The organism is Pseudoalteromonas sp. Cn5-37 (assembly GCF_021532495.1).
GTDB lineage: Bacteria > Pseudomonadota > Gammaproteobacteria > Enterobacterales > Alteromonadaceae > Pseudoalteromonas > Pseudoalteromonas simplex.
The window spans coordinates 115,343-346,028 of record NZ_JAKGBA010000001.1; the positions used below are offsets into that span (position 1 = coordinate 115,343).

General features: G+C 39.8%; 212 protein-coding genes, 3 tRNA genes and 2 pseudogenes (1 of these 217 only partly in view). 128 read left to right on the forward strand and 89 right to left on the reverse strand.

The features are described 5' to 3' along the window. The 12 genes from plsX to L1266_RS00610 all read left to right on the forward strand — a co-directional run. Window positions 1-42: the 3' portion of a phosphate acyltransferase PlsX gene (plsX, locus tag L1266_RS00555; protein ID WP_054554712.1), read on the forward strand. 987 nt of this gene lie to the left of the window's left edge; the window shows 42 of its 1,029 coding nt (coding positions 988-1,029); the start codon falls outside the window, past its left edge; its stop codon occupies window positions 40-42. Window positions 43-112: 70 nt separating this feature from the next. Then, window positions 113-1,039 (forward strand): ACP S-malonyltransferase, encoded by a 927-nt coding sequence (gene fabD, locus L1266_RS00560; protein ID WP_138600107.1) that lies wholly within the window; start codon window positions 113-115, stop codon window positions 1,037-1,039. An 11-nt stretch (window positions 1,040-1,050) separates the two neighbouring features. Continuing rightward, window positions 1,051-1,797: a 3-oxoacyl-ACP reductase FabG gene (gene fabG / locus L1266_RS00565; RefSeq protein ID WP_054554714.1), complete on the forward strand. Its 747-nt coding sequence runs from the start codon at window positions 1,051-1,053 to the stop codon at window positions 1,795-1,797. Between the two features lie 238 nt (window positions 1,798-2,035). After that, window positions 2,036-2,272 carry an acyl carrier protein gene (acpP, locus tag L1266_RS00570; protein ID WP_016707440.1) on the forward strand — a complete coding sequence of 79 codons (237 nt, stop codon included), beginning with the start codon at window positions 2,036-2,038 and terminating at the stop codon, window positions 2,270-2,272. Window positions 2,273-2,389: 117 nt separating this feature from the next. After that, a complete protein-coding gene (gene fabF / locus L1266_RS00575; RefSeq protein ID WP_054554715.1) occupies window positions 2,390-3,628 on the forward strand; it encodes a beta-ketoacyl-ACP synthase II in 1,239 nt (412 codons plus the stop codon). Between the two features lie 57 nt (window positions 3,629-3,685). Further along, the gene (gene pabC / locus L1266_RS00580; protein WP_235376571.1) at window positions 3,686-4,498 is read left to right on the forward strand and encodes an aminodeoxychorismate lyase; all 813 of its coding nucleotides are present in this window, start codon (window positions 3,686-3,688) and stop codon (window positions 4,496-4,498) included. Further along, complete coding sequence (mltG, locus tag L1266_RS00585; RefSeq protein ID WP_235376572.1) at window positions 4,495-5,472, forward strand: endolytic transglycosylase MltG; 978 nt, start codon at window positions 4,495-4,497, stop codon at window positions 5,470-5,472. The genes pabC and mltG overlap by 4 nt, the downstream gene beginning before the upstream one ends. An 18-nt stretch (window positions 5,473-5,490) precedes the next feature. After that, the gene (gene tmk, locus L1266_RS00590; RefSeq protein WP_235376573.1) at window positions 5,491-6,117 is read left to right on the forward strand and encodes a dTMP kinase; all 627 of its coding nucleotides are present in this window, start codon (window positions 5,491-5,493) and stop codon (window positions 6,115-6,117) included. Between the two features lies 1 nt (window position 6,118). Beyond that, on the forward strand, window positions 6,119-7,012 hold the full coding sequence (locus L1266_RS00595) for a DNA polymerase III subunit (protein ID WP_235376574.1): 894 nt from the start codon (window positions 6,119-6,121) through the stop codon (window positions 7,010-7,012). A gap of 8 nt (window positions 7,013-7,020) precedes the next feature. Then, window positions 7,021-7,347, forward strand: coding sequence for a PilZ domain-containing protein (locus tag L1266_RS00600; protein ID WP_054554720.1), 327 nt, complete (start codon window positions 7,021-7,023; stop codon window positions 7,345-7,347). A gap of 13 nt (window positions 7,348-7,360) precedes the next feature. Further along, window positions 7,361-8,140 (forward strand): TatD family hydrolase, encoded by a 780-nt coding sequence (locus tag L1266_RS00605; RefSeq protein WP_194442282.1) that lies wholly within the window; start codon window positions 7,361-7,363, stop codon window positions 8,138-8,140. Next, the gene (locus tag L1266_RS00610; RefSeq protein WP_442960592.1) at window positions 8,140-9,996 is read left to right on the forward strand and encodes an alkaline phosphatase D family protein; all 1,857 of its coding nucleotides are present in this window, start codon (window positions 8,140-8,142) and stop codon (window positions 9,994-9,996) included. Before L1266_RS00605 ends, L1266_RS00610 begins: the two co-directional genes overlap by 1 nt. A gap of 258 nt (window positions 9,997-10,254) precedes the next feature. On the opposite strand, the gene rsmF is transcribed toward L1266_RS00610, so the two are convergent. Continuing rightward, on the reverse strand, window positions 10,255-11,694 hold the full coding sequence (gene rsmF, locus L1266_RS00615) for a 16S rRNA (cytosine(1407)-C(5))-methyltransferase RsmF (RefSeq protein WP_209326944.1): 1,440 nt from the start codon (window positions 11,692-11,694) through the stop codon (window positions 10,255-10,257). Between the two features lie 280 nt (window positions 11,695-11,974). On the opposite strand from rsmF, the gene L1266_RS00620 reads away from it, so the two are divergent. The 5 genes from L1266_RS00620 to prpF all read left to right on the forward strand — a co-directional run bounded on the left by L1266_RS00620 (window position 11,975) and on the right by prpF (window position 18,670). Then, window positions 11,975-12,679, forward strand: coding sequence for a GntR family transcriptional regulator (locus L1266_RS00620; protein ID WP_054554723.1), 705 nt, complete (start codon window positions 11,975-11,977; stop codon window positions 12,677-12,679). 84 nt (window positions 12,680-12,763) lie between these two features. Continuing rightward, complete coding sequence (prpB, locus tag L1266_RS00625) at window positions 12,764-13,639, forward strand: methylisocitrate lyase (RefSeq protein ID WP_054554724.1); 876 nt, start codon at window positions 12,764-12,766, stop codon at window positions 13,637-13,639. Between the two features lie 24 nt (window positions 13,640-13,663). Continuing rightward, window positions 13,664-14,788, forward strand: a complete 1,125-nt coding sequence (gene prpC / locus L1266_RS00630; protein WP_235376575.1) for a bifunctional 2-methylcitrate synthase/citrate synthase — start codon at window positions 13,664-13,666, stop codon at window positions 14,786-14,788. Between the two features lie 117 nt (window positions 14,789-14,905). Next, the gene (gene acnD, locus L1266_RS00635; RefSeq protein WP_235376576.1) at window positions 14,906-17,497 is read left to right on the forward strand and encodes a Fe/S-dependent 2-methylisocitrate dehydratase AcnD; all 2,592 of its coding nucleotides are present in this window, start codon (window positions 14,906-14,908) and stop codon (window positions 17,495-17,497) included. A gap of 3 nt (window positions 17,498-17,500) precedes the next feature. Next, window positions 17,501-18,670 (forward strand): 2-methylaconitate cis-trans isomerase PrpF, encoded by a 1,170-nt coding sequence (gene prpF, locus L1266_RS00640; RefSeq protein ID WP_235376577.1) that lies wholly within the window; start codon window positions 17,501-17,503, stop codon window positions 18,668-18,670. Window positions 18,671-18,710: 40 nt separating this feature from the next. Here the strand turns inward: prpF and L1266_RS00645 are convergent, their stop codons facing one another. Further along, window positions 18,711-19,619, reverse strand: a complete 909-nt coding sequence (locus L1266_RS00645; RefSeq protein ID WP_235376578.1) for a substrate-binding periplasmic protein — start codon at window positions 19,617-19,619, stop codon at window positions 18,711-18,713. A 194-nt stretch (window positions 19,620-19,813) separates the two neighbouring features. Between L1266_RS00645 and L1266_RS00650 the strand changes: the two genes are divergently transcribed. Then, the gene (locus tag L1266_RS00650; RefSeq protein ID WP_235376579.1) at window positions 19,814-21,760 is read left to right on the forward strand and encodes a glycoside hydrolase family 97 protein; all 1,947 of its coding nucleotides are present in this window, start codon (window positions 19,814-19,816) and stop codon (window positions 21,758-21,760) included. Between the two features lie 193 nt (window positions 21,761-21,953). Further along, window positions 21,954-22,268, forward strand: a complete 315-nt coding sequence (locus L1266_RS00655) for a DMT family transporter (protein WP_054554730.1) — start codon at window positions 21,954-21,956, stop codon at window positions 22,266-22,268. Between the two features lie 945 nt (window positions 22,269-23,213). On the opposite strand, the gene L1266_RS00660 is transcribed toward L1266_RS00655, so the two are convergent. The 4 genes from L1266_RS00660 to L1266_RS00675 all read right to left on the reverse strand — a co-directional run bounded on the left by L1266_RS00660 (window position 23,214) and on the right by L1266_RS00675 (window position 25,856). Next, window positions 23,214-23,290 (reverse strand) — tRNA-Val (locus L1266_RS00660). A 22-nt stretch (window positions 23,291-23,312) separates the two neighbouring features. Continuing rightward, window positions 23,313-23,389: transfer RNA gene (locus tag L1266_RS00665), tRNA-Val, on the reverse strand. Window positions 23,390-23,503: 114 nt separating this feature from the next. After that, on the reverse strand, window positions 23,504-24,523 hold the full coding sequence (locus L1266_RS00670) for a DUF3080 family protein (protein WP_235376580.1): 1,020 nt from the start codon (window positions 24,521-24,523) through the stop codon (window positions 23,504-23,506). Continuing rightward, window positions 24,498-25,856 carry an MATE family efflux transporter gene (locus L1266_RS00675; RefSeq protein ID WP_235376992.1) on the reverse strand — a complete coding sequence of 453 codons (1,359 nt, stop codon included), beginning with the start codon at window positions 25,854-25,856 and terminating at the stop codon, window positions 24,498-24,500. Before L1266_RS00675 ends, L1266_RS00670 begins: the two co-directional genes overlap by 26 nt. Window positions 25,857-25,950: 94 nt before the next feature. On the opposite strand from L1266_RS00675, the gene L1266_RS00680 reads away from it, so the two are divergent. After that, window positions 25,951-26,592 (forward strand): riboflavin synthase subunit alpha, encoded by a 642-nt coding sequence (locus tag L1266_RS00680; protein ID WP_138601843.1) that lies wholly within the window; start codon window positions 25,951-25,953, stop codon window positions 26,590-26,592. On the opposite strand, the gene L1266_RS00685 is transcribed toward L1266_RS00680, so the two are convergent. Both L1266_RS00685 and L1266_RS00690 read right to left on the reverse strand, forming a co-directional pair. Then, the gene (locus L1266_RS00685) at window positions 26,589-26,792 is read right to left on the reverse strand and encodes a CPXCG motif-containing cysteine-rich protein (RefSeq protein WP_054561385.1); all 204 of its coding nucleotides are present in this window, start codon (window positions 26,790-26,792) and stop codon (window positions 26,589-26,591) included. The genes L1266_RS00680 and L1266_RS00685 overlap by 4 nt on opposite strands. A gap of 228 nt (window positions 26,793-27,020) precedes the next feature. After that, window positions 27,021-27,881, reverse strand: a complete 861-nt coding sequence (locus L1266_RS00690; protein ID WP_054554735.1) for a fructosamine kinase family protein — start codon at window positions 27,879-27,881, stop codon at window positions 27,021-27,023. Window positions 27,882-27,993: 112 nt separating this feature from the next. On the opposite strand from L1266_RS00690, the gene L1266_RS00695 reads away from it, so the two are divergent. Further along, a complete protein-coding gene (locus tag L1266_RS00695) occupies window positions 27,994-28,689 on the forward strand; it encodes a DUF445 domain-containing protein (protein ID WP_138601847.1) in 696 nt (231 codons plus the stop codon). Window positions 28,690-28,742: 53 nt separating this feature from the next. Here L1266_RS00695 and L1266_RS00700 read toward each other — a convergent pair whose 3' ends face one another. Next, window positions 28,743-29,105, reverse strand: coding sequence for a DUF3718 domain-containing protein (locus L1266_RS00700; RefSeq protein WP_054554737.1), 363 nt, complete (start codon window positions 29,103-29,105; stop codon window positions 28,743-28,745). Window positions 29,106-29,461: 356 nt separating this feature from the next. On the opposite strand from L1266_RS00700, the gene L1266_RS00705 reads away from it, so the two are divergent. The 3 genes from L1266_RS00705 (at window position 29,462) to L1266_RS00715 (ending at window position 32,980) form a co-directional block, all read left to right on the forward strand. Further along, window positions 29,462-30,247 carry a hypothetical protein gene (locus tag L1266_RS00705; RefSeq protein ID WP_235376581.1) on the forward strand — a complete coding sequence of 262 codons (786 nt, stop codon included), beginning with the start codon at window positions 29,462-29,464 and terminating at the stop codon, window positions 30,245-30,247. Window positions 30,248-30,359: 112 nt separating this feature from the next. Then, window positions 30,360-31,742: an amidohydrolase gene (locus L1266_RS00710; protein ID WP_187490683.1), complete on the forward strand. Its 1,383-nt coding sequence runs from the start codon at window positions 30,360-30,362 to the stop codon at window positions 31,740-31,742. Window positions 31,743-31,753: 11 nt separating this feature from the next. Next, complete coding sequence (locus L1266_RS00715; protein ID WP_187490684.1) at window positions 31,754-32,980, forward strand: amidohydrolase family protein; 1,227 nt, start codon at window positions 31,754-31,756, stop codon at window positions 32,978-32,980. A gap of 66 nt (window positions 32,981-33,046) precedes the next feature. On the opposite strand, the gene L1266_RS00720 is transcribed toward L1266_RS00715, so the two are convergent. Continuing rightward, complete coding sequence (locus L1266_RS00720; protein WP_235376582.1) at window positions 33,047-34,246, reverse strand: Nramp family divalent metal transporter; 1,200 nt, start codon at window positions 34,244-34,246, stop codon at window positions 33,047-33,049. A gap of 310 nt (window positions 34,247-34,556) precedes the next feature. Here L1266_RS00720 and L1266_RS00725 point away from each other — a divergent pair, with 310 nt between their 5' ends. Then, complete coding sequence (locus L1266_RS00725) at window positions 34,557-34,973, forward strand: MAPEG family protein (protein ID WP_054554742.1); 417 nt, start codon at window positions 34,557-34,559, stop codon at window positions 34,971-34,973. 74 nt (window positions 34,974-35,047) lie between these two features. Here L1266_RS00725 and L1266_RS00730 read toward each other — a convergent pair whose 3' ends face one another. Further along, window positions 35,048-36,895, reverse strand: coding sequence for an ABC transporter ATP-binding protein (locus tag L1266_RS00730; protein WP_235376583.1), 1,848 nt, complete (start codon window positions 36,893-36,895; stop codon window positions 35,048-35,050). Between the two features lie 159 nt (window positions 36,896-37,054). Here L1266_RS00730 and L1266_RS00735 point away from each other — a divergent pair, with 159 nt between their 5' ends. The 4 genes from L1266_RS00735 to L1266_RS00750 all read left to right on the forward strand — a co-directional run bounded on the left by L1266_RS00735 (window position 37,055) and on the right by L1266_RS00750 (window position 40,764). Then, the gene (locus L1266_RS00735) at window positions 37,055-37,885 is read left to right on the forward strand and encodes an alpha/beta hydrolase (protein ID WP_235376584.1); all 831 of its coding nucleotides are present in this window, start codon (window positions 37,055-37,057) and stop codon (window positions 37,883-37,885) included. A gap of 3 nt (window positions 37,886-37,888) precedes the next feature. Beyond that, window positions 37,889-38,284, forward strand: coding sequence for a VanZ family protein (locus L1266_RS00740; RefSeq protein WP_235376585.1), 396 nt, complete (start codon window positions 37,889-37,891; stop codon window positions 38,282-38,284). Window positions 38,285-38,345: 61 nt separating this feature from the next. Further along, complete coding sequence (locus L1266_RS00745; RefSeq protein WP_235376586.1) at window positions 38,346-39,254, forward strand: sensor domain-containing diguanylate cyclase; 909 nt, start codon at window positions 38,346-38,348, stop codon at window positions 39,252-39,254. Window positions 39,255-39,369: 115 nt separating this feature from the next. Beyond that, on the forward strand, window positions 39,370-40,764 hold the full coding sequence (locus tag L1266_RS00750; protein ID WP_235376587.1) for a M28 family metallopeptidase: 1,395 nt from the start codon (window positions 39,370-39,372) through the stop codon (window positions 40,762-40,764). Here the strand turns inward: L1266_RS00750 and L1266_RS00755 are convergent. Beyond that, window positions 40,757-42,910, reverse strand: coding sequence for an ATP-binding protein (locus L1266_RS00755; protein WP_235376588.1), 2,154 nt, complete (start codon window positions 42,908-42,910; stop codon window positions 40,757-40,759). The genes L1266_RS00750 and L1266_RS00755 overlap by 8 nt on opposite strands. A 225-nt stretch (window positions 42,911-43,135) precedes the next feature. Between L1266_RS00755 and L1266_RS00760 the strand changes: the two genes are divergently transcribed. The 3 genes from L1266_RS00760 (at window position 43,136) to gdhA (ending at window position 47,241) form a co-directional block, all read left to right on the forward strand. Beyond that, window positions 43,136-45,325: an LruC domain-containing protein gene (locus L1266_RS00760; RefSeq protein ID WP_235376589.1), complete on the forward strand. Its 2,190-nt coding sequence runs from the start codon at window positions 43,136-43,138 to the stop codon at window positions 45,323-45,325. 2 nt (window positions 45,326-45,327) lie between these two features. Then, window positions 45,328-45,813, forward strand: coding sequence for a hypothetical protein (locus L1266_RS00765; protein WP_235376590.1), 486 nt, complete (start codon window positions 45,328-45,330; stop codon window positions 45,811-45,813). A gap of 75 nt (window positions 45,814-45,888) precedes the next feature. Continuing rightward, the gene (gene gdhA, locus L1266_RS00770; protein WP_235376591.1) at window positions 45,889-47,241 is read left to right on the forward strand and encodes an NADP-specific glutamate dehydrogenase; all 1,353 of its coding nucleotides are present in this window, start codon (window positions 45,889-45,891) and stop codon (window positions 47,239-47,241) included. A gap of 292 nt (window positions 47,242-47,533) precedes the next feature. Here gdhA and L1266_RS00775 read toward each other — a convergent pair whose 3' ends face one another. From L1266_RS00775 to L1266_RS00790, 4 genes are all read right to left on the reverse strand, one after another. After that, the gene (locus tag L1266_RS00775) at window positions 47,534-48,508 is read right to left on the reverse strand and encodes a transposase (RefSeq protein ID WP_235376592.1); all 975 of its coding nucleotides are present in this window, start codon (window positions 48,506-48,508) and stop codon (window positions 47,534-47,536) included. Window positions 48,509-48,721: 213 nt separating this feature from the next. Beyond that, window positions 48,722-50,437 carry an AMP-binding protein gene (locus tag L1266_RS00780; RefSeq protein WP_235376593.1) on the reverse strand — a complete coding sequence of 572 codons (1,716 nt, stop codon included), beginning with the start codon at window positions 50,435-50,437 and terminating at the stop codon, window positions 48,722-48,724. A gap of 235 nt (window positions 50,438-50,672) precedes the next feature. After that, window positions 50,673-51,125: a DUF3010 family protein gene (locus tag L1266_RS00785; protein WP_054554891.1), complete on the reverse strand. Its 453-nt coding sequence runs from the start codon at window positions 51,123-51,125 to the stop codon at window positions 50,673-50,675. Between the two features lie 64 nt (window positions 51,126-51,189). Then, window positions 51,190-52,203: an endonuclease/exonuclease/phosphatase family protein gene (locus L1266_RS00790; RefSeq protein ID WP_054554890.1), complete on the reverse strand. Its 1,014-nt coding sequence runs from the start codon at window positions 52,201-52,203 to the stop codon at window positions 51,190-51,192. A 249-nt stretch (window positions 52,204-52,452) separates the two neighbouring features. On the opposite strand from L1266_RS00790, the gene thrS reads away from it, so the two are divergent. The 10 genes from thrS to L1266_RS00840 all read left to right on the forward strand — a co-directional run bounded on the left by thrS (window position 52,453) and on the right by L1266_RS00840 (window position 62,762). Next, window positions 52,453-54,363: a threonine--tRNA ligase gene (gene thrS, locus L1266_RS00795; RefSeq protein WP_235376594.1), complete on the forward strand. Its 1,911-nt coding sequence runs from the start codon at window positions 52,453-52,455 to the stop codon at window positions 54,361-54,363. 57 nt (window positions 54,364-54,420) lie between these two features. Next, complete coding sequence (gene infC, locus L1266_RS00800; protein WP_235376595.1) at window positions 54,421-54,984, forward strand: translation initiation factor IF-3; 564 nt, start codon at window positions 54,421-54,423, stop codon at window positions 54,982-54,984. A 208-nt stretch (window positions 54,985-55,192) separates the two neighbouring features. Beyond that, window positions 55,193-55,393 (forward strand): 50S ribosomal protein L35, encoded by a 201-nt coding sequence (rpmI, locus tag L1266_RS00805; protein WP_054554888.1) that lies wholly within the window; start codon window positions 55,193-55,195, stop codon window positions 55,391-55,393. Between the two features lie 15 nt (window positions 55,394-55,408). Then, window positions 55,409-55,768 (forward strand): 50S ribosomal protein L20, encoded by a 360-nt coding sequence (gene rplT / locus L1266_RS00810; protein ID WP_036968189.1) that lies wholly within the window; start codon window positions 55,409-55,411, stop codon window positions 55,766-55,768. Between the two features lie 199 nt (window positions 55,769-55,967). Next, on the forward strand, window positions 55,968-57,764 hold the full coding sequence (locus tag L1266_RS00815) for a M14 family metallopeptidase (protein WP_235376596.1): 1,797 nt from the start codon (window positions 55,968-55,970) through the stop codon (window positions 57,762-57,764). Window position 57,765: 1 nt separating this feature from the next. Further along, the gene (locus tag L1266_RS00820) at window positions 57,766-58,407 is read left to right on the forward strand and encodes an MBL fold metallo-hydrolase (RefSeq protein WP_235376597.1); all 642 of its coding nucleotides are present in this window, start codon (window positions 57,766-57,768) and stop codon (window positions 58,405-58,407) included. A 146-nt stretch (window positions 58,408-58,553) separates the two neighbouring features. Next, window positions 58,554-59,012, forward strand: coding sequence for an Lrp/AsnC family transcriptional regulator (locus tag L1266_RS00825; RefSeq protein ID WP_036968198.1), 459 nt, complete (start codon window positions 58,554-58,556; stop codon window positions 59,010-59,012). A gap of 143 nt (window positions 59,013-59,155) precedes the next feature. Continuing rightward, a complete protein-coding gene (locus L1266_RS00830; protein ID WP_054554885.1) occupies window positions 59,156-60,712 on the forward strand; it encodes a SulP family inorganic anion transporter in 1,557 nt (518 codons plus the stop codon). 155 nt (window positions 60,713-60,867) lie between these two features. Further along, complete coding sequence (locus tag L1266_RS00835) at window positions 60,868-61,941, forward strand: sensor histidine kinase (protein WP_054554884.1); 1,074 nt, start codon at window positions 60,868-60,870, stop codon at window positions 61,939-61,941. Further along, a complete protein-coding gene (locus tag L1266_RS00840; RefSeq protein WP_054554883.1) occupies window positions 61,938-62,762 on the forward strand; it encodes a LytR/AlgR family response regulator transcription factor in 825 nt (274 codons plus the stop codon). Before L1266_RS00835 ends, L1266_RS00840 begins: the two co-directional genes overlap by 4 nt. 78 nt (window positions 62,763-62,840) lie before the next feature. Here the strand turns inward: L1266_RS00840 and pyk are convergent, their stop codons facing one another. Further along, a complete protein-coding gene (pyk, locus tag L1266_RS00845; RefSeq protein WP_138601084.1) occupies window positions 62,841-64,274 on the reverse strand; it encodes a pyruvate kinase in 1,434 nt (477 codons plus the stop codon). A 424-nt stretch (window positions 64,275-64,698) separates the two neighbouring features. Between pyk and gndA the strand changes: the two genes are divergently transcribed. Then, entirely contained in the window at window positions 64,699-66,072 is a 1,374-nt protein-coding gene (gene gndA / locus L1266_RS00850) for an NADP-dependent phosphogluconate dehydrogenase (RefSeq protein WP_054553937.1), read from the forward strand. Between the two features lie 54 nt (window positions 66,073-66,126). On the opposite strand, the gene ansA is transcribed toward gndA, so the two are convergent. Both ansA and sppA read right to left on the reverse strand, forming a co-directional pair. Then, complete coding sequence (ansA, locus tag L1266_RS00855) at window positions 66,127-67,137, reverse strand: asparaginase (RefSeq protein WP_194441425.1); 1,011 nt, start codon at window positions 67,135-67,137, stop codon at window positions 66,127-66,129. Window positions 67,138-67,196: 59 nt separating this feature from the next. Next, window positions 67,197-69,062: a signal peptide peptidase SppA gene (gene sppA / locus L1266_RS00860; protein ID WP_235376598.1), complete on the reverse strand. Its 1,866-nt coding sequence runs from the start codon at window positions 69,060-69,062 to the stop codon at window positions 67,197-67,199. 199 nt (window positions 69,063-69,261) lie between these two features. Between sppA and L1266_RS00865 the strand changes: the two genes are divergently transcribed. The 7 genes from L1266_RS00865 to L1266_RS00895 all read left to right on the forward strand — a co-directional run bounded on the left by L1266_RS00865 (window position 69,262) and on the right by L1266_RS00895 (window position 74,493). Continuing rightward, complete coding sequence (locus tag L1266_RS00865; protein ID WP_235376599.1) at window positions 69,262-71,223, forward strand: oxidoreductase; 1,962 nt, start codon at window positions 69,262-69,264, stop codon at window positions 71,221-71,223. Between the two features lie 61 nt (window positions 71,224-71,284). Beyond that, window positions 71,285-71,995, forward strand: a complete 711-nt coding sequence (locus L1266_RS00870) for an HvfX family Cu-binding RiPP maturation protein (protein ID WP_235376600.1) — start codon at window positions 71,285-71,287, stop codon at window positions 71,993-71,995. Window positions 71,996-72,058: 63 nt separating this feature from the next. Beyond that, the gene (locus L1266_RS00875) at window positions 72,059-72,607 is read left to right on the forward strand and encodes an NAD(P)H nitroreductase (RefSeq protein ID WP_235376601.1); all 549 of its coding nucleotides are present in this window, start codon (window positions 72,059-72,061) and stop codon (window positions 72,605-72,607) included. 199 nt (window positions 72,608-72,806) lie between these two features. Beyond that, window positions 72,807-73,184, forward strand: a complete 378-nt coding sequence (locus tag L1266_RS00880) for a hypothetical protein (RefSeq protein ID WP_054553932.1) — start codon at window positions 72,807-72,809, stop codon at window positions 73,182-73,184. A gap of 73 nt (window positions 73,185-73,257) precedes the next feature. Then, window positions 73,258-73,348, forward strand: a tRNA-Ser gene (locus tag L1266_RS00885). Between the two features lie 52 nt (window positions 73,349-73,400). Next, window positions 73,401-73,802 carry a hypothetical protein gene (locus L1266_RS00890; RefSeq protein ID WP_054553931.1) on the forward strand — a complete coding sequence of 134 codons (402 nt, stop codon included), beginning with the start codon at window positions 73,401-73,403 and terminating at the stop codon, window positions 73,800-73,802. 73 nt (window positions 73,803-73,875) lie between these two features. Beyond that, on the forward strand, window positions 73,876-74,493 hold the full coding sequence (locus L1266_RS00895) for an FKBP-type peptidyl-prolyl cis-trans isomerase (RefSeq protein WP_054561418.1): 618 nt from the start codon (window positions 73,876-73,878) through the stop codon (window positions 74,491-74,493). A gap of 68 nt (window positions 74,494-74,561) precedes the next feature. Here the strand turns inward: L1266_RS00895 and fur are convergent, their stop codons facing one another. The 5 genes from fur to L1266_RS00920 all read right to left on the reverse strand — a co-directional run bounded on the left by fur (window position 74,562) and on the right by L1266_RS00920 (window position 77,104). Beyond that, window positions 74,562-75,005: a ferric iron uptake transcriptional regulator gene (fur, locus tag L1266_RS00900; protein ID WP_054561419.1), complete on the reverse strand. Its 444-nt coding sequence runs from the start codon at window positions 75,003-75,005 to the stop codon at window positions 74,562-74,564. A 190-nt stretch (window positions 75,006-75,195) separates the two neighbouring features. After that, window positions 75,196-75,723 carry a flavodoxin FldA gene (gene fldA / locus L1266_RS00905; protein ID WP_054553928.1) on the reverse strand — a complete coding sequence of 176 codons (528 nt, stop codon included), beginning with the start codon at window positions 75,721-75,723 and terminating at the stop codon, window positions 75,196-75,198. 14 nt (window positions 75,724-75,737) lie between these two features. Then, window positions 75,738-76,016 (reverse strand): LexA regulated protein, encoded by a 279-nt coding sequence (gene ybfE / locus L1266_RS00910; protein WP_004586673.1) that lies wholly within the window; start codon window positions 76,014-76,016, stop codon window positions 75,738-75,740. A gap of 2 nt (window positions 76,017-76,018) precedes the next feature. Then, window positions 76,019-76,240: a DUF2788 domain-containing protein gene (locus L1266_RS00915; RefSeq protein WP_036968243.1), complete on the reverse strand. Its 222-nt coding sequence runs from the start codon at window positions 76,238-76,240 to the stop codon at window positions 76,019-76,021. 99 nt (window positions 76,241-76,339) lie between these two features. Beyond that, entirely contained in the window at window positions 76,340-77,104 is a 765-nt protein-coding gene (locus L1266_RS00920) for an alpha/beta fold hydrolase (protein ID WP_138616804.1), read from the reverse strand. Between the two features lie 131 nt (window positions 77,105-77,235). Between L1266_RS00920 and seqA the strand changes: the two genes are divergently transcribed. The 6 genes from seqA to L1266_RS00950 all read left to right on the forward strand — a co-directional run bounded on the left by seqA (window position 77,236) and on the right by L1266_RS00950 (window position 84,665). Next, window positions 77,236-77,838, forward strand: coding sequence for a replication initiation negative regulator SeqA (gene seqA / locus L1266_RS00925; protein WP_054553926.1), 603 nt, complete (start codon window positions 77,236-77,238; stop codon window positions 77,836-77,838). Between the two features lie 16 nt (window positions 77,839-77,854). After that, window positions 77,855-79,492 (forward strand): phosphoglucomutase (alpha-D-glucose-1,6-bisphosphate-dependent), encoded by a 1,638-nt coding sequence (gene pgm / locus L1266_RS00930; RefSeq protein ID WP_235376602.1) that lies wholly within the window; start codon window positions 77,855-77,857, stop codon window positions 79,490-79,492. Between the two features lie 79 nt (window positions 79,493-79,571). Further along, entirely contained in the window at window positions 79,572-80,627 is a 1,056-nt protein-coding gene (gene astE, locus L1266_RS00935) for a succinylglutamate desuccinylase (RefSeq protein ID WP_235376603.1), read from the forward strand. A 269-nt stretch (window positions 80,628-80,896) separates the two neighbouring features. Continuing rightward, window positions 80,897-82,111, forward strand: a complete 1,215-nt coding sequence (locus L1266_RS00940) for a thiamine pyrophosphate-dependent dehydrogenase E1 component subunit alpha (RefSeq protein ID WP_166340057.1) — start codon at window positions 80,897-80,899, stop codon at window positions 82,109-82,111. Then, window positions 82,111-83,088, forward strand: a complete 978-nt coding sequence (locus tag L1266_RS00945; protein ID WP_058584964.1) for an alpha-ketoacid dehydrogenase subunit beta — start codon at window positions 82,111-82,113, stop codon at window positions 83,086-83,088. The genes L1266_RS00940 and L1266_RS00945 overlap by 1 nt, the downstream gene beginning before the upstream one ends. An 8-nt stretch (window positions 83,089-83,096) precedes the next feature. Beyond that, window positions 83,097-84,665, forward strand: a complete 1,569-nt coding sequence (locus L1266_RS00950; protein ID WP_235376604.1) for a dihydrolipoyllysine-residue acetyltransferase — start codon at window positions 83,097-83,099, stop codon at window positions 84,663-84,665. A gap of 61 nt (window positions 84,666-84,726) precedes the next feature. Here L1266_RS00950 and L1266_RS00955 read toward each other — a convergent pair whose 3' ends face one another. Both L1266_RS00955 and L1266_RS00960 read right to left on the reverse strand, forming a co-directional pair. Then, a complete protein-coding gene (locus L1266_RS00955) occupies window positions 84,727-85,899 on the reverse strand; it encodes a putative manganese transporter (protein WP_235376605.1) in 1,173 nt (390 codons plus the stop codon). Between the two features lie 71 nt (window positions 85,900-85,970). Next, entirely contained in the window at window positions 85,971-87,596 is a 1,626-nt protein-coding gene (locus L1266_RS00960) for a M28 family metallopeptidase (RefSeq protein ID WP_054553919.1), read from the reverse strand. 111 nt (window positions 87,597-87,707) lie between these two features. On the opposite strand from L1266_RS00960, the gene L1266_RS00965 reads away from it, so the two are divergent. From L1266_RS00965 to L1266_RS00975, 3 genes are read left to right on the forward strand one after another with little or no spacing between them, the layout of a single operon-like run. After that, the gene (locus tag L1266_RS00965; RefSeq protein WP_054553918.1) at window positions 87,708-88,520 is read left to right on the forward strand and encodes a DUF3025 domain-containing protein; all 813 of its coding nucleotides are present in this window, start codon (window positions 87,708-87,710) and stop codon (window positions 88,518-88,520) included. Continuing rightward, a complete protein-coding gene (locus tag L1266_RS00970) occupies window positions 88,517-89,305 on the forward strand; it encodes an ABC transporter ATP-binding protein (protein ID WP_235376606.1) in 789 nt (262 codons plus the stop codon). The genes L1266_RS00965 and L1266_RS00970 overlap by 4 nt, the downstream gene beginning before the upstream one ends. Next, on the forward strand, window positions 89,298-90,506 hold the full coding sequence (locus L1266_RS00975) for an ABC transporter permease subunit (protein ID WP_054553916.1): 1,209 nt from the start codon (window positions 89,298-89,300) through the stop codon (window positions 90,504-90,506). The genes L1266_RS00970 and L1266_RS00975 overlap by 8 nt, the downstream gene beginning before the upstream one ends. A 49-nt stretch (window positions 90,507-90,555) precedes the next feature. Here the strand turns inward: L1266_RS00975 and L1266_RS00980 are convergent, their stop codons facing one another. The 6 genes from L1266_RS00980 to L1266_RS01005 form a co-directional block, all read right to left on the reverse strand. Beyond that, the gene (locus L1266_RS00980; protein ID WP_235376607.1) at window positions 90,556-91,389 is read right to left on the reverse strand and encodes a UDP-2,3-diacylglucosamine diphosphatase; all 834 of its coding nucleotides are present in this window, start codon (window positions 91,387-91,389) and stop codon (window positions 90,556-90,558) included. 141 nt (window positions 91,390-91,530) lie between these two features. Beyond that, complete coding sequence (locus tag L1266_RS00985; protein ID WP_235376608.1) at window positions 91,531-93,255, reverse strand: proline--tRNA ligase; 1,725 nt, start codon at window positions 93,253-93,255, stop codon at window positions 91,531-91,533. Between the two features lie 113 nt (window positions 93,256-93,368). Continuing rightward, entirely contained in the window at window positions 93,369-94,073 is a 705-nt protein-coding gene (gene tsaA, locus L1266_RS00990) for a tRNA (N6-threonylcarbamoyladenosine(37)-N6)-methyltransferase TrmO (protein ID WP_235376609.1), read from the reverse strand. A gap of 106 nt (window positions 94,074-94,179) precedes the next feature. Then, entirely contained in the window at window positions 94,180-94,752 is a 573-nt protein-coding gene (locus tag L1266_RS00995) for an outer membrane beta-barrel protein (protein ID WP_055198360.1), read from the reverse strand. Window positions 94,753-94,983: 231 nt separating this feature from the next. Further along, entirely contained in the window at window positions 94,984-95,448 is a 465-nt protein-coding gene (locus L1266_RS01000) for an acyl-CoA thioesterase (protein WP_054561436.1), read from the reverse strand. A 103-nt stretch (window positions 95,449-95,551) separates the two neighbouring features. Next, window positions 95,552-97,198, reverse strand: coding sequence for an electron transfer flavoprotein-ubiquinone oxidoreductase (locus L1266_RS01005; RefSeq protein WP_235376610.1), 1,647 nt, complete (start codon window positions 97,196-97,198; stop codon window positions 95,552-95,554). Window positions 97,199-97,391: 193 nt separating this feature from the next. On the opposite strand from L1266_RS01005, the gene L1266_RS01010 reads away from it, so the two are divergent. Both L1266_RS01010 and L1266_RS01015 read left to right on the forward strand, forming a co-directional pair. Then, window positions 97,392-98,141 (forward strand): electron transfer flavoprotein subunit beta/FixA family protein, encoded by a 750-nt coding sequence (locus L1266_RS01010; RefSeq protein ID WP_063705098.1) that lies wholly within the window; start codon window positions 97,392-97,394, stop codon window positions 98,139-98,141. Then, a complete protein-coding gene (locus L1266_RS01015; protein WP_055021813.1) occupies window positions 98,142-99,068 on the forward strand; it encodes an electron transfer flavoprotein subunit alpha/FixB family protein in 927 nt (308 codons plus the stop codon). It begins immediately after the preceding gene. A 69-nt stretch (window positions 99,069-99,137) separates the two neighbouring features. Here L1266_RS01015 and L1266_RS01020 read toward each other — a convergent pair whose 3' ends face one another. Both L1266_RS01020 and asnS read right to left on the reverse strand, forming a co-directional pair. After that, a complete protein-coding gene (locus tag L1266_RS01020; RefSeq protein WP_166340075.1) occupies window positions 99,138-100,067 on the reverse strand; it encodes a PstS family phosphate ABC transporter substrate-binding protein in 930 nt (309 codons plus the stop codon). A 149-nt stretch (window positions 100,068-100,216) separates the two neighbouring features. After that, the gene (asnS, locus tag L1266_RS01025; RefSeq protein WP_235376611.1) at window positions 100,217-101,614 is read right to left on the reverse strand and encodes an asparagine--tRNA ligase; all 1,398 of its coding nucleotides are present in this window, start codon (window positions 101,612-101,614) and stop codon (window positions 100,217-100,219) included. A gap of 259 nt (window positions 101,615-101,873) precedes the next feature. On the opposite strand from asnS, the gene L1266_RS01030 reads away from it, so the two are divergent. Further along, window positions 101,874-102,308, forward strand: coding sequence for an ATP-binding protein (locus tag L1266_RS01030; protein ID WP_054553905.1), 435 nt, complete (start codon window positions 101,874-101,876; stop codon window positions 102,306-102,308). 32 nt (window positions 102,309-102,340) lie between these two features. On the opposite strand, the gene bioA is transcribed toward L1266_RS01030, so the two are convergent. Next, a complete protein-coding gene (bioA, locus tag L1266_RS01035; protein WP_235376612.1) occupies window positions 102,341-103,636 on the reverse strand; it encodes an adenosylmethionine--8-amino-7-oxononanoate transaminase in 1,296 nt (431 codons plus the stop codon). A gap of 99 nt (window positions 103,637-103,735) precedes the next feature. On the opposite strand from bioA, the gene bioB reads away from it, so the two are divergent. The 5 genes from bioB to htpX all read left to right on the forward strand — a co-directional run bounded on the left by bioB (window position 103,736) and on the right by htpX (window position 108,437). Further along, a complete protein-coding gene (gene bioB, locus L1266_RS01040) occupies window positions 103,736-104,776 on the forward strand; it encodes a biotin synthase BioB (protein WP_054553903.1) in 1,041 nt (346 codons plus the stop codon). 7 nt (window positions 104,777-104,783) lie between these two features. Further along, window positions 104,784-105,917, forward strand: coding sequence for an aminotransferase class I/II-fold pyridoxal phosphate-dependent enzyme (locus L1266_RS01045; protein WP_235376613.1), 1,134 nt, complete (start codon window positions 104,784-104,786; stop codon window positions 105,915-105,917). Then, entirely contained in the window at window positions 105,914-106,705 is a 792-nt protein-coding gene (locus L1266_RS01050) for a methyltransferase domain-containing protein (RefSeq protein WP_235376614.1), read from the forward strand. The genes L1266_RS01045 and L1266_RS01050 overlap by 4 nt, the downstream gene beginning before the upstream one ends. A 13-nt stretch (window positions 106,706-106,718) precedes the next feature. Continuing rightward, window positions 106,719-107,402 carry a dethiobiotin synthase gene (bioD, locus tag L1266_RS01055; protein WP_235376615.1) on the forward strand — a complete coding sequence of 228 codons (684 nt, stop codon included), beginning with the start codon at window positions 106,719-106,721 and terminating at the stop codon, window positions 107,400-107,402. Window positions 107,403-107,576: 174 nt separating this feature from the next. Then, a complete protein-coding gene (htpX, locus tag L1266_RS01060) occupies window positions 107,577-108,437 on the forward strand; it encodes a protease HtpX (protein WP_054561446.1) in 861 nt (286 codons plus the stop codon). A 37-nt stretch (window positions 108,438-108,474) separates the two neighbouring features. Here htpX and L1266_RS01065 read toward each other — a convergent pair whose 3' ends face one another. Beyond that, on the reverse strand, window positions 108,475-108,678 hold the full coding sequence (locus L1266_RS01065) for a hypothetical protein (RefSeq protein WP_054561447.1): 204 nt from the start codon (window positions 108,676-108,678) through the stop codon (window positions 108,475-108,477). An 80-nt stretch (window positions 108,679-108,758) separates the two neighbouring features. Between L1266_RS01065 and L1266_RS01070 the strand changes: the two genes are divergently transcribed. From L1266_RS01070 to L1266_RS01100, 7 genes and pseudogenes are all read left to right on the forward strand, one after another. Further along, entirely contained in the window at window positions 108,759-109,238 is a 480-nt protein-coding gene (locus tag L1266_RS01070) for a GNAT family N-acetyltransferase (protein WP_235376616.1), read from the forward strand. Window positions 109,239-109,320: 82 nt separating this feature from the next. Continuing rightward, a complete protein-coding gene (locus tag L1266_RS01075; protein WP_235376617.1) occupies window positions 109,321-109,752 on the forward strand; it encodes a DUF3859 domain-containing protein in 432 nt (143 codons plus the stop codon). A 21-nt stretch (window positions 109,753-109,773) separates the two neighbouring features. After that, a complete protein-coding gene (locus L1266_RS01080; RefSeq protein WP_235376618.1) occupies window positions 109,774-110,184 on the forward strand; it encodes a GFA family protein in 411 nt (136 codons plus the stop codon). Window positions 110,185-110,189: 5 nt separating this feature from the next. Next, window positions 110,190-110,501, forward strand: a pseudogene (locus tag L1266_RS01085) (antibiotic biosynthesis monooxygenase family protein). A 284-nt stretch (window positions 110,502-110,785) separates the two neighbouring features. Then, window positions 110,786-111,145: a group I truncated hemoglobin gene (locus L1266_RS01090; RefSeq protein WP_054553893.1), complete on the forward strand. Its 360-nt coding sequence runs from the start codon at window positions 110,786-110,788 to the stop codon at window positions 111,143-111,145. Further along, a complete protein-coding gene (locus L1266_RS01095) occupies window positions 111,136-112,020 on the forward strand; it encodes a GGDEF domain-containing protein (RefSeq protein WP_235376619.1) in 885 nt (294 codons plus the stop codon). Before L1266_RS01090 ends, L1266_RS01095 begins: the two co-directional genes overlap by 10 nt. 319 nt (window positions 112,021-112,339) lie before the next feature. After that, a complete protein-coding gene (locus L1266_RS01100; RefSeq protein ID WP_235376620.1) occupies window positions 112,340-112,723 on the forward strand; it encodes a nuclear transport factor 2 family protein in 384 nt (127 codons plus the stop codon). Between the two features lie 65 nt (window positions 112,724-112,788). Here the strand turns inward: L1266_RS01100 and L1266_RS01105 are convergent, their stop codons facing one another. Next, on the reverse strand, window positions 112,789-113,997 hold the full coding sequence (locus L1266_RS01105) for a porin (RefSeq protein WP_235376621.1): 1,209 nt from the start codon (window positions 113,995-113,997) through the stop codon (window positions 112,789-112,791). Between the two features lie 171 nt (window positions 113,998-114,168). Then, window positions 114,169-114,690 (reverse strand): TetR/AcrR family transcriptional regulator, encoded by a 522-nt coding sequence (locus tag L1266_RS01110; RefSeq protein WP_235376622.1) that lies wholly within the window; start codon window positions 114,688-114,690, stop codon window positions 114,169-114,171. Between the two features lie 205 nt (window positions 114,691-114,895). Between L1266_RS01110 and L1266_RS01115 the strand changes: the two genes are divergently transcribed. The 9 genes from L1266_RS01115 (at window position 114,896) to L1266_RS01155 (ending at window position 125,671) form a co-directional block, all read left to right on the forward strand. Continuing rightward, the gene (locus L1266_RS01115) at window positions 114,896-116,482 is read left to right on the forward strand and encodes an ABC-F family ATPase (protein ID WP_235376993.1); all 1,587 of its coding nucleotides are present in this window, start codon (window positions 114,896-114,898) and stop codon (window positions 116,480-116,482) included. A gap of 410 nt (window positions 116,483-116,892) precedes the next feature. Further along, window positions 116,893-117,375, forward strand: coding sequence for a 5-(carboxyamino)imidazole ribonucleotide mutase (purE, locus tag L1266_RS01120; RefSeq protein ID WP_054561454.1), 483 nt, complete (start codon window positions 116,893-116,895; stop codon window positions 117,373-117,375). A 1-nt stretch (window position 117,376) separates the two neighbouring features. Further along, window positions 117,377-118,525: a 5-(carboxyamino)imidazole ribonucleotide synthase gene (locus tag L1266_RS01125; protein WP_235376623.1), complete on the forward strand. Its 1,149-nt coding sequence runs from the start codon at window positions 117,377-117,379 to the stop codon at window positions 118,523-118,525. Window positions 118,526-118,710: 185 nt separating this feature from the next. After that, a complete protein-coding gene (locus tag L1266_RS01130; protein ID WP_228482543.1) occupies window positions 118,711-118,899 on the forward strand; it encodes a DUF2798 domain-containing protein in 189 nt (62 codons plus the stop codon). Continuing rightward, window positions 118,896-119,828, forward strand: coding sequence for a YeiH family protein (locus L1266_RS01135; RefSeq protein WP_194441448.1), 933 nt, complete (start codon window positions 118,896-118,898; stop codon window positions 119,826-119,828). Before L1266_RS01130 ends, L1266_RS01135 begins: the two co-directional genes overlap by 4 nt. Before the next feature lie 35 nt (window positions 119,829-119,863). Beyond that, window positions 119,864-120,988 (forward strand): endonuclease/exonuclease/phosphatase family protein, encoded by a 1,125-nt coding sequence (locus L1266_RS01140; protein ID WP_410445777.1) that lies wholly within the window; start codon window positions 119,864-119,866, stop codon window positions 120,986-120,988. A 105-nt stretch (window positions 120,989-121,093) separates the two neighbouring features. Next, entirely contained in the window at window positions 121,094-123,586 is a 2,493-nt protein-coding gene (locus L1266_RS01145) for a prolyl oligopeptidase family serine peptidase (RefSeq protein WP_235376624.1), read from the forward strand. Between the two features lie 1,228 nt (window positions 123,587-124,814). Then, complete coding sequence (locus L1266_RS01150) at window positions 124,815-125,162, forward strand: hypothetical protein (RefSeq protein WP_235376625.1); 348 nt, start codon at window positions 124,815-124,817, stop codon at window positions 125,160-125,162. After that, window positions 125,159-125,671: a hypothetical protein gene (locus L1266_RS01155; RefSeq protein ID WP_235376626.1), complete on the forward strand. Its 513-nt coding sequence runs from the start codon at window positions 125,159-125,161 to the stop codon at window positions 125,669-125,671. Before L1266_RS01150 ends, L1266_RS01155 begins: the two co-directional genes overlap by 4 nt. A 123-nt stretch (window positions 125,672-125,794) precedes the next feature. On the opposite strand, the gene rrtA is transcribed toward L1266_RS01155, so the two are convergent. Beyond that, the gene (rrtA, locus tag L1266_RS01160) at window positions 125,795-126,379 is read right to left on the reverse strand and encodes a rhombosortase (RefSeq protein WP_235376627.1); all 585 of its coding nucleotides are present in this window, start codon (window positions 126,377-126,379) and stop codon (window positions 125,795-125,797) included. An 85-nt stretch (window positions 126,380-126,464) separates the two neighbouring features. Here rrtA and ggt point away from each other — a divergent pair, with 85 nt between their 5' ends. From ggt to L1266_RS01175, 3 genes are all read left to right on the forward strand, one after another. Then, entirely contained in the window at window positions 126,465-128,222 is a 1,758-nt protein-coding gene (gene ggt / locus L1266_RS01165) for a gamma-glutamyltransferase (RefSeq protein ID WP_235376628.1), read from the forward strand. A gap of 174 nt (window positions 128,223-128,396) precedes the next feature. Continuing rightward, window positions 128,397-130,091: an NAD-dependent malic enzyme gene (locus L1266_RS01170; protein WP_054553942.1), complete on the forward strand. Its 1,695-nt coding sequence runs from the start codon at window positions 128,397-128,399 to the stop codon at window positions 130,089-130,091. Window positions 130,092-130,224: 133 nt separating this feature from the next. Next, entirely contained in the window at window positions 130,225-130,941 is a 717-nt protein-coding gene (locus L1266_RS01175; protein ID WP_054553878.1) for an SIMPL domain-containing protein, read from the forward strand. A gap of 6 nt (window positions 130,942-130,947) precedes the next feature. On the opposite strand, the gene L1266_RS01180 is transcribed toward L1266_RS01175, so the two are convergent. Continuing rightward, window positions 130,948-132,300 carry a DUF2254 domain-containing protein gene (locus tag L1266_RS01180; protein ID WP_235376629.1) on the reverse strand — a complete coding sequence of 451 codons (1,353 nt, stop codon included), beginning with the start codon at window positions 132,298-132,300 and terminating at the stop codon, window positions 130,948-130,950. 119 nt (window positions 132,301-132,419) lie between these two features. Here L1266_RS01180 and L1266_RS01185 point away from each other — a divergent pair, with 119 nt between their 5' ends. From L1266_RS01185 to L1266_RS01205, 5 genes are all read left to right on the forward strand, one after another. Continuing rightward, the gene (locus L1266_RS01185) at window positions 132,420-132,794 is read left to right on the forward strand and encodes an MAPEG family protein (RefSeq protein ID WP_235376630.1); all 375 of its coding nucleotides are present in this window, start codon (window positions 132,420-132,422) and stop codon (window positions 132,792-132,794) included. Between the two features lies 1 nt (window position 132,795). Then, a complete protein-coding gene (locus L1266_RS01190; RefSeq protein WP_235376631.1) occupies window positions 132,796-133,701 on the forward strand; it encodes a substrate-binding periplasmic protein in 906 nt (301 codons plus the stop codon). Beyond that, complete coding sequence (locus L1266_RS01195; protein WP_235376632.1) at window positions 133,698-134,330, forward strand: sulfotransferase; 633 nt, start codon at window positions 133,698-133,700, stop codon at window positions 134,328-134,330. The genes L1266_RS01190 and L1266_RS01195 overlap by 4 nt, the downstream gene beginning before the upstream one ends. A gap of 45 nt (window positions 134,331-134,375) precedes the next feature. Next, the gene (locus L1266_RS01200) at window positions 134,376-134,948 is read left to right on the forward strand and encodes a tRNA-(ms[2]io[6]A)-hydroxylase (protein WP_235376633.1); all 573 of its coding nucleotides are present in this window, start codon (window positions 134,376-134,378) and stop codon (window positions 134,946-134,948) included. Window positions 134,949-135,144: 196 nt separating this feature from the next. After that, window positions 135,145-135,516 (forward strand): hypothetical protein, encoded by a 372-nt coding sequence (locus L1266_RS01205; protein ID WP_187489592.1) that lies wholly within the window; start codon window positions 135,145-135,147, stop codon window positions 135,514-135,516. On the opposite strand, the gene L1266_RS01210 is transcribed toward L1266_RS01205, so the two are convergent. After that, entirely contained in the window at window positions 135,508-136,215 is a 708-nt protein-coding gene (locus tag L1266_RS01210) for a metallophosphoesterase (RefSeq protein ID WP_235376634.1), read from the reverse strand. The two genes, L1266_RS01205 and L1266_RS01210, sit on opposite strands and share 9 nt — an antisense overlap. A gap of 245 nt (window positions 136,216-136,460) precedes the next feature. Here L1266_RS01210 and L1266_RS01215 point away from each other — a divergent pair, with 245 nt between their 5' ends. Continuing rightward, a complete protein-coding gene (locus L1266_RS01215; RefSeq protein ID WP_235376635.1) occupies window positions 136,461-138,038 on the forward strand; it encodes an ATP-binding cassette domain-containing protein in 1,578 nt (525 codons plus the stop codon). A gap of 222 nt (window positions 138,039-138,260) precedes the next feature. Further along, a complete protein-coding gene (locus tag L1266_RS01220; RefSeq protein WP_235376636.1) occupies window positions 138,261-138,641 on the forward strand; it encodes a hypothetical protein in 381 nt (126 codons plus the stop codon). A 96-nt stretch (window positions 138,642-138,737) separates the two neighbouring features. Here L1266_RS01220 and L1266_RS01225 read toward each other — a convergent pair whose 3' ends face one another. Beyond that, a complete protein-coding gene (locus L1266_RS01225) occupies window positions 138,738-139,604 on the reverse strand; it encodes a hypothetical protein (RefSeq protein ID WP_235376637.1) in 867 nt (288 codons plus the stop codon). Window positions 139,605-140,039: 435 nt separating this feature from the next. Between L1266_RS01225 and L1266_RS01230 the strand changes: the two genes are divergently transcribed. Genes L1266_RS01230 through L1266_RS01250 form a run of 5 tightly spaced genes read left to right on the forward strand, consistent with a single transcriptional unit; the run spans window position 140,040 to window position 145,573 of the window. Continuing rightward, the gene (locus L1266_RS01230) at window positions 140,040-140,435 is read left to right on the forward strand and encodes a response regulator (RefSeq protein ID WP_235376638.1); all 396 of its coding nucleotides are present in this window, start codon (window positions 140,040-140,042) and stop codon (window positions 140,433-140,435) included. A 7-nt stretch (window positions 140,436-140,442) separates the two neighbouring features. Next, window positions 140,443-141,336: an AAA family ATPase gene (locus L1266_RS01235; RefSeq protein WP_235376639.1), complete on the forward strand. Its 894-nt coding sequence runs from the start codon at window positions 140,443-140,445 to the stop codon at window positions 141,334-141,336. A 3-nt stretch (window positions 141,337-141,339) separates the two neighbouring features. Continuing rightward, complete coding sequence (locus L1266_RS01240; protein ID WP_235376640.1) at window positions 141,340-142,299, forward strand: DUF58 domain-containing protein; 960 nt, start codon at window positions 141,340-141,342, stop codon at window positions 142,297-142,299. Window positions 142,300-142,301: 2 nt separating this feature from the next. Further along, the gene (locus L1266_RS01245) at window positions 142,302-144,242 is read left to right on the forward strand and encodes a transglutaminase family protein (RefSeq protein ID WP_235376641.1); all 1,941 of its coding nucleotides are present in this window, start codon (window positions 142,302-142,304) and stop codon (window positions 144,240-144,242) included. An 8-nt stretch (window positions 144,243-144,250) separates the two neighbouring features. After that, window positions 144,251-145,573, forward strand: coding sequence for a Na+/H+ antiporter family protein (locus L1266_RS01250; protein ID WP_235376642.1), 1,323 nt, complete (start codon window positions 144,251-144,253; stop codon window positions 145,571-145,573). Window positions 145,574-145,614: 41 nt separating this feature from the next. Here the strand turns inward: L1266_RS01250 and L1266_RS01255 are convergent, their stop codons facing one another. Further along, entirely contained in the window at window positions 145,615-147,588 is a 1,974-nt protein-coding gene (locus L1266_RS01255; protein WP_235376643.1) for a response regulator, read from the reverse strand. A 166-nt stretch (window positions 147,589-147,754) separates the two neighbouring features. On the opposite strand from L1266_RS01255, the gene L1266_RS01260 reads away from it, so the two are divergent. Then, complete coding sequence (locus L1266_RS01260) at window positions 147,755-148,660, forward strand: gluconeogenesis factor YvcK family protein (protein ID WP_235376644.1); 906 nt, start codon at window positions 147,755-147,757, stop codon at window positions 148,658-148,660. On the opposite strand, the gene L1266_RS01265 is transcribed toward L1266_RS01260, so the two are convergent. Next, window positions 148,625-148,957 (reverse strand): Hpt domain-containing protein, encoded by a 333-nt coding sequence (locus tag L1266_RS01265; protein WP_054553841.1) that lies wholly within the window; start codon window positions 148,955-148,957, stop codon window positions 148,625-148,627. The two genes, L1266_RS01260 and L1266_RS01265, sit on opposite strands and share 36 nt — an antisense overlap. Window positions 148,958-148,977: 20 nt before the next feature. Between L1266_RS01265 and L1266_RS01270 the strand changes: the two genes are divergently transcribed. After that, entirely contained in the window at window positions 148,978-150,012 is a 1,035-nt protein-coding gene (locus L1266_RS01270; protein WP_235376645.1) for a glycosyltransferase family 4 protein, read from the forward strand. Here L1266_RS01270 and L1266_RS01275 read toward each other — a convergent pair. The 14 genes from L1266_RS01275 to L1266_RS01340 all read right to left on the reverse strand — a co-directional run bounded on the left by L1266_RS01275 (window position 149,981) and on the right by L1266_RS01340 (window position 167,405). Continuing rightward, entirely contained in the window at window positions 149,981-151,429 is a 1,449-nt protein-coding gene (locus L1266_RS01275; protein ID WP_166340141.1) for a sigma-54-dependent transcriptional regulator, read from the reverse strand. The two genes, L1266_RS01270 and L1266_RS01275, sit on opposite strands and share 32 nt — an antisense overlap. 100 nt (window positions 151,430-151,529) lie before the next feature. After that, window positions 151,530-152,987, reverse strand: a complete 1,458-nt coding sequence (locus L1266_RS01280; RefSeq protein WP_054553838.1) for a SpoIIE family protein phosphatase — start codon at window positions 152,985-152,987, stop codon at window positions 151,530-151,532. Window positions 152,988-152,994: 7 nt separating this feature from the next. Beyond that, window positions 152,995-153,699: an AAA family ATPase gene (locus L1266_RS01285; protein WP_054553837.1), complete on the reverse strand. Its 705-nt coding sequence runs from the start codon at window positions 153,697-153,699 to the stop codon at window positions 152,995-152,997. Then, complete coding sequence (locus L1266_RS01290; protein WP_054553836.1) at window positions 153,696-155,762, reverse strand: SLBB domain-containing protein; 2,067 nt, start codon at window positions 155,760-155,762, stop codon at window positions 153,696-153,698. The genes L1266_RS01285 and L1266_RS01290 overlap by 4 nt, the downstream gene beginning before the upstream one ends. Window position 155,763: 1 nt before the next feature. Beyond that, entirely contained in the window at window positions 155,764-156,621 is an 858-nt protein-coding gene (locus L1266_RS01295; protein WP_138602250.1) for an OmpA family protein, read from the reverse strand. 8 nt (window positions 156,622-156,629) lie between these two features. Continuing rightward, the gene (locus tag L1266_RS01300) at window positions 156,630-156,950 is read right to left on the reverse strand and encodes an STAS domain-containing protein (RefSeq protein ID WP_054553834.1); all 321 of its coding nucleotides are present in this window, start codon (window positions 156,948-156,950) and stop codon (window positions 156,630-156,632) included. A gap of 158 nt (window positions 156,951-157,108) precedes the next feature. After that, entirely contained in the window at window positions 157,109-158,944 is a 1,836-nt protein-coding gene (locus L1266_RS22355; protein WP_328259457.1) for a sugar transferase, read from the reverse strand. 9 nt (window positions 158,945-158,953) lie between these two features. Further along, complete coding sequence (locus L1266_RS01310; protein WP_054553832.1) at window positions 158,954-160,030, reverse strand: glycosyltransferase; 1,077 nt, start codon at window positions 160,028-160,030, stop codon at window positions 158,954-158,956. Then, a complete protein-coding gene (locus L1266_RS01315) occupies window positions 160,027-161,502 on the reverse strand; it encodes a GumC family protein (RefSeq protein WP_054553831.1) in 1,476 nt (491 codons plus the stop codon). The genes L1266_RS01310 and L1266_RS01315 overlap by 4 nt, the downstream gene beginning before the upstream one ends. Before the next feature lie 154 nt (window positions 161,503-161,656). Next, window positions 161,657-162,781 carry a glycosyltransferase gene (locus tag L1266_RS01320; RefSeq protein WP_235376646.1) on the reverse strand — a complete coding sequence of 375 codons (1,125 nt, stop codon included), beginning with the start codon at window positions 162,779-162,781 and terminating at the stop codon, window positions 161,657-161,659. Then, on the reverse strand, window positions 162,778-163,488 hold the full coding sequence (locus L1266_RS01325; RefSeq protein WP_138617710.1) for an acyltransferase: 711 nt from the start codon (window positions 163,486-163,488) through the stop codon (window positions 162,778-162,780). Before L1266_RS01325 ends, L1266_RS01320 begins: the two co-directional genes overlap by 4 nt. Next, complete coding sequence (locus tag L1266_RS01330) at window positions 163,481-164,845, reverse strand: O-antigen ligase family protein (RefSeq protein ID WP_054553828.1); 1,365 nt, start codon at window positions 164,843-164,845, stop codon at window positions 163,481-163,483. The genes L1266_RS01325 and L1266_RS01330 overlap by 8 nt, the downstream gene beginning before the upstream one ends. Beyond that, entirely contained in the window at window positions 164,829-166,244 is a 1,416-nt protein-coding gene (locus L1266_RS01335; RefSeq protein WP_235376647.1) for a lipopolysaccharide biosynthesis protein, read from the reverse strand. Before L1266_RS01335 ends, L1266_RS01330 begins: the two co-directional genes overlap by 17 nt. A gap of 9 nt (window positions 166,245-166,253) precedes the next feature. Then, complete coding sequence (locus tag L1266_RS01340) at window positions 166,254-167,405, reverse strand: glycosyltransferase (protein ID WP_054553826.1); 1,152 nt, start codon at window positions 167,403-167,405, stop codon at window positions 166,254-166,256. 220 nt (window positions 167,406-167,625) lie between these two features. Between L1266_RS01340 and L1266_RS01345 the strand changes: the two genes are divergently transcribed. Then, on the forward strand, window positions 167,626-168,540 hold the full coding sequence (locus tag L1266_RS01345) for a glycosyltransferase family 2 protein (RefSeq protein WP_187489610.1): 915 nt from the start codon (window positions 167,626-167,628) through the stop codon (window positions 168,538-168,540). After that, window positions 168,540-168,944, forward strand: coding sequence for a response regulator (locus tag L1266_RS01350; RefSeq protein WP_054553824.1), 405 nt, complete (start codon window positions 168,540-168,542; stop codon window positions 168,942-168,944). Before L1266_RS01345 ends, L1266_RS01350 begins: the two co-directional genes overlap by 1 nt. Here L1266_RS01350 and L1266_RS01355 read toward each other — a convergent pair. From L1266_RS01355 to L1266_RS01370, 4 genes are all read right to left on the reverse strand, one after another. Further along, window positions 168,917-169,828, reverse strand: a complete 912-nt coding sequence (locus L1266_RS01355; RefSeq protein WP_235376648.1) for an endonuclease/exonuclease/phosphatase family protein — start codon at window positions 169,826-169,828, stop codon at window positions 168,917-168,919. The two genes, L1266_RS01350 and L1266_RS01355, sit on opposite strands and share 28 nt — an antisense overlap. Before the next feature lie 181 nt (window positions 169,829-170,009). Then, window positions 170,010-170,444 carry an acyl-CoA thioesterase gene (locus L1266_RS01360; protein WP_138602233.1) on the reverse strand — a complete coding sequence of 145 codons (435 nt, stop codon included), beginning with the start codon at window positions 170,442-170,444 and terminating at the stop codon, window positions 170,010-170,012. A gap of 5 nt (window positions 170,445-170,449) precedes the next feature. Then, complete coding sequence (locus tag L1266_RS01365; RefSeq protein ID WP_235376649.1) at window positions 170,450-171,268, reverse strand: M23 family metallopeptidase; 819 nt, start codon at window positions 171,266-171,268, stop codon at window positions 170,450-170,452. Beyond that, window positions 171,261-172,118 carry a 6-carboxytetrahydropterin synthase gene (locus L1266_RS01370; protein WP_138602228.1) on the reverse strand — a complete coding sequence of 286 codons (858 nt, stop codon included), beginning with the start codon at window positions 172,116-172,118 and terminating at the stop codon, window positions 171,261-171,263. Before L1266_RS01370 ends, L1266_RS01365 begins: the two co-directional genes overlap by 8 nt. 207 nt (window positions 172,119-172,325) lie before the next feature. On the opposite strand from L1266_RS01370, the gene fabA reads away from it, so the two are divergent. Beyond that, window positions 172,326-172,841 (forward strand): bifunctional 3-hydroxydecanoyl-ACP dehydratase/trans-2-decenoyl-ACP isomerase, encoded by a 516-nt coding sequence (gene fabA, locus L1266_RS01375; RefSeq protein ID WP_054553819.1) that lies wholly within the window; start codon window positions 172,326-172,328, stop codon window positions 172,839-172,841. Window positions 172,842-172,905: 64 nt separating this feature from the next. Here the strand turns inward: fabA and rmf are convergent, their stop codons facing one another. Continuing rightward, complete coding sequence (gene rmf, locus L1266_RS01380) at window positions 172,906-173,076, reverse strand: ribosome modulation factor (protein ID WP_036968408.1); 171 nt, start codon at window positions 173,074-173,076, stop codon at window positions 172,906-172,908. Window positions 173,077-173,449: 373 nt separating this feature from the next. On the opposite strand from rmf, the gene acuR reads away from it, so the two are divergent. Both acuR and acuI read left to right on the forward strand, forming a co-directional pair. After that, a complete protein-coding gene (acuR, locus tag L1266_RS01385) occupies window positions 173,450-174,082 on the forward strand; it encodes an acrylate utilization transcriptional regulator AcuR (protein ID WP_235376650.1) in 633 nt (210 codons plus the stop codon). A 61-nt stretch (window positions 174,083-174,143) separates the two neighbouring features. Further along, window positions 174,144-175,133 (forward strand): acrylyl-CoA reductase (NADPH), encoded by a 990-nt coding sequence (gene acuI / locus L1266_RS01390; RefSeq protein ID WP_199529636.1) that lies wholly within the window; start codon window positions 174,144-174,146, stop codon window positions 175,131-175,133. Window positions 175,134-175,180: 47 nt separating this feature from the next. Here acuI and L1266_RS01395 read toward each other — a convergent pair whose 3' ends face one another. Then, on the reverse strand, window positions 175,181-175,747 hold the full coding sequence (locus L1266_RS01395; protein WP_054553816.1) for a hypothetical protein: 567 nt from the start codon (window positions 175,745-175,747) through the stop codon (window positions 175,181-175,183). 183 nt (window positions 175,748-175,930) lie between these two features. Between L1266_RS01395 and L1266_RS01400 the strand changes: the two genes are divergently transcribed. Beyond that, entirely contained in the window at window positions 175,931-176,347 is a 417-nt protein-coding gene (locus tag L1266_RS01400) for a VF530 family DNA-binding protein (protein WP_063705328.1), read from the forward strand. Between the two features lie 183 nt (window positions 176,348-176,530). Continuing rightward, complete coding sequence (gene gloA / locus L1266_RS01405; RefSeq protein ID WP_235376651.1) at window positions 176,531-177,061, forward strand: lactoylglutathione lyase; 531 nt, start codon at window positions 176,531-176,533, stop codon at window positions 177,059-177,061. 169 nt (window positions 177,062-177,230) lie between these two features. Here the strand turns inward: gloA and L1266_RS01410 are convergent, their stop codons facing one another. The 11 genes from L1266_RS01410 to L1266_RS01460 all read right to left on the reverse strand — a co-directional run bounded on the left by L1266_RS01410 (window position 177,231) and on the right by L1266_RS01460 (window position 188,469). Then, on the reverse strand, window positions 177,231-177,629 hold the full coding sequence (locus L1266_RS01410; RefSeq protein WP_235376652.1) for a biotin/lipoyl-containing protein: 399 nt from the start codon (window positions 177,627-177,629) through the stop codon (window positions 177,231-177,233). A gap of 14 nt (window positions 177,630-177,643) precedes the next feature. Next, window positions 177,644-178,315, reverse strand: coding sequence for an RDD family protein (locus L1266_RS01415; RefSeq protein ID WP_194441478.1), 672 nt, complete (start codon window positions 178,313-178,315; stop codon window positions 177,644-177,646). Window positions 178,316-178,353: 38 nt separating this feature from the next. Further along, entirely contained in the window at window positions 178,354-180,174 is a 1,821-nt protein-coding gene (locus L1266_RS01420) for a protein kinase domain-containing protein (RefSeq protein WP_235376654.1), read from the reverse strand. A gap of 55 nt (window positions 180,175-180,229) precedes the next feature. Next, window positions 180,230-180,718, reverse strand: coding sequence for a hypothetical protein (locus L1266_RS01425; RefSeq protein WP_199529638.1), 489 nt, complete (start codon window positions 180,716-180,718; stop codon window positions 180,230-180,232). 108 nt (window positions 180,719-180,826) lie between these two features. Next, window positions 180,827-181,588: an SDR family oxidoreductase gene (locus L1266_RS01430; protein ID WP_054553810.1), complete on the reverse strand. Its 762-nt coding sequence runs from the start codon at window positions 181,586-181,588 to the stop codon at window positions 180,827-180,829. Between the two features lie 9 nt (window positions 181,589-181,597). Next, window positions 181,598-182,488 carry a 3-hydroxyisobutyrate dehydrogenase gene (gene mmsB / locus L1266_RS01435; protein ID WP_199529639.1) on the reverse strand — a complete coding sequence of 297 codons (891 nt, stop codon included), beginning with the start codon at window positions 182,486-182,488 and terminating at the stop codon, window positions 181,598-181,600. Window positions 182,489-182,505: 17 nt separating this feature from the next. After that, window positions 182,506-183,648: an enoyl-CoA hydratase/isomerase family protein gene (locus L1266_RS01440; RefSeq protein ID WP_199529640.1), complete on the reverse strand. Its 1,143-nt coding sequence runs from the start codon at window positions 183,646-183,648 to the stop codon at window positions 182,506-182,508. Further along, complete coding sequence (locus tag L1266_RS01445) at window positions 183,648-184,427, reverse strand: enoyl-CoA hydratase (protein ID WP_054553807.1); 780 nt, start codon at window positions 184,425-184,427, stop codon at window positions 183,648-183,650. Before L1266_RS01445 ends, L1266_RS01440 begins: the two co-directional genes overlap by 1 nt. Window positions 184,428-184,437: 10 nt before the next feature. Continuing rightward, complete coding sequence (locus tag L1266_RS01450) at window positions 184,438-185,595, reverse strand: acyl-CoA dehydrogenase family protein (protein ID WP_138602212.1); 1,158 nt, start codon at window positions 185,593-185,595, stop codon at window positions 184,438-184,440. Window positions 185,596-185,705: 110 nt separating this feature from the next. Continuing rightward, window positions 185,706-187,196 (reverse strand): CoA-acylating methylmalonate-semialdehyde dehydrogenase, encoded by a 1,491-nt coding sequence (locus L1266_RS01455; RefSeq protein ID WP_217876670.1) that lies wholly within the window; start codon window positions 187,194-187,196, stop codon window positions 185,706-185,708. 91 nt (window positions 187,197-187,287) lie between these two features. Continuing rightward, window positions 187,288-188,469, reverse strand: a complete 1,182-nt coding sequence (locus tag L1266_RS01460) for a thiolase family protein (RefSeq protein ID WP_175078340.1) — start codon at window positions 188,467-188,469, stop codon at window positions 187,288-187,290. Between the two features lie 341 nt (window positions 188,470-188,810). Here L1266_RS01460 and L1266_RS01465 point away from each other — a divergent pair, with 341 nt between their 5' ends. The 9 genes from L1266_RS01465 (at window position 188,811) to L1266_RS01505 (ending at window position 198,386) form a co-directional block, all read left to right on the forward strand. Next, window positions 188,811-189,245: a MerR family transcriptional regulator gene (locus L1266_RS01465; RefSeq protein ID WP_054553803.1), complete on the forward strand. Its 435-nt coding sequence runs from the start codon at window positions 188,811-188,813 to the stop codon at window positions 189,243-189,245. A gap of 44 nt (window positions 189,246-189,289) precedes the next feature. Further along, a complete protein-coding gene (locus tag L1266_RS01470; RefSeq protein WP_235376655.1) occupies window positions 189,290-190,465 on the forward strand; it encodes an isovaleryl-CoA dehydrogenase in 1,176 nt (391 codons plus the stop codon). 9 nt (window positions 190,466-190,474) lie between these two features. Further along, window positions 190,475-192,082, forward strand: coding sequence for a carboxyl transferase domain-containing protein (locus tag L1266_RS01475; protein WP_235376656.1), 1,608 nt, complete (start codon window positions 190,475-190,477; stop codon window positions 192,080-192,082). 10 nt (window positions 192,083-192,092) lie between these two features. Then, window positions 192,093-192,863 carry an enoyl-CoA hydratase/isomerase family protein gene (locus L1266_RS01480; RefSeq protein WP_235376657.1) on the forward strand — a complete coding sequence of 257 codons (771 nt, stop codon included), beginning with the start codon at window positions 192,093-192,095 and terminating at the stop codon, window positions 192,861-192,863. An 8-nt stretch (window positions 192,864-192,871) separates the two neighbouring features. Next, complete coding sequence (locus tag L1266_RS01485; protein WP_235376658.1) at window positions 192,872-194,836, forward strand: acetyl/propionyl/methylcrotonyl-CoA carboxylase subunit alpha; 1,965 nt, start codon at window positions 192,872-192,874, stop codon at window positions 194,834-194,836. After that, entirely contained in the window at window positions 194,836-195,741 is a 906-nt protein-coding gene (locus L1266_RS01490) for a hydroxymethylglutaryl-CoA lyase (protein WP_235376659.1), read from the forward strand. Before L1266_RS01485 ends, L1266_RS01490 begins: the two co-directional genes overlap by 1 nt. A gap of 11 nt (window positions 195,742-195,752) precedes the next feature. After that, window positions 195,753-196,451: a CoA transferase subunit A gene (locus L1266_RS01495; protein ID WP_055197201.1), complete on the forward strand. Its 699-nt coding sequence runs from the start codon at window positions 195,753-195,755 to the stop codon at window positions 196,449-196,451. Window positions 196,452-196,462: 11 nt separating this feature from the next. After that, window positions 196,463-197,119 (forward strand): 3-oxoacid CoA-transferase subunit B, encoded by a 657-nt coding sequence (locus tag L1266_RS01500; protein WP_054553796.1) that lies wholly within the window; start codon window positions 196,463-196,465, stop codon window positions 197,117-197,119. Window positions 197,120-197,507: 388 nt separating this feature from the next. Continuing rightward, complete coding sequence (locus L1266_RS01505) at window positions 197,508-198,386, forward strand: LysR family transcriptional regulator (RefSeq protein ID WP_054553795.1); 879 nt, start codon at window positions 197,508-197,510, stop codon at window positions 198,384-198,386. 45 nt (window positions 198,387-198,431) lie between these two features. On the opposite strand, the gene L1266_RS01510 is transcribed toward L1266_RS01505, so the two are convergent. Continuing rightward, on the reverse strand, window positions 198,432-198,779 hold the full coding sequence (locus L1266_RS01510; protein ID WP_166340177.1) for a hypothetical protein: 348 nt from the start codon (window positions 198,777-198,779) through the stop codon (window positions 198,432-198,434). Between the two features lie 98 nt (window positions 198,780-198,877). Further along, complete coding sequence (locus L1266_RS01515; protein WP_235376660.1) at window positions 198,878-199,330, reverse strand: hypothetical protein; 453 nt, start codon at window positions 199,328-199,330, stop codon at window positions 198,878-198,880. Between the two features lie 387 nt (window positions 199,331-199,717). Here L1266_RS01515 and L1266_RS01520 point away from each other — a divergent pair, with 387 nt between their 5' ends. Next, a complete protein-coding gene (locus L1266_RS01520; protein WP_235376662.1) occupies window positions 199,718-200,140 on the forward strand; it encodes a hypothetical protein in 423 nt (140 codons plus the stop codon). Window positions 200,141-200,209: 69 nt separating this feature from the next. Here the strand turns inward: L1266_RS01520 and L1266_RS01525 are convergent, their stop codons facing one another. The 3 genes from L1266_RS01525 to L1266_RS01535 form a co-directional block, all read right to left on the reverse strand. Continuing rightward, on the reverse strand, window positions 200,210-201,127 hold the full coding sequence (locus tag L1266_RS01525; RefSeq protein ID WP_235376663.1) for a DUF5700 domain-containing putative Zn-dependent protease: 918 nt from the start codon (window positions 201,125-201,127) through the stop codon (window positions 200,210-200,212). Between the two features lie 26 nt (window positions 201,128-201,153). Continuing rightward, window positions 201,154-201,579, reverse strand: a complete 426-nt coding sequence (locus L1266_RS01530) for a hypothetical protein (RefSeq protein WP_199529647.1) — start codon at window positions 201,577-201,579, stop codon at window positions 201,154-201,156. Between the two features lie 114 nt (window positions 201,580-201,693). Next, entirely contained in the window at window positions 201,694-202,029 is a 336-nt protein-coding gene (locus tag L1266_RS01535; RefSeq protein WP_235376664.1) for a hypothetical protein, read from the reverse strand. Window positions 202,030-202,450: 421 nt separating this feature from the next. Here L1266_RS01535 and L1266_RS01540 point away from each other — a divergent pair, with 421 nt between their 5' ends. Further along, window positions 202,451-202,870 (forward strand): hypothetical protein, encoded by a 420-nt coding sequence (locus L1266_RS01540; protein WP_235376665.1) that lies wholly within the window; start codon window positions 202,451-202,453, stop codon window positions 202,868-202,870. Window positions 202,871-202,936: 66 nt separating this feature from the next. On the opposite strand, the gene L1266_RS01545 is transcribed toward L1266_RS01540, so the two are convergent. From L1266_RS01545 to msrA, 4 genes are all read right to left on the reverse strand, one after another. After that, window positions 202,937-204,025 (reverse strand): HlyD family secretion protein, encoded by a 1,089-nt coding sequence (locus L1266_RS01545; protein ID WP_054553787.1) that lies wholly within the window; start codon window positions 204,023-204,025, stop codon window positions 202,937-202,939. Window positions 204,026-204,039: 14 nt separating this feature from the next. Then, window positions 204,040-205,368, reverse strand: coding sequence for a glycosyltransferase family 2 protein (locus L1266_RS01550; protein WP_235376666.1), 1,329 nt, complete (start codon window positions 205,366-205,368; stop codon window positions 204,040-204,042). After that, the gene (locus tag L1266_RS01555) at window positions 205,365-206,771 is read right to left on the reverse strand and encodes a hypothetical protein (protein ID WP_166340193.1); all 1,407 of its coding nucleotides are present in this window, start codon (window positions 206,769-206,771) and stop codon (window positions 205,365-205,367) included. The genes L1266_RS01550 and L1266_RS01555 overlap by 4 nt, the downstream gene beginning before the upstream one ends. A 276-nt stretch (window positions 206,772-207,047) precedes the next feature. After that, the gene (msrA, locus tag L1266_RS01560; RefSeq protein WP_235376667.1) at window positions 207,048-208,325 is read right to left on the reverse strand and encodes a peptide-methionine (S)-S-oxide reductase MsrA; all 1,278 of its coding nucleotides are present in this window, start codon (window positions 208,323-208,325) and stop codon (window positions 207,048-207,050) included. A 157-nt stretch (window positions 208,326-208,482) separates the two neighbouring features. On the opposite strand from msrA, the gene L1266_RS01565 reads away from it, so the two are divergent. The 5 genes from L1266_RS01565 to L1266_RS01585 all read left to right on the forward strand — a co-directional run bounded on the left by L1266_RS01565 (window position 208,483) and on the right by L1266_RS01585 (window position 215,699). Beyond that, window positions 208,483-210,003 (forward strand): leucyl aminopeptidase, encoded by a 1,521-nt coding sequence (locus L1266_RS01565; RefSeq protein ID WP_235376668.1) that lies wholly within the window; start codon window positions 208,483-208,485, stop codon window positions 210,001-210,003. A 152-nt stretch (window positions 210,004-210,155) separates the two neighbouring features. Then, window positions 210,156-210,824 carry a 5-oxoprolinase subunit PxpB gene (gene pxpB / locus L1266_RS01570; RefSeq protein WP_235376669.1) on the forward strand — a complete coding sequence of 223 codons (669 nt, stop codon included), beginning with the start codon at window positions 210,156-210,158 and terminating at the stop codon, window positions 210,822-210,824. Then, the gene (locus tag L1266_RS01575) at window positions 210,821-211,756 is read left to right on the forward strand and encodes a biotin-dependent carboxyltransferase family protein (RefSeq protein ID WP_235376670.1); all 936 of its coding nucleotides are present in this window, start codon (window positions 210,821-210,823) and stop codon (window positions 211,754-211,756) included. The genes pxpB and L1266_RS01575 overlap by 4 nt, the downstream gene beginning before the upstream one ends. A 368-nt stretch (window positions 211,757-212,124) precedes the next feature. Next, the gene (gene asnB, locus L1266_RS01580; protein WP_138619474.1) at window positions 212,125-213,792 is read left to right on the forward strand and encodes an asparagine synthase B; all 1,668 of its coding nucleotides are present in this window, start codon (window positions 212,125-212,127) and stop codon (window positions 213,790-213,792) included. Between the two features lie 332 nt (window positions 213,793-214,124). After that, on the forward strand, window positions 214,125-215,699 hold the full coding sequence (locus L1266_RS01585; protein ID WP_235376671.1) for a BCCT family transporter: 1,575 nt from the start codon (window positions 214,125-214,127) through the stop codon (window positions 215,697-215,699). Window positions 215,700-215,800: 101 nt separating this feature from the next. On the opposite strand, the gene L1266_RS01590 is transcribed toward L1266_RS01585, so the two are convergent. The 5 genes from L1266_RS01590 to trhO all read right to left on the reverse strand — a co-directional run bounded on the left by L1266_RS01590 (window position 215,801) and on the right by trhO (window position 223,885). Continuing rightward, window positions 215,801-216,508 (reverse strand): 3'-5' exonuclease, encoded by a 708-nt coding sequence (locus tag L1266_RS01590; RefSeq protein ID WP_235376672.1) that lies wholly within the window; start codon window positions 216,506-216,508, stop codon window positions 215,801-215,803. Continuing rightward, window positions 216,508-218,406, reverse strand: a complete 1,899-nt coding sequence (locus L1266_RS01595; protein ID WP_235376673.1) for a DUF294 nucleotidyltransferase-like domain-containing protein — start codon at window positions 218,404-218,406, stop codon at window positions 216,508-216,510. Before L1266_RS01595 ends, L1266_RS01590 begins: the two co-directional genes overlap by 1 nt. Window positions 218,407-218,490: 84 nt before the next feature. Next, window positions 218,491-221,568, reverse strand: a complete 3,078-nt coding sequence (locus L1266_RS01600) for an efflux RND transporter permease subunit (protein ID WP_235376675.1) — start codon at window positions 221,566-221,568, stop codon at window positions 218,491-218,493. Between the two features lie 2 nt (window positions 221,569-221,570). Next, window positions 221,571-222,587 (reverse strand): efflux RND transporter periplasmic adaptor subunit, encoded by a 1,017-nt coding sequence (locus L1266_RS01605; protein ID WP_268841509.1) that lies wholly within the window; start codon window positions 222,585-222,587, stop codon window positions 221,571-221,573. A gap of 290 nt (window positions 222,588-222,877) precedes the next feature. After that, on the reverse strand, window positions 222,878-223,885 hold the full coding sequence (gene trhO, locus L1266_RS01610) for an oxygen-dependent tRNA uridine(34) hydroxylase TrhO (RefSeq protein ID WP_055197229.1): 1,008 nt from the start codon (window positions 223,883-223,885) through the stop codon (window positions 222,878-222,880). Window positions 223,886-224,084: 199 nt separating this feature from the next. Here trhO and L1266_RS01615 point away from each other — a divergent pair, with 199 nt between their 5' ends. From L1266_RS01615 to L1266_RS01635, 5 genes and pseudogenes are all read left to right on the forward strand, one after another. After that, a complete protein-coding gene (locus tag L1266_RS01615) occupies window positions 224,085-225,410 on the forward strand; it encodes a DEAD/DEAH box helicase (protein WP_054551932.1) in 1,326 nt (441 codons plus the stop codon). 2 nt (window positions 225,411-225,412) lie between these two features. After that, on the forward strand, window positions 225,413-226,243 hold the full coding sequence (locus L1266_RS01620) for a CvfB family protein (protein WP_138619464.1): 831 nt from the start codon (window positions 225,413-225,415) through the stop codon (window positions 226,241-226,243). A 1,095-nt stretch (window positions 226,244-227,338) separates the two neighbouring features. Then, entirely contained in the window at window positions 227,339-228,640 is a 1,302-nt protein-coding gene (locus L1266_RS01625; RefSeq protein ID WP_235376677.1) for a S41 family peptidase, read from the forward strand. Window positions 228,641-229,156: 516 nt separating this feature from the next. Further along, a pseudogene (locus L1266_RS01630) lies at window positions 229,157-229,962 on the forward strand (alpha/beta fold hydrolase). 73 nt (window positions 229,963-230,035) lie between these two features. Next, the gene (locus L1266_RS01635) at window positions 230,036-230,308 is read left to right on the forward strand and encodes a hypothetical protein (RefSeq protein ID WP_235376679.1); all 273 of its coding nucleotides are present in this window, start codon (window positions 230,036-230,038) and stop codon (window positions 230,306-230,308) included. The last annotated feature ends 378 nt before the right edge of the window (window positions 230,309-230,686 follow it).

The following is a 230,686-nucleotide window of genomic DNA, read 5'->3' on the forward strand; positions in this document are numbered from 1 at the left end:
ATCGCTGCGATTTTTGAGCAAACACATCCAACAACAAAGTAGTGCAGCATATCTAAAACTTGTTATGCTGCCTGCTACAGAATATTTTTTTGTTTAATTATAAGAGCAAAGTATGGCACATAAAATTGCACTCGTATTTCCAGGTCAAGGCTCACAAACTGTGGGCATGTTATCTGAACTATTAGCTGATTCTCAAATTGCTAAAGCAACATTCGCTGAAGCATCTGAAGCTCTTGGCTATGATCTAGCTGCACTTGTACTAAATGGTCCAGAAGAAGAATTAAATCAAACCCATCGTACACAACCAGCACTTCTTACAGCTAGTGTTGCTATTTACCGTCAATGGTTAGACGCAAACCCTGATGCCGATGTTGTTATGGCTGGTCACAGTTTAGGCGAGTATTCAGCATTAGTTTGTGCTGGCGTTGTAAGCTTAAGCGAAGCAGTTAAACTAGTAGAAAATCGTGGTTTATATATGCAAGAAGCAGTACCTGCGGGTGTTGGTTCTATGGCTGCAATCATCGGCTTAGGTGACGACGAAATCAAAGCAGCGTGTGAAGCATCAGCAAATGGTGAAGTGGTTTCACCAGTGAACTACAACTCACCAGGTCAGGTTGTTATTGCCGGCCATAAAGCGGCAGTTGAGCGTGCATCAGAAGCATGTAAAGAAGCAGGTGCTAAACGTGCTTTACCACTTGCAGTAAGCGTACCTTCTCACTGTGAACTAATGAAACCAGCTGCTGAGAAATTAGCTGCTGATTTAGCCACTTTAACATTTAATACACCTAAGTGTGATGTAATCAACAACGTTGATGTAAAAGCTGAGCAATCAAGTGAAGCAATTAAAGATGCATTAGTACGTCAACTTTACAGCCCAGTTCGCTGGACTGAAACTGTACAAGCATTAGTTGCGCAAGGTATCACACAAAGCTATGAGTTTGGCCCAGGTAAAGTATTAACGGGCCTTGCTAAACGAATTGATAAAGCAATGGTATGTGGTGCGGTTAATACGCAAGCTGCTATTGATGAAGCGAAATAAGTAGGAATAGAATGACAAATTTATTTTCTCTTGAGGGCAAGGTTGTCCTAATCACTGGTGCAAGCCGTGGTATTGGTAAAGCGATTGCAAATACGCTAGTTGCACAAGGTGCAAAAGTAGCGGGTACTGCAACAAGCGAATCAGGTGCTGCTAAAATCAGTGAATATCTAGGTGACAACGGTAAAGGTTATGCCCTTAACGTAACTGATCCTGAATCGATTGAGGCGACACTTGCTGCGATCAAGGCTGATTTAGGCGATATCGACGTATTAGTTAACAATGCAGGTATTACTCGCGATAACTTATTAATGCGTATGAAAGACGGTGAGTGGGATGACATCATCGACACGAACCTAAGCTCAATTTTCCGTTTATCAAAGGCTGTTTTACGCCCTATGATGAAAAAGAAAAATGGTCGTATCATTAATATCGGTTCTGTAGTGGGCACTATGGGTAATGCGGGTCAAGCTAACTATGCTGCAGCGAAAGCGGGTGTAATTGGTTTTACTAAGTCATTAGCACGCGAAGTGGCATCACGTGGCATCACAGTGAACGTTGTTGCACCGGGTTTTATCCAAACAGATATGACAGACGAGCTGACTGAAGACCAAAAAGCAGCTACGCTTGCAAATGTACCTGCAGGGCGTTTAGGTCAACCTGAAGAAATCGCTGCTGCGGTATGCTATTTAGCATCTGACGCTGCTGCGTATGTATCAGGCGAAACATTGCACGTAAATGGCGCGATGTACATGGTTTAATGAAAGTTAGCAAAAATTTGCTAGCGAAAGATTATCGAAAATTGTTGAAATTTTTGTGATCTTGCTTTAAACATACTTGAATTCGCTATGAAAATAAGCGATAAATGAACAAATACTATTCGAGAGGTTTGACCAGATAAGTAATTATCAGCAAATCCTTGAATCACAGAATTATGCGGCGTAAACTACGCCGCAATCTGAAAATAACGCATTGGCGTTTTTAATAAAGGAAAGAAGAATGAGCGACATCCAAGAACGCGTAAAGAAAATTATCATTGAGCAACTAGGTGTTAAAGAAGAAGAAGTAAAACATGAAGCTTCTTTCGTTGACGACTTAGGTGCTGATTCACTTGACACTGTAGAACTAGTAATGGCTCTTGAAGAAGAGTTCGACACTGAGATCCCAGACGAAGAAGCTGAAAAGATCACTACAGTTCAAGCTGCAATCGATTACGTTACAGCTCACGCTGAGTAATTTTACGCATTTTGATTTTAAGGGCAGCATTAAGCTGCCCTTAGTCTATCTATAGAATGATACTAATAAATTTGGTATACACCCCACCTAAAATAATTTCCTTATTGGAGGCAACCCGTGGCTAAACGTCGAGTCGTCGTAACTGGCTTAGGAATGTTGACACCGCTAGGTAATGATGTTGAATCTACTTGGCAAGGTTTGTTAAACGGTAAAAGTGGTATTCAAACTATCACGCATTTCGATACCTCAAGTTTCGGCACCAAATTCGCAGGTTTGCTGAATGACTTTGATGCATCAGCTTACATGTCACCGAAAGATGCAAAGAAAATGGATTTGTTTATCCAATATGGCATTGCAGCGGGTGTACAAGCACTACAAGATTCTGGTCTAGAGATCACTGAAGAAAACGCCACTCGTGTTGGTGTAGCAGTGGGTTCTGGCATCGGTGGTTTAACTTTAATTGAAGAAAACCACATCAAACTATTAAATAGCGGCCCGCGTAAGCTTTCTCCGTTCTACGTGCCTTCGACCATTATCAATATGATCTCTGGTCATTTATCGATTATGCACGGTTTACGTGGCCCTAATATTTCAATCGTTACAGCCTGTACTACAGGTCTACATAACATTGGTCATGCTGCGCGTATGATTGCATACGGCGATGCAGATGCAATGGTAGCCGGTGGTGCTGAAAAAGCATCAACACCAATTGGTATGGGTGGTTTTAATGCAGCACGTGCATTATCAACTCGTAACGACGATCCACAAGCAGCATCTCGTCCTTGGGATAAAGACCGTGACGGTTTCGTTCTTGCTGATGGTGCAGGTGTTATCGTACTTGAAGAATATGAGCATGCTAAAGCACGTGGCGCGAAAATCTACGCTGAACTCGTTGGTTTTGGTATGAGTGGCGACGCATATCACATGACGTCTCCACCTGAAGACGGTGCAGGCGCAGCTCTAGCGATGGAAAATGCCCTAAACGATGCACAAGTTAATGCAGACCAAGTTGGTTACATTAATGCTCACGGTACATCGACGAATGCAGGCGATAAAGCCGAAACATCCGCTGTTAAAACTATTTTTGGCGATGCAGCGAAAGATGTGATGGTAAGTTCATCTAAATCAATGATGGGTCACTTGTTAGGTGCAGCAGGCTCGGTAGAGTCAATTATTACTATCTTGTCACTTGTTGACCAGAAAGTAAGCCCTACAATCAACCTTGATAACCCAGATGAAGGCTGTGATTTAGACTACGTACCGCACACTGCACGTGACGCTAAATTGGATTACGCACTATGTAATTCATTTGGTTTTGGTGGTACTAATGGCTCGTTGCTGTTTAAAAAGGTATAATTCTTTTTAACAACGGACTAAAAAGAAGAGCCCAGTTGTTTAACTGGGCTTTTTTGTATGCATAAATTAAAACAAACAATAAAAATAGTCACACCAGACACCACAATAAGCACGCAAGATCGTGGCTTAAATTATGGTGATGGCTTTTTTACCACAGCCTCTGTGATGAATTCTGTCGTTGAGCACTGGGATTTACACAAAGCGCGTTTAGATGAATGCGCGCAAAGACTATTTTTCCCCGAATTAGATTTAACTGCAATTGAGCGTGAAGTTAACCACGCAATCAGTGATACACAAACCGGTATTTTAAAAATAGTTGTCACCCGTGGTGCAGGTGGGCGTGGTTATGGCTTACCAAACACACCAAGTATCCAAGTGCTGATCAGTACCATGCCTGCGATTTCACACTATAAAAGTTGGCAGCAGCAGGGGGCAAACCTTGAAATCAGCGACGTGAAACTTGCACATCAACCTTTACTTGCAGGCTTAAAAACATTGAACCGTTTAGAGCAAGTGCTTATCAAAAAGCAAATGAGCAGCCTTGAATGTGATGACGTTGTTGTACTTGACTATGATAACAATGTGATTGAGTGCTCTGCTGCAAATATTTTTGCTATTAAAGACGGTCAAGTTATATCACCTAAGTTAGACCGCTGCGGCATCACTGGGGTTTATCTCAGCGCTTTATGTGATAAGTTAGCCATTGAATTTAAAGCAATCCAACTAGATGAGCTTTTAGCTATGGATGCCGTATTTATGTGTAACAGTTTAATGGGCGTGGTTCCCGTTGCACGAATTGCTGATACACAGTTTGATATTGAATGCAGTAAAGCGCTATTAACGGCGCAGTTTGCCAAGGAGAGTGTGTGATAAAAGTCATTGTTAGCGTGCTGTTATTAGCATTGCTATGTTGTGGTATTGGCTATCAACAACTTCAATCAGCATTAAAAATGCAGTTAAAAGTTGAAAATAGTACTTTATTTAAAGTGGAGCGTGGCACCGGCTTTAATCAACTTTGCCAAGCATGGCAAACAAAGCAGTGGGTTGATAGTTGTTTTAAATTTCAGGTACTCGCTAAATTAGATCCTACGCTTACGGATTTAAAAGCGGGTCTTTATGAACTGGATACAAGCGCTGTGATTGATAATATTCGCCGTATTAATCAAGGTGCACAAGTAAGCTTTAGCTTCACAATTATTGAAGGTCAGCCACTTCGTGACGTTGTTGCTAATATTCAAAAGCAAGCGCATTTAAGCCAAGACTTAGATACAGAAAATTTAGCGACGCAGATAAGTAACACGCAAGAGAATTTAGAAGGCTGGTTGTTCCCTGATACCTATCACTACCACAGCGAAGATAGTGCCAGCGGCTTATTAAAACGCGCATACAACAAAATGCAGCAGGAATTAGACACCGCATGGCAAACTAGAGCGCCAGATTTAGTATTAAGTTCACCGTATGAAGCGTTAATACTGGCTTCTATCATCGAAAAAGAAACGGGTCTTGCTTCTGAGCGACCATTAATTTCTGCGGTATTTACCAATCGTTTAAAAACCAATATGCGCTTACAAACCGATCCAACGGTTATTTATGGTATTGGTGCTGATTTTGATGGCGATATAAAACGAAAAGATTTAACAACCTATACACCGTATAACACGTATAAGATAAAAGGCTTGCCGCCAACACCCATAGCCATGCCTTCGAAAGCAGCGATTTTGGCCGCGGTTAATCCACCTGAATCTGAGTATGTGTATTTTGTTGCGAAAGGGGATGGTAGCCATCAATTTTCGAAAACATTGCAAGAACATAATCGTGCGGTAAAGCAGTACCAATTAAACTAACAACCAGAATTGAGTCATATGACAGCGAAATTTATAGTGATTGAAGGTCTAGAAGGGGCCGGAAAATCAACGGCCATTGCCGTATGCCAAGCTTATTTAGACAATAAGCAAGTCGATTTTATTAATGTACGTGAGCCAGGTGGCACAGCCATGGCTGAAGAGCTGCGTAATATCGTTAAACAGGCTCACCAAGAAACAGTGACGGGTGAAACTGAGCTATTAATTATGTATGCAGCACGCTCACAATTGGTTGCTAATGTTATTAATCCGGCACTTGAAAAGGGTACCTGGGTTTTAGGTGATCGTCATGATCTTTCATCTCAAGCATATCAAGGTGGTGGTCGTGGTATTGAACAGACTAAACTCTCTTTTTTAGCTGATATGGTGCTAAATGGTTTAAAACCTGATTTAACCATTTATTTAGACATTGACCCAGCTGTGGGTCTTGCCCGTGCAAAAGGCCGTGGTGAACTTGATCGGATCGAACAAGAAGCATTAGGCTTTTTTGAGCGCACTCGCGAACGCTACCTTGAAATAGCTAAAACTGATAGCAGTATCAAAACTGTGGATGCAAACAAAACAATGCCAGAAGTACATGCGGCAATCACAACCGTGCTTGATAACTTTTTTGCAGGTTTAAATTAATATGCCTTTGCCATGGCTTGAAGGGCTTTATCAGCAACTTGCGCAAAGTTTTGCACAGCAACGCTTTCATCATGCACAGCTATTTAATGGTGATAAAGGTGTTGGCAAGCAACGTTTAGTCGATTCGCTCGCTGATGGGCTACTTTGTACGTCACCTGTAAACTTAAAAGCCTGTGGCAATTGTAAAAGCTGCCAACTAAATCAAGCGGGTACTCATCCTGATAAACGTGTTGTAAAAGTAGAAGGCCAAACAATAGGCGTTGATGAAATTCGGGAGATCAGTGATTTTATCAACCATTCAGCAGCGCAAAATGGTAACAAAGTAGTGGTGCTTGAACAGTGTCATAAAATGACCACTGCAGCGGCTAATGCTTTATTAAAAACCCTTGAAGAGCCAAGTTTGCGCCGTTATTTATTGTTAACGTGCGAACAAACAGCATTATTACCTGCAACAATTTTAAGTCGCTGTGCGGTACACGAAATAAAGGTTAACCCAGAATATACAACACAATGGTTAGCATCACTGAACATTGCTAATTATTCATGGTTAGAGTTGTTCGCTAGACAGCCACTGCTTGTTCAGCAGTGGCAAAATGATAACCAACTTGAAGCTATTGATTCACTCTTTAAATTTGCAACTAATCTAAAAGACAGCCATAATTTCAGTGCGTTAGTCGACATCCTTAATAAAGATCATAGCTTGGTTAATGTATTTGCCTTGTTTTTAACAGAGCATCTTAAAACGCAATTAGTATTAGGAATGGACTTTTTCAATTATCAAAAAGCACAATCTGCTATTTCAGAGTTTCTTTATAACAGCTCGCATGTGCTTGGCTTAAATATGGATCTAGCCATTTCACAATTAGCGTTTACTTTACGTGAAAGTCAAAATTAGGATATATCGTGCAAGAATTATTAGTAGATATCGAAGACTTAGAAGAATTATACCGCTGTTACATGCCTTATCTAAAAAATGGTGGTTTGTTTGTTCGCACTAATATGCGCTTTGAAATGGGTCATTCATTGGCTTTAAAAGTCACATTACCAGATGCACTCGAAGATGATGTAGTAACGGGTAAAGTTGCTTGGATCACACCACAAGGTGCGCAAAGCTCAAACCCGCCAGGTATTGGTGTGAATTTTATCGATGATAAAACCAATTTAAATGCCAAAATCGAAAAACTACTCGGTACTATGTTAAACTCAGGCAATCCGACCTATACCATGTAATAAAAGTAGTACCATGATTGTAGATTCTCATTGTCATTTAGACAGGCTTGATTTCGATAAACTCGACCTTAATTTAGACCAAGTACTTGAAAACGCTCGCGCTAAGAAAGTAGAACACTTTTTATGTGTAAGCGTAACTTTAGATCAATTCCCAAGTATGCTGGATAAAATTAAACACTATCCAGATGTTTCTGCATCATGCGGTGTGCATCCACTCGATCAAAAAGACGCACTCGATAAGCAAAAGCTTATTTCACTTGCAAGCCACGACAAAGTGGTGGCAATTGGCGAAACGGGTCTTGATTACTATTACTCAAAAGAGACCCATATTGTTCAGCAAGAAAGCTTTGTTGGTCATATCGAGGTTGCTAATGAGCTCAATAAACCGCTAATCATTCATACACGAGATGCTAGAGAAGACACCATTAACTTAATGCGCGCTCACAATGCCGAGAAGTGTGGTGGTGTATTGCATTGCTTTACAGAAAACTGGGATATGGCCAAAAAAGCCATTGATATGGGCTTTTATATTTCGATTTCGGGCATTGTTACGTTTAAAAATGCCGTAGAGTTAAAAGACGTTGTAAAGCAAATTCCGCTAGATCGCTTACTAATCGAAACAGATTCACCGTATTTAGCGCCTGTTCCATATCGTGGTAAAACAAATCAACCAGCCTATGTTGAAGATGTGGCTTACTACATCGCTGAGTTAAAAGGGCTTACTTTTAACGAATTAGCTGAAGCAACAACCAACAACTTTTACTCGTTGTTTAATCAAGCTAAAAGGGCGTAATAGTGGACGGCGTATCGAACTTACCTCAGTTAGTAATGGGGCCAATGGTACGCCGAGCAGATGCAGGGCGAGTGTGCTTTCAATTTGTTACAACTAGGCCTTGCCATTACCGAATTGAGTTTAGCGGAGTTGAAATATACTCGAACTTAGAGTCCATCCAATTAGGGCAACATCTTTACTTAAATTTCATCAATGTCATGCCTATCAATGGCCAGTTTGCAGTTGACTCACTGATCTACTATTCATTACATGATGAAGAAAAAAGCCTTGATTTATCGTCTTATTGCTATGAACGTGCAGAATCTCCTGCATTTGTGATCCCAAATCGACTCGATAGAATTCTGCATGGTTCGTGTCGTAACCCTCATCATCCTGCAAAAGATAGCCTTGTAGCTGCAGATAATTGGCAAAATGATCAGCGCCAGTCACTTAATGCAGGTGCTGATCTATTATTGTTATCTGGCGATCAAATATATGCGGATGATGTCGCAGGGCCTATGCTGCTCGCGATTGAAAAAGTGATTAGTCTATTTGGTGTATTTCAAGAGCCAGCGCTTGATTTAGATTTACCAGCAGGGTTCGAGCAGCAACTTTATCAGCGCCATTTACACTTACCCAAAGTACCTTGGCAAAAACGGAGCAAATTTGGTGTTGGTTATTGGCTTAAAAAAGATGAGCCACACTTCTCAAGCTTAAAAGCTGAAAACCATTTAATTCATTTTCAAGAATTTATAGCGCTATATTTATTAAACTTCAGTGCTGTTACTTGGCAGCTAATTGAGTTTGAATCAATTGAATGCCCAGCATTAGCCCCTAAATACGCTAACCTATTTAAACTTGAAAAGGACGCACTGGTTGGCTTTGCAAATGGCCTTCAGAGTGTTGAAAGATTATTCGCCAATGTGTCGACACTAATGATGTTTGATGATCATGATGTCACCGATGATTGGAACTTAACAGCAGGGTGGGAGCAAGCTATTTATCAGCACCCAGCTAGCCGTCGTATTGTAAATAATGGCCTGATTAGTTATTGGTTAATGCAAGGGATTGGTAATGATGCCGGAGATAACACTTTGTCTTTATTACCCAGTTTTAAACAAAGCCTGCAACAACAGAGCTGGCATTTTAAAGACTTTGATAAGCTAATACTCAATTTTAACCATTGGCATTACGAGCTTAATACCATCCCCAAAGTTGTGGTTCTCGATACCCGAACCCATCGCTGGCGTAATGAGCAAAATTTCAATGAACCATCAGGCTTACTTGATTGGGAAAGGCTCACTGAATTAGAAGAAAGCTTATTGTCTCACGATAAAGTGATTATTGTATCTCCAGCACCGGTGTTTGGTGTTAAATCGATTGAAGCAATCCAAGCTATTTTTAATTTTTGCGGGCAGCCATTGTTGGTTGATGTTGAAAACTGGATGGCCCATGAAGGTTCTGCTAAAAAACTGCTAGATACTTTTCGCCGTGAAGATACGCCAAAAGAAACCTTGATCCTCTCTGGTGATGTCCATTATTCATTTTGTTTTTCAGTGCAAAAGCGCTTTGGTAAACATAAAAACCGAATTTGGCAGTTGACTGCCAGTGGTATTAAAAATGAGTTCCCACGCAAACTTATTAATGTACTCGATAAACTCGACTCAATTTTATATGCCCCGAAAAGCCCACTTAACTTTTTCACTAAACGTTGGCAAATGGAAGTTGATAAACATCAAACCAAAGGCGAAGGACAAAAGTATTTGGTCAGTAATGCGGCTATCAGCTTAATTGAGCTCAATGACGGTTTACTTGCTAAATATGAACTTATTCACGCTGATAACCAAATAACTGAATTCGATTTAAACGATAATTAATCGAATACATTAGAATAAAAAAACGCCCAGAACGAATCCGCATTGTTCTGGGCTTAGGGGGTGGCTCGTGTGAGCCTGCGCTAACTATAAAAAAAACACCTTCTAAATTCAGTAGGGAGAAGTAGAAAGTACTTTTAAGTGTAGTTAATCAACAGGAAATTGCACGGTAAATGTACAAATTTTATACTGGTTTAAAATCAGTCTGTTACAGCTTTTTACCTAAATTAGCGCCTTATTTATACAGTCTTTATGCGCAACTTATACCCAAGTTATCAACTGGGCATTTTGGACCAAATCACGAGGTAATGAGTTCTTAATTTTATTCTTTTGCCACTTACCTAGGCCTACCGGACAACCACATAACATTAAAACTACTTCACCATTATCTTGCGTTGGTTTTTCGAGCCTAATATCTTTACCGTTAAAGTAATCGTTTGCTTGGCAAGCAGACATCTCAAAGGTATTTTTATCGCAATCTTGGCCAAAGACAGTGGCAAACTCGTGAGTTAAGCGAACACCGCCTTTGTGGATCACACCAAGTTGAATACCTAAACGTGAGTATTTAATTTTATCATGCAGTTCATCAAAGCCATCAGGAAACAACCAAAGCTCTTTATCACGTTGCATTAAGGTGCCTTGAAGTGATTTTAGACCGAACTGTTTTTTAATTGTTTGCATAAACGCTTGGCTTTGCTTTTTATCAAATTCAGCAAACGGAAATGCGCCTTTTTTAACTTTTTGATTTGGGTTATCGCTTGATGCTACTTTCTTAAATTTAGCGATGAAGAAACCTTCACTGTCGTAAGTTTGCGGCCAAACATGTAAATAACCTTCACTGGTTGTCGCTTTGTCTGCGCCATCAAACAGGCTGTCGAGCGGTTGTACTTCGATGCAATCAGGGAACTCTGCTAATAGATACTCACACACTTGTTGGTTTTCAAGGGGTGTTAAAGTACAGGTCGAATAGACTAATGTGCCGCCTGGTTTTAAGGCATAAAAGGCACTTTTGATAAGGGCTTTTTGCACAGCAGCAATATCAATATTAGATTCGATTGACCAATTTTTTAGGGCGTCTGAATCTTTACGAACCGTGCCTTCACCTGAACACGGGGCATCTAGCAAAATGTTGTCGAAGCACTCATACATGTAATCCCCGAATATCACACCGTCAAAATGTGATAATGCACAATTACCCACACCCATACGTTTGAGGGTTGCAGCCAATACTTTTAAGCGTGACGATGACAACTCATTGGCCACTAACACGCCACTATTATCCATCATGGCGGCGATTTGTGATGTTTTTGAACCTGGTGCCGATGCCATATCAAGTACCGCGTCGCTTTGCTTAACTTCGGCTCTCAGTGCTACCGGCGGTAACATTGAGCTGGCTTCTTGCACATACATAGCACCACTTAAATGTAAATCGGTATTACCGATTGCAAGGGCGGCTTCTTCGTCGCTTGGTCGTGTTAGCCAGAACCCTTCTTCGCACCATGGAATTGCTGTTAACTCCCATCCTTTTTTGGCACATTGACGCTGAAATTCATCGACTGACATTTTTAATGTATTTACGCGAACAGATCGTCTTAGTGGGCGGCGACAGGCTGCAATAAAGTCGTCTAATGATAAATGTTCAGGAAGGTAGCTTTTTACATCATCAATAAATGAGTCAGGAATATATGTATTAGCGTCCACTAAATGGCTCTCACATCACGTAATAATAGCTGGATCATACCATTTATAGCGCTATCAGGGGATATTTTTAGCTTTTTAAGAGCGATATTGAAGTGTCGACATATTGCTAATATAAATGTTCTTTATAGCCATTATTTTTGATAAATATCAATTTATGTCGACATTTTGCTGGTTTTTTAGCCTATTTTTCAGATCTCAAGGTTGACAGTTTCAATGTTAGGGCGCATAGTGAACTCATAAATTGTCGACAATCTTAATTTAGTACTTTGATAGACCTATTATGACAGAGCAAAAAGCCAACGATAACTACAACGATATCACGATAACAACAGCCTCAGACCAAGTGTTTGTCGACATGCGTCGTGAAATTGTCCAAGGCACCATCGAGCAGGGTAGCAAAATTTCTGAGCCAGAACTTGCTAAACGCTATGGTGTAAGCCGTGCCACCTTACGTGAGGCACTAAATCGTTTAGAGAGCTGTTATTTGGTAGAGCGTAAAGCGAATGTCGGTTGTCGTGTTGTTGCGCTAACCGCCGAGCGTTTAATCGAAGTCTATCAGGTTCGTAGTGCCTTAGAAGGGCTGGCTTGTCGGTTAGCTGCCGACAACATGGAACCTGAAGAAGTACAGGGTTTAAAACAGTTATTGAATCAGCACTTACAAACACAGCGTGTAAAAGAAGGTGAATCATACTACCAAGAAGCGGGCGACCTTGATTTTCATTATCGCATTATTAAAGGGTCGAAAAACGCACACTTAATTCATCTGTTATGTAATGAGTTGTACCAGTTAATTCGTATGTACCGTGTACAAATGGGGATGGTTGGGCCACGTGTATCAAAAGCGTTTGATGAACACTTGGCTATTATTAATGCCATTGAAAACCATGACGGTGAATTAGCCGAAATGCTTATGAAACGCCATATTAGTGCGTCTCAGGCAAATATTCAGACGAAGTTTGACTTACTCGCAGCAAAAAATCAGTAGCGCCGTAGTTAAACAGTCACAATTTAGATTTAAAAAATAGAGTTAGCCAAAGAGCTGAAACCGTTCAAAGATAGGAGTTATCCAATGTCAGCAGGATTAAAATTCAAACAGGCAATCGCCAACAACAAGCCATTGCAAGTGGTTGGCACTGTCAACGCGTACTGCGCAATGATGGCAGAAAAAACAGGCCACCAAGCACTTTACCTCTCAGGTGCGGGTGTTGCTAACGCATCATACGGCATGCCAGATTTAGGTATGACTAGCCTTGATAACGTACTTGAAGATATTCGTCGAATCACCAGCGCTACCGACTTACCGCTTCTTGTTGATGCTGACACAGGTTGGGGCGGTGCTTTTAATATTGCTCGTACCGTTAAAGAAATGACCAAAGCAGGCGCAGCGGGCTTCCATATTGAAGACCAAGTAGCACAAAAACGTTGTGGTCACCGTCCTAATAAAGAGATCGTGTCTAAAGATGAAATGGTTGACCGTATTAAAGCTGCGGTTGATGCCAAAACAGACAGTGATTTTTATATTATGGCGCGTACTGATGCATTCCAAAAAGAAGGCTTAAATGCCGCGATTGACCGCGCAGCAGCGTGTGTTGAAGCTGGTGCAGACGCTATCTTTGCAGAAGCGGTACATGATTTAGCAGATTACCAAGCGTTTGCTAAAGCGTTAAATGTGCCAATTCTTGCGAACATCACCGAATTTGGTCAAACACCGCTTTATACAACTGAGCAATTAAGTGAAGTGGGTGTTGAAATTGTACTTTATCCACTCAGTGCATTTAGAGCGATGAACAAAGCCGCACTTAATGTGTATTCGTCTATTCTTAGCGAAGGCTCGCAACAAAGCCAAGTAGACAATATGCAAACACGTGCGGAATTATATGAGTTTTTAGATTATCACTCATATGAAAACACACTCGATAACCTTTTCTCAGCTAAAAAATCATAACGACAACATATAAGGAGAACACTCATGGTAGATAAAGCATTAGGCGGCGCAGGTTTACGTGGTCAAGTAGCAGGTGAAACAGCTCTGTGTACAGTAGGTAAGTCAGGTTCAGGTTTAACTTATTGTGGTTATGATATTAGTGAATTAGCAGATAAAGCGCAGTTTGAAGAAGTGTCTTTTTTACTGTCGCGCGGTGAATTACCAACAGAGTCTGAGCTGACTGAATATAAAGCAAAGCTAAAATCACTTCGTGGTTTACCTGACGCACTAAAAACTGTGCTTGAGAACATTCCTAAAGACGCGCATCCAATGGATGTAATGCGTACGGGTTGTTCAATGCTAGGTAACCTAGAAATGGAGCAAGACTTCTCACAGGCGAATGATGCGATTGACCGCATGGTTGCCGTATTCCCAAGCATTATTTGTTACTGGTATCGTTTTAGCCATGACGGCGTTCGTATTGAAACTGAAACAGATGATGATTCGGTAGGTGCACACTTCTTACGTTTATTACATGACGAAGCACCATCAGCACTGTTTGAGCAAGTAATGAATGTGTCTTTAATTCTTTATGCAGAGCATGAGTTTAATGCATCAACATTCACTGCGCGTGTGTGTGCATCAACATTGTCTGATATTCACTCTTGTGTAACGGGTGCAATTGGTAGCTTACGTGGTCCACTGCATGGTGGTGCGAACGAAGCGGCTATGGATATGATTGAAGGCTTTACAAGTGCAGACCAAGCTGAAGATGCGCTGATGGGCATGCTTGAGCGTAAAGACAAGATCATGGGCTTTGGTCACGCTATTTACCGTGAATCAGATCCACGTAACGTGATCATCAAAAAATGGTCAGAAAAGCTGGCTGCAGAAGTGGGTGACGATGTTCTATATCCTGTATCTGTTCGATGTGAAGAAGTTATGTGGCGTGAAAAGAAATTATTCTGTAATGCTGATTTCTTCCATGCATCTGCGTATCACTTCATGGGTATCCCAACTAAGTTATTTACGCCAATTTTCGTGATGAGCCGTGTAACAGGTTGGACAGCACACGTGAAAGAGCAACGTGCTAATAACCGTATTATTCGCCCAAGTGCCGATTATACTGGCCCAGAAGCGCGTAGCTACACGCTAATTTCTGAGCGTTAATCGTTAATTAAATCAGTGATAGGGGTGGCTTGGCTACCCCTTTATGAAGGGGCGAAATAAATACAAAAACAATCAGCCCACCTTTGTTCACCGTCACCAAGTACAAGTAGAATCATCATGAATACAAATTTTAGAAAACCATTAGCAGGCACCGGCGTCGATTACTTTGATACTCGCGCTGCTGTTGATGCAATTAAACCGGGCAGCTATGCCACACTTCCTTATACATCGCGAGTACTTGCCGAAAACTTAGTTCGTCGTTGTGACCCTGAAATGCTAAATGATGCACTGTCGCAATTGATTAACCGCAAGCGTGATTTAGATTTTCCATGGTTTCCTGCGCGCGTTGTGTGTCACGACATCTTAGGTCAAACAGCGTTAGTTGATTTAGCAGGCCTGCGTGATGCCATAGCTGCAAAAGGCGGCGATCCTGCAAAAGTAAACCCTGTGGTACCGACACAGTTAATTGTTGACCATTCATTAGCGGTTGAACACGCAGGTTTTGAACCTGACGCATTTGAAAAAAATCGTGCTATTGAAGACCGTCGTAACGATGACCGATTCCACTTTATTAATTGGACGAAAACAGCATTTAAAAATATTGATGTGATCCCGCCGGGTAACGGCATAATGCATCAAATCAATTTAGAGAAAATGTCGCCTGTGATCCAAAAACGTGACGGCGTGGCATTCCCAGATACATTAGTTGGTACAGATAGCCACACACCTATGGTCGATGCATTAGGTGTTATTGCAGTCGGTGTAGGTGGTCTTGAAGCTGAAAGCGTGATGCTTGGCCGTGCATCTTACATGCGTTTACCTGATATTGTGGGTGTCGAGCTTAAAGGCAAGCCACAACCGGGTATTACTGCAACCGATATCGTATTATCGATCACCGAATTTTTACGTAATGAAAGAGTTGTATCGACCTACCTTGAGTTTTATGGCGATGGTGCCGATGCACTTACATTAGGCGATAGAGCAACTATTTCTAATATGACGCCGGAGTTTGGCGCAACAGCTGCGATGTTTTACATTGATGACAACACGCTTGATTATCTACGTTTAACAGGCCGTGAAGAAGAGCAAGTTAAACTCGTCGAAACTTACGCAAAAGAAACTGGCCTTTGGAGTGATAGCCTTAAAACGGCAGAATATGAGCGTGTGTTAACCTTTGATCTATCATCAGTTGGTCGCAATATTGCGGGCCCTTCAAATCCACATCGCCGTGTTGCAACAAGCGAACTTGATAAAGCGGGTATCACTGGCGTTGTTGAGAATGAAGAAGGCTTAATGCCAGATGGTGCCTGTATCATTGCTGCAATCACAAGTTGTACGAATACTAGTAATCCACGCAATGTTATTGCCGCAGGTTTACTTGCGCGTAATGCTAACGCTAAAGGGTTAACTCGTAAGCCATGGGTTAAAACATCACTGGCACCGGGTTCTAAAGCGGTTAAGTCTTACTTAGAAGAAGCCAATTTATTACCTGAGCTTGAACAACTAGGTTTTGGTATCGTTGCCTTTGCATGTACAACCTGTAACGGCATGAGTGGTGCGCTTGATCCAAAAATTCAGCAAGAAGTGATTGACCGCGACTTATACGCAACCGCTGTACTTTCGGGTAACCGTAACTTCGATGGTCGTATTCATCCTTATGCTAAACAAGCATTCTTAGCTTCACCGCCGCTGGTTGTTGCTTATGCTATCGCCGGTACTATTCGTTTTGATATCGAAAAAGATGTATTAGGGCATGATCAACAAGGTAACGAAATTCGCCTTATGGATTTATGGCCATCAGATGAAGAAATTGATGCAGTGATCAAACAAAGTGTTAAACCTGAACAATTTAAAAAGGTTTACGAGCCAATGTTTGACTTAAGTGTAGATTACGGTGAAGACAACGATCCACTTTACCAATGGCGTCCACAAAGTACTTATATTCGCCGTCCTCCTTATTGGGAAGGCGCATTAGCGGGTGAACGCTCTCTGAGTGATATGCGTGCATTAGCTGTGTTGGGCGACAACATCACTACTGATCACTTATCACCTTCGAATGCGATTTTAGCGTCAAGTGCTGCTGGTGAATACCTGGCTAAAATGGGTCTCCCAGAAGAAGATTTTAACTCCTATGCTACTCACCGAGGTGACCATTTAACAGCACAGCGTGCTACATTCGCTAACCCTAAGTTATTGAATGAAATGGTTAAAGAAAATGGTGAAGTGAAGCAAGGTTCATATGCTCGCATTGAACCAGAAGGCAAAGTGACGCGTATGTGGGAAGCTATCGAAACCTACATGCAGCGCAAACAACCGCTTATCATTGTAGCTGGTGCCGATTATGGTCAAGGTTCGTCACGTGACTGGGCTGCAAAAGGTGTTCGCCTAGCTGGTGTTCAAGTGATTGCAGCAGAAGGCTTTGAGCGTATTCACCGCACTAACTTAATTGGTATGGGCGTATTACCGCTTGAGTTTAAAGCAGGCACGACACGAACTACGCTAGGTATTGATGGTAGTGAGAGTTTTAGTGTCAAAGGTGAGCCAACACCAGGCGCAACACTGACATTAGTAATTACTCGTGCCAATGGTGAAACCGTTGAAGTACCAATGACGTGTCGTTTAGATACCGCTGAAGAAGTGTCAATTTATTCAGCGGGTGGTGTACTGCAACGTTTCGCGCAAGATTTTTTAGAATCTGAGGAGCACTAAGCGATGGCGTTTAAACCACAAATTAAGGTGCCAGCGACCTATATGCGTGGCGGCACCAGTAAAGGGGTTTTCTTTAACTTAACTGACTTACCTGAGCCTGCCCAGGTGGCAGGTGAGGCGCGCGATAACCTGTTGTTACGTGTGATTGGTAGCCCCGATCCTTACCAAAAACAAACTGATGGTATGGGCGGTGCAACCTCAAGTACCAGTAAGACGGTAATATTATCAAAAAGCGCGAAACCTGATCACGATGTTGATTATCTATTTGGTCAAGTAGCTATCGATAAAGCGTTTGTTGATTGGAGTGGTAACTGCGGAAATTTAACTTCTGCAGTCGGAGCCTTTGCTGTGTCGAACGGCCTTGTTGATGCCAGCAAAATTCCAGACAACGGCGTTGTCGAAGTTAAAGTTTGGCAAGTCAATATTAGTAAAACCATTATAGTACATGTGCCAATTACTAACGGCGAAGTGCAAGAAACCGGTGATTTTGAGCTTGATGGCGTGACCTTTCCAGCCGCTGAAGTAAAACTTGAATTTATGGACCCTGCAGATGGCGAAGGGGCCTTATTCCCAGCAGGTAACTTAGTCGATGAGCTAGAAGTGCCGGGTATTGGTATGTTGTCTGCAACGATGATCAATGCGGGTATTCCGACAGTTTTCATTAACGCCAGTGAAGTTGGCTATGATGGCACAGAGCTGCAAGAAGCCATAAACGGTGATGCTTCTGCACTTGAAAAGTTAGAAACGATTCGTGCCTATGGGGCATTGAAAATGGGGCTAATTTCTCATATTGATGAAGCAAAGGCACGCCAACATACGCCAAAAGTAGCTTGGGTTGCACCTGCTAAAACGTATCACGCATCAAGCGGTAAAGTTGTAAATGAAACCGATATTGATTTAGTGGTACGTGCTATGTCGATGGGTAAATTGCACCATGCTATGATGGGCACGGCTGCGGTAGCAATAGGTACTGCAGCTGCCATACCTGGAACTTTAGTAAATCTTGCTGCAGGCGGTGGTGAGCGACAAGAGGTAAACTTTGGTCATCCTTCTGGCACTTTAAAAGTCGGCGCTGCTGCAACACTTGTTGATGGCAATTGGCAAGTCACTAAAGCAAGTATGAGCCGAAGTGCGCGTGTGTTGATGGAAGGTTGGGTTAGAGTGCCCGAGTAGTACTCAATCGCGTACTGATATTATCAAAATAAAGCGGCGGTTACGCCGCTTTGTCTGATCCGTAGCACTGTTGTTTCATTCCTTCAATATATTCATCAAACTTGCCGCTTTGTTGCATCAGTTCAATTTCATCATTTAAATCTTGTAAAACTTTTTGCCAGTGCGGCGTTGATTTACTAATAGAATAATAAAGCGGTTTGTATTCAAGCTTTGGTTCTAGCGCGACCAGTGATTCTAAAATTTGTCGTTTGCCGCTAATTGATAATTCAGACTTATAAACACTGGCTTTAAGAACTTCAAGGTCCGCCACAATCAGACTTACTCGATTACTTAGTAGAAGATGGATTAACTGGTATTCATTATTTGCGACGATTGTATCGATTTCTTTATTATCAATCATAGCATCGAGTTTTTTTGTGTTTTTATAAGAGCGGACTACACCAATAGGTAAATTCTCAACTGATTTTAAATCACCATTGAAAGGGATTTGATTTCCTTTTAACGCCACGAATGATAGATCTCCACCAGGTATTTCATGACTTAAAGCAAGTAAATTGTTGCGAGTTTTACTAAGAAAATTATCTGATACAACATCATCTTCAATGAAGTACTCAGGAAAAAGAATATCAGCGCGCCCTAATTCAGCTTCTCTAACGGCACGCGCCCATGGGTAGAAACCAATGTGTATGCCATAACCTTTTTCAAGAAGTGAGCTGACAGTAAATTGATAGAGCCAGCCCTTGTTACACAAGTTTTCGTCAATATAAGGAGGCCAATCTAAAGTGACGAGCTTTAAAACATGTTTGGCACTTAGGTTATAACCGTATCCGCCGTTGAAACGCACCGCTTCTTCAGTGACGATTTCACCATTTTTTTCAAAACTAACAGGTGTTAGACCCGCAAGGGCTTGATATGAGGCGAATAAAAAGAACACTGTTAATAGTTTCATAAATTGTTTAAGTTTTTGTTATTTATCTAAAGCTTAGCCTTTTGCCGTAAATATACAACCTAGGAACTGTAACAATATTTAACGAATGGAGTACATTTTTCGATCACAGCTTATAGTTGTAGACTTGAGTGACAAAAAGTTTACATTTGTATTATGATATCACCTAATGCTTTTACAGCTTAAGGATAACAACAATGATAAAACTAAGTCTCTATATATCACTTCTCACAAGCTCTATGCTTGCTCACGCACAATTACCGCTTAGCGTTACAAGCCCTGATGGACAAATAACTGTAAAACTCGAAAAACAACAAAACCAGCTTGTTTATAGCGTAAATTATGGCAAGCAGGTTTTTTTGCAGCAATCAAAGCTTGGTTTAAATACCAACCTAGGTGATTTTTCACAAAGCCTCAAATATAAAAGCCATACAACTGCTTTAGTCAATGAAAGCTATAAACTGCATAATGCGAAGGTAAGTGACGTAAATTACACAGCGAATACACTCAAAGCGCAATTTGAAAACCAAGACGGCAGAATGCTTGGCGTCGAGTTTAATGTGTCTGATAGCGATGTTGCATTTCGTTATCAGATATCGGGAGCTGAAACAGATACCCGTATCAAGGTGTTAGCTGAATACAGTGCTTTTAACCTACCAGATAATGCAACTACATTTATAAGCCCACAAGCCTTACCTGAAACGGGCTGGATGCAAACAAAACCAAGTTACGAAGAGCCTTACACCTTTAACGAAGCCCTTGGTACACCGTCAGCGAACGGCGTGGGCTATACCTTTCCTGCATTATTTAAAAATAGCGATAAAGGCTGGCTTTTAATTTCAGAAACCGGTGTTGATAGCCATTATGTTGGCTCAAAATTAAGTGAAGGTACGAAAGACGGTATTTATCGTATTTCATTTCCTCAGGCCGGTGAAAACAATGGCATAGGTGCAACTTATGCAGCTATGGCAATGCCAGCAACCACACCTTGGCGTACCATCACGTTAGGAACAAGTTTAAAACCAATTGTTGAATCAACCGTGGCATTTGATTTGGTTAAACCACTTTATCAAGCAAGTCAAAATTATAAAATGGGTCGATCAACATGGAGCTGGATTGTTTGGCAAGACCCAAGTATCAACTACGATGACCAAATCAAATTTATTGACTTAGCTGCATCATTAAATTTTGAATATGTATTAATCGACAATTGGTGGGATAAAAACATTGGCCGCGAGAGAATGGCTGAATTGGTTAAGTACGCCAATGGAAAGGGCGTTGATGTTATTTTGTGGTACAACTCAAATGGCTGGTGGAATGATGCACCACAGACCCCACAAAATAGAATGAACAGTGCACCTGCACGTCGAAATGAAATGGCGTGGCTGAAAAGCATTGGTGTAAAAGGGCTGAAAGTAGACTTTTTTGGTGGTGATAAACAAGAAACCATTAAACTGTATGAAGATATTCTTACAGATGCAAATCAGTATGGTTTAGTGATCACCTTTCATGGCAGCACCATCCCGCGTGGCTGGGAAAGAATGTATCCTAACTTCGTCACTTCTGAAGCGGTACTGGCATCGGAGAACCTTGTTTTTCATCAAAATTCGTTAGATTTACATGCCTATAACGCGACTATTTTACCATTCACTCGTAATGCTATTGGCGCTATGGATTTTGCCCCTGTGTTTTTAAACAAACGCTTATCGCAAGATCAAACCGTCGGCACTATTCGTAAAACCACAGATACATTTGAACTGGCAACAGGTGTGCTTTATCAATCACCAGTGCAACATTTTGGGCTGACGCCAAATAACCTTGCAGAGCAACCCCAATTTGTTATTGATACTTTAAAGGCGATGCCAACGGTATGGGATGAAACACGTTATATTGTAGGTCAACCGGGTCAAGATGTAACGATCGCAAGGCGTCATCAACAAACATGGTGGGTAGCAGCCGTGAATGGTGAAAATAAAACCAAAAAATTCGATATCGATTTACCTATGTTAGCGGGTAAAAAAATCACCCTGTTGTTTGATAAAAAAGATGGCAGCGCTGGTACTAAGCAAGTCACAGTAAGTAACAGTGGCAAGTTAACCTTAAACTTATTAGCTCAAGGTGGCGCACTGATTATTGGTCGCTAACTGTGAGTTTATAGGCGACGAATAAAAGCCAAGTATAAAAAAGCGAGCAGATTGCTCGCTTTTTTATGGCTATAGTTGCCTTGGTAATTTGGGCGTGCTAAATTGCGCCGTGTGTGGTGATGTTCTACACCGCTTTAAGGACGACCTTAAAGTTGTAATTAAATTCGGGGACGACCCCATAAAGAGGTCGACCATGAATTGGATCCTACTTATTGCTGCTGGCTTACTTGAAGTCGCTTGGGCTTATGGCTTAAAACAATCAGACGGTTTTACAAAACCCCTCATTTCATTCTTTACAATCTTAACCATGGCTGCCAGCTTTTATTGCTTAAGTGTGGCGCTCAAATCATTACCACTTAGTTTGGCTTATGCGGTTTGGGTTGGTATCGGCGTTATTGGCTCAGCAATAATAGGCATGACACTATTAGCTGAAGGCGTGAGTCTATTAAAAATAGCCAGCTTACTACTAATCGCCCTTGGCATTATTGGTTTGAAACTCGCCAATTAATAAATTTTTACTGCTCCTACTCAGTTTCATAACGTTAATTCAGGGTATGAGACTGAGAGCAAACGATTGGAGCAGTCGTGCGTTAAACAACTGAACAACATATTTTAAATTTGGAACATTAAGAATTGGTACGACCGAGTGGATTCGAACCACCGATTTTGGCGTGGGTCATAGAGAGCGGTAGTGCTCTAACCAACTGAGCTACAGATGTTTGAAATTTGGAACATTAAGAATTGGTACGACCGAGTAGATTCGAACCACTGATTTTGGCGTGAGTCATAGAGAGAGGTAGTGCTCTAACCAACTGAGCTACAGATGTTTTAAATTTGGAACATTAAGAATTGGTACGACCGAGTGGATTCGAACCACCGATTTTGGCGTGGGTCATAGAGAGCGGTAGTGTTCTAACCAACTGAGCTACAGATATTTTAAATTTGGAAAATTAAGTATTGGTACGACCGAGTGGATTCGAACCACCGATTTTGGCGTGGGTCATAGAGAGCGGTAGTGCTCTAACCAACTGAGCTAGAGATGTTTTAAATTTGGAACATTAAGAATTGGTACGACCGAGTGGATTCGAACTATTGACCTTTGGACCGAGCCGATAAGAGTGGTAGTGCTCTAACCAACTGAGTTTCAACTGTATAATATTGATTTTAGGATAATAAAATTATGAGGAATTTGAATAAATTGGTACGACCGAGTGGATTCGAACCACCGATTTTGGCGTGGGTCATAGAGAGCGGTAGTGCTCTAACCAACTGAGCTACAGATGTTTTAAATTTGGAACATTAAAAATTGGTACGACCGAGTGGATTCGAACCACTGATTTTGGCGTGGGTTATAGAGAGCGGTAGTGCTCTAACCAACTGAGTGAAACTTTTTAAATTAGTATATTTATTAATAGAAGTTGTAGGAATTACTAAGAAGCAATAAAGATATAATTGGTACGACCGAGTGGATTCGAACCACCGACCTCTACCATGTCAAGGTAGCGCTCTAACCAACTGAGCTACGGTCGTACTGAGATGTTAAAATCAAGATTGGTACAACCGAGTGGATTCGAACCACCGACCCCTACCATGTCAAGGTAGTGCTCTAACCAACTGAGCTACGGTTGTATTTTGATTTAAAACTGTTGTTAGCATGGCTAAACAACGGAGGCTAATATATAGCGACTGGTTGTGTGAATCAAGCAGCTTTAGCTATTTTTGTGCTAAGTGCTGGTTTTTTATTCATAACGGACTAATTTCGCACGTTCTGTAAAAACCTTGCCACCAAGCAACATGCCTTTTCGCAGAGTGCTTAAGACTTTGTAAAATTGCGTCATTACTGTCGCTATCTACAAACTGGGCCAATTCGGTGTCACGCCATATTTGCTGGTAAAGAGGTTGTAGAGTTTCTAATCGACCCACTAAGAATGATTGATAAGGCTGTAGTTGCTCTAAATAAAACTTTTTAAAAACATTACTCAACGTTTGCGCTTTTTGTTTATTCTTGTTTGCAGGGCAGAGATCATCTTTTGAATACTTCATGAGCAGCGCTGTTAATTGTTGATTGTAATGTGTTTGCACACGAGCCGCAGAAATGAGTAGCTTGTTGTATTTAAAACGATTTAATACTTCGAGTTGGTTGATGATTTGCTCTGGCTCTATAGCGTTTATTTTGCCGGTATTAATTTGATTGTTTAACTTAGCAATTTGCTCCATGGCGCTCACGGTTTCGCTAAAACCTGCGGTGTTTTCATCAATGTGTGTCGAGCTTAGCTGCCAGCTTTGCTTAAACTCGCTTTCGTTGAGCAGCATAGCTCTAAAGTAGTTAGCAAGGTTTGCTTGTTTTTGTATTGCGGTGAGTTTTATTTTTTCAAATAGCTCATCTTGTTCTTCAAAGCTTTCTAAGCACTCCTTTGCGCTTTGAATAAACTTAATTTGATAACTAAGAATGTTAGCAGGCGTTGCAGTTTTGCCAAGCTGGTTATTGTGCTCAGCAATAAGGGTTGCAAGTTTACACTGTCGTAACTGGGCAAGTTCAAGCATACCAATGGTTGCTTTATCTTCAGTATTTTCAGTAAAGTGGTTAACAGTTAGTGTACTTGGTTTAGATAGCTTAAAACTTTCGGTTTTAAGCACGTTTTCTAATCTTTGCGCGTAGGTGTGATTTACATCACCGGAAGAGGGCGTGCAGGCAATAAGTGCCACGCACGCTGTTGCGATGATAGAGTTTAGAAGGCTATTGGTTTTGCAAAAAAGGTGCATGTTTAAATCGCCTATGAACAGTGAACATCAACATAATTGCTGCGGCACTTAACCCCACAATAATGCCTATCCAAAAGCCATGAGGGCCCATTGCTGGAACAATTAAATCTGTACGAGCAAGTACGAAGCCAAGCGCAAAGCCGATCAACCAATAGGATACAAAGGTGATATAACCAATTGGTGCCGTGTATTTTAACCCCCGCAAAATACCATTGGCAGAAACTTGCAGGGCATCTGGTAACTGGTAGATACAAGCAAGTACCATGATTGAAGAGGCAAGGGCTAATACTTCAGGGTTGTCAGAATACAATTGGCTTATAATATCTCGGGCAAAAAAGGTCACACTTGCCAGCAGAAAAGCAATAATTGCCGCGAGAATATAACTTGTTTTAACGGCATTTTTTAACTGCTGATAATGTTGTTGGCCAAACAAATTGCCTATGCGAATGCTAATGGCAATTGAGAGGCTCAACGGCATCATAAACAGTAATGTAGTCACACTGGCTGCAATTTGGTGACCGGCAACAGCAACTGCACCTAAGTGTGCTATAAACAAAGGAATACAAGCAAATAGCGTTACTTCAAAAAAAGTAGCTAATGAAATTGGAATACCCACTTTGGTGATAGTCCATAAAGTCGCGAGCTTTGGCGCTCTAAAATTGGCTAGCAATGCTTTGGCATCAATCTTTTTGTTAAAGTGACAATAAATAACCTGAGTTAACGCCATTGCTGTAAATACCAGTGCCGTGGCAATACCACAGCCCGCGCCACCGTACGCTTGAAAACCTAATTTACCATGTATAAATACGTAGTTGGCCGGAATATTAACTGCTAAGCCAATTAAACTAATGTAAAAAGCAGGTTTGGTCATTCCCATACCTTCAGTAATATTGCGGTACACACTGAAAAGTAAAAAACCAAAAATACCCCATTTTACAAAATGAATGTATTGCTCAGCTAAATGGGTAATAGACTGTGAGGTGTCTAATTGACTAAGCACTGTATCAGCAAGGCTTGCCAGCCCTAAACCGATTATGGCAAGTACTAACGCCAGATACAGACCTTGTTGAAAGTAGTGGCTAATACCTTGTTTATCGTTTGAACCAGCAAACTGCGCTATGATACCCGTTAACGCCAATAATATGCCTTGCAGTGCAAGCATTAACGGATTCCAAATACCCGTTGCAATAGAAAGTGCTGCCAAGTCTGTTGCACTTACTTGGCCTGCCATCACGGTATCTACAACCGTCATTAAAATAAGGGTTACCTGTGCCAAAAAAACAGGAATGGCTAACGAAATTAACCTTTTGGCTTCCCAACTACAAAAAGACATAAAATACACAACTAAATAAACAGACAGCCATTGTAATCTATTCATAGATCAATAAAAATCGCAGTTATCTATTTAATGAAGAAAAGAGAAAGCGATGTTCACTGGAATTGTGCAAACGCAAGCCGTTGTGGTTGATGCTACTAACCAAGGCGGTGTACTAAGGCTAGCTTTACAAGTAGAACAGCAATACGCTGAAAACTTGAATATCGGCGCTAGCATAGCCATTAATGGTTGTTGTTTAACCGTGGTGAAGTTTGCATCAGACACTCAAGGGTGCTGTGTTATAAATTTTGATGTGATTGATGAAACATTGAAGTTAACCAACCTAGGTAAGCTGGCTGTCAATGATACGGTGAATTTTGAACGTTCAGTGACTTTTGGGACTGAACTGGGCGGGCATATCGTATCGGGCCACATTCATTGTATGGCCGAGATACTTTCAATTAAACACCATCAAGACAACTGTAAAATGCAATTAGCATTAGCAAAAGAGTGGCAAAAATACGTGCTGTACAAAGGGTTTGTCAGCGTTAACGGGGCAAGCCTCACTGTAGGTGAAGTTGATGAGCAGGGCTTTTGGTTGCACTTAATCCCAGAAACACTCTCAATTACCAATCTCGATAACTACCGCGAAGGGGATAAGTTAAATATCGAAGTCGATCAGCAAACTTATACCATTATCAACACGGTCGAAAATTATCTCTCGCAAGAAGGGCATATAAAACGAGCAAATTAAAAAATTTGCTCGTCGTCACTATCGACATGTAATTCGAGTTTGTTGTGTGCGTAATCGATATGCATATTCAAATGGATGGGATTGCAACATGCTGCGCAATCTTCATAGTAATCTTGGTCACCGTCACTTGCATCAAGTGCTACGTGAATGTGGTGGCCACAGTGAGGGCATGAAATCCGTTGTGTGTATTGGTCTTTCATCAGCTTTTACCTTAATCAGGCATGCCTGAGTTCGTTAAATTGCAATCTTCATTAAACCCTAACTCATCAAAAATGAATCTAGATTTAATTAGATTGATATAACTCACTAACCGAATTTATTTAAGCGTAGTGCTACCAATTCGGTTAGCATCTTTATTAATACGCTTTATAAGCTAAATATAGCTGTGTTTAGCGGTTTGTGACATTCCTTTTACAGTGATTTTTAGCTTATTTCAGGAGCTGATCAATTTGTTGTTTTGCTTCAGTAAGATAGTGCCCTGCAAAGATATTGGCATTATTGAGCATAGGGTATAGTTGGTAGATGGCTCTACGTTGCTCGTAGCCTACCTGCAATGGGTAGATATCGTTATAGGCGTCATAAAAGCTATCGGGAAGTGGTGCATAAAGCTCACTCATTGCGATATCGCATTCCCGATCACCATAATAACAAGCAGGGTCAAACACACTGGGCACATTATTATAAAAGCCCATATTTCGACGCCAAAAGTCACCGTGTAATAACGAAGGCTCTACAATATGGCTATGCAGTGCGTCTTTAACAAAAGCGATGAAGGTGTCTTGATTAACAAGCTCAATGCCTTTTTCTTGTAATAACTGCAATTGCCAGCCAATGCGTTCTTCAGCAAAAAATACATCCCATTTTTTGTGCCAACGATTAGGTTGTAGAGTGGGGCCAAGGAAGTTGTCGTTATCTAAGCCGAACATAGCTTGGGTATGCTTTTGGTGTAAATGGGCAAGGTGTTCTCCCATTTCATGCCAATTGGTATGGGGCTGTTTATCAAGTTCTAACCATTCAAGCACGATAAATGAAAACTCAATATTGCAACCTGTGGTGATGCAATCTGGGATCATAAATAAGCTTTCTTGAGTTAACAGCTCTAGATTAAAGGCTTCGCACTCTAGGCGCTCCAGATCACTTAAGTGAGCGACTTTCACAAAGAAGTGGTGTAAATCATCGCCAATTTGGAAGTATTTATCGTTATTGGGTGATTGTAATTGGCGCTTAAAGGTATGCTTAAAATCAAAATGCATCGCTTGGCTAATCTGTTCATTCACCGAATTCCACATAATTTTGTTCACCTTTTAACCATATAATTAAACTATGGCAAAAAGACGATGAATTAACAAACCCATAGCGTTAATATTGTTAAAGTTTATCGAAGTATTTATGAGGGGTCAGATGAATAAAAGTCTCATTACTAACTTAGTGGCACTTGCCTTAGTATTAGTCGGATTTTTATTTGAACAAGCAATTGTGCTTTCTGTTGGTTTATTTGCGTTATCGGGCGCAGTAACAAACTGGCTTGCTATTCACATGCTATTCGAAAAAGTACCATTTTTATACGGCTCTGGTGTTATAACATTAAAGTTTGCGTCTTTTAAGGTGGCGATTCGTAACTTGGTAATGACCGAGTTCTTCGCTGAAGAAAAAATCGATCAGGTCATGGCGCTCGCTAAACCGAATATTGATTTAGAGCCTGTGATCAGTGAAGTTAATTTAAGTCCGGCTTATGACTCTTTAATTGAGGTTATCGAAAACTCTCAATTTGGTGGCATGCTGTCGATGTTTGGTGGCCGTGATGCGCTCGAGCCAATGCGCGAACCTTTCATTGAAAAAATGAAAGCGGCGGTTATTGATATTTCGAAGAGCGACGAATTTAAAACCATTCTTGATGAAAAGCTATTTGCAAAATCTCACCTTGGTGGCTCATTACACAGTACAGTTGAGCGTTTAGTTGATGAACGATTGAATGAGCTTACACCAACCATGGTAAAAGATATTATTCAAACCATGATCAAAGAACATTTAGGTTGGTTAGTAATTTGGGGTGGGGTGTTTGGCGGCTTATTTGGCCTGATAGCTGCGCTAGTCTAATGAAGAAGGAATTTGTAGCAGGCCTTCAAAGACCTGCTACTGTGTATTCATCATTATTTTGAGCCTGCAATTACAATCACAGTGTCATCAGATACGTTAGCGATATCTTGAATACTGGTTTTTGTTGCTATGTCAAAATTTAAGTATTTCGCAGAGTTATGCAACCCATAAGTGCTAACAAACTTATTAGTTGGCATATCATTGCAAAATAGTTTTTCTGTCATTACTCGTTTACTTAAGCGTAAATCGCGCATAGTTCCGATTACATTGAGTGGCTTATTTGATGCAATAGCCATACACGCTTGAGTGCCAACTGAGTTATCTGCTGCGACAAATTGGGCTGCACTTGCATCAGTTGCTGCTAGTGAAGAACCTAAAATTATTGCTGTACCTAGTGCTGTAGTTAACGTATTCATCTTTCTCTCCAGTTGTTGTCTATAACGTAACATTTGTGCGACCTGGCTATTATGGATACTGCACACTTCCTGTTTGCTGGGCACATTTAAAGTATTACGCTAAACAAAAACAATTGCTGTTAATGAAAATCGACAAGATGTAAGTAAGTATGTAGATGTGAACAAACAAAACTAACCGTTTGATAAGTGCTATTTTAAAGTGTGAATGTTGACACAATTAGCCTTAAAATTTTTTAATTAATTTTTAAAAATCCTGTATTAGCTCGTATTTAAGACTTGATATTTACGTGGCTGTTACATTTAAGTATTAACTCTAGCTTTTCTTTAAAAGGCTAATCAGAGTATAAGGAGCATCAGTGACCACAAAATTAGCAGGCTATTATCAACAAGCCTATGCATCTGAATCAAAACACTTTAATCAATGTTTTTATTGTGGTTGTGAAGCAACTGAGCGAGATTTTTGTCCGCCACTGCATATGCTGCAAAGCATTATAGATTTAGGCGAAGAGGCCGAATTTATATCAATTCCAGCATGTTATGAGTGCTTTGCATTACTGCATAACGAACGAGTGCTAACTTTTGATGGGCGAGTGACAAAGCTAAAAAAGAAACTTTCTGCAAAATATGCAAAAGCGCTGAGAATTTATCACATGTGGCATGAAAGTGAACTTCACGATATGAGTGATGAGTTTGTGCACAGTATTAAAGCAGGCATGAAGTTAGGTGCAGAGGCGGCAGAGCGATTAGCATTTCAAGGTTATAGTTATGCAACTGAAGATGCCAGTGTCACTATTCGCGAGAAACGTGCCGAATTTGATGTGCAAGGCAAAGTCTTTTATGACTTTAAAGACGCGCTTAATTACTGCATTAATGATTTACAAGTCGACAGAACAGAATTCTATAAGCTGGTGGTCGAAGATTATAATGGTGATTTTAACCGTGCATTGAGTCAATACCGCCATCGACACGAAAAAATAACCGCAGCTAACGATGCAGATTCACTGATTAAAAGTTTTGCCAAGCAGCACAAGCAAAACTCAGACTTTGTAACTCGAACTGTGAAACATTTTATCAACAAAGATCCGAGCTTAACTACCGAAGGTGCGTTAGAGCAGTTATATAACAACTACATAAAGAAATAGTGCTCTGTGAGGCTGGTTATTCGTCTTGAATATTGGTGACTGGCCTCGTTTACTCGCATTAGAATTAACAATTAGTTAAAGTAATTAAATAATAAAAAAGAGGAACGTAAGAATGCAAAAATTTGCACCATCCTTGTTGGTTATGGCGCTTGGTGTCGCGTTAGCGGGTTGTCAAGACAATGGCCCACAAGATCCAAAAGTCTCAATTAACAAAAACCCATACCCAAGCACTTATCAGCCACTTGCATCACAAAGTACGTTAATCACTAATGCCACTGTTTTAACCGGCACAGGTGAGCGTTTAGATAACGCAGATGTATTCTTTGTTGATGGCAAAGTACAACAAGTAGGTAAAGACCTTTCTGTACAAGCTGATAAAACAATTGATGCAGAAGGTAAATGGGTAACACCGGGTATTATTGACGTGCATTCACATTTAGGTGCATACCCAACTCCATCAGTGGCATCTCACCAAGATGGTAATGAAATGACCAGCCCTGTGACTGCAGAAGTATGGGTTGAGCATTCAGTATGGCCACAAGATCCTGGCTTTAACCGTGCTCGTGAAGGCGGTATTACGTCATTACAAATTCTACCTGGTTCAGCAAACTTAATTGGTGGCCGCGGTGTAACGCTTAAAAACATTCCCTCGCACACGATGCAAGGTATGAAGTTTCCTGAAGCACCATATGGTTTAAAAATGGCATGTGGTGAAAACCCGAAACGTGTTTATGGCCGCAAAGGTGTTTTACCATCAACGCGTATGGGTAACATGGCGGGCTATCGCACAGCGTGGATTGAAGCGACTGAGTACAAACGTGAATGGGATAAGTACGAAAGTGATTATGCCGCAGGTAAAAACCCTGCAGCACCTCACCGCGACATTAAGCTAGATACGCTAGCTGGCGTGTTAGAAGGTGACATATTAATCCATAACCACTGTTATAAAGCAGAAGAAATGGCCATGATGATCGACCTTGGTAAAGAGTTTGGTTATCACTCAGGCACTTTCCATCACGGTGTTGAAGCATACAAAATTGCTGACTTACTGGCTGAAAACGGTAACTGTGCGGCACTTTGGCCAGATTGGTGGGGCTTTAAAATGGAAGCCTACGACATGGTTCAAGAGAACGTAGCAATTGTAGATGCTGTTAAAAATTCATGTGCCGTTGTTCACTCTGATTCTGATACAACGATTCAACGCTTAAATCAAGAAGCCGGTAAAGTGATGTATCGCGCGAATGATGTGGGTTACGACATCTCTGAGCAACACGCAATTAAGTGGATCACTTCAAACGCGGCTAAATCACTGGGGATTGATGATAAAACAGGTTCACTTGAAGCAGGTAAGCAAGCTGATGTGGTTATTTGGAACCAAAACCCATTCAGTGTTTATGCGAAAGCTGAACAAGTATTTATCGATGGTGCCAAAGTTTATGATCGTAACGATGATAAATACCAAGCACAAAGTGATTTCATGCTAGGTCAAAAATAGGAGTAACATTGATGACAAAATTAACTAAATCATTAAAGCTGTCACTTGTTGCTGCTGGCTTATTTTCTGCGACAGCAAGTGCTGCATCAGTAGCGATTGTAAATGCAACACTACACACTTCAACAGAGCAAGGCGTACTTGAAGGCGCAAGCGTTGTTATTGAAGATGGCAAAATTGTTGCTATTAACCCAGCGACTGTCAACGCGGATACAACCATTGATGCAAAAGGCCAAATCGTGACTGCAGGCTTTATTGGTACTATGAACCAATTAGGCTTAGTAGAAGTGGGTGCTGTTGCAGGGTCGCGTGATGGTGGTGATGACAAAGCGGGCATTGATTTTGATCCAAGCCTTGCATTCAACCCACGCAGTAGCTTAATTCCTTATGCACGCAAAGGCGGTATTACTCAAGACGTGATTGTACCAAACGGCGGTGACAGTATCTTTGCGGGTCTTGCATCTGTAGTTGATCTATCAGGTAGCTTTGAAAGCATAAATAAAAAGCAAGTTGCACTTGTTGTTCACCTAGGCGAAAAGAGTAAAGGCTCACGTGCTATGTCGATGAAAACACTTATCGACAAGCTTGAAGGCGAAAAGTCAGCTAAAAAAGATGACAAAAAAGAGCCATCAACAGAGCAAAAAGTTTTAGCAGCTGTGCTTGCTGGTGATATGCCACTTATTGCCAGTGTTCAACGCGCATCTGACATCTATGAACTTGTTAAGTTAAAAGAAAGCTATGGCATCAATTTAGTGATTCATGGCGGTGATGATGCTGTTGTGGTTGCGGATGCTCTAGCTAAAGCGGATGTACCTGTAATCATCAGCTCTATGGCTAACTTACCGGGTAGCTTTGACTCTATGCATGCAAATCTTGCTAACGCAGGTAAGCTTGAAAAAGCTGGTGTAAAAGTCATTATTGGTGTTGCTGGTGACTCAAGCCACAATGTATACCAATTACGTTTTGATGCAGGTAATGCTGTGTCATACGGTATGAGCCAACAAGGTGCACTTAGCGCAGTTACCAGCAATATTGCTGATGTTTTTGGTTTAAACTCAGGCGCAATTGCCAAAGGTAAACGTGCAAACCTAGTTATGTGGTCTGCTGATCCATTTGAGCTTAACTCACACGTAAGCAAAATGTGGATCAACGGTGAAGAGGTTTCAACCGAAGCGCGTCAAGACAAACTACGCGACCGTTATACAACTGATTCAGCGATGCCACGCGCTTATACTAAATAAGTGCTCAACATATAAAAAGGCCGCAAATTTGCGGCCTTTTTTTAATACATATTTTCAAACTAAAAGCTAAAAAATTAGATTGCTTAGTTTATAAAGGCTAAGGCCAAATATAAGCAGTATTACTGGCACAATTACAAGGTTAAGTAAAAGCGAATTAGTGTAGCCTTTCATCACCGATTTTTGATTCACTAACCAAACAAGGTAACAGGTCACAATTGGTAGTAATAAACCATTGGCAGCTTGCGCAAAGATGATAACCGCAACCGGATCAAGCCCAAGCGATGCGACCAGTGCACCGAAAACAAGGATAGTGATAGCAACCAGTTTAAAACGTGTGTCACTCATTTGTGTTGACCAACCGAGCATGCCGCAAACAGCGTAAGCACCCGCAAGAGGTGCAGTTATTGCGCTAGTAAGCCCGGCAGCACATAAACCGATAGCAAAGAAATAATGAGCCATACTACCTAGAAGAGGTTCAAGTTGCACTGCCATATTGGCCGCTGAAATTTTACCTGCATCAGTACCGTAAAATGCCACAGAGGCTGTTGATAAGATAGCTAACGTGATTATGCCACCTAAAGTTATCGAAATACCGGTATCAAGGTTTGTTTCTTTGATGACTTTGTCGATATTTTTTGAACTATCGTGTTTTTCTGCAAGTACCCCAGAGTGTAAAAACAGATTGTAGGGCACAATTGTTGTGCCAATTAAGGCAAGCACAGTAGTGATTGAATTATCAGGTAAGCTAGGTATAAATCCTTTTAGCACTTCACCAAGTGGCGGAGCTGCCATCACCAGCGTTGAAATAAATACTAAACTCATCAACACCACTAGAACAATTAGCGCCCCCTCAATGACTTTATGTTTGCCAGTGTACAAAAGCACTGCACTTAAAATCGCAATAAGGGGAGTCCAGAGTAATGGGCTTACAGAAGGTAGTATTTCTTGCAGTCCTAAACTGGCACCAGTCAGATTGCCTGCTTCATAAGCTGCACTGCCAATACCAATTGCACTGATCACTAATATGGCAGCCAGGGCTTTAAAAATCGGTGTTTGAATGGTGGTTCTGAGTGCAGATGCTAAATCAAGTCCTGTAGCAACACCAAGACGAGCAGCCATTGATTGCAACAAAATAGTTGCTACAACTGAGAACAATAACGTCCAAATAAGAGCAAAGCCAAAATTAGCACCTGCAACACTTGCCGTGGTGATGGTACCTGGTCCAATAAAAGCTGCGGTGACAAGCAGTCCGGGCCCTAAACGCATAATAAAACCTTTTATTATTATTTTTATACATTAACTATTAGCAAAACAGCTAATGTTTTAGAAAACAGACCATATAGAGTATAGACAGACTTAGTATGGGTAAAGTAAAACAGGTGAATCGTTTAAAGTTAGCGAGTTGAACTTAGACCAATCCACACTGTAATTTTTATATACAGTACGTAGTAATGGCACAGTACGCATAACGAAATTAAAGTAAATACAAATAAAATCAATGGTTTGCTTTAAGTTTTGGCTTGGTAGGTATCTTGCAAAGTGTAAGTCTATATGCTTTTAACTAAAGGAAATGAAAATGCCTGAACTTACTCTTTCAGCATATGCGGCCGTGTATGTTTACCTGATTATGCTGACAATTCAGTGGGTGGTTGCCGCTGTCACTAAAGCCAAACAGCCCAATGCGGTGCCTGGTAAACTCGATAATTCATTAAGCCACGATAGCTTTGTATTTCGTTCACATCGCACATTTATGAATACCTTAGAAAATAGCCCGTTATTTTTAGGTAGCGTATTTCTGGGGTTCTTTTTAAACTTGAACAGTAGTGCATTTGCACTGTGTATTTGGTTGTATGTGATAGCCAGGATCATTCATATGCTGCTGTATTATGGTGTAGCAACTGAGAAGAATCCAAGCCCACGCAGCTATTTCTTTTTAATCGCTGCTTTGGCAAATAGTGTGATGCTTGTTTTAATTGGTTTACGTTTGATTTAAACAGCATTGCTAACATATATAAAAGGCATTGAATGAATGCTCATACAATGCCTTTTTTAATACTGAAAACCTAGCTACTCAACGCCAATAAAGCCACCTGTTTGGTGTGACCATAGGGCAGCATAGATACCATCTTGGGCAATTAGTTGCTCGTGAGAGCCTTGTTCAACCACGCCACCTTCATCAAGCACAATGAGTCTATCCATTTGCGCAATAGTTGATAGGCGGTGCGCAATGGCAATAACTGTTTTGCCGGTCATTAAATCGTCTAGGCTAGTTTGAATTGCGGCTTCTACTTCAGAATCAAGGGCACTGGTTGCCTCATCTAAGATTAGAATTGGTGCATCTTTTAGAAGGACTCGTGCAATAGCAATACGTTGACGTTGACCACCAGAAAGCTTCACACCGCGTTCACCAACTTGTGCGGCAAAGCCTTTATTGCCTTTGCTGTCTTCTAAGTCTTCGATGAACTCAATTGCTTCTGCTTGCTTTGCGGCCGCAAGCATTTCATCTTCAGTAGCATCGGGTCTGCCATAAAGAATGTTATCTTTTACTGAGCGGTGTAACAGCGAGGTATCTTGCGTCACCATCGCAATGTGCTTACGTAAGCTTTCTTGGCTTACCTCAGCGATGTTTTGACCATCAATGCGAATTGTGCCTGAGTCAACATCATAAAAGCGCAGTAACAAATTCACTAAGGTAGATTTACCTGCACCAGAGCGACCTACTAAACCTATTTTCTCACCCGGTTTAATATCTAAATTTAAGCCATTGATAACAGGGCCGCGGAGGGTCTCGTTGGCAGCTTTACCATAGTTAAATTGCACATTCTCAAAGCTTATCGACCCTTCATTAACAGTAAGAGTGCTTGCGTTTTCTTTATCATCCACTTCAATCGGTGTTGATAGGGTTTTCATACCATCAGCAACAGTACCAATGTTTTCAAATAGGCTACTGATTTCCCACATGATCCACTGTGCCATACCGTTTAATCTCAGTGATAAACTCACCGCAATGGCGATAGCCCCAACACTGATGGCGCTAATTGACCAAAGATACAAAGAGAGGGCAGCAATACTAAATACCAATAAATAATTAAGGGTGTTGATAGAGAAGTTTAAGCTAGTAACTAAACGCATTTGCTTATATACAGGCTGTAAAAACACATCCATGCTATCTTTTGCATATTGTTCTTCTCGCTGTGTGTACGAGAATAATTTGATAGTCGAAATGTTAGTATAGCTATCAACAACACGTCCGGTCATTTCTGAGCGCGCATCAGCTTGTGAGCTTGCTACCTTCTTGAGCTTAGGTACAAAATACATTTGAATAGCGGCGTACAAAACCAGCCAAATCAATAATGGCAACATTAAACGCCAGTCAGATTCTGCGACCAAAAACACCATGGCGCCAAAATAGACCACGATATACATTAGTACATCGAGCAGTTTCATCACCGATTCACGAACAGCTAATGAGGTTTGCATCACTTTAGTTGCAATACGGCCGGCAAATTCGTTTTGATAAAAACTAACACTCTGACGAAGCAAATAACGGTGCGCTAACCAACGGATAGACATAGGATAGTTGCCAAGCAGCGCTTGATGTAAAACCGCTGAGTGAAAGAACACGACAATAGGTAACACCACCAGCAACATAACCGCCATTTTTGTAAGCTCAGCCTGCTGTTCTACAAACAAGGTATCTGGGGTGTATTGACCAAGCCAATCGACAAGCTGGCCCATGTAACTAAATAGCGATACTTCTAAAATAGCGAGTGCAGCGGCGCTTAACGACATCAGCAGCAATGAAAGCTCCATGCCACGAGTATAGTGACGGCAAAAAGCAAATAAGCTATTAGGTGGCTGAGAGGGTTGCTCTTTAGGAAACGGATTAGTCATCCGTTCAAATAAACGATACATACACGACGCTTTTTAAAAATCAAAGTGGCCTTACTATACCATTTGAGTAGTTTTTTAGCAGTTCATTTAATTTAAAAACTAAGATTAAAATCTAATTACTATTCAGTTATTTACATCTAGTGTAAGAAATGAAAATATAATAAGAAAAAGGAATTAATGATGAAAAAGTTGCTTTGTACGCTGTCCCTCGTTTTTAGCTTACCGCTTTGTGCCTACCAAACCGACACCCACATATTTAAGGGCAAAAAGATTGCCATCGAGAAACCTGTAACGGTGACATTACCTGATGGCTATCAGGACTCAAAAAAATACAATGTTATCTATGTATTACATGGCTACAGTGGAAATCACAGTGATTGGACTAAGCTGACAAACATAGAAAAACTGGCAGACCAATATGATGTCATCATTGTTAACCCAGATGGCAACTTCGGTTCGTGGTATCTCGATTCTGATATCGACAAAAGCTCGCAATACGAAACCTACATTGCAGACGATTTACTAAATTATATCGATTCTGAATATTCGACTAATCGGTCTAAAAGTGGCCGTGCAATAACAGGCTTATCAATGGGTGGCTTTGGTGCCTTACACATTGCAATAAATCACCCAGACCAGTTTGCAGCAGTTTCAGGGATATCTGCTGGGGTTGATGTTAGGCCCTTTAGTGCAGAGTTTGACCTTGAAAAAGTACTCTGCAGTTATGCTGAAAACAAAGAAAAATGGGATAGCATTGCCATTATTAACAACCTCCATAAAATTGCTGCTGGCAATACGGCATGGAAAAAGGGCGCTGATACCTTACCGATTATGCTTGATATAGGCGTTGATGACTTTTTTATTGAGCAAAACCGAGCGCTACACCAGGCGATGTTAAAAATGCGCATCCGCCATGACTATGTTGAGCGTCCGGGTATTCATGACTGGCACTATTGGAATAAAGTGATTGCCTACCAATTTTTATTTTTAACCTCACATATGGCGCCATAAAAGATGCTTCAACGTATTCTGGTGTTAATTGCTATCGGCTTTTTCGCTTTTATTGGTTGGGTTATTTATCTTGCCAATACTGGGCAAAAGCCGGTGTTTTTCAAACTCGTTGCGGCCATTCCTTACGGTGATAAGTTGGGGCATTTTTGCTTATTTGGACTACTTACGTTATTCATAAACCTTGCCTTTAAGTTTAAAACATTGAACCTTGCTGGACGGCCTATTTATTTAGCTGTGTTGATTGTGAGTACGTTTGTGATTTTAGAAGAGCTAAGCCAAATTTTTATTGAATCGAGAACATTAGACTTTGTTGATTTAATTGCAGATTTTACTGGTATCGCAATATTTAGTGCCATATCTGCATGGCTTAGCAAAAAGTTATATCCACCTAAGGTCTAAACTTTCAGTGACTTGTTAGGTTTCGTCTATACTCAGTATAGTGCTAGCCTAAAAGTTGCGTATGAACAAAAATACCTCAGATTATTTGTCAGATATTATTGAGCTATTACTTGATGCTGTTTGCGTAGTAGATGTAAAAGGCACCTTGCTGTTTACTAATCCAGCCTTTGAAACAATTTTCGGATACGCACCAGAAGAAGCCATCAATAGAAAAATGTTGGACTTTGTTTATCCCGAAGATAGAGCAAAAACCATTAATGCTATCAATCAGATAATGACAGATAATCTACATCCAAGGTTTGTAAACCGGTGGGTGAAAAAAGACGGTACTGTGGTCCATGTCTTGTGGTCTGTCTATTGGTCAAAAGAAAAGCAAGTTAGAGTAGCGATTGCTCATGATATAACAGAACAGAAAAAGCTTGAGCAAAAACTCATATTCATGGCTGGGCACGATCCACTCACTAATCTCCCTAATCGTAGCTTTTTAATTACCCAACTAGAAGAGTCACTATCCACTGCTAATACTATTTCTGCAATTATTGCGGTATTGTTTATCGATATTGATGGCTTCAAGCAAGTCAATGATATTCACGGCCACAGTGCTGGCGACAAGCTATTAAAAACTATTGCCATGCGAATTCGCCATGTATTGGATAAAGACGACATAGTTGGGCGTTTGGGAGGGGATGAGTTTGTAATTGTTGTAAAAAGTGTAAAACGCAAAGCTGATGTAATAAAAATTGCTGATAAACTAAGTCGTGAAATATGTAAGCCTTTAGTTTTTAATGATGATGAACTGTGTTATTCCCCAAGTATTGGTGCAGTTCTATTTCCAGAGCATTATGGTGATGCAGAATTCTTAATACAGTGTGCAGATAAAGCTATGTACAAAGCTAAGTATGAAGGGGGTAATCGCTTGGTGTTTTATAACGAGGGAATAAAGTTATCAGGCACTAAAAATATTAAATAGTATTAATAGCTTTATCGGGAAATGTTTTAACCTATTAATTTGTTTTCTAACGCATTACTATTGCGCGAAATGAAATATTAGTTAGCCTTTAATGATTCATTGAAGGAGTGAAACTATGTTAAAGCGTAAAATAACAACAACGGGTGCTTTGTTTAGCTCATCGCTGTTATTGGTCTCGGCAGCTCATGCCACAACACCTCAATATAAAGATCAACAAGCTTTGCATGATATTGCAAGTGCTGTTTCTAAAACACGTATAGAGCAAGATATTCAAACGCTGGTTGATTTTGGCACTCGCCATACTCTCTCTGAGACGAAATCAGATACGCGCGGTATTGGTGCTGCAAGACGTTGGATCAAGTCTGAATTTGAGGCGATTTCTAAAGCTTGCGGTAACTGCCTAGAAATCATCGAGGTAAAAGACACTATCTCCGGTGAAAAGCGTATTCCAAACCCGGTTGACGTGGTCAATATTGTGGCTATACAGCGTGGTCAAGTTGATGCAAACCGTATGGTTATAATGTCGGGTGATATTGACTCGAGAGTGTCTGATGTTATGGACTATACCTCAGATGCGCCAGGGGCTAACGATAATGCATCTGGAGTGGCTGGCGTGCTTGAATCGGCGCGAGTTTTATCAAAGTATAAATTTAACGGCTCAATTGTTTACGCAGCATTATCTGGTGAAGAGCAAGGCTTGTTTGGCGGTAAAATCTTAGCTAAATATGCACAAGAGCATGATTGGCGTGTTCATGGTGTTTTAAACAATGACATGATTGGTAATTCAACGGGCATTAATGGTGTAACAGATAACACAACTGCACGTATTTTCTCTGAAGGCACACGCGTTATTGAAACGAAAGACCAGGCTCATAAACGCCGTTTTACGGGTGGTGAGGTTGACTCAGCAAGTCGTAACCTTGCGCGCTACATAGATACAATCGCAGATCGTTACATCGAGAATCTAGATACCATGTTGGTATATCGACTCGATCGGTTTGGTCGAGGAGGGCATCACCGTCCATTTAACGATGTTGGCTTTGCCGCTGTGCGTATAATGGAAACCAACGAAAACTATAATCAACAGCATCAAGACTTACGTACTGAAAATGGTATTACTTATGGTGACACCATCGACCATGTTGATTTTGCCTATGCGGCGAAATTAACGTCACTCAATGCAGTGACAATGGCTTCAATGGCGTGGGCTCCAGCGCCGCCAACGGGTGTTAGTATTTCAGGTGCCGTAAAGCCGAGTACAACATTAGCGTGGCATAAAAGTGATGATCCAACGGTGGTCAGTTATAAAATCTATTGGCGTTATACCAGTGAGCCACAATGGCAGTTTAGCCGCGATGTTGGGAAGGTAACCGAAGCAACCCTTAAAAATGTTGTTATCGATAACTACTATTTTGGTGTTGCGGCTGTAAACAAAGACGGTATTGAATCACCGGTTGTATTTCCTGGCGATGTTGGCGCGTTCGAATGGCCAGACAAATCTGCTAAATAGCAATCGTTAAGTCATAGCGGACACCACCCAGTTCGCTATGAGCAGCTGTAATACGCCAGTTATGGGCTTCGACAATTTGTTTTACTATCGCAAGCCCAATTCCTGAACCTGACTGTTTCACTGTTTTTAAGTCAGGCACTCTATAAAGATGGTCAAAAATCTTTGCTAAACTCTCGTCGCTGACGCCAGGAGCTGAATCTTCATAGCAGATTAAAAGCTGTGTTTGGTTTTGGCTAATCGTCAAATTAATCTTACCAGGGTGATTTGTGTACTTAAGCGAATTACTGATTAAGTTTGCAAATAACTGTGAAAGCCGTGTTGCATCGCACTCAAAACTTAGTTCATCAGCAACATTTTGTGTAAATGTCACTTCAAATTTTTCAAGCTGGATCAGCATATCTGCGTGTAAGCTTTGGAAATACTCAGCCGCATTAACTGTTGTTACGTTGAGCTGAAAACTGCTTTGTTCTAAAAGTGAAATTTTATTTAAATCAGTCACTAAAGTTGCCATGTCGGTGATTTTTTGGTTAAGTTTTTCGTAAGTAAGCTCATTAAATTGCGTTAGACCCGCTTGAAGCGTTTCAAGGTGTAAGCGCAACCCTGTTAATGGACCACTTAGTTCGTGAGCTACTTGTGATAATAACTTACTACGTTGACTGATTTGTTTATCCAGATAATTTCGGCGCTGTTCAATAAGCTGTTTTCTCTGTCTTATTCTTAATAAAGCAATGCCCATTGCAGCTAAAAGCAGGCTAAATAATAAGACGCTGTATAAAATAGCTTGACGTTGTGCGGCAATAGCTTGGCTTTTTTCATTGTCTTGGAGTTTTAAATCTTGTATTGCTAAATCGCGGTCGCGCATTGCAATGGAGTTTTGTAGCTCAGCTAAACGCTGGTTGTAGTTGTTACGGGCAAAACCTTTTTCAAGCTCTGTAATAGCACGTTGATACGACAGGGCTTGTTTATAATCAGCTTGTTTTTCTGTCACAGTGATCAAATGTTCTAGGGCAATGATTTGCTTTTGCAGCTTATTTTTTTGCTTACTTAACTGGTAGGCTTGCTCAGCATAATGTTTAGCTTGTTCGTGCTCAGTAGAGCCAATGTACAGCTTAGCTAATGTAAGTAATACATCTATATATAAGTGATCGTCTTGCTTGAGTTCAATGAGCACTTGTTTTTCAATGCTTAATGCTTGGTCAGGTTTATCTATTTCGAGCAAATTTATCGCAATATTATGGTTTGCCCAGGCAGTATTTCGCGTACTGTTATAACTAGCGAAGACCTGCTTAGCCTCTTGTGCGTATGCAAGTGCTGCAGGGTAGTTTTTAAGTCCATATTCGCATTGGGATAGCTTAACTAAACTATGTCCGATATCAGACAGTGAACCCGTTTGCCTATCAAAACTAAGGGCTGTAATAAACTCGCTCTTTGCTTTTTCGTATTGTTCTAAATCTAAATAACTTTGGGCAATTGAATAACTTATACCTGCTTGTAATGAAATAGACGGCGACATTTGCTGAATAACTTCACGGCGTTTTAGCTTATATTCTAGGGCAAGGGTTAACCGGTCTAACTGTTCAAGATTACGCGAATAACCATGGTAGAGCATTTCTTTTTGCTTTAAGGATAATTCTCGATTGTTGTCGTGAATATAAACCTCAAGCAAGTTTAAGGCTGCTTGATATTCACCTGCATTATGATAAGCACTGACAAGGCTCGCAACGGCATCAATTTCGTAATCGGTGAGTTGCAAACGCTGAAACAGCGCGACATTTTGTTGAGATAAGTGAATTGCAGATTCTAATTTATTTGCACTATATGCCAATCGAGCTTTGACTAAATACAATTCGCTATAAATAGAGGAGTCACTTTTATATTTTGGAGAAGACTCAAGTTCTTCTACTATATTTTGCGCCTGTTGAAACTGACCTAGGTGTATATGAACGTGAATTAATCTAACATTAAAGCTTAATCGCTCAGCAAAACTGGCAGATTCAATAAGGCGTTTATCTATATTTGTTAAATATTTATAGCGTTCTTGGTAATCGCTTATTGTTCTAGCTTCATCAATGTGGCCTTGTAGAGTTGACGCAATTGATGCAAATGACAAGGTACACAGCAGAATAACAAGAGCTTTAAAGTTCATTTTTAACATTTATTATTATTTTTTCTGAAGCAATTCTAGCACATCATGCTTTTGTGTTGAGTAAATTTGTTTTTTGTGATTAAAAAGAATTGCATTTTGCGATATAGATGGTTGCATCTTGCAAAAAGGATCTGCAAAAAATATTTAAAACCTTATTTTTTAATGAGTTATATTTTGGAACAATTGCTGCTTTATATAATTACATAACCACAGGAGAGTGTAATTATGAAAAGCAAAATACCCGTCTGTCTTTTATCAGTGCTTGCCACTAGTTATGTAAGCGCAGCTCCGTTTGAAGAATGCCCAAGTAAAGCATTTCTAATACAAGGTACACCTGCACAAATGTTTGGAATTGATTTGGTCTCTGCTAAAGCGACAGTATTAGCACCGTCATTAAACTTTAGTGACGAAACAAACAATGAAAGCGTAAATGCTGTGGGTTTTAACTATAAAGACCAATATATGTATGGCTTTAGTAAGCAAAGCCCTAAGAGTGTTGTCAAAATTGGTGATGATTATCAACTAGAACGACTCGTGGTTAACGGTCTGCCTGATACTAACTTCTATGTGGGTGACATCCATGTAAATAGTGAAACTAATCAGGCGGTATATTATTTGTATCATCCCAAATTCGGATTGTACGGTATTGATTTGACAGAGCCTGCTGATGAATATCAAGCTGATTTAGTTGCGGGTTCAGCTAGCTGGGGGTTAGCTATTTATGATTTTGCTTTTCATCCTAATAGCAACCTTTTGTATGCAGTTGAATCAAATGGCGACTTATACGAAATAGATCTTAATAATCAGACACCCACATTTATGGCGAACTTAGATATAGCTGGTGATACCGGAGCGAATGGTGCTGGGTATTTTGATGTAAAAGGACAGTTTTACTTTAGTAATAACCGAAGCGGTAAAATACACAAAGTAGACCTTAGCATTAGCCCTGTAAACGGTTACACGCCAACTGCTGCGGTGTTTACTTTAGGGCCTACATCAAATCAAAATGATGGTGCACGCTGCGCAATTGCTGAGGTAAAGGTAACGGATAATTCAATCGATTTTGGTGATGCACCAGCTCCTTATCAAACCTCACTCGAAGACAGTGGCGCAAGACATTTATTTGACCCAAATGCAGATCAAACTAATTTGGTTTACTTAGGTGCTACAGTAGATGGCGAGAATATTAATACACGTTCAGACTTACTTTTAACACCTGATGATCAATCAGATGACGGCGTTAAGTTCGTCACTGATTTGGTAGCAGGCAATACCAGTCAAATTATTGTTACCTCTGCAAATGACGAGACATATCTATACGCATGGTTTGATTGGGATCAGAATTACCAATTTGATGCGGATGAAATTACGGTGTCTAAATATCGGTTAAACCAAGGCGATAATAGCATTCTGGTTAATGTTCCAGATGATGCCGTTATGGGAACAACCTGGTCTCGCTTTCGTGTAACTGATGGTAGTGAAACCAATCCAATTACAGCAACTGGTGGTGTTATTGGTGGGGAGGTAGAAGATTACTCTGTAACAACATTGGGAAGCCTAGTTTACCCAGGTGAAAATAGCTGGGTAACACTTGCATTTGAGGATAAATGGCCATTTTCTGGAGATTATGACTTCAATGATTTAGTTATAAACTATCGAACTACAATTATAGATCAAAATGGTGTGGCTACAGGTTACAAAATAGAAGGTGAGCTAGTTGGGATAGGTGCTGATTTTCATAATGGCTTTGCAGTTAGGTTATATGAGACTGTGGAAGGTTCAAATGATAAACGCATTTTACGTAGCCAAATTAATGCTGAAAAAACTAGTTTACTGATTAATGGTCTTGAACAAACGCACGAGATCTTAGAGCAAAATACTGAAGATGCTATTTTCGTGATTATGCCTGATACTTGGGATTACATTGATAAACAGTCTAATTGTAATTATTTTAGAACCGAGACGGGTTGTGATAGCAATAGTAAAGTCACGTTTTCATTGTTTATTGATTTATTACCAGGTACAGCAACCGCTGATGCACCTAAGTACACATTAGATCCTTTCATATTTGCAGCTGATGGACACTATCATGGTGAAGCCTTGGTTGGTAAAGACCCTAGAAGCTGGGAGGTTCACCTTAAGAATCAGCAGCCGACAGAAAAATTTGATATGCAACTATTTTCTTTCGCAGAGTCTGATGATTCATCTGACAGTGCGCAGGGTTTTTACTTCCAAACCGAAACAGGTCTACCTTGGGCAATTGAAGTAGGTACTTCGTGGGCTCACCCTAAAGAAGGGGTAGATATTACCCATGCATACAGCGACTTTAAAGCATTTGCAGAATCAAAAGGACAAGAAAAGCCAATGTGGTTCAACAATGCTAAGCCTGCTAACGTGATTTCAAGAGGAGAATAATTATGAAACATTATACTTTAGTGATCATAAGCTTAATGTTAGCTGCGTGTGGTGGCGGTGGTGAAGGCGACTCTGCAACTGAAAGTGCTGGAACAAATGTAACGCAAGCACCTACAACAGATACAATGCCACCTGAGACAACACCTCCGGCTACTGGCGTGGATCCTGAGACGATGAATGATTTAACGATTGCTCCTGAGTTTAATTTAAGTAGTAAATTAGAGCTCGATGTAGATGTAGATTTGAATATTGGTGACACCAGAGCCTTTTTAAACATATGTCTTAAAGGCGACGACGATAAAGCCGATTATAACCAGTGTTTGCTTCGTGCACCATTGGTACAGAGCAAGCTGTCATCTAGTTTAATGTTAGCTAACAGTGGATTAGAGCTGGTGGCCGAGGTGTGGTTTTATGACACTCAGAGTGAGCCTTTACGTTATTATTGGAAAAATGATAGTGAGCAGCCAATGGTGTTTACGATTAGGTAAGAGTGATCGATTCTTTACGTAAATGAGTTTAATTTGTAAGAATCTTATTTTCAACAGCTTGAAGAGGAATGAGTGATGGAATACATAGAGCAAGTGTTAAAATCAGTAAAGAGTTCTAATCCAAATGAAACGGAGTTTTATCAAGCTGTTGAAGAGGTTCTGTCTTCGATTAATCAATATCTCGAGATTAATGATAAGTATCAAAAAAACTCTATTGTTGAACGATTAGTAGAGCCAGAAAGGCAAGTCATATTTAGGGTTCCTTGGCTTGATGATCTTGGAAATGTTCAGGTTAATCGTGGTTTTAGAATTGAATTTAGTTCATCGTTAGGTCCTTTTAAGGGCGGCCTACGATTTCACCCCAGCGTTAACCAAAGTGTGGTTAAATTTTTGGGCTTTGAGCAAGTCTTAAAAAATGCATTGACAGGTTTACCGTTAGGAGGTGGTAAAGGTGGTGCTGATTTCAACCCCAAAGGCAAAAGCGACCATGAAATTATGCGTTTTTGTCAGTCATACATGACTGAGCTTTTCCGTCATATAGGTGCTAATACAGATGTTCCCGCCGGTGATATAGGCGTTGGCGCTAGGGAAATCGGTTATTTGTTTGGGCAGAACAAGCGGATCACAAACCAATTTAGTGGCGTTTTAACAGGAAAACCTGAATCATTAAATGGCTCTTCTTTAAGAACAGAAGCAACAGGATACGGCGTTGCTTACTTTCTAAGTGCTATGTTAGATGCGAAAGGCGACTCTTTAACAGGAAAACGGTGCTTAGTGTCTGGTGCTGGTAATGTTGCACTTTATCTGATGAAAAAGCTTGATGAGTACGATGCTGTGATTCTTAGCTGTAGCGATTCGAAGGGCACGCTATATAGTAAGAATGGGCTTGACGTAAAATTAGTGATGCATCTAAAAAATGAACGTGGTGCTGAGCTTAGAGATTATTTGAATGAACATAAAGATGCTGACTTCACACCTGTCAATCAATACCCAAGTGACGGTCATCAAGTTTGGCGATATGAAGCAGATATTGCTTTACCTTGTGCGACTCAAAATGAAATTACTAAAGATGATGCTAAAGCTCTTGTAGAAAACAGATGTTTAACTGTGTGCGAAGGTGCCAACATGCCCACTACACCTGAAGCAATGAAGATTTTCAAAGAGCACAACGTTTACTTAGGGCCAAGCAAAGCCGCAAATGCTGGAGGTGTGGCGACGAGCCAATTCGAAATGGCTCAAAATGCCAGTATGCAAAAGTGGCAATCTGAGCAAGTTGATGAAAAACTTCAGCAAGTTATGAAATCCATTTTTAATACTATTTCAGTTACTGCCAAGCAGTACTCTAATGAACACGACTTGGTGCTTGGTGCGAATATAGCAGGGTTTGAACGAGTTGCAGATGCAATGTTAAAGCAAGGTGTTGTTTAGTGATTTGACAATATAATTAGACACCCACTTTTTTCTAAGAATATAAAATGTAATTAAAGAGACATCCATTTTTTACATAAACAATAAAGACACCCATTTTATTTATTGATATGAGTGCAGTATCGCATAATTGAGATTTATCTCGGCTAGATGAAAGTAGGGAGTTGGTACTTAATTACTGCTCTCTCTGAAGAATTAGCTATTTAATTTATATCATAAGTAATTTCAGAACGTCGATATTTTTATTTATATCAATAGATATTTATTAGTATTGTTTTGTAGTTTTAATAGATTAACAAAATAAAGCTTGGCTCTTAGCTATAGAGCTTCTCCGTTTTCGTTTCATGTGATTTGTGTAAGCTGTGATTGCTTGTTCTTTACCCGCTGTATTTTTAAATGAGCGGGTAAAGGAAGTGGCGAGTGTAAGCCAGTTGTCAGTACAAATATTTAGTCTTTCAAGTATTGGTAATGCATCTTCAGGGATTTTCCCTGGTTTATCTTCTCGTATTGAGCGACCAGTCCAATCAACGAGTTGCAGGTATGTTTTGAGCTCATATGGCAGACCTTTAGGCATATGCTTACGTGGTTTACCTGCAAAGCGCATAAGTGATTTTGGTTGCTTATTATTTTGAGCTGACTCAATGCGTGTTTTTATACTGGTGTAGTCAGATTGCTCAGGTAAATCAGCCGCTTTCGCTCTTACAGGGTTTAGCTCAACATACGCAAGACAAGCTGCAAGAGCTGCTTCATCAAGTAATGCTTGTGACTTAAAGCGACCTTCCCAAAAGCGTCCTTTACACTCATCTTCTTGATTTGCTTGTCGTGCAATACTCTCATTAAGAACGCGCATAAACCAACTGATGCTACTGAGCCTCTCTCGATATAAATTTACTCTGGCATTAATCGCAGAAAGCTCTGCTTTTGTTAGCAATTCGCCATTTAAGAATCGTTGGCAAAGGAATGTACTTTTAAATAACTTGTGCCATCTAATCAGAATTGCTTTATTATTCAAACGATTTGCTTTTGCTATATCAATATGAAGTACTAGATGAGTATGGTTACTCATAACTGCGTAAGCACAAACATCAATACAAAATATACGACCAAGTTGAAGTAGTTTCTTTTCAACCCAATCGCGCCTGTGTTCATATGAACGACCAGTTAGTGGGTCTTGCCCGCACAAAAAAGCGCGACGAACGCAGCGTGAAATGCAGTGATAATAAGGCGTGTTTGAAACGCTAATTAAGTTTCTACGTGGGGTTGCCATGCTCTTCTCCTCCATGAGTTGAACACTATAAGCTTAGCTGTAATTCCAAAAATTGAGAAATATTAAGTTGGATGTCTACATAAATTTAGTCTTTATATATGAAGCTCGGTTAACTCTTCAAATTTAAAATGGGTGTCTAAATATATATCTAAATAAAAAAGCTCAGCGGTGCTGAGCTTGCTTGAAATTAGGGGGTACTTTGCAAGTGAATGATTACGAAAATGCCTTTTCGCTTAGGAGTTCCTGCATTTGTTCGCGCATTTTAAATTTTTGAAGCTTGCCTGTTACTGTCATTGGGTATTCTTCAACAAAGCGGATGTGCTTTGGTACTTTGAAATAGGCAAGTTTATCTTTTAAAAAATCACGAATGGCATTTTCATCAAGTACCGCATCATCTTTTGGTTGGATCCAGGCGCACACTTCTTCGCCGTATTTTTCATCGCTAATACCAAATATGGCTGCATCTTGAATACCTGGATAGGTGTAGAGAACTTCTTCTATTTCTCTTGGATAAATGTTTTCTCCACCGCGGATGATCATGTCTTTTATCCTGCCAACGATAGCAACAAAGCCATCTTCGTCCATCACTCCTAAGTCACCAGAATGTAACCAGCCGTCTTGATCAATTGTTGCTTTCGTTTTTTCTTCATCATTCCAATAGCAGCGCATAATTCCAGCACCACGGCTACATACTTCACCCGGTATGCCAACTTTTTGAATATCACCCAGCTCGTCGATAATTTTCACTTCAGTATGGGCTAATGCACGGCCCACTGTGGTAACTTGTTTTTCGAGAGGCGAGTCGGTTTCGGTCACGTTATTGATAGGGCTACATTCTGTTTGGCCATAACCAATTACAACTTCTTTCATATGCATTAATGAGTGTACTTTTCGCATAACTTGCTCAGGGCAGGTTGAGCCGGCCATTACGCCTGTTCGTAGGCTAGATAAGTCATAGTTTGCAAAATCTTTAAGCTCTAACTCGGCGATAAACATAGTTGGAACACCATGTAGGCCTGTACAGCGTTCTTTTTCAACAACTTCAAGGGTTGTTTTAGGGTCGAAAGAATCCCCCGGAAAAACAGCTGTAGCGCCTTTACTTATACATACTAAATTGCCAAGCACCATCCCAAAACAGTGGTATAAAGGTACCGGAATACAGAGTTTATCTTCATGTGTCAGCTTCATAGCTTGTGCCATCAAAAATCCGTTATTGAGGATGTTTTTATGGGATAAGGTCGCTCCTTTTGGGTTACCTGTAGTACCAGAGGTAAATTGAATATTGATATCTTGGTCACAATGTAAAGTGGCCGCAATGGCATCAAGCTCCAGCTTATGGGCATCTGTAGCGCGCTGCATGATATCGCTAAAGCTAAACATGCCAGTAGCAGGCTCATCACCAATACGAATAATGTTTTTTAGGTGTGGCAGGGCGTTTAAATTTAATTCACCTGCTTGTGAATCTTTAAGTTCCGGTGCGAGCTCATTCAGCATGCTTATATAATTACTGGCTTTAAATTCACTTGCTGTGATAAGTGTTGAACACTCAACACTATTGAGTGCGTATTTTAATTCGCTTGGTCGATATGCAGGGTTAATGCACACCATAATTGCACCAATCTTGGCTGTAGCAAATTGGGTTAAGCACCATTCAATATTGTTAGGAGACCAAATACCAACCCGGTCGCCAGGTTTTACGCCAAGTGATAATAATCCCATTGCTAACTTGTTAATCTGTTGCTGGTATTGCCTATAGGTTAAACGGATCTGTTGATGATGAACCACAATCGCGGGGTGATCAGGGTAATTGTCGACAATGTTATCAAGGTACTGTCCAATAGTTTTTTCAATTAAAGGAATATCTGTACGGCCTTGATAATAGCTTTGAGTAAGTGGAAGCGCATTACAGTGTGTGTTCTTTGTCTGCATTGTATTCTCCGTGTCCGGTTAATTTGTTGTCATGGACTTGATGCAAAAGAATTGAAACAATCATTTAGGATGATTTCAAAACATGCGTACTTGATTAACTAAACATAGATTGTCGACAAAGAAAAGCTTTATAAGACTAATGTACAGAGTTTAATTTTAATAAAGCAGAATAAAGGATGGTTTTTGAGGTATAAAAAAACGTGCCGTAGCACGTTTTATTAAGAATAAGCAGCAATTAAGCTTTTGGCTCATCTTGCTTATAAGTTTTACGCATGATGTACACGTAAGCACTAATGAATGCGTTTTCTTGGAATTTTTTCAGGCCTGTGTCTTCAAAATCAATAGGCACCGGGTTGCGCTTAAGCTGCTCTTTGATTTCAGTTGCAGATAAAATTTGCACATCTAAGCGTTCAATTAACTGAATAGCCGTTTCCATTTTGAAACCTTTTGCGCTGCCAGCAAACTTACCTTTTGCTTGGCGCTCTTTGATTGCTACAGAGTCAATTTGGTAATCTTCCATTAATTTTTTGAAATCAAATTGGAATTTACGCATTACTTCTGTGTCATTACCATTGCCTAAGGTAAAACGTGTTTGTCTGACATCACGTATATCAAATACATCATTGTCTTTGGTTAAAATGCACAGCAGTACGTCACTACCTGTAATTTCTACACCACATGTTCTCATGGTCTTTCTCTAAATAACTTAATTTGCGCAATTATAGCAATTAACGTTATGAAAAACAGGTGCTTTAAAAATGAATTTTAATTGCGATAACACCGTGGTCACTTACACTAATATCTTCGGTTAATTTACCTGGCGAAATATGCTTATCATAACTTTCGTAGTCGAGCACTTTAACTTTCGAAGCTTGGCAATCGGGATTAAAATGCGCTGAAGCAAGAATATAATCTAATACATTCCCTTTTCCTTGGTAATAATGGCTAAAGGGTTTGTTTTTATTATCATAATATGAGCGGCTAAACTCATAGCTGTCGGTCAGACCAACAACAAGTTCGTTCTGTTCTATACAAGGTTCACAGCGAGTGGGGTGAAAGCCTTGAGTCATAAACGATAAAGTTGGGCTGGTAAGTACATCATTAAAGTCCCCCATAACAAGTGTTGCACATTGCATTTCTCGCTGCGTTTTCAGTGCATCATAATAGACAATAGACGCTTCTAATGAGCGGGAGATTTGCGACTGCATGGTACCCACCGTTTGATGTAGTAACTGCAGGAGCGGATCTTCAAGGTTATGAATATTAAGAATGTGCGCCATTGATTGCACACGCTGTGACTTAAAATGAACAACATAAAAACAGACTTCACCAAAATCAGGTAAATCAATGATACATTTAATCGGTGTGCGATTAAATTTGAACTCATTTTGATTGTTTAAGTACTCAAGTAATTCAGGGCATGGCGTCAGTGCATCGGCTGATTTAAACGGGTATTTACTCGCAATTGCAACTACAGGGTTGAATAACACTTGCGGATAGAGCGCATCATGGGACGGGCTATCGACCGTTTTAAAATAATCATAACCCGCTTCTTTACACTGCACTTCTAATGCGTGTTGACTAAACACTTCTTGAAATGCCACCACATCAGGGGTTGACTCACTTAAGAAATTAGCAACAAACAATTGTTTTTGCAGCCATTGTGTATTGTTATAGCGTTCATGTAATTGGTAAAACGAGTAGGGTGGCGCGGTATAATTTAATAAGTTAAATGTAGCAAACTTGAAAGAACGCGTGTTTGGCATTTTCATCACCCTAAAAGTACTGACTCATTAAGTATGAAATGAGTTAACTAATTGTCAATTTACTCTTCTAACTACTTGTATTTGAGCACGTGAGCAGCGACAATAGTCGCTTGTATTTGCGAGGACTCAGTAAATACAAGCTTAAATAGCAATGCTTATTCGTAAAAGCGTTGCAGAGTTACTAAAAATTAATTTAAAAATATTACATGTGATGCATTGTAGGCATCACCACTGTATTAAGGATTTATAATGCCAGTTATTACCCTCCCTGACGGCAGTCAGCGTAGTTTTGAAAACCCAGTAAGCACATTTGACGTAGCGAGCGATATCGGTCCAGGTCTTGCCAAGGCAACGATTGCAGGCCGTGTTAATGGTACTCGTGTTGATGCATGTGACTTAATCACTGAAGATGCGCGTTTAGAAATTATCACAGCAAAAGATGATGATGGTTTAGAGATTATCCGTCACTCATGTGCGCACCTTATTGGTCATGCAGTTAAGCAGCTTTTCCCTGAAGCAAAAATGGCAATCGGTCCGACCATCGATAACGGATTCTATTACGATATCGATATGGAACACTCTTTAAGCCAAGATGATTTAGATGCTATCGAAAAGCGTATGCTTGAGCTTGCTAAAACAAACTACGACGTTGTTAAAAAGACCGTAAGCTGGCAAGAAGCACGCGATACTTTTGAAGCGCGTGGTGAAACATACAAAATGGAAATTCTAGACGAGAACATCGCGAAAGATGATCGTCCAGGCTTATACCATCACGAAGAATACATCGACATGTGTCGTGGTCCACACGTTCCAAACATGAAGTTCTGTCAACATTTCAAAATCATGAAAGTGGCAGGTGCTTATTGGCGCGGTGATTCTGAAAACAAGATGCTGCAACGTATCTACGGCACTGCATGGGCAGATAAAAAGCAACTTAAAGCGTATTTAAAACGCTTAGAAGAAGCTGAAAAACGTGATCACCGTCGTATTGGTAAAGCGCTTGATTTATGGCACTGGCAAGAAGAAGCGCCAGGCATGGTGTTTTGGCACAATGATGGCTGGAGCATTTACCGTGAACTAGAAGACTTCGTTCGTGAAAAATTACGTGAGTACGATTACGAAGAAGTTAAAGGCCCATTAATGATGGACCGTGGTTTATGGGAAAAATCAGGTCACTGGGACAAATACGCAGATGCGATGTTCACAACTGAATCTGAAAAGCGTGAATACGCAATCAAACCAATGAACTGTCCGGGTCACGTACAAATCTTTAACCAAGGTTTAAAATCATACCGTGATCTTCCATTACGTATGGCTGAGTTTGGTTGTTGTCACCGTAACGAACCATCAGGTGCATTACACGGCTTAATGCGTGTGCGTGGCTTTACTCAAGATGATGCGCATATCTTCTGTACTGAAGAGCAAATCATGGATGAAGTTTCTGCATGTATCAAAATGGTTTACGACACATACGAAACGTTTGGTTTTGAGAAGATCGTTGTAAAACTATCTACTCGTCCAGAAAAGCGTATCGGTGAAGACGAAATGTGGGATAAAGCTGAGCTTGCGCTAGCTGATGCATTAAAAGCAAACGACATTGAGTTTGATTACCTACCAGGTGAAGGTGCATTCTACGGTCCTAAGATTGAGTTTACACTTTATGACTGTTTAGACCGTGCATGGCAATGTGGTACTGTACAGCTAGACTTCGCATTACCAGGTCGTTTAGGTGCAACTTATGTTGCTGAAAATAACGAACGTCGTACACCTGTTATGATCCACCGCGCGATTTTAGGTTCAATTGAGCGTTTCATCGGTATTTTAACTGAAGAATACGCTGGCTTGTTCCCAACGTGGCTTGCTCCTAAGCAAGTTGTGATCATGAACATCACGGACAAACAAGCAGATTATGTGCAACAAATTGTACAAAAATTAAATAAACTTGGAATTAGAGCCGCTGCTGACTTGAGAAATGAGAAGATTGGCTTTAAAATCCGTGAACATACGTTAAAACGTATTCCATATTTACTTGTTGTTGGCGATAAAGAAGTTGAACAACAAGAAGTGGCAGTACGCACTCGCACAGGTGAAGACCTAGGCAAATTTAGTGTTGATGATTTCATTGCAAAAGTAAGCGAAGAAATTAAAAATCGACAATAAATCATGAGCGTGTAGGGCAAAACAAACAGCCAACTACACGCTTTTTATTTTATATTCTTGGAGGATCGTACCATTAGAGGCGGCAAGAAAGGGCAACAAACAGCTCAAAAAAATCGTATCAACGAAGATATTACAGCTAAAGAAGTTCGTTTAATTGGCATCGACGGCGAGCAAGCTGGCATCGTGTCATTAAAAGAGGCGCAAGCTATCGCTGATGATGCGGGTGTAGATCTTGTAGAAATCAGTCCTAATGCTGAGCCACCTGTTTGTAAGGTTATGGACTACGGTAAGTTCATCTTTGAAAAAAGCAAAGAACTAAAAGAACAAAAGAAAAAGCAAAAGCAAATCCAGGTTAAAGAAATCAAATTCCGTCCAGGTACGGATGAAGGTGACTACCAGGTTAAGCTACGCAACTTACGCAGGTTCTTAGAAGCGGGTGATAAAGCTAAAATCACTATCCGTTTCCGTGGTCGTGAAATGGCTCACCAAGAAATTGGTATCGAATTATTAAACCGTGTTAAAGCCGATTTAGAAGATGTTTCACAAGTTGAATCATTCCCAAATCGTGTTGAAGGTCGCCAGATGGTTATGATGATGGCACCTATTGCTAAAAAGCAATAAACAGGGTATATTACGCACCGATTTTATTTCAGGTCTGCAAGTAACAGTTTACTGTTCACCTGAAATAACCGGTTATAAGTAAGGTTGCACTGCTTTTGTAGTGAGCCTTCACCGGATTATGGCAGTAAGTTAGGCCTTAAAAGTAGAGCTATTTTTATATCTCTCGCCTGCTTGCTAATTTTTAAGCAATACATTTGGAGTTATTGCAATGGCTTACAAGCTAAAAACTCACAGAGGCGCGGCTAAGCGTTTCAAGAAAACTGCTTCTGGCGGTTTCAAGCGTAAACAAGCGCATCTTCGTCACATTCTGACTAAGAAAACTTCTAAGCGTAAATTACACTTACGTCCTAAGATGATGGTTCATAAGAATGACCATGGTCTAGTTTCACGTATGTTACCATTCGCTTAATAGGAGTCTTCAGAAATGGCAAGAGTTAAACGCGGTGTTATCGCACGTGCACGTCACAAAAAAGTTTTAAAGCAAGCTAAAGGTTACTACGGAGCACGTTCACGTGTTTACCGCGTAGCTTTCCAGGCAGTTACTAAAGCGGGTCAATACGCTTACCGTGACCGTCGTGCTAAGAAACGTACTTTCCGTCAACTTTGGATTGCACGTATCAATGCAGCAGCTCGTCAAAACGGTCTTTCATACAGCCGTTTTATCAATGGTCTTAAAAAGACTTCTGTAGAAATCGATCGTAAGATCCTTGCAGATATCGCTGTTTATGACCAAGTTGCATTCGCAGCGCTTGTTGCAAAAGCAAAAGAAGGCCTAGCGGCTTAATTTCGCTTTTCATAAAGTTTAAAAAGGAGCCTAGTGCTCCTTTTTTTGATCTTAATTAATATTCATAATTAACAACGATTTTGCATAGCGTATGTCGTTTGCTCCATTTTTTTGTTGAATCACCGCAGTTTACGCAATCCATTCAGATTAGTTGTTATAATTTCCCCAATATAGAATAAGTACCGCACTTGAGAGTGATATGTTTGCGAGTTTAGTGTTTTTATCTGCTGCAGTAACTTTAGACAGCCACTTACCCCCATTATTGCCATGGCAAGGCGATAGTGTGTCTTTAATGCAAGAAAAAGGACCTTTAACCACAGATTTTGAATTAAGTGAAGGCACTTTATCGCCTAATTATGCCGATACCATGGCGTTCGTAGACCGCCTTGTTGCAGCAAATCCTACCCAATTCAAAGTTACGACAATTGCAACAAGCAGTGCGGGTCGTGCGGTTAAAATGTTAGTAGCAAATGAGCAAGGTTTGTTTGATGCCAAACAGCTTGTTGCTGATACAAAACCAACTATCTTTATTCAAGCAGGCATTCACAGTGGTGAAATTGATGGCAAAGACGCCATGTTTATGTTGCTACGCGATATTGCAACAGGTAAACGCCGCGATATTCTCAGCAAAGTCAATATTCTGTTTATTCCTATTTTAAACGTTGATGGTCACGAGCGTAGTAGCCAATACAACCGAATTAATCAGCGTGGCCCTGTAGAAATGGGTTTTAGAACGAATGGTCTAAATTTAAATTTAAATCGTGATTACACTAAGCTTGATACACCCGAAGTACGAGGTGTGATGCAGGTTATTAATCAATTTAAGCCAGATTTATACGTGGATGTCCATGTAACCGATGGCGCTGATTATCAGTATGACGTGACCTACGGCTATAATCCGGTTTTTTCTAGTGAATCACCAAGTGTGTCACAAGCGTTAGATAATCTATTTAAACCTGTTATTGATGCCAAACTCGAAAAAGCTGGGCATATTCCTGGTCCACTGGTTTTTGTAATGGACAAGCGCGAATTTAAAAAAGGTTTAGCGGGTTGGGTGGCAACACCACGTTTTTCAAATGGCTGGGGTGATTTACGTTCATTACCGACCATCTTAGTTGAGAACCACTCTTTAAAACCTTATAAGCAGCGTGTATTAGGTACTTATGTATTTATTGATGGTGCCATTGACGCCTTAGCTGCAAACGATAAAGCCCTTAATGAAGCGGTTCAAAAAGAGCTCGATTTCAAACCGACACAATTAGTTGTTGAACGTGGTTATGCAAAAGAGCCAGATACCATCGAATTTAAAGGTATCGCTTATTCAAGAACTGAAAGTGCATTGTCAGGGCAAGCTGAAGTTAAATATTTAGGTGAAGTTAAAAACTATGACGCTTTGCCTATTTACTGGCAGAAAGAGGTTAAAAAGACCGTTAACGTTCCCGCAGCGTTTTATATTCCGCCGGCGTACAGCCAATTGGTAAGTAAGCTTAAATTACACGGCGTAGAGGTAACGACAGTGAATGGTTCTGTTTCTGAGCCATTAACCCAAGCAAGCGTTGCTGATTATTCATTTGCAAAAGCACCTTTTGAAGGACGTTTTCGTGTAGAGGCGACATTTGATTACAACACCGTAGAAAATGTCGATATGACCGGCTGGTACAAAGTCTCAACTGAGCAGCCATACTCAGAACTGGCTACACACTTACTACACCCAGAAGCGCCAGATTCATTCTTTGCTTGGGGCGAGTTTAATACTATTTTTCAGCGCACTGAATACGTTGAGAATTACGCTTTAATGCCGTACGCACGTCAAATGCTAAAAGAAAAACCTGCATTGGCTTTAGAGTTCGATAAAAAAATTCGTGAAGATAAAAACTTTGCTAAAGATGCTGATGCGCGCTTGCATTGGCTTTATGAGCGTACACCGTTTTATGATCAAGGCTATTTAAAATACCCAATTTTAATGGCGTTTGAGCAGTTACAAAAAGGACAATAACATGAAAGTGAAAGCTGTTCCTGTTACTGGCTTTGCGCAAAATTGCCGCATTATCATTTGTGAGCAAACGAATAAAGCGGCCTTGGTTGACCCAGGTGGCGATGCTGAAAAACTTCAAGCAGAACTTGCTGCTTTAAATTGCCAATTGGAGGCAATTTATTTAACACATGGCCACTTAGACCATGTGGGCGCTGCAAAGCAACTCGCAGAGCATTTTAGCGTTGATATCATTGGCCCACATTTAGAAGATAAATTTTGGTTTGATGCCTTACCAATGCAAGCGCAAATGTTTGGTTTTGCACCAGTTACACCATTTTATCCAACCAAGTGGCTAAATCATGGCGATACAATCACAGTGGGTGAACTTGAATTATCTGTACGTCATTGCCCAGGGCATACGCCTGGTCATGTTGTTTTTTACCACCAAGGTTCAGAACAGCTGATAGTGGGTGACGTGATTTTCCAAGGCTCTGTCGGTCGTACTGACTTCCCGAAAGGGGATAGTGCGCAATTAATCGAATCAATTAAGTCTGAGATTTTGTCATTCTCTGATGAAGTTGCTATTTTGCCAGGCCACGGTCCGAATACCACCGTAGGGCATGAGCGAAAAACAAATCCATTTATTAGTGGGCGTTTTGGTTGATATTTACTCGCAATAATGGCTAATTTTTTAATTAAGTGGATTGGTATAAAGTTGCAATTTTTTTGCACAAACAGTAGAAAATAGGCAGACTGATATTTAAATCAGTTATATAATTTAACCAGTATTTTTACAGAAAAAGAAATAAAATGTCTCTGAACCAAGTAGATCGCCAAATTTTGGCATTATTACAGCAGGATGCTAGCTTATCTACGGCAGAAATTGCCGATAAAGTTGGTTTATCTCAATCTCCATGTTGGCGTCGTATTGCTAAGCTTGAGCAAGATGGTTATATCAAAGGTAAAGTTGCTTTGCTTGACGAGAAAAAGCTTGGCTTTGATATGTTGGTTTATGCCCATGTTCGTCTATCTAACCACGGTAGAACGAACCTAGCTGAGTTTGAACGTTTAATTATGAGCTATGATGAAGTAACCGAGTGTTACAGTATGGCTGGTACGATGGACTTCATGCTTCGTATTATTTCAAAAGGTATTGAAGGTTATGAGCAGTTTGTTCGTGATAATCTATTAAACCTTGAGTTTGTTCAAGAAGTTCACTCAAACGTGACCATGACATGCGTTAAGCGTAGTACGTCTTTACCTCTTTAATCTTTTTCTACTACGTTTTATTTTTCGAAAACGGTTAGTGCTTTTAGGTACTAGCCGTTTTGTTGTTAATAATTGTTAACTTTTGCGGATTTTGCTAGAATTCTGCGCCTTGCCGAAATGCATTCACTATAAAGAGGATCTTAATGTTTAACTTACTCAGCAAAGCGCCAAGCTCTGCTAAAAACGATATTCTATCAGGCCTGACTGTTGCGTTGGCATTGGTACCAGAAGCGGTTGCGTTTGCTTTTGTTGCTAATGTTGAGCCTTTGGTTGGTTTATATGCCGCATTTATTGTTGGCTTAATTACGGCTATTTTTGGTGGTCGTCCAGGTATGATTTCTGGTGCTACCGGTGCACTAGCCGTTGTAATGGTAAGTTTAGTTTTAGATCATGGTGTAGAGTATTTATTTGCAACCGTCTTATTGATGGGGATTCTGCAAGTACTCGCAGGTATCTTCAAGCTTGGCAAGTTTATTCGCATGGTTCCGCACCCTGTAATGCTTGGTTTTGTAAATGGTCTTGCGATTGTTATTTTCTTGGCGCAACTGGGTCAATTTAAAGTACCAGACGGTATGGGTGGCCAACAGTGGATGGAAGGGCAAGCACTTTATATTATGCTTGGCTTAGTAGCGTTAACTATGGCTATTATTCATTTCTTACCTAAGCTAACTACTGCTGTACCTTCATCGTTAGCTGCCATTGTAACGGTAACAGCGATTGTGATTGGCTTTGATTTAGAAGCGCGCACTGTACTAGATTTCTTAAAAGGAATGACAGGTAATGAGCAGGCAACGATCGCCGGTGGCTTGCCGGAGTTTCATATTCCTATGGTGCCATTTAATCTTGAAACATTAAAAATTATCTTCCCTTACGCTTTAGTTTTAGCGGCGATTGGCTTAATTGAATCATTATTAACACTGACCTTAATTGACGAAATTACTGAAACCCGTGGTCACAGTAACAAAGAGTGTATTGGTCAAGGCGCTGCAAACATTACCTGTGGTTTCTTCGGTGCAATGGGTGGTTGTGCGATGATTGGTCAATCTATGATCAATATTAACTCGGGCGGTCGTTCACGTTTATCTGGTATTAGTGCCGCAATCATACTGCTAGCATTCATCATTTTTGCAGCCAGTCTCATTGAAATGATCCCACTAGCTGCCTTAGTTGGTGTTATGTTCATGGTTGTTCTTGGTACCTTCGAGTGGGCAAGCTTCAAAATGATGAAACGTGTACCTAAGTCTGATGCTTTTGTTATCGTGCTTGTTTCTGGCGTAACCGTAGTAACAGATCTTGCGATCGCGGTATGTGTGGGTGTGATTGTTTCTGCTTTAGTTTTTGCTTGGCAGCATGCGAAACACATTTACACAAGCAATTACATCGATGAGCAAGGCTCTAAAGTGTACGAGCTTCATGGTCCTTTATTCTTTGGTTCGGTTAAGAACTTTGCCGAGTTATTTGATGTTAAAAATGACCCAGAAGACGTGATCATTGAATTCAAACATAGCCGTGTTGCTGATCACAGTGCGATTGAAGCGATTGACAGTCTTGCAGAAAAATACGCAAAAGTCGGTAAGAAACTGCATTTGCGTCATTTAAGCCCTGATTGTATTCAACTATTACACAATGCGCGTGATTTAGTTGAAGTGAATGTGATTGAAGATCCAAATTATAAAGTGGCTTCAGATAAACTAGCTTAAAAATAAAGCAGATAAAAAGCGAAGGCTGTTGTGGCCTTCGCTTTTTTAATGTCTGAAGAATGCGGTAAGGCTATAAAAAATTAAGATAGGCGGCAGTGCTTTGTTCTCGTGACTATCGGTATAATAAAAATAATTATGAAAGGTAATCTGATATTTTGAATTGGCAATCATTAGTTGATAATCGACAACGCTTTTTCTGGGTTTTGCAAATTGCAGGCTGGATAGGGTATGCGTTAGTTAATTATATCGGCTCAAAAGTCTTTGAAATGCGTGATATTTACGTATTTGTTATTGTATTAAACGCTTATGCAGGCTGTTTAATGACAGTACCTTTACGTTATATGTATCGTAAAGTGTGGAATGCCTCACCTTGGGTATTAATGCTTGTCGTTTTTGGTGCTTCCTATGTAACTGGCACATTATGGGCCGTTGTACAAAAATTCAATTTATGGGAAATCTACCGTCACGGTTACCGTCCAAATGAATGGTTTTATTACTTTCAACAAGGTTTAGATTCGGTTTATATCATTCTTTGTTGGAGTGGTTTGTATTTTGGTATTAAGTATTACCAGCTATTGCAAAGTGAGCGTCAAAAGGCTCTAAAAGCAACCACTATGGCGCACGAAGCTCAGCTGAAAATGCTGCGCTATCAACTTAATCCGCACTTTTTATTTAATACCCTAAATGCAATCTCAACCTTAATTTTGGTAAAAGAGAACAAAGATGCAAATTTAATGGTGTCAAAATTGAGTGACTTCTTACGATACACACTCAATACCGACCCAATAAAAAAGGTGCCGTTAGAGCAAGAAATTCATGCCCTCATGCTGTACTTAGAAATTGAAAAAGTACGCTTTGATGAACGTTTACAAGTCAATGTAGACGTAAGCGAGCAGGCAAAAGAAGCCTTGGTACCAAGCTTGATCCTCCAACCTATTATCGAAAACTCGATAAAGTATGCGATAGCGCAATTAAATGAAGGTGGTGTGATTGATATTAAAGCACAAGTTTTTGCAAATGAACTATTATTGGAAGTAGGCGATAATGGTCCTGGCACTGAGCTTAAAAATGGCCAACTGGTTAATTCTCAAGGCGTTGGCATAGCTAATACACAGGACCGCTTAAAAACACTTTATGAGAACAACTACTCGTTTGTTCTCTCTGACAATACGCCAAGTGGATTAAAAGTTAATCTGCGCGTTCCGTTTGAAAAGGCTGTTAAGAAATGAGCAAAATTAGAACTTTGATCGTTGACGATGAACCGCTAGCAAGAAAGGGCTTAGCTGTTCGACTTTCTGAATTTGACGATTTAGAAGTCATTCGTTTATGTAGCAATGGTCAAGAAGCAATTGATGAATGCTTATCGGGCAATATTCAATTGGTTTTCTTAGATATTCAAATGCCAAATATGAACGGTTTTGAAGTTGCAAGAGCACTTAGCGAGAGCGTTAATCCATTACCCGCTATTGTGTTTGTAACGGCTTTTGACCAGTTTGCAGTTAAAGCATTCGAGATTCATGCGTTGGATTATATTCTTAAACCAGTCGATGACAACAGACTAAAACAGGCGGTAGAAAAAGTGCATACCTATTTAAAAACGCAACAAGATAACGCCCATAAGAAAAAACTAGCGAGCTTTGTTGCAGGTATTACAGGCAATAATTGCGAAGAAATTTTAAAGAAGTTAGCAACGGGCGATAGCCTTGCTGACCGTCGTTATCCAGAATCATTAGCTGTAAAAGAGCAGGGCGAAATTGTTCGTGTGCCTGTTATTACAATTCAATGGGTTGATGCGGCTGGTGATTATATGTGCCTTCATTGCCAAGATGGGCAAACACATATCCTTCGTAAAACAATGAAAGAGCTTGAACAAGAGCTTGATCCACAACTATTTGTGCGGGTTCATCGCAGTGCCATTGTGAATACAAAGCAAATTAGCAAACTTGTAACTCAAGTAAGTGGTGAGTATCTTTTAGTGCTAGATAACGGCCAAGAACTAAAAGTAAGCCGAAGCTATCGCGATAAAGTGAAAGCAGCTCTGGCGAGCTAATAGTTGTTCTAAGCTAAACAAGTTAAAACAAAAAAGGCGCAATAAATTGCGCCTTTTTTATTGAAAATTTGTAACAGCTTAAACAGTTACAATCTTCATCGTGTTTGTCGCACCAATCGTTTCCATTGCATCACCGTGAGTTAAAATCACAGTATCACCTGCAACTAGTGAGCCTTGCTCAACAAGTGTGTTTAATGCATCACGTACCATGCTTTCGTCTTCACACTTCGTTGAATCAAAGAATACAGGATAAACACCACGGTAAAGTGCTGTTTGGCCCAGCGTACTTGGATGACGTGATAATGAATAAATTGGTAAACCAGAGCTGATGCGTGACATCAATTTAGCTGTACTACCTGATTCAGTCAGAGTCACGATAGCTTTAACAGAATCTAAGTGGTTAGCTGCATACATCGCAGATAATGCAATTGATTCAGCATTTGATGAAAAACGGCTGTCTAAACGGTGTTTAGAAACGTGAGTTTCTTTTTGTGATTCAGCACCTAAACAAACGCGAGCCATAGTAGCTACTGTTTCTTCAGGGTAGTCACCAGCGGCTGTTTCAGCAGATAACATAACTGCATCAGTACCATCTAATACGGCGTTTGCTACGTCCATAACCTCTGCACGTGTTGGCATTGGGTTATCGATCATAGATTCCATCATTTGTGTTGCAGTAACAACAGTACGGTTAAGTGAACGAGCACGGCTAATGATAAGCTTTTGTTTACCAACAAGCGCTGCATCACCAATTTCAACACCTAAGTCACCACGCGCAACCATCACTGCGTCAGACGCAAGTACGATATCATCAATTGCTTCAACAGTTTCAACGGCTTCTGCACGTTCGATTTTTGCTAATAGTTGTGCGTTTGAGCCAGCAGCTTCTGCTAAAGAGCGAACATAACGCATGTCATCACCACTGCGTGGGAACGAAACGGCAATATAATCAACACCGATTTCAGTCGCTGTGATTAAATCTTCTTTATCTTTATCAGTGAAAGCAGGGGCTGTTAAACCACCGCCTAAACGGTTGATACCTTTGTTATTTGAAAGTACGCCACCAACAGTAACAGTTGTGTGGACTAGGTCACCGTCAACGCTATCTACCGTTAATTGGATTAAACCGTCGTTTAATAACAGTAAGTCGCCTGTTTTAACGTCGTTAGGTAGCTCTTTATAGTCGATACCTACTGCATTAACGTCGCCTTGGCCTTTTTCCATTTTTGCATCAAGGGTAAATTTTGCGCCAACTTCTAGGTTTACTTTACCGTCTTTGAAGGTTGATACACGAATTTTAGGACCTTGTAAGTCTGCAAGGATAGCAACGTGTTTGCCTAAACGCTTAGCAATGCTGCGTACCGCTTCAGCGCGGTCTTTGTGATCTTGTGCTACGCCATGTGAGAAGTTCAAACGAACCACATTTGCACCTGCACGAATAATTTTTTCTAGGTTGTTATCGCGATCGGTTGCCGGTCCAAGGGTCGCAACAATTTTTGTGCGTCTTAGCATCAAATTCTCCTGTGCGCTCAAATATATTAAGCGAATTGATGGTTATCTATTAAAATGTCGTGCTATAAACCTTTAATATAGGCTTATACATAAGCACAATGTAGAACTCATAAGTAAAAAATGATTGTTTTTACTTATGAGAATCTGGCTCTTTGTATTAATTATAGAGTATACAAAGTGTGAATGACGTTATTATGACACCGGTGTCAGGTAGCGTCAATACACATACCTTTTTAAAGGGTATTATAAAAATCTGGTCCGATGCCTTGGTTATTTTGATATACTGGGGGCCAACGTCGCTTCATGATTTCGATGATTTATCTCAAGTTGGCTGTCAAGCTCGCATTTTTGGGCTGCTTGGGTATAATGCGCGCGTAATTATTTTGATTAACTAACCAATAGTTGTTACCGAGGAGGACACTAAATGCAAGTTGCATTAGTAGGGTTAGGCGTTATGGGTAAAAATCTTGCCCTCAACCTGATTGAAAAAGGGCTGACATTAGTAGCTTACGATAAAAACCCAGATGCGGGTGCCGAGTTACTAAGCTGTGCGAAAGCATTAGGTTTGGCAGACCGTTTACATATTGTGTCTGATTTAAATGATATGGTTAGACGCTTAGAGCCGCCTCGTTCGATTCTTCTTTTAGTTCCTGCTGGTGAATTGGTTGATAAAGTATGTACAGAGCTTGCAGAAGCAGGTGTTGACTGTGATGACATTATCGTAGATTGCGGCAACAGTAACTACAAAGACGGCATTAGCCGTAAACTTAAATATCAAAACAAATTTGAATTTGCCACTATGGGTATTTCTGGCGGTGCAGAAGGCGCACGTCACGGCCCTGCAATGATGGCAAGTGGTTCAGAAGGCGGCTGGGAGCGTGTTGAGCCGTGGTTTGAAAAAGTAGCGGCAAGCTACAAAGGTGAGTCGTGTTTTGCACGTGTAGGCCAATCTGCAAGTGGTCACTTTGTGAAAATGGTGCATAACGGTATTGAATATGCGCTAATGCAATTAATTGCAGAAATGTATCAATTATTACGTTTAGGTACTAATCGTTCACCAAAAGAAGTGGCTGACATTTTCAATGAATGGTCTGAAGGCACTTTAAATAGCTACTTACTGTCAATTTCAAGCCATATCTTAAGCCTTGAAACGACAGAAGGCGAGCCGCTAGTTGATTTAATCGACAATAAAGTTGGCGCGAAAGGCACGGGTTTATGGACTGCACAAAATGCTCTAGAGCTTGGTATTGCAGTGCCATCACTCGTTGCGGCTGTTCAAGCACGTCACTTAACAAATACGTGTGATACGCATGCTGCTAAAGAAATGACTTACGCTGCTAAAGCAACTGATACCGTTGATTTAGACTTAGCAGAGCTAAAAGATGCATTCACATTGGCAAGTTTACTTGCTTACCGTCAAGGTTTAGCCCTTATCAAAGGTGCATCTCGTGCGCATCAGTGGAAAGTAGATCTTTCTAAAACGCTACAAACGTGGCGCGCAGGTTGTATCATCCGTGCAGATTACTTAGACAATGTCGCTGAAGGTGTAGAATTTATTGATTCTATGCAGCGTGAATCAGCAGCATTACGTAAGGTAACGGGTGCAGCAGTTGCATCTGGTCTTGCATTCCCTGTGTTAACAGCAACGCAAACTTACATTGCGACGTTAACAACACCAAGTAATGGTCACCTTGTTCAAGCACAACGTGACTACTTCGGTGAGCATGGTATTAAAACTCACAGTGGTGAGATTTGCCACTTAACAGACTTAGTTGAGATTGACGAAAAAGTTCGTTAATTATCAAAAAGCATAAAAAAGGCACCAATTGGTGCCTTTTTTGTATTTGCTGCATTAACGACTTAGCTCACCGCGCAGGTTGTCTTGCATCAAGTGACGAATTGTTTCTACTTCCAGCTTTTGACTAAATAAGTAGTGTAACTTGGTCAAACAGGCTTCTAATGTCATATCGTAGCCACTGATCACACCACAATTCAATAAGGCATTACCGGTTGCATAACCGCCCATATTAACTTGGCCTTTTAAGCACTGCGTTAGATTTATAATCACCATACCGCGTTTGCTTGCATCATTAAGAATGTCTAAGAAAGCTGGATCTTGTGGGGCATTACCCACACCAAAACTTAATAACACAAGTGCTTTGATGTCGTCATTAACTAAACTTTTAACCACTTTTGGGCTGATCCCAGGATAGAGATAAAGCACACCAATTGGCTGTGGCGTGATATTCGATACCTGTAGTTCGTTATCAACATAAGGGCTAAGTTGCCCTTTGAGCAGTTGAATATTAATTCCTGATAGTGCTAATGGTTCAAGGTTCGGTGATGCAAAGGCATCAAAGCCATCAGCATGGGCTTTTGTTGCACGGTTACCGCGGAATAATTGGTTATTAAAAAACAGGCTTACTTCAGCAATTGGGTAATTAGCGGCTAAATACATGGCATTAAGTAAGTTTACTTGGCCATCAGAACGAAGTTGCGACAATGGAATTTGTGAGCCTGTCACAATCACAGGTTTTGTCAGGTTTTCGAACATGAAAGACAAAGCAGAAGCTGTGTAGGCCATAGTATCGGTACCATGCAAAACCACAAAGCCATCATAGTCTTGGTATTTACTCTTAATATCGTCAGCGATTAATTGCCAGTGGGCAGGGGACATATCTGAAGAATCAATGAGCGGGCAATATTCGTGAATATCAAACAAAGGCATTTCATCACGATTAAACTCTGCATTATTGACCACTGTTTCGGTTAAAAAACCTTCTGCCGGAACATAGCCACGGCTCGATTTTTTCATACCGATAGTACCACCCGTATAGGCGATATATATACGTTTACGTTTCATAAAAAAAGCCCAGTTAAATAACTGGGCTTAGTATACCTAAAATCGCTTAGCTAAGTAACTTATTGAATTACATTACACACTAAACAACGAGCGTAAACGCCTTGTGGATCGTTGTAATCTTTTAGATTATCGATCTCACTACTTAACTGATTAATAAGGCTTTGTAAGTTAGCTTGTGTTGCGAGTACTGAGTGTGATGAATCAGACTTAGCAAAGAAGCTCTTAACAGCCGCGGTGCCAAAGATATCTTGCAGCATTTGCTCTTGTGGTGTTAATGACTGTTTGATGGTCTTAACATCATAATGATTAAGCTTAGCAAGCTCAGCTGCCGCCTTAATTGCATCTTGCTTATCGCCAAGTTTATCAACTAACCCCAGCTCTTTTGCTTGAGTTGCAATCCATACACGGCCTTGGGCAATTTTATCAACTTGCTCAGGCGTCATGTTACGTGCTTCAGCCACTACATTTAAAAAGCGTTTATATGCATTTTCAACGCTCATTTGAATGATGTCTGACATTTTATCGTCAAGTGGGCGTGCAATAGAGAAGCCAGCAAGGTCAGTTGTTGCAACACCATCTGAGTAAATACCTAATTCAGCCATGGTATTTTCAAACGTCATGAAAGTACCAAATACACCAATTGAACCTGTAATTGTGCTAGGGGCTGCCCAAATTTCATTGGCTGCAGATGCAATCCAGTAACCACCTGATGCAGCCACTGAGCTCATTGATGCGATAACCGGTTTTCCTGCTGCCTTAAGTGCTAATACTTCAGCGCGGATAACTTCAGAAGCAAACATACTACCGCCACCTGAATCGATTCGTAGTACAACGGCTTTCACTTTGTCATCAAGACGTGCTTTACGAAGTAGGGCTGCTGTTGAGTCACCACCAATTTCACCTGCTTTACGTTCACCATCAACTATGGTGCCTTTAGCTACAACGACAGCTACTTTTTCAGTAATTGGGTTATCGAACTCAACAGGCGGTTTTACCAGAGATAAATACTCACGGAAGCTTACTTGCTTAAAGGTTTTACCTGTTTCTTCTGCACCAACTAACTCAATAAGTTGCTGGCGAATTTGTTGTGATGTTTTTAAAGAATCAACCCATTGATTATTTAACGCGTACTGACCTGAGTTACCGTCAACTGCTTGCATTTTTGCAAGGTAAACATCCATATCTTCATCGAAGTTACTTTCATCGAATGGACGGCTCGCAGCAACGTCAGTTTTGTACTCGTTCCAAAGTGCAGTTAACCAAACGCTGTTCGCTTCTTTTGCCGCATCTGACATATCATTACGAATGAATGGTTCAACCGCTGACTTATAAGTACCCACACGGAAAATATGTTGAGTCACTTTTAACTTTTCAAGTGCATCTTTGAAGTAAAGCGGGAACATACCGTAGCCTTCAATGCTCACACCACCATAAGGGTGCATAGACACTTCATTAGCATGGGCAGCAATATAATATTGTGCTTGTGTATAGTAGTAGCCCGTTGCAATAACTTGCTTGCCTGCCTCTTTAAATGCATCAATTGCTTTCGTTATTTGTTTTAGCTTATTGATGTGTGCACTTGGCATTTTTTGCAGGTCAAGAAGCATCACATTGATACGATCATCTTTAGTCGCTTGGTTGATCACTTCAATGACATCATCGAGAAGAATTTCTGATGGTGCTTCTTTACCCATAGTTGCATCGTTGATTGCTGCTTCTACAGGATCAACATAGGTTTTTTCTTCAACAATAGGGCCATTTAAGTTTAGGCGTAGCACGGTTCCGTCTGCTACTTTTACTTGGTCTTCTTCACCTGTGATGGCAACAAAGAAGAGTATTACTAGTAATAGAAATAATATGTTTAGGACCAAACGGCGGGAAAAATTAATCCCGGTCCAAATGCCTTTAAATATCTTTGCTAGCAAAATAAATCCTTAATTCAGTACAGCTTAGTAGTGAACTCATCTTAGCTTAGAATAACTTTAAAATTAACTGTTAAATAGTAACAGAGTGTTTAAAACGATAATTTGCTACCGATTAATTAGCAGTGAAAAGTTGATTATTCTAAGTTATTGCCGCAGAATCTATTTCAAATAGAGGTTCGACCAGTTAACGGGGCACACAATGTTAGAACAAAAATTACAATTACCGCATACCGAACTTCGTAATCGTTTGGTTATGGGATCAATGCATACTGGCTTAGAAGAAGGCTGGCATAACCGCAAACGCTTACGTGCATTCTACGAGGCACGTGCCAAAGGCGGCACGGGCTTGATTATTACAGGTGGCTACAGCCCAAATATTCGTGGCAAGCTATCTCCGTTCGCATCAACATTTAATTCTTTCTATGATGTGATCAAGCACAAAGCATATACTGATGCGGTGCATCAACATGGCGGAAAAATTTGCTTACAATTATTGCATGCAGGTCGCTATGCGTATCATCCATTCAATCAAGCGCCAAGTTCAATTCAAGCTCCTATTAATCCGTATAAACCTAAAGAAATGTCGTTAGGTTCAATTAAAAAAACCATCAAAGACTTTGCTAACTCAGCAAAAATGGCTGAAATAGCAGGTTATGACGGTGTTGAAATCATGGGTTCTGAAGGTTATTTGATTAATGAATTCATGGCTAACCACACCAATAAAAGAACAGACAACTATGGTGGTAGTCTAGAAAACCGTATGCGCTTGGCTGTTGATATTGTTAAAGCTGTACGCGCTAAAGTAAGTCAAAAGTTCATTATTGTATTTCGTTTGTCTGTGATGGATTTAATTCCTAATGGATCAACACCCGATGAAGTAAAGCAACAAGCCCTGGCACTTGAACAAGCTGGCGTTGATATCTTTAACACCGGTATTGGTTGGCACGAGGCTCGTGTACCAACGATTGCCAGTATGGTCCCAGCAGGTGCATTTAAAGAAGCATCAAAACGCTTAAAAGATACAGTATCAGTGCCAGTTATCGCGGTTAACCGTATTAACACGCCAGAAATTGCCAATGGAATTTTAGAAGCAGGCGAGTCTGATTTAATTTCGATGGCCCGTCCTTTATTAGCAGATCCAGAGTTTTTCAATAAATACGTTAATAATAAGTCTGAACAAATCAATATTTGTATTGGTTGTAATCAGGGTTGCTTAGACCATGTGTTTAAAAATAAACGTGCCACCTGTTTGGTTAACCCACAAGCGGCTTTTGAGTTAGATTACAGCCTTGAAAAAGCTCCATCTTCTCGATTAGTTCTGGTTGTGGGTGCTGGCCCTGCTGGCCTTGCTGCAAGTTGTTACTTAGCAGCGAAAGGTCACAAAGTGACTTTAATTGAACGTAAAGAACAAATGGGTGGCCAATTTAATTTAGCCATGCAAGTGCCGGGTAAAGAAGACTTTAACCATACCCTTAACTACTTTACTAATGAATTAAAGCGTTTAAATGTCGATTTACAGCTCGGTACTGAATTTACTGACAATATGCTCAATCAATACGATGATGTGGTTTTTGCAACAGGCGTACGTCCGCGCGAAGCCAAAATAGAATGCGGTGATGGCAAACGTGTATTCGCTTATGATGAAGTAATTCGTGGTGAAGTAGAACTCGGTGAGAAAATTGCGATTCTAGGTGCAGGTGGTATCGGTTTTGATATGGTTGCCTTTTTAAGTGAACACAAAGGACAAACAATTGAGCAGTTCAAAACTCAATGGGGTATTGAATGCGAAGCTAGGCCTGAAAAAGACAACCGCCAAATTTATATGCTTAAGCGAAGTGCAGGGCGTTTTGGTAGTGAACTGGGTAAAACAACGGGTTGGATCCACCGTCAAGTTGCCAAACAACACGGTGTTAAACAAATCGCTGAGTGCCAATATCTAAGCTTTGATAAGCAAGGCTTGAAGATAACGGTAAAAGGTGAAGAGCAAATCCTCGATGTTGATACCGTGATTGCTTGTATTGGTCAGGTATCAAATACTGAAACGTTCGACAATCAAACCGAAAACGCGAAAGTACACGTTATTGGTGGCGCAAAACTAGCTGCTGCTATCGATGCTAAACGTGCTATTTTTGAAGCGTTACAAGTCGCTCGTAAAATTTAATTGAAAGAAAACTAGAAAACGTGCGGTCTGTGTGATTAATCTATTTAGTCACGAGACCGCTATGTTGAACACACACCTAATACCCCTTTACCAACACACCTTAAAGAAACTGCACTTTTTAGATGGACTACCGAATCTATTAATTCGCTTGATTTTAGCCCCAGTGATGATCATTGCAGGCTTTAATAAGCTTGCTTTAAGCGGTGATGTTACTCATTTTTATCAATACTTTTTAGCATCTGAAGATATTGTTGCATGGTTTGGAAATAGTGACTGGGGTTTAGGCCTACCCATGCCCTCTGTATTGGCCTTTTTAGCTGCATGGACTGAGTTTTTAGGGGGGATCTTTATATTATTGGGTTTATTTACTCGTATAACCTCAATTCCTTTGATGATCACCATGCTGGTTGCAGCGACAACAGTACATGCCAGTAATGGCTGGTTTGCTGTAACACCAACCGATGCCAGCACCAGCCCAGCGAGAGTACTCAATTGGCTTGCAATACCTGGTAGTGAAGCTAGCCTAGTTAATTCTGATGAAGCCAGCGAAAGATTAACCAAAATGCGTGAGTTGCTAGAAACGCATGGTTATACAGAGTACCTTTATGCGAAAGGGAAACCTGTGATCTTAAATAATGGTATTGAGTTTTCTGCCATATATTTTGTTATGTTATTGAGTTTATTTTTTACAGGGGGTGGTCGTTACGTTAGTTTAGATTATTGGTTAACTAGAAAAGTATCGAATAGCTTTCTTGCTCATAAAGATAAATGATAAGCTTGGGTTTTCTGCCCCGATTATTAAGGGGCGTCGTACTTAAGCATTTACGGAATATTCATGGACGCTTTAACGCTATTACAAACTCGACAATCAGATCCTCGCCTTATCGCACCTGGACCTACTGCAGAACAACTTGAAATTATTAAGCGAGCGGCCATTAAAGTGCCTGATCATGGCTGTATTGCTCCTTGGCGATTTATTGTCGTTGAAGGCGATGCACGTAATAAATTAGGCGATATCTATCATCAGGCCGCTGTTGCTGAAAACCAAGATGATAGAACCATTGAGCGCGCTAAAGAACTACCGCTGCGATCTCCGATGATGGTCATTGCCATTGCAGATGTAACTGAAAACCCAAAAGTGCCACGTATTGAACAAGTACAAAGTGCAGGCTGCGCTGTACTTGCAATGCAACAAGCGGCATTCGCCCAAGGTTTAGGGGGGATTTGGCGCACAGGTTATTTTGCACAGAGCCCAGCTGTTAAAGCGGCACTCGGTTGTAAAGAACAAGATGAGATTGTTGGTTACCTCTATTTAGGTACGCCAGAAATAGACATTAAAAAACCTATCAGACACAAGCCAGAGACGTTTTTTGAGAATTTATAAATAGTAGGAACTTTTTTGCAGTTAAGCAGTCAGACACTATTAAGCTTACTTATGTTAGTTTTTTTAGATTTAGCTTAGCTGTAAGAAGCGCACGGATGCAAAAAACGAAATAATTCTTCTTCAGTGTGTTTTTTAATCGGTTATTTTTTGTTAACGTATGGAAAGTCTTAAAAAAATAACGATAAAGAAGACGAGAACAATGGGAAACTTATTTTTACGTGAAAAAGAAAATTGGTTCGCTTGGTCAATTTGGGGCTTAGTTGGCGCTGTTGTCACATTTTTTGTTGCCATGTCTACAAAACAACCTCATTACCTTGGCTTGTCTGCTGTAGTGGTATTACTTCTATTGACATGGTGGATGCAAAGCACTAAACGTTTCGATTTCGGCCGCGCTTTTAAAATTTGTTGCTACGTTTTAACGATCACCTGCTTACCCGCCTTCGCATTAGTTATTGTACCGAGTTATAACCTCAATAAAATTGACGTAATAGTGCAGGGCTCAGGTTTTGCAATTGTTAGTTTAATTGTTTGTTTAGTTTGCTCTTTAATCGCAAAGCGTCCGAAGCAGTACTATTAAAAATACTTTTTTAAAGTTTTTTACATTTAAGGCTTTACAACGAACGCAGTAAACACTATCATGCGCGCCGTACGGAGAGATGGCAGAGTGGTCGAATGCACCGGTCTTGAAAACCGGCAGGGGTTTGTAGCCCCTCTAGGGTTCAAATCCCTATCTCTCCACCATTATTTAGAAAAACCGCCTTTAGGGCGGTTTTTTGCTATCTGGAGATAAGTAATGTCAGCAAGCGAGTCTTCTTCTACACTAATGCGCATTGTTAAACATGTTCTGCTTTGGTGTATCTTTTCTTATTTTTATCACAGCGGGATCAATGTACTTGTAGCTATGGCCCATGATGCGCAGCCTGATTACGGGCTAATATCTTCAATCGCTTATGGTATTGGGTTTAATGTGTTAGTAGGGCACCTTATTGGCAAATACGACAAGCATTGGCCTGTTATTGCAGCATGTGTGATTTCTACTGTGGGTCTTATTGCTGTGCCTTTAATTATGTTAGGCAAAGATGGTTTAATGAGCGGTTTTTTTATTGCTTCGATGATCGCTACATTACCTGTTGCGACATTTGTAATTGATAAAATAAAGCAGCGAATTAGTGCAAACACTGAGCAAACGCAGTAAAACTAGGCGATATTCGTTGTTTTTTTATGTTAGTATGAGCACGTCTTTTAACTAAATAAACGTGAATTAAAACATGTCAGATAATTTTACAACAGACGCTGAAAAAGCAAGTTACGGTATTGGTTTACAAATGGGTGAGCAATTAAAAGCGAATCCATTCGAAGGTTTAAACTTAAATTCTGTATTTGAAGGTATGAAAGACGCATACACTGGTAATGATTTCCAAGTTGAAATCCCAGAAATTCAAGCAGCTTTTGAGAAAATCAACGCTGAGATCCAAGCTCGTCGTGAAGAAGAAGCTAAAGTTCTTGCAGCTGAAGGTATTGCATTCTTAGAAGAAAATGCAAAACGTCCTGAAGTAACAGTAACTGAATCAGGTCTTCAATACGAAGTACTTACTGCAGGCGACGGTGAAAAACCAACTGCAGATTCAACAATCCGTGCACACTACCACGGTACACTAATCAACGGTACAGTATTTGACAGCTCATACGAGCGTGGTCAACCAGCTGAATTCCCAGTTGGCGGTGTAATCAAAGGTTGGACTGAAGCAGTGCAAATGATGGGTACTGGTTCTAAGTGGCGTTTATACGTACCACACGAACTTGCTTACGGTGAGCGCGGTGCTGGTGCAGCAATCGCTCCTTTCTCAACGTTAATCTTTGACGTTGAGCTATTAGAAATCATCTAATCGATTTCAAATAGATATAAAAAAACCTGCTTTAAGCAGGTTTTTTTATGTCTGAACCAAATAGCTAATTAGCTATTTGATTCAGCGTATTCTTTACACGCAGCAGTGTCTTCACATTCACCATATAGGTAAAGAGAGTGGTTCGTCAGTTTAATACCATTCTCTGTTGCGATTTCTTCTTGACGACGTTCAATAGTGTCGTCTTCAAACTCAACTACCTTACCACATTTTAGGCACACTAAGTGGTCATGGTGAGTGCTACCTGATAATTCAAATACTGACTTGCCGCCTTCGAAGTGGTGGCGAGATACAATACCTGCATCATCAAATTGGTTAAGAACACGGTAGACAGTTGCAAGACCAATCTCTTCGCCTTTGTCTAAAAGAATTTTATAGACATCTTCAGCGCTGATGTGTTGGTTGTCTGGAGATTGTAGAATCTCTAAAATTTTAATACGTGGCAAGGTTACTTTTAACCCTGCTTTTTTTAATTCCAAGTTGTGATCAGTCATTCAATCTGTCTCAATTTTATTTAGTTATACTAGGCATCATCAAGATGCACACGACACATTAGCAACTATTAGAATAACGTGCCTAGTTACTAAGTGCAAAGAACAATTCGTCTATTTGCCGATTTTTCAAACAAAAATGAACTGGTTGTGCATCTTTACATCAGCTAGTAAATGCGAGTAGTACTTGTTATTAATCAGCAAGTTCCGCTAAACACATTTCGTCATAAACCTGAGCACACCAGTCTTTAACACGCTTTTCAGTAAGCTCTGGTTGACGGTCTTCATCAATACCAAGGCCAACAAAGTTGCTGTCATCTACGAGTGCTTTTGAAGCTTCGAAGTCGTAGCCTTCAGTTGACCAATGGCCCACTACGATTGCGCCACGCTCAGTAACGATATCGTTGATCATGCCCATTGCATCTAAGAAGTACTCTGCATAGTCTTCTTGGTCACCGCAGCCGAAAATAGCAACAAGTTTACCTTCGAAGTCAACTTCTTCTAATTCAGGGAAAAAATCATCCCAGTCACATTGAGCTTCACCGTAGTACCAAGTTGGAATACCGAATAACAATAAATCGAATTCAGCAATCTCTTCTTTAGAACTTTTTGCAATGTCGTGAACAGCTACAAGCTTTTTACCTAATTCTTTTTGAATCATTTTAGCTACGTGTTCAGTATTGCCTGTGTCACTTCCGAAAAAAATACCTACGCTTGACATGGATTTAAAACCTTCTATCTATCAATAGCCAATCTTTCTTGTAAAATTGTTTCAATCAACGCGCTACGGCTAATATTCTGCGCATCTGCCATATCGCTTAATGCTTGATATAACTGTGATGAAACCTTAAATTCTACACGCTTTAAACCACGTGCTTTATCTCGTTTTATTTGGTTACGTTTATTTACTTTTAATTGCATATCGCGAGGTAGGGGATTTGTTTTCGGCCTACCTGGACGCTTTTCGTATTCAAATAAATCGGGTGTTGTTCTATCTGTTTCTGACTTTGCCATGTCTAGCCCACACCTGCGCCTTGCCAGAAGACTTGAATAAGTCCTTTCGCTATAAACCCAGAACAGCCTAAAAATAGCACTAACCAAACGATGTATCGGCCAAATCGTGGTACATCACCTTTTTTAAGGACGTCTTGAATTGCCATTCCAATAAAAAAGAAAATACCGGCTAAGCCAAAATACAACCCTAAGGTATCAAATTCGTTAATTAACTGACTGACCATCAACGTATAAACCTTTAAATTAAACGGCGCGTACTATATCACACAAATTTGTAATAATTTAGTGCGCACGATCAAAAACAGCGAATTTAATCAGCTCTATTAATGAGCTAAAAAATCGCTGATTGCTTTATTAACAGCAAGTGGTTTTTGGGCATGTAGCCAGTGACCAGCACCATGAATAATTTTTGCTTTTGCATTAGGGAACAACGCCATAATAGCAGGGCGGTGCTCTGCTAAAATGTAGTCAGAATCATTACCTTTAATGAACAAAGTATCACATAAACAAGAATCATTTTCACTAACTTGCGCTAAAATATTTTCATATTGCTGGTATAAAACAGCTAAATTAAAGCGCCATTGATAGTGACCTTCATCATTTTTAGCAAAGCTTTTTAATAAAAATTGACGTACGCCCATTTCCTCAATGTGCTTGGCAAGTATTTCATCAGCCGATTTTCTATCTTTGATATTAGACTGTGCAACTTCGTTTAGGCCTGCAAAAATGGCACTGTGGCGAGGGTTATTAGCAACAGGAGAAATATCTAACACGACAAGCTTATCGATAAGTGAAGGGTGATTAAGTGCTAATTGCATGGCCACTTTGCCACCCATTGAATGACCTATGATGTGCGCTTTACTAATAGTTAGATGTTCAAGTAACTCACTGACATCTTTAGCCATAGCATGATAATTCATGGTATCGCTATGGAATGATTTACCGTGGTTACGTAAATCGATATTCGTTACACGATAATTTTCAGCTAATGCTTTTGCGATTACATTGAGGTTTTCAAGTGAGCCAAACAAACCGTGGATCAATACAACGTCTGAACCTTGACCCATTTGTTGGTAGTTTAATAGCATTTTCAACTCCTATTTTTAATGGCAGTATTTTGCCTAGTGAAATTACAAAATGCAAAACATAGAGAATTGCTGCGAGCTTAGGTATAATCATTGAGAACTTTTAAAATGTGACCCGTAAAGACAGGAATAACATGAAAAAAATCGACATAGACGACGAGTTATATCAATACATTGCAAGCAACACGCAAAGTATTGGTGAAAGTGCATCAACCATTTTGCGTCGTTTATTAAACCTCTCTGATGGCACCAATGCCCCAGTTGAAACAACTACTAAAACTGAACAAGAAACCCCAGTTGTTGAAGTACAAGAACAAGCAGAACAAGAATCAAGCCCTGAACCAAGCAACGAAAATGTTGAAGAGGCTGCAGAAACTGTCACAGCATCGACACAAGTGAAAGGTAATGTGTTTAATGTATTAAACAAAGAAGAGCTGGCAATGCAAAAAGGTGTTGTTGGTCGATTCTTATTTATACTTGCTGCTTTATATAGAACGCATAAAAAAGATTTTGCTAACGTGCTTGAAATTAAAGGCCGTGATCGAGTTTATTTTGCCACAAGCAAAGAAGCACTTCTGGAGAGCGGTAGCAGCATGAATCCAAAAAATATCACTGATACTGAGTATTGGGTGATGACAAATTCAAATACAACCAGAAAAAAAATGATGCTTCACGAAGTAGCACTGTGCTTAGGTTACAGCGCAGATGAAGCAGAAAAAATTCGTGATTACTTATAATCCATAAGGAAATAATATGGCGATTCATCCAGATGCAGGTAAACCTGCACCGCAATCAAGCTTAGTGAATGTACCAAAACTGATCTCGGCTTATTACTTAAATGAACCAGACCTAGAACAAAACCCAGAGCATTGTGTTGCTTTTGGTACATCTGGCCATCGTGGTTGTTCGTTCGATGTAAAATTTAATGAATCGCATATTTTAGCGATCACTCAAGCAATTTGTGATTACCGTAAAGAAAACAATATTTTTGGCCCACTTTTCTTAGGTAAAGATACACATGCATTGAGTGAAGCGGCTTTTAACTCTGCTATTGAAGTACTTGTTGCAAACGAAGTGCAAGTCATTGCACAAGAAAATGACGATTACACGCCAACGCCGGTAATCAGTCATGCTGTTGTTTGCCATAACAAAGAAAATCCAAATGAACTTGCTGATGGTATTGTGGTAACACCTTCACATAACCCGCCAGAAGACGGTGGTTTTAAATATAACCCGCCAAATGGTGGCCCTGCAGATACTGATGTTACTAAGTGGATTGAAGATAGAGCAAATCAATTACTTTTAGAAGACTTAGTTGAAGTTGAGTTATTTCCGTATGCTAAAGCATCACGTTCTGGTTTTATTAAGTACCAAGACTTAATTACCCCTTATGTTGATGACTTAGTTAATATCGTTAATCTAAAAGCAATTAGCGATGCGAAAATCAAAATTGGTGTGGATCCACTGGGTGGCTCTGGTATCAACTTTTGGCCAGTCATTGCAGAAAAATATAATTTAGACTTAACGGTCGTAAATGAGTCTGTTGATCCAACATTCTCGTTCATGCCTTTAGATAAAGACGGCAAAATCCGTATGGATTGTTCATCACCTTATGCAATGACAAACCTTATTGCATTAAAAGATGACTATGATATCGGTATTGGTAACGACCCTGATTATGACCGCCATGGTATTGTTACGCCTGACGGCTTAATGAATCCAAATCACTTTTTAGCAGTTGCAATTGACTACTTGTTAAATAACCGCGAATGGTCAAAAGAGGTCGAAATTGGTAAAACGCTGGTATCAAGCGGCATGATTGATAAAGTAGTTGCACGGAATAACTGCGAAGTAAAAGAAGTACCGGTAGGCTTTAAATGGTTTGTTGAAGGCTTAAGCAAAGGTACCCTTGCTTTTGGTGGTGAAGAAAGTGCAGGGGCGTCATTCTTACGCTTTGATGGTACAGTTTGGAACACTGATAAAGATGGTTTCATCTTAGGTCTACTTGCTGCAGAGATTTTAGCTGTAACAGGTAAAACACCATCACAGCTTTATAAAGAACTTGAGCAAGAGTTCGGTGCGCCTATTTATAAACGTATTGATGCGCCAGCTAATGCAGAACAAAAATCACGTTTAAAAGCGTTATCAGCGGATGATGTAACTGCAAGTACCTTAGCGGGTGATGCCATTACGCAAAAACTAACCCATGCTCCTGGTAATAACGCTGCTATCGGCGGTTTAAAAGTTGTTACTGAAAACGGTTGGTTTGCTGCACGCCCATCTGGCACTGAAGACATCTATAAAATTTACCTTGAATCATTCAAAGGTGAAGAACATTTAGCATTATTAGAAAAAGAAGCGAAAAAGCTGGTTGATTCAGTAATTAGCTAATTCCTCTTTTACCTATTAAAACGGCTGAGTTTCTCAGCCGTTTTTGTATTCTACTCTCACGCATTTTTAGGATAGAACAATGAGCTATTCAACTCCTTCATATCTCGAACAATTAAAAAGTACCGGCGACTTTTTAACCCTGACCCGTAACAATGAATTTTCACTCGAACCTTGTGCATTTACCCTTGAAAACGGTACTGATGTCACTGTTCACGACACGGGTATCATTGAGTTTCAACCTGCGCAGCAGACAAACAAAGATATTGTACTTTCAAGTGCGGTACATGGTAACGAAACTGCGCCAATTGAAATTTGCGATCAATTAATCAAGTCAATCGTTACAGAACAACTTACCTTGCAGCAGCGTGTACTGTTTATTTATGGTAATCCTAAATCTATTAATATCGGTAAACGTTTTGTAGATGAAAACTTAAACCGTTTGTTTAATGGTCATCATACTGTAGAAGGCATTGCTTCAAACCCTGAGCGAGTTCGTGCAAAGCTACTTGAAGACGTGGTTACTGATTTCTTTGCTAGAGGCAACCAGGACAGTGAGCGTTTTCATTATGATCTTCACACAGCAATTCGTGGCTCTAAAAATGAAAAGTTTGCAGTCTATCCTTTCTTACATGGTAAACCGTGGAAAAAATCACAACTGCAATTTTTACTTAGCTGTGGCGTAAACACGGTACTAATGATGAAATCAGCGGCAACTACCTTCAGTTACTACTCGTCGTTTGTACATGGAGCTGACTCATTTACGGTAGAACTTGGCCAAGTAAAACCATTTGGCGAAAACGACATGTCGCGATTTGAGAAAACCAAACAAACCTTAATTGCATTAATTAGTCAAAAATATGTTGAATATAAAGAATTCAATGCAGAAGATTTCGAGTTGTTTTCTGTATATAGAACAATAAACCGTACTTGCGAAGACTTTAGTTTTCCATTTGCTTATGATGTGGAAAATTTCACCGGTTTCGCAAAGGGCGAATTAATAGCAACTGATGGTCAGACCAGATATGAAGCGGAAGTAGACGGTGAAGCTATTATCTTCCCAAACGCTGATGTAGCCTTAGGTCAGCGCGCTTTGCTTACCGTTATTCCAATGCAAGTTGATAGCAACTTTATTTAAATTCTCTGCATTAACACCCATCTAAATTTAGTTAACTATATGACTATAAAGAATTTATCTTGTTGTATAGTTAACTTTCCATGCGTTTTTAGCCATTTGTCATCTATTCGTCTATGATTAGTTGAATAACAACTTACGTTAACGTAAAGTGACGGCAGTTTAATTTAATTAGATTGAATATTGCGCAAACTTTATCCTTACAGCTCATGCTGATAAAAATATAATTAAGGGCAGTAGCGTAGGTTTCTGACAACGAAAGAAGGTAGGTTATGAGTAATCCAAATAACGTATCGCTAAACATTAATCATGAACTGTCATTTATTGATGGTCACGCATTAACGATCCCTACATTAAGTATTCTTAATGAGGAAGGCGACATCTACGAAGGTGCAACCGCACCTGATATCGACAAAGCAACGGCAATCCGTCTATATGAAACAATGCGTTTTATTAGAGCACTTGATGAGCGTATGCAAGCAGCACAGCGTCAAGGCCGTGTTAGCTTTTATATGCAATGTCTAGGCGAAGAAGCGGCTGTAACAGCATCAGCTGCAGCGCTTGATCAAAACGATATGATCATGGCCCAATACCGTGAGCAAGCAGCTTTACGTTATCGTGGTTTTAGCCTTGACCAATTCATGAATCAAATGTTCTCAAATGAAAAAGATTTGGGTAAAGGTCGCCAAATGCCAATTCACTATGGCTCACGCGAACTTAACTACATGACTATTTCATCACCGCTTGGTACACAAATTCCACAAGCAACAGGTTATGCATATGGTCAAAAAGTTCGTCATATTGATGCCCAAACCGGTGAGTTAAACAGCACTATTGATAACATCACTATTTGTTACTTTGGTGAAGGCGCTGCGTCTGAAGGTGATTTCCATGCTGGTTTAAATATGGCTGCAGTTCATGAAGCACCGGTAATTTTCTTTGCTCGTAACAATGGTTATGCGATTTCTACACCTGCTGATGAGCAATTTAAAGGTGATGGTATTGCATCACGTGGTGTTGGCTATGGCATTAAAACAATCCGTGTTGACGGTGCTGATGCACTTGCTGTTTATGCAGCAACTAAAAAAGCCCGGGAAATTGCGACTACCAAAGGTGAACCTGTTTTAATTGAATCGATTGCCTATCGTCTTGGCGCTCACTCAACCAGTGACGATCCAAGCGGTTACCGTACAAAAGATGAAGAAGCAAAACATAAAGGCTGTCCAATCGAGCGTTTCCGTAAGTGGTTATTAAAACAAGGTTGGTTAGATGAAGCGCAAGACGCGAAAGACAAAGAAACAATTCGTGAAGAAATTTTAGCGGCTCTTAAACGCGCTGAAAAAGTAGCAAAACCAGCATTAGAAGACCTTATTTCTGATGTGTATGATAAGCCAATCCCATCACTGAAAAAGCAATATGAAGAACTAAAAGAGCACATTTTGCAGCATCCTGATGCTTATCCAACAACTGCAGGGAGATTAAAGTAATGGCTAAAATGAACATGCTTCATGCAATTAACTCTGCCCTTGATATCACCATGGCAGAGCATCCAAATGCATGTATTTTTGGTGAAGATGTTGGTTATTTTGGTGGTGTATTCCGTGCTACATCTGGCTTACAAGAAAAATATGGTAAGCATCGTGTGTTCAATACTCCGTTAACTGAGCAAGGTATTTTAGGTTTTGCTAATGGTTTAGCGGCGTTCGGTGCCCCTGCATTAGCTGAAATTCAGTTTGCTGATTATATTTTCCCTGCATTTGACCAAATCGTGAATGAATCAGCTAAATTCCGTTACCGTAGTGGTAATGAATTTAATGTTGGCAATCTAACAATTCGTACACCGTACGGTGGTGGTATTGCAGGTGGTTTATATCACTCACAATCACCAGAAGCTTATTTTGCTCACACACCGGGTTTAAAGTTAGTTGTGCCACGTAACCCATACCAAGCAAAAGGTTTGCTTCGTGCATCAATTAAAGATGATAACCCTGTTATTTTCTTTGAGCCGAAACGTTTATACCGTGCATCAACAGGTGAAGTGCCAGAAGAAGATTACAGCATCGAGCTCGGTAAAGCTGAAATCGTTCAAGAAGGCACTGATGTCACTGTACTTGCTTGGGGTGCTCAGATGGAAATCATCGAAGACGCCGCTAAAAAAGCTGCAGAGCAAGGTATTAGCTGTGAAGTGATCGACTTACGTACCATTTTACCATGGGATGTTGAGACCATTGCTAAATCAGTGACTAAAACAGGTCGTTTAGTGGTAAGCCACGAGGCACCAATCACGAATGGTTTTGGTGCAGAAATCGTTGCAACAATTCAACAAGAGTGTTTCTTACACCTTGAATCGCCAATTGCTCGCGTGTGTGGTTTAGATACGCCATACCCATTAGCACTTGAAAAAGAATATGTGCCGGATGCACTTAAAGTGCTTGCTGCGATCAAGCAATCAGTAGAGTTTTAGGAGTCAGTATGTCTAAAGATTTTATCTTGCCAGATATCGGCGAAGGCATCGTAGAGTGTGAAATTGTTGAATGGTTAGTTGCAGAGGGCGATTCTGTAAAAGAAGACCAGCCTATTTGTGATGTTATGACCGACAAGGCGCTTGTGCAAATTCCTGCTGTTCATGATGGTGTGATCAGTAAGCTCTATTATGCAAAAGGGGATATTGCGAAAGTACATGCACCATTATTTGCAATGGATGTTGATGGCGAAGCACCAACACAAAGTGAAGAAGTTCAAGCTCCTGTAGCAGCTGAAGCATCATCTGAGACTGGTGAGCACTTAGAAGATTTCATTTTACCAGATATCGGTGAAGGTATCGTTGAGTGTGAAATCGTTGAGTGGTTAGTCAGTGAAGGCGATGAAATCGTAGAAGATCAAGCTGTGTGTGATGTAATGACAGACAAAGCATTGGTGCAAATTCCGGCTAAATACACAGGTAAAGTTGAAAAGCTTTATTATCAAAAGGGTGATATTGCAGCGGTTCACAGCCCATTATTCCAAATGAGCATTGCCGGCCAAAGTGCAGAGCCAGATGTAAGTTCTGCGGTAGTTAAAGCACAAACAAATGCAGCAACTAAACCAGCAAAGAAACCTGCGGCTTCAGCAAGTGAAACTAAACAACTTAATAAGAAAGCGGTTGCTTCACCTGCTGTACGTCGTAAAGCCCGCGAACTTGATGTTGATTTAACGCAAGTACCAGGCTCTGGTAAAAACGGCCGTATTTATAAACAAGATATCGAAGATTTCTTGAATGAAACACCAAGCCAAGCAGCATCACAACAAGCTTCGCCAAAAGTGGCAGAGCCTGTATCAACGGTGGTGTCTTCTGGTGGCAGTCGCGTAGAGCCTATTAAAGGCATTAAAGCGGCAATGGCTAAGCAAATGGTTGCTTCAGTTTCGACAATTCCTCACTTTACTTTCTGTGATGAAATTGACCTCACTAAACTGATTGCAATGCGCAGTGAGCTTAAAGAGCAGTATAAGCAGCAGGGCGTTAAGCTCACTATGATGCCGTTCTTTATCAAAGCACTGTCGTTAGCGATCAAGCAATTCCCAGTACTAAACTCGCAAGTAAATGATAATTGCAGTGAGCTAACTTACTTTGATGATCATAACATCGGTATGGCGGTTGATTCTAAGATTGGTTTACTGGTACCAAACATTAAATCATGTCAGTCAAAGAGTATCGTAGATGTTGCAAACGAAGTGACCCGCTTAACTGAAGCAGCACGTGATGGTCGTGTTTCAGCGGATGATTTGAAAGGCGGCACTATTAGCATTTCTAACATCGGTGCGATTGGCGGCACAATTGCAACCCCGATCATCAATAAACCTGAGGTAGCGATTGTTGCTTTAGGTAAACTGCAGCATTTACCTCGCTTTGATGCACAAGGTAAAGTGATTTCAGCAGCAATTATGCAAGTAAGCTGGTCTGGTGACCACCGAGTGATTGATGGCGGAACAATTGCCCGCTTCAATAACTTATGGAAGTCTTACTTAGAAGACCCTGCAAAAATGATGATGGCGATGAGCTAACATTAGTAAGCATTAAAAAACCAGCCTCGGCTGGTTTTTTTAATTGTAAATTTTGTATTTGCTATTTACCGTAAAAATACAACCCATAACCGAGTAACAGCGCAGGTACTGTTGAATACACCGTCGCGATTAAGGCCGCTTTTGGTGCTAATGCGATAGCTGGGAATAGGGCATCGCCGTCATTTGAAATTGCATTGGCTGCCATCGCACTAAATGGAATAATACCCTGAATATAGAGTGTCATCACGACGATTTGTGGCCCGCAGCCGGGTAATAAGCCAATAGCCACAGCCACCAGCGGTGCAAGATAAGCATACTCAGAAAACCACGCTGTTAAATCAACACCAACTAGGTTAACGAGAATTTCAAACAGCATAAAACTGGCAACAACCCAGGCCGTAACAAAGTGCGTGTCCATTAACACTTTCGTGAGTTTTGAAGGAGGTGTGCAAGGTGCTTCTTCACTGGTTACTTGCTTATAACTGCTGCCTTTAGAAGACAGTGCCCACACAACCACGGTGAATAGTGCCATGATTGAGCCAAATACAGTAATGCCCTCATTAATACCACTGCCAAATACACTTAAGTCGGTATTGGTGGCGATAACAAAAGCAACAATCAAGCTCGGTACTAAAGCAAATTTCCATACTGGTCGGCTAAACTTTAACGCTTTTGGTTGGCATTGTGGCTGCTCGTTGTATTCGCTAGCCTCATCAGGCTGAAATTTATCTGGGCTATGAAATGTATTAACTAATTGACCACTAATAACGCCTACAGCAACACCTATTAACATCATTAATAAGCCATCAAGCGGACGGGTTGCTAACAGTAAAAAGGCGGCATCACCCATGGTTGCGGTTAAGACAGCAACAACAGAGCCAAAGCTAGCCTGCTTTTTAGTAAATTGGGTTACCACAATAATGGCACCCCCACAGCCAGGTAAAGCACCTAAAATTGAGGCAAAACTCACCTCTAGAATGCCTGATTTAGCACGTAGATAGCTCAGCTGTAACTGAGGAAGTTTATCAATAAGGTAGTAATAGATTAATAAGGTGGCTGCAACAAATACAGATACTTGAAAAAAAGCATCACTTAGCGCTTGTAGGGTGAATTCTCGGCTTGCAGGTACCGCCAAAGAAATTAGTAATAAAAGGGGTAAAAATAAGCGTTTATTGTCCGTAATGTAACACCTCGCTTTGTTAGGAATAAACCTCGTTTGTGTTAGTGAGAGCATACAGTGCAACCTTAAAATTAATCAGGTTACACTGTAGTACGATTTTAAATGAAAATCAATCTCATTTGTATCTATTTGCGTTGGAACTCAGAAGTGGCATTCCAGGTCGGCCATTCTTTTCGTTCTGAGATATCAAAACCTACTTGATAGAATAACTGAAGGTCCTGAACGGCACCTGATAAATCCCATTCATCACGGTAACGGTCGCAAGGCTGATGATAACAACCACGAAGCACTAGGCTCATACGCTTACGGTAATTTGCCGTTTCTTCATCAAGGGCTTCACTACCACCACCGGCATACATTGCTGGTACACCCATGTTTGCAAATGCAAAGTGATCAGAGCGGTAGTAACCACCTGAAGACGGTTTAGGGTCGCCAGATACTGTACGGCCTTGCGCTTTTGCAGCTGTTTCTAGTAGGCTATCCATTTCAGATTTGCCAATACCAACAACACTGATGTCTTTTACTTTACCTAATAGGTTTAAGCTATCCATATTGATGTTTGCAACCGTTTGTGATGCTGGGATCACTGGATTTGCAGCATAATATTTCGAGCCAAGTAAACCTTGTTCTTCAGCAGTAACGGCTAAGAAAGTCATTGAACGGCTAGGGTGCTCAGGTAGGGTCGCGAATGCTTCAGCAACTTCGATTAAGCCAGCAGTACCCGTTGCATTATCGTGGGCGCCATTATAGATTTGGTCGCCTTTGCGGGTTTTATCAGTACCAAGGTGATCCCAGTGAGCTGAATAAATGATGTGCTCATCAGGCTTTTCGCTACCCGGTAACGTCGCGATAAAGTTATACGAAATTGATTTTTTAATTGTGTTATTTACTTCAACACTTGCAGTTAGGTCGCCCATATCAACATGGTAAGCGCCTTTTGCCGCATTCGCTTTCATGGTATCGAAATCTAAGCCTGCTTTTGTGAAAAGCTCTTTAGCAACATCAGTTGTTACCCAGCCTTCGACAGCAACACGGTCCATGTTGTTATTTTCTTTTTGGAAACCAAATTGCTCACCGCTCCAAGAGTTTTCAACAACTGACCATGGGTAAGAAGCCGGTGCTGTTTCGTGGATGATAATCGCACCTGCTGCACCTTGACGGCTTGCTTCTTCATATTTGTATGTCCAACGACCGTAATAGGTCATGGCATCGCCGGTGAATAAATCAGGGTTTTTCGTCGCAAAACCAGGATCGTTTACCAGCATAACAACGGTTTTGCCTTTAACATCTAGGCCTTCGTAGTCGTTCCAGTTGTACTCTGGTGCATTAACACCGTAACCAACGAATACTAATTCAGAATCTTTAATGCTTTGCTTAGCACTAATACGGCTACTACCCATTACCATATCTTTTTTGTATTGGTAATCTTTGCCGCCAATAGTAAGTACCATGTCTGAATCAGCTTCTAGTGAAACAAGCGGTACTTCTTGTAAGAAGCTATCACCGTTACCCGGCTCAAAACCCAATGCTTTAAACTGGTCGGTTAAATAGGCAAGCGTTAGCTCTTCACCTTTCGATGATGGTGCACGGCCACCGAACTCATCAGAGGCAAGCACTTTAATGTGTTCTGCTAGTTGCTCTGAGTTAATGCTTTGATAGGCTTTTTCGACATCACTTGATGTGATACTTGTTGAAGCACAGCCCGCAAGAATAGCACTTGCAAGGACTGTCATTGGAAAATAGCGTTTCATAATAGCTCTTTTTTTGTTTTATGGTGACGTTAGTATATGAGGTTCTATTAATGAGAACCAGTTTTTACGGTAAACTACCCACAATACATCAATAAGTAAAAAAAATAAGCAATGAAACGATTTACTGCTCCCGAGCAATGGTCAACGCAATACCTTACAACGGGTGCCTTTAGTGACCTAGCAACGCTATTTAATATTGATAAACTCTCAGATTGGCCATCTTGCCAGTGGTTTAATCAATATCTAAATGCGAAAACTACACAGGGCAAAGCCATAACCTTTGTTGAAGATGAAAAGTTTGCCGATGAAACCCGTTATTATGAGCAAATCATATTTGAGACAGGGCAAGTACCAACAAGACAACAAAATTGGCATGACCTTTTTGGTGGCTTTATTTGGTGTTTATTCCCAAAAACCAAAGCGCTGATTAATCATCAGCACATTGAAGAAATTAAACTGCATGGTCTAAAAGAGCGTAGTAAACACCGAAACGCACTGACCTTATTTGATGAATGCGGCGTGGTGCTGGCAATTACTGAACAAAGCTGGCAGCAGCAATTACGCGACCACCAATGGCAGCAAGCCTTTGTAGAACAGCGTGAACAGTGGGGTAAAAGCATTAGACCATTTATGTTTGGCCATGCTAACTACGAAATGCTCACACAGCCTTATATTGGTTTAACGGGGAAAGCATTATTTGTAATTGTTCCTGATGACATATTTTGTAAAGATTTAACCGAGCAATATGCGTATCTAGATCAACGTCTTTATGAGATGATTAAGCATGATGATTGTTTGCGTGATAACAAAAATTTATCACCCTTACCCTTGTTAGGCGTACCGGGATGGTGGACTGACAATGAAAATCCAGAATTTTACAGTAACACTGATTACTTTAGACCGAAACGAAGGAAACGCACATGATTGAAGTGGCAGGGCTTAAAAAGAAGTTTAAGCTAACAAAAGATCATAAAAAAAATAAAACGGACAACGTAGACCCCCGTGAAGATAAAGAGTTTTTTCATTCTGTAAGAGACGTCAGCTTTCAATGTAACAAAGGTGAAGTACTCGGGTTACTCGGCCCAAATGGTGCCGGTAAAACAACCACCCTTAGAATGATTTCAACAGCCTTAAAACCAGATGAAGGCAGCATTACCATCTCTGGTCACGATATCGTTAAAAAGCCATTAGTTGGCCGCAAATCAATTGGATTTCTGTCAGGTAGTACTGGCTTATATGGGCGTTTAACAGTAAAAGAAAACGTTGAATACTTTGCCCGTTTACATGGCATGAGTAAAAAAGCGGTCGCCGCTCGTTGTGATGAGCTATTCACCTTACTTGATATGCACAGCTTTATTGATAAACGCGCCGAAAACCTTTCAACAGGTATGAAGCAAAAAGCCAATATTGCCCGTGCTGTTGTTCATCATCCTGATGTGGTTATTCTTGATGAGCCGACAACTGGTTTAGATATTATGACTACGCAAACCGTCATTAACTTTATTCGCGGCCTTAAAGAGCAGGGCACACCAGTTATTTTCTCAACGCACCATTTAGATGAAGTTGCCTTACTGTGTGACCGTGTTGCAGTGATAAACCAAGGAATTAGTTGCTTTGATGGCACCTTAGATGAGTTTAATCAAACAGGTCAAAGTGAAGAATTAAACCAAGCGTTTATGAATATTTTAACGGAGAGCCGTAATGTTTGAAGTATTTAAAAAGGAATTAAAAGAGCTATTACGTGACCGTAAAACATTGATTTTCGTTGTTGCACTACCGGTTGCTATCTTCCCACTGTTATTTGCTGTTATGGCCTTTATTAGTTCACAAGCGGCGTTAGAGGCAGAACAAGAGGTCCATACTTACGCTATTATCAATGGTAATTACGCGCAAGATTTTACAGATAAAGTGTTTTACCATAAGAGCTTTGCTTTATATAAAGGTGATGAAACCTTTAATACGGTAGAAGATCTCACTAAAGCGGTAAAAGCAGGTACCATAGACATGGGTATCTATTTACCGTCAGACGCTAAGCAAACGTTAGATGATGCAAAGCAAAGTGAATGGCAAGTTGTGTATAACGACGCAAAAGCAATTAACTTCCTATTTGACCGTGTAAAAGAACTGGCAAAAGAATATGGCGATACGCTGCGTACAAACAAACTATTAAGCTTTGGTGTATCAGAAGAGCAGCAAGCCGCTATTATCGAGCCTATTAAAGTGGTGAAGGTCGACACTGCAGATAAACGTGAAAATCTGGGGGAGAAAATTGGTGGGTTTATTCCTTATCTACTTATTCCTCTGGTATTGATGGGCGCAACGTACCCGGCGATTGATTTAGGAGCTGGTGAAAAAGAGCGTGGTACGCTCGAAACCTTGTTACTTACACCAATCACCCGTACACAGCTGGTGTTAGGTAAGTTTGTAACCTTACTTGCTTCTTCTATTGCAACAACCACCATTACCGTACTCAGTATGGGTGTGTGGATATCAGTGGCCATTGCATTTGTAGATTTAGCCGTTGTTAAAAACGCATTTAGCTCTTTAACTGTATTAGATTTAGGGCTAATTTTTGTGCTGTTATTACCTATTGCTGCAATCTTCTCATCATTAGCGTTGGCTATTTCTATCTATGCGCGAACCTTTAAAGAAGCACAAAACTACATGGCACCACTTAGCATGGGTGTAATTTTTCCAATTATGGTTGCCTTAATGCCTAATGTTGAGCTTACGAGCAAAACAGCATTTATTCCTGTGACAAATGTAGCTCTGGCAATCAAAGAAATCATTAAAGGTACAGTTGATTACACACTCGTGGGTTTAATTTTCTTAGCGACAGTCATTGTGGCAGGTGCATTACTTGCGTTTTGTGTTAAATGGTTCAATAAAGAAGATGTACTATTTAGATAGTAAATTACAATAAATTTAAGCCCCGAGTAGGGGCTTTTTACGTTTAGGTCTAGGCTGCATCTTGGTTTTTATCATAAGCAGTCTTTGGTGTAAGTTTGCTAATGTCTGCCGAGTGAATCACTTTTTTAGTTTCACTCCAGTGCAATAACTCTATACGCCCAGAGCTGTTCTCTACTAATGCAGTGCAGTTTTCAATCCAGTCGCCATCATTGCAATATAAAATTCCATCAACCACTTTAACAGTTGGGTGATGAATGTGCCCGCAAATGATGCCATCGACGGCTTGTTTTTTTGCTTCGTGGATGGCCGCTTTTTCAAATGCATCAATAGCTTCACGTGCTTTATGCACGCGTGCTTTGATCCAGGAGGCCAATGACCAATAATTACCGCCAAATAAACGCCGAATGCGATTAGTCCAGCGATTTAAAAATAGTAATAAATCGTATCCTGCATCGCCCGCAATACTGATTAATTTGTTGTAGCGCGTTGCTGAGTCAAAATCGTCACCATGTAACAGTAAAAACCGTTTTTTGGCTTTTGTGGTATGGATATATTGCTTGTGTACTTCGATACCGAATAATGAATCATTGGCATAATGGCGAAAGGTTTCGTCGTGGTTACCCGGTATATAGATCACTCGTGTGCCATCTTTTGCTTTTTGTTGAATAAGCGCAAGCACATCATAATGACTAGGATGCCAAAAAAACTGTCGTTTCATTGACCATAAATCAACAATATCGCCGACCAAATACAGAACATCGCATTCAATGGCATTTAAAAAATCTAGTAAATACTGCGCTTGGCAGTCTTTATAACCTAAGTGAACGTCGGAAATCCAAACGGCAGGATAGTGGGTTTTACTACTGCAAGTGGTGTTATTCATGGCATTTACTCATGGTGTAATAAAGTAAATGCTAGGCAGAATCAATGACAGTTAAAAGACGCTTTAGCGAAACATCTATGACAATTAATAAAACAAAAAAACCGCCGAAGCGGTTTTTTAAATTTTGTTGAGAAGACTTAATCAGCCTTTAACAAGTGCGGCAATTTCAGAAGCGGCACTATCTAAATCAAGCATTAGCTTTTCGCCAGTACGACGGTTTTTAAGCTCAACCTTGTTTTCATCAAGGTTACGCTCACCAATTACTAATGTGAAAGGCACACCTAGTAATTCCATATCGTTAAACATAACACCTGGGCGCTCTTTACGGTCATCAAACAATACATCTAAACCGGCATCTTTCAAGCCTTTGTAAAGGTTATCAGCAATATCAGGAATACGATGAGACTTGTGCATGTTCATTGGCACAATCACTAAATCAAATGGTGCGATAGGTTGCGGCCATTTAATACCGTATTGGTCATTGTTTTGCTCAATAGCGGCAGCTACGATACGTGATACACCAATACCGTAACAACCCATTGTCATTACTTGGTTTTTACCTGTTTCACTTAATACGCCAGCTTTCATTGCTTCTGAGTATTTAGTACCAAGTTGGAAAATATGACCTACTTCAATGCCACGTTTGATTTGCAGTGAACCTTGACCACATGGGCTTGGGTCGCCTTCAACGATATTACGGATATCAGCCACTTCGTAGTTTTCTACATCGCGATCCCAGTTGATACCGCTGAAATGTTCACCATCTTTATTAGCACCTGCTACAAAGTCAGCCAAAACGTTAGCTGTGCGATCAACAATAATTGGCATTGATAGACCAACAGGGCCTAATGAACCTGGTTTTGCGCCAATAGCAGCAACGATGTCTTCTTCTTTTGCCATTTCAAGCGGTGAGTCTACAAGTGGATGCTTCTCAGCTTTTAACTCGTTTAATTCATGGTCGCCACGTAATACAAGGGCAACTAAACCACGTTGTTCGTTTTCATCTGGTGCGCCATACACGATTAATGTTTTCACGCCGCGATGAGGTTTAACACCATAGTGCTCTTTAAGCTCAGCAATTGATTTTGCATCAGGCGTTGGGAACGCTTTTAAATCTTTACTTGCTGCTGGGCGCATTTCAGTCGGTGCTAATGCTTCTGCTTTTTCGATATTTGCAGCGTAATCACTTGCATCACTAAATGCGATTGCATCTTCGCCTGATTCTGCAAGTACATGGAACTCATGTGACACGCTACCACCAATTGAACCTGTATCAGCGATAACAGGGCGGTAATCAAGACCAAGGCGCTCGAAGATGTTGCAGTATGCTTTGTGCATTACTTGGTATGTTTTCTCTAAACACTCATCACTTAAGTGAAAAGAGTACGCATCTTTCATGGTAAATTCACGGGCACGCATTACACCAAAACGAGGGCGAACTTCGTCACGAACTTTTGTTTGTACTTGGTAAAGAGTAAGCGGTAATTGCTTATAAGAGCTCACTTCTTTACGTACAAAATCTGTGATCACTTCTTCGTGTGTTGGGCCAAGTGCAAATGGGCGGTTGTGACGGTCATTAATACGCAGTAATTCAGGGCCGAATTGCTCCCAACGACCAGACTCTTCCCAAAGATCAGCTGGTTGGATAATAGGCATTAACATTTCGATAGCGCCTGCTTTATCCATTTCTTCACGTACGATGTTTTCTACTTTTTTAAGTACGCGTAGACCAGAGGGCAACCATGTATACAAACCCGACGCAACGCGGCGGATCATGCCTGCTCGTAGCATTAATTGATGAGAAACAATTTCTGCATCAGACGGAGTTTCTTTAAGTGTTGCGAGTATATATTGACTGGTACGCATCTCTATTCCAAGTAGTGTTAAAATTATTATCGTTTACTCAAGACGTTTGAGTAATAACAAGGCGCTAAGTTTACCAGTGGAAGCACTGACACTAAAGCGCTATATGCTAAAAACTAGCATTTTTCAATGCAGGTCACTGTATTATGATTGTCCTGAACATGCCACCTAATATTAAAATCATATAAGGTCATGCCGTAGCTTTGTTCTGAGTCACGTTGCTTTTTATAAGCTGGGCGAGGATCTTGCTTTAATACATTGCTTATAAACGCTTTTAATTCAGGTTGCTCAGTTTGCTTTGCAATAAACGCCAGGGCTTCTTCACTAAACTCAACGCTCATATCGGTTTCTGGTCGGGTATCGGCAAAACCTGCGGTGGCATCGGTCATTGCGTCGGAGTAGGGCAAATATGGCTTAATGTCTAAAATAGGTGTGCCATCGAGTAAATCGATACCTGAAAGCAATAAGCTTAATTGACCATTTTTATATTCAATGCCTTCAAGTTTTACAGCACTCATGCCTATAGCATTTGGGCGAAAGGTTGCACGTGTTGCAAATACACCTTTACGTTCATTACCGCCTAGGCGAGGGGGTCTCACCATTGCTGAGTAACCTTTATCTGCGGTTTCATGAAATCTAAATAACAGCCAAATATGGCTAAATCCATCGAGGCCGCGTACAAACTCTTCACGATTAAAATCGCTGCTGAATACCAGCTTTGCTTTAGCCTCAGGAACCAAACGAGGTTGGCGAGGTATGGCAAACTTTTGTTTATAAGGAGATTGAATATGGCCGACGGCAGTTAATTGGTATTCGCTCATTGTGCATTGTCGTTAAGAAAATCTGCCGACATTTTACATGCATTACATGCAAACACAAAAAAGGCAGTCGAGACTGCCCTTTAATATTTAGACTACGCAGTCTAAATTAAAACATGTATTGGAATGATACAGACGCAACGTCCATATCTGGGTCAATATCATCTTCTAATTTATAGCGCTCATACTCTAAACGTACTTGCATGTTTGTTGTGAAAGCATATTCTACACCTGCACCATAAAATACATCACCGCCATCAGAGTCAGCACTGATGCTGCCAAGCTCGCCTAGGTCTTGCTCAATTTCAGCATCCCACTCTAGCCAACCACCTTTGGCATAAACAGAAAAGCTATCTGTAATTGGGGCTGCTAAGCGTGCTGCTAGTGAAACACCGTCAATTTCAGCTTTAGAATCGATATCGCTTACTTCATCAAAATTTTGATAGGCAAGTTCAAGGCTTAAGTACTTGTTAAACTGAGTACCAATATAGCCTTTTAGCATTTGTGAATCGTCATCGAAGTCAGTGTCATTTTCACTGTCTTCAAACTCAAAAGAATATTGGCCGTAGCCGATACCGGTATAAATACGCGGAGAATCCATTTCGGTAATATCTGCATGTGCAGCATTATTAAAACCTAGTAGTGCTAAAGAAAGTGCAGAAAGTGAAATTGCTTTAATCATTTAATAGCTCCTTTATAAAATAAATAAACGAATGTTTCGCGTCATTCACAAGGAGTATTGCAATGGCAATGCCAAGCTGAAAATAAAGCCTAAAGTATTGTTTTTAGGCTTCATTAAGTGGTTTTTTAAACAGTTTGTTGAAACTGTAATCAGGCATTCAGTTTGGCAGTCGTAACAATTTCAGGGTGCTCTGTAGAAGTTACTAGGTGCAGTTTTTAAATCGATTTAGTTTTATGCTTTTTGTAATAGGGTTTCTGTTTCTATCGCGATCTCTTTCATTTTTATCGCATAGTTTTCAATTTTCTTTTCTTCGTCTGTTACGGCTGTATATGAAGGTACTTCAATTGGGTAGCCTGCTTCATCCATTGCAATAAAACTTATAACACAATGATTGGTTTCAACTAGATTTTGTGTTTTAGGGTCGCCGCAGCGTACTTGAATAAAGATTTGCATGCTGGTTTTACCCGTGTGGGCGATACTGGCTTTCACTTCGACTATTTGGCCAACCAGAATAGGGCGCTGAAACTTTACACCCGCAACTGAGACAGTTACGCAGTAATGACCGCTCCAACCTGCAGCACAGGCGTAACCAGCTTGGTCAATCCACTTCATTACCACACCACCATGAACCTTACCGCCAAAATTGACATCAGTAGGTTCAGCTAAAAAACGAAAGGTTACACTTGAAGACGGCATACTTTACTCACTTTTATAAAACACGACACTTTCAGCATAGCCTAAAAAAGGGGCCGAAGCCCCTGCAATTTAGGATAAATTTTAATTAAATGAGTAACGTGCGTTACATATTAGGGTAGTTTGGCCCGCCTGCTCCTTCAGGTGTTACCCAAGTAATGTTTTGACTTGGATCTTTTATGTCGCAGGTTTTACAGTGCACACAATTTTGTGAGTTGATCACAAACTCTTTTTCACCTTCAACCTCTTGTACTTCGTAAACACCCGCAGGGCAGTAGCGTTGTGCTGGTTCATCGAATTTAGGTAAATTCACTGTAATAGGAATCGAGTTATCTTTTAACTTTAAATGGCATGGCTGCGATTCTTCATGATTGGTATTTGATAAAAACACCGATGAAAGTTTATCGAAGCTAAGTTTGCCGTCTGCTTTCGGGTAATCGATTTTTTCGGCCTGATCAGCTGCAACTAATGTGGCATGATCTGGCATGTTATCTTCAAAGTTAAACGGTAAGCTGCCACCAAATAGGTTTTGATCGATTGTGTTATAAGCACCGCCTAAGAACTTACCCAGTTTGTGCATAACAGGGCCAAAGTTACGTGATTGATAAAGCTCTTTGTACGCCCAGCTTTGTTCAAAAGCTGATTTATATTCTACTAAATCGTCATTTTCTTTACCGTCGCTAAGGGCTGCAACGATTACATCAGCGGCAACCATGCCCGATTTCATGGCTGTGTGGTTACCTTTAATCTTGGCAAAGTTCAATGTGCCGGCATCACAACCCACAAGTAAACCACCCGGGAAGTGCATTTTCGGTAATGAACGCAGGCCACCTTTGGCGATTGCTCTTGCACCATAGGCTATACGTTCTCCGCCTTCTAAAACATCTTTAAAGACAGGGTGATGTTTCATGCGTTGGAATTCATCAAACGGGCTTAAATGTGGGTTTGAATAATTAAGATCGACAATTAAGCCAACCACAACCTGATTGTTGTCGCTGTGATACATAAATGCACCACCACTGGTATCACCAGTTAGCGGCCAGCCTGTGCCATGTACTACTGTGCCTTCTTTGTGTTTTTTCGGGTCGATTTGCCAAATTTCTTTGAATCCTAAACCGTAATGCTGTGGTGATGCATCTTTATCAAGGGCAAAGTGTTTGATTAGCTCTTTACCTAAATGACCGCGGCAACCTTCAGCAAATACTGTATATTTAGCTCTAAGCTCCATACCCGGCATGTAACCATCTTTTTCGTTGCCGTCTTTATCAAGGCCCATATCGCCAGTGATAATGCCTTTCACAGTTTCGTCTTCAATAATCAAAGAATGCGCACTAAAGCCAGGGAATATTTCTACCCCTAAGTTTTCCGCTTGCTCTGCTAAAAAGCGACATACATTACCCATAGAGACAATATAATTGCCTTCGTTATGGAATGTTTTAGGGCTAGCAAAGTGGGGGATGCTGGTGGCTTTTTCACTGTTATTGAACCAGTAAATATCATCTTGCGTTACTTTAGTGGTAACTGGAGCGCCTAATGACTGCCAATCAGGTAATAATTCATCCAGTGCTTTGGTTTCAAAAACCGCACCCGATAAAATGTGTGCGCCCACCTCAGAGCCTTTTTCTACCACACAGATCATTAATTCTTGTTGTTTTTCTTGTGCTTGTTGAGCCAATCTAATCGCAGTTGATAAACCTGCTGGGCCTGCGCCTACGATGACTACATCAAATTCCATGGTTTCGCGTTCGACCATATAAACCTCTTCTCGGTGACGGACCTGCTGTAAAGAACCTTATTTCATACTTGCAAATGAAACGTTACAGGCTGTGAATACTTTAAGGTTATTTTAGGTTGACGTTTACGTCAACAGGAAGTAGTCTGAATTCATAAAATAAATAAGTTGACGTTTAGGTCAACTTTGAGAACACACAATTGATGGAGTCACGATGAAAGTCCTCGTTCCAATTAAAAGAGTAATTGACTACAACGTCAAAGCACGCGTTAAAGCCGATAAAACGGATGTTGATCTAGCTAATGTAAAAATGGCGATGAACCCGTTTTGTGAAATTGCAATTGAAGAAGCTATTCGTTTAAAAGAAGCAGGGACGGCCACTGAGGTTGTTGCTGTGACTATTGGTAATAAATCATCTCAAGAGCAGTTACGTACGGCCTTAGCACTCGGTGCTGATAAAGCCATTCATATTGAAACAGAAGAAAAGCTTGAATCTTTACATGTAGCTAAATTACTGAGCAAAATTGTAGAGCAAGAATCACCTGAGCTGGTTATTTTAGGTAAGCAATCGATTGACTCTGACAACAATCAAACCGGTCAAATGCTTGCAGCTTTAACGGGTCGTGGCCAAGGCACCTTTGCATCTAAAGTCGATGTTCAAGCGGGTACCGTTAATGTAACGCGTGAAGTAGACGGTGGCTTACAAACAGTTGCTCTTAAACTACCTGCTATCGTAACCACAGACTTACGTTTAAATGAGCCACGCTACGCTTCATTGCCAAACATTATGAAGGCAAAACGCAAGCCTCTTGATGTAATTGCTGCTGACAGCCTAGGTGTAGACCTTGCGCCTCGCGTGCAGCTGGTAGAAGTCAATGAGCCAGAAAAGCGCAGTGGCGGCATCATCGTAGAAGATGTAGCAACATTGGTAGAAAAGTTAAAAACAGAAGCGAAGGTGATCTAAATGAAAACATTAGTGATAGCCGAACACGATAAAGGTGTTCTAAAGCCTGAAACCAATAAAACGATTACTGCTGCTGTTAAACTAGGCTTTGATGTAGATTTACTACTTGCAGGCGAAAACTTAGCTGCAATGAGCGAGCAAGCAGCGTCAATTGCAGGTGTTAGCAATGTACTGATTGCCGATGATGCAGCTTATGCAAATCAACTTGCAGAAAACCTAGCTGATCTAGTTTTATCTTTAGCAGATAACTATTCACACATTGTCGCAAGCGCAACAACAACGGGTAAAAACTTTATGCCACGTGTTGCTGCACTTTTAGATGTTGCGCAAATCTCTGAAATCATCGACGTTATTGATGCAGATACCTTTAAGCGACCTATTTATGCAGGTAATGCAATTGCGACAGTTAAATCATTAGATAGCAAAAAGGTTATTACTGTTCGTGCAAGTAGCTTTGATATTGCACAAGAGCAAGCGCCAGTAGCTGTAACGAGTGTTACTGGTAAAGGTTCTGTTGGTCTGAGTGAGTTTGTATCAGAAGAACAAACTGAATCAGAACGCCCTGAACTTACTGCAGCACCTGTAGTTATTTCAGGTGGTCGTGGTATGCAAAATGGTGAAAACTTTGCGTTATTAAATGGTATTGCCGACAAACTAGGTGCAGCGATTGGTGCTTCACGTGCTGCTGTTGATGCGGGCTTTGTACCAAACGATATGCAAGTCGGTCAAACAGGTAAAATTGTTGCCCCAGATTTATATATTGCTGTGGGTATTAGTGGTGCGATTCAACACTTAGCGGGTATGAAAGACTCAAAAGTGATTGTTGCCATCAATAAAGACCCTGATGCGCCAATTTTCCAAGTCGCAGACTATGGTTTAGTTGCTGATTTATTTGATGTGTTACCAGAGCTTGAAAGCGCTCTGTAATTCATAACGATTCTGGTTGTTAAAAGCTGTTCACCTTTTAGGTGCGCAGCTTTTTTTATATTTACGAAGCTATTTTACTGGAAGGTAGCCAATATCGAGCATTTTTTGTTGTATCTTTTTTGACTTTATAAATACAGCTAATTTGTCACCTATTTTCTTTGAACGCGGTGATTGTGTATTAACTATCAATACCAATGGGCGAACAAAAGCGTATTCTCCACTTTGAATTGTTTCGATAGACGGGCTAACGCCATCAATTGCTAATAAACTCACTTTATTTATTCTTCTATCGTTTTCAAGCTTTGTTATTGCTCCATATGAATCATAAGCAATAGCATTTTGTATTCGTTGCACAATTCCCAGCGCTTGATTAAATTGATCGTATAATTCAACTTTTTGTTCAGAAAATAGGCCTCTATTTCCAGCATTTTTTAGGCGAATAAAATTACTGTCTGGTTCTTTGATGTAATCAAGCTGTAAATACTCTAAAAACACATCAAAACTGCCGTGCGTTGTGCCTTTGCTGAAAAGCAAAATCTCATCATTTTTACTACTAAGTTTCGGAGTATGCGGAGAAACATCTGACCACTTAGTGAGCTTACCCTGATATATAGCACTGAGTGTACTAGTTGATAACTCATCGATATTGAGGTTTTTATTTACAAAAAAAGTGATCGCATCTTGTGCTAAAACAATTTGCCGTAAAAAGGGCCATCTTTGCTGTTCATCTTTGGTGAGGTATCGGGAGCTTGTGCCAATATCGATGACATTATCTGCAATTGCGATAATTCCTTTATCGCTACCCATAGGTCTTATTTGTATGCTATTACCAAATTCTTGACTTAATTCGCTCTTAAGATCTATTAATAATGCAGAAACAGAAGTGGAACCAGCAATAAAAATAGGCTTTGCGTTTAAGTCTTCTTCTAGTGCCGTGACTTTGCATGCGATTAATGATGAGGTTACTAGTAAAATGGTCTGAATAGCGCGAAAGTGCATAATAAAATGAGCTCTTAATTATTAGACTACTTTCAATATAGGCTATTTATATATGTTTGCTAAATCTCTACCAGATTTTTTATATATTATAGTGTGTTAGCATTAAAAAAGCCGCTCGAAAGCGGCTTTTAAATTTATAGCGTTGCTTATTAGTAAGTCGCGCTGCCTTTTGTACGAGGGAAGGCGATAACGTCACGTACGTTACCCATACCGGTTACATATGCAACTAAACGCTCAAAACCTAGACCAAAACCTGAGTGCGGTACAGTGCCGTATTTACGTAGGTCGCGGTACCAGCTGTAATCTTCTTTGTTTAAGCCCATTTCTTCTAGACGCTTATCTAATACATCTAGACGCTCTTCACGTTGAGAACCACCGATGATTTCACCAATACCTGGTGCAACTACGTCCATTGCAGCGACTGTTTTACCGTCTTCGTTTTGACGCATGTAGAAGGCTTTAATATCACGCGGGTAGTTTTTAATAACTACTGGCGCATTAAAGTGCTCTTCAGCAAGGTAACGTTCGTGCTCAGATTGTAAATCTACACCCCATCTAACAGGGTATTCGAATTTCTTGCCACACGCTTTTAAGATTTCGATAGCATCTGTGTAATCAACTTGTGCGAAATCTTTAGTTACGAACTCTTCTAAGCGTGAGATAGCTGTTTTCTCAACACGTTGTTCAAAGAATTCCATATCGTCACGACGCTCAGTTAATACTGCATTGAAAACATATTTCAGCATGTCTTCAGCAAGTTTTGCGATATCTTCTAAATCTGCGAATGCAACTTCAGGTTCAACCATCCAAAACTCTGCTAAGTGACGAGATGTGTTTGAGTTCTCAGCACGGAAAGTAGGGCCAAAGGTATAGATTTTTGACATTGCTGAGGCATATGTCTCACCATTTAATTGACCAGATACTGTTAAGAATGCTTCTTTACCGAAGAAATCTTCACTGTAATCAATGTCGCCTTTATCAGTACGTGGTAAGTTTTGCATATCTAAAGTAGACACACGGAACATTTCACCGGCGCCTTCACAGTCACTAGCAGTGATGATCGGTGTGCTGATCCAATAGTAGCCTTGCTCGTGATAAAAACGGTGAATCGCTTGTGCTAAACAGTTACGTACACGTGTCACTGCACCCATGATGTTAGTACGAGGGCGAAGGTGTGCGTGCTCACGTAAATATTCAATGCTATGACGCTTCGCAGACATAGGGTAGGTGTCTGGATTCTCAACCCAACCTAATACTTCTACAGAGTTAGCTTGGATTTCGAAAGACTGACCTTGACCTGCAGATGGCACAAGAACGCCGGTTACAGATACAGAACAACCTGCAGTTAAACGTGTTACTTCATCATAATTATTGAGTGAATTAGGTACCACCGCTTGAATAGGATCAAAACACGAACCGTCATGAACGGCTAAAAATGAAATTCCTGCTTTTGAATCGCGGCGTGTACGGATCCAGCCTTTTACTGTTACTTGGCTGTCTACCGCAACCTTGCCTTTTAATAGCTCTGAAATCGCTAAATGGCTCATCTTCACTCCAATGATATAAGTTGCCTAATATAATAATGCTGTGCATTGCACTTGAATCGACTATCTTACCCTCGTAAATCAAATAAAAAAACTATTGAGGCGTACTCTTTAGTAGTTTTTCTTCAATTGAGTAAAATAGCAGCAATATTTTGCGTAAAATTTGCGTTTATTTAAATTCTCGCTGCGCTAATTGGTTATTTTGTGGCATTATTAACAATTACTGTCCTTTAGTCTTTAATTAAATTGTATAACAGGTGCTATGAAACAAGTTTTTATTCTTCGCGGCTTACCAGGCTCAGGTAAATCATATTACGCACAAAGCCTTGCTGATGAGTTGGTAGCTGGTAATGAAAGTGATTATGTCGTGTGCGCAACAGATGATTATTTTTACAATAGCGAAGGTGAGTATCAATTTGATAAGTACAAGTTACCTGAGTATCACAATCTAAACCTTGCACGCTTTATTAATGCCTTAGCAGAAGAAATTCCGTTAGTAATTGTTGATAACACTAATATTAAAAAATGGGAATTTATCGCCTACGCACAAGCGGCTACTGCACTGGGTTATCAAGTAAAAGAAGTGATCGTTGGTGAAATTAAAGATAAATCATTACAGCATCTTTACGCTAAGCGCTGTGAACATAAAGTACCGCTTCGCATGATAAGTAAAATGGCTTATATGTTTGAATGGTAAAGTTTAAAGAAAAGGAAGCATCAGCTTCCTTTTTAGCAATACGCCTGCTGTTCTATGGCTGCATAAATAGCATTGCATAACTTAGTTAAGCTTTGTTCGTCGCTTATGTAAGGCGGCATCAAATAAATTAACTTACCAAACGGGCGTATCCACACACCTTGCTCGATAAAAAAGCGTTGAATCTTTGCTACATCTACACTTCTATTAAGCTCTACAACACCAATTGCCCCCAATGTTCGCACATCAGTGACTGCATCGAGCTGCTTACACTTTGCAAGTTGCGCTGTCAGTACATCATTTATGTGTTCAATTTGCTCTTGCCAAGGTTGCTCGAGCAGTAAATCAATACTCGCACAGGCTGTAGCACAGGCAAGCGGGTTACCCATAAAAGTTGGGCCATGCATTAATACGCCGGCTTCACCTTCACTAATGCCAACAGCGACGTTGCTGGTGGTTAATGTTGCTGATAGGGTCATCATGCCGCCCGTTAATGCTTTGCCAATACATAAAATATCAGGCTCTATGTTGGCGTGCTCAACAGCAAACAAGGTGCCGGTGCGGCCAAAGCCTGTGGCGATTTCATCACAAATAAGTAAAACATCATACTTATCACACAGAATGCGTAGGTGCTTTAAGTAATCAGGGTGGTAAAAATTCATGCCCCCAGCATTTTGAACTATGGGTTCAATGATAAATGCCGCAACATCGTGGTGGTGAGCTGCAAAGTAGCTTTCAAGCGTATCAGCTTCAGCAGGGCTAAACTCGCCATTAAATTTAGCACTCGGCGCAGGTACAAAAACATGTTCAGGTAAAAATCCTGAGTACATACTGTGCATTGAATTAACCGGATCGCAAACGCTCATCGCTGCAAAGGTATCGCCATGGTAGCCCTTAAGCGGCGTCATTAACTTTTGTTTACTGGTGTAACCTTGGCTAAGCCAGTACTGCAAGGCCATTTTTATGGCAACTTCAACACTCACAGAACCACTGTCGGCTAAGAACACCTTATCGAGTGATTCAGGCGTGATACTGACTAGCTTTTTACACAGCTCAACAGCGGGCTCATGAGTTAGGCCACCAAACATGACATGACTCATTTTGCTAACTTGCTGGGTGATTGCTTCATTTAAAACAGGATGGCAGTAACCATGGATGGCACTCCACCAAGAGGCCATACCATCTATTAGGCTTTCGCCTGTTTCTAAGAAAATACGATTTGCATTGGCATGACTGACTGGGTAAACGGGAAGGGGCTGAGTCATAGAAGTATAAGGATGCCAAATATGCTCACGATCAAAATCTAAATCTATTGGTTGTTTATTAATCATATGTAAACTTTATATCACTTCGATTCGTTGACAATGTTACGTCAAGTCGTAGACTAAGCCAATCTAACCGTCCCAATAATTTAAAAAAAAGAGACTATTATGGAGCACGCAGTTGTCCGTCACGATTGGACTCACCAAGAAGTAAAAGCATTATTTGAAATGCCGTTCAATGATTTGTTATTTAAAGCGGCCAGCGTACATCGTGAAAACTTCAATCCAAATGAAGTACAAATTTCTACTTTATTATCGATTAAAACCGGTGCTTGCCCAGAAGATTGCAAATATTGTCCTCAGTCAGGTCATTATAAAACAGACTTAGACCGTGAACGCCTTATGGAAGTAGAAAAAGTGGTTGAGCAAGCGCGTGTTGCCAAAGAAAAAGGCGCAACCCGTTTTTGTATGGGTGCTGCGTGGTCTGATCCGAAAGAACGTGACATGCCTTATATTTCAAAAATGGTAAAAGAGGTTAAAGAGCTCGGCCTTGAAACCTGTATGACCCTTGGCATGCTAGATAACGAAAAAGCCCATGCATTAAAGGACGCGGGTCTTGATTACTACAACCATAACCTAGATACATCACCTGAGTATTACCAACAGATCATTACAACACGAACTTACCAAGACCGTTTAAACACCATCGATAACGTGCGTGATGCGGGCATGAAAGTGTGCTCTGGTGGTATTGTTGGTATGGGCGAGCAGGCTGCTGACCGTTTTGGTTTATTAATGCAATTAGCTAATTTGCCGCAGCAGCCAGAGAGTGTGCCAATTAATATGTTGGTTAAGGTTAAAGGCACGCCACTTGAAGATGTAGAAGACTTAGACCATTTTGAGTTTATTCGTACCATTGCTGTTGCACGTATCATGATGCCGAAAAGCTATGTTCGTTTATCTGCTGGCCGTACGGCGATGAATGAACAAATGCAATCTATGTGTTTCTTTGCTGGTGCTAATTCAATTTTCTACGGTGATAAACTACTGACTACAGAAAACCCTGAAGCAGACGCAGACATGATGCTGATTAAAAAATTAGGCATGAACCCAGAAACCCGTGAAGATTATTCTGATGAAGCGGTTGCAGCATCACTTTCATCAAAAGTTGCTGATAAAGCAACATCAGAACTATTTTACGAAGCGTAGCAATTAAATGGCTTTTGATTTTATTGCCGAGCATCTTGTTGAGCGACAAGCAGATGCATTACTGAGAAAGCGTCAACTTGTTGAGCAATCAAGCGGGCGCTTTATTCAGGTTGCAGGTAAACAGTATTTAAATTTTGCCAGTAATGACTACCTTGGCTTTGCTGATGATTTTATTGAAATACGTGCGCAGCATCTAGGTAGCCACAGTTCAGCATTAGTGAATGGTTATAATAAACCACAACAACAGCTTGAGCAGCGTTTATGCGAGTTATTAGGCTATGAAAGCGCCATGTTATTTAATAGCGGATTTAGTGCTAATAGCAGCGTATTAAAAGCATTGTTTCAAGATAAAACCGTGGCGCAATCATCGGCAATTTTTCAAGATAAGCTTAATCATGCCAGCCTAATTGATGGCGGCCTTCATTCTGCCGCTGCCATGGTGCGCTTTAATCATAACGACCTTAAGCATTTAGAATCTCGGTTACAAAAGTCAAAAGCCAAGCATAAGCTCATAGTAAGTGAAGGGGTGTTTTCGATGGATGGCGATCAAGCCCCCATTGAAGCACTCTGTAAACTTGCTAAACAATACAATGCGTGGTTGATGATTGATGACGCCCATGGCTTTGGCGTATTAGGCGAGCAAGGCTTAGGCAGTTGTGAGGCAATCAAGCCGGATTTACTGATCATCACCTTTGGCAAAGCACTGGCAAGTAGTGGCGCTTGCCTGCTTGCATCAAAGCAAATGATTGATTACATGTTGCAGTTTAATCGCGAATACATTTATTCAACGGCGATGTCACCACTGATGGCAAGTTGTACTCTTGAGCGACTCGAAAAGTTACTAAAAGCAGATAAGAGACGCGCTCAGCTTACAGAGAATATTGCCTACTTTAGAGCACTTGCCAAAGAGCATAACTTAGCATTAATGGAATCATCAACGGTTATTCAGCCTTTAGTATTGGGCGATGCAGAACACACGCTTGCCGTTGCTAATAAGCTTAAAGGTAGAGGCGTGTGGTTAACCGCTATTCGACCGCCCACGGTGCCTTTTAATACGGCACGACTAAGAGTAACCATAAGTAGCGCACATCAAGCAGACGACATAAAACAGCTTGTTGATTCGCTAGTGGAGTGTTTATGAGTGTTCAACTGCAAGTGCCTTTAAGCTTTCAGCACAGTAATAAGCTAACAACACAAACTAAGTTCTCTAATGCGGCTGCAAATTACGCGAGCCATGCTAATGTACAAAAACAAGCAGCTGCGCACTTATTTAAAATGATGGCAAGTAAACATCAGCAGGGTACTTGCCTTGATTTAGGAGCTGGGCCTTTAGTTAACACGGCAATGCTTAAAACACATTTTGATACTGTATTGGCAATGGATTTAAGTCATTCCATGCTAAGCACAGAGCAAAACCCGCGTTGTTTAAAAGTGTGTGCTGATATGGATAACCTACCATTACAGCAAAACTCCCTTGATTGTGTGTTTAGTAATTTTGCAATGCAATGGTCTGCTGATTTAGAGGCACTAATTAAAAATCTTTTTTCCGCATTAAAAGCGGGCGGTAAGGTTTATTTAAGCTGCGTGGTAGATGGATCCCTTAAAGAGATCAAACAGGCTTTTGCTTGTTTAGATGAGCAAAACCATATTAATCAGTTTCATAGTGCTAGTCACATTATTGAGTATGCAAAATTGGCGGGGTTTAAACTGAATTTTGCAGCCGATAGATGTTATATAGATTCCTATAACTCTCCCTTAGATGCGCTGCGGTCGATAAAAGCGATTGGTGCTACCTCATTGCAAACTAAGCAAAAACGCAAAGGGTTATTAACAAGACAGGCACTTAATAGTGTTTGTAAGGCTTACCCTCTGGTTGATGGGCATGCTAGAGTGAGCTATCAAGTTGTCCTTTTAGAACTAGAAAAATAGAATTAACTCAAAAATGAAAGAATTTTTTATCACGGGTACAGACACCGATGCCGGAAAAACCCATGTCACCAGTTTATTATTAAACTTACTAGCACAACATAAACAGCGTGCGGTTGGGTTTAAACCCATTGCAGCAGGTGCCGAAGAAGCATTTGGGCAGCTAGTCAATGATGATGCATTAACCTTAATGGAAAGCTCATCAATTGGTGTTAAATACAACATTGTTAACCCCTTTACCTATGAGCCGCCCATTGCACCGCATATTGCAGCTGCCCAAGTAGGCGACAGACTAACATTTGACAAGCTCGATGCTGCTTATGCAAATGTAAAAGCACTCAATACCGATTATATTCTTACAGAAGGTGCAGGCGGTTGGTGTTTACCTATCAACGAAACTGATTTACTGTGCGATTGGGTTAAATCACAAAACCTTGATGTTGTTCTAGTAGTAGGCATGAAGCTTGGTTGCCTTAATCACGCACTATTGACAGCTACTCACTTTAAAGCGCTCGGTGTAAATTGTGTGGGTTGGATTGCAAATCATGTAGACCCAAACATGCGTGAACAAGAGGCCAATTTAGAAACACTAAAATCAGCATTGCCTTTCCCGCTTTTAGCGATTAGTCCGTATACAGACGGCACCCCTAAATTAAAAATTTACAAAACCTTACTTGAAATTTTATCTATCAACCCATAATAATTGAGTTGTTACTTTTGACATACTCTGTCACAATTGGTTGCAATTAGTTCCTTGCAACCAATTGCATAAGCCCTAAACTGAGTTGGTAGAACACCCAGATAATTTTATTAACTAACGATTTTTAACCATGTCGTTAGTTAATACAATTGGTATGTTTATTCTGAGGTTTTTATGAAGCGTGTATTTTTGTTTCTACTTACAAACTTAGCGGTAATGCTAGTGTTAGGTATTGTGTTGTCTATTGTGATGAGCGTACTGGGTATTAGCCATCGCAGTCTAGGCGGCATTTTAGTTATTTCGACCGTATTTGGTTTTGGTGGCTCGTTTATTTCGTTATTTATGTCGAAATGGATGGCAAAAAAATCAACTGGTGCACATGTTATTGAACAACCTCGTTCTGAAACAGAGCAATGGTTAGTTTCGACGGTAGCAGCGCAAGCTAAAAAAGCAGGTATCGCGATGCCAGAAGTGGCTATTTACGATAGCCCTGAAATGAACGCATTTGCGACCGGCCCAAGTAAGAACAACTCGCTGGTGGCTGTGAGCACAGGTTTATTACACAACATGAATCAAGATCAAGCTGAAGCGGTATTGGCTCATGAGGTGTCACACATTGCAAATGGTGACATGGTAACGCTGACACTTATCCAAGGTGTAGTGAATACCTTTGTTATCTTTATGGCGAAAGTATTGGCAGGTATTGTTGATAACTTCCTTAATAGTGATGAAGAAGAGGGCGGGAGTAGCTGGACATACTTCTTGTTCGATATGATTTTCCAAATGTTATTTGGTGTTCTAGCAAGTGTGATTGTTGCTTACTATAGCCGTAAACGCGAATTCTCTGCGGATGCCGGTGCAGCAAAACTAGTAGGTGCAGATAAAATGCGCAGCGCCCTTGAGCGTTTAAAACAAAACCACCCATCACAACTTGAAGGTTCAATGATGGCATTTGGTATTGCAAGCGGTAAAGGTGTTGCTGAATTATTCTCATCGCACCCACCACTTGATGAGCGTATTAACGCATTACGTTAATTTAAACACGAAAAAGCCAGCTTGATGCTGGCTTTTTTTATTGTTGGTTTTTCTCTCGCTCGAGTTGTTGTGGCAATAAAACCTCAACAATTTCACGGGCCGGTAAGGTATACCTTACGCCATCAAACATCACAGAAGTATGTTCATCAATACTGGTGATCCCTGTTAAGGTCCAGCCTTCCCCGCGTTCTTTACAGTATACTGTGGTGGTAGGTTGAATTACTTTAAATTCTTCACTCATCGAACTTAATCTAATTGCTTGAAATTGCGTTTATAGTAAGACAATAATGCCAGCTCATAAAGCAAAAAGAAGAAATTAACGTGTCTAGCCACGATGACTTAGCCTTTGACTTACGCCCAATTCGTCATAGAGATTGCCAAGCGATATGGGATATTTTAAAAGATCCGCAAGTACAAACATTTAATGATTACGGCGCTGATATAACGAAAGGTGACGTGTACGACTTTATTCAAGGCGATATAGAACGTTTTTATAATCAACAAGGCATTCGTTTAGTTATTGTTTTACGAAGTAGTGGGAAGGTTATTGGCAGCGTAGGCATATTTAACATAATTGACGGGCAGGGCATGTTGGGGTTTGAGTTGTCGTCACAATACTTTGGCAAAGGAATAATGCAAAAGGTACTAGATATGCTATTTGAAAAACTGACGACCTTTGTACCTGCTCCGTTAAACAGTGTGTTAGCTTTAGTTAACCCTAATAATAGCGCAAGTATTAAACTTTTAACTAAATGTGGCTTTCAACAACATGACACTCACTGGGTAAAATACGTTAGCTAATTACTATAATAGTACAATCTTGTTCTGCTAGGGTTGCTACTATAAAATAGCGCCTCATTTTTAAAAAGGAGCGCTTGCAGCTATGGCAAAAGCAAAGCCAATTACCACTATTGAAAGTTACGGCATTTACAGTCATTGGGATGCAAAAGAGAAAGACCTGCCACAAATCACCGAGTTTACAACAGACGTTCCTGCACAGTTAGATATTGAATTTGGCTTTATAGTTAACATTAAAAAGGCCAAAGGACAAAAAATTAAATTTTGCGTTTACCACCCAGATATTCCGGGTGAAGATGGCGAGATCATGCCACCGTTTGAGGGCGAACAGTACGTTAAAACAAACGATTGGCAGTTTTATTTAGGTGATACGATATGGGCACCTGTTGACAATAAAGTAGGTATTTGGCGCATGACTATTGAGTTAAATGGCCATATAATTGCTGATAAATCCTTTAACTTATTAAAGGAAGCCGAAGGCACTGCCACTGAATTTTGGAAGCATCGCGGTTATTAATCTTTAAACCTGAGAGGGACTATGTATCAAGGAAGTTGTTTATGCAGCAAAGTAAAAGTAACTATTGCTGGTGGTATAGACTCAATTATTCATTGTCATTGCTCCTTATGTCGTAAAAACTCAGGCACAGCCTACGCAACCAATGGCTTTATTCAACGAGATGGTTTTAACCTCACAGAAGGTAAGCAGCATCTAAGCGCGTTTGAATTTAACCCCGGCAGAATTCGTTATTTTTGTAGCTATTGTGGCTCACCTATTTATAGCGAGAATAAAGATGACCCAAGCCGCTTACGTATTCGCTTAGGTTTATTAGATAGCGATATAAATGAGCGCCCGATCAGCCATAACTTTGTAAGCTCTAAAGCAAATTGGGATACATTTGACGAAAAAATTCCATGTTATGATGGTTTTGAACCAAGTAGGGGGAAGTAACAGCCATGATAGCGAATACACCAAAACCGCCTTATTACGCCGTGATTTTTACGAATACCTTATCTGACGATACCGCCGGTTATGAAGATGTGGCTAATAGAATGGTTGAACTTGCAGAGCAACAACCTGGGTATTTAGGTATAGAGTCTGTTCGTGATGGTTTGGGAATTACAGTGTCGTATTGGTAAAGCTTAGATGCAATAAAAGCCTGGAAACAAAACGTTGAGCACTTAAACGCCCAACAGCTCGGTAGAGACAAATGGTACAGCGCCTTTACAACGCGCATTGCTAAAGTAGAACGTGATTATTCATTGTAATAGCCATCAATCATAAAAAAGAACACATCATACTGTTTGAGGTTTATTTCAATCTCGGCAAATATCTTTGAATTTAAGATTTTTAAATCAACAGATGGTGTGTAAGAGGGGCTATTAATATTCACGTGCAACAAATGAGAATAATCCCATTATTTGCTTATTCAAAAATGCAAAATCTCTTTTCCTTTCTATAATTTAAATATCAATAGCTTGCAGACTTTCTTGTCATCTTTTGTGGTGCCTTATTAGCTACTTAAATATTTATCGATAATACAGGACTCGATGTGGAATCTTCTTTGTTTATCAAATACGGTGGTTTTTCTCGAATTTATAAAGTCATAGAAAAGTTTTATGACAATATTTTGAAGTCAGAAACCCTTAATGCTCATTTTAAACATACCAACATGGAAAGGTTAATTCATCATCAAACAAGTTTTATCTCATCTTTAATGGGTGGACCTGATTACATCAGTGATGAACAGCTAGCACAAGCCCATAAAAATTTAGGTATTAATCTTAAAGATTGGCAAGAAATGATAAATATCTTGTCGCTTACATTTTCTGAACAAGGAATATCAGAAGACGACGCGAAGCAAGTCATAGCTAAGCTTGAAACAAAGCGAGACTTTATCGTATGTCATTAGAACAAAACAACGCGGATTATTCTGTTTTAAATTATTTGCAGTTACCTGTCGTTGTTTTGTCGGCTAATGAACACAAGGAAGTATTTCAAAACAACTCATTTCAACTTGTTGCACAGCATTATCTAGATGCATCGAACAATCCAACTAACAGAAGCTTAGTACAATTAATTAGCTCAAAATTATTAAAAAACGATACTGATAAGCTTGAAGTGGAAATTAATAACGGTTCTTATCGTCATATATTTAGATTTACTGCCAATGCAGTCGGTGAGAACGTCATTGTTGAAGGTGAGGATATCACCGAACTTAAGAGAAACCAGTTTTTATTTAACAGAACAAACTCATTATTAGAAAACTACAGTAAGCAAATGTTTGAACTTGCTCATACTGACCAATTAACAAATGTGCCAAATAGGCGAGCCTTGTTTGCAAAATTCAATCAATTACAATCAAATCATGAAGAATTTAGTTGTACTGTTTCACTTATCGATCTTGATCACTTTAAGCGTTTTAATGATTCATTTGGCCATGATTTTGGCGACCAAGTATTAGTCACATTTGCGAAGCATGTAAAAGATAGCATTGATGATACGTGGTATTTTGCAAGACTTGGCGGTGAAGAGTTTTGCCTTATTCAAATAAACATTAAAGATACGTTTTGTTTTGCCAATACAGAAAAACTACTTCAAACAACTAAGACCATAAAGCTAATGACACCTGATAATTCAAATATAGGCATGTCGTTTAGCGCAGGTGTCGCTGTGTATGGTAAAGACGGCATTTCACTTGATGAGCTTTTGAATAATGCTGATAAAGCACTTTATATTGCTAAAGAGAATGGCCGTTCGCGTGTAGTAAAGTTTGAAGCTGCTTAAAGTGCTAGTTTGGTTTACTGGTACTGAATACATTTTAGATTCGCTTAAAGATTAATAGCTTACTTTTCTGCTAACACGTACCTATTCCAACATACGTAACATATAAGCTATTTCCTAAAGTGAAGTGAAACTGTCATTCGTTTTTATCGGAAATTTGAACGCTCCATTGCTAACTTTTCTGGCTAGTTATCAGTTAATGGCTCTGGTATTAATAGCATATTCAGAAAAGGAACTATTATGCTTTAGTAAAATGTGTAATTAGCTTGTCTTACATTTCTTAAATACAAGCGTAATCAACAAATTTGTGAAGAGGTGCTAAATGTCGGTTGATTTAGAATTAAATAAGAGAAATGCTATTGAGTTTTACAAAACCGCTTATCTAGGAAATCCATCTCTAGCGGTTGAAAAGTATGTAGGCGAAGTATACATACAACATAATCCTTTAGTTGGTGATGGAACAGCCTCATTCATTGCTTATTTTGAAAAAATGCATAATGAATATCCAGATAAGAAAATTGATTTTGTTCGTGCCATAGCAGAAGGTAATCTTGTTGCACTTCATACTCACCAAATATGGCCTGGTAATGACCAATATGTCACTATGGTTTTCTTTCGGTTTGATGAAAATGGCAAGATTGTCGAGCACTGGGATTCAATACAACAGATCCCACAAGAGACTTTGAATGGTAACTCAATGTATTGAATATGTACGTAAGTGATTTATCGCGAGTTTAAAGCCCACAATAGTGGGCTTAGTGTTTATCGTAACTACAAAGTGTAATTAAAACCGATAGCTATACCGTCATCTTCGGTTTGAGACATCTGTGTTTCTTGCTCTGCGTCATTACTTGAAAAGTCACTAAAATCCTTACGAGCTTCGATATATAAAATGGTATCTTCAGCCATAAAGTAGTGCACACCTAAAACTGCAAATTGGCGTTTAAACACATCTTCAGGGTCGGCATTAAAATTAGGCTGAATAACATAGTCACTACCTGCATCAAATACGTTATAGGCAACAAAAGTACGAATGTCATTATCAAAGCGATAACTTAGAATTGACTCTAAACCAACGGCATCTTTGATTAAGCGTCCTAAGTTGTCGGTGTCGTGGTTTTCGTTTTTATTTATATTTGCTGATGCATACCAGCCTGGTTTATAAAAATCACCATAAGTAACACCAACACCATAGATAAGATCTGTAACGAGTTGATCGCGACCGTTTGCATAAACAATATCAAATTCACCTCGGTTAACCCCTGCAGTAAATTTTAAATTATTTGTTGCATTGTAGGTGATAGCCGCACCATAGGTTGAATTAAACTCTACTCTTTGAGCTGCGGCATTACCTTGATTAAATAACAGTTCACATGAACTTCGTGATATGTCTGCAATGTCGCAGGTATAAAAGTCATCTGATTTTAGTTGCGCTTGTAGGGCAAGATGAAATTTTCCCCACGTATTACGATACTGTAGTACTTTATCACCGCGACCAGTACCATTTACTGCACCGTCATCTTTATTGTAGGTATAAACACCCGCGGCGTTACCATCCCACACTAAACTGTAGTTGGTGTTATAAACAACGTCATACCATGCACCCCATTGTTTGCCTAATGTAATTTGACCATAGTCTTCATGTTTAAGGCCAACATAGCCAAGCCGGTTATATAAAAACTCATCTTGAATCGATTCAAAGCGATTATTATAGATAATGTCACTACTACCAACAGGGTTTACACCCCATTCTAATAATGCCAAGGCTTGCCAGCCATTTTTTAATTGACGCTTAAAATCTAAATTGATTCGTGATGCACCATTAACTACCTCTGTTTCACCTTGTGTATTAATAACCCTTGCATCTATAAAGCCACCTATAGTGACACTATTGGTTTGATCGTTGTAGATCTCGATGGCATTCGCTGTAGGCATGCTTATCATGCCCGCAACAAAAAAGGCAGCGTGTGTTCTTTTCATAATGTACCTTGATTAAATATTGTCCCTAATAGGTATAATTTAGTTAAGAGTCGGAGATTATCAAAGCTAAAATTGGGTCAAAAGTGAAAAATTATCATGCAACAAACCTTGTTTGAGGAAAAATTATTCACTTTAGGTTCACAATATCGAATTATCAATGAGTTAGTGAGCTTAAAATATAGACACTTTCTGACTCAGCGTTCTCAGCATCAATTTTGTATTCGGAGTTTCAGCGCCCAATCCATACAATAAGGTCATAAAATAGCAGTCGAGTAATATAGCAGCTTTAACTTTATTAAATTGGGGTTGATCGGCAAATACTAATGATTGAATTAGTTCCATGTGTTGTTGTTGAAAGGTTTTGCAGAACAAGCGTTGGCTAAAAAGCACTTTATAAAAGCGGTGATGTAAACAGTAAAATTGATAAAAGTATTGAGCATAATGATTGATTTTAAGACGAGGAGGGCGGTGAATGTCGGTTTCTTTGGCAAGTTCTAATACGTCATGAAACCTTAGATCAAGACATGCTTCTAAAATCGTAATTTTACTATCAAAATGTTTAAACAAAGTACCGATTGCAATACCACAAGTATGAGATATTTGCCGTGTAGATGTTTCATTGAACCCATGTTTAGAAAAAAGTTGCCAAGCAACATTTAAAATATGCTGATGTGTCTTATCGTAATTACCCATAGCTAATATCTTAATTTTTATAGTTAAATTTAAAAGTGAGCGTGTTCACAAATAAAAGTGAGCGTGTTCACTAAATGTAGACCTAACAATTTCAGTTGTAAATTGAGGAATTTATTTAACTAATCTTTCATGGCGTGCCAAGCGGCTTTAGTTTAAAATTGCCCGCAGTTTCGTTTTTACTTTTTACCCGCTGGAGGGTACCGCTATCATTAGTACAGCTAATATCACCATGCAATTTGGTGCTAAACCTTTATTCGAAAATATCTCAGCAAAATTTGGCGATGGTAACCGTTACGGTTTAATCGGTGCGAATGGCTGTGGTAAATCAACCTTCATGAAAATCCTAAGTGGTGAACTAGAGCCATCTTCAGGTAATGTCAGCACAGATCCAAACGAGCGTATTGCTAAACTAAACCAAGACCAGTTTGCTTACGAAGAGTTTTCTGTAATCGACACAGTAATCATGGGTCATAAAGAGCTGTGGGAAGTAAAAAAAGAGCGTGACCGTATTTACAGCTTACCTGAGATGAGCGAAGAAGACGGTATGCGTGTAGCAGACCTAGAAACTGAGTTTGCCGAAATGGATGGTTACTCGGCAGAAGCTAAAGCAGGTGAGTTACTAATTGGTGTAGGTATTGGCACAGAGCAACACTACGGCCCTATGTCAGAAATTGCACCGGGTTTTAAACTGCGTGTGTTACTTGCACAAGTGCTGTTTTCTGATCCAGATATCATGCTACTCGATGAGCCTACCAATAACTTAGACATTTACACCATCAAGTGGCTAGAAGACGTACTAAACCAGCGTGACTGCACCATGATCATCATTTCGCACGACCGTCACTTCTTAAACTCAGTTTGTACACACATGGCCGACATCGATTACGGTGAGCTTCGTATTTACCCAGGTAATTACGATGAGTACATGTTTGCTGCAACGCAAGCTCGTGAGCGTCTACTAAGCGAAAATGCCAAGAAGAAAAGCCAAATTGCCGAACTTCAACAGTTCGTATCGCGCTTCTCTGCGAACGCTTCAAAAGCAAAACAAGCCACATCACGTGCTAAACAAATTGATAAAATTCAGCTTGAAGAAGTTAAAGCTTCTTCTCGTCAAAGCCCGTTTATTCGTTTTGAGCAAGAAAAGCAGTTATTCCGTAATGCTTTAGAGCTAACAAATTTAACGCAAGGCTTTGAAGAAACACTATTCACTGGCCTTGAAGGCCTAGTTGAAGTAGGTGAGCGTATTGCAATTATCGGTGAGAACGGTGTTGGTAAAACCACACTATTAAATACCCTTGCTGGTCGTTTAGCACCGAAGCAAGGTGAATTTAAATGGTCTGATAACGCTAATATCGGTTACTACGCGCAAGACCATGCTGACGAGTTCGAACAAGATATGAACTTATTCCAGTGGATGGAACAATGGCAACAAGAAGGTGACGACGAGCAAGTTGTTCGTAGTTTCTTAGGTCGTATGCTGTTTTCACAAAACGATATCAAAAAGTCAGTAAAAGTGATTTCAGGCGGTGAGCAAGGCCGTATGCTGTTTGGCAAAATTATGATGCATAAACCAAACATCTTATTAATGGATGAGCCAACCAACCACATGGATATGGAATCTATCGAAGCGCTTAACTTAGCACTTGAAGCATACGAAGGGACATTATTGTTCGTATCTCACGATAGACAATTTGTATCATCACTAGCTAACCGTATTTGGGAAATCAAAGACGGCAAAGTTATCGACTTTAAGGGTACATACACAGAGTACCTAGCAAGTAGAGAAGCATAATTAGCTAATGAGTGATTAAAAGCCATGCATGTCATGGCTTTTTTGTGCTTCTAGAGTCGCATCTTGATGTGAGTTAGGGGATATACCCAAACCACATCAAGATACAGAATTCAGCGTTTCACAGGTGCTTAATATCAAGGCGTTACTTTGTAGAAATGGCAGTCCCTTTTAAGAAGTAACAACGATGAGAGTGAGTGCCTGTGAAGCGCCCAATGGGTTGGTTTAAAAGCGATTTATACTGCGTTATCGATTTTAACAATAGAACCACTATTATTTGCAATCAATGCCTTGCCTAAATCGCTTTTAATTCCAACTGAAACTCGCATCTTGATGTGGTTTGGGTATATAATACCGCCACAAAATAAGGACAAAAGTCCGCTTTTTAGAAAACAATTTACTGAGGTGTATTTATGACAGTTGGCATTATTATGGGTTCCAAATCAGACTGGCCAACGATGGAACATGCGGCGTTAATGCTAGAAAAATTCGGCATTGAATACGAAACTAAAGTTGTTTCTGCTCACCGTACCCCTCAATTACTTGCTGACTATGCAAGCTCGGCTGCAGAGCGCGGTATTAAAATTATTATTGCAGGTGCCGGTGGTGCTGCGCACTTACCAGGTATGGCTGCGGCGTTTACATCACTGCCAGTTTTAGGTGTGCCAGTTAAGTCTAAAACACTTAATGGTGTAGATTCGTTATTATCTATCTGCCAAATGCCTAAAGGTGTTGCGGTCGGTACATTGGCTATCGGTGAAGCGGGTGCTGCAAATGCTGGCCTTTTAGCGGCACAAATTTTAGGTTGCCAACAGCCTGAAATCTTCGCAAAAGTTGAAGCTTTCCGTAAAGAACAAACAGACACTATCTTAGCTAACCCTAATCCTGCAGAGTAATATGAATATTCTAATTTTAGGTGCAGGTCAGTTAGCTCGCATGATGAGCTTAGCGGGTGCACCGCTTGATTTAAATGTTGTTGCCTACGATGTGGGTAGTGAAAAAATCATTCATCCATTAACTGGTGAAGTTCATAACAGCACATTACAACAAGCTATTGATAAAGCAGACGCAATTACAGCAGAGTTTGAACACATTCCTGATGATGTACTTACATTATGTTGTCAAAGCAATAAGTTTTATCCGGGTAAAGCGGCAATTAAAACAGGTGGCGATCGCGCACTTGAAAAAGCATTACTTGATAAAACAGATGTTGAATGCGCGCCTTACCAGCTAATTACAGAAAAAGCGCACCTTGTTGCTGCCGTAGAGCGTTTAGGCAAGCCGCTTGTGATCAAAACTTGCCAAGCAGGTTACGATGGTAAAGGTCAGTGGCGCTTAAAGTCTGATGATCAAATTGACCAAATCTGGTCAGAAATGGCAGATTTCATTGCATCAGGTACCGAAACTGCGCCGCATTCTATTATCGCTGAAAAGATGATCCCATTTGACCGTGAAGTATCTATCATTGGTGCACGCGACAAAGCGGGTAACACCGTTATTTATCCATTGACTGAAAACCAACACACCAATGGTGTACTTACGCTTTCAGTTGCCGGTAAAGAAAAAGCAGCAATTCAAGAACAAGCAGAGCTTGCTTTTAACAAGCTTGCGCAAGAGCTTGACTATGTGGGTGTATTAGCAATTGAGTTTTTTGACGTACAAGGTACGTTATTAGTTAACGAAATTGCGCCACGCGTTCATAACTCTGGTCACTGGACACAGCAGGGTACACATTGCTCACAGTTCGAAAACCACATGCGCGCTGTTGCAGGTTTACCATTAGGTAGTACAGCGTGTCTTCGTCCTACTGCCATGATCAACGTACTTGGTCAGCCTTCAATCCCACACTCAGTACTGGCAACGCAAGACGTTACAAGTCACTGGTATGGTAAAACGGCTAAACCAGGTCGTAAGATGGGTCATATCAATGTATCGGCTGATAACCTTCACCAATTAGGTGAACGTTTAGCGGCACTGGCTGAAATTCTACCAGAGCAAGACTACCCAGGAGTTGCTGATACCAGCACTCAACTTATTTTAAACTAATCAGTTTAAATTCTAAAAGCCGAGTTTATCTCGGCTTTTTAATTACCCGCAAACTTCGCTAATTTTGTACCTCTTGTCTCAAAGCACTTGCGTCAGGGTCATCTTGCTATAGACTAATATTTTTATATTAATATTAGATCGTTATGTTACATCCTCGATTAAGAACAGTCGTATTTGCGTTCTTTATGGCGCTGTTTATGTCTGGATTTATGTCTTTAGTGATCAGCATTTTTAACGTTGGTTTAATCGATAACATTGCAACCATTTGGCTTAAAGCATGGGCTTTTGCATTTTGTGTGGCGTTTCCTACTGTTATATTTGTTGCACCTGTGGTGCATAAGCTAACCAATAAACTTATCAGAGCACCGTTGTGATAGCCGAACGCCCAAAGCAGTTTCTATTTATTGCACTATTTTTAGTATCAGCATTACCATTTGTTGGCTCTGCTACGGCACTTGTCGTCGGTGCTTTATTTGCCATGATATTAGGCAACCCATTTGCTTTGCAGTCACAAAAAATAAGTAAATGGATGCTAAAGTTGGCGGTGATTGGCTTAGGCTTTGCTGTTGATTTTAATCAAGTTATAGAAGTAGGTCGCAGCTCTATTGTGCTTACTATTGTTAGTATTACCGCTATTATTGGCCTTGGTGAAATTTTATCTCAGTTATTTAAGTTAAATAAAAACACCGGTGTACTTATTTCTTTTGGTACCGCCATTTGTGGTGGTAGCGCCATTGCAGCAATGGCGCCGGTTATAAAGGCCAAAGATCACGAAGTAGCTATATCACTCGCTGTGGTGTTTTTATTAAACGCCCTTGGCTTAGTGTTATTCCCAATGATTGGTCATTACTTTGGCCTGACTGAGCAACAATTCGGTGTTTGGGCTGCACTTGCTATTCACGACACCAGTAGTGTAGTGGGGGCTTCCGCTGCGTATGGCGCATCAGCACTTGCTATTGCCACAACCATTAAACTAACTAGAGCGATGTGGATAATCCCTTATACAAGCATTGCGGGTGTGTTTTGGAAATCAGACGAAAAAGCCAGTATCCCATTGTTTATATTTGGCTTTTTAGCGGCGGCACTGATTAATTCAAGCTTTCCTGAATATCAAGCATTGTGGCATGCACTTAATGTTGGTGCTAAACAAGTGTTAGTAATGACCTTATTTTTGATTGGTAGTGGTTTATCTATTTCAGTCTTAAAACAAGCGGGCATTAAACCTTTTATCATGGCGATGATCTTATGGATCATTGTCAGCAGTATTATTTTACTACTTATAGTAGACGGATTTATTTCATGAAAAACGCTTTATTAACTTCTTCAATAGCACTGGCCATGGGCCTTTTTGCTAATAATATATCGGCGGCTGATTTACGTGTTGCTACCTTTAATGTGAGTATGGATGCCACTAACTACGCTAAAAAAGGCGAAGCAATAGATAAAGATGCTCTAAGTAAAGCATTAGCCAGTAACCACCAGCAAATTCGTAACATTGCCGAAATTATTCAGCGCGTAAGACCTGATGTAATTTTACTCAATGAGTTTGATTATATTGATGCCGACAAAGGCATTAACGTATTTCGTAAAAACTACCTGCAAGTATCGCAAAATAAGCAAGTTGCCATCGATTACCCGTATTACTTTATTGCACCTGTTAACACTGGTTTACCTACTGAGTTCGACCTAGATAACGATGGTGTAAAGGGGCATTACAAAGGCGACGCACACGGCTTTGGCTTCTTTGAGGGGCATTATGCAATGGCAGTATTGTCGCGCTACCCAATCGATTTAGATAAAGCGCGTACATTACAAACATTCAAATACAAAGATATGCCAAATGCACAAATGCCTATCGACCCCAAAACAGGTAAAAACTGGTATTCAGCTGAAGAGTGGCAAGCAATTCACCTAAGTTCTAAGTCTTTTTGGGATTTACCAATAGATGTAAAAGGTAAAACGTTTCACTTGCTTGCATCGCACCCAACGCCGCCTGTTTTTGATGGTGACGAAGACCGTAACGGTAAGCGTAACCACGATGAAGTACGCCTAGTTGCAGATTACATCAACAATGCTAACTACATTTACGATGATAAAGGTCAAAAAGGTGGCTTAAAAGCGAAAAGCCGTTTTGTTATTGTTGGTGACTTAAATGCTGCGCCAGAAGGAGGTAAGGCACGCCCGAATACAACAGACCAAATTTTAAAAAATCCATTAGTGAATACCTCTTTTACGCCAACAAGCAAAGGTGCAAAAGAATCGTATAAAGAAGATTACGCTAAAAACTATACCGCTTATTGGCAGGCTCGTGCTGATTACGTTTTACCTTCAAATTATGGTATTGAAATAAACGGTGGTGGCGTTTTTTGGCCACAGAAAAACTCTGAACTGTTCCGTTTAATTAAAGATCGTAACGCATCATCTGATCACCGTATGGTATGGCTTGATATCAGCTTAAAATAAGCTGTTATTAAACGGAAAAGTTTGGCTGTTTATCCTATAAAAATTGCTATTTCATCAGTGCTTCTGCTTAAATAGGGCGAATTATAATAACCCGTAAGAAGCACTATGAAATTCAAAACCACTGCTAATAAAACGTTAGTGGCTCTCGCAGTCGCATCTAGCTTCATGCTAGCAGGTTGTCAATCAACCGCCTCAACGCCTTCTGAAGAACAAGTTACCAATGTAGCACCAGTTGTTGCTACTCCTGCTGATACAGGTTCAGCTGAAATCACGTTAGAGCAAGCAATGGCTCACCCTGATTGGTTAGGCCGTCAGCCTGAGCGTGCTTTCTGGAATGGTGATTCTGACAGCATCGTTTATGCACAAAAGCAACAAGGTAATGAGTTACGCGATTTATACGTTCAAGCGGTAAATAGCCAATCTGCATCACAATTAGCGTTAAACAAACTACACACTGTAGGCGCTAAAAATGCCGTTTATTCTGCAGATAAGAAGCAACAGGCTTATGCATTTGAAGGTAATATCTTCGTTAAAAACCTAAGCACTGGGCAAATTACACAAATCACTCACGATAGCGCACAGCAATCAAAACCACAGTTTTTAACTGATGGTAGCCTTGCATATCGCCAAGGTAATGCATTTTATAAAGTTGATTTAGCAACGGGTCGTCAAGTTGAATTAGTTAACTTACACCTAGACGATGCACCTAAAGGTGTACAAGAGCCAGACACTTACATCGCAAAAGAGCAGCACAAACTAATTGATTACATTGCGCTTACGCACAAAAACAAAAAAGATCGTGAAGAGCGTAAAGCACAAATCAACGAGCAAAACGACAGCATTGCTAATGCACAATTTTATTTAGGTAAAGGTAAGCGTTTAGCAGATGTACAGCTTTCACCAAATGGCCAAGCACTTGTTGCAGTAACCACAGAAAGCCGTTCATGGCGCGATGAAGGCGATATCATGCCTAATTACATTGCCGATGATGCACGCGTTAAAGCAGAAAAAGTACGCCGCCGTGTTGCTGATGAAAAACCAATCAGCTCAGATGTAGTTTACATCGACCTTAAATCAGGCGAGCAAACAACGCTTGCATTCGATACCTTACCTGGCTTTGATGAAGATGTACTTGCAGCTGTTAAGAAAGAAAACTACGCCCGTGATGGCAAAACTTATAAGTCTGAAAAAGCACCACGTGCCATCAACTTAATGATGGATTGGGGTTGGGACCAAAGTGCAATCCAATGGAACACTGATGGTTCACAAGTGGCACTAATGCTTGAAGCATGGGACAACAAAGACCGTTGGTTAGCTACTGTTGATACACAAAACAACAAACTTGTTTCGCAGCACCGCTTACACGACGATGCATGGGTTAACTATGCATATAACGATTTTGGTTGGTTGAACAACTCAGACACGCTTTACTACTTATCTGAAGAGTCTGGTTACAGCCACATTTATAAAAAGCCACTTAATGGTAAAGCAACGCAGCTAACTAATGGCCAATTTGTTGTTTCTAACTTAACGTTAACAGCTGATAACTCAGCGATTTACTACAAAGCGAACGTTGAGCACCCAGGTCTTTACGAAATCTATCGTGTAAACCCTGCAAACGGTGAATCTGAGCAAGTAACCAACCTTGATGGTATGACTGATTACCAGTTAAGCCCAGATGAAAGCAAACTATTGCTAACTCACTCAAAAGTTATGTCGCCGCCTGAGCTTTATGTTGCTGATGCAAAAGCAAATACTCAAGCGACGCAGTTAACGCACACGGTTTCTGATGAGTTTTTAGCCAAGAAACTGATCGCACCTAAGATTGTTGCTGTGCCTTCAAGCCACACTGATCAGCCAATTTACGCAAAAGTATATTACCCAGCTGATTATAAAGAAGGCGAAACAGGTAAAAACCGTAAAGCGGTTATCTTTAACCACGGTGCTGGTTACCTGCAAAACTCACACATGGGTTGGTCTGGTTACTTCCGCGAGTTTATGTTCCACTCACTACTGGCTTCAGAAGGCTATGTAGTAATGGACATGGACTACCGCGCATCGAAAGGTTACGGCCGTGATTGGCGTACAGCCATTTATCGTCAAATGGGTACACCTGAAATCCAAGATTTAGCAGACGGCGTAAGCTGGATGGCAGACAACGCAAACGTTGATACACAAGCTGTAGGCACCTATGGTGGCTCTTACGGTGGTTTCATGACGTTTATGGCGCTATTCACACAACCTGACTTATTCAAAGCAGGTGCTGCACTTCGTCCGGTAACTGATTGGGCTCACTACAATGGCCCTTATACGTCGAACATCTTAAATCACCCAGATGTTGACCCGATTGCCTATGAAAAGAGCTCACCAATTTACTTTGCTGAAGGCCTTAAGAGTCGTTTATTAATTAACGCGCCTATGGTTGATGACAACGTATTCTTCCAAGATTCAGTTCGCTTAGTACAGCGCTTAATTGAGCTAGAAAAAGAAAACTTTGAAACAGCTATCTTCCCAGTTGAGCCGCATGGTTTTGTACAACCATCAAGCTGGTTAGATGAATATCGCCGTATTCATAAGCTATTTAAAGAAACGCTTTAACTTTTATAACAATTTAGAACTAACCAATCAGCAGTCTTGATATTCAGGGCTGCTTTTTTTTGTTTTAGATACCAATTGATATTTACCATTAGATATAAATACTTAACTTGTTTTTGCCATAAAAAATATCTTAATGTTTATCGCTAATAAAATCCCGAAATCCACCACTCACTAAATTAGGCTGCTTTGTGTCGTTCATCGAATATCGCTTATGATTGTTCACAAGATATTCATTATCGTTGTCTTGCATTGAGCCCCGTTCTAAGTGAGCAATTCAATTACTTGTAACCCTTAGTATTACTGTTCATAGACCTAGCAATATTATGAAACAAGCTAGTTATGTTAATTTAATAGCAAAATGAGTTACAGCGACCGTATGACAACATAAAATTGCACGCGCCCTTTGAATGGAATAAGTTTAGTGATATGCCAATAAAACTTTACCTTTAGTAAATCCATATTGGCTTATGTAAAAATTAGCTTTGTTCAAGTAATACGCCTACAAGTGCTCTTGATAACACTTAGCCTTTTGGTAAAGGTAGTTTAGGTTGCGCAACAACGGAAGCTGAGAACCATGACTCAAAAAAATGTGATGAAATTAGAAAAGATGATAGTTGTGTCGAAAGTTGCATTAACGCTTAGTTTAAATCGATATGTCCAAATGGTACCGATTGTCACGACTACAGTTATAGTTTAGCGGATAAATGTTTAAGATTATGTCAGGTGAAATAGTATGAATCTAAAAAAGATCCAGATATTTAAACTAGTATGGATAACCTGTTTTACTTTAGTCATTCTTTCTGTTTTAGAATCTGTTCAATATGTAAGCCAAACTCACAAGTTAGGAGTGTTCATACTAGTTTTACTTGGACTTTTAAGTTTTCCATTAGGTCCGTTTTTTTTGTATCTAGTTACAGCTTTACCAACTATAGATTATCAAAGCAGTTTTGGTTTAGAAGTGTTTGTTATTAGTATCTGTTGCTTTATCGGTGGATATTTTCAGTGGTTTATAATTTTACCGAAAATTATTAATAAATATTGGAATTAGCTATTAATTTAAAGCCTCTCTAACCGAGGCTTTTGATTAGAATTATACAAATGGAAATAGGATGAAGCTAGTCTATAGCTATCTAAGTTCAACTTGATAGATCTAAACTAATTTAGGGATTACGCTCCTGAATTAGGACGCTATATTCAGTCTGCCCCAATTTGTTTAGAGAAAATGTGTATGCGACCATTAAATGGACTAGGAAAGTTTAGAACTAATGGTGCATCTAATATGAATTTAGGTGTTTTCCACGAACAAATTTTGTATAAGGATGGTACAAATAGTGGCTTTACTGGTAATGGATTGTTCGCTGATGGCTTTTCTTATGCAGATCCTGATACGAGTGGATATTCATGCAACGATAAAGAATACTATGATGCATTAATGAAGAAAGCAGAGGAACGAGCAAAAATCTCATTTGATATGAAAAACTATAATGTGATAACTAACAACTTTCAGGACTATGTTGATGAGGTTATTAACCAGTATTATAACGTATTAGCAGACCAAAATAGGCATGAACGATGAGATGCAAGTGGGTTTTATTAATATTGATTTTTGTTCTAGTTCTTATGCCACCATTAAATATTTATGCTAAGTGGCATTTAAAAACATTCTCAGGTGGATTTATTTATACGCTTTTAAATTTGACTTATGTTCCCGATGATTATTACCAGCAAGTAGGAGGAATTTGGGTTGATACAGACAAAAGTAGAAGTGACAACATACACTTAGAACATCGATATAGAGGGAAATACGGAGTATATGTTGTTGGTGAAACTGTTCAAAATAAAAACCACAATGTCTCAGCAATAATGAATTGTGCAAACAAAATTATAGAGTTAGAATCTGGCTCGAGTAAAGTCACTGATTTAAATAGGAAAACCGCAACCTCTCTCTTAATTGGTATGTACGATGTAGAAAGTGACTTTCCTCACGAAATAATCTGCTCTATATCAATTGACGAAAAAACAAAAGGACAGTTTTTTATATTCGTTAGGAAATTTAGACATTATTTGCAAAGCCTAAATTTTTGAATCCAAAGCCTCGTTAGCCGGGGCTTTGTAATATCTGATATAGGAGATAAATCATAAGCAATTTTTTATGAAACAGATTAAATGGCAAGGAATAATAACCAGATAATTAAATCGCGAGTAAGGTTACCCGCACTTTTTTATTATTTTAATGAAGACAGGCAAAGCCAACATTGTGCCGCCAATTGCGCCGATAAAGTGGGCATCAATGGCAACATTAGACGCGATTAGCTGACTCACCGACTCACTCGGGCCGGCAATTTGCTCCCAAATCACTTTGGCCCAAGTACCAGCAAACAAAAACCAGCCTGAAAACATGCCTGCTTGTACATCTTTTACTGCTCCCCAAATAATCACACCGTGCAGTAGGGCACTTAATCCGGTGTAAATATGGATATCTGGGCAAAATAGCCACACACCTAAGCCACACCATAATGCAAGAATGGCAATATTAAACGCATAGCGAGCAGGGCTTGTATGCTCAGCGTGCAGAGCCCAAATTAATAAAATTCCGGCACAATTTAGGCCTAAATGTGGCCAATTAGCATGCACAAATTGGCTAGTGAAAATGCGCCAAAATTCACCATTTGCAACTAACTCACGGTTAAATTCAAGATATTCATTTAAGTTGAAAAGTGCAAACAAGGAACTAAGTAGTACTAAACACAGTGGCGGCAGAATATATTCTAGTTTCAGGGGCAGGTTTATCATGTTATTTTTGGTGTATCTGAGATTGTCGCCTATTGTGCACGTTTAATTTTAAGATGCCAAATACACTACGGGATTAAGTTTATTTATGTTATTCAAAACCAAAGCGCTGTTAGCTCTGTCCACCTCATTAATTTATTCAACGACTATTTTCGCAGCCCATGCAAAAGTTGAAACTCGCGAACCTGAAGCTGCAACGGGCTTTGCTCATAAGCAGGTTGTTGAAGGCGATAAGTACATGGTCGCAGCAGCAAACCCTTATGCAGTAAAAGCCGGGCAAAAAATGCTTGAGCTAGGCGGTTCAGCGGTTGACGCTGCCATTGCAACGCAATTAGTACTGACACTGGTAGAGCCGCAATCGTCGGGTATCGGTGGTGGTACATTTATGATGTACTTCGACAACAAAACCAAAAGCCTAACTAGCTTTGATGGCCGTGAAACAGCTCCAAGCAATGCTAATGAAACACTATTTTTAGATAAGCACGGTAAAGCCGTAAAGTGGATTGAAGCCGTTGTAGGTGGTCGTTCTGTTGGTGTACCGGGTATTTTAGATGCCTTTGCCACTGCCCATAAGCGTTACGGTAAGTTAGAGTGGCAAACCTTGTTTGGCCCTGCCATTGAATTGGCTGATAAAGGCTTTATTGTGTCGCCGCGTTTACATCAATTATTGGCTAAAGAATTAAACCCAGGGGTTACCAAGCTACCTGTTATTCGTGACTACTTCTTTCCTGATGGTAAACCGCTTGCTGTAGGTGCCGTGAAAAAGAATCCTGAACTTGCCGCGCTTTATAAAGATATAGCGAAACAAGGCATTGATGCATTTTACAAAGGTGAAAACGCTAAAGAGCTTGTGCATGCAGTGCAAAACTCAGCAGTCGCACCGGGTACATTAACGGTTGAAGACTTAGCCAATTACAAAAGCAAAGAGCGTGCACCTGTGTGTGTTGATTATCGCCAGTACGAAGTGTGCTCAATGGCACCACCTAGTAGCGGTGGTGTAGCTGTGTTACAGATTTTAGCCTTACTTGAACATAAAGACATGGCTAAACTTAAACCAAACTCTGTACAGGCGCTGCATTACTTTACCCAAGCATCGCGTTTGGCGTTTGCTGATCGTAATGTGTATATGGGTGACCCTGATTTTATGGTAATCCCGACACAAGGATTACTCGATAAAAACTATATTGCTGGTCGCGCAAAACTTATTTTTGAAAAAGATACTCACGCAGAAGCAGGCACACCGCCAAACTCAGTTGCATACGCGCAAGATGATGCATACGAGCTGCCATCAACGACCCATGTTTCGATTGTCGATAGCCAAGGTAACGCTGTGTCGATGACAAGTTCTATCGAAATGGCGTTTGGTTCAACAGTTATGGTGAACGGGTATATTTTAAACAATCAACTAACTGACTTTGCTTTATCGCCAACTAAAGATGGTAAGCCATTGGCTAATCGTGTTGAAGCAGGTAAACGTCCGCGTAGTTCTATGTCGCCAGTCATGGTGTTTAACAAAGACGGCAGCTTACGTTTAGTGGTTGGTTCGCCGGGTGGTAGCCGTATTATTGATTATGTAGCTCAAGTGGTTGTAGGTGTGCTTGATTGGAACCTAGATGCGCAAACAGCCATTAACTTACCGCGCATTACTAATCGTAATAATTACACAAGCCTCGAAAAGGGCACTGAGCTTGCCAACGCTGAAGCTGATTTTGTTAACCGCGGACACACAGTTCGTATCCTAGATTTAAACTCTGGTTTACATGCTGTTGAAGTTAAAAACGGTAAACTTTATGGCGCAGCCGATCCGCGCCGCGAAGGCATCGCTTTAAGTGATAAAAGCCACTAAAAACAAGCTCAGCAGCCTTAAAGCTGCTGAGTTTTCATGTATACTATCTGCTATGCTATTTAGAGCATAAAATTCATTTTCTTCAATGGTCTGACAAGGTGAATTGTCATTGCAATTTCGCCTTCAAGAGTAATAATGTCAGGTCATAATTATGACGCATCAAAGCTTGGAAATATGACTACAAATACCGATCCAAATTATCTTTATATTCCTTATTCAGGCCCAGGTCTGATTGAAACGCCACTATTAAATAAAGGCAGTGCTTTTTCACAAAAAGAAAGGGAAAATTTCAACTTAGCCGGATTACTGCCACCGCGTTATGAAACGATCGAAGAACAAGTTGAGCGTTGTTACCAGCAGTATTCAAGCTTTAGCGATAATTTAAATAAGCACATTTACTTACGTGCTATTCAAGATAACAACGAAACACTTTACTACCGTTTAGTGCGTGATCATCTTGAAGAAATGATGCCTATTATCTACACGCCAACGGTAGGTGATGCTTGTGAAAAGTTCTCAGACATTTACCGCAGTGCCCGTGGTCTATTTATTTCTTATGAAGATCGTTTCCAAATTGATGATATTTTACGTAATGCCACTAAAGGCAAAGTAAAAGTTATCGTTGTGACTGACGGCGAGCGTATTCTTGGTCTAGGTGACCAAGGTATTGGTGGTATGGGTATTCCAATTGGTAAATTATCACTTTATACAGCGTGTGGTGGTATTAGCCCTGCATATACGTTACCAGTAATGCTTGATGTTGGTACGAATAACGAAAAACTACTTAACGACCCTATGTACATGGGTGCTCGCCATAAACGTATTTCGCAAGAAGAATATGACGAATTTTTAGATCTATTCATTAAAGCAGTTAAACGTCGTTGGCCAAGTGTTTTACTTCAGTTTGAAGACTTTGCACAACCAAATGCAATGCCATTATTAAAACGCTACCGTGATGAAATCTGTAGCTTTAACGATGACATTCAAGGTACTGCTGCGGTTACTGTAGGTTCTTTACTCGCTGCATGTCGTGTTAAAGGCGCGAAACTTTCTGAGCAAAAAGTTGTGTTCGTTGGTGCAGGCTCTGCAGGCTGTGGTATTGCTGAGCAAATCATTAGTACTATGGTTGCTGAAGGCATTAGCGATGAGCAAGCGCGTTCGCAAATTTTCATGGTTGACCGCTTTGGTCTACTTACTGAAGGTATGGAAGGTTTACGTGATTTCCAACAAGCACTTTGCCAATCTAAAGATGGCTTAAGTGAGTGGACTTACAGCGGTGAGTACGCATCACTATTAGATGTAATGCACTGTGCGCAACCAGACATTCTAATTGGTGTATCTGGCCAACCTGGTTTATTCACTGAACAGGTTATTCGTGCAATGCACGCATCTTGCCCACAACCGATTATCTTCCCGCTAAGTAATCCGTCTAAGCAAGTTGAAGCACTTCCTTCTGATGTTATTGAATGGACAAACGGCCAAGCGATTGTTGCTTCTGGTAGTCCATTTGATCCGGTTGAGTATAACGGCCAAACATTCCCAATCCCACAATGTAACAACAGTTATATTTTCCCGGGTATTGGTTTAGGCGTAATTGCTGCTAAAGCTACACGTATTACAGATGCAATGCTGATTGTATCAAGTGAAACACTGGCTGAGTCTTCACCACGTGCAAACACTGGTAAAGGCAGCTTATTACCTGCACTGACTGAAATCCAAGCGTTAAGTAAACGTATTGCATTTGCGGTTGCGAAAAAAGCGATGGAAGAAGGTGTGGCACTTGAGCTGAGCGATGAAGCGCTATGGGCAGCAATCGAGAAAAACTACTGGCTTCCAGAATATCGCAACTACAAGCGCCGTAGTATCTAAACTAGAACGCTTTTAGTGAATGAAAAAACAGGCTTTTTATGCCTGTTTTTTTATATCTGTAAAATGGCTTGTTCATATTCAATTAACCCTTTAAGGTGATAATGAACGGAGTTTTAAATTAAGGAACAGTATTATGCGTAAGTTAGTTTTTACCGCTATGGCGGCAGCACTTAGTTTTAATGTGTTAGCACAAGCAACACCTGATGCGCCACATATTTATATACAAGGTAATGCAACGGTTAAAGCGATCCCTGATAACGTTAAACTGACAGTAGGTATTGTTGAAGTAGATAAAGATTTAATTGCCGCGAAAAACAAAGCCGATGCAACCATGGCGAAAGCGATTAAGCTCGCTAAAAACCAAGGCGTAGAAGAAAAGGGCATTTATGCGTCTAATATCTCGATTAATCGCCAAACAGAATATAATCGTGAAACGGGTAAGCAAGAGTTTGTAGGTTATAGAGTAACGCGTAGCCTGTCTGTAACTTTAACTGATATAAAAAAATACCCAATTATGCTTCAGCAACTAGTGAATTCGGGCATTAATGAAATTAATCAAACGCAATTTGTATCAAGCAAGTACGAAGAGCTACAAAAGCAAGCGCAAAAGCTAGCCATTAAAGATGCCCGTGCTGCGGCGAAAGAATTTGCCAATGACTATGGGGTAGAGCTTAAAGGTCTTTATACAGCTTCAAGTAGCCCACTTGATACAGGTAGCCAACCTTATATGCGTGCCAGCAAAATGGTTATGGCAGAAGCTGCACCAGATAACTATGTACCTGATGCATACAATGGTGGTGAGCTTACGATTACCGCAAGCAGCTATGCGGTTTATTTAATCGAAAACTAAGTTAACTTATTGATTGCTGGCAAACCTTGCCAGCAATTTTTCACCTTGTTGCTCTGAAATACGAGCAATCGCTTTTAGCATATTAGTGATTTGCTCACGGTCGTACTCATTACTAATATGCTTATCTATATCTTCAATAATTGCCCCTAAATAAACAAATAGGCTATCAGTTGCTTTATTGTTATCAGATGCTCTAAACAATATGTTTTTAAATGCCTCAAGCACGTTAACCATTACATAAGCGTCATTTTTTGCGTAGTTACGAATTGGTGTGAAGTTATCATGCAGCAGCTCATCGAATGAGGTTTCGTGAATAAACAGGTGCGGTTGATTGTTCTCGCAACGTTTAAGCGAGTAATTCACATCGTAAATGCCTAAGCGCAATATCAGTAATATGCTCAACATATCTATGGCTTTTACCGCAGTACCGGGATCGTTAATACCCGGGCTCATAGCTTTAACAGCGATTTCTGAAATTTGTGTCATACCGTAGCGGTAATGGTCACTAATATATTCTTCGATATAAAAGATAAAACAGTCTAGTAATTGTTCTACCAGTTCAGGTTTGTCAGATAAGTCAGTATCACACTTTAAAAACGGGTATCCCTTTACTGTAAAGAAGCCTTGTTTAACCGAAATATAAATTTTAATACCGTGCTGTTGGCATAACGCACACAACTTATCGCTATGTGCCCCTTTAAAGTAACCTTCTGTTTTACTTTTAACACTATGCCAGTCATCAAACTCAGGAAAATGCTCAACAGGATTTTTTTGTTGCATGTCAATTATGCATTTAAGCTCGCCTTTGGTATTTTTAAATAAGTCGTTTAGTACATTATCGACTTGAATTGCTTTTGAAATTGAGTGAATAAAAAACACAAAAAAACCAAGCGAAATTAAACCAAACACCAATGAAAAGAAGATACCAAGTGATGGAATACCCATATCTCCATCACCAATGGTGCGTATGTTTATCAGCATTAATATGGTGTAGATAATACTACCAAGATAAAACCCCAGTACTAATTGGTGCGACTTACGGGTAATAAGGCCCGGCAACACACGCGGCGAAAGACTGGCACTGGCACTATTAAGCACCACCATAACCATAGAAAAACTAAAAACCGTTAATGAGATAATGCTGCCGGCAAGTGTGCTGAGGATGGTACGGGCATTCTCCTCGCTATCGACCAATAACACACCAATCAGCTTTTTAAATTCCATTGATAATGACGAGTACTCGACCGCAGTAGTAATTAATCCAAAAACTAAAAACATCACAGAGAGCATTGATGGGTAAAATCCGATACTACTGATCATTTCGCGGTAGTTATCGGCGATTTTTCTTGGCGTAAACATGCACTTCCTTAAGAACTGTTAGACATTAAATATCATAGTGAGCTAACCTAACTACTTACTTAACAGCCTAGCAATAAATTATGCTAAGCGTCTAACTTTAAATAAAAATTGGAAAAACTGTGATTGTTTCAACGTTTGCTGCCATCTTGGCCATTTTATACATTCAACTTAGCTTTCGCGTGATCAAATTACGTAGAGCAAAACGCATTTCACTTGGTGACGGGGGAGATAAAAGCCTACAAGCAGCTATACGAACTCATGCTAATTTTATTGAATATGTGCCTTTTTCGTTGATCCTGCTATTTTTATTAGAGTACCAAGGCCTCCCAAGCCATTATTGCTATATTTTAGGTGCAATGCTGGTTGCTGGTCGTTTTTGTCATAGTTACGCACTTGCTGATAATCTGATGAAATTACGTGTATTAGCTATGATGCTTACTTTCATTACTATTTTGATTAGCGCTGTGATGTTATTAGTTACACAGGTTTTCTGATATGCTAAAAATTGTTTTTCCATGTTTGTTGTTCTTATTTTCAACTTGTTTATTTGCCAATGTAAAAACAATTAATGCCAAGAAAAATCGCGTAACACCACCAACCACTTTACATGTTGTTTATCCTAAAACAATGGATAGCTTAGACGAAGAAGTACTTTATCCTTTAATACTTCTTCGTACAGCTTTAAAAAGAAGTGGTTATAAGTTTACCTTATCACCCGCACCTGAATTATTAAGCCAAAATCGTGTTTTAAAAGAAATTGAAACGACTGGATCTATCAATGTTACTTGGAGCATGACAAACCAAGAGCGTGAAGACACTTTGCTCCCTCTACGAGTTCCTATATTTAAAGGCTTATTTGGTTGGCGATTAATGTTTACTACAGAAGATAAGTTACCGAGGTTGAAGAAGCTAAAATCTCTTGATGATTTAAAATCGATTAACTTAGTTCAGGGTGCAGATTGGCCAGATACACGAATTCTAATAAGTAACGGTTTAACAGTGGCAACGGCAATGGACTTTGAATCATTGTTTGTAATGTTAGATAGAGGAAGGGGGGATTTATTTCCTCGTTCAGTATTAGAGATCCAAGATGAACTTGCGTATTTTAAAGAAGAAATGCCGTTGGTCGTTCTGCCGCATCTAATGCTCAAATACAAAAGCCCAATCTATTTCTTTTTTAATAAACATAATACTAATATTGCTAAAGCCGTTTCTCAGGGGATTAAGGTTATGCAGCAAAGTGGTGAATTTGACGAGTTATTTTTTAAGTACAACGGAAACTTTATAAAAAACGCCCACCTACACGACAAAATTGTTATAGAATTGCATAATTATGATTTACCAAGGTTAACCCCAGTCAACGACAAATCGCTGTGGTTAGCATTTGATCAGGTGCCATGAGCTCTAAAATTTTTATAATCGGTTTACCACGAACCGGCACAACTAGTATCTGTAACAGCTTTTTACAACTCGGTTATAAAACCGCCCACACAGCCTATACCCAACAAGCAATTACAAGTGCAGATGTTATTGCTGATACTCCAGTTTTTAGTGAATACGCCTTGCTTGATGAGCACTTTGCAAATAGCCGTTTTATCAACCTCGAGCGCGATTTAACTAAATGGTTGCCATCTATAAGGCAGTTATTAGCACGCATGCACACTAATTTAATGCGCCCAGATGGTGGTTTTAATAGCCATTTAAAGCGCTGTTATTTTGATGTGTTTGGTAAGTATAGCTTGGCAGAGTTAGAATCTGATGAATACTTAACAGCGTGTTATCAGCGTCACCAACAGCAAGTGGCAGACTACTTTAAAGGGCGTACAAACCAGTTATTAACGCTTAATGTAGCAGACTCAAACAGCCCGCAATTACTTCAGCAGTTTTTAAACACTCAGCAGCCAATTAGCTTTAAACAGCTGAATATGGGTGGCAAAGTCACAGCGTGGAATGACATAAAACACCCAGATAAAGTGTCATCTACCCGAAGTGGTAAAATTGATAAATCTCTTGGTTATAATCACACATAAAATACGTTAAAATCGCCGTAATTATAAGTTTAGTTGTTCCTCATCATGTTTGAATTGAAATACTACACGCCATTTGAATGGACAGAAGGTGTCTTAGCTGACTTCGATACCTTTTTACAAGATCATGCTGCAGCAGAGAAAAAAGCATCAGGCATGGCTATGTCTATGCTTTCTCATTACCCAGACCGTCGCAAGCTTGTTAGAGCCATGACAGACTTAGCACTGGAAGAAATGATCCACTTTAAGCAAGTTTTAAAGCTATTAATGGAACGTGATGTATCACTTGGCAATGACCAAAAAGATCCTTACATCAAACAAATTCGTGCGGTATTTAGAAATGGTCGTGATGAATTCTTAATGGACCGTTTATTAGTAGCAGGCGTTATTGAAGCACGCGGACACGAGCGCTTTTCGCTTGTTGCAGAGGCTTTACCTGCAGGCAAAGAAAAAGAGTTTTATGTCGCGATTGCAAAATCAGAAGAAAAACATAAAAACTTATTCGTTGAACTTGCTTACGAGTATTTCGATAAGCAAGAGGTTGATACACGCCTTGAAGAAATCCTTATTGCAGAAGCCGAAATCTGTAAAAATATTCCATTTACAGCAGCGCTTCATTAACTTGATGCTTGTGTATTAGACCTTTTAGCCTAATACACAAATTTATGTTCAAACCCCAAAGCAGTAAATTAGGGACTAAAAACAATAATTAAGTATCCTGCAAATAGTTACGCTAATTCTAATTGATTAAATAAACAGCATACATTCATCTTTCTCTCCTATAGTTAAATTAGTACCTAACTGAGAGGAATAGAGCATGAAATGGATGATGACTCTTACGACGTTGTCGTTAATAGGGATTGTATTCACCGGTAATTCTATTTATACCGAAGTGAAGCTCTTTCGTTCAAACGATAAGCCAACCGAAATAACTGCTAGTATGTATCGCTCGCTTATTTGGCATAGTGATATTTATAAAGACGATGAATTTCTACATACCGCACAAAGCTACTTTAGCGATGGCAAAATTGATACGCGTGAATACAGTAAACTAACTAGCCTGGCAAGCAAAACTGCTGGCCCAATCATCTACATTCAAGAAACAGATGAGCAGTTGTGGCATGCAAGACTAACCTACAAAAAATACCTTGAAGAGAAAACGGTCGAACGACTGGCAAGTTTACATTGATGAAAACTGCTTGATCAGCGTGCTAAGCTCAACAATGGTGGGCTTACCGCTGAGGTAATTAGTATCAAGGTGGTAACTATTGCCAAGCCAATAGGGCTTTTTGGTTGTGTTATGACCATGCACTGAAAAGTCGATACTTGGATTTATTAAAGGTTTTTTCGCTTTGGTTAAGCTCCTATCCCAAAGCAAAGTGCCAATCGCTTGTTGTATATCTTGAGTAGGATTTTGCCAATCCCAATCCGCATGTGTTGTATGTGATAAACCAACTTTAATTTTGCCGTATTCAACATAGTAAGAAAGCGGGCAGTTAAGTAGCTGCTTACAGACAAATGCGAGCTCTTCATCAGTTGCATCTAAATGCCAACGGCCGCCATTCTCAACCCATAAACGGTAGTAACTTTTATCCTTTGCAAGTAAAGACTCAAGCAACATATGCTCGTGGTTACCAAGGCACATATGTACACCAAGCTCTTTAAAACGAGAAAGTAACGCAATGCTGTGCTCCCCCCGATCAATCACATCACCCAGTGAAAACAAAATATCTTCGCTTGGATTAAAATTAACAGAGCAAAGCGCCTGTTCAAATTTAGTTAAATCTGCATCTAAATCGCCAATAACAAATACACGTTTACTTTCATTAATTTGCATCTTAACTTGAATGGGGTTTTGCGAGGCAAGAGGGCTTTTAACTAAATTCAAAATACATTCCTTTAAGCAGCTAATAATTTAAGACTATCATAACTCGTTGCTATTTGAGCACAGGGTGGTTATTATCTAGCCTCACTTTTTAGGAGTTACCGCCAACATGAACAACTAAACCTGTTATCCAATTTCATTTTTATCTTTTTGGACCAACAGGGTTAGTAGGCGTTGCTCACTATCACTTTTATAATATTACTTTTCGTGTGATCAAGCGCTTATGCCCCTGTAGTACAGGAGGCACTATGCCACAACTTCAAGCTTTTAATTTATGTTACCAACATGGCAATGGCGATGTTGTATTTAACGACCTTTCATTTTCACTCACTGCTAAAGTCACCGCATTAGTCGGCAGGAACGGCTGCGGTAAATCTATTTTAGCATCACTACTTGCTAAGCAAAAAGAGCCTAGCTTTGGTACGGTTGTTTGTAATTCAACCCTTGGCTTTTACCGACAAATGAACGATGTAAATCAGGCTGATAACCAAACTATTGCAGAGGCTATTGGGCTAGAGCCTGTGTTTAATGCCCTTGATGCTATAAACCAAGGGCATGTTACAGAGCAAAACTTAATGTTAGTTGAGGGTAATTGGGACTTACCAAAGCGCTTTAATGCAGAACTTGTAAGGCTTGGCGTAAACAACAAAACCCCTTACTCACTAAGCAAATATTTAAGTGGTGGTCAGCTTAGTCAATTAAAACTTTGGACACTATTTACCTGCATAAAGCCCGACATTTTAATACTGGATGAGCCATCAAACCACCTAGATGCAAAAGGCAAAAGCTGGCTTATAAAGCAAATACAAAGCTTTAAAGGGCAATTATTACTAATAAGTCACGACCAAGAATTATTAGAACAAGCCCATGAAGTTTGGGAGCTAACAACCCTTGGTTTAACACAATATGGTATCCGTTTTTCTGAGTACCAAATACAAAAGCAGCAGCAAGTTGCTGCCCTTGAAAATAAATTAAACCACATTGTTAAACAGCAAAGTAAGCTTAAGGCAGCTGAACAACTACAGAAGCAAAAAGCACAAAAACGAGCATGTCAGGGCGCAGCCTTAAGAAAGTCAGGCAGTCAGCCTAAAGTGTTGATGGATGCTAAAAAAGACAAAGCCAGCGCTAATTTATCATCTAAAAGTAAAAACGCCGTTAAGCGAGAAGGTGAACTCATTCGTAATAAGCAACAACTTTCTAGCAAGCTTGAACAAACTAAAGCGCAGCAATTTTATTTAGTGCAATCAGATACAGCCAAGCACCATAAAGTACTTAGCCTGGAGAACGTTGTATTAGCATACGGAACACAAAAGCCGCTTAATTTTCAGGTGTTCAATGATGATAAAATTCATTTAGCGGGTGCTAATGGCACTGGTAAATCAACCTTACTTAAAACTCTGACATACGACATACCAGTAAAAGCAGGGCAGTTACATTGCAATCAAGCACTCTATTATTTAGACCAACATTTTGCATTAATAAACAACGAGCTAACCCTGCTTGATAACATTTTGTTTTACTGTAAAAGCCTAGATGTGAGCACCGTGCGTACTCTACTTGCTAGTATCGGCTTTAGAAAAGACGCTGTTTTTAAACATGCCGCACTTTTAAGTGGCGGTGAAAAAATGAAGCTCGCCATGTGTATCGTCAGTAATATTGAAAGTACTGCATTCTTGTTACTCGATGAGCCCGATAATCATCTCGACCTTGAATCAAAACAGCTCTTGGCTCAGTCATTACAGGGCTTTAAAGGCGGGTTTATACTCGTAAGCCATGATAAATACTTTGTAGAAAGTGTCGGCTGTAATAGGCAAATTGGTTTATAAAATAGTCATTTATAAATAAGCGTGCTAGGGTGGTTGTAGGTACTTTATACCAATCCGCAATAATACTTAATCATTTTGAGGGATTAAACCTGTCGCTAACTGCGTTAAAAATTTCTGATTTAGAACAACTAAATAACGAAATTTTTGCCTTGCTATCAACGAGGTTTTATTGCCTCAAAATTGACTACTTAATTAAGCGAATTGGTATTACAAGGAATGACTATGAATTTTACAGCCGCTTACCGCATTTTTACTGCTTTATTTATGCTGATAGTAACCATCGGTTTAGGCATGAAACTGAATGATTTTACCTCGGTGATCTACGTATTCGTGCCTTTATTACTAATGCTAGGCATCTCATTTATGCCATTTTTTAAACAGCGAAAACTGCGTTTAATACTGTTTTCGGCTCCAATCGTTATTCTTTACGGCTTTGGTTTTTACCCTTGGCTTACAAATTACCAAGAAGTCGCCGTTTCATCATCTACTTCAACCCTCGATTTTATCATCATCCCAGTTTGGGCCACCTTATACGGCGCGGGTTTTGTTGTATTGCATGAAATAGCGCTGGGTGTTGCTAGGGCGTTTAATTGGGGGAGGTGAAATCGTAGGCTGGCTTAAAGATAGCGGGGCGGCTTTAGGTTTGAATCTATTCCATTAAATTAACTAATTATAACTACTAATGATTTGAAACTTAGTTCAAACATTTAAAGTAATATGCTCTTTTCTCTCATCAAAGTACTTGTCTGTAAATTTACTAAATTTTTTATTTAACTCGTTTGTAAGTTGAATGCTGTTAGTAGCACCATGAAAATTTACCAACATTAAGATTAAATCGTGACAATTTTGAATATGTATAAAGATTTCACGTTCTTGTGAGATTTTTGTCGAAACAATCAAACCAGGGATTTCTAATTTACAAAAGAACTCTTCTTTTAAAAAAAATAGTTTAAGGCCTTCGGTTGGTTCACCGTATTCATTCGTTTCGGTGAAGACTCCATTTAAACCAACGTTCTTTTCATGCTTTATGAAGTTATAAAAATTACTAACGTAACTCTTAAAAGCTTCGTCAATTATTGAAATATCAACTTCGTTCACATTCTTGTTTATTGAAGGATGAGGAAACATCTTTTTGTACAAAACTTCAGGTTTAATGGTAATTTCACTTGATGCAAATCGAGCATTTATTGCTTCACAATGCTCGATGAAATATTTGTAGTGGTTATAAAAATTATTTGCCATATTATTTTGTTCAACTAACCGGTTGCTCTTGGCTTTTTGCTTCGATGAGTGAAATCTATTGATCATAACAGCCAAGGTAACTGGTATTGTAAGAAGAGTAATTGGGAATGCGTAATAATTTATAAAAGAAGCAAGTGACTCTGATGATACATGAGGATTGTAAAGGCCATCTAAAATGAGGTCTTGAGTTAAAGAAAAAAACAACCAAAAAATAAAACCAAATGGAACTAGTACAACAATCCAGAAAATTCGGTTTTCATGAAGGGCAATATCTTCATCAATACGAATAGAATCTAATATCCAATCCCAAAACTTTTTTAACATACGAGCTTTAAATCCTTTAAAGTATTATTACTCCTTACTATATTTAAAAATATACAAACAACCAAGGTGCGGTAGTGAAATTAAAATGCTTAGATTGCCACGTTTAGAAATGACCATTTCATAAAAAGCTATAAATTCGTGAAAACCCAAATTAAGCAAAAAAGGGGTTAAAAAACCTTAGAATCTAACGACCAATGAACCTGATTATAAAGATAAACGCCTTATTTAACATAATATAAATTATAGGAAGTAAAGTGTCTCTACATAGCTATACCTTTCTCTGTGCATGTTAAGTCCAATACTAGACGGTATCGGACATTAAGGTGTTGTTTTATCATATTATTCATTTTATTAGTGCTTGTTTCTTGAGCTTAGTTATCTCATGACTTATATTAAAACTATCAACTTGAGATGTAACGATAAGATGTAAACGATATGGAATTTGTGAAGCCGTTAGAACCTATTCTGATAATCGATGATATGCAAGATATCCGCGACTATCTAAATCAAATTTTAACTGGTCTTGGTTTTGACGATATTTTAGAAAGTCGAGATTTTGAATCAGCTAAAACGGTTATTGAAGAAAAGTCACCTAATGTCATCTTTCTTGATATTGAACTACCTGACACTGACGGTACGGAAATTCTTGAATACTTAAATGACCGCCATCCTCATACTCATGTTGTTATGTGCTCTGGGCATAATAGTCTTGAGAATGTGCAAAACACCTGGGAATTAGGTGCTAAAGGTTTTATCGCCAAACCATTCAACGCAAAAAAAGTCGACTCTGTTATGAAACGTCTAGAATTGATGGAAACCATAACAAATTAAGTAGTTTATGAATTCGACAATCCAACTCATTATCGATGACCTATCAACGGTTATTTTTGGTAAGCAACAACAAATCAAGCTCGCCCTTACGTGTTTATTTAGTGAAGGTCACCTGTTAATTGAAGATTTACCAGGCATGGGAAAAACCACGTTATCTCATGCACTTGCCGCAGTTCTTGGTTTGTCGTATCAACGTATTCAATTTACTAGCGATTTATTGCCTTCTGATATTCTTGGTACAAACATCTTTGATGCTAAAGAACATAGTTTTTCATTTCATCAAGGTCCTGTATTCAGCCAAGTTGTTTTAGGTGATGAAATTAACCGTGCCGGTCCTAAAACACAAAGTGCACTGTTAGAAGCAATGGAAGAAAAACAAGTGACGGTCGATTCGGTTAAACACGCCCTACCATCACCATTTTTTGTAATTGCTACGCAAAATCCTGTACATCAATCTGGTACTTATCCGTTACCTGAGTCGCAATTAGACCGCTTTTTTATGCGTATTAGTCTAGGTTTTCCTGATAAACACGCTGAGAAAAACCTCATTTTAGGCTTAAACAATCGTAATTATGATGACTTACCTGTGCGCATTAACCCTGAGCAACTTGCTGTTATTCAAAAAGAAATAAACACTGTAACGATAAGCAACGCGGTGGTTGATTATATTCTTGAGCTCGTTGCGTTTACTCGCCAAGATAACCATTTTGTAAACCCATTATCACCAAGAGCGAGCATTGCGCTTGCCCGAGCTGCAAAGTCATGGGCGTATATTGAAGGTCGTGATTTTGTAATGCCTGAAGATGTACAAGCGGTTTTCCCTAGTGTGACTGATCACAGGCTTGGCTTAAATGCTGGTGACAGCGGCTATGCACTTAAACATGTGCCCGTAAGCTTATAAAACATGTTTAAGCGCCCTGCTTTTATTAATCAATTTCGTCAGTCAGTTTTTAATAAGTTATTAAAAAACAAGCATAAAACTAACGAAATTGAGCTTCAGCATAAAACAATTTATGTATTACCCTCAAAACTTGGTGGGCAGTTTTTACTAATTGCCTTACTGAACTTTGTGATGGGCATTAACTATCAAAACAACTTGATTTTAGCCATGGCCTATTTAATGGTGGTTGTTTTAGTATTTGCGATACTCACCGGCTATAAAAATGTGCGAAGTTTGTCGGTTAAATACCAGTCAATAAACGAAAGTTATGCGCCAAAAAACCCTTTTGCGCGTTTTCAAATTCACGCACGATCACACTGTGAGCTTATAAAACTGGTTAATGACAACCTTGAATCTGAAACTGTATCACTGCAAAACAAAGAGAAAAAGACCGTTGAAATAGTGCTTAAATGTAGTGAACGTGGTGCTTATGGCTTTGATAGAATTAAAATCATTAGCCACTTTCCATTTGGTTTAGTGTCTGTGTGGAGTTACATTGAACCAACCGAAACCGTGTATGTTTACCCACAGCCTATCGCTACTGAAAAGCTTGATACTCAGCTCCATGACAATGACGAACACGACGGCGATAACGCACAAGTTAAAGCTGGTAATGATGACTTTTACCAGCTTACCCCTTTTGTGCAAGGTACAGCGCTTAATAAGGTATCGTGGAAACACTACGCTAAAACTCAGCAGCTATTAACGAAAGAATTTACCAGTGACGCATCACAGGAATTAGCACTAAATTTCAATATGTTGAGTGGCAATAATGAGCATAGATTAAGCCAGTTATGTTTTTTGGTGAACCAATTAACTGACCAACACATGGCGTTTTCGTTAACCTTACCCAATAAATACATTGCAAAAGGCCAAGGGGTCAATCATCAAACAACCTGCCTACAAGCTTTAGCGGAGTTTTAATTATGAATACGCCGCTTATAAATACTGTTTTATCAGTGCTGTTTATTGTTACCAGTGGCTTTTTGTTTACTGAAGTAGCGACTCCATTCTTAGCCATATTGGCGGGCCTTAGCTTTTTAAACCTGTTTTTAGGTAAGTTTTATAAAAAACTAAATGGATTGGTGGCAAATATTTTGGCTGCGGTTTGCTTAGTAGCCTTATTTGTTCTGGTTGGAGTGGGCGATACCGTAAAGTTATTTGTCTCGATGATGCTACTTGCTAGTAGCTTTAAATTGCTACAAGCGAAAACCGTTAAACAGTATCAAACTGTGTGTTTACTGGTGTTTTTTAACCTTTCAACGGTGTATTTGTTTCATCAAGGGTTATTTGAAACCTTGGTAGTCAGTGTACTTTATATTGTTAACTTCGCGGTACTTGGCTATTTAACTAGCCCGCAAAGCTTTAAGGCCGCTAACAAAAAAAGTTTTAAAACCATACTACTAGCCTTACCCATAGCGGCATTTTTGATTTTATTTTTACCTAAAATTCCAGCGTTTTGGCAGCTACCGGGGCCAAAGCTTGCTAAAACGGGTTTATCAGAGCAAGTTAACCCCTTTTCGATTGCGAAATTAGCGGAATCTGATGACTTAGTTTTTCGGGTAGAACAACAGCCAGAGCAAGCCTTACAAGCCCCCTATTACTGGCGCAGTCTTATTCATGATGAGTTTAATGGTAGTGAATGGTTAATATCGGACATTTTGAAATCGCAACAATATAACCCAATTCGCCGTACAATTACTCAAAGTAATGGTGTTAATTATCAGGTTATTGCAGAGCCTTCATCTTCTAATTGGCTTTTTGCAGTTGGCTTTGCGCAAAGTGCTAATTCTGATGTGCACTCAACCTACAATGGTTTGTTAAAACGCAAAGGTAACTTAAACAAAAACATTAAATACGCGGTAACGAGTAGCAAAGCCTCGCTGAGCCTAAATGAATTTGAAAAACGCTTATACACCCGCTTACCGAAAACAACCAATCCACAAACAACAGCTTTGGCAAATGAACTAGCTGCTGAGCATAAAAATGCGCAAGCTTACTTTAACTCGCTACTTGATTACTTTAATCAGCAGCAGTTTGCTTACACATTAACACCTACACCCATGTATGGTGATAATACGCTAGACCAGTTTGTGTTTGATACCAAGCGAGGCTTTTGTGGTCACTATGCCAGCACCGCTGCATTTATGTTTCGGGTGGCTGGTTACCCTGCCCGTGTTGTGTCGGGTTATTTAGGCGGAGAACAAACTAAAGCCGCTACGCTTAACATTTACCAATATGATGCCCATGCTTGGGTCGAAGTGTTCTTTGATGAAAAGTGGCATATATTTGATGCTACCTCTGTTGTTGCCCCGGAACGTTTAAACGGTTCGTTATCACAACTGGGGGATTTAAACGAAAGCTTTAATGACAATCTTAACTTTGGTTTAAAACGTTGGAGTCATTTTAAAGCAATAAACTGGCTTAGAATTCACCTTGAAGAACTCGACTATAAATGGACTAACTGGGTGCTTACGTTTGACCAAGAATCACAACAAAGTTTATTTGATTCTCTGTTTGGCAATAAGTCAGCATGGCTAACACCTTTAATTGTGTTAGGTACATTATTACTGAGCTTTACTGGCTATTTCTTATATAACAAACGCCCTATTCGAAGTAGAGAGCCGCTGGTTGATGACATCACTAAGCTATACCTGTGGGCAAAAAAGCAAGGCATTGAGCCAGTTGATACCAACACGCCACTGCAAAATATTGCTTTAATTAAACAGCAAAAGCCTAGAACAGAGGCATATTTAAGTGAGTTTGAGCAAATAATCATCGAAGTACGTTATCAACAGCAATCATATAACCAAAATCGCATAAACCGCGTACGAGTTCTGTTAAACTCTCTCAAAACAGCCAAATAGAGAACAATATGAATGCAGTAATTGTCGGCGTTATGTTGATGCTGATCCTGACACTTTGTCGAATTAATGTCATTGTGGCGATGACGGTAAGCGCAATTGTTGCGGGTTTGACCGCAGGCCTTGGTTTATCACAAACCGTTAATGCATTTAATGATGGCTTATCGGGCGGCGCTGAAATAGCACTGAGCTATGCGATGTTAGGTGCATTTGCGGTGGCTATTTCTAAGTCGGGTTTAACCCGTATTTTAGCGTCTAAGTTACTAAAGCAAGTAAACGACAATAGCCATAAAGGCGAAACGACGCTTAGTTATCTTATATTAAGTATTATTTTACTGTGTGCGATCTCGTCGCAAAATTTGATACCCGTACATATTGCTTTTATCCCAATTCTAATTCCGCCTCTGCTTGTTGTATTCAACAAGTTACGCCTTGATAGACGTGCTATTGCGTGTATCTTAACCTTCGGCTTAGCCACCTCTTACATGGTGCTACCTTATGGTTTTGGTGGCATTTATTTATACTCGATACTACACAAAAACCTCACTGAAAATGGCTTAGAGATTGTTAATACTCAAGTGCCGATGGCAATGATCATTCCAGCCATTGGGATGTTATTAGGTTTATTGGTTGCGGTGTTTATATCTTATCGAAAACGCCGTAGTTACGAGTCTCACAGCCTAACAGAGCAACAGCAAGAGGTTGTCATTGAACAGCCTAAAAAGGTTTTAGCAGTGGGAATTACCGCCGTACTTTGTTCATTAGTGGCACAAAATATTAGTGGCTCTATGATCCTAGGTGGTCTTGTTGGGGTAGCTATATTTACCTTATTCGGTGTTGTAAAACTTGAACAAAACGGCGATGTATTTAGTAAAGGCATTGCTATGATGGCGATGATTGGCTTTATTATGATTTCGGCGCAAGGTTTTGCTTCAGTGATGAAAGCAACCGGTGATGTAGCTTCATTAGTTAGCTCTGCCGCAGGGTTGATTGAGGGTAACAAACCCCTTGCCGCTGCGTTAATTTTACTCGTTGGCTTATTAATCACCATGGGCATTGGTAGCTCGTTTTCGACGGTGCCAATTATAGCCACCCTGTTTGTACCACTTTGTATGGAACTAAACTTTTCTGTTATGGCTACTGCGGCACTGGTTGGTACTGCTGGTGCGCTAGGTGATGCGGGCTCCCCTGCCTCTGATTCAACACTTGGCCCAACATCTGGCTTAAATGCAGATGGTCAACACGACCATATTTGGGACTCTGTCGTGCCTACTTTTATCCATTTTAATATTCCACTACTGATTGCTGGCTGGGTTGCGGCAATGGTGTTGTAAAATTAGTATTGTTTATTTTAAAGCCCCAATTTGGGGCTTTTTTATTGGCTGAATAAAATACGTAAAGCACGATTTAAATCATGAAATCTGATTGGTTTAGTAAGCACTTTGTCCATTCCTGCTTCTAAACAAGCGCTCTTATCTTGTTTAGAAGCATTTGCAGTTAACGCCACAATAGGTATGGTGAGGTTTAGTTTCTCGCGCATGTACTTAGTTGCACTTATTCCATCCATAACCGGCATCATCATATCCATAAGAACCAAATCAAAAGTACTTGCTTGCACTTTTTCAATTGCCTGCTGGCCGTTATCTGCAAGTGTTACATGATGGTTAAGTTTTTCTAGGAATGTCTTAATTAACACCTGATTCGTTTTATTATCTTCTGTTACTAAAATAGAAATCGGCTCAAGTGACTGTTCTTGTTCCTGTGTGTGAGTGGTCTCTTTTACCAAGGTAAAGGGTATCACTATCGTAAATTTAGTGCCTACGTTAGGCTCACTAACAACAGTGATAGTTCCTTTCATAAGATCGACCAGACTTTTTGTAATACTCAGCCCAAGACCTATCCCTTCAGCTTGCCTGTTTACACCATCATCATGTTGTTTGAAAGCGTCATAGATTGTCTCAAGTTGAGACTGAGACATACCTTGCCCTGTATCCGATATCTCAAAAATAAGTTCTTTTTCGGTACTATCAACTTTAAAATTAACAGTACCAACTTTAGTAAATTTAATCGCATTATCTAAAATATTAAATAGGATCTGTCCAACGCGAGCACTATCTATATCGATAGTTTTAGGTAATCCCGTTTTTATTTCAGATGAAAAAATAACGCCCGTGCTTTGGCTTGTTTCTAAGAATTGAGAAGCGATATTTTTAACCAATGTATAAATGTCTGTCGCTTTGACATCAAGTTGCAGTGAGCCACTTTCGATTTTTGAAAAATCTAAAACATCGCTTATCAGATCTAGAAGAAGGTCTGCACTAGTATTAGCGTAATTTAACCACCTACTCTGTTTTTCATTTAACTCAGAGTCAGCGAGTAGTTCTAACATGCCAACAATGGCGTTCATTGGGGTTCTTATTTCATGCGACATAACAGTTAAAAATTGCGATTTTGCAAGACTGGCTTCTTCAGCCTTGTTCTTCGCTAGATTAAGTGCATACTCTCTATCTTTATTTACTGTTATATCTTTTGCAATACCCATATAGCCTTTGAAATGGCCATTTGCATCATATTGCGGTTTACCACTAAAAGACACCCAAGCTTGAGGTGATGAATTTATCTCAAATTCAAAATCTATAAATTCATTTTGTTCTGACAATAAGTGTTTAAATTGAGACCACTTTTTTAACTGCGTTTGTTCATGTTCAGTTATTACATCGTCAAATGTTTTATTCAGGAAATGCCTTTTGTATAGATTGTTTGCTACGTTTGAGGTTAATACGTTTGTAAACAGATTATTTTCTGTGGTTTTCCAAAACCATTCACTGGCAAAGTCATTAAATAGATTTGAAAGCTCAGCTAAACGGCTTAATAGTGAAGTCGAATGAAATTTTTGCCTGTTAAGCCTCGTTTGATGTTCTAATTGATGTGCAACTTGTTGAAGTAAAATTTGTAATGGCATTGATTCAAGTTCGTTAAAACAAGCTCCTGGTTCAATAGATAAAAATACCAGGCATTGAGCTTTACCAAATCCTGTTTTTACTTGAAAGACTAAAGCACTCTCTACATTGCTTGGGGTTCTAAACATGCTGCTATTGTTAATCTCAACCCATAACATTGAGTCATCAATCAAAGCATCAATAAACAATGTTTCTTCAAAATCGAAATACTTCATAGTACGCATTTCGACTGATGCTTTATTGTTTTCAATATTAATTAAACAAAGCTCATTAAAACTAAAATAAGGATTCAGTAAAAATTGAAGTTCTTTTTTAACAGTTTGATTTTCTGTTATTCCATTAAACTGTCTTAGCACAATTGGTAATTGCTCTAAGTTAATACCCGCCATGGCTTTTCCTATCAAAAATTGCATCGCATAATGCAAATATAGAAAAAAGAATTAGATTCATCCATATATTTTTTAAAAAATTATCGATATTTCATCATATTAGCTAAATCTTAAAAATGGTATGCCTTATGCTTTTAATTGGTATGAACTAATTAGGGTGAATCAAATGAAAATTGTATGTATTGGTGGTGGCCACGGCTTATCTCATATGCTTAGTGCAATTAGACCACATTGCGCAGAACTCACTGCAATTGTCGCAACAACTGATAATGGTGGTAGTACAGGAAAACTAAGAAATAGTCAGGGGGGCGTTGCTTTAGGTGATATAAGACGTTGTTGCCTACAACTTGCCGATGATGACTCATTAGTACATAAAGTATTTCACCATCGCTTTGAAGGCGGTGAGTTAGATGGTCATAGTTTAGGTAATTTAACACTGCTAGGGTTATCACAACAAACTAACTCTGCGACTCAGGCAATTGCTTGGTTCAATGCGATGTTGGGCAATTCTGAAACCATTTTGCCAATGTCTGATGAGCCAACCGATTTATTAGCTGTTTTACCAAACGGTGAAAAAATTATTGGTGAATGCCAGATAGACTCGCTAACTCAGTTACCTGACTATGTCACTCTATCTCAAAATGTAAATGCGGCTCCAGGTGCTGTTGAAGCAATACATAATGCTGACTTAATTTTAATTGGTCCTGGTAGCCTAATAACCAGTGTCATGCCAGCTATGCTTGTAGAAGATATCGCTCAAGCAATTAACATGACTTCAGCGTGTCGAGTGTTTATAGAAAATATTGCAAAAGAAACAAGTGTAATTAAATCATTAGATTTAAAACCCGTTGATTGGCTTGAAAGTATGCTGGGATATTCATTTTGTGATTTAAGTATTTCACACGACGCACTTAGCGAAATTGTTTCACATTTTGATGATGTGATTAAAACACCAAATCAGCAACATGATATTGAACAACTTAGTACTGTTTTTGGTGAGATACTTAAAATGCCATTAATTTTGGAGGCTGATAAATCAAGCCGAACTGATCAAGCTATTTCCATGCTTTAGTGTTAGTGAAAATTGATCTTGCAGTGTCTCGATTAAATCATGCAATTCATGATCGAATTGTTCAGCTTTGGCTTTGTGCTCAATTTGTTCAGCAATAGAACCTACAGAAAGCGCGCCATAGCTTCGGCTACTGCTTTTCAGACTATGAGCATTTAAAGAAATAGTTGCTTGTTTTGTTGTATCAGCAATATCGTTAACAATTTGTGTGGATTCAGTTAGGTACACTTGTAGTAGCTGTTTTGCTAGGTCTTCACCAACATCCTGTTGCAATTGTGCAAATGTAGCAGTATCTATCATGTTTTTTCCTTGGAGTAGATATGAAGTACAGTGTTATTTTATTTGTAGATTCAAGCATCATTGGCGGCATCGAAAGCCATATCATTGCCCTATGCAATTTGCTTGAACAATATAATATTAAAAGCTCAGTTTTGTTTTATCAAGATCATAATAACATCGCATTTTACAATCGTTTAGATAATGCAAATATTGACTACCAATTTGCGGGCGGAAGTTTTTTTGATTTTTACAGAATTATCAAAGGGTTACCATCCAGTTCGTTACTTCATACTCATGGTTATAAAGCAAGTATATTAGGCAAGCTCGCTTGCTTAATGCAAAGTCGCCGTTGTATATCTACTTATCATGCCGGTGAGCAAGGTCAGGGACTCGTTTATTTATATAACAGGCTTGATAAGCTTTTAAGCTACTTTTCATTTAATTTTGCCGTTTCAGATATTCTTTCAAAACAGATTTACAAAGCAGAACTACTGGAAAACTTTATCAGTTTGAATAATAAATCTAAGCACTCAATAAACATTGAGAGAGAGCCAATTAACGTTGGCTTTGTTGGCCGCTTATCTTACGAGAAAGCCCCTGATATATTTATTGAGACTGCTAAACAGTTTTCATCTGAATATCTTAATTTTCATATGTTTGGTGATGGACCAATGGCAAGTGAATTAGATTTAACAGCAATAACTTATCATGGACAATGTGAGCCAGAACAAATATGGCCACATTTAGATGTATTGGTTGTTTGTTCAAGGGCCGAAGGTTTACCTATGGTTGTCCTTGAAGCAATGTCTAATGGTATACTAGTGATTTCTGCACCTGTTGGCCAACTTGTGAAAACCATTGAACATTTAAAAAATGGCTTACTAATGACTGATTCAAGCACTGATGCATTAGTAAACCAATTAAATTACTTACGATCACTCAGTGCTGAACAAAAGCGCAACATGCTCAAGAATGCTAAGCAATTAGTTGAGCAACGTTTTTCAGGTAAACAGCAATTTGAACAATTAAATAAGGTTTATACCGCTAGCTTACCTGCATTTCCTCCCAACTCTTGATTTTTCTGTAAAGTGTTGAAGGACTCACATCTAACAAGGCCGCTGCTTTTGGAATATTGTTATCACAAGCATCGATAGACTGTTCTATATAGCGTTTTTCAACTAACCAAAGGGGTTCTATATCTGACTGAGAAAACTCTGCTGGTTTTTCATCAATTGAAATTATTTCTGAAGATATAGGCGTATTATCCTCAAATTGTGTTTTAACCCTATGACTTGGTTCAGAAGCTGCCGTTTCGACTGACTGGTTTTGGCTATGAGGTAAAGCAGGGATCATATTTGTTTCTATATAATCCTCATTGTGAAGTACGAGAATATTTCTAATTGTATTTTCTAGCTGTCGAACATTACCCGGCCAACTGTATTTTAAAAACATGTTTTTAACAGCATCAGACATGCCCCTGTAACTACGCCCTTCCTCTTTACTAATTTTTTTGAATAAGGCATCAGCTATCTCAATAACGTCTCTGCCACGTTGATTAAGAGGTGGTAAAGTGACAGGAATAACATGTAAACGATAATATAGATCCTCGCGGAAACGCCCTTCTTTAACCTCAAGCAAAGGATCACGATTTGTTGCACAAACAAAACGTACATCAACTTTAACCTCTTTTTCACTCCCTACTTGCTGATAACAACCAGTTTGAATAAAGCGCAAGAGTTTACTCTGAAGATTAATATCCATTTCGCAGAGCTCATCTAAAAATAAAGTTCCTCCATCAGCTTGGCCGGCAGCCCCTTCACGGTTTGCAATGGCCCCTGTAAATGCGCCTTTTAAATGTCCAAAAATCTCACTTTCAATTAAATCTTTAGGAATTGCGGCACAATTCAAAGCAACAAAGGGTTTATTTGCACGCGGAGATGCTAGGTGCACTGCACGGGCACATAATTCTTTTCCTGTACCACTTTCACCAGTAATAAAAACAGTTGCTTTGCTTGCTGAGGCAGATTTAATAATTTGGTAAACAGATTGCATTTCAGCAGAGCTGCCAATCAAATCAAAGTACTGTCCATTCTCATAGGTACTTTTGTATGTTTTTACGGTTTGCTTTAAGTCTTTTAGTTTTAATCCGTTATTTACAGTGATCCGAAAACGATCCGCTTCAATGGGTTTTTCTAAAAAGTCACTCGCACCTAATTTAATTGCTTTAATGGCCATTTCTTTTGTTGCATGGCCTGTTAAGACAATTACCTGCGGAGAGTTCTCAGCATTTAATGATGATAAAATATCAAGGCCATTCATATCCGGCAGCATGACATCTAATATGATCAGGTCTGGTTGAAATTCTTCTAAAGCAGCTATCGCCTGCTCGCCGGTGTAAGCGATGCGCGTATTTACACCCGTGGGTATTAAGTATGACTGGTACATTAAAGCCAGTGACTCAGTATCTTCAACAATGAGAATTTTAGGTGGCATTGGTATGTCCTTATTTTAATAGCTGTTGAGATAAAGTGATTATGATACAAAACCTTACTAATAGCTTAGTGTGAAATCGCTCAGTTTGTAAACTCAAACTTTAGTGTTTGTTGATCACAATGAGTGATGCATCATCAACTTCTTCAGATAACTTCACTTGACTGGCTTGCCATAAACCATATGCAAAATCTTCATTGTAGAGTTTGTTTGCGTTTAATTTCGATACTATTTGATCCACTTCATCTAAGTGCTGGTTATCTAACCAGCCATCTGTAAAGATTAATATGTGCTCAACCTCAGCTAGTTCATATTGGTAATGCTTAAATTGATGTTGATCATTAAGGCCAAGCAAAGGATCTGTGCCAACTAGCTGCTCTAAACGACCTTGTTTATTAATAACACAAGGCGCAGGATGACCCGCATTGAACCAATGTAAACGGTTATCTTCGATATAAATTATCAACAAGGTTACTAAGCTTGATTTACATAAGCGCTGCTCAGAAAGGGCTCTATTCAACATAGGTAGTACGGTCTCTAAAGGGATCTCTGTTGCTAAACAACCACTTAAAAAACCTTTAATAGCAAAGCTCTCTTTTAAAGCGACTAGACCATGTCCCATCATATCGCCAATTACCACGGCGTTGCTATGCTGGTGGGGATACAAACAAAAATCTCCCCCCATTTGGCTTATAATTGAGCCAAAATTATAAGCGTTATACGTTTCTAACTCACGTTTGGTTGGTGCTCTGTCCTCATTAACAAAGTACTTTAAAGCAGAGAACCGATGAACAATTCTTTCAATACTTTGCAGTAATCTAGTTTTGGTAACAGGTTTAACTAGATAATCATCAACGCCGAGCATATTAATTCTTTTTATCAACTCTTCACTGTCATCCCCCGTGAGCATAACAACTGATAAATTAATTTTTAGATTTGACTGGTTTAGTCGTTTTAATAGCGGCTCACTCGTACCATTTTTAAGCTTGTGGTCTAACAGTAAAATCGTCGCACCTGAGGTAAGGATCTCTTGCCAACCTGATTCAATGTCTTCGCAACAAATTACTTGAAAATGTTCAGATAAATAGGCTTTAAGCAGAGCCAATTGTGACTTATCATCATCAATGTATATCAATGTTGGCCGCTTATCGATATTGTTTAAACAGAAAGAAAATGTATTAAATTGATGATGAGTATTATAGCTAGCATTAGGAAAATAATGCTTGATAAGCGCAACCCCCATCCCCCCTTCAACAAGCTCACCACTGTCTATTTCCCAATTTGATGAGTGATTATTAAAAATATCATAACTTTTAAATGAATCTTTAAATTCAATTCGTAACTGCTGGTTTGATACTTTAAATATACTAAATAACAAAGGCTTATCATTTTTCTTTGTGTGGCGTAGTAAATTAGTTAAATACTCGGTTGCTACAAGGCCTGCAGCATCAATGTCTTGGTGCTTGACACTAATTGCAGTAAGGATATGTTTTAAAACATGCCGTATCTCACTCACTATCGGCCAATCTAGCGTATAACTCTTTTGATAAAGGCAGTCCATTTGTCTCTCAATATGCAGTAAACAACCAACGTTGTTTAATTATTTTATTTATTAGGTAATTAGAAAGTTTAGGCCATTTATGTTGGCGCGTTTTAAGTGACTCAATCAAACGTGTACCCAGTGGAGCAAAGTTATGCTGTGCGACTACAATTTTAATCTCAGTCAATCCTGCTTGCTCTAGATTTGTAATGCCATGGCACAGTGCTTCTTCATCATTTAAACCTAATGAAACAGTCAAAAATGTCATGTCAGTACATAAGCTTAGCGCATGTAATGGTACATTGCCTCGATTACACTTAAGTGCTGGGCTCATATCAATAAACACATAGTCATATTCTTGTTTTATTCGTTCAATTGCATCGTTTAGGATTGATTTGTTTTTAACTGATTCCAGCTCATTTAGATGCTGCATAGTTAAAATATCAACGTGATCTGTGCTAATAATATTCAATTGACAACTTATATCACTAAAGCACCATGGCCCAACGTCAGTACTTTGGTTCTGATCAAGTTTAAAAGGCGAAATTGGGTTCAAATCAATGATCAAAACTTTTTTTGATTGATTGCATAGTCTTGTTGCAACGCTAGTACATAAGGAAGTTGAACCCTCACTTCCTGTTAAAGATATAAAACAAATACAGCGAGCTTTAAGGTTATCAATTTCATTACAAACTGCTTCAAGCTCTTGGTATTGAGAAGGTATCATTTTCATAGGCCCACCACTAAAGCGATTACTGTTATGAAGTCGAGAAAGTTAGATTTAAATTGGCTAATTAAATCCTGACCTTTATCTGGCACATAAAGCGTATCGCCGGCACGTAACACAGGGATATACGCTGAATTCGGATTCTTAACAAACTCTTCTAAATCAAATACACGAGACTGCTCTTTACAGCATGAATGATTAACCACCACAATTTTGTCTATGAGTGCAGAGCTTGATGGACCGCCTGCTTCTGCTAGTACGTCAAGTACCGTCATAGTGTCATCAAAGCTGTAACGACCAGGCTTTTCAACAGCCCCCATAATACGCACTACTTGCTCTTTAGGGGTACGTAACCAATCTTTATCTTTTTCAGGAATGTAGATGGTATCGCCTGGTAAAACGTGTGGAAAGAGTGTTTCATCGCCTGTTTCAAAATAAAGTGCGAGGTTTAACTTACTAACCTTTGCAGTGTTTCCATTACGATGGGTAATACGAATATTACGTAAATCTGCATTATCTGTAGGACCATCAGCCGCGGCTAAAATATCAATAAAATGCATATTGGTATTAAATGCATAGCGGCCAGGAGAACCAACTTGCCCCATTATATAAATAGATTTACTTGATTCTTGGCGGATCCATTGCGATTTATTATCAGCAGGATCAACTGGCAGTTCCTCAACAATGATAGTGTCGCCAGCAATCAAGTTGGGTAATTCATAGTTTCCTGCATCATTAATTGTATACTGCTCTAAATCGAAACGTTTAGTGACTTCACCGTTACGAACGATCTTTATATCATTGATATTTGCGCCTTTAGTTGGCCCGCCTGCATGCGCAAGTAAATCTGTGAAATCCATTTCGGGACTCCATTCATAACGGCCCGGTGATTGGATTGCGCCGATAATTTTAATTGCGCGTTTTGGTGGCACTTTCAACCAACTTTTTTCATTTTGGTCAGTCTTTTCTGGAACAAAAATCACATCTCCTGGGTTTAAGTTAGGCACTTTTACAGTCACAATTCCTTCACTGTAGCCTTGCAGATCGAATAAAATACTTTCGCCCGATGGCGTTAAAATCTTAATCTGGCGAGTTTCTGCAAAGCGAGTCGGCCCGCCGGCATTCGCAAGAATATCTAAAAAGCTGGTACTATCGCCGGCCTCATAAGCACCCGGCTTTTGTACTTCACCCATGATGTAGACGGTACGTGATGTAGTGTTTACATCATCAACCATGATAGGCACGTAAATCGTAGAACCAGCTTTTAATGCAGGCATTGTATCGTTGTTAGGTTTATCCAAATACGCTTTTAGGTCAAAAACAACAGGTGTTTTGTCTACGATAACGCGAATTTTGGTTACATCTGCGTAGCGAGTTACGCCTTCAGCTCGCATCAATGCATCTAATACACTCATATTTTCTTTGAATGAAAAACTACCTGGATTGTGGACTTCACCAAGTAAGGTGATTGCACTGTTATCGCTGGCATCACCGGATGCACTTAATGTTTGCGCATCAAAATCGATTTGTACATTGCCTAATAGTGGTGATACAGGTACGAATACTGTGTCGGCACTTTGTAATTGGGGTAATAAGTCAATGTTGCCTGAATCTAAATAGGCTTTGTAATTGAATTCTATTACATCGTTACCGCGACGAATTTGTAGTCTGTCTAGCTGTGCCCCTGGTTTCAAGCCACCTGCACGTGCAATGACCATTTGGATATTACCATCACGGGGAATACTGACTTGAGATGGGTCGTTCACATAACCCATAACATTAATAAAAATATCTCTAGAACGAATTTCGACATAAAAATCGTCCATCGCAACATAGACTTCGCTTAATGCAGCACGTAGTTGCTGTTCAATTTCAGCAAGTTCAGCGCCAGTTACTTTAATCTTACCAAGCTCAGGTAAAGTGATGGTGCCATCTTTGGCAACTTCAAATGGTTCATCAAACTCTACTTCACCCGGTAAGTATAAATATATTTTGTTTCCGACTTGAACTTGCTCTGCAACAGCGAGTGTTGAGAACATAAGTAAGCATATTAAAATTAATTGTTTCATATTATTGCCCCTTAGGACCATTTAAAACTTTGGTCCAACTGGATAATGCATGTACTTTTTTGTTCGTATCTTTGTCAGTAATATCAATAACTATCGCTTCTACACGTCTATCTGAGTGGCGTTTAGCATTTGAGTCGGGCTCATTGCTATAAGGTGATAAACTACCTTGTGTGAGCGTTGTAATCGTAGCTGGATTAACCCCGTAAATTCCTAACCAATGTTTAACCGTCTCTGCACGTTTCAATGCTAATTCATAGTTATTGGTTTGTTGCCCGCTAATATCTGTATGCCCTACTAGTAATAAATTGATTTTATCTACTTGTTTTATTAAGTCAGCCGCTTGTGATAATCGAGAGATGTATTTAGGTGTTACTTGAAAGTCATTAAAAGAGAATTGATTGTCACTATTTAGCAGCTCAGTGATCTGCTCTTTCAATGATGCAGTCATCACCTGCTCATTTTCCGTTGGGCCAGCACATTGCGTCATCGCATTAACTGTTTCAAAGTGTTTTGATAACTGGTTTAGGCCGTGGTAATGGATCAAAAGATCATGCTCTGCGTCTTCCCACATTTGGGCTGCGATTAAACGACGTATACGATTTTCATAAATTTGAGCTTTAAGCAATTGAGCGGGCATACATTGTTTGATGCCTTGAGCTTTCAACAAATCTAATTTCAAAACGTGATGTTCAAACTCACTCAAAACCACTGTTTCTTGTGTATCGTAAATAAGCTCATTTTGTTCATCGGTTAATGGGTAATTTTGGTATTTTTCGGCCCAGCCTCCTTGTCCTTCATCAGGCCAAGAAGCACATCCGCCAATTATAATCAGTAAAACTGTTATTAGTATGTGCTTCATAACTCACCTCACGCGATGTCAGCTTGCTCAATGAATGGGATGGTTTTATCTACTCTTAGTAAACTCATTAATTTATGTGGTTGACCTGAAACGTTCAGTAAAGAAAGCTTTTGGCCTTTTTTCTCAATTCGTTTATATAAAAATACCATGGCACCAATACCTGAGGAGTCGATGAAGGTGGTGTCACTAAAATCCAGAACCACATTTAATTGTTCACTCGTGGCTACCGTTTCGAACTGATCTTTGAAGCTATCGACTGCTAAGCCAGAGAAATCATTTGGTAAAGTGATGAATGTGGTATTTGCATCAGATTTAGTTGTATTAGTCATGATTTTCTACCTTTAAGATGGTTTGGTTAATCTTACTGTTACAACTTAAATGCCAGAATATAAGATATTGATAATTTTAAGTTTTTATTTACTTTGTGCATAATGCAATTAATTTATAGGAATTAATTTGCATTATGCAACTGATTTTGACCATAAAACTATTGGCCTTTTCCTGTAAAAACAACCATTAGCGTTTTGACAATTATTGAGCATTCTAATTTTAGCCATGCTAATGGCGTAGACATACTAAGTGAATAGGCATAATCCCAACCAATTTTACTGCGAGCATCTTCTATTGATTCGTCGTAGCCATTCATTACTTGGGCAAGACCCGAAATACCAGGTTTTACGCCATAAGTTCGTTGACAAAAATAGGGGATATTTTTTTCTAACTTTGCATAGAAAACTGGACGCTCTGGTCTTGGACCAATTAATGACATATCCCCTTTAAGAACGTTTATTAATTGCGGTAACTCATCAATACGCGTTTTTCTCATAAATCTGCCAATAGGAGTAATTCGTGGATCATCCTTACTCGCCCATACGGCACCTGATTTTAATTCAGCATCAACAACCATAGAGCGAAACTTATATACATTAAATAATTTGACAAAGTTATCTGAGCTTTCACCGACACGAAGTTGGCTAAAAATAATCGGGCCTTTAGAAGTTAATTTAATTGCGATAGCGGCAAATAAACAAATGGGCCAAACGAGAGCGATTGCAACTAATGCACCGATAACATCACAGCCACGCTTTATAACCTTCACAAGCGACTTACCAGATATATCACAAGAAGAACGATTCACATTGTTATCCCTCACACGTCGCCAAGGGGCATTAAAGTACCCTAGCTCGTAGCGTATAATTCCATATAAAGACAGAAAATAACTGTTTAAAATATAGTTTACTTTATCTAAAATAGGTACGCGTATTTTAATATTAAAAACACTCTTTAACAGCTCAACACCGTGTAAGCTTAAAATGCCTATGGCTAAAAACACTGCCCATGTGGTTTTCATGAATGCAGCTTCGAATAAAATACACAAGTAGATACACGCTAAGATAATCGGCATCACGCCGCGCAGTACTTTATGCGAAAAAAAGTTTAAACTCGTCCAACCAAGTTGAGGCTTTAGAAGCTGTTTTAGGGACTTAATTTGTTGCCAATTCCCTGCTCCAAGGCGGATACGACGTTTGTAGTCTTCTTGTTGTAAATCGCATTCACGCTCATAAATAACAACGTCTTCATCTAATACTGCCTTACCACCTTGTGCAAGCGCATTCATAGATAAAATAAAGTCATCATTAATAGTGTTATCATCAAGCTCTATTGCCGATGTTGAACGCATCGCAAACATGGCACCAGGCACACCAATTACTGCACCTAGCTCGGACTCAGATAGTTTTACCTGATTTTGATACTTCCAATATGCTTTTTGTGCATCTGGAGCCCTATCATCAAGTGTGTACACTCCCGTAGAAATTGCAACTTTTGGATTACTAAATTTATCGGCGACCTTATTTAAAGCATCAATGCTCAAAAGCGCGCTCACGTCAGTGAACAATAAAATATCATTTTGAAATTTAGCTAACCCCATTAATGTATTTAATCCATGCACTTTACCTTTGTTCTCTTCCCTAACATGGAAAAAACATTGCACACCATGGCTCAGTAAAACACGTTGAGCCTCATAAGCTCTGTTCACCGTCGCATCTGTGCAACCATCAAAATAGACATGTATGCTGTAATGATCATTGTCATATAACAATGAGGCTAAGTTATGTAACTTTTCTGCTATGTGGTCTTGTTCGTTATACGCGCACATTAAAATACCAATATTTGGCTGATAGGTTTTAGGGTCAGCCTTGCTATTTTTGTGTTTAGATTTGTGACTTTTTGCAGCCCAATTAACCATGATTGGATATCCAACATGGTGGTAAATTGCAACGAATACTAATACTAAAAATACGATACTGAAGATTGTCATCATAGCCTCCCATCACGCTAACGCTGTGTATAAATTGTCATATTGACTGCTCATGGTCCGTGCATCAGCAACAGCTATAGCATGATGACGAATAGGATTTCCGTTTGGTAATTGCAAAGTACGTAATATTGCAGGGGCAATTAGCTTGTAGTTATTTGCTGCAATCAATTCCCCCTCTTTATCAGTTACAACTTCGTGAATACCACCTACATCAGATGCGACAATAGGTACTCCACATGACATCGCTTCAATGATAGACAGGGGCAGACCTTCTCGTTTCGAATATAGACACATAACATCGATGCTAGAGTAAAAAACTCTCATGTCGTGTATATTTCCTAAGAAATGTACTCGCGATTTTAAATCATAGCTTTCAACAGCTTTGTGGAGTAAATCTCTCTGGTCACCATCGCCTGCAAATACAAGGTGATAATTCTCAGGCAAATAAATGAGAGCATGTATTAAGTCTTTATGCCCTTTACCTTCAATTAGTCGGGCTGCACACCCGATCAACTGAACATTTTCTGGTAAGTTTAACTGCTGGCGTGCACATGATTTATCTATTGCTTTAAATTGCTCGCAATCAATACCATTTAAAATTGTCTGTTGAGGTATGATTGACGTTTTTGATTGAAACTCATTGGCTACGATGTTTGCATCTGCTACCCAATGAATATGTGTTAATAAGTTAAGAGCTCTGGTGAAGAAACGTTGCTTAATATTGTTTAAATACCAAGCATCATGAATAGTCGAAACATGGCGAATACGCTTAGTTGTTAATGAACACACAATACCAGCGTACAGTAATGGACCTATATGATGACTATGAATAATATCTATTTGCTGCTCTTTTATAAGCGCCTTTAATTTTTTTATAACCGAACCTTTAAAGCCAGGTGCTTTATTTAAACAAAAAACACTGCTTTTATAATTGCTAAGTTCCGGCCATTGTTTGATTGCTGACTCCTTATCACCTTCTAACGAGACGATGATGGTTGTTTGGCTATATTGACTATTCTTTAATAGCGTAATTGCCATTTTTTCTAGGCCGCCAACTTCTAAATGCTGTACTAAGTGCATTACCTTCATAAAGGTTCTCCTTCAATATGCTTGTTAGATGCACTGCTGTTTATAATTGGCAGGACAGTTACTACGTGTGCATTACTAAGCTTTTCAATAGTTTGAATATCTTTTAGATGGCTGTCGCAAAGTGAAGCAACAAATACACTTGCTCCACCTGTAAACATTCCAAGCACGACTCCAATCACGATTGTCATGACTAAAGAGGTATTGATTGGTTGCGTTGGGCTATAGGCGCGTTCAATTGTTTTTACTTTGTCTGGGCCTTCATATTTAACAAGTTTTCCTGTTACTTTTGCCATTTCGTATCGGCTTAACATATCTTTGTACAACGATTGTTTAACTTCGTAATCTCGTTCTAATTTTCTTAGCTGTTTTTCTACATCGCTGGTAATTAATAATCTCTCGCTTACCTCTTTTACCTGTTCTTCTAGCATTGCAAATTCTTGTTCCTGTTGAAGCAGGTTATTTTTAGCCTCTTCTAAGGCAAGCAGCTGAGAAACCAATACACTGGATTCTTTATTTTCACCCGAAGGCAAGGTGTTAACCATTTGCCAAAGTTGATCTAAATTCGAGGTATCTAAGTCTTCGCTTGATTCAAGTAATGACTGCTGACGCGCTTTTAAGTTTTTTAAAGTACGTGTTTTTTCAATAACTTTACTGTGCTTATCTGTATAACGAGTGCGCAGTAGACTTAATTCAGATTCTGTACGAATAATTTTTTCTTCTAACTTCCCTAGGATTGGATTAGCTTGCCCTACTTTATTTTTTAGTGCATTGAGCTTTGCTTTAGCACCAGAAAGAGCAATTAATTTCTGCTGTTTTTCCGATAATAATTTATCGAATGTTTCGCGGTTGCTATGTAAAACCGTTGGTAATGTATTGCTATTTTGGCTTTTAAATTTAGCAAGAGATTCTTCAGATACTTCTAACTCTTGGCGTAACCCTTCAAGTTGTTGAAAGAAAAATTGTTCTGACGTATCTAAAGAGGCTTTAGTTGGCGCAAGTAAGCGTTCAATAAATTTCTCTACCACTTTTTCAAGTACAGGTTTCATTTGACTTTGGTCGTGCCATATAAAGTTTATACGCACTAATTCATCGCCGATTAATGACAAAGAGAGAGCTTTAGAGAGCTTTTGATGAATTTCTTCAACTTGTTTTGGCGTTGCATCTTCTGCGATTAAATTAGTTTCCTTAGCGACAGCAATAAGTACTTTTCTGCTTATAACTAAAGTTCTAAGTGCTGCCATACGATCTGATAACTGAAATGAAAAAGACAGATCATCTAAGTACGGATTTAAAAGTGCAGATTCTTCAATCAAAATGGTTGCGTGGTTGGTATATTGTTTTTGAGCAGTCAGCCCCATGAAAATAACAACAAGAGGCACAATGCAAAACGGAATAATAAAAAGCTTAATACGCGTGTAAAGCGCATAAAGCCCTAAATATATTAATCGTTTGATCTGCTCTTTAACTAACATGGAGTTACCTATTGCTTTGCAATTTGCAAAAAAATGCAGTTATATTTGCATTTTGAAAAAAATAAATTGCGATAATTTCAATTAGTTATTCTGTTGCAGATCTTGTTCCAAAAATAAAAAAAAGCTGCGTTAATGCAGCTTTTAATAGATGAAGTTAACCAAGCCCTAGCTCATCACTTATTTGTAGCGCCTTAACTTGCCAACTGTGATTTTTTGCGTAATCAGCTTGAGTTTGTCGCCAATTAAGCTTTTGCTCATCGCTTATGCTAATGGCATAGTCCACACGCTCAATGAAGGCATTCATAGAGTCTGCGATCAGCACAGCCTCTTGATAGGGTCTCACTGCAGCAAAATTAGTTGAAACAATGGGGGTTCCTGTCGCTAGATACTCCTTAAGTTTAAGCGGATCGCATGCTCTAATTTGCGCGTTATCAACAAATGGGAGAATCGAGACATGCCAATGTTGAGAAAAAGTAGCAAGTTTATGGTGCTCTACTGCGGGTACATGGGACACATTGTTAAGGGATAATAATGAATCAAAGTTTTCAATAATGTTACCAATTAACATTATTTGGTATTGAGGCCGTTCAAGTGCCAGTTTTTGCAAAAGCTCTTTGTCGAGCCACGCATTTAAAGAACCATAAAAGCCAATAACCGGTTTATTTATATTACTAAGTTCAACTGCCTTCTGCTTTTTATTATTAAATAAATCAAAGTCAACACCATGAGATAACAGCTTAACTTTATGCTTTGGCATTTTGCTAGAAAGAAATTCACTTACTACATAAATGAGGTCGGCTTTAAGAATAAGCTCTCTCTCTAGTGGTTCAACCATTAAATGATCAACACCCGCTAAAGCCGAAAAGTCATCGCCACAATAATAAACGATCTTGTCTATGGGACGTAAATTAATAAGGTATATGGCAGTAGGTACACTAACCCAATAGATGATAGGTTCATTATCAACAAAAGACTTTTTATTAAAAATCCATTTATTAAAAGCTTTTACAAGCTTATTGTCATGCCAAGGTAAAATCGGCAAAGTATGATCTTTAAGCTTACTGTGATTGTCTGCAGATTCTTCAGTATGCCTCTTTTTCAACACTAAGGATTTTAGTTTGTAAAAAACTCTCTTTACATCAAGCAACTTTATTGTTGGCTTTCGCATACCGATTGAATTTATCCATACAATATCATGGCTTTTCGCTAATTCTTTAAAGATATGTTGAGTACTGCTTGGATGGCTTTGCCAATCTTCACCAAAAACGATAAATTTCATGACTCTGACTCCAGCTTCTTAACAACTTTCGCAGGGTTTCCTGCCACAATCGTATTTGCAGGTACATCTTTTGTAACAACACTACTTGCTGCAACTATTGCGCCCTTTCCTACTGTTACGCCAGCAAGGATTGTCGCCCCCGTTCCAACCCAAGCCCCTTGCTCTATAATGATGTCTCCGACTTGCGAATCATCATCAGGCTCACCTAAAGCGCGCCTTTGCGAGTTTAAAGGGTGGCCTGGAAAACCAGCTAAAAAAACCCGTCCAGCAAGCCTAACATCATCTTGCAGAACAATTTTACCAGCCACAGAGAATGAGTTTTGCCAACCAATATCGACATTATTACCAATGATAAGTTGCGATTTGTTTAACCCATGACTACGACCACAAAAAGTGCTAATACCACTAATACGAGAATTATCTTGGCACGTTATATCTAGCTGCCCTAAAATTTGTGGCATACCAGAATAAAGATATAAATTGCGTTTTGAACCTTTAATTTGGCTTTTAAAAATTGGCGTAAAATAGAAGATACGTAATAGTTCACTGAAAATTGTTTTAACAAGTAAATGCAGTTTGTATAGGCATGTATGGAAACCTGGTATTACAAACATTTGCGGATTGCGAATGAGTTTTGCAATTTGAAAAAGTGACTTTGCAAAAGGACTGTCACTTGATTTTAACCACTGTTTTAAATTCTCAGTCATAATGCCTTTCCTTTTGTTTATCTATAACAAGCTTTTCAAGAGCAATAGTTAACGCCAAGATGATGTATATAGGCCAAGTAAAAGCTTGAGTTAAAAAGGTTCCTGACACCATAAAGCCTATCAGCCCGCCTTTAAGTGCTTTCGCATTCACTGCTATTTTTTCATCGTTAAGCTGTTTATTTATCAAGAAAACACGGTTTAAACTTCGGTAAATACATGTGATCAGGGCAATGAATATGAACATCCCAACAATGCCTGTTTCGCCAAGTACTTGAAACCATGTACTGTGTACTGCATGATTCTTGCCATCCCAATGTGGACTATAGAAAAAATAATTCGCGACAAAATTATTTACACCTACCCCAGTCAATGGATTAGACAGCGCCATGTTAATTGCCGCATGCCAAGCATAGATACGGCCCATTGCAGACTCATCGACACCATCTTCATGAGCACCACCACTTTGTCTATCTGATATCCCTGCAAAAACAATCATCGCGAGCATTCCGACAGCACCTATACAACCAACAATGATTGGATTTTTAATTTTTTGATAGATAAAAAAGCTTAATACTGCTGCAATCCCCAGTAATCCCCCACGACTTTGAGTAGCAATAACGCCACTAATCGCAACTATTAGACAGATGAGTGCTATAAAACGTCTTATTTTATGGGCGCTACTATCAAAAACTTCAGCTGCAAGAAAAGACACTGGGAACATCATGACAAGTGATAAATCATTCGGGTCACCGAGTTGTGAGCGAAGTTCTCGCGAAATAGTCACACGAGTTCCTTCAACAAGACCGATCCCATTCATTTTATTACTTAAGGCTACAAGCGCGATGGCTGAGCCTGAAATCATAATACCAATGCGGATAACATTAAAATGTTGTAGAGAAGTCATCCACCATGAAATTGCAAACACCATTATGAGCACTTTAATCAACACACCTGACCAATACTCAAGCGCTAAACCACGGTTAGCCGCACTGAATACGCAAATAGTTAACCAAATAAACCAAGCAAAAAATATAAGGTGATTTGTATGCCAATGAGGCTTTAATTTCTGCGAAATAAATAGATGCCATGCAATCCCTAAAAGAGATGCTAATGCCAAGAGCTTAGGAATTTTTAATGGCATCAAAACAGGAAATGCTTCGTGTAGCCTAAAATAACTAAAAAGAATAAATAAGATAATAAATGCAACACTGACTTTCACTGCTGTAAACGCTGCAAAAGGAAGTAGTAATAAAGCAAAAACGGCGATAGGACCTAGTAGCGAGTAAGTCGAAATAACCAGTACGGTGACAACAATACCATTTATTACAAGTTGATTTTGCTTATAGTAATTGAGCATATTTACGCTCCTCTACCGTTTTTTTGATAACTCGTAAAATGATGCTCTTGTACTGATTAATAAATACAAAAATGTACGTTAACAGGACACCTAATTGTAGAATTAAATTGCCAGGCATAAACGAAATACCCGCTATGATCAATAAAGCAAGCCAACTAGGAACAAGTGAAGATAGTTTAAAAGTTAGCGGAACAAACTGTTGGCTAGTTAAGTAAAAACATAACAGTTTAAAGCTCTGCATAATAATTAAAGATAAGATCGCTCCTTCTACTGCAAACATTGGCACCAGAAGATATAAAAGGCTCAGACCGACTAATGCAGTTAAAAAATTAATAATGGGTACCCAGATCCCATTCTTATGCGTATAACAACCAATATTCAAAATATCGCTATGGTGCCTAATAGCAACCACAATAATTAACAATACTAACCAGTGCTCGTTGCCGTGGTAATTATCAGGTAACACTAAATTTAAAGTGATTGGAGCAAGAACAGACATCACTACGCAAAGCGCTAAACCAACATTCAAAGAGAGAATGGCTTTACTTTCGTATTCAGATTTATTGTTTTTAACTAGGCTAAAACGTTTAGCAAACCACCAAAGGCGTATAGGCTCAAACGTAAACGAAGTTAATACTGCAAACTGCGCCGCCACGTAGTAATTCGCTAACAATGTCTCATCAAAGTTTGCAACTATAAACCAATTTTCAGCGCCGTTTCCGGCATAAATAAATAAACTAGAGATAACAATAGAAATGATAAAAACAGTCTGTTTCCCTTGTATTCGCCAAGAAAACTCTGAATAACTTACATTAATAACCTTTAAAATATCAAAATAGCTAATACATACAATAAGTAAACTACTCACTACCCCCGACACCATAACTCCAGTGATACTGAAACCTAAAAATAGTAAGGTAATCGTTAATGTTGTTTGGACTAAAGCATGAGAAATGCATAAATAACAATATGTTCTCGCATTATTAGTCAAGCGGTAATAAATGTACGGAATACCAATTAGCGCCGATAGTACAAGGTTAACAATTAATAGCCTTAAATCTAGAGGATCAACTTTGGCCGGTAACTGATGTGCTATTTGCTCAGAAAAAATCAAAGAACAACCTGCAAAGAGTAAACTAAATATAAAGGTTGTTATTACCGCGTCACGAAACAGAGCAAGTTTTTCAGTATGAGTATTGTACTGTTGTTTAAGTAAAAGCTCTGGTAAGCCTATTGATAAAATAAGCGAACACAGCGCAGAAACAGTTACTAGAAAATTTAACTGACCAAACTCTACTTGACTTAGGAATCGTGTGCTAATTGGTAGCAATAAAAAGCCTAGTCCTTTTACTGATAATACTGCGACGGCAAAATAACCTATTTGTTTTAGATTACTCATAACTGTTCCTTACAAAGCTTCAACCCACTTTGATAGTTGTTTAGCCTGGTTAAATGCATTGTAGTGCTGATTAACATGTTGTTTTGCATTTTGGCCGAGTAAATAGCGTTTATGAGGTGATAACTGATGAAATTTATAAAGCATCTTGCTAATACCAGAGATACTGCTAGGCATACATTTCATGCCAACATTAGGCGTAACAATTTCATTCGCACCCATTAAAGTGGTTGTTAAAACGGGTAAACCACATGCCATTGCCTCTTTTAAAACCAGTGGCCCTGTATCTCGGTCACCATTTTTAGCGACACAAAATGGGGCAATCAAAGCTGAATAATTCACTAGGTTTTCACTTACCCAAGCATGAGGTTTTTCACCTAGAAACCTGACTGACTTTCTTACGCCAAGCTCTTCAGCCATATACATTAGGTCGTTGATCATTGGACCGTCGCCAACGATATCTAAAGTAATACCAAATTCTTTAGGCATATGTTTAAGAGCTGGTAATAAGAATTGAAGCCCTTTCTTTTCGACTAGTCTACCTATAAAAATTAACCTTACAGATTCACTTAATGATGAAGGTGTTTGGTTAAATTTTGTAGTATCGATACCGCAGTGAAGTAATTTCACGTTACTTTTTTCGCATTTTTTAAACTGCATAGCCATTTCTTCACACACAGCGACAGAGAAATCACATAAAGCTAATTTCGAGTTTAAATCGGCACTATTTACATAAACATCATGGCCATGCCCTATCGAAGAGACAGTGATATTTGCCATTTTCGCAGCAACAATGCCATATGCTAAAGGGCCATGCATAAAATGGCAGTGCAAATGATCTATTTTGGCAACTTTAAGGTACTGAGCAATTTTGTAGCCATAGCCAATAAGAGATTGTGTAGATATCGAGCGAAACTGGATTGCAGTATTTATTGCTTTACTGAGTTTCACAACATTAAACATTGCGGGAAGTATTTTTTTAAAGTCAGGCTTTTCAATCTCTTTGACTTCTATTGCACTTGATAAATTAATCAACACAGAGGTTTTTTCAAAAGTGAATACCGTCACTTTATGTCCAGCATCTAGAAGTGCATTAATTTCTGTGACAACAAATGTTTCTGATGCAACTGGGAAACTCGGAACTAAGATAGCGATGTGTTTCATAAAATGCTCCTACTAAAATATATGTAGAAACAAGGGCAATAACCATACCTGCTTTTTATGGGGTACTTTTCTCAATTTGAGACGTCAAATCTATAAATAATTGCAAAATGCAACGCACAAAAAGAAAAATCAGAGAATTATAGCCAATATCGAGCTAATAAAAGTGGCTTCTAAATTGCGTACTACAAGAATAATATGTTTAAGTTTTTGGAGTAATCTTATGTCTACTCAAGTTAGTGTAATCATCCCTAATTACAATTGTCTCAAGTATTTAGAGACATGCATAAACAGTATTTACCAACAAAATGATGTTAATTTTGAAATTATTATTGTTGATGATGGGTCTACTGACGGAAGCATAGACTACTTACAACAACTCGCTAAAACTAATAAAGAAGTACGTTTATTTACGCAAAATAGGAAAGGTGTCGTGGCAGCAAGAAACTTGGCCATCACACAAGCAAATTCAGAGTATGTTGCATTTTTAGATGCAGACGATTACTGGTCAAAAGATAAACTAGCTAAACAGTTAGCCTTTCATACCGAGCATCCAGAGTGCGTACTAAGTTTTACAGACTACATGCACTTTAATGAAAAAAATGAAGACATAATCAGCTGTTTTGACTACTGGCCTGAATTCGACAGCAATAGAACGAACACAGAATTTCATTTGCTGAAAAATCCAATAAGTCAAATGATAACAACTAACATTGTTGGCACTTCATCTGTAATGGTTAAACGTGCCGCTTTGATTGACGTAGGCGGATTTGATCACAAATTAACAAGCGCAACAGATCTGGATTGTTGGTTAAAAATAGCTAAGCAAGGTGATGTAGCTTACAGCTCTTTGTGCGCAATGCACTACTTGATGCGAGCAAACTCAATAACTGCTAATAGAGAAAATCGATTAGCCGCAATGGTTGAAATTATACGCAGGAATCAATACGGGGTTACAAAAGGAGAATTAAAGAAAATAAAAGCACGTTTAAGTGAGTGTTATGGTGAGTTTTATAGAGAATTAGGTAATTACTCGAAAGCACTATCCTATTCAAATAAGGCATTTTGGCTATTTCCTCATAAGCGAAATTTTAAACATGTTCTTTATGATCTAAAACACTTATTGGGTGCAAGCTAATGAAAGAAACTGTATTAATAATTGATGATGATGAGGCAATTTTGCGCTCATTAAAACGACTGCTAATTAGTAACTATTCTGTAGTTTGTTACAGTGATCCCTATGCAGCTATTGAATATGCGAAACAAAATGCGCTTGACCTGGTAATTTGTGATCTATTAATGCCTTCTTTGAGTGGTTTAGCTGTACTTGAGAAAATTAAGGCAGTAAAACCTTACAGTTCGCGTATGTTATTAACTGGCTATGCAGAGATGGAAGCATCTAAGCATGCAGTCAAAGATAAAGTCGCAACAATGATTACGGCAAAGCCTTGGGATAATTTTGAATTAAGTATGTTAGTAGAGATATTGATAGAAAATAGTAAATTAAGACAACTTCACTGTTTAGATAGTTTAACTTCATAGGTAAGCGACCTGTGGTCGCTACCTTTAACGAAACTAGTATTAATATTAGTTAGCCTAATTTTCTCACTTGCAATGCAATGGTCAATAGGAAGACCTAAAACTGGTAAGCCATTAAATTGAATTTTAGAAGGCCAAGTTACATAAAATCCACTACGATCAAAGCAATTATTATCAGCTTCAATAAAATAGCGCGACCATGGAACCGTGTTAAAATCCCCTGCAATTAACCAATTCCCTCCTAAAGTTTTAATTTCGTTTTGCACTTTACTTAAAACAGAGTTGCGTTGCGTCCATAGAGTTCTATCTCTTGGTGATGGAGGATGAAAAACAAGGCTATTTAACATAATGTTATTATGCAAAAAACTAAGTTTTACATAGCCTAGTTTTGGATTATCAAAACGTTTAATTTGTTTTTGGATAATCGGAAGTTTTGAGATAACGATTATACCAAAAGGCGCGCCTTCAACTTCAGCATAACCAAACAAATGATATTCAGTGTTGAGATTATCAAGAACATGACGCTGTGTATCATTAAATTCTAATAACACCAGGATATCATTTTTCTCTTCTATCATTTGGTTATAGATAATCTGTTGTAAGTTAGGGTTACTATATTGTAGGTTTATTTGCGTAACCTTAATATCACCGACCTCCCTCTGATTAGATGAGTAAGGTTTAAAGTGCACTAAAGTCAAAATTGTACTTAAAACTAGTAAGCTTGATGCCACCTTTTTACTGTAAAAATAACATAACCCTACAGGTAAAAAGCTAACTAAAATTAACTGACCTCTTAGCGCTGCGATTAAATCCAGCATATATGAATCTAATTGATTAAAAGCTAAAAATAAAAGAACGCCATAAAGAACCAGAATTAGTAAACGCATAGCCACCCTCCTCTGATTACTTATAGTCCTATTTCTTAATCTTTGCTGAGATAATATTTACACAAAATTTAGTATGATGTGTTCTTTTGTGTGTAAAAATAAATACCCGCAGGTACTTATTTTTTTAGTTTAATACCAATTCGCTTAATTAAGTTTTATTGCGAATTGGTATAGCCGTGCTTTATTCGAAACCGTTGATCATTTTATCGCAAACAACCGGTGTTGGCCTGTGATTATCATCAACAGCTACAAACGTGAAACTACCAGAAATAGCTAAATGCTTATCGTCTTTGTGCATTGTTTCTAAAAAGATTTCAACGTCTACTTTAAGGCTGGTGTTTCCAACATGCACCACTTTAGAAATTAGCTCTGCAAATGTACCAGCTGGAATGGCTTCTTTAAAATCTACACGGTCAGACGAAATAGTTACAAGTGGCTTACGACAAAAACGTGTAGCAGCGATAAACGCGACCTCATCCATCCAAGCCAACGCATCACCGCCAAATAAAGTATTGTGGTGATTGGTGCGGCCAGGAAAAACAGTTTTTGTTACCGACGTTGTTGAGTCAGCAATACGCTTTGCAATAATAGCGTCACGATCGATTGGTTGTGTCATAGTCTCTACTTTTTATTAGCTAATGTGTCTTGCATCATTAGCGCAGGGTCAAGGCGTTCATTTTTCCAATTAAAACGCCAGTCTAAATGAGGGCCAGTTACGCGACCGGTTGCACCGATCTCGGCAATTTTATCGCCACGCTTAATTTCATCCCCTACTTTTACATCTAATTTGCTTAAATGAATATAAGTAGAGGTAACACCATGGCCGTGGTCAAGAATCAAGGTTCCACCAGAGTAATATAAGTCAGCATCAGCAAAAACAACTGTGCCGCTTACTGGTGCATACACTGGACTACCCGTTTTATTGGCAATGTCTAAACCAAAGTGCGGGCGGCGAGGCTCACCATTAAAGTAACGCTGGCTACCATAAACACCTGAAATACGGCCCGTTGCAGGCTTATAAACAGGATCTAAAAAGTACCGTAGGTCAGAATTGACTTGCCTCGCTTTGCGTACGGCAACAGCTTCACGGCTAATACGCTCAGACACTTCTTTAGGTGGCGAGACATATTTTTTTGCAACACCGGTGATTTTGTCAATTTTGTAATCACGCTTAGTGATCACAATTGCTTGTTCGTGGCTTACACCCGCACTATCAACCCAAGTAAGGCTATGATTTGTCTTGGCATCACGACCAAAGCCGAACACAAACTCACCATTTGTTGAAAGCTTAAGAGACTCACCATTGAAGCTAACACTTTTAGCGCCTTCAATTTGGCCTGTTACTAAACCGCCTTGAGTTAAATGTCCTTTTAATTCAACAGCACTTGCAGTTAAAGAAAACAATCCTGCAAATGCAGCTATTAGTAATCCTTTACGCATAACTGATTGACCCCTTACCAACCCCTTCGTAAGCTGTAATTTTAACTTCTGAATCAGGGTATTGGTTTTTAACTTGTGAACTTAAGTAGTCTGCAATGCACTCAACCGTAGTATCGCAAGGTAAAATGTCGCAGCGTGATTTGTCTATCGCCATTTCAAAATAGCCCTGCTGTGATGTGTAAGCAAAGCACACATCGTTCTCTTGTGCAGTTACATGCTTAAGGTCTGATTTATTGATTTCATCTTCAGCTGTTGCTAGATAAATGTCTTCCCATTTATCTGCCCACTCTTTTTGTAAGCGAGGCATAGCCATACCATCAAGGCTAATACCAATCTGAGAGCGATGACCATGAATAATACGCTGACAATTACCATCGTGCTTTTTAAGACCATGGCTGTAATGATAATAAAAACTTTGGCTATGCTCTGGGTATAAATTAATTTCAATCTTTTCAATGTTGCTAGGTAGCTCAGGCATAATTGTTTTAATTAAAAACTCGGTTACCGACTTTTCATCAATAACATCAGCATCGATTAAACAATATGCTTGGTTAGGAGCGCTCATAGCTAAGTGATAATTATCACCAAAATGACAATCTAGCACGCTGTGCTCAGCATGCTGTGTTAGTGAACCGTTTAGTGTGGCAGGCACAGCAAGTTTATGGTCGATACAGTTATCAATAATGCCCTTGATTTGCTTTTTAACTAAGCCAAAATCAAGCACCATCGACTCATCATTTAATTGACCGTGCAGAGTTAAATCCACAATCCAGCTCTCGCCAACTGCACCGCGTTTATTACACAAGTAAGAAAAATCAATCACTGTCAGTGAGTTTACAAAAAGGATCATAAATTTCCTTTAGACTGGTTAAAGAATCACAGCAATTATAATGATTTTTACTTCACAATGCGCGGTTTTATCTCCCTTTATCAGCGACAGTTTAATTAAATGGTCATAAAACAAGCGAAAAATAGCAAATAATTAACTGCTCCGAGTTGTTTAGCGTACAAGTGTACGCTAAAGTACGGGGCAATTTCTAAGCGATGAATGAGAGTTATGGAACCTAAAAACAGCTATACAAAAGAAGAATTGGTCCTTTGCGGTCAAGGTGAAATGTTCGGTGAAGGCAACTGTCGTTTACCAAGTGACAACATGTTAATGATGGACCGCATTATCTCTATCACTGCTGATGGTGGTGAGCACGGTAAAGGCCAAATCGTTGCAGAACTAGATATCAACCCTGATCTTTGGTTCTTCGACTGTCACTTTAAAGGTGACCCAGTAATGCCTGGTTGTCTTGGTCTTGACGCTATGTGGCAATTAGTTGGTTTCTTCCTAGGTTGGTCTGGTGGTCCAGGTCTTGGTCGTGCACTTGGTGTAGGTGAAGTTAAATTCACAGGTCAAATCTTACCGACAGCTAAAAAAGTAACTTATCGTTTAGACATGAAGCGTGTAATTAAACGTAAATTATTCATGGGTATGGCTGATGGTACTGTAGAAGTAGATGGCCGCGTAATCTATGAAGCAAAAGATCTTAAAGTAGGTCTTTTCCAAGATACATCTGCATTCTAATATGAATGTGTAGATACAAAAAAGCCCCGAAGTGGGGCTTTTTTGCGTAAATAAGGTGCCTATTTTAAGTTTTAAACATATTTCGGTTTTCAATGGCTTCTCGCCAGCCGCCTAACCATTCTGATTTAGGGTCTATTTGTTGATAAGGGCATTGTTCTTTGGAACGGCCTGCCAAGCCTGCTTTATAACCTTGAGAATGAGCTCTTTCTAAACGATCTCTTTTCTGTCTCTTCATAGGTAATATCCTCACCTTTTATATTTATAGATATGTAGCGAAATTGACATCTACATTTAATGAATAGTTAATAAAACTGTTAAATTCAAATAGCAAAAAGCAATTAAATAAATTGACAATAACTAACGTGCTGATGCTCAAATGAATTAACATTTTAAATGACTAAGTGGTCGTACCTCTTTAACTAAAACCATCTATTAATACACTTAAATTCAGCTAAAAACGATACAGCTCTTTTAGCTTCAATATTTGTGACCTAGCCTATTTCGACAAAGTTCCCGATTAAATTGTAATCATGACAAATTTGTGATGATTACAATTTAGTCTATTTATTACTTGCATATTAAAAACCGATCGGTCTAATATGGTGCTCATGGAAACAAATAACTCTGTGCCGAGCCGTCGTGGCAGGCCACCAAAAATAGCGCGTTCAAATGCAGATACGCGTGCCCTACTAATTAATACAGGGTTAGCCGTATTAACTGAAAAAGGCTTTAGCGCAACCGGCATTGATTTAATCTTAAAATCAGCGCAAGTACCTAAGGGATCTTTTTATCATTACTTTAAAAGTAAAAATGATTTCGGCTTGGCACTCATTGATGCTTACGACAGCTATTTTCAGGCAAAGTTAAAACGCCACCTAGCAAACGAAGCAACAACCCCTCTTGAAAGGATTGTGCTGTTTGCTAATGACGCTAAACAAGGCATGGCAAAGTTTGAGTTTAATCGCGGCTGCTTAATTGGTAATTTAAACCAAGAGCTCAGCTACCTTAATGAAGCAATGATTGTACGTATTAAGCAGGCTTACACCAGCTGGCAAGCTCTAATTGAACACTGCTTGATAGACGCAAAGCAGCAAAAACAAATACCTCAATCATCAGATTGTAAAATGCTTGCTGAGTTCTTCTGGATTGGCTGGGAAGGCGCAGTGATGCGCTCTAAACTTGATAAATCAAGTGAACCGCTTACCCTTTATACAGCACAATTTTTACGCTTAATTTTATAAAGCCGTTTTAATACGGTTTTATTTTAACCATTAAAAGACGATCGGTCTAAAAGGAGTCAACATGACAACATCAGTAAAATCGGTAGTTATCAACAAAGATGATCAAGGCTATCGTGCCGAATACACAGACTTTCCTGTAGAGAGCATCCACCAGCACGATGTAAATATTGATGTTGACTACAGCACTTTGAATTACAAAGATGCTTTAGCGATTACGGGTAAAGGCCCTGTGGTAAGAACATTTCCAATGATCCCAGGTATTGACCTTGCAGGCACAGTGACTGAGTCTAAAAGTGATGAATTTAAAGTAGGTGATAAAGTCTTGTTAAATGGCTTTGGTGTTGGTGAGAAATACCTCGGTGGTTTAAGTGCAAAAGCATCTATGAGTGCAGATTGGCTTATCCCCCTTCCCGCTAATTTAACACCAAAACAAGCAATGCAAATTGGTACTGCGGGGTATACCGCAATGCTTAGTATTATCGCTTTAGAAAAACAAGGGATCACGCCTCAAAGCGGTGAAATTCTGGTCACTGGAGCCAATGGCGGCGTGGGCAGTTTTGCTATCTATTTACTTAATAAGCTTGGCTTTGATGTTGTTGCCACAACAGGCCGCATGAACGAAGCAGATCATCTTGAAAAATTAGGCGCAAAACGTGTTTTATCTCGCGATGAATTCTCAGCACCTGGTAAACCACTGGCTAAAGAGCAATTCGCTGGTGCAATTGATTCTGTGGGTAGCCACACCCTTGCAAATGTGTGTGCATCGATTAAATACGGTGGTGTTGTAACAGCCTGTGGTTTAGCACAAGGTATGGACTTTCCGGCAACGGTAGCGCCGTTTATCCTTCGTGGCATTAGCCTAATGGGTATTGATAGTGTAATGCGCCCTAAAGCTGACCGAATTGAAGCATGGCAACGTTTAAGTGAGTTAGTTGAGGCGCAGTACCTAGATACTATTTCACAAGAAGTCCCGCTTTCTGACGCCGTTGCAAATGCAGAAGCCTTATTAAAAGGTGAAATACGTGGCCGTGTAGTAGTTAATTGTAAGTAATAGATTTAAAGGCTCTAAACACCTTAGAGCCTTTTTAAAAAAAGAATTTAAACACCAAACGCCGCAAGCTTTTCGTTTAGTTCTTCCTTTGAAATTAATTGCATATCGTACTGTTTTTTAACTTTACGAATATTATCAAAATTATCCAATTTAAGCTGAGCTCTAGCTAATTTATCCTGCATCTCTTTTTCTGTTAATACATCCAGTTTCACAGCTTTCTCTAGCTTTTCTTTTTCTTCATCAAACTCACGTTGAAAAATTGCTTTTTCTTGTAGAATTATCTGATCTTTTAATTTTTTCTCAATTTCTACAGCTTCTTTCTCAAGCTCTATTTTTTTCTCTAAAAGAGGCTCTATTCTGTCAAGTGTATCTTTTAGAACAGCTTCAACATTTTCACCCTTATTATCGACTAAATTAGATACATACTTTTTACCAATGTCTTGGTAAGCAATATTTAGTTGCCCGTTAATTGAAGTAATTTCAGAATTAATCGCTGAAAGCTTTGATTTTTCTTTCGACGCAGTAGAGATATCACTGGTTAGTTTAGAGGTTGATTCACTAATATTTGTTCCAATTGTATTAGCTTGTGTTTTGATCTTATCAAAAAGTCCCATTTATAGATTCCTTAATCAATTTAATAAATTAGCCTCATGCCAATTCAAGCGCATAGATTACCCATATAAGGTAAACATGTAAACTTTTAAAATGGTTCGTATATCAAATTGATAAGCGGTATCTAAATTAGATCTTTCAAATTATAATTAACTAATTACGTAAACAATAAACAAGAGCATGATATGAGTAATAAAGAAATTTTCAGCAATAACCCGCTACAAGGTGTTGGTATTGAGCAAGTCGTAACAGAGCTTGTCGAACAATATGGCTGGGAATTACTCCACGCCTATATGCGGTTGAACTGCTTTAAGAATAATCCAGATGTTAAATCTGCGGTTAAGTTTTTACGTAAAACCCAATGGGCTCAAGAAAAAGTCGAGAACTTTTATTTGTATCGTCTTAAAAACTTACCACGCCCAGACAATGTCAACTACGAATTACCGCCACGCGATCGCGTGATCCCTGCTGATCAAAAACCAGGTGAACCGTGTGAGTTAAGTTTTACCGACGCCAAACGCATTCACGCTAAAAAAGAAGCTAAACAACTTGCTCGAGCTAGAAAACAACGTTCAAGTGCGAGTAATCCTTGGGGTAATTGATTTTTAAGCTTTGAGCTGTAAGATGAAATAAGCCGCCTGTTTGGGCGGTTTTTTATTTGGGTTAGCAAATTAAGAACTGAAGATTTGTCTTAGCACATCAAAAATATTTGTTATTAATTTAAGGGTAACGTGAATATGTTAGACTAATTATATTACCAGAAATATCAGCTAAAAAGGATGTGTATGTCTAACTACAACGAATCACCTGAACAAATCGCAACCGCTACGCAAGGTTATGTAATGCAACAGACAATGTTGCGCATTAAAGATCCAAAGCCTTCTTTAGATTTCTATCAAAATGTTTTAGGTATGAAGTTACTTGGTAAATATGACTTCCCTAAAATGGAGTTTACGCTGTACTTTTTAGGTTATGAGCAAGACATGCCAACAGGCAGCGATAAAGAAAAAGCACAGTGGATATTTCGCCGCCCTGCTCTTATCGAGCTTACACATAATTGGGGCACAGAAAATGACGACAGTTTTACAGGTTACCATAGTGGTAATGATGAACCAAAAGGCTTTGGTCATATCGGTATTAGCGTGCCAGATGTGTACGCAGCATGCGAGCGTTTTGCAAAATATGATGTTGAGTTTGTCAAAAAACCAGACGATGGCTCAATGAAAGGCTTAGCCTTTATTAAAGACCCAGATGGTTATTGGATAGAAATACTTTCTGCTGAAGGGATCACTGAGATCATTGAAGAGCATAAGTAAGGCTGCCCCTTCAATAACCTGCTATTTAGCAGGTTATTGAATTTTTCATTTTAAGGTTTTACTTATTAACTCAGAGTTCTCTTTAAAATAAAGATTCCATTAATTATCATTTGGTCATTGTTTAGCTTTAAATACACCTGTTAAAAGCCAAATAACATCATCTTCTCAGTTACAAACTTGTATAAATAATACCTACAATAGCCACAAAAAAAAGAACTAGCAGCCAATAATGTTGAACTTGATGGTTCTTACTCTTTTTATCTGAGGTGTTTACTTTAGAAGTAGCATTTTCCTTCGGTGTAGAGTGAACAAATCTAATTTCAGCGTTTTCATCAGGTAACATCATCCCAACTACTTGGTTAGCAGTAACATAATCCCCAGCTTTAACCTTAAATTCACTAATTTCACCTGATTCAGACGCTTGAATTTCTAATATTGTTTTATCTGTTTCTATATCAAAGAGGGGGGAATTAACTAAAACAATATCGCCAACATCTACATGAACATTTGCTACCTTAACATCGCCAATATCATTTGGTAATTCAGGTATTTTTATTGGGATTGACATAGTCGCGCTCCTTATTACAACCTAACAACAACCGTTTTACCTATGAAGTCATGTATTGCACGACGCTTTTCATTAAACAGCATGGTTATAAATTCTGACAATGCCCATACTGTAGCTAAAGAACTCAAACCCATAATTAAATAAGTTAAAAACTCATGTATGCTACCGAGTTGTTGTAACGATATTGAAATAGATAAAAGTAGTAGTATCCAAGATGAGTTAATAGCAATATTTACAGATTCTCGGCGAACCGATTGTTTAAGATTAATATCTGTTTCAGTGTCATGATCGAGGACTTTTACATCCATCACCATCTTACCAAGAGTTTGGCCATAAAACCCATGCATAAAAACAACGTAGCCAATATACTGAACGCCATTAACGGCTTGTAAAACCATGTTTTGGTTAGAGTATTCAACGCCAAAGAGTAAGCATTCAATATAAAGTAATGCTGTAAATATTAAACCATCAATAATCGCGGCCCAAAAACGAGGCCAAAAAGTAGCATACCTTTTACTCGTTTCTAGCTCTTCAAACTCTGCTTTTATTTCCGGGTCTTTTATTTTATTTGCTATCTCTAATTCTAACTCTTGTGCTCTTTGTGGGAAGCTATCTTTATCAATATATTTTTGAGCATCTAGAAGCTCATTCAATGAATAATTTTTATAATTTGGGGTGTAGTCCATGTTTGTTATTCTCCTTACTGCTTTAATTTAGTCAGCTTTTAGCATTTAACTCTTTTTGGGTCTCGCGGATAAAACTCATCGGGCTGTTTAGTACACAAATCAAATTCACGAGTATTCTTGTAAGGTAGCTTCATAAATCCTGCTACACCCACATCTGTGATATTAACCGCGTATTGCATGAGCTTACTTAATAAACGTTTAAATTCTGGTTCTTTACTGGCATCTAGCAGACGATAGTAATGGTGTATCTTCATCCTATCAGGTAAGGCTTCAAAAATAATACAGCCTGTATGGTGTATTTGGTTTAGCTCAAATACGCACTTTATGACCTTTTTCGGGAGCTGTAATTGCTCATCAGGGTCTTTACCATCTTCAAAGTAAGAGTGTGGCCTGGTTACGTCTGATGCTTGTACATCCATTACTTCGTAATCAAGCTCAGGTAAATGTTCAAATTTAAACGCACCGGTGCCATCACGCTCGAGCTGAATGGTTTTACGCGCATCAAACAAACAACATTTAAAGAGACCTTTTTGTTCAATCCCCTGTGCTAACATCACCGTGTTGTTAATCGCATCGGTAAACGCAGTGCCAAGTGTTTCATCATGCAAAATAAGGGAAGACTCAACAAACAGTGAGTTTTCTTTCCAATGAAAACTCAAGCCCCCTACTACTGGGTATTTTGCTAATCGGCTTATTGAGGCCAAAAATGCTTTTTCGGTGTCGCCGGTATCAAATAAAAACTCTTTGTAGTATCTGTCGAGCTGAGCATCGTTTACATCAAGTAATTGTTGATTATGGTCGGCTTGTCTTAAAAATTGCTTACGTGAGCTATAAACAACCGTGTCTGGGTGCTCATCAAACTCACTAAACCAATAAGGAATATAAGGGCGAATAGCTTTACGGGGCAGCTCAGGGAGGTAAGCTTTGGCCATTGTAGGCATGTTTCGCATAAAATAATCACCAGCGCCATCTCTGGTTGCCTTATCTTTTGAAAGCATACCGTCAATAACCCGGGCAAGCTCCATAGGTAAATTCAGGCTTGTAGCCGGAATAACCGCCGCACCAAATCGGCATGATTGTGCAGATGCAAGTGCATAAAGAGTTGAAGCAACACCTTGCTCATCAAAACGTGGCGATGACTGCCCGCCCGACATTTGCTCATCACCAATAAAATACACATCACCCATACGTGCATTGGTTGTGCTGATATCAGCAGACATAAGATCCATAAAATTGCTAGCAACCGGATTACCTTCAGCATCTATTTGTGCATAAACAGAGCTGCCCCAGTCTACCAACGACAACTTATTAGTTTGTTCATCATAAACAATGTTAGAGGGTTTAATATCGCCATGTACAATAGGCTGTGGGCTTAAGCCATTTTTGTGTTCACGTAAATCTACCAGCACATTACGTAGCCTAAGAGCCAGCGCCATGACTTTTGCTGCACTAAAACGCCCCTGCTTGATAGAAATTTTTTCTAAGTCTTCACCAAGAGCCCGCTCCATCATTAAAATGCCTTGCTTTTTAATGCGTTCAAAGGCATAAAATTTTGGCACCAGCGGATTATTAACTTGCGAGAGCATGTACGCTTCGTCTTCTAGACGATCACGTACACTTTGTGCAAGGGTTATCCGAGAAAACTTAAATACCCAAGGTAGGTCTTCATCATCGACACCGGCAAAAACAAATCCAAACGCACCAGAACCAATTAATTCAACGTCACTGTAACCAAGCAAAGTAAGCTGTTTAATACAAATGTTAAGCCATTGACGGTGCTTTTTAGCATCATGGTGAGACAGCAAATAAACAGACTGCTCTTCATTGATATAAAAATTGCGGATTTGTTTGGGATTCACTGCATCTCTCAAAGTTAAGCGGCTTTTAACCGCTTAATTATTGAATGCTAGGCAGTTAATTACAAGGCTTTTGCTCTTCTATGATCCAGCCTTGATCTTTCATAACCAGTTCTGATACTGCGAAGGTTAAGCAACAAAAGATAACCAACTCTAATAAGGTAAGAATATCAGCGGCAAAACACCAGCCTAAAACCCCTGCAAATAAAAATGGGATTGCTTTTAAATACCAAGCAATTTGTCGGGTTTTACCATATGTGAGTTGATAACTGTGAACTAGCTCCCCCTCACACTCTAATGTGATGGTAGAAGAAAACTTCCTGAATAAAGTCACTGAAACTGTTAATTGGCAGGTTTTACCATCAATATTAAATTTATGAACAGATTTTGTTTTAAAGTTACGTGATTCTGCTATTAATTCACCGTCAACTTTCAGAACTTCTTTACCTGAGTAAGCAGAACCCCAGTATTCAATTAAATGTTCACCCAGTTTGAAGTTGGCTTTAATTCCCTTGCTCATTGATACTGTAATGCCATCAGTGTTCATAACAAATCTCCTTATTATTATGAATTTAAAATACTTTAAAAATAAAAAAACGGCAAGCTAGGCTTACCGTTTTGGTACTTTCAATGGGTAAAGGGTTACCATTTAAAACTAAAGGCGGATACCGCCATCAATTTCAACAACACGACCTGTAAAAAAGTCGTTCTCTACAATGTATTGTGCTGTTTGAGCAATTTCATCTGCTTCACCAAAACGACCCACTGGCGTTACCGCCATCATGCGTTGTTTTGCTTCTGGTTTCATTGCATCTGTCATTGCTGTGCGAATAACACCTGGTGCGATTGCACCAACACGGATACCAAAGCGACCTAGTTCTTTCGCCCAACCCGTTGTCATCGCAACAACACCGGCTTTAGACGCAGCATAGTTTGTTTGGCCAATATTACCTGCACGAGCAACACTCGACATATTAACGATAACGCCGCCTTTGCCAGACTCAATCATGTGACTCGCAGCTTCACGTCCTGCTAAGAATACACCAGTTAGGTTCACATCAATCACAGATTGAAATTGAGCCAGCGACATTTTATCTACCACTTTGCCTTCTTTTGCTTTGATAAACATACCATCGCGTAAGATACCTGCGTTATTAATTAACACGCCGATATGGCCAAAGTCTTTGTTAATCGTGTTAAACGTTGCTACTACAGCGTCTTCATCTGTAACATTAGCAGCATACGCCATGACTTTTGTGCCATGCTTGGCAAGCGCTGATACTGCAGTATCTAGTACATCTTGTTGCATATCGATAAGGGCGATGTTCGCGCCAAGGGATGCAAATTTCTCGGCCATAGCAAAGCCTAAACCTTGCGCACCACCGGTAATTACGATGTTGTTGTTTTTAATTTCCACAACAATCTCCTACTTCGAGAATAATTTAAAAATAGCACTAAAATCATCACTACCCGCACCTTGATGCTGAAGCATAGTGTATAGATTCTTCGCCATTGACCCCATTGGGGTAGATGAATTACTTTGCTGAGCCGCTTCCATAGCAAGACCTAAGTCTTTCGCCATTAAATCAACCATAAAGCCCGGTTTATAATCATTACTTGCTGGTGCTGTTTCCATTACACCAGGGCATGGGTTGTAAAGCTCAAGTGTCCAGTTACGACCAGAGCTTGCGCTCATAATGTCACTTAACACTTTTGGATCAAGCCCGTTGTTAATTCCCATTTGTAGTGCTTCGCTAGTACCTGCCATTAAAATGCTGAGCAGCATGTTGTTACAGATTTTTGCGACTTGGCCTGCACCAATATCACCAGCATGGAAGATATTTTTACCCATATCTACTAAAGCCAGCTTGGCTTTTTCAAAGTGGCTTTGCTCACCACCGACGATAAAGGTTAAAGTACCCGCTGTTGCACCTGCTACACCACCTGATACCGGTGCATCAACAAAATCAATGCCTTTTTGAGCAAGTTCACTACCCACTTGACGCGCTGATTCTGCATCAATGGTTGAGCAGTCAATCACTAAAGTTTTGCTATCAAGTAAGTTGATAAGACCGGTTTCGCCTAAGTAAAGCGACTTAACGTGTTTGCTTGCTGGTAGCATACTGATAAAAATATCAGCGCCAATAGCACACTCAGCTGCATCGGTAGCAGCAATTGCACCTTTATCGGCAAGCTCACTGACCGCCGCTTTATTTAAGTCAAAGACACGAACTGTATGACCTGCATTGACAAGGTTTGCCGCCATTGGGCCACCCATGTTGCCTAAACCAATAAATCCTATTGTTAATTTAGCCATTTGCTTACCCCTTGGACTTAAGATGACGTTAATGAGTTAAGTGGGTGAGATTGCTCATCCCAGCGTGCTGTAAAGAAGCTATCCACAACTGTTTCGTCGATATCGCTAATCGATTTAAACTGCCAGTTTGGTGCAACGTCTTTGTCGATTAGTAGCGCACGAACGCCTTCTTGGAACTCGCCTACTTCGCCACAGCGAACCGACATGCCTAACTCCATTTTGAAGCAATCTGCTAACGTCATCTCTTTTGAATTAGCTAATTGACGTTCAACAAGCGCACAACTAAGCGGACAACCATGCGCTAATGACTTTTGCGCACGAGTAAGCCATTTGTCTTCAGTTTGTAAAGCTTGAATGTAGTCAATTTTCCCCTGCAATGAATCAAACTCAGCCAGCTTTTGAATAACCGCTAAGTTATCTTTTACATTGCCTTTAGGAACACGGCCTGAAATATTATCAATAGAGATTAGAATATTTGTCAGCTTTTCGTGGTTTAATGAGGCTGTTTTGCCCCACTTTTCAGCGGTGATAGCCGTTAAAATAGCGTCATATTTATCTGCTGTTGCATAGTGATCAGCAAGATTAACAAACAAGGCATCTTCAGCATTGATAGACGCCGCAGTTAACCCTAAGAATAGACCCACTTGCTCAGGCATTTTATGTAAGAAATAACTGCCGCCAACATCTGGGTATAAACCAATGGTTAGCTCAGGCATTGCAATACGCGATGTTTCTGTTACCACTCGGTGACTTGCCCCAGCCATTAAGCCAAGGCCGCCCCCCATAACAATGCCATTACCCCAAAGTAATATTGGCTTTTCATAGCAGTGAATTAGGTAGTCTAATTTGTACTCAAGGGTAAAAAAGTCTTCAATGTAGTTAGCTGGCTCACCTGTGCTCATTGCTTTATGCAGGCTTACTACATCGCCACCGGCACAAAATGCTTTTTCGCCAGCCCCTTTTAGAATGACCATGGCAACGGCGTCATCGTCAGCCCATTTTCTAAGCTGAGGCTCAAGCAGTTGGATCATGTCGTAATTTAAAGCGTTTAACGACTTAGGTGCATTGAGTGTCGCAATTGCAATAAGGCCACTCTCGGCCTCTGCAGTTTCAAACACCACAGGCGCATCTTGATGATTTAGTAGTGTTACGTTAGTCATTAGCCATTTACCCAATTTGCTTTACGCTTTTCTAAGAACGCATTCACGCCTTCTTTTTGGTCTTTCGTATCAAACAATTGTACAAATAACTCACGCTCTAATGGCAACGCATGAGCCATAGGTTGTGTGCGACCTTTTTGAATAAGCTCTTTACATGCCGTCACAGCAACTGGGCTTTGCTCGCCAACTTGGTTAGCAAGTTTCATTGCTGCAGCTAAACTCTCACCAGTGCCAACAACTTCTTCAACAAGGCCAATTTCGCGAGCTTTGTCTGCTTTTAGGCGCTCGCCACATAAGATCATGCGTTTTGCCCAGCCCTCACCAACAAGCCATGCAAGGTTTTGCGTACCGCCAGCACAAGGCAGTAAGCCAACTTTCGCTTCAGGCAGTGCCATTTGAGCTTGCTCTTCAGCTATACGAATATCACAAGCAAGGGCCACTTCAAGACCACCACCCATGGCATAACCATTAATTGCCGCAATTGATACACCACGGAAATTGGTTAGTGCTTCAAATGCATCACCAAACACTTTTGACATAGTGGCAGCAACGCCTTTATCACCGCTGGCAAACACGTTTAAATCAGCACCTGCGCTAAAGAACTTTTCACCTTGGCCTGTAATCACTAATGCATAGACATTTTTGTTAGCATTTAGCTCAGTTACAGTGTCTTTAAGCGCGGTTAATGTATCTTGTGTCCAGGTATTCGCTGGCGGGTTATTCATAGTTAAAACCGCTACGTTACCTTCAATATTTAAATCAATCGATGGATTAGACATAGGTTGCTCCTTATAGAATGTCGCCAGCTGACTCAGCTAAGATACGACGTGCGATAATCACGCGCATGATTTCGTTTGTGCCTTCAAGAATTTGATGCACACGGACGTCTCTGAAATGACGCTCTAATGGGTATTCTTTGATGTAACCATAACCACCGTGAATTTGTAGTGCGTCGTCACAGACTTTAAAACCAACATCTGTAGCAAAACGTTTAGCCATCGCACAGTAAGTGGTTTTTTCACTGTCACCGGTATCTAGTTTAAATGCGGCTAAGCGCACCATTTGACGAGCAGCAACAAGCTCAGTGTTCATATCGGCAATCTTAAATTGCAGTGCTTGGAAAGCAGCTAATGGTTTACCAAATTGCTCACGTTCTTTTAAGTATTCGCGAGCAGTATTAAGAGCTGCTTGTGCTGTACCTAATGAACAGGTAGCAATATTAATTCGGCCACCATCTAAGCCTTGCATTGCAAACTTAAAGCCTTCGCCTTCTTGACCTAATAAGTTAGCCGCAGGAATTCTCACACCTTCGAAGCTAATTAAACGTGTAGGCTGTGCATTCCAGCCCATTTTTTCTTCAGCTTTACCGTATTCGATACCTGCTGCGTCTGCAGGTACAACAAATGCCGAAATACCGGCAGCGCCTTCACCACCAGTGCGTGCCATAACTACAAGTAAATCAGTTTCACCAGCACCTGAGATAAACATCTTAGAGCCTGAGATCACATACTCATCGCCCTCTTTAACCGCTTTGGTTTTTAGCGATGCAGCATCAGAGCCAGAGCCTGGCTCTGTTAAACAGTAAGACGCAAGTAACTCACCCATTACTAATTGTTCACAGTATTGAGCTTTTACTTCCTCAGTACCAAAGCTTGCAATCATCCAGGTTGCCATATTATGAATGGTCAACATAGCGGTTGTTGCGGTACAACCCATGGCAAGCTGCTCAAAGATAATGCTTGAATCTAGGCGAGATAAACCTAAGCCGCCCGCTTCTTCAGGGGTATATAAACCACAAAAGCCTAGCTCACCGGCTGCTTTAATGGTGTCTTTAGGAAAAATGTGTTCTTGGTCCCACTTAGCAGCATGTGGAGCAAGTTCAGACTCTGCAAACTGACGGGCTGTTTCAGCAAATGCTTGCTGATCTTCGGTTAAATTAAAGTCCATAGTAGACCTCTATTTTGTTGTCTTATTCTTGTGTGAATAACGATTGTTGTCGTTTAAATGTGTGTTCTTTGAGCGAGCGTGTGCTCGCTCAGCAGTAAATTAATTACGGCTTATTTAAGGTTGATACTCATGTTCGGACCAGAGGCGATATCATCCTCGAACCAACGTGAAGTAATTGTTTTCGTTTCTGTGTAAAAACGAATACCTTGCTTACCGTAGGTGTGTTGGTCACCGTAGAATGAACCTTTCCAACCTGTGAAAGAGAAAAACGGGAGTGGCACAGGAATTGGCACGTTGATACCAACTTGACCTACTTCAATTTCATGTTGGAATTTACGTGCAGCAGCGCCGCTTGATGTGAATAACGAAGTACCGTTACCGTAAGGCGAGTTATTGATAAGCTCAATCGCCTCTTCAAGAGAATCTACAAACATACAAGCCAATACAGGACCAAAGATCTCTTCTTTGTATAAATCCATCTCGGTTGTTACATCAGTAAATAGCGTTGGACCAACCCAGTTACCTTGCTCGTAACCTTCAACAGTAAAGTCAGAGCCATCAATTAAGCACGTTGCACCTTGCTCTTTACCACTTGCGATAAGCGATAAGATACGGTCTTTAGCTGCTTTTGATGTTTGTGGGCCGTAAGCCGCGTTGGTATCATCCCATACACCTGGGCGTACGTTTTCAAAGCCAGCTTTAATTTCATCAACCCAGTCTTTTGCTTGACCAACGAATACAGCAACCGAAATACCCATACAGCGCTGACCTGCAGCACCTACAGACGCACCGACTAGGTTATTTACAACATGTGATTTACTGGCATCAGGCATAATAACCATGTGGTTTTTTGCACCTACACAAGCTTGAACGCGTTTAAGGTTTGCTGTGCCTTTTGAATAGATGTATTCACCTACACCACACGAACCAACAAATGAAATAGCACGTACTGCTGGGTCTTCTAATAAACGGTCAACTTGTGGTTTTGTACCGTGAACAACTTGTAACACCCCTTTTGGCGCGCCCGCTTCAACAAATAGTTCAGCTAAACGCATCGGTGTTAGTGGATCTTGCTCTGATGGTTTCAGAATAAAGGTGTTACCACACACAATAGCTAGTGGGAACATCCATAAAGGGATCATCGCAGGGAAATTAAATGGCGTAATACCCGCACATACACCTAGTGGTTGCATGTAAGAGTAAGTATCGATTTTACGCGCTACGTTTTCCATTGTTTCGCCCATCATCAGAGATGGTGCATTGGCTGCTTGCTCAACCACTTCAATACCACGCCAAACATCGCCTTTGGCATCTTCAAATGTTTTACCCAGCTCATGACAAATAATCGTCGCAAGTTCGTCATGGTTTTCTTTTAGTAGTGCTGCGTATTTCATCATAATGCGCGCACGCTCAGAAATTGGCACTTCTTTCCATGTTTTAAATGTTTCTTTTGCAGAGGCAATGGCTGCATCCATTTCAGCATCTGTTGCACACGGAACTTGCGCTAACACTTCTTGGTTTGCTGGATTGATAACATCAATCAGCTGCGATGAACTTGATTGGGTAAATTCGCCGTTGATAAATAAAGGTACTTGGTGCATGAGGCACTCCTCCCCAGTGGGTATAAAGAGGCCGCAACATGATAGTTTTTAAAATACGTTGCGGCTGTGAGAGATTAAAATTCTAAAGCGATTAAATAGCTTCGATTGCCATAGCAACAGCTTCACCACCACCGATACACAGTGAGGCAACACCTTTGCTAAGACCACGATTCTTTAATGCATGAATTAAGGTAACTAAGATACGCGCGCCGCTTGCACCAATTGGGTGACCAAGTGCACAGGCACCGCCATTGACGTTAACTTTGCTTTCATCAAGTTTTAACTCGTTAATTGCAAGCATAGTCACCATCGCAAACGCTTCGTTGATTTCCCATAAATCTACATCATTAACAGACCAACCGGCTTTTTCTAAAAGCGATTGCATCGCGCCAACTGGTGCTAAAGTAAATTCGCTTGGAGCCTGAGAATGTGTGCTGTGAGCAACGATACGACACAGTGGCGTTAAACCTTGTGCTTTAGCATCTGATTCACGCATTAACACAAGCGCTGCTGCACCATCAGAAATTGATGACGAGTTTGCAGCTGTAATCGTGCCGTCTTTTTTGAATGCAGGACGTAAACCTGGGATTTTATCAGGACGTGCATTGCCTGGTTGCTCATCAATCGCAACTGTCACATCACCTTTACGTGTAGAAATAGTGTGCGCTGCAATCTCGTTTGCAAATGCGCCTGTTTCAATCGCGCTGTTTGCTTTAGTCAGTGAGCTAAGTGCAAAGTTATCCATTTGTTCACGACCAATTGAATACTGATCGGCAGTGTCTTGTGCAAAACAACCCATTGCTTTGTTGTCGTAAGCATCTTCAAGGCCATCACACATCATGTGATCTTTTACTTCGCCATGACCCATACGCATACCTGAACGTGCATTTGGTAACATATAAGGGGCATTACTCATGCTTTCCATACCACCAGCAACCGCTGAGTTGATAGACCCTGATTTAATTAAGTCATGGGCAAACATTGCAGCTTTTAAGCCTGAGCCACAAACTTTGTTGATTGTTGTTGCGCCAGTACCTTGATTAAGGCCCGCTTTTAACATTGCTTGGCGAGCAGGTGCTTGACCAAGACCAGCTGGTAATACACAGCCCATGATCACTTCGTCAATCTTATCGGCAGATAAACCGGCTTGCTCTAAGCTACTTTTAATAGCTGTAGCACCTAAATCAGTTGCGTGTGCACCACTTAGTGCGCCCATAAAACCACCCATCGGGGTACGTTTTGCGGCAACAATAACAACGGCTTCAGTAGTCATAATTGGCTCCATGTAAGTGGTTATCATCATGTGTTCAAATCATGTGTAACCAAACAGTTAATTTGTTATAGTCTAATTTCGATTTAATTCAGCATACATAATATTTACGTTTACGCCAACGTAAATCTAAAATCAACATTTTTGCGGCCGGTAAAACTGTAAACTTATCTGTATTTTGTTGTATTTAAAATCGAACATCTGCTTACAAGGCTAGATAAATAAAGCTTTTCAACAAATCCAACCAGTTATCTTTATAAGTCTAAAGTATAACTCCCAAATCACCCTTTACCTTTACGTAAACTTCACTTATATTGGTGTTATTCGAATGAGGTAAATAAATCATGAAACAAGACAATCAAACAAACTTTGAAAGCGCGGCAGTTGAACCTGCTAGCAATGAGCAAACGTTTAGTATCAGCGAACTAGCAAAAGAATTTGATATTACCACCCGCTCTATCCGCTTTTATGAAGACCAAGGCCTGATCTCACCTGATCGCAATGGTCAAACCCGTATTTATTCAAAACGCGACAAAGTAAGACTAAAACTTATTCTACGCGGTAAACGCTTAGGTTTTACCTTGGCTGAAACGGGCCGTTTGTTTGAACTGTACGACGCAGATAAATCAAGCGCCAAGCAGCTAGTGACTATGCTTGACCTTATCGCAGAGAAAAAAGCAGACCTAAGCCAACAGATGGACGACATTAAAGTTGTACTGATGGAATTAGTTACAGCAGAACGCCGCTGTCGTGAAACCCTTAATAATTTAGACGAATAACCTGACAACAATCTCGTCAACAGACTCTCACAGGAACACACATTATGAGCACTATTTCACTTTATAAAGAAATGAACTTCGGACTTGGCGAAACATCAGACATGATCCGCGATCATGTTAATAGCTTTGCTAGCCAAGAAATTGCCCCACTTGCAGAACAAACAGATGTAGACAATGCCTTCCCTAATCAACTTTGGCCACAGCTTGGCGAAATGGGTTTATTAGGTATGACAGTACCTGAAGAATTTGGCGGTGCTGGCCTTGGCTACCTTGAACATGTTATTGCAATGGAAGAAATTAGCCGTGCAAGTGCATCGATTGGTTTAAGTTATGGTGCTCATTCAAATTTATGTGTTAACCAAATTAACCGTAATGGGTCTCAGGCTCAAAAAGAAAAATACCTGCCTAAGCTTATCAGCGGTGAGCACATTGGTGCCCTTGCGATGAGTGAGCCAAATGCGGGTTCTGATGTTGTATCAATGAAATTAAAAGCTGAGAAAAAAGGCGATGTGTTTGTACTTAACGGTAACAAGATGTGGATCACTAATGGTCCAGATGCCGATACCTTTGTTATCTATGCAAAAACAGATTTAAATGCCGGCCCTAAGGGCATTACAGCGTTCATCGTTGAACGTGACACACCAGGATTTTCTACTGCGCAGAAGCTAGACAAACTTGGTATGCGTGGCTCTAACACCTGTGAATTAGTGTTCGAGAACTGCGAAGTACCAGCAGAAAACATTCTAGGTAACTTAAACGAAGGCGTAAAAGTACTTATGAGTGGCCTTGATTATGAGCGTGTTGTTTTGGCCGCAGGCCCGCTTGGCATTATGCAAGCATGTATGGACATTGTGGTTCCTTATATTCATGAGCGTAAACAGTTTGATAGCCCAATTGGTCAGTTCCAACTTATTCAAGGCAAAATCGCTGATATGTACACGCAAATGAATGCTGCTCGATCATACGTTTACACGGTAGCTCGTGCATGTGATCGCGGCGAAACAACACGTAAAGATGCTGCTGGTGCGATTTTATATGCTGCAGAGCTGGCGACTAAAATGGCCCTTGATGCTATCCAAATCTTAGGTGGTAATGGTTATATCAACGAATACGCGACAGGTCGTTTATTACGTGATGCAAAACTATATGAAATTGGCGCAGGTACTTCAGAAATCCGCCGCATGCTAATTGGTCGCGAATTATTCACTGAAAGCCGATAGGACCTTGTTATGACGATTTTAAAATCGAGTGTAAATCCACACGATCCGCAATTTTTGCAAAATCACGACAACATGGCAGCGCTCGTAAGTGATTTACGTGAAAAAGTCGCTGATATCCGTTTAGGTGGTGGCCCTGCACTAATTGAGCGCCACCAAGGCCGCGGTAAGTTGTTTGTTCGTGACCGTATTGAAACGCTACTTGATGAAGGCTCGCCATTTTTAGAGATTTCTCAATTTGCTGCCTTTGGCGTGTATGAACAAGCGATTCCTTGTGCCGGTGTTGTTGCTGGTATTGGTCGTGTGAAAGGCGTTGAATGTATGATCATCGCCAATGATGCAACCGTAAAAGGCGGTACATACTTTCCACTAACAGTGAAAAAACATCTACGTGCCCAAGATATCGCAGAGCGTTGTCATTTACCGTGTATTTATTTAGTTGATTCAGGCGGTGCAAACCTGCCTGAACAAGATGATGTATTTCCAGATAAATTACACTTTGGCCGTATTTTCTATAATCAGGCACGTATGTCTGGTAAAGGCATTCCGCAAATTGCTGTCGTAATGGGGTTATGTACTGCAGGTGGTGCTTATGTACCAGCGATGGCTGATGAAAGTATTATCGTAAAAGAGCAAGGCACAATTTTCTTAGCAGGCCCGCCACTGGTTAAAGCGGCTACAGGTGAAGAAGTGAGTGCTGAAGAGCTCGGTGGTGCTGATGTTCACTGTAAAACATCAGGTGTTGCCGATCACTATGCTGAAAACGATGCCCACGCACTTTCTATCGCGCGCCAATGTATTGAACGAATTAATTATCAGCGCCCTACTGCACCGTTACTTGATGATGTCAAACCACCGCGTTACGACATTAACGAAATTTACGGTATTGTGGGTACTGACCTTAAAAAGCCATTTGATGTACGCGAAGTAATTGCCCGTGTTGTTGATGATTCATCATTTGATGAATTTAAACGCTACTTTGGCGAAACCTTAGTAACCGGCTTTGCAAAAATCTTTGGTCACCCTGTCGGTATTGTTGCCAACAACGGCATTTTATTCAGTGAATCAGCGCAAAAAGGCGCGCACTTTATACAGCTATGTGCACAACGCAAAATTCCTTTGGTGTTTTTACAAAACATTACTGGCTTTATGGTTGGTAAAAAGTACGAAGCCGAAGGGATCGCCAAACATGGTGCAAAAATGGTAACTGCTGTGTCATGTGCTGATGTGCCAAAATTCACCGTTTTAATTGGTGGATCGTATGGTGCAGGTAACTATGGTATGTGTGGCCGCGCGTTTGAACCTACCATAATGTGGATGTGGCCAAACGCCCGTATCTCTGTAATGGGTGGTGAACAAGCAGCAGGCGTTCTTGCACAAGTTAAACAAGACGGTTTAGCCCGTAAAGGCGAAAGCATGACTGATGAGCAAGTCAGTGAGTTTAAAAAGCCAATTATCGAGCAATACGAAAAACAAGGTCATCCATATTACGCCAGTGCCCGCCTTTGGGATGATGGCATTATCGATCCTGCTGATACTCGCAATGTATTAGGGCTTGCCTTAAGTGCAGCTAAAAATGCACCAGAGCGCGATTCGCAGTTCGGCGTATTTAGAATGTAATGGAGGCCTTATGTCAGTAACACTCGAAATAACAAAATCAAATGTGGCTGTACTGGTACTAAGTCGCCCTGACAAACACAATGCATTTAACGAAGAAGTCATTAGTGAACTGATCCGTTTAATTGAACACGCAAACAGTTGTGATGTGCGCGCACTGGTTTTAAGAACCGAAGGTAAGCACTTTTCTGCAGGCGCTGATTTAAACTGGATGAAGTCGATGGCTGGCAATGACTTTGCAGAAAACTTAGCGGACTCTATGCAGCTAGCAAAGCTTATGAAAGTCCTTGCTACAAGCCCACATCCAACAATTTGTGCCGTACAAGGTGCTGCATTTGGCGGTGCGTTAGGCTTGATTGCGTGTTGTGATATCGCGATTTGCCAAGACGATGCGCAATTTTGCTTAAGTGAAGTAAAGCTTGGTCTTATTCCTGCGGTTATCAGCCCTTATGTCATTAAAGCTATTGGTGAACGCGCTGCACGTCGTTACTTTTTAACGGCTGAGATTTTTGACGCACATACAGCCAAGCAACTGGGTTTAATTCACCAGATCACTGGCGATTTACAAACAGCACTCGACAAACACTTACAAAACCTTATCAACAATGGTCCTGTTGCTGTTAAAGCAGCAAAACAGCTAATCAATGATGTCGCTGGCAACGTAATAGATGATGCACTGATTGAGCTAACCGCTGAGCGCATTGCACGCATACGTGTATCTGAAGAAGGCCAAGAAGGCCTGACTGCATTTTTTGAAAAACGTGCCGCTAACTGGCAGAAATAGGAACCATTATGACAACAAAATCATTGAAAAAAATTCTCGTTGCCAACCGTGGTGAAATTGCCTGCCGAGTTATGCGTACAGCAAAGCAAATGGGCTTAACTACGGTTGCAGTGTACTCAGATGCTGATAAACATGCTCAGCACGTAAAGCTTGCTGATGAGGCGTATCACATTGGCCCTGCGCCAAGTAAAGATTCGTACTTAGTAGCAGACAAAATCATCGATGTAGCTAAACAAGCAGGTGTTGATTGTATTCACCCGGGTTATGGTTTTTTATCTGAGAACTGTGACTTTGCACTCGCGTGTGAGAAAAATGATATCGCCTTTATTGGCCCGCCAGCATCAAGTATTGAAGCCATGGGTTCAAAAACCCGCGCTAAAGAAATTATGCACCAAGCAAATGTACCATTAGTGCCAGGCTACTATGGTGACAATCAAGATACAGATTTCCTACAAGCTGAAGCTGAAAAAATTGGTTATCCGGTACTGATTAAAGCGGCCTTTGGTGGCGGTGGTAAAGGCATGCGAGTTGTTGAACACGCAAAAGACTTTATCGGTGCACTTGAAGGCGCAAAACGTGAAGCAAAAGCCGGCTTTGGTAACGATTTAGTACTGTTAGAGCGCTATGTCACCAAACCGCGCCATGTTGAAGTACAAGTTTTTGCCGATAGTCATGGTAACTGTGTGTACTTAGGCGACCGTGACTGCTCATTACAGCGTCGTCACCAAAAAGTAATTGAAGAAGCTCCAGCTCCGGGTTTATCTGATGCGCTTCGTAAAGAAATGGGTGAAGCGGCGGTACGTTGTGCCCAAGCGATTAACTATCGCGGAGCAGGTACTGTTGAGTTTTTATTATGCGGTGATGAATTCTTCTTCATGGAGATGAACACCCGTTTACAAGTAGAGCACCCAGTAACAGAAATGGTAACCGGTGTTGATTTGGTGAATTGGCAAATCAATATTGCTGCAGGTGAAGCATTACCTCTTAGCCAAGCCGATATTCAGCTACAAGGTCACAGCTTTGAAGCGCGTATTTATGCAGAAGATCCAAGTAATGACTTTATTCCGTGTTCTGGCCACATTGACGCCCTATTCACACCTAACGAATCTGAATTTGTACGTATAGATACAGGGATTGCAGCGGGTGATGAAATTAGCCCGTTCTACGATCCTATGATTGCTAAATTAATTGTGCATGACGATAACCGTGAGGCAGCGCTTGGGCGTTTATCAAAAGCACTAGAGCAATTCCACCTAGCAGGTTTTAGCTGTAACGTTAATTTCTTACATAACCTTGCTAACCACCCTACTTTTCAAGCAGGTGCACCCGATACGCACTTTATTGAAGACCAAGGTGAGCGCCTTGTTGCTAAAAACGAGCAACAGTCTGTTATTGCGACCGTTGTGGCAGCCTATGCGTATGCACATCAACTAAAAGGTGAAAGCAGCAGCCCATGGCAACAATTAACAGGCTTTATGCTAAACAGTGACGCTAAGACAACTATTCCGTTTGTAGATTTTAACATTCATGCGGTTAAGACCTCAGATGGCTTTGAAATTAGATTAGATGGCGTTGACTATACAACCTCGGGTAAGGTTGAAAATGGCCTTGCAAACTTAGTTGTTAATGGCGAAAAAATCGTGGCTCATATCAATCAAACAGACTCTCACATCACAGTGATGTACAAAGCACAGCAAACGGTGCTAGAGCTGATTGATAAACACTATATTAGTGAACACGAAAGTGATGCGTTGCCACTTGCTGCACCACTCAATGGTACTGTTGTTAAACATTTAGTTGAAGTGGGTAGTACTGTCGCTAAAGGTGACGCTGTTGTCATCATCGAAGCGATGAAAATGGAATACACGCTTAATGCCCCGCATGATGGTGTATTAACCAGCTATTGCTTTGCTGAAGGTGAACTGGTGAGTCATGGTGATATGCTCGCGATTGTTGAAGAGCCGGAGGCGTAATGGCACAGTTTCCTGATTTTGTTCGCATTGTAGAAGTTGGCGCCAGAGACGGTTTGCAAAATGAAGCTACCGTTAATACCCAAGATAAAGTCGCTCTTATCAACGCCCTTGCAGATGCTGGGCTTAAAGATATTGAAGCAGGCGCCTTTGTGTCACCTAAATGGGTGCCACAAATGGCTGACTCAAGCGATGTAATTAGCGCGTTAAATTTGCCTAATGTTAACTTAAGTGCCCTCACCCCGAATTTACGGGGTGCAGAGGCAGCAAAACAAGTCGGCATACAAGAATTTGCAATCTTTACAGCAGCAAGTGAAGCGTTTTGTCAAAAGAATATTAACTGCTCTATTGATGAAAGTATTGACCGCTTTAAAGATGTCATGGCTTTTGCCAAGGCGAATAACATTCGTGTTAGAGGTTATGTTAGCTGCGTCATGGGTTGTCCATATCAAGGTGATGTCGACTACAATCATGTATTAAAGGTATCAGAGAGATTATTAGAGCTTGGTTGCTACGAAATTAGCCTAGGCGACACCATAGGTGTAGGTACAGCGAGAAAAGTCGATGAGTTATTAGATTTACTCTTGCAACATATTGATAAATCTAAACTCGCTGTACATTTTCACGACACATACGGACAAGCGCTCACAAATATTTACACCGCTCTGAGCCGCGGTATAGCAACGGTTGATAGTGCTGTTGCAGGCCTTGGTGGCTGCCCTTATGCCAAAGGTGCGTCAGGAAATGTTGCCACTGAAGATGTAGTTTACTTACTGCAAGGACTTGGCATAGAGCATGGAATTGATTTAGAAAGACTGGCGAAAGCTGGTTGTGCTATTTGCAGTGCATTAAATAAACAACCTGTCAGCAAGGTATCACTTGCTCTAAAGAACACTCAGAATAATTAAGGAGTAGGCTCATGGCCGGTTTCGATAAAGTGGTTTCAAGTTATGAAGCTGCAATGGAAGGTTTAAAAGATGGCGATACTATTATCGCTGGTGGCTTTGGCTTGTGTGGTATTCCTGAGGGACTTATCAGTGAAATTAAGCGTAAACAGACTAAAAATCTAACCGTTGTTTCAAACAACTGCGGTGTTGATGATTTCGGCTTAGGTATTTTACTTCACGATAAGCAAATTAAAAAAATCATCGCTTCTTATGTGGGTGAAAATGCGCTTTTCGAAAAACAACTACTCGATGGCGAAATTGATGTTGTTTTAACACCACAAGGTACACTCGCTGAGAAGATGCGCGCCGGTGGTGCTGGTATTCCTGCTTTTTATACTGCTACAGGTTACGGCACTCCGGTTGCCGAAGGCAAAGAAGTTAAAGAATTTGATGGTCGCCCATATATCTTAGAAGAGTCAATTACAGGTGAGTTTGCCATTGTTAAAGCATGGAAAGCCGACCGCTACGGTAATCTTGTATTTCGCCACACAGCTATGAACTTCAATCCGATGGCCGCGACAGCAGGTAAAATTACCGTTGCTGAAGTTGAAGAGATTGTTGAGCCAGGTGAACTTGAGCCAAGCCAAATTCATACCCCAGGTATTTATGTTAATCGCGTGATCAAAGGCGACTTTGAAAAACGCATTGAACGTGTAACAACTCGCGATTAAGGAGCAATAAAATGGCATTATCACGTGAACAAGTTGCAATGCGTGTTGCACAAGAACTACAAGATGGCTATTACGTAAACCTAGGTATTGGTATCCCTACTCTGGTTGCTAACTATGTACCTGACGGTATCGAAGTTATGTTGCAGTCTGAAAATGGCTTATTAGGCATGGGTGCGTACCCAACCAAAGACCAAGTTGATGCAGATATGATCAACGCGGGTAAAGAAACCGTGACAGCAGCCACAGGTGCAGCAATATTTAATAGTGCAGATAGTTTTGCCATGATACGGGGTGGTCATGTAGACTTAACAGTATTAGGTGCATTTGAAGTTGACCAGAACGGTAACATCGCATCGTGGATGATCCCAAAAAAGCTAATTAAAGGCATGGGTGGCGCGATGGACCTCGTTGCTGGCGCGAAGAATATTATTGTTACGATGACTCATGCAAGCAAGCATGGCGACTCTAAGTTATTAGAAAGTTGCACTTTACCGCTAACTGGGGTTAACTGTGTAAAGAAAATCGTAACTGATTTAGCCGTACTAGAAGTTAAAGACGGCGCATTTCATCTAATCGAACGCGCTCCAGGCGTGTCGGTAGATGAAATTATTAGCAAAACGGCAGGCAAATTGCTTGTTGAAGGTGATGTTCCAGAGATGGTTTTTTAAACCACTCACATCCCATGTACCGACCTCATTCCCAGTGCCAATGGCGCTGAGTTACCCAAAATCCCTCGCAAGAGGGATTTTTTTTATCTAAAGTCAGCCTTTCGCCGCACCATTTTGTCACATAAATAGTATAAAATGCCCTGCTTTAGTGAATTGGCAGTATCTAATACTGAGACTATGACGAAATAGCTAAAACTGCTAAGATCACTTTTTTACTAAACATTTGCCTAAACATAGATTAAACGAGCGATTAAAGGCTGTTTTTTATACAATATGGCAAGAGTTAGCTATATTCATTCTTTACTCTCTATTTTTTTACATTTTGGGATAATAATTGCTTAGCAGTTAATTAACTAACAAGCGCTATTGAGACTTACTGAAATTAACTATGCAAACACCTATTCGTGGCCTACGCTCATTTTGTTTTGCTGCTCGCACCCTTAGCTTTAAAGATGCAGCAAACCAGCTTTACCTTACACCGTCTGCCGTAAGCCATCAGATCAAACAATTAGAAGAACAATTGGGTATTGAACTATTTGAACGTCAAACCCGTTCAATTCGCCTAACAGCGGCTGGTAAGAATTTTTATGACTCTGTATCACCGCTTATTAAAGCGCTAGAAAAAACCATTAATGAGTTTAGTCAGTTACAAGAAAACGTAACGATCAGTATTACACTACCTGAGTTTTTCGCCAGTGAGCTTTTAATGCCAAAACTGAGCGAATGGACCAGTGAGCACCCAAATACAAACTTACAGCTTAATACCTTAAAAACGCGTAAAGAGCTGACTAAGCAAAGCGATTTGTCGATTGTATTGTCTTCATCTAAACCGCACGAAGGCGTTGTACATGAGCTATTTTCGCTATCGTATACACCAGCTTGCAATAAAGAAAACTGGCAAGCATGGCAAGAAAACCCGTTTCAGGCTTTAAATGAAGTTCCTCTTATACTTCATAAAGCACGTCCTTGGGCTTGGCACCAATGGGCAGAGCATGCTGGTATTGATGACTTTGCACCAAAACAAATTATTCAGGTTGATAGTATGTTTGGTGTGGCACGTGCGGCACAACAGGGTATGGGTATTGCCCTAATCCCCTTGCCTATCAGTCAGACTTGGTTTGATGAACAATGGTTATTTAATTTCACCGATATGCCATTAAAAACGAAAGATAAATATTACTTAGTGCAACACGATCCTAGTGAAACTAATGCACAATTAGAGCTATTTATAAAATGGATGCTTGATACTTTCAAACATCTAAAATAATAGATTTAAGACCCTCAATTTTGTTGAGGGTCTTTTATTGCTAATTTAACTTTTCGACTTGGTTACTAAAATACTCACTTTGTTTTCACCAATTTCGAAAGACGCTTGTTTACCATATTCCACAACAAAAGAAGGTGTAAAATAGCTGCCAGCGAGTGTGATAGATGTTTCTATAGCCGCCGTATTCTCTTTTTGTGGTATCACTGTAACTTCATAGCTAAACCCCTCACCTATAGAGATGGTCGCAGGTTGTTTTTCTTCCACCAGCATTACTGGCGATGCTAGTAGCTCATTCGCTTTATAAACAGATGTTTCAACTTGAAAGCTATCAGCTGCGAAACAACTTGTTGATGCTAAAAATACTCCAGCTACTAAACCTAACTGTTTTTTCATATTTATTTCCTTATCTCATTTATAGGGTTTGTCCGTAATTAATATCAGTTAGTACGTTTATTTGATACACGGAAACTTCAGAATGTTAATTATCTCTATCAAAGCTCTCGATAATACACATCAATGGTATGTGATATAGCTTCATAGCTGTTATTTTCGTGTTTAAAACACGCTTTTCTTAGTTCCTTCTCTTCGTAGTTTTTACCAGCCACGACGACTTGATCGAGAGTTTGTGAATTTGCACAGAATTGATTTGATGAAATTGTTTCTACTTTGACTGATTCAGCTTTTGAACGCGGTAATGAACTAGGCTTTGGATTTTGCTTCATGCCTTCAAGTAACTGTGCTTTAGTAACAGGCACAGTATCTGACCCTAGCCCAGGAATATGCAATGTTTGTTTAATCGTATAGTTTTTACTTAATAATGGCGCAAACAAAGATACATCGTTGCTCAAATAAGCTTGCTCAAAATTTAGATAAACAGTCACTTTATCTTCAGCTGCATTGGCAATAACAGGCCCTAAAAGTAACAACGCAAATATCAGTTTCATGGTTATACGCTTATTCTGAATAAATTAAGTCATCAACTACACATACCATCATAAAGTACCGATTTTATTTTTAATTAACAACAATTTGTTTGTTTTGCGTACTCAACTCCTTTATTGTTCTTTATCGTAAACATTACCTATTTAAACCCTGTGTCTACTTTATCGGGGTCAGATCAATCGGAGTCAGATCAGACGGCTGACGGCTGACGGCTGACGGCTGACGGCTGACGGCTGACGGCTTTAAGAGTAATTCATTACATTAGACTAAAGTCTATAGGTTAAATTTCTTCATCTATTAGGTCATTTTTTATCGTTTGTTGAATTTGTAGTGTTCAATTAAAGTTCATTTGTCGGCGATTGATACCGACTCAAATAGAGGAAATGATTATGTTTAGTACACTTATGAAACGCGTTGCAGTTAGCTCATTATTAACTTGTTCAGCTATGGCAGTGGCTGATCAAAGTGACTACAAATTAATGGTTATTGACCAATCTACACAAGCAACAGTAGATACAAACCGCCAATACGAACTAGCATTTAACCAATGTGCGTTAAGTGTTCAAGCAAAGAATTTTACAGAAGCTGAAACACTTTGCTCTAAAGCAATCAGCTTGCTTAGCAAGAGCAAGGTACCTGCTTATAAACGTCGTGAATTAACCTCATTTGCATTAAGCAATCGCGGTGTAGCTCGAATCATGTCTGAAAACGACACTGCTGCATTGTCTGACTTTTACGAAGCAGTACAAATTTCAGGTAACGAGCTAGTAGAGCACAACTTAACACGTGCGAAAAAGAACTTAGCGTTATAAGTTCTCACAGAATTGTGTTGTCTCAAAACCCAGCTTAGGCTGGGTTTTGTCGTTTAGCTGTTTCGTTTTTTAGTCTTCCGCTTTTATCAATAAATCAAGTTCTTTTAGCAATAGGCTCTCTACTGTCTTTTTATCCATTTTAGCCAATTGCTCTAAGCTGTAATTCTTGCCAATTTCTTTAGCTAAAATATAACCTAGGTAATAACCTCTTCGGTATGGCAGCTTTGTCTCGTCCTTTGCGAAGTTGAAAAATGAAGAATATATTTCAGTTTTTTTTGAGTAAAACTTTTTCTTAAGGTCAACGAAAGAATCGAGCTGCCTTGAGCGAATCTTTTTCACCAAATTGCTAGGTATGTTTAGCATTAATTCATCATCACTGGCTGACGGAGTTAATTTATGTGAAACGTAAGTAGCTAATCCCTCAGTCCAAATAGAGCACCATAGCTCATCCTTACATTGAAATAACTTTTCATGATAAACGTGAAATAACTCGTGATGAAAGAATGGCGTATCGTTTTTCCAGGTATGATATTTGGCCATAAGGTCTACACCAAACATTAAGTAAGTCTTACCATTTAACACTCGCGTTGCCCCATTGAACCTTCCTAATGAGTGAAGTATGTAAATGGGGGTTTCAGGTTTGAAATCAGGGAAAGTAGCAATAAATGATTCCATACTGCTGTTTAATTCTTTAGATAAACGTCTATTTTTTGAAAAATATACTTCTTCTATTCCACTGAAACCCTCAATAGCTTTAACAAAGCTTTTATCACTATAAAAAGGCGCAAATTGAGAGGTGAAATGTTGAGAAAACTGCTCTGCTCTATTTTCTGCAGTCAACGTCTTGCTTGACTGATATAAAGTATAAAAATCATCAGCGAGATTAATGACTTCAAAATCAGCTGACTGCTTATTAGCAAGCGCATTAAATGAAAGCACACCAAATATGAAGATAGAGAGTAGAAGAAATTTAGAGAATATTTGCATAACTATAGTCAGAATTATTTGTTAGGTTAAAATCTATTGTGTACGTACCCATAACTCGAGGAAATATAACCGTTAATAATCTCGACTTGAGAAGGCAGGCCATACATAGGCTCTGAAACAGCCTGAATTGGAAAGTTTAGTTTTGGTAATTCAATTGTATTGGGGGTTGAGATGCCAAACCAAAAGCTAACGGGTTCATCATCAACAAACATACATGGTTGCGTATACTCAATTCCAGCTAAGCCAATATTAATGTAACCCAAGAATTTATTGCCAATAGCATCAGTAAACAGGGACTTTACAAGTAGCTGATTATTAGGGTTTAATGTATCAGCTTCAGATGCTGGTGTTACAATCGTTTCATCAACAGAATCATCCTTACAATACTTAAAAAGCCAAACAGCATGTTCATTAAGATCTTGAACAGTAATTTCCCAACAAAACTTATCCATGTCTATCCTTGAGTTGTTTCGCCAACTTAATTAGCTTTAACGTTAGGTTAAAATTAGTGCAAAGTGAACAGAGTTCAAATTTTGTAATCTTGTCGCTCTTTAGAAAAGAGCTTTTTATTTAACTTCAATCCAAGTCGGTTTATCTCTGGGTATTAAACCAAATTTTTTAGCTATGAAAACAATATCATCGGCTTTGCCTGATATTTCACCTTCAAACCAACAATCCCACTCAAAATTAAGTACACGATTTTCTTTTACTAGCTTAACCTTACCGTAATCAATCCATGCATCAAAATCACCGTATTCATAAGTTTTGACCCAGCCATTTTTCTGACAAAACAATAAAATATTAATAAAATCATCAGTTTTTATATCCTGTATGATTTTAAAGCCTAATACTTTAAATTTGGAATTTATAGCTTTCCTAACAAGCGATATGATTAGCTTCATGAACCACCAAGAGTTTTTAACACACGTTTTGAGCATTTATAACCATTAGTCAGAGCAATGCTTAAAAGATTATTTTTAACAAAGTTACTTACCGATTGATACTGTTCTAACTGGACGGCCGCGTCCCTTAAACCTAAATAAATCTGAAGCCCACAATCAGCAGTCCAAAATAACTTTCCTACAAAAAATAACGATATCAAATTTATCAGCACTCAACTCAGCTAATTTGTAACTTTCAATACAGGAATACAACAACTTCATCTCCTCTACATCACAGTAAAATTCCGAATCCTGAGTAATTACTCTATAGATTAAATTTCTTCATCTATCAGTTTTAATTTAATCGTTTGTTTAGCTTTTGGGAATATTTTAAAGTTCACTCGTTGGCAAGAAACACCAACTTATTCAGAGGAAAACTATCATGTTAAAAACACTTGTAACCACTATTGCACTTAGCTCTTTATTAACTTGCTCAGCGATGGCAGTAGCCAAACAAGCTGATTATAAACTGATGGTTATTGAGCAAGCTCAAACGAACGATAATGCAACTAGCCAATACGAAACTGCCTTCAACCGCTGTGCATTAAGCGTTAAAGAAAAGAATTTTTCAGAAGCGGAAAGCCTGTGTACACAAGCAATTTCTCTTCTAAGTACAAGTAAGGTACCTGGTTACAAACGCCGCGAATTAACTTCGTTTGCACTTAGTAACCGTGGTGTTGCCCGCATCATGTCTGAAAAAGATACTGCTGCACTTTCTGACTTTTATGAAGCGGTGCAAATTTCAAAAAATGAACTTGTTAATCACAACTTAAGTCGCGCAAAACATAACCTAGCGCTGTAACAGTTCCCCCAACCAAATTGTTGTCGAAAGCCCGGTTCTTGTGTGTTCTGACCGGGCTTTTTTTATTTAATGTTTGGCAAATAAATCTGACATCCCCTTCATTGTGATGCGATCAAATTGAATTTCTACAGGTAATCCTTCTATATGGTATTCTGCTGGAATATCTACTTGCAAAATAAGTTTTAAAGCGGCTTTTTCGCCTTCGAATGGACCTGAAAGCTGCGGGGGTATCTTACTTGTAAGCTCTGTATATTCATTAATTACAGCATCAAATTTTTTACCATTTGGAAGTTTTACAGTCGCTTTTTGACCTATTTTTGAATACTCCAAAAATTTTGGTGCAAGATAAGCATGAACTCTTAGTTCTCTGCCGGTATCAACTGAAAATAATGGTGAGTTTTGATCTACAAACTGACCATCTTGCACAAAGATATCGTTAATATTTCCCGAAAACGGAGTTTTAACAACAAGGTTTTGTTGCAGTGCAGACAACTTTGCAAATTCAATTGAAAGATCTTGATAGCGTTGCCCCTTTAATCCATACAAGCGTTCCATTTCTTGCCGCTCTTTTTCACGCAAGATATCAACCTTTGTCTGTTCGTAACTTAATTGAGCACTGTTAAAAGCAGCTATTGCGCTTGCTAAATCAGAAACGGGGACTATTCCGCGGCTTTTATAATCTTTATACGTATTAAGCAATTCTTGCTGCCTTTCAACGCCTTCTTTTGCGACTCGCTTTCTTTGTTCTAGCTGCGTCATAATTGTTTTGCTAAATGGTATCTGTTGTTGAGTTAGATTTAATATTTGTCGGTCAACTTCTTGATACTGCCCTGTCAATTCAGGGTTATATAATGTGAGCAATATTTCATCTTTCATCACAGAATCACCAAGGTTAACGTCAACAAATTCAATAGTTCCTTTACTTGGAGCTTTAATCAGAAGCGGTTCAGTCGTAATGATACCAACAGCTTCAACCTTAAGTTGTGGCACTAAATAAATCCATGCGACAATACAAATAGGGCTCAATGCAATCAGAATTAAAAAATACCAGCGTAATTTATGTGATGTTCTTTTTGCTCCAGCATATGGAACTTTAATTCCTTTTTCTTCGTTCGGATTGTTGACCTTTGCAGTGCTATTAAAATGCAATTTCATATTCTTCCCTTAATCTAAAATTTTTGACCACGTTTAAGCACCCACCAAGGTGCCATACTAGACTCTTCATGCGACCGCCGGAATACTTCATTAACCAGCGCAAAGCAACATACTAGGCGCATTATAAATGCATAGATGGGATAGAGAGGTAGCCAGAGGAATAGTGTAAAATCTTGCTTAGGCCTTTCTGAAACACTAACTAAAACTAACAAATAAAAATAGCCGATAGTTAGAAGGTATAAGGCATAAATGACGAATATTAATGCTAGTGAGAATTGCCAAGGATAAATAATAGCAACCCCAACAAAATACACAAAAATGACAAATGGCAACATAACGTTTTGCAAGTAACCATAAAAAAGTGTAAACAAAAAATTCTTCCAGCCTAAAAGCTGAGGTGAAAAAGCTGGCCAATGTTTACGCAAATATAAAAACAGCAAGTCCCCGTCCCAACGTAATCTTTGCAAGACAAGCTCTTTAAATGATTGAGGTGCGTCTGTATGTGCAATCGACGCAGTCGCGTAAGGTATTTTTAAATTAGGGTAGCGTTTAAAATACTGTTTGATACGAACTGTTAGATCTAAGTCTTCTGCAGTATGAGTATCCCAACCTCCTATTTGTTTTAAGAAATCACGTCTAAATGCACCAAATGCACCTGAAATGTTGTTAATTAAATTACATTGAGCTAAGCCAGTTTTACCACCCTGCATCGATATTAAGTATTCGATTGCTTGCATTCTAGTCCATAAAGTTTTATTCACATTACGAACTCTTAAAGCACCTCCCACAGCAGGTACATTAGGGTCTTCAAATAACCTGACTAAATTTGCCATCATATCATTGTCAAATGAAGTATCCGCATCAACATTGACGATAATTTCACCTTTAGCATAGGATAAGCCTGCGTTTAAAGTTGAAACTCGCCCTCCCCGCTGCCATTTTGGCAATAAAACAATCTTACGATTTTTGCGTTTAAATAACTGCTTACATTCTTTAGCTACATGGTAAGTGTGGTTATTTTGAACAGCACCATCTATTACAGCAATAATTTCAATTTTACCTGGGTAAGTTTGTTCAACGAGTGAGTGAATGGTTTCTTTAACTGCATCCCCTTCTGCATAACAAGTAATAACACAGCTAACTTTTGGTAAATAAAATAATTTAGTATTGTTTATACGTGTCTTTTCTCTAGTCCATTTAATTATGCCAAACGTGATTATTAAAAATAGCGGCAACTCATAGATAAGGTATAAAGGAATAAATTTCACTAGAACTAATATATTACTTTGTACATAAAAAATAATTTGTTCAGTAATATGTATTAAAGTGCTTAGCGTACTCATAAAACACTCTCCTGCTGAGCTGCAAATTGTTGCTCAAGCCAAACACCTATTTCATCTGGCATTTCTTTTGATGGAAGTGGAATGCCTTTAATCGAAAGTGAGAAGTCGCTATTTTTATTGAGTAAAGAAATCCCTTTTAATTTTTGATAAACAAAGGATAAATGTTCAATTGTTGTATTAGGTAACATTAAAAGTAATGTATGCTCTCCTGCTAAACAGCAAATATCCGTGGTCCTGATACTCTCGTTAATTCTGCTCTCAAATTCGTCTATTAATTGAATAGCACGTGCTTCACCATTTTCTGCAATAAATTGCGCGAGGTTTTTTAACTCTATCTTAACTATTGAGTGTGTTTGCTGGTGCCTTACGGCAAGTTGGTTTTGCCACTTAACCACCCATTCGAAATGTGAATAGTTAATAGAGTCAGTGCTGGTTAAATTAAAATTGTCAAAACGCTCACCAAGTCTAATTAAACTTTTACCTTCCATTGATATGTTGTAACTATGAATGTTCTGTACTATTAACTCATCAACTTGATTACTGGTCTGACAGTGGAAGCATTTAGCAATAACGTCAGCATCTACAAAGCTAGTATGGCATTGGTTACATTTCTGGTTTTCTATTGGGCGATCATAGTCAACGCCAATGTGTCTCAATTTTGTATGGCAATTAGGGCAGCTTAGCCCGATACCCTCTTTAAATTTAGATTCGCCATTTACATGACCACAGTTAAAACAGTGCAAACTAGATACACTGGCAATATCAATACTTTGACAACTTGGGCATGAATCAACATAATTTAAGTGCCCTGATTGGCAGTGTCTACAGTAGCGAACACGGTCGATTAACTTATCTGTCTGTAAGAGTTTTCTTCTATGGATACTCGACAACCATGACATCGCATCTTTAGTGTTAACCCCGAAACACTCTAAAAGCGGATAATAATAAACACTATTAATGCTTAAATCATGAACAGGTAACAAGCTATTATCTTTATAAATCCACATAAAAGACAAAAGCTTAGTTAAAGCTGAGTCGACTAAATTAAGACTTAGATTTAAACTAGTTGCGCGCGTTATTACGGAGTTATAAAAATCATCACTTTGTTTATTAAAAAGACCATTTGCAAGAGCTTCTGATAAATAACAAGGCGTATTTACCAAAATACAGCTTTGCCATAACAGTTCGTGCTTACGGATTTTCTTGAGCGCTTCGCCTTGGTTTACAATGTCGTCAGCAAAAACAATAAGTGGAAAATGAGATTGAGCTTCAAAAGCGGAAAAAAAGTGCTCTACGTCGTTAAATACTGTGAATTCGTGTCCGTAAACTAAAAAATCAATATCCTTAAGCTCACCAATCCAAATTTTTTGTAACGAAATATCATTTAATTGCTGTTTATTCATTTACCCTCCATGAAATGAACTATTGTATTCATACCGCATTCTAAACTGTTTTTATATAAGGTACGATCAGACTTTTCATATAACTGGTAATTTATGGTTTAAATTAACTAGTCAATAGCTTATAAAAATAAGAAGGTATGATTGAAATCTATATTTAAAATAATATTTTATTGTTATTAATTGAAATATAAACTTTATGTTAATAAAGAATTGTATGAGGTAGCTTTTAATATAAAAGCCAGCTCTGAAAGCTGGCTATAAATAAGTTCTAACTTATTAAGTTTCATCTCTTGGCACAAAATCAAGCACTGTTGCATTAATGCAGTACCTGTCTTTACCTCTTGGCCCTTCACCAGGGAACAAATGCCCTAAATGAATACCAGAGCTTTTTGATTTAAGCTCAATACGCTGCATGCCATAACTGTTGTCTTCATGCATAGTTACACTGTCTTTAACTGGATGTGTAAATGAAAGCCAGCCAGTGCCTGAGTTAAATCTATCTCGGGTATCAAAAAGCGGCGCTCCACTTAGCTTATCAATAAAAATACCGTCGGGTGTATTTTTAAAGATATCGTACTGCTTACAAAATGGGCTGTCAGTTCTGGCATGAAATGCAACTCTAAAGGCTTCACTGTCACCTAGTTTAAATGCGCCTAAGGCTTTGTAAAACTCACCTTTACTGACATAGCCTTGGCGACCATAAACCTCTTCGCCATTTTCTATAAATAATAACGTGGGTGTTGCCCAAGTCGGCGTTTTAATCGTTAAACCATCAAGTTGATCAGCATGTCGGAAAGTCATAGGAATTGTCCCCATGTACTCATTAGCGACCTCTTTTTTAAACTTTTCACAGTATGGGCAATAACCTTTAGCATCTATCACTACAATTTGCTTACCTGCCAATAAGGCTGTGTTATCAACCTGCTGTTTTTCTACTGGTGTGAATACAACGCCCGTTGAATGATCAGGGCAATAGCCATTGGGGTTTTTCTTTAAATAATCTTGGTGATAATCCTCTGCAGCATAAAATGCGTCAAGCGGTTTTATCACAGTCACAATCTTGCCGTAGCCTGCTGCGGTTAATTTACTTTGGTATTCATCTTTAAGTGTATTAGCAACCTCGAGTTGCTCATTATTACTTACCAAAATTGTTGAGCGGTATTGAGTGCCAATATCATTACCTTGGCGATTTAGCTGGGTTGGATCATGATTTTCAAAATAATGCATTAACAGTGATTGTGTTGTTAACTCGTTGCTGTTGTATGTCACTTTAACAACTTCTGCATAATTGTTTTTATCAAAGCGTCGCGAGCTACGTGTTATGTTCTTGTAGGTCGCTTTAAAACCATGCCCATCGGCATAGCCAGATACCGCATCCAACACGCCATCAAGTGCTTCGTAACGTTTTTCTGCTCCCCAAAAACAACCTGAACCTAGCACAATGGTTTCAATATGCCCTGTTGCGTTATCTGGCATTGTTTCAGCTTTAATTGGGCTGGTGGTAAAAATGGCACTGCAAGTGAATAGTGTCAGTAACATCGACTTAATTGTCATACTAATTTCCTCTTAAAAGCCTGTATTTAAGACAGACCGCGTATAGGTTTTAATAATTTCAACTTAAACGCATGCAAACAGCGATTCACCGCTAACAATTTAACTCTTAACCTTATTTACGGTAAAACACAGCTTTTTAACATTGGGATATTAAAAAATGAAAATTGCACACAGCTTATCTGCTATTGCATTAGGATTAACACTTGCTACGCAAGTGAATGCCGCAGAGTTCACTTTTGCAAAATCAATTAAACCGAACGACAACACACTAGTTTTATTTTTAGATACAGATAGCCAAGTTGCTAATTTTAATTATTTAAAGCCAGAAACCCAAACTCACCTAAATAAAGTCATTGAATTTAGCGACTTTAAAGCAGGTTATGGCAAAACGTTAGAAGTTATCGCACCAAACGGTAGCGACCATCAACGCATCTTACTTGTTGGCTTAGGAGAGCAGCCAAAACTAGATGCAGCAAAAATGGCAAAACTAGGTGGTAACGTTCACGCTAAATTGCAGTCGGCTAAACAAGCAAATGTTAGCCTTGATTTTTCAGAGCTTAAAGACAGCGCAATCAATGCTAAATATGCAGCAGAATTTGCACATGGCGCAAATTTACGTGACCACCGTTTTGAGCAATACAAAAAAGAACAAGACAGCCACGTTGTTAACTACACATTAGATGTTGAAAATTTAGACCAAGCGGTCAAAACCCATAAATTACTACAAAGCATTGAACAAGGTGTATTTTTAGCACGTGACTTAACGTCTGAAGTTGCAACAGAAATGACACCGGTTGATTTTGCTAAAGCGGCAAAAGAGCTTAAAAAGTTAGGTGTTAAAATTACAGTTTTAGAACCTAAGCAAATTAAAAAGCTAGGCATGGGTGCACTTGAAGCAGTTGGTCGTGGTAGCGAAGAAGGTGCACGTTTAGTGGTTGCTCATTATCAAGGTAATAAAAACCCCCCTATCGCGTTAGTGGGTAAAGGTATTACCTTTGATTCAGGTGGCTACAGCCTTAAAACAGGCGCGTCAATTGCCCGCATGAAATCAGACATGGCAGGGGCAGCTGCAGTACTGGGTACTGTTAAAGCAATGGCACTTGCTAAAGCCGACACAAACGTTGTTGCTGTAATGGGCATGGCTGCCAATATGGTATCGCAATTTGCTGTTGCGCCTGGCGATGTTGTAAGAACAGCCGAAGGTTTAAGTGTTGAAATTGTTAATACAGATGCTGAAGGTCGCTTAGTACTGAGTGATGCAATGTGGTATGCCCGTGACAAATACAAACCAAGTATTATGGTTGATGTTGCGACCCTAACCGGGTCTAAAATTCGTGCTGTAGGTAATGAATACGCGGCGGTTTTCTCTGATGATGATACTCTTGTTGAGCAACTAACTATTGCGGGTAAGCAAGTAAATGAAAACCTATGGCGTTTACCTATAGGTTATGAAGATGCATTAAAGTCAGACATTGCTGATCTTAAAAACATCGGTTCACATGGCCCAGGTGCTACTACAGCAGCGAGTTTCTTACAAAACTTTGCCGGTGACACACGTTGGGTTCACATTGATATTGCAAACGCGCTAAACTCTAAAGCAAAAGATGAACTAGCTGAAGGCGGTACAGGCTATGGCGTACGTTTACTGTCTAATTGGTTATTAAATAACGCACAGTAATTAGACATTGCACTTTATCAAGTGGTTATAAACAATTATAGCCACTTGATTGTCTTGAGTTTTTCTAATTAACACTAAAGACACATTTACATCATCAACAAACAGCCTATATGCTAATAAGCATTAAGGGATAATAATAAGATTGATACGCAATGACGACGACCAAAAGTACACCTAAAATTATGGCGCTCACTACGCATAGCATCTTTTTTGATGCCTATGAAACAGCAAGCGACATACTCACTACGCAAAAGAAAATATGGGCATTAGCACAATATTGCCAAAGCAGTGATGACTTTGTTGATGTAGTCCCTGCCAATAATAATTTAACACTTTACCTGAAAGAGCCCGCTCAACTTGCTGGTTGGCTGCCACGATTACTTGAACAATGGCACGAACTTAAAGCTACTGACTTTAACTCACGTCATCATAAACTTGCGACTCGTTATGGTGGTGAATATGGGCCTGATATAGCACATGTTGCTAAACATCATAATCTGTCTGTTGATGATGTTGCTCAAATGCACAGCAGTGCCAAATACCACGTGCTTTTTTTAGGCTTTAAACCCGGTTTTGCTTATTTAGATGGTTTAAATCCACAACTTTTCACACCTCGACATGCTGAACCAAGGCTCTCTGTTCCAAAAGGATCTGTTGCTATTGGCGGCAATCAAACCGGTATTTACCCTGAAAGCTCCCCTGGAGGCTGGCAAATTATTGGTCATACAGATTTTCGTCTATTTGATATCAATGCATCCTCGCCTTGTGCTATCGAACCCGGTGATACTTTAGAGTTTGTTATTCAGGAGGTGTTAAAATGATCACCATCATCAAACCTGGTATGCAAATGTCTATACAAGATCAAGGCCGCACAGGATCTCGCCATTTAGGCATTGGACAATCAGGGTGCATTGACCCTTATGCTCAAGTTATTACAAACCGTTTAGTTGGCAACGACGACAACAACCCCGTTATTGAAATCACTTTGGGTCTTGCCGAGATTCAGTTCGATAACGATTACTACATTGCACTGCACGGCACAGATATGAAAGCCACAGTGAATGGCAATGCTGTTGAACCAGGCTGGAGCTTTTACATAAAAAAAGGCGATGTATTAAAGTTTAATGCGGCGCGTCATGGTTTTAGAAGTTACCTTGCGATTGGCGGCGAGTGGCATTTACCTGAGCCAATTTTAGATTCTTACTCAACAGATATATTAGCAGGTTTTGGTGGCTTGACCGGTCAAGCACTACAGGCTGGCGATAGTTTTGATATAACGCCAAGGTACAATACCAAAATTGGCTTAGGCGCTATGCTACCACCTAAAAGTACACAAATTCGTATTCATGCTGCACCACATGCAGCACTGTTACCAAAAGACACCATCGTTAACTTTATAAATCATTCTTGGCATGTATCGCCTAATAGTAACCGCATGGGCACACGGCTATTAAGTGATGAGTGTGATATCAGCCATGATGTTTCATTACCCTCTATGGCTGTCGCTCCTGGCTGTATTCAGCTTCCGCCAAATGGTGAACCCATAGTGCTATTAAACGATGCGCAAACAACGGGTGGTTACCCATTGCTCGGTACCGTGATCGAAGCCGATCTTCGTCACTTTGCACAATTAAAACCCGGTGATTTCCTTCACTTTAAGTTTGTTACACTTAAAGAAGCCCATGCAGCACAAGAAAAACTCACTGCGCACTTAAATCAACTTTCGATAGCACTAAACTATATTAATAAATAGCGTTAATTTATTGGTGTTTAAAAAGTGAGCAAAGAAAGTCTTTGCTCGCATTGCTTTAAAGCTTGTCTATACATTTAAAAAGGTAAAAACCCTATACATTCCTTTGCACCAAAGCAGTGCAGATTATTTACTAACAAAAGCCTTTATTCCAGACTCATTATCATCCAATTTGCACAAATCAAGCATTTAAACCGCTCACCCTTTAACCACTTACCCCATACTGGTGCAAAGCCGCCGCTTAAGGTGCATATTTTATTCTTAATTAATTAAAAAACCTGTGTGACTTAGGTAATTATTTCTGTTAAAACAAACATTCGCAGTTATATAAATTCTGTTAACTGCGCACATATTTGGAATGAGGAGTCACTATGTGTTCAATTTTTGGGGTATTAGATATTAAATCTGATCCCGCTCAATTGCGTAGCCAAGCAATTGAGATGTCAAAACTATTAAGGCACCGCGGGCCAGACTGGTCTGGCGTGTATTCATCAGATAAAGCTATTTTAGTCCACGAGCGTCTAGCGATTGTTGGCGTATCGAGTGGTGCACAGCCTTTGTACAACCCTGAGCGTACAAATATCCTTGCTGTTAACGGTGAAATTTATAACCACAAAGAGCTCGCTGCCAGCTTAGAAACTGATTTTACTTTTCAAACTCAGTCAGACTGTGAAGTTATTTTGGCTTTATATAAGCAAAAAGGCCCTGAGTTTTTAGACGATTTAAATGGTATTTTCGCGTTTTGTTTATACGACGAAGAGCAAGATGCCTACTTAATTGGTCGTGACCATATCGGTATTATTCCCCTTTATACAGGTCATGATGAACATGGTAACTTTTATGTTGCCTCAGAATTAAAAGCATTATCGCCAATTTGTAAACATATTGAAGAATTCCCTCCGGGTCATTTCTTGTGGAGCAAAGATGGTCAACTTCGTAAGTATTACAGCCGCGATTGGCAAAGCTATGACGCAGTAAAAGACAACGAAGCTAAATCAAGCGATGTTAAAGAAGGCTTAGAAGCTGCTGTTAAACGTCAATTAATGTGTGACGTACCTTACGGTGTTCTATTATCAGGCGGTTTAGATTCATCGGTAATTTCAGCTATCACACAGCGTTTTGCAGCAAAACGTATCGAAGATAATGATGAGTCTGATGCATGGTGGCCAAAACTGCATTCATTCTCTGTGGGTCTTGAGGGTTCACCCGATTTAGCAGCTGCACAAAAAGTAGCTGATATGATTGGTACGGTTCACCACCCTATTCACTTTACTATTCAAGAAGGTATTGATGCCCTACGTGAAGTGATTTATCACATTGAAACGTACGATGTAACAACTATTCGTGCCTCAACGCCGATGTACTTAATGGCGCGCCAGATTAAAGCCATGGGTATTAAAATGGTGTTGTCGGGCGAAGGTGCTGATGAGCTATTTGGTGGTTACCTTTATTTCCACAAAGCACCAAATGCGCAAGAGTTCCATGAAGAGCTTAACCGTAAAGTGTCTAAACTACATATGTTCGATTGCTTGCGTGCGAATAAATCAATGGCAGCATGGGGCGTTGAAGCGCGTGTGCCATTCTTAGATAAAGAATTTGTAGACGTAGCAATGCGTATCAACCCAGAAGCGAAGATGTGTAAAGACGGTAAAATCGAAAAGCACATTATTCGTGAAGCGTTCGACGGCTACCTGCCAGACGACGTGCTTTGGCGTCAAAAAGAGCAGTTCTCTGATGGCGTAGGCTATAACTGGATTGATACTTTAAAAGAGTATGTGAACGAACAAGTTAGCGATCAAGACCTTGCTAATGCAAAATACAAATACCCGATCAATACGCCTGATTCTAAAGAAGCGTATTTCTATCGTAGTATTTTCGAAGAGCACTTCCCTGGCGATGCCGCCGCAAAATGTGTTCCGCATGGCAAATCTGTTGCTTGTTCTACTCCTGAAGCACTCGCTTGGGATGCATCATTCCAGAACAATGCTGACCCTTCAGGTCGTGCTGCTGGCGTTCATAACGACGCTTACAAAAAGTAGTAACTTTGTGCTGCAAGCCCTGTGTTTGCAGCACTTTCCTCTCAATTGAAATAATTTGCTTTGAAATAATACTGTCATCAAATTATTCCTTTCGCTGCCTAATTTGTTCACAATTACAACAAAAAACCTAAAAAACTGCATTTATTCGGCTATTTAGGGACAAAACCATTTACATTTTTTTTCGAACTCCTACACTAAAGACTAAACTTTGGTACAAATTTAGTTCGTCTACAAACTATTTTTGGGTTTGATACGTAAAAATAGTAATAACCAAGCTTGTGCCAACCGGCCGTTTAGCTCTCTGCTAAATATAATCACAACAAGAGGTATTCATGAGCGAACATCATGACAAGTACAGTATCGACAATACCGACTACACTGTCGGACAGGACAATGTACAAAAATGGGGTTTTGATGTGCACAACCCTGTATTTGGCATTAGTGCTGGATTAATTGCACTATTCTTAGTGGCAACACTTATTTCAGATGCTGAAACAGCAAAAACAACTCTGAATGGAATTAAAAACGACATTATTAATAACTTTGATGGCTTTTTTATGTGGTCAGCAAACTTATTCGTATTGTTTTGCTTAGCGTTAATTGTTTCACCATACGGTAATATCCGACTAGGTGGTAAAGAAGCACGTCCAACTCATTCACGTATTTCTTGGCTTGCAATGTTATTTGCTGCAGGCATGGGTATAGGCTTAATGTTTTGGGGCGTCGCAGAACCTGTCGCCTACTTTACAGGTTGGTACGAAACACCACTTGGTGTTGAAGCAAACACGCCGGAAGCCGCTAAACTGGCAATGGGTGCAACTATGTTCCACTGGGGTTTACACCCTTGGGCAATTTACGCGGTTGTTTCGCTTTCACTCGCATTCTTTTGCTATAACAAAGGTTTGCCGTTATCTATTCGTTCAATTTTTTACCCAATTTTAGGTGACAAAGCGTGGGGCTGGCCTGGCCACCTTATTGATATTCTAGCTGTACTTGCCACTCTATTTGGCCTTGCAACATCTCTTGGTTTAGGCGCACAACAAGCCGCTGCTGGTATTAATCACGTATTTGGTACTGATAGCGGAATTGGCTTAGAAATAGGCGTTATTATTGGTGTGACGTTACTAGCTGTTATTTCTGTTGTTCGCGGTATCGACGGTGGTGTAAAACTGCTTAGTAACGTAAACATGCTTATCGCTTTTGTATTACTCGTATTTGTTGCACTTGTTGGGTTTTCTGCAGCATTTGGCAACCTTCCCAATACAGTAATGGGTTATGTTGAAAACATTATTCCACTGAGTAATCCTCATGGTCGTGAAGATGAAACATGGATGCATGGCTGGACTGTATTCTACTGGGCTTGGTGGATTTCATGGTCACCGTTCGTAGGTATGTTCATTGCACGCGTATCTGAAGGCCGCACAATCCGTGAGTTCTTAATTGCTGTATTACTAGTTCCTACTGTTGTGACTATCTTCTGGATGTCAATTTATGGTGGTATCGCTATTGAACAAGTGATTGATAAAGTAGGTGTACTTGGTGAAAAAGGCTTAACTGATGTACCACTAGCTATGTTCCAAATGTTTGAAGCCCTGCCAATGTCGCAAGTGCTTTCATTCATTGCAATTGTGCTAGTACTCGTGTTCTTTATTACGTCATCTGACTCAGGTTCATTAGTAATCGACTCAATCACCGCTGGTGGTAAAGTTGACGCACCAGTGCCACAACGTATTTTCTGGGCTACAATCGAGGGTGCGATTGCAGCTGCACTTGTTTGGATTGGAGGCACACAAGCAATCGAGGCCTTACAAGCCGGCGCCGTATCTACGGGCTTGCCGTTTACCTTTGTATTGCTATTAATGTGTGTGAGTTTAATCCTTGGCTTACGAACAGAACCAAGACACTAAACCTGCCGTTAAATAATAAAAAACGCCGCATTTTGCGGCGTTTTTTATTTATAAGCTTTGCTCAAATTCAAATACCCCACATAAAATCGGTGCTAAGCATGCTATATGAGTAATTCGCTGAGCGGTGTATCTGGGCGGTAGTGGTAAGCTATTTGCGCTTGTAGCAGCTCTGCGGTGGCTGTGGCATCATTAAGCGCATTGTGGTTTTGATACGCTGGTAACGAATAACGAATGCGAGAGTCTGCTAAGCGCACAGAATCAAGCTTAGAATTAAATAATCGCCCTAGTAACCCCTGCTTTGCTTTAAGTGCGCGCGTTTCCAGATCTAGCGTGTCTATAACGGCAAATTCAAGCCCTTCGCCTAAACGGGCTTGCAACGCTTGATATAAAAAGTGCCGTTCAATGGGAGCAAAATGCACCACAATCACTTTGCCTTTTAATGCTGCTAACAAAGGCTCCATAATCGTTGAAAAGTCAGGTGCATCGCTCACTTCTGAGTGAGTTATACCATGGATAACAATCGACTCTTCAGCAAGCTTGCGCCTTGGTTGAACAATCCAATGTTGGCTATCTTTACAAAAAATACGCTTGGTATTAAATGGAATTAAACCAACACTGACTATATCGTCATTTTGATAATTTAGACCGGTTGTTTCAAAATCAAGTGCTACTAAGGGAACATCACTAATTGGTGTGCTTAAATCACAAATAGCTGATCCATAAAACGCTTTGATTAGCGGCTGTTTGCTCTGTGCTAATAACTCTTGATACCGAGTCGGCCAATCAAGTTTTGCGCCTTGTTTTGCCATTACTTCATCCCTGAGTTAGCAGAGTATCTGAATTTTAGGAAATTCTGCGCTTTATCTAAAATGGCAAACGCCTCTTTAAGATTGCGCTGCTCAAAAGGAGAAAGTAAATGAGGCTCTAAGTCGTTATCTGGCGCTTCATCAAGCTTTTCTATTTGCCACGCTTGGTGTCTAATTCTGATCATGGCAATGTATTCTAAGGCGTCTCGTAAATCTTGTGCTTTGCCTTCAGGGAGTAGTTTAGCTTCGATAATATCTTCTAAACGCTCGAATGAATTTTGTTTACGACTGCCTATCGCTAATGCATGCACGCGTATTACGTCAGATAAAGGTGCAGTACCGCGGCGTTTTAAGTTCATAGAGCGCTTGTGTTGGCCATTATGCTCTAACACAAAATCTTTAAAGAAACCTAAAGGCGGCGTTCTGTTACGCGCATTCGCAGCAAGGTTTGCCAAGAAACGTTTATTCTTACGCCCTTCTGTTGCGATAAAGCGTTTGAGCTCATCGGCCCATTTGTTTTTACCGTAAACACCGTCTAAATCAAAAAAGATCGAGCTATGTAATAAAGCCTGCGGTTTAGGTTCGGCCATCCAACCTGCAAATTTCTCTTTCCATTGTTCCCGTGTTAAGCGCCACTTTTTAAATGACGCCATAATTTCACCTTCACAGTACTTAAAGCCACATTCAGCTAAACCGTCACAAACAAAATCAGCCAAATACTGAAAATACTCGTCATGTAATTCCTCGTTAAAACTATTATCAAGGATAATAGCGTTATCTTGGTCGGTCACAATTAATTGCTCATCACGCGCCATTGAACCTAAAGCGATAAAGCAATAAGGAACCGGTGGCGGGCCAAACTTTTCTTCAGCTAAATCAAGTAAGCGCTGTTTGAAGGTACGCCCTATTACAGCCATTGCGGTACCAATCATGTGAGAGTTAGCATCTTCGTTAACCATACGAACAAATACATTAGGTAATTGCCTTGCATAGTGAGCTAAATCTTCAACCGATTGCTGAGCTAATATGCCGCGCACTAACAATAAGCTACTTTGCGACTCGTAGCGTAAAATATCCGATAACGAAATAACGCCAATCGGCTTTTTCTTAACAACCACAGGCAGGTGGTGAATGTTATCTCTGAGCATGGCCAGTACAGCTTCAAACACATAGGCATTACTATCGAGTAGTATTAAGTCTTTTTGCATTATTTGCGCAGCTGGCGCTTCGTAACTTAACCCTTCAGCAATTACACTGGTGCGTAAGTCACGGTCAGTAATAATGCCAACAACTTGGCCGTCGTCATCATCAGGATCATCACTGATTGGTTTATCGGCATCAGTAACAAGCACAGACGATACCGACTCTTGCGTCATTAATTGCGCAACCATTTGCACAGAGGCATCTTTTGCCACAGTGACAACATCACGATGAAGAAGCGACTTGACCTTGGCGGTTGTTAAATCGTTGCTGTCTGCCTGTTCAACAATTGCCTGATGAAGGCGCACATTACCATCGGCTTCAAAAAAGTCAGCAAATGTTTCGTATTCGTCGCAGTATTGATTAAACAACTCAACATTAATGCAATAAACTAAGGTGTCTTCGAGTGCCTTTGCCGGAAAGCGCACTTTGCGGTTCATCAGAAGGCCCATTTGCCCAAAAATGCCGCCGATAGTTAAACGGTTGTATAGATCACCATCACGACGATATATCTCTACAGCACCTGTTCGAATAACAAATAAATCAGCGATATCCTCGCCATAATTTAGTATTTCAGTGCCTGCGCGAAAATAAGCGATTTCGACTTGTGATGCGAGTTTATTTACCGCCTCTTCAGGAAGATCATCAAAGGGAGCGTGATCAGAAAGAAATTGGGCGATATCGACGTGTTCGGCTTGCATACGCGTACCTAGTTTTAAACATTTGATTTAATTGTGAGGGTAATTGGCTATTTTTTCAAAGAAAAAATAGCCAATTAAGTTGGATTAAGCCTTTTCTAACTCTTCTGCCAGAAGTTTCGACTCATCACCTCTTGGTTTAGTAAAGCGAGCTAAACCAAGATAAATAACAGGCGTTAAATAGAGGGTAAATAACACCGCCAGTGCTAAACCACCAAATACTACCCAACCAATCGCGTTACGAGCCTCAGCCCCTGCACCGGTAGATAAAATAAGTGGTAATGCACCTAATAAAGTTGAAACTAGCGTCATCGCGATTGGACGAAGGCGCACTAATGCGGCCTCTTCTACCGCCACTCTAACCGAGCGGCCTTGGTCACGTAATTGGTCGGCAAACTCCACCAGCAAGATGGCGTTTTTAGCAATTAGACCAATCAGCATCACTAAACCAATTTGCGAGTAAATGTTTAATGATGTACCTGTTAGATACAGCGCTAAAATCGCAGATGTAATACCAAACGGTACAGTGATCATAACAACAATCGCACTATTCACACTTTCAAATTGCGCTGCCAATACCAGAAGAACAATTAAAAAGGCCAGAACATAGGTCACTAATACTTCATTGGCGGTTTCTTCAAAGGTTAATGCCTCACCTTTAAACGCCAAACTGATACCCGCAGGCAGAGATTGCTCTGATATATCACGGATTTTTGTAACCAGCTCAGCAATAGTTACGCCCTCTGGCATTTCCATGCTCAGTTCAATAGCACGGCGCTGCGCGTGGCGCTCAAGCTCTGCTGCAACACCTTCTTCAGTAATGGTTGCCACACTACTTAATGGAACTAATTGACCATTACGGCCACCAACATACAAGTTAGCTAAATCGCTTGGGTTAGTGATAGTTTGGTTTTGTGCTTGCAACATAATCGGGATTGATTGATCACCAATGTTTAAATCGGCAATATCATCACCATTGATTGCAGCACGTAACGTTACGGAGATATCACTGAGCGATACGCCAAGCTCTTCAGCACGACGTCTATCAATATTAACCCGTAATTGTGGCTGTGACGGCTGATATGAAATACGCACAGGTGCCACTTCTGGCACTGCTTTTTCAATTTCAGCAGAAAAGTCTTGCGCAGCTTTAAATATCTCGAGGTAGTCTTGGTCCAATAAGGCAAGCTCAATACCACCGCCTTGACCACGCAAGTTCAAACTATTTGAACCACCTGGGTAACCAGCCGCACCAGGAATATTACCTAAAGGTTCACGTATTTTATTGATAATTTCTTGCTGACTAAAATGACGTTCGTCCCAATGTTTTAGCGGCACAGTAATAAATACAATATTTGGGTCCCACTGCCCAACCACAGTGTAAATAGACTCAATATCACCACTTTCAACATACGGCAGTAAGATATCTTCCATTTGCACCGCTTGTCTGTCCATAAAGTTCAAGCCTACACCATCTGGACCACGAGCAAAAATACGAATTTTACCGCGATCTTCTGTTGGTAATAGCTCATTATCTAGATTGAAATACAGTGCCCCAGAGCCTGCAGCAACCAACAAGCATGCAAAGAAGGTAATCCATGCATGCTCAAGTACACCGTGTATTGTGCGCTTATAAACAGCGGCTAACACATGGCCAACTTTTGCAAATGGATGAAAACCGCCCTGCTTTAATTTCAGTTTTGATGTCAGCGCAGGGACCAAAGACAGCGCAACAAAGCTTGAAATGATCACAGCGCCAGCTAATACCCCACCAAACTCTCTAAATAGTCGCCCTGCTGTTGATGGTAAAAAAGCGATAGGCACAAACACCGCAGCTAATACGGCGGTTGTTGCCACAACAGCAAAGAAAACTTCACGGGTACCAACCACTGCAGCTGCACGACGACCAAGACCTAAGCCCCGCTGACGTTGTATGTTTTCACTTACCACAATGGCATCATCTACAATTAGGCCAGTAGCTAACACGAGTGCAAGTAAGGTAAGAATATTAATTGAGAAACCAAGCGCCCAAATAAGTGCTAAAGAGCCAATTAATGCAACAGGTATCGCAAATGCAGGAACCAGCGTTGCGCGCCATGAGCCAATAAACACCCACAGTGTGATCACCACTAACAGCACGGTTAGTAAAAGTGAGTTAATAACTTCATCAACTGAGCTTCTGATAAACTGAGCATCATCAGAGGTTAAAGTAAATTCCACTTCAGGAAAACGCACTCGCATACGTTCGATTAAAGTTAGCACTTCATCTGAAATTTCAATGGTATTAGATTGCGCCTGACGAATAATTTCCATACCAATCACAGGTGTACCATTCAGCCTCACGAACGAACGCGGATCAGCTGGGCCAAAGTAAACAGCCGCAACATCGCCAATACGGGTATCATCTCGAACGATGATATCGGCTACTTGTTCAGCAGAGATTGACGTTGCATCAGCACGAACGATCACCTGTTGATCGCTTGATTTTAAACTACCCGCAGGTACATCAAAGGGAGCTTGGCGAAGTACGTTGGCAATATCTGGTACCGTAAGGTTAAAGCTGCTTAGCTTAAGTGGGTCGATACGCACTCTAAGCACCCGTTCGCGGTCACCATTTAAGCGAACATCGGCAACTCCAGGAATGGTTAAAAACTGCGGGGCTAAGTCAACATCAACACGCTCTGTCAACGCCTCAAGGGATAAGCTATCACTTGATACCGTTAACGATACAACCGCTTCGGCATCGTTATCGGCTTTAATAATTGATACCCGTTCAACTTCTTCGGGTAACTCTCGCTGCACACGGGCTACCGATTCTCGCGTTTCGTTTGCAGCATCATCTAAATTAACACCGGGGCGAAACTCAACCACAATACGAGCATTGTTTTCTTCACTTTGAGCACGAATCGACTTTACACCACTTACCCTCGCAACTGCCCCTTCGAGCTTGCTAGTTACTTCGGTATCTACGGTCTCCGGTGAACCACCAGGGAAAGACGCTGATACAGTAATACGTGGTCTATCAACATCAGGAAGCTCACGTACTTCAACCCCTGCTATTGCAGCGATACCGGCAATAATAATGAGTAAGTTAAGTACCACAATTAAAACAGGGCGACGTATCGCCATTGATGGCAAGTCTTCCATCATAGGTTGCTGTTTCATCATTACTCCTTGGCTAGCTGCACTTCATTGATGAAATTAAGCTCTTGATTAGGTCTTAGGCGCTGAACGCCTTCTGTCACCAATAAGTCACCTTCGTTTAAGCCACCAGAGACTAGTAAACGCCCTGCTAAACGCTGCTCAATTTTAACATCAACGCGTGTGGCTTTTTTATCGACACTCTTCCATACGTAAGGGCCTGATGCCCCCCACATCATGGCTGCTTCGGGTACTACAGCAAGCTCTTCACCTAGAATATTTATGTGCACACGAAAGCTCATACCCGGCATAAATTGCTGAGCATTATTGTCAAGTTTGGCTTTTGTTCTGAGTGTGCGGGTTTGCGCATTGATACGCGAATCAAGCTCTGCCACCTTAGCCGTGTAAGCTTTATCGCCTAACCAAGGCACCACTTCAACCGATGATTTTTGTTTAAGCACTGAGATAGCGGCTTCTGGGGCATTAAAATTGATATAAAGCTCAGAAATATCATCGATAGTGGCAATGGCTGTTTGGGTTGTGATCCTATCGCCTACTTCGACGTCAGTTAAACCCATAACACCACTGAACGGAGCACGTACTTCACGGTCTTCACGCTCTGTTTTGGCTTGCATTAACTGGACTTTTGCAAGCTCATAAAGTGTTTTCGCATCATCTAAATCACTTTGCGGCACCGCACCACGGGCGTGGCTTTCTTCAAGCCTTTTCATGGTGCGCTCAGCATCTTTTAAAGTAATTTCAGCTTCGATCAACGCTGCTTTTTGTCTACGTGAATCAAGCTCTAATAGTAAGTCACCTTTGGCAACGTTATCGCCTGGTTTAAAGTAAACAGCGGTGACTCTGTCCCCAACGGCTGGGTAAAGAGTGACTGAGTGAATCGCTTCTGCATTACCCACTGCTTTTATCTGTTGTTTAGACTTTTCAACAGACACTGATTCTACAACTACATTAGCCGCCTCAGCGACGGAAACACAACTAATACAGGCAATTAAAGTCCATGTATGTAATTTGCCAATTGTCAAAATTTCACCTAAATAAGAATCGTTTTAATTGTTACGAAGTGTAACAGCTTTGTGATCAATAAAAAGCTGACTTCGTTTAATAAACAATTAGCCAAGGTGAAATAAACCCATACATCGCCTTTGTTTTCTAATTAGAAACGACAATGTGATGAATCGACCTCTTTTAAGTGTGCTTCGCTTGCTATGGACACCTCTACACAATCAGATTGATTAGTTATTTGTTCCTTTTGAATAGGCATAAAAAAACCCCAGACTATGCTGGGGTTTCTATCAATTCATAAAGCTAACAATTACTGTTGGCGCTGTGCTTCTTTTTGCGCTTTTTTGGCTTCTTTACGCTTACGAAGAACTTCTTGCGCTTCGTTACCAATGTGACCTTCACCACGCGCTTGTGCTAATTCGATTTGCTTTTGACGCTCAGCAAAACGGGCACGTTGCTCTTCTGTTAGGCTGTCGTGACAGTGATGACACGATACACCTTCCATGTATTCAGGCTTTTGCTTTTCTTCTTCAGTGATAGGCATACGACACGCATGACATTGGTCGTAAGAGCCTTTTTGTAAATCGTGATTTACCGCTACACGGTTATCAAATACAAAACACTCACCTTCCCACATGGTTTCTTCTTTTGGTACTTCTTCTAAGTACTTAAGAATACCGCCTTCAAGGTGGAATACTTCGTCAAAGCCTTGCTCTTTCATGTACGCAGTTGATTTTTCACAGCGAATACCACCGGTACAGAACATAGCAACTTTCTTGTGCTTTTCTGGGTCTAGGTTTTCTTTCGCCCACGCTGGGAATTCACGGAATGTCTTCGTGTTTGGATCAACCGCATTTTGGAAAGTACCGATCTCAATTTCGTAATCGTTACGTGTATCGATAAGAATCACTTCAGGGTCTGAAATTAATGCATTCCAATCAGCTGGTTTTACGTATGTACCCACTACTTCACGTGGGTCGATACCTTCAACACCCATAGTTACGATTTCTTTTTTCAGTTTTACCTTAGTACGGTAGAACGGGCATTCATCATCATATGACTCTTTAGTCACAATGTTGTCTAGGTTTGGTTGTGAATCTAACCATGCAAGTAGGTTATCGATACCTTCACGTTTAGCAGAAACAGTACCGTTGATACCTTCAGCCGCAAGTAACAAAGTACCGCGTACTTCATTGTCTTCCATTACTTTTAGTAGTGGTTGGCGAATCGCTTCAAAATCAGGAAGGGCTACAAATTTGTAAAGTGCGCAAACAACAAAGTGCTCGCTAGTTACATTGTCTTTATGAACAGCAGTCATGGTTTTACCTTTTGCTTTAAATGCCCATGTGGGGCGTTAACCGAATCGCAAATCCGGCGCATTGAGGGCGCGTATTTTACGCGAATTAGTGATAATTGCAAAAACTGATGCGAAATAGCTGTGTTTTTACTGTCTCCAAGTGAGGCAAGTGCGTTATAATGAACAGGATTTACAAATTTTGCTCATCGGAGATTACGCATTGCATTTTACTGAACTTGGGATTGATACACGCCTCGAAAAACAACTTGCGCATCAAGGCATCACCCAGCCCACTGACATTCAAGCTCACGCGGTACCAACAGCTATCGCAGGCCATGATATTTTTGCACAGTCAAAAACAGGATCGGGCAAAACGCTGGCGTTTTTATTACCTGCTGTACAGCGCGTAATGAAACAAAAAGCACTCAGTAAACGCGACCCTCGCGTTTTAATCGTTGCGCCTACCCGCGAATTAGCAACCCAAGTGTACAGCCAATTAAGGCTATTAATTGCCGGTACAAATATTAGTGCTGTAAAAGTACTGGGTGGTGAAAACTTTAATGACCAAATAAAGGCTCTTCGTAAAGACCCACATTTTGTGGTGGGCACACCAGGGCGTTTAGCTGACCATTTGAGTCAACGCTCATTACAGCTTTCAGGCTTAGAGCTTTTAATTTTTGATGAAGCTGACCGTATTTTAGATTTAGGCTTTACCGATCAAGTTAAAATGATTAACGAGCTTGCTGATCACCGTTTACGCCAAACGTTATTGTTTTCAGCAACCCTTGACCATGCACAAGTTGATGCTTTGTCACGTAACCTTTTACGATCACCAAAACAAATTCTGTTAAGTGCATCAAACGAGCAACATAGTGACATTACTCAGCAACTTTATTTAGCTGATCACTTAGATCACAAAGAAGCCCTACTTGAGCACTTTGTAAAACAAGACAATGTTGGCCAATGCATTATTTTCACCGCAACACGTGCAGATACTCAACGTTTAAGCCAGCTATTAAATGATAAAGGCTTTAAAGCGCAAGCACTTGCGGGTGACTTAACACAGGCAAAGCGCCTTGAAATTATGGATGCCTTTAGCCGTGAAAACTTTAAAATCTTAATCACCACTGATGTTGCATCACGTGGTCTTGATTTATTAAGCGTGACCCACGTAATTAACTTTGACCTACCAAAGCATGCTGAAGAATATGTGCACCGTATTGGTCGTACTGGTCGCGCAGGCTTTAAAGGAACTGCTATTTCATTAGTGGGCCCGAAAGATTGGCCAAGCTACAAAGCAATTAAAGCATTTTTAAATGATGAATTAAGCTTTTTCACCGTTGACGGCCTTGTTGGTAAATTTAAAGGTCTGCGCGAGAAAAAACCAAACACAGTTTGGAAAAAAGCAGAGAAAAAAGTGGCTGCAAAACCTGCAAAACCAAAACGCAAAGCAGCCCCTAAAAAGCCTAAAGCCCCTATTCAAGCACCAATTGATGTAGATGGTTTTGCTCCAATGCGCCGTAAGAAAAAGCCAGAACAGGAATAACAATGAGTATTTTAGGAACCACACAAACCCTTTTCGTTAACGAAATGTCTAACGAAGGTGCTTATTTAGATGGCCGTGATTTAGGCGAAGTATTCTTACCAAGCAAAGAAATTGATTACGAACTAGAAGCTGGCGACAGCGTGCAAGTATTCATTTACCTAGATCACGCAGGTCACCCAACCGGTACCACAAAAAAACCTTTAGCTGAAGTGGGCGAATATGCCCTACTACGTGTTAAAGCAATCAATAGCACCGGTGCGTTTATGGATTGGGGCCTCGAAAAAGACGTACTAGCGCCATACAACGAACAAAAGCCAAAAATGAAAGACGGCTTTTCTTATCTTGTACGCTTATATCTCGATAATGCCAGCCAACGTATTTGTGCATCGAGCAACTTTAATAAATTTTTATCGAAAGAAGAACCAACGTACTCAGTAATGGAAGAAGTTGACTTAATCGTTGCCGGTAAAACAGACCTTGGCTACAAAGTACTTGTAAACGAAGCCCACATTGGCGTTGTTTACTACAACACGGTATTTAAAAAGCTATTTGTTGGCCAGCGCTTAAAAGGCTTTATTCAAAAAGTACGTGAAGACGGCAAAATCGACGTACTACTTGAAAAGCCAGGCATGGGCAAAGTAAACGACTTAGGCGAAAAAATCTTAGCAAAATTAAAAGCAGAAGGCGGCGTACTTCACTTAGGTGATAAGTCAGACCCAGAAGCAATTAAAAAGACTTTCTCAACCAGTAAAGCAAACTACAAAAAAGCCATTGGCGGTTTGTTTAAGCAAGGTTTAATCGAGATTGAAGCAACGTCGATTAGATTGAAATAAGTTGCGAGTTGCGAGTTGCGAGTTGCGAGTTGCGAGTTGCGAGTTGCGAGTTGCGAGTTGCGAGTTGCGAGTTGCGAGTTAACAAGATATTGAATTATCTGAAAGAGTAAAGTGAACGCTTTACTCTTTTTTATTTTTATAGTTTTGATTGCTGTAAATTTTCTAAATCTATTTTGAGTCTTTTTCATTTAAAAGTGAAAGTAGGCATTGTTCAATAAGCTACTTCTCGGTTTAACTGATTTCAGCCCCAAAACGAGTTAACGTAAATGCTCTAAGGGCGGCTATGAGCTATCAGATACATTTTTATTCATCTAATGATATTGGCTCTACTCCATAATCAGATATTCCACTAGCTTTTATGTTGGTGATGACATAAATAACTGTATTAATATACTGTTTTGTTGCTCTCCCATAGTCAAGAAAATGAGCTACGAGCTAATATTCTTTTTATGAATACCTTAGGCGTCAATAAAAATATTATAGTTGGCAATGCACTACGTTATTTGTTAAAAATAAATTCATTAATACATGCGTGAAACATCGGCACAAAGATGCGCGGCGAGCGCACTAGAAAATTGTTAGGGCACTATGTGATTCCTCACCATATTTTTAATCGTCGCTATTGCAGGCTGCTCTTCTAGCCTAAAGTCATAGATGATGCTGACTCCAGTGAAGGTATTGTAATAATGAGCCGAAATGCAGAGATAATATTGACAAAAGTAGCCTCATATCCTTCTAGAAGTTATTCATTTTATTTTGAAGAAATTAATAAGTTTTCGGGTAAATATTGTGGCAGCAATTATGAAGTTACTCTGAGAGATGACATGATTGTTGACATTAACTACGAATGTCGGTCTGGTGGTTGCGGAGAGACACTAAATCAAGCATATGTTTTTTAAATAACGTGCCCTAACAAGGCCTTAAAGTCGGATTCGTAACAGTTGGCTCGGTTCCGCTTCGCTTCACAGTTTAGCCAACTATTACTCACCGCTTAGGGCGGCGTTAGCAATTTAATTTAGCATTTAAAAAATCTTTTAACCCCTTTTGGTGTGTTCGAACGTTATTAAAAAACAATAATTAAAATTTCAGGAAAATATGAACAATAAAGTCTTTAAACCCCTCATCGTTAGCTCACTCGTTCTATGCAATTATGTCAGCGCTGCAGATTGTCATGATGTGTCACAAAATATTGCCAAACAACTTGAAGATAACTACGTCATTGAAAATACAGCAACAAGGTTAGCTCAGTTAATACGTTCGCAAGTATTTTTATCTGGTTGTGAACGTCAAAAGTCATCTGAAGATATTGCTGAATTTATGACCTTGGAATTAAACAAGATTGCAAATGATAAACATCTTTCTGTTGTTTATGATCCAAATTGGGTTAGTGAATTGAAAGACTATCGTTCGTCAGCACAAACTGAGGCGTTTGCTGATAGTCGTGTCATGGAGACTCCTATAGACAACTATGGTTTTAAAAAGGTTGAATTGCTTGATGGCAATATTGGTTACCTCGATATAAGAGCTTTCTCTGACAGTCACTTAGGAGGTGAGACGCTTGAAAATGCGATGAAATTTTTACAGCATGCCGATGGTATCATTATTGATTTAAGGAACAATTATGGCGGTAGTCCATTTATGGTGACTTCCTTAGCAAGTTACTTCTTTGACCTAGATACAGTCCATTTATCAACTTTTGAAAGCCGTGAAAACGGTGTGTTAACTCAAACGCAAGATTGGACTTCGCCATATGTACCTGGTCCTAGGTTTAAAGATACTCCACTTTATATCCTCACCAGCAGTAATTCTGCATCCGCTGCAGAAGGCTTTAGCTATTCAATGCAAAGTTTGAATAGAGCAACCATTGTTGGAGAGGTAACTGCTGGCGCCGCTCATGGTAGAAGTACTGAAATAGTAAATAATGATTATATTCTCACTTTACCATCCACACGACCTGTAGATCCAAGAACAAATGACAACTGGGAAAGAAAGGGGGTGAAACCAAATATTGAAACAAATAGTGATAATGCATTTTATGTTGCTTATGCAGAGGTGCTTAATTCCTTAATCAAAAGTAATAGTAAAAACCTTGGTTTGCATCAATGGGTCTATCCATTGGTTAAAGCAAAATCGAGCCAATACCAGCCAAGTCAGAGTGATTTCAATCAGATAGTAGGTACGTTTGGAGAGCGCAAGATATTCCAAAAAAGTGGTAAACTCTTTTATCAATATTCAAATGATCCGGCGTTTGAAATTGAGTTACTTGATAAAAAGACAATTGTTTTTAAAGCGTTTACTGAAGCAAGACTGCAAGCAATATATAAAAATAAGCAAGTCATTGCATTGAAAATGCTCTCTTTGGGTGAGGATGAAAGAGTGTTTCAGAGAACGATGTAAAAATTGCTAACAAGGCTGTTAACACGGACAAAAAATATTTGGCTTTGATTGTACCTAACAAAATTCTAGCCAACTATTTTTAGCTGGTTACAACGGCGTGAAGATCCGCTTTTGGCACAGAGTTATCCTTCGGCGCTAAATTATTTCTGTCCATCGGCGAGTTAAAATATAGCTCGCCTTTGCCCCAAAACGAGCTAGCGAAAATGCTTAAAATCAGTTATTAAGAACTCAGATTGCGGCTTCTAAACGAGTAAAAAATATAATTGCTTATTAAGGCAAATTTAGGTGTAATGAGTACATAATAAGCGCTGAGCAATGCAGGGAAAGCATACATAACACTAGCTAAGCTGATTAAATTAGCTACGAAAGTGAGAACCACCAAAAAGCAAATTCCCATAGCATAAACAACACCAACTCTGTCACACCAAGCAGGTAGCGGCTCAGTCCAACAAGCGATTATGCAACACAGACTGCGTGTCGCATAAATACTAAAATGTTAGTGTTTAAGGAGAATAAATGAAATCTGCGTGGTTGCTTTTTAGTCTTTTTGTTCCAGTGGTTGTTTTTGCCAAGCCTAGTTTCGTCACGGTAAATGGATATGATGTCGAATACGAGATGTCTGGTAATGGCAAACATACCGTATTCTTAGAGGCTGGAGGTTCAGCAGGTTTATCTGATTGGGACCCTATTTTCAAAAGTCTTGCCAAAAACACTCGTGTTATTCGTTACTCTCGGATTGGAAACGGTGGCTCAGAGCACGTTGTGAAGAATTATAGCTCTGAGGAGTATGCTGAAGAGGCCCGTTTAGTTCTTGAAGCTCTTCACATTAAAAAACCAGTAGTTTATGTGGCCCATTCATATGGCGCTTACATCGCTAGACGCTTTGCTGCTACCTATCCGAATGGATTTCCGGGTTAATGCTAGTTGAGCCAGCTTCAGAACATGATGTTGATATTATGAGAAGAATTGATCTTACTAAAGCAGAAAAAGAAATTGCTCAAGTGAAACTGGACGATATGAAAAACGGAATGTCTAACCAATACCTAGATTTCTGGGCTAAACGACCACTGCCCAGTTATCCTGAAATACAGGACATTCCTGTAACAGTCATTGCATCAATAAAAAAATATGAAAATCCTCCATTACTCTTTTTTACAGATGAAGCTCGGGAAATGTGGGGAGAATTACACTCTGAATGGGCATACGCATTTCCACAAGGAAAGGCTGTATTAACAAACAAGAGTTACCATTTCCCACAGAAAGATGAGCCAGATATGGTCGTTCAGGAAGTCTTCGACTTGTTGGGGAGAATTAATCACTAACAAGTGCAGTCAGCGGATTCGCTTCGCTCTCCGCTGCTGCAAGCGTTGGTACTCAGGTGAAAGTGAGGTAAAATTGAAGCGTAGTGTTCAGTTTAAAATATATTTAGGTTTGTTATTGTTATGTATCATAGGCTTCCAATTCCAAGTGACTACCGTTGATGACTTCTTTGTTAACCCCGTTTATATCGGTAGCATGGTGCTTGCTATTCTATTAGTAATTAAAGCGTTGGGTTATACCTGCCAAAAATGCTCACGAAATCAAATTGTACTAGGCTTTTTCAAATATCGTTTACCAACGTCAAAGTGTTACAACTGCGGTCACGATATTGATCAACATCGCACTTAACAAAACAAATTAAATGGTGAACAAAAAACAGTTAGCTACCTCACAAATTATAGCCAACTATTTTTTATCGTTTATTTGCGGCGTTATCTTTCGAAGTGCTAAATGGTTTCTGTCCAAAAACGAGTTGGCTCGATCATCAGATTTTCGCTTGTAGATAACCTAGAGTATTTTTCAAATTGCCAACAAACAAAAAGAGCATTGTATAACGCGCGATATAAATCACGCATACAATGCTCTTTAAAGACTATTTTAAAATAACGAGGTTATTTTAGTTAATCGTTAATTTCTTTTTGTGTTGCAACTGGGTATGCCGGTTGGGTGATTGGGCGGCCTACAACTAAATAGTCGCTGCCATCTTCAACGGTTTCTCCTAAAACC

What these genes read in the sequence shown, in the direction of transcription:
- htpX (WP_054561446.1), top strand. Translation starts at nt 107,577, where the DNA reads ATGAAGCGTGTATTTTTGTTTCTACTTACAAACTTAGCGGTAATGCTA.
- thrS (WP_235376594.1), top strand. Translation starts at nt 52,453, where the DNA reads ATGCCAGTTATTACCCTCCCTGACGGCAGTCAGCGTAGTTTTGAAAAC.
- L1266_RS00830 (WP_054554885.1), top strand. Translation starts at nt 59,156, where the DNA reads ATGTTTAACTTACTCAGCAAAGCGCCAAGCTCTGCTAAAAACGATATT.
- L1266_RS00825 (WP_036968198.1), top strand. Translation starts at nt 58,554, where the DNA reads ATGTCTCTGAACCAAGTAGATCGCCAAATTTTGGCATTATTACAGCAG.
- L1266_RS01495 (WP_055197201.1), top strand. Translation starts at nt 195,753, where the DNA reads ATGGCCGGTTTCGATAAAGTGGTTTCAAGTTATGAAGCTGCAATGGAA.
- L1266_RS00820 (WP_235376597.1), top strand. Translation starts at nt 57,766, where the DNA reads ATGAAAGTGAAAGCTGTTCCTGTTACTGGCTTTGCGCAAAATTGCCGC.
- L1266_RS01345 (WP_187489610.1), top strand. Translation starts at nt 167,626, where the DNA reads ATGTCTACTCAAGTTAGTGTAATCATCCCTAATTACAATTGTCTCAAG.
- fabD (WP_138600107.1), top strand. Translation starts at nt 113, where the DNA reads ATGGCACATAAAATTGCACTCGTATTTCCAGGTCAAGGCTCACAAACT.
- trhO (WP_055197229.1), bottom strand. Translation starts at nt 223,885, where the DNA reads ATGACTGCTGTTCATAAAGACAATGTAACTAGCGAGCACTTTGTTGTT.
- L1266_RS00715 (WP_187490684.1), top strand. Translation starts at nt 31,754, where the DNA reads ATGACAAAATTAACTAAATCATTAAAGCTGTCACTTGTTGCTGCTGGC.
- L1266_RS00875 (WP_235376601.1), top strand. Translation starts at nt 72,059, where the DNA reads ATGGACGCTTTAACGCTATTACAAACTCGACAATCAGATCCTCGCCTT.
- L1266_RS00690 (WP_054554735.1), bottom strand. Translation starts at nt 27,881, where the DNA reads ATGTGGAATTCGGTGAATGAACAGATTAGCCAAGCGATGCATTTTGAT.
- L1266_RS00765 (WP_235376590.1), top strand. Translation starts at nt 45,328, where the DNA reads ATGAAACATTATACTTTAGTGATCATAAGCTTAATGTTAGCTGCGTGT.
- L1266_RS01220 (WP_235376636.1), top strand. Translation starts at nt 138,261, where the DNA reads ATGAATTTTACAGCCGCTTACCGCATTTTTACTGCTTTATTTATGCTG.
- L1266_RS00695 (WP_138601847.1), top strand. Translation starts at nt 27,994, where the DNA reads ATGAATAAAAGTCTCATTACTAACTTAGTGGCACTTGCCTTAGTATTA.
- L1266_RS00790 (WP_054554890.1), bottom strand. Translation starts at nt 52,203, where the DNA reads ATGCCAAACACGCGTTCTTTCAAGTTTGCTACATTTAACTTATTAAAT.
- pgm (WP_235376602.1), top strand. Translation starts at nt 77,855, where the DNA reads ATGGCGATTCATCCAGATGCAGGTAAACCTGCACCGCAATCAAGCTTA.
- acnD (WP_235376576.1), top strand. Translation starts at nt 14,906, where the DNA reads ATGAATACAAATTTTAGAAAACCATTAGCAGGCACCGGCGTCGATTAC.
- L1266_RS00730 (WP_235376583.1), bottom strand. Translation starts at nt 36,895, where the DNA reads ATGTATCGTTTATTTGAACGGATGACTAATCCGTTTCCTAAAGAGCAA.
- L1266_RS01140 (WP_410445777.1), top strand. Translation starts at nt 119,864, where the DNA reads ATGGGCCTTTTTGCTAATAATATATCGGCGGCTGATTTACGTGTTGCT.
- rmf (WP_036968408.1), bottom strand. Translation starts at nt 173,076, where the DNA reads ATGAAGAGACAGAAAAGAGATCGTTTAGAAAGAGCTCATTCTCAAGGT.
- L1266_RS01425 (WP_199529638.1), bottom strand. Translation starts at nt 180,718, where the DNA reads ATGAACACTGATGGCATTACAGTATCAATGAGCAAGGGAATTAAAGCC.
- L1266_RS00725 (WP_054554742.1), top strand. Translation starts at nt 34,557, where the DNA reads ATGCCTGAACTTACTCTTTCAGCATATGCGGCCGTGTATGTTTACCTG.
- L1266_RS01470 (WP_235376655.1), top strand. Translation starts at nt 189,290, where the DNA reads ATGAGCACTATTTCACTTTATAAAGAAATGAACTTCGGACTTGGCGAA.
- L1266_RS01350 (WP_054553824.1), top strand. Translation starts at nt 168,540, where the DNA reads ATGAAAGAAACTGTATTAATAATTGATGATGATGAGGCAATTTTGCGC.
- L1266_RS01625 (WP_235376677.1), top strand. Translation starts at nt 227,339, where the DNA reads ATGAACAATAAAGTCTTTAAACCCCTCATCGTTAGCTCACTCGTTCTA.
- L1266_RS01330 (WP_054553828.1), bottom strand. Translation starts at nt 164,845, where the DNA reads ATGCTCAATTACTATAAGCAAAATCAACTTGTAATAAATGGTATTGTT.
- L1266_RS01460 (WP_175078340.1), bottom strand. Translation starts at nt 188,469, where the DNA reads ATGACTACTGAAGCCGTTGTTATTGTTGCCGCAAAACGTACCCCGATG.
- L1266_RS01475 (WP_235376656.1), top strand. Translation starts at nt 190,475, where the DNA reads ATGACGATTTTAAAATCGAGTGTAAATCCACACGATCCGCAATTTTTG.
- L1266_RS00685 (WP_054561385.1), bottom strand. Translation starts at nt 26,792, where the DNA reads ATGAAAGACCAATACACACAACGGATTTCATGCCCTCACTGTGGCCAC.
- ggt (WP_235376628.1), top strand. Translation starts at nt 126,465, where the DNA reads ATGTTATTCAAAACCAAAGCGCTGTTAGCTCTGTCCACCTCATTAATT.
- L1266_RS01290 (WP_054553836.1), bottom strand. Translation starts at nt 155,762, where the DNA reads ATGAAACAATTAATTTTAATATGCTTACTTATGTTCTCAACACTCGCT.
- L1266_RS01145 (WP_235376624.1), top strand. Translation starts at nt 121,094, where the DNA reads ATGAAATTCAAAACCACTGCTAATAAAACGTTAGTGGCTCTCGCAGTC.
- L1266_RS00915 (WP_036968243.1), bottom strand. Translation starts at nt 76,240, where the DNA reads ATGGTCAGTCAGTTAATTAACGAATTTGATACCTTAGGGTTGTATTTT.
- acpP (WP_016707440.1), top strand. Translation starts at nt 2,036, where the DNA reads ATGAGCGACATCCAAGAACGCGTAAAGAAAATTATCATTGAGCAACTA.
- L1266_RS01225 (WP_235376637.1), bottom strand. Translation starts at nt 139,604, where the DNA reads ATGTTAAAAAAGTTTTGGGATTGGATATTAGATTCTATTCGTATTGAT.
- L1266_RS00970 (WP_235376606.1), top strand. Translation starts at nt 88,517, where the DNA reads ATGATTGAAGTGGCAGGGCTTAAAAAGAAGTTTAAGCTAACAAAAGAT.
- L1266_RS00650 (WP_235376579.1), top strand. Translation starts at nt 19,814, where the DNA reads ATGATAAAACTAAGTCTCTATATATCACTTCTCACAAGCTCTATGCTT.
- L1266_RS01125 (WP_235376623.1), top strand. Translation starts at nt 117,377, where the DNA reads ATGAATATTCTAATTTTAGGTGCAGGTCAGTTAGCTCGCATGATGAGC.
- L1266_RS01400 (WP_063705328.1), top strand. Translation starts at nt 175,931, where the DNA reads ATGAGTAATAAAGAAATTTTCAGCAATAACCCGCTACAAGGTGTTGGT.
- L1266_RS00755 (WP_235376588.1), bottom strand. Translation starts at nt 42,910, where the DNA reads ATGAACTTTAAAGCTCTTGTTATTCTGCTGTGTACCTTGTCATTTGCA.
- acuR (WP_235376650.1), top strand. Translation starts at nt 173,450, where the DNA reads ATGGAAACAAATAACTCTGTGCCGAGCCGTCGTGGCAGGCCACCAAAA.
- gndA (WP_054553937.1), top strand. Translation starts at nt 64,699, where the DNA reads ATGCAAGTTGCATTAGTAGGGTTAGGCGTTATGGGTAAAAATCTTGCC.
- L1266_RS01450 (WP_138602212.1), bottom strand. Translation starts at nt 185,595, where the DNA reads ATGGACTTTAATTTAACCGAAGATCAGCAAGCATTTGCTGAAACAGCC.
- L1266_RS00605 (WP_194442282.1), top strand. Translation starts at nt 7,361, where the DNA reads ATGATTGTAGATTCTCATTGTCATTTAGACAGGCTTGATTTCGATAAA.
- L1266_RS00815 (WP_235376596.1), top strand. Translation starts at nt 55,968, where the DNA reads ATGTTTGCGAGTTTAGTGTTTTTATCTGCTGCAGTAACTTTAGACAGC.
- L1266_RS01465 (WP_054553803.1), top strand. Translation starts at nt 188,811, where the DNA reads ATGAAACAAGACAATCAAACAAACTTTGAAAGCGCGGCAGTTGAACCT.
- L1266_RS00645 (WP_235376578.1), bottom strand. Translation starts at nt 19,619, where the DNA reads ATGAAACTATTAACAGTGTTCTTTTTATTCGCCTCATATCAAGCCCTT.
- L1266_RS01365 (WP_235376649.1), bottom strand. Translation starts at nt 171,268, where the DNA reads ATGCGTAAAGGATTACTAATAGCTGCATTTGCAGGATTGTTTTCTTTA.
- L1266_RS01505 (WP_054553795.1), top strand. Translation starts at nt 197,508, where the DNA reads ATGCAAACACCTATTCGTGGCCTACGCTCATTTTGTTTTGCTGCTCGC.
- L1266_RS00895 (WP_054561418.1), top strand. Translation starts at nt 73,876, where the DNA reads ATGTCAGATAATTTTACAACAGACGCTGAAAAAGCAAGTTACGGTATT.
- L1266_RS00750 (WP_235376587.1), top strand. Translation starts at nt 39,370, where the DNA reads ATGTTAAAGCGTAAAATAACAACAACGGGTGCTTTGTTTAGCTCATCG.
- L1266_RS00670 (WP_235376580.1), bottom strand. Translation starts at nt 24,523, where the DNA reads ATGCACCTTTTTTGCAAAACCAATAGCCTTCTAAACTCTATCATCGCA.
- prpB (WP_054554724.1), top strand. Translation starts at nt 12,764, where the DNA reads ATGTCAGCAGGATTAAAATTCAAACAGGCAATCGCCAACAACAAGCCA.
- L1266_RS01540 (WP_235376665.1), top strand. Translation starts at nt 202,451, where the DNA reads ATGTTAAAAACACTTGTAACCACTATTGCACTTAGCTCTTTATTAACT.
- L1266_RS00760 (WP_235376589.1), top strand. Translation starts at nt 43,136, where the DNA reads ATGAAAAGCAAAATACCCGTCTGTCTTTTATCAGTGCTTGCCACTAGT.
- astE (WP_235376603.1), top strand. Translation starts at nt 79,572, where the DNA reads ATGAGCTATTCAACTCCTTCATATCTCGAACAATTAAAAAGTACCGGC.
- pabC (WP_235376571.1), top strand. Translation starts at nt 3,686, where the DNA reads ATGCATAAATTAAAACAAACAATAAAAATAGTCACACCAGACACCACA.
- L1266_RS00775 (WP_235376592.1), bottom strand. Translation starts at nt 48,508, where the DNA reads ATGGCAACCCCACGTAGAAACTTAATTAGCGTTTCAAACACGCCTTAT.
- L1266_RS00595 (WP_235376574.1), top strand. Translation starts at nt 6,119, where the DNA reads ATGCCTTTGCCATGGCTTGAAGGGCTTTATCAGCAACTTGCGCAAAGT.
- L1266_RS01270 (WP_235376645.1), top strand. Translation starts at nt 148,978, where the DNA reads ATGAAGTACAGTGTTATTTTATTTGTAGATTCAAGCATCATTGGCGGC.
- L1266_RS00710 (WP_187490683.1), top strand. Translation starts at nt 30,360, where the DNA reads ATGCAAAAATTTGCACCATCCTTGTTGGTTATGGCGCTTGGTGTCGCG.
- tmk (WP_235376573.1), top strand. Translation starts at nt 5,491, where the DNA reads ATGACAGCGAAATTTATAGTGATTGAAGGTCTAGAAGGGGCCGGAAAA.
- L1266_RS01515 (WP_235376660.1), bottom strand. Translation starts at nt 199,330, where the DNA reads ATGAAACTGATATTTGCGTTGTTACTTTTAGGGCCTGTTATTGCCAAT.
- L1266_RS00980 (WP_235376607.1), bottom strand. Translation starts at nt 91,389, where the DNA reads ATGAATAACACCACTTGCAGTAGTAAAACCCACTATCCTGCCGTTTGG.
- L1266_RS01565 (WP_235376668.1), top strand. Translation starts at nt 208,483, where the DNA reads ATGAAAATTGCACACAGCTTATCTGCTATTGCATTAGGATTAACACTT.
- prpC (WP_235376575.1), top strand. Translation starts at nt 13,664, where the DNA reads ATGGTAGATAAAGCATTAGGCGGCGCAGGTTTACGTGGTCAAGTAGCA.
- L1266_RS01245 (WP_235376641.1), top strand. Translation starts at nt 142,302, where the DNA reads ATGAATACGCCGCTTATAAATACTGTTTTATCAGTGCTGTTTATTGTT.
- L1266_RS01275 (WP_166340141.1), bottom strand. Translation starts at nt 151,429, where the DNA reads ATGCCACCTAAAATTCTCATTGTTGAAGATACTGAGTCACTGGCTTTA.
- L1266_RS01250 (WP_235376642.1), top strand. Translation starts at nt 144,251, where the DNA reads ATGAATGCAGTAATTGTCGGCGTTATGTTGATGCTGATCCTGACACTT.
- gloA (WP_235376651.1), top strand. Translation starts at nt 176,531, where the DNA reads ATGTCTAACTACAACGAATCACCTGAACAAATCGCAACCGCTACGCAA.
- L1266_RS01415 (WP_194441478.1), bottom strand. Translation starts at nt 178,315, where the DNA reads ATGGACTACACCCCAAATTATAAAAATTATTCATTGAATGAGCTTCTA.
- L1266_RS01535 (WP_235376664.1), bottom strand. Translation starts at nt 202,029, where the DNA reads ATGAAGCTAATCATATCGCTTGTTAGGAAAGCTATAAATTCCAAATTT.
- L1266_RS01310 (WP_054553832.1), bottom strand. Translation starts at nt 160,030, where the DNA reads ATGAAGGTAATGCACTTAGTACAGCATTTAGAAGTTGGCGGCCTAGAA.
- seqA (WP_054553926.1), top strand. Translation starts at nt 77,236, where the DNA reads ATGAAAAAAATCGACATAGACGACGAGTTATATCAATACATTGCAAGC.
- bioD (WP_235376615.1), top strand. Translation starts at nt 106,719, where the DNA reads ATGAAAGAATTTTTTATCACGGGTACAGACACCGATGCCGGAAAAACC.
- tsaA (WP_235376609.1), bottom strand. Translation starts at nt 94,073, where the DNA reads ATGAGCGAATACCAATTAACTGCCGTCGGCCATATTCAATCTCCTTAT.
- purE (WP_054561454.1), top strand. Translation starts at nt 116,893, where the DNA reads ATGACAGTTGGCATTATTATGGGTTCCAAATCAGACTGGCCAACGATG.
- L1266_RS00720 (WP_235376582.1), bottom strand. Translation starts at nt 34,246, where the DNA reads ATGCGTTTAGGGCCCGGACTGCTTGTCACCGCAGCTTTTATTGGACCA.
- L1266_RS01065 (WP_054561447.1), bottom strand. Translation starts at nt 108,678, where the DNA reads ATGAGTGAAGAATTTAAAGTAATTCAACCTACCACCACAGTATACTGT.
- L1266_RS01395 (WP_054553816.1), bottom strand. Translation starts at nt 175,747, where the DNA reads ATGGGACTTTTTGATAAGATCAAAACACAAGCTAATACAATTGGAACA.
- L1266_RS01190 (WP_235376631.1), top strand. Translation starts at nt 132,796, where the DNA reads ATGCTAAAAATTGTTTTTCCATGTTTGTTGTTCTTATTTTCAACTTGT.
- L1266_RS00865 (WP_235376599.1), top strand. Translation starts at nt 69,262, where the DNA reads ATGTTAGAACAAAAATTACAATTACCGCATACCGAACTTCGTAATCGT.
- L1266_RS01510 (WP_166340177.1), bottom strand. Translation starts at nt 198,779, where the DNA reads ATGAAAAAACAGTTAGGTTTAGTAGCTGGAGTATTTTTAGCATCAACA.
- bioB (WP_054553903.1), top strand. Translation starts at nt 103,736, where the DNA reads ATGGAGCACGCAGTTGTCCGTCACGATTGGACTCACCAAGAAGTAAAA.
- rplT (WP_036968189.1), top strand. Translation starts at nt 55,409, where the DNA reads ATGGCAAGAGTTAAACGCGGTGTTATCGCACGTGCACGTCACAAAAAA.
- L1266_RS01285 (WP_054553837.1), bottom strand. Translation starts at nt 153,699, where the DNA reads ATGAAAATGATACCTTCTCAATACCAAGAGCTTGAAGCAGTTTGTAAT.
- L1266_RS01100 (WP_235376620.1), top strand. Translation starts at nt 112,340, where the DNA reads ATGTCGGTTGATTTAGAATTAAATAAGAGAAATGCTATTGAGTTTTAC.
- L1266_RS01005 (WP_235376610.1), bottom strand. Translation starts at nt 97,198, where the DNA reads ATGGTCGAACGCGAAACCATGGAATTTGATGTAGTCATCGTAGGCGCA.
- L1266_RS01240 (WP_235376640.1), top strand. Translation starts at nt 141,340, where the DNA reads ATGTTTAAGCGCCCTGCTTTTATTAATCAATTTCGTCAGTCAGTTTTT.
- L1266_RS01170 (WP_054553942.1), top strand. Translation starts at nt 128,397, where the DNA reads ATGACTACAAATACCGATCCAAATTATCTTTATATTCCTTATTCAGGC.
- L1266_RS01130 (WP_228482543.1), top strand. Translation starts at nt 118,711, where the DNA reads ATGGCGCTGTTTATGTCTGGATTTATGTCTTTAGTGATCAGCATTTTT.
- L1266_RS00985 (WP_235376608.1), bottom strand. Translation starts at nt 93,255, where the DNA reads ATGCGTACCAGTCAATATATACTCGCAACACTTAAAGAAACTCCGTCT.
- L1266_RS01215 (WP_235376635.1), top strand. Translation starts at nt 136,461, where the DNA reads ATGCCACAACTTCAAGCTTTTAATTTATGTTACCAACATGGCAATGGC.
- L1266_RS01500 (WP_054553796.1), top strand. Translation starts at nt 196,463, where the DNA reads ATGGCATTATCACGTGAACAAGTTGCAATGCGTGTTGCACAAGAACTA.
- L1266_RS01620 (WP_138619464.1), top strand. Translation starts at nt 225,413, where the DNA reads ATGAGTATTTTAGGAACCACACAAACCCTTTTCGTTAACGAAATGTCT.
- L1266_RS01195 (WP_235376632.1), top strand. Translation starts at nt 133,698, where the DNA reads ATGAGCTCTAAAATTTTTATAATCGGTTTACCACGAACCGGCACAACT.
- L1266_RS01105 (WP_235376621.1), bottom strand. Translation starts at nt 113,997, where the DNA reads ATGAAAAGAACACACGCTGCCTTTTTTGTTGCGGGCATGATAAGCATG.
- L1266_RS01260 (WP_235376644.1), top strand. Translation starts at nt 147,755, where the DNA reads ATGAAAATTGTATGTATTGGTGGTGGCCACGGCTTATCTCATATGCTT.
- L1266_RS01595 (WP_235376673.1), bottom strand. Translation starts at nt 218,406, where the DNA reads ATGCAAGCCGAACACGTCGATATCGCCCAATTTCTTTCTGATCACGCT.
- L1266_RS00840 (WP_054554883.1), top strand. Translation starts at nt 61,938, where the DNA reads ATGAGCAAAATTAGAACTTTGATCGTTGACGATGAACCGCTAGCAAGA.
- L1266_RS01045 (WP_235376613.1), top strand. Translation starts at nt 104,784, where the DNA reads ATGGCTTTTGATTTTATTGCCGAGCATCTTGTTGAGCGACAAGCAGAT.
- L1266_RS01545 (WP_054553787.1), bottom strand. Translation starts at nt 204,025, where the DNA reads ATGAAATTGCATTTTAATAGCACTGCAAAGGTCAACAATCCGAACGAA.
- L1266_RS01230 (WP_235376638.1), top strand. Translation starts at nt 140,040, where the DNA reads ATGGAATTTGTGAAGCCGTTAGAACCTATTCTGATAATCGATGATATG.
- pxpB (WP_235376669.1), top strand. Translation starts at nt 210,156, where the DNA reads ATGACGACGACCAAAAGTACACCTAAAATTATGGCGCTCACTACGCAT.
- L1266_RS01255 (WP_235376643.1), bottom strand. Translation starts at nt 147,588, where the DNA reads ATGGCGGGTATTAACTTAGAGCAATTACCAATTGTGCTAAGACAGTTT.
- L1266_RS00975 (WP_054553916.1), top strand. Translation starts at nt 89,298, where the DNA reads ATGTTTGAAGTATTTAAAAAGGAATTAAAAGAGCTATTACGTGACCGT.
- L1266_RS00950 (WP_235376604.1), top strand. Translation starts at nt 83,097, where the DNA reads ATGTCTAAAGATTTTATCTTGCCAGATATCGGCGAAGGCATCGTAGAG.
- L1266_RS01315 (WP_054553831.1), bottom strand. Translation starts at nt 161,502, where the DNA reads ATGTTAGTTAAAGAGCAGATCAAACGATTAATATATTTAGGGCTTTAT.
- L1266_RS01080 (WP_235376618.1), top strand. Translation starts at nt 109,774, where the DNA reads ATGTATCAAGGAAGTTGTTTATGCAGCAAAGTAAAAGTAACTATTGCT.
- L1266_RS01445 (WP_054553807.1), bottom strand. Translation starts at nt 184,427, where the DNA reads ATGTCTAATCCATCGATTGATTTAAATATTGAAGGTAACGTAGCGGTT.
- fabA (WP_054553819.1), top strand. Translation starts at nt 172,326, where the DNA reads ATGGAACCTAAAAACAGCTATACAAAAGAAGAATTGGTCCTTTGCGGT.
- L1266_RS00785 (WP_054554891.1), bottom strand. Translation starts at nt 51,125, where the DNA reads ATGAGAACATGTGGTGTAGAAATTACAGGTAGTGACGTACTGCTGTGC.
- fur (WP_054561419.1), bottom strand. Translation starts at nt 75,005, where the DNA reads ATGACTGATCACAACTTGGAATTAAAAAAAGCAGGGTTAAAAGTAACC.
- L1266_RS00920 (WP_138616804.1), bottom strand. Translation starts at nt 77,104, where the DNA reads ATGCTATTAAACTACCAACAAATGGGTCAAGGTTCAGACGTTGTATTG.
- L1266_RS01280 (WP_054553838.1), bottom strand. Translation starts at nt 152,987, where the DNA reads ATGGACTGCCTTTATCAAAAGAGTTATACGCTAGATTGGCCGATAGTG.
- L1266_RS00735 (WP_235376584.1), top strand. Translation starts at nt 37,055, where the DNA reads ATGAAAAAGTTGCTTTGTACGCTGTCCCTCGTTTTTAGCTTACCGCTT.
- prpF (WP_235376577.1), top strand. Translation starts at nt 17,501, where the DNA reads ATGGCGTTTAAACCACAAATTAAGGTGCCAGCGACCTATATGCGTGGC.
- L1266_RS01200 (WP_235376633.1), top strand. Translation starts at nt 134,376, where the DNA reads ATGTTTGAATTGAAATACTACACGCCATTTGAATGGACAGAAGGTGTC.
- L1266_RS00655 (WP_054554730.1), top strand. Translation starts at nt 21,954, where the DNA reads ATGAATTGGATCCTACTTATTGCTGCTGGCTTACTTGAAGTCGCTTGG.
- acuI (WP_199529636.1), top strand. Translation starts at nt 174,144, where the DNA reads ATGACAACATCAGTAAAATCGGTAGTTATCAACAAAGATGATCAAGGC.
- L1266_RS01030 (WP_054553905.1), top strand. Translation starts at nt 101,874, where the DNA reads ATGAAACAAGTTTTTATTCTTCGCGGCTTACCAGGCTCAGGTAAATCA.
- L1266_RS01010 (WP_063705098.1), top strand. Translation starts at nt 97,392, where the DNA reads ATGAAAGTCCTCGTTCCAATTAAAAGAGTAATTGACTACAACGTCAAA.
- asnB (WP_138619474.1), top strand. Translation starts at nt 212,125, where the DNA reads ATGTGTTCAATTTTTGGGGTATTAGATATTAAATCTGATCCCGCTCAA.
- L1266_RS00620 (WP_054554723.1), top strand. Translation starts at nt 11,975, where the DNA reads ATGACAGAGCAAAAAGCCAACGATAACTACAACGATATCACGATAACA.
- L1266_RS01370 (WP_138602228.1), bottom strand. Translation starts at nt 172,118, where the DNA reads ATGATCCTTTTTGTAAACTCACTGACAGTGATTGATTTTTCTTACTTG.
- L1266_RS01355 (WP_235376648.1), bottom strand. Translation starts at nt 169,828, where the DNA reads ATGCGTTTACTAATTCTGGTTCTTTATGGCGTTCTTTTATTTTTAGCT.
- L1266_RS01180 (WP_235376629.1), bottom strand. Translation starts at nt 132,300, where the DNA reads ATGTTTACGCCAAGAAAAATCGCCGATAACTACCGCGAAATGATCAGT.
- L1266_RS00965 (WP_054553918.1), top strand. Translation starts at nt 87,708, where the DNA reads ATGAAACGATTTACTGCTCCCGAGCAATGGTCAACGCAATACCTTACA.
- L1266_RS01235 (WP_235376639.1), top strand. Translation starts at nt 140,443, where the DNA reads ATGAATTCGACAATCCAACTCATTATCGATGACCTATCAACGGTTATT.
- L1266_RS01020 (WP_166340075.1), bottom strand. Translation starts at nt 100,067, where the DNA reads ATGCACTTTCGCGCTATTCAGACCATTTTACTAGTAACCTCATCATTA.
- L1266_RS00780 (WP_235376593.1), bottom strand. Translation starts at nt 50,437, where the DNA reads ATGCAGACAAAGAACACACACTGTAATGCGCTTCCACTTACTCAAAGC.
- L1266_RS01265 (WP_054553841.1), bottom strand. Translation starts at nt 148,957, where the DNA reads ATGATAGATACTGCTACATTTGCACAATTGCAACAGGATGTTGGTGAA.
- L1266_RS01520 (WP_235376662.1), top strand. Translation starts at nt 199,718, where the DNA reads ATGTTTAGTACACTTATGAAACGCGTTGCAGTTAGCTCATTATTAACT.
- L1266_RS00890 (WP_054553931.1), top strand. Translation starts at nt 73,401, where the DNA reads ATGTCAGCAAGCGAGTCTTCTTCTACACTAATGCGCATTGTTAAACAT.
- L1266_RS01340 (WP_054553826.1), bottom strand. Translation starts at nt 167,405, where the DNA reads ATGAAACACATCGCTATCTTAGTTCCGAGTTTCCCAGTTGCATCAGAA.
- L1266_RS00870 (WP_235376600.1), top strand. Translation starts at nt 71,285, where the DNA reads ATGTTGAACACACACCTAATACCCCTTTACCAACACACCTTAAAGAAA.
- pyk (WP_138601084.1), bottom strand. Translation starts at nt 64,274, where the DNA reads ATGCTAAGACGCACAAAAATTGTTGCGACCCTTGGACCGGCAACCGAT.
- L1266_RS01585 (WP_235376671.1), top strand. Translation starts at nt 214,125, where the DNA reads ATGAGCGAACATCATGACAAGTACAGTATCGACAATACCGACTACACT.
- L1266_RS01095 (WP_235376619.1), top strand. Translation starts at nt 111,136, where the DNA reads ATGTCATTAGAACAAAACAACGCGGATTATTCTGTTTTAAATTATTTG.
- fabG (WP_054554714.1), top strand. Translation starts at nt 1,051, where the DNA reads ATGACAAATTTATTTTCTCTTGAGGGCAAGGTTGTCCTAATCACTGGT.
- L1266_RS01150 (WP_235376625.1), top strand. Translation starts at nt 124,815, where the DNA reads ATGCGACCATTAAATGGACTAGGAAAGTTTAGAACTAATGGTGCATCT.
- L1266_RS01410 (WP_235376652.1), bottom strand. Translation starts at nt 177,629, where the DNA reads ATGTCAATCCCAATAAAAATACCTGAATTACCAAATGATATTGGCGAT.
- L1266_RS01335 (WP_235376647.1), bottom strand. Translation starts at nt 166,244, where the DNA reads ATGAGTAATCTAAAACAAATAGGTTATTTTGCCGTCGCAGTATTATCA.
- L1266_RS00995 (WP_055198360.1), bottom strand. Translation starts at nt 94,752, where the DNA reads ATGATTAAAGCAATTTCACTTTCTGCACTTTCTTTAGCACTACTAGGT.
- L1266_RS01050 (WP_235376614.1), top strand. Translation starts at nt 105,914, where the DNA reads ATGAGTGTTCAACTGCAAGTGCCTTTAAGCTTTCAGCACAGTAATAAG.
- L1266_RS01175 (WP_054553878.1), top strand. Translation starts at nt 130,225, where the DNA reads ATGCGTAAGTTAGTTTTTACCGCTATGGCGGCAGCACTTAGTTTTAAT.
- gdhA (WP_235376591.1), top strand. Translation starts at nt 45,889, where the DNA reads ATGGAATACATAGAGCAAGTGTTAAAATCAGTAAAGAGTTCTAATCCA.
- L1266_RS01325 (WP_138617710.1), bottom strand. Translation starts at nt 163,488, where the DNA reads ATGACTGAGAATTTAAAACAGTGGTTAAAATCAAGTGACAGTCCTTTT.
- L1266_RS01440 (WP_199529640.1), bottom strand. Translation starts at nt 183,648, where the DNA reads ATGACTAACGTAACACTACTAAATCATCAAGATGCGCCTGTGGTGTTT.
- L1266_RS01320 (WP_235376646.1), bottom strand. Translation starts at nt 162,781, where the DNA reads ATGAAATTTATCGTTTTTGGTGAAGATTGGCAAAGCCATCCAAGCAGT.
- L1266_RS00940 (WP_166340057.1), top strand. Translation starts at nt 80,897, where the DNA reads ATGAGTAATCCAAATAACGTATCGCTAAACATTAATCATGAACTGTCA.
- L1266_RS01295 (WP_138602250.1), bottom strand. Translation starts at nt 156,621, where the DNA reads ATGAAGCACATACTAATAACAGTTTTACTGATTATAATTGGCGGATGT.
- msrA (WP_235376667.1), bottom strand. Translation starts at nt 208,325, where the DNA reads ATGACAATTAAGTCGATGTTACTGACACTATTCACTTGCAGTGCCATT.
- L1266_RS00680 (WP_138601843.1), top strand. Translation starts at nt 25,951, where the DNA reads ATGTTCACTGGAATTGTGCAAACGCAAGCCGTTGTGGTTGATGCTACT.
- L1266_RS01110 (WP_235376622.1), bottom strand. Translation starts at nt 114,690, where the DNA reads ATGGGTAATTACGATAAGACACATCAGCATATTTTAAATGTTGCTTGG.
- L1266_RS00700 (WP_054554737.1), bottom strand. Translation starts at nt 29,105, where the DNA reads ATGAATACGTTAACTACAGCACTAGGTACAGCAATAATTTTAGGTTCT.
- L1266_RS01155 (WP_235376626.1), top strand. Translation starts at nt 125,159, where the DNA reads ATGAGATGCAAGTGGGTTTTATTAATATTGATTTTTGTTCTAGTTCTT.
- bioA (WP_235376612.1), bottom strand. Translation starts at nt 103,636, where the DNA reads ATGATTAATAAACAACCAATAGATTTAGATTTTGATCGTGAGCATATT.
- ybfE (WP_004586673.1), bottom strand. Translation starts at nt 76,016, where the DNA reads ATGGCAAAGTCAGAAACAGATAGAACAACACCCGATTTATTTGAATAC.
- L1266_RS01455 (WP_217876670.1), bottom strand. Translation starts at nt 187,196, where the DNA reads ATGCACCAAGTACCTTTATTTATCAACGGCGAATTTACCCAATCAAGT.
- L1266_RS22355 (WP_328259457.1), bottom strand. Translation starts at nt 158,944, where the DNA reads ATGATGACAATCTTCAGTATCGTATTTTTAGTATTAGTATTCGTTGCA.
- L1266_RS01590 (WP_235376672.1), bottom strand. Translation starts at nt 216,508, where the DNA reads ATGGCAAAACAAGGCGCAAAACTTGATTGGCCGACTCGGTATCAAGAG.
- fldA (WP_054553928.1), bottom strand. Translation starts at nt 75,723, where the DNA reads ATGTCAAGCGTAGGTATTTTTTTCGGAAGTGACACAGGCAATACTGAA.
- L1266_RS01205 (WP_187489592.1), top strand. Translation starts at nt 135,145, where the DNA reads ATGAAATGGATGATGACTCTTACGACGTTGTCGTTAATAGGGATTGTA.
- L1266_RS01550 (WP_235376666.1), bottom strand. Translation starts at nt 205,368, where the DNA reads ATGAGTACGCTAAGCACTTTAATACATATTACTGAACAAATTATTTTT.
- ansA (WP_194441425.1), bottom strand. Translation starts at nt 67,137, where the DNA reads ATGAAACGTAAACGTATATATATCGCCTATACGGGTGGTACTATCGGT.
- L1266_RS00745 (WP_235376586.1), top strand. Translation starts at nt 38,346, where the DNA reads ATGAACAAAAATACCTCAGATTATTTGTCAGATATTATTGAGCTATTA.
- L1266_RS01000 (WP_054561436.1), bottom strand. Translation starts at nt 95,448, where the DNA reads ATGCCGTCTTCAAGTGTAACCTTTCGTTTTTTAGCTGAACCTACTGAT.
- L1266_RS01015 (WP_055021813.1), top strand. Translation starts at nt 98,142, where the DNA reads ATGAAAACATTAGTGATAGCCGAACACGATAAAGGTGTTCTAAAGCCT.
- L1266_RS01530 (WP_199529647.1), bottom strand. Translation starts at nt 201,579, where the DNA reads ATGGATAAGTTTTGTTGGGAAATTACTGTTCAAGATCTTAATGAACAT.
- L1266_RS00955 (WP_235376605.1), bottom strand. Translation starts at nt 85,899, where the DNA reads ATGCTCTCACTAACACAAACGAGGTTTATTCCTAACAAAGCGAGGTGT.
- L1266_RS01075 (WP_235376617.1), top strand. Translation starts at nt 109,321, where the DNA reads ATGGCAAAAGCAAAGCCAATTACCACTATTGAAAGTTACGGCATTTAC.
- L1266_RS00740 (WP_235376585.1), top strand. Translation starts at nt 37,889, where the DNA reads ATGCTTCAACGTATTCTGGTGTTAATTGCTATCGGCTTTTTCGCTTTT.
- L1266_RS01575 (WP_235376670.1), top strand. Translation starts at nt 210,821, where the DNA reads ATGATCACCATCATCAAACCTGGTATGCAAATGTCTATACAAGATCAA.
- L1266_RS00960 (WP_054553919.1), bottom strand. Translation starts at nt 87,596, where the DNA reads ATGAAACGCTATTTTCCAATGACAGTCCTTGCAAGTGCTATTCTTGCG.
- L1266_RS00945 (WP_058584964.1), top strand. Translation starts at nt 82,111, where the DNA reads ATGGCTAAAATGAACATGCTTCATGCAATTAACTCTGCCCTTGATATC.
- mmsB (WP_199529639.1), bottom strand. Translation starts at nt 182,488, where the DNA reads ATGGCTAAATTAACAATAGGATTTATTGGTTTAGGCAACATGGGTGGC.
- L1266_RS01555 (WP_166340193.1), bottom strand. Translation starts at nt 206,771, where the DNA reads ATGAATAAACAGCAATTAAATGATATTTCGTTACAAAAAATTTGGATT.
- rpmI (WP_054554888.1), top strand. Translation starts at nt 55,193, where the DNA reads ATGGCTTACAAGCTAAAAACTCACAGAGGCGCGGCTAAGCGTTTCAAG.
- L1266_RS01300 (WP_054553834.1), bottom strand. Translation starts at nt 156,950, where the DNA reads ATGACTAATACAACTAAATCTGATGCAAATACCACATTCATCACTTTA.
- rrtA (WP_235376627.1), bottom strand. Translation starts at nt 126,379, where the DNA reads ATGATAAACCTGCCCCTGAAACTAGAATATATTCTGCCGCCACTGTGT.
- L1266_RS00675 (WP_235376992.1), bottom strand. Translation starts at nt 25,856, where the DNA reads ATGTCTTTTTGTAGTTGGGAAGCCAAAAGGTTAATTTCGTTAGCCATT.
- L1266_RS01485 (WP_235376658.1), top strand. Translation starts at nt 192,872, where the DNA reads ATGACAACAAAATCATTGAAAAAAATTCTCGTTGCCAACCGTGGTGAA.
- L1266_RS01490 (WP_235376659.1), top strand. Translation starts at nt 194,836, where the DNA reads ATGGCACAGTTTCCTGATTTTGTTCGCATTGTAGAAGTTGGCGCCAGA.
- L1266_RS01360 (WP_138602233.1), bottom strand. Translation starts at nt 170,444, where the DNA reads ATGACACAACCAATCGATCGTGACGCTATTATTGCAAAGCGTATTGCT.
- L1266_RS01600 (WP_235376675.1), bottom strand. Translation starts at nt 221,568, where the DNA reads ATGAAACAGCAACCTATGATGGAAGACTTGCCATCAATGGCGATACGT.
- L1266_RS00880 (WP_054553932.1), top strand. Translation starts at nt 72,807, where the DNA reads ATGGGAAACTTATTTTTACGTGAAAAAGAAAATTGGTTCGCTTGGTCA.
- asnS (WP_235376611.1), bottom strand. Translation starts at nt 101,614, where the DNA reads ATGAGCCATTTAGCGATTTCAGAGCTATTAAAAGGCAAGGTTGCGGTA.
- L1266_RS01525 (WP_235376663.1), bottom strand. Translation starts at nt 201,127, where the DNA reads ATGCAAATATTCTCTAAATTTCTTCTACTCTCTATCTTCATATTTGGT.
- L1266_RS01480 (WP_235376657.1), top strand. Translation starts at nt 192,093, where the DNA reads ATGTCAGTAACACTCGAAATAACAAAATCAAATGTGGCTGTACTGGTA.